Below are 230,686 nucleotides of genomic sequence, written 5' to 3'. Positions count from 1 at the left end.
ATTTGTCTTTTCGAGAAGATTATATTCATATGCTCCGTCATTCCACTGCGGTACATATATACTGCCGAATATATTCAGTCCGCTTTGAACCGTTGAAATATACTCTATTGATTCATTGTCCGAATACTGCATAGTCTGAATGGCATTATAAAGTGCGGCAGACTGTTCACTGCTGTTTACGGTAAGAACGCTTACCTCCGACGTTGTTTCATCAATAAAATAACAGCTGGTTGTTTCTCCGTTTCCGCCGGAAGGAACAACAACTATATAATTCAGATTTTTTACATTCTGGGTAAATTCGTCATTTGTGACCGCATAACCCTTTATATATTCCTTAGCCGACACAACAAACGGATACTCCAGTATTACTGCCTTGCCTTCGATATATTCGCTCCAGTTAAGCTCGGCCAGCGAACTGTATTTTCCGTTAATCAATGCGTCCTTTATAATCTGCTCGCTTAAATTAATTATCGAGTTATTTTCGGAATTTGAATAAAGCATATTAAATTTTTTGTTTCCGTAGCCTACAACTGTCTTTTCAGGCTCAATTATTTCATAAATATCCTCTGTTGTTCCGCTGTTTCGTCTTGCACTGGTAAACAGAGAATAAAAAAAGTTATGGCTGTAAGTATTCCCAAGCCATAACTCTCCTGTCTGAAAAACCGCTGCAGCAATAAGAAGAAATATAACCAAGTTTGTAATCTTGTTTTTCATATTATCACCGCTAATTATAAATTCAGTTTACGGATTACCGATAATCAAATTCTTGCTCCGGGCATATAAACGCCCTTTTCGAGCCTATCCTTTATATCGGTGCTTTTTCTCTTGATAACCGCAGATACGGATGCTCTGCCGTCTGCTGTCTGGACAACAATTATGTTTTCGCCTATATCAAGGCTTATGTTTTTAGAAAAATATCCGCTTACTCCGACCGTCGTTTCATAAGTCTTCACCGGAGTAAGTACGTTTTCCTCGTTCTCTTCACATAACATAATCATTATCTTGGTTCCGCTCTGTGCGGTTCCTGTTATTCTGCGTGATTCATTGAATGTAGATTCATATTCACGGCTCATATCTATGCCGCCGGTAATTGTTATTACATCAGGTTCGCCGTTATATACTGCCGCAAATGCATTCACAGAGAAAAGCATACTTATTATAACTGTGAGTACTGCTATTAATTTTATTTTTTTCATACAACGAACCTCCTTTGCCATTACATGACGGAGATCCGTCGTGTAATATATTGCAATCATTTTACTATAAGTGTTATTATACACGCCCAATGTTACAATCATATTACACTCAGATTACTGTTAAATTACAGTTTAATCCATTATTATTCAAATTCATCCTCATCGGACAGCTTGTTTTCTTGTCCCTTTAAAAACCACATTGTCATTGTGGTTCCTTTTCCGTATTCGCTTTCTGCCGTAAGCTTTCCGCCATGGCCTTCCATTATCTCCTTAGCAATTGCAAGACCGAGTCCGGTTCCGCCCATAGCACGGCTTCTTGCTTTGTCTACACGATAAAATCTTTCGAATATTCTCGGAAGATCCTCTTTTGAAATTCCCATGCCTGTATCGGCAACGGATATTTTGTAATATTTGCTGTCCTCTGTAACAAATATCCTTATCGTTGCACCTTCCGGACTGTACTTAATCGCATTTGTCGTTATATTGTTTATAACCTGATTAACTCTGTCACGATCGGCAACAACATAAGCATTGTCGTCCGGATAAAGCTCAAGTATCAAATTCTGATGCTTGTTTTCCGCATGGATTTTATTCTGACGGACGTTTTCGCTTATAAACTCATTTATAAATACCTTCTTATATGAGAACTGTACCTGTCTGTTATCAAATCTCGAAAGCTGGAGCAGGTCTCTTACAAGGAAGGACATTCTGTCTGTTTCCGTATTTATTATGTTAAGGAAATCCATTGCAACGTCCTTTTCTTCAAGAGCTCCGTACATAAGAGTTTCTGTATAACTCTTTATCGTCGTAAGCGGTGTACGCATTTCATGAGAAACATTGGCAACAAATTCCTTACGCATATCATCAAGCTTTTTCTGCTTTGTTATGTCCTGAAGAACAACAACTATACCTTCTATTTCCTCCGTTTCATTGAAATAAGGAGAAAAGCTGGCATTTATGAACTTGTTTCCTACCGGGAATGTATACTGGCTCTGTGAAATATGGTTAAGCACATCATTTGAGCCGTCCTCAAGCTCAATTCCCGTTCTTTCGATAAAGCCGTCAATATCAAAATCCAAATCGTCCACTTCAAGCATTTCCGTAGCAACCGTATTGGCATGGCTTATGTTTCCGCTTTTATCAAAGGAAATAACGCCGTCGGTCATGTTATGAAGAATTGCCTCAAGCTTATTGTTCTCTCGGAAGGTTTCGCTTACGGTTTTATTAAGCTCCGATGCCATATAGTTAAAGTTTTCGGCAAGCTGACCGATTTCATCATCGGAAAATACATCTGCTCTCTGCTTCAAATCACCGCCGGCAAATTCCTTTGCCTTCATGGTAAGCTCATGTATAGGTCCCGTGATGGTTCTTGCAAAAACATATGCCATTATAATTGCAAGCACAAGTGCAAGAAGTATGGCAATAACAATGGTTCTTGTCGTCTGTGCAAGGCTTTCCTGCATTGATGACGCATTCATCTGTGCATAAACAACATATTTCACATTTCCGTTTATTGTCATGGCCGGAGTAGCATAGCATATCCATGTGGAATTGCTTTCGGTATCCGTTCTGGAATCGTCAAAGCCTTCACTTCCCGAAATAGCCATAAGCACAACCGAATTTTTGTAATCGGGAAATGGCGGCTGTGAAACCGTTGTTGACGCAACCGTTTCTCCGTAGCTGTTTATTATGTTTCCCTGAATCTGACTTCCGGAGGAGTTGCTTCGTGTAAACTGCTCCAGCCCTGTCTGGTAATCGGCCTCGTCATAGCTTTCAACAACCTGCTCGCATACCTTTTCCGCATAGAGCTGCAACTGGTTTTTAGCTTTACCGATTTCTGTTTTCTGCATTGTGATAAGCATGTATGAGCCTGTGACTATCATAACTATGAATACAAGGCCGAGATACATCACAATCAATCGCCATTTTATGCTTTTCATTAAATCACCTTTAGTTTACCCCGAAGCTGTAGCCTACGCCTCTTTTAGTTATTATGTACTCCGGCTTTCCCGGATTGTCCTCTATTTTTTCTCTTAATCTTCTTACTGTAACGTCAACGGTACGTACATCACCGTAATATTCATAGCCCCATACCTTTTCGAGAAGCGTTTCTCTTGAAAATACCTGTCTTAAATTCTGAGCAAGGAATTTAAGCAGCTCAAACTCCCTGTATGTAAGCTCAAGAACCTTTCCGTCTTTTCTTGCCTCAAATTTGTCCAGATCAATTTCAAGCTTTCCGAACTTAAGTACATTGCCCTTTTCGACAGCAGGCTCATTTTTAACAACCGAGCGTCTTAAGTTGGCTTTAACTCTTGCAATAAGCTCTCTTGTTCCGAAGGGCTTTGTAACATAATCGTCCGCACCCATTTCAAGGCCGAGCACCTTGTCAAGCTCTTCTGCTCTTGCTGTAAGCATTATTATAGGTATATTGTATTTTTCTCTTATCTTTCTGCAAGCCTCATATCCGTCCATTTTGGGCATCATTATGTCGAGAAGAATGAGATCCGGCTGATGTTTTTCCACTATTTCCACAGCTTCCTCTCCGTCACCGGCAGTCAGAACCTCATAGCCTTCCTTTTTGAGATTGAAGGCAATTATATTAACGATATTCTGTTCATCATCAACAACAAGAACTGTCTGTCCCATAGTAATCCTCCATATCATATTTTTATAAATATTATACTAAACATCAATTATTTTTACAAATATGTATATCTTAAATTCCAAATATTTTCTTTTCGGCACGTTTGAAATCCTCCGGAATATCCGCAAAAATTTCTTTTCCGTTCAGATATTCCAGCTTTCCGTTCATTCCGTTTATAACCGTTTTGTAAGCATGAAGGAGTTGTCTTTTAACTCCGATTTTTTCAAAAGCCCTGTTTTCTGCCGCATTGCCGTATTTTATATCACCTATTATCGGTATGCCTTCGCTTTTAAGATGAAGTCTTATCTGATGCGATTTTCCCGTAATAAGCTCTATTTCAAGCAATGAATATTTATCTGTATGTTTAAGCGGTTTAAAAACCGTTATTATTTTCTTACCACCGTTTTTATCGGAAACATATGCTTTATTTTTATTTCCGTCTTTTTCATAAAAGCTTTCAAGCCTTTTTCCTTCCGTCACCTTTCCGCACACAAGCGTTTTATAGTACTTTTGGATTTTTTTATCCTTTATTGCCGCATTAAGCTGTCTTACCGCATCGGAATTTTTTCCTGCAATGACAATTCCGCTTGTGTTTCTGTCCAGTCTGTTGCAGAGTGCCGGAGTAAAGGTGCTGTCCTTCTGCGGAACATACTCACCCTTTTCATTGAGATAACTCAATATCTGGTCAATCAGCGTGTTGCTGTCATCCTTTTTTTCCGCATGGGAAAGCAGACCTGCCGGTTTATTAACAACAAGTATATTTTCGTCTTCATAGACTATATCAAATGTTCTTTTTACATCGGAAACGGTTTTTTCCTCCATAAAGGACTCCATTGTTTCCTCCGAAAGGTACATCTGTATTGTATCGCCATCGGAAAGCATTTCGTTGCCTTCAGCCTTGCCGCCGTTGAGCTTTATTCTTTTTTTACGCAACATTTTATAAATAAAGCTTTTTGTGGCTTTATTAAAATATTTCAAAAGATATTTGTCCAATCTCTGACCGCTGTCGTTATCAGAAATTTCTATCTGTTTCATTTTCCGCACCTCACAGCAAATACTGTATCACACAAAAACCCTTTGAGATTGTCAAGCGTATATCTGCTTTCCATTTTCAAAGGGTTACATGACATTAATTGTGTATCCAGCTTAAATAAGCATTGATAAATCTGTCAATATCTCCGTCCATAACAGCGGAAATATTTGCGGTTTCTTCACCTGTTCTTACGTCCTTAACAAGGTTATAAGGCATGAATACATATGAACGAATCTGGCTACCCCATGTGTTTTCTTTAACATCACCACGGATTTCGGCAAGCTTCTTCATATTTTCTTCAATCTTGAGCTCTAAGAGCTTTGATTTAAGCATTTTCATAGCTGTATCCTTATTGCTGAACTGGCTTCGTTCGTTCTGGCACTGTACAACGATACCTGTAGGATAATGTGTGATACGGATAGCCGATGAAGTCTTGTTGACATGCTGTCCGCCGGCACCGCTTGAACGATATGTGTCCACACGAATATCATCGGGCTTAACTTCGATTTCAATATCGTCATCTATTTCCGGCATTACATCGCAGCTTGCAAATGATGTATGTCTTCTTCCGGATGAATCAAAGGGTGAAATACGTACAAGTCTGTGAACGCCCTTTTCGCATTTAAGATAGCCATAAGCATTCTCACCTGTAACCTGTATAGTTACGGACTTGATACCTGCTTCTTCACCTTCAAGATAGTCAAGCGTTTCAACAGTAAAGCCTTTTTTCGCTGCCCATCTTGTATACATTCTGAAAAGCATACTTACCCAGTCGCAAGCCTCTGTTCCACCTTCACCTGCATGAAGTGTAACAATGGCGTTAAGTCTGTCATATTCACCGTCAAGAAGTGTGGATATTCTGAGTTTTTCGTAATTTGCCTTGAAATCCTCAGCCTCGTCCTTTACTTCCTGGAGAAGCTCTGCATCCTCTTCCTCTTTACCCATTTCGATAAGAGTATAAATATCCTCGTATTTGGACATAAGGCTTTCGTAGCCCTGTACTTTGTCCTTAAGTCCCTTTATTGTCTGCATTGTTTTCTGGCTCTTTGTCATATCGCTCCAGAAATCCGGGTCTGCCGATATTTCTTCAAGCTCGGCAATTTTTTCCTTAGCTTCCTCAATGCCGAGAAGCTTTCCCATATCCTTAAGCTTATCCTCATAAGGCGACAATTCGTTGCCTATCTGATCAAGTTCAAACATAAATCCTTTCTCCTCTTAGTCTGTTAATCACGCATTTCTGCCGCAGCAGTTTTTATATTTCTTTCCGCTTCCGCAAGGGCAGGGATCGTTTCTGCCTACCTTTTCGTTCTTTCTCTGTACGGGTTTCTTTGTGTCTGTATCGTCCTTATTTGTGAACATAGGCTGTGCAACCTCTTCACGCTTAGGTTCTGTAACAACTCTTACTCTGTAAAGAGTCTTTACTGTATCGTCCTGAATGCCGTTGCTCATTTCCTCAAACATATCGTAGCTTGCATATTTATATTCGATAAGCGGATCCTTCTGTGCAAGTGACTGAAGACCGATACCCTGACGCATCTGGTCCATATTGTCGATATGATCCATCCAGTGCTGGTCGATAACCTTAAGAAGAACTACACGTTCAAGCTCACGCATTTTTTCGCTGTCGTTGATTTCTTTCTCCTTAAGCTCATAAAGTCTGTGAGCAAGCTTTTTCATATCGCCCTTGAAGCTGTCCTTTGTAACCTTGTCCTTCTTATCCTCTGGAATAAGGAAGTTGCCCTTAACCGGAATAATTTCGTGTATTCCTTCGTTAAAGCCTACCATATCCCAATCCTTTGCAGGAGTTTCGTCCGGAATATATTTATCAACAATTCTGTCGATAATCTGGTCAATCATGTTCTGGATATTGTCACGAAGATCTTCGCCGTCAAGAACTCTTCTTCTTTCACGATATATAATTTCTCTCTGCTCGTTCATAACCTCATCATATTCAAGGAGGTGCTTACGAGTTGAGAAGTTGTTTCCTTCAACCTTTTTCTGTGCGCTTTCGATTGCCTTTGCAAGAATACCTGCTTCGATAGGCTCGTCCTCACCGATACCCATCTTTTCAACAACCTCTTTTGTCTTTTCAGAACCAAAAAGACGCATAAGATCGTCCTCCATTGAAATGAAGAAACGTGATTCACCGGGGTCTCCCTGACGTCCGGCACGACCACGAAGCTGGTTATCAATACGTCTTGATTCATGTCTTTCAGTACCGATTATCTTAAGACCGCCGAGCTCCTTAACACCTTCGCCAAGCTGAATATCGGTACCACGGCCTGCCATGTTTGTTGCGATTGTAACAGCGTCCTTCTGACCTGCAAGCGCAACGATTTCAGCCTCTTTCTCATGGAATTTGGCATTGAGCACCTGATGAGGTATTCCTTCACGCTTAAGCATACCGCTTAAAAGCTCTGACTTTTCGATTGTGATTGTACCGACAAGAACAGGTTGTCCCTTTTCATGTGCTTCTTTAATTTCATTTACAACGGCTCTGAATTTTCCGCCTTCTGTTGTGTAAACAACGTCTGTTTTATCAACTCTTATTACAGGCTTATTTGTAGGAATACATACAACGTCCATGTTGTAAATATTTCTGAACTCAGCCTCTTCTGTCTGTGCTGTACCTGTCATACCGGATTTCTTTGTATATTTATTGAAGAAGTTCTGGAATGTAATAGTTGCAAGAGTTTTGCTTTCTCTCTTAACCTTAACATGTTCCTTAGCCTCGATTGCCTGATGAAGACCGTCCGAATACCTTCTTCCGGGCATTATTCGTCCCGTGAACTCGTCGACGATGAGGATTTCATCATTCTGTACAACGTAGTTCTGGTCCTTAAACATGTTATAGTTTGCTTTAAGAGCATTATTGATATGGTGAAGTATTTCAATATTTTCAGGGTCAGAGAGGTTTTCGACGTTAAAGAATTTTTCTGCCTTCTCGACGCCTTCCTGTGTGAGTGTAACAGATTTTGCTTTTTCATCAACTACAAAATCTCCTTCCTCCTGTAAGTCTTCCTTAATAAGAGGGTTAAGAGCGTCCTCTTCGTTAAGAATACGTCCCTTTGTAAGTCGTTTTACGAAATTATCCGCAATTTCGTAAAGCTGTGTTGATTTTGAACCACTTCCGGAAATGATAAGCGGTGTTCTTGCCTCATCGATAAGTATTGAGTCAACCTCGTCGATGATTGCGTAATGAAGACCTCTCTGAACGAGGTTTTCCTTACGTACAACCATGTTGTCTCTAAGATAATCGAAACCAAGCTCATTGTTTGTTGCATATGTTATATCGCAGTCATAAGCGTCCTGTCTTTCCTCGCTTGTAAGGCCGTTTAATATACAGCCTACCGAAAGTCCCATAAATCTGAATATCTCGCCCATCCAGTCAGAGTCACGGTGAGCAAGGTAATCGTTTACTGTAACGATATGAACACCTTCGCCTTCGATTGCATTAAGATAAGCAGGCATAACGGCAACAAGCGTTTTACCTTCACCTGTTTTCATTTCCGCAATACGTCCCTGATGAAGAACGATACCGCCGATAAGCTGAACTCTGAAGGGCTTCATTCCTCTTACTCGCCAAGCAGCCTCTCTTACGGCCGCAAAGGCTTCGGGAAGAAGCTGGTCAAGAGTTTCTCCGTCTTTAAATCTTCTTTTAAATTCGCTTGTCTTAGCTTTGAGCTCTTCATCTGTGAGAGCCTGCATAGCACTGTCATAGCTTTCGATTTTATCAACTATCGGTTTTATTTTTTTTAATTCTTTTTCACTGTAATTTCCAAATATCTTTTCAAGAAAACCCATTAATTGTGCACCTCTTTATATTTATACTATGATTTATCTGCATAGTCCATCCACATTAAAACAGTTTAACAGATTTATAAAGCAGTATCAATAAAAAAATACATATTAATAAAATTTTAAGCAAATCCAAAGCTTTTTGACTGTTATTATATCCTTATTATATGTATTTTTTCCAATAGAAAATCCGTTAAGCCGTCAATTTTAAAAATAACGGCTCCAACCCAAATCAGTTGAAAGCCGTTTTGAATGCTTAATCCAAATAATAGTCAAATGTAGCTGTTCTTGTTGCGGTATCCCATTCGAGATTTTCAATATCGAATATCTTTTCCAAATCTCTTATAGGTATAAATGTTCTGCCGTCACTTATTTCCGGTGCGGAATTGAGAGGTGTGGCATAGTCATTTACAAACATTCTCTTATCGTTAACGGTCATAACCGTTTTATCCTCACCGTTATATATCGTTATTGTCTTTTCCGCTCCGTTCCAGTAAATTTCGGAACCGAATATTTCCGATACGGCTCTGAGCGGAATTTTTACATATCCGTCATAGCCTATAAATGCCGGAACATCAGCCTTAATTTCCTTATCATCTGCATAGATAACATTTGAGCCTATCGTTATTTTTGCCTTATGCTTTTCATGCACCGGAGTTTCCTCTTCCGGATCTTCCGCATCATCCCATGCAGTGTTTTCCTCAACAATAAAATCAATATCTCTGTTGTTGCTTATTGTAAGTCCTACATTTCCGTACTCTGCGGCACTTGCACTGAACATAATCTGGGCATATTTATCAATCATGTTTTCCGGAACAACAACTCTTACATAATCATCCCCTGTCGGTAAAAATGCCATGCCCTTAAGGCTTCCGTCCGCAAGTCCTGTCTCTATTTCTTCTCTTGTAAGCTCCTTTTTTGAATCTGTAAGATAAACAGGCATATAGTTGCCCTTATCGTCCTTTGCAAACTTTCCGTTCACAAGAGTTATTTTAAGCGAAGCATGGTTTCTTACCAAGCCGTAGCCCGTTGATTTAAGTGTTATATATTTATTGAATACGGTATCGACACCGTATATTCTCGATTCACCGTAAATACCTATTTTTACTGCCGCAAAAGCCGAAAAAGGAAGCATTGTAACCATTGCCGCCGCCATTGCCGCAGTTATCAATTTCTGTTTTGCCTTCATAAATACACCCCCAAAACTAATACCTTCTATACGATTTTAATTTAATGTTACTGTTTTTGTTTCCTCATTCCAATCAATTTTTGAAATTGAAAGTGCATTTGCAATATCTCTGACCGGTATAAATGCTCTGCCGTCTTTTATCTCCACACTTGTATTCATAGGCACAACAGTTCCGTTGATGTACATATTTCTGCTGCCTACGCTGAATGAAACAACTCTTTGTCCACGCATAACCGTTATGCTCTTTGTTGCGTCGTTCCAGCTTACATTTGCGTCCAGAGCCTCGGAAACCGCTCTTAACGGGAGCATTGTATATCCTTCTTCATTTATATATGCCGGTGCATCCAGAGCAATCAGATTCATACCGGATTTAATTTTTTCTTCGCCTACGCCGATTTTTATTTCCTTCACAACCGTTGAATCGTCGTTATCTCTTCCGGATGTAACAACATTTACATAATCATTGCTTACAATTACAGGTTCATATTCGAAAACACCGTTTTTGTCATAATCTTCTTTATTATCGGAAGAATTCTGCCATAAGGTTTCTCCGTTGCCTGTATACACGCTTTCAAGCTTATATTCTCCGTTGGGAAGTGTTCTGTTGAGATACATTTTAAGACCGCTTATCTCCATAACCGACGGCTCTGTTGATTCATCAATTATTGTTATGACTATATATGAGCATTTGTCAGAATATTTCTTTAAATCCTCATCGGATACATCGGTAGCTCTCTTAAGTCCGGCTTTGTTTGTTATTTCCGCCTCTGCCTCAATATCTCCCTGTATTACATTGAGCTTAATATCGCCTTCAAGCTCTATTCTGTCAACCGAAAGTATAAGATGGCTGTTCTTTTTGAACATACCTTCCTCTGCCTCTGTTATAAGTATATTGTCAGCCTCAACATTTCTGCTGTCTATAAGAACATCAGCCGCAAACGCATTTGTCGTAAATGATGACAAAAGCATAAATGCAGCCAAAAATGATGCTATTTTATATTTCATAATTATACCACCTCGTATTTTTAGTATATCAGATTTATTTTCAAAAATAAACAAAATATGAAAAAAAGCTCCACGATAAAAACCGTGGAGCCAAATCACAAAAGGAGTAAAAAGTAAATTTATGAATTGAAAATTGTCTTAATTTTTAAAATCAGTTAAGTGTAACTGTACCCGACGCTTCTGTCCAGTTTACTGCACTTATACCAATGGCGTTTGCTAAATCCCTTACAGGAAGGAATGTTCTTTCATTTGTGATTGCAGCAGATGTATTCATTGATACAGGTGTACCGTTGATATACATTGTCTTTGAGCCGATTGTCATAGAAATAATTCTCTGTCCGCTGAGAACTGTTACTGTCTTAGTTGCATCGTCCCAGTTTACTGTTGCGCCGAAAGCCTCTGCAATGGCTCTTACAGGGAGCATTGTGTAGTTTTCGCTGTTGATGTATGCAGGAGCATCAAGCTTGATTGTATCTGTACCGGCTGTCATTGTTGATGCACCGACTGTAATGATTATTTTTCTCTTTGTCATTGAATCGTCCTGGTCACGACCTGATGTAATTACGTTTACATAGTCCTTGTTTACAGTGATTTCCTTGTACTTGAATAAACCGCTTTCGTCATAATTAGCCTTTGCCGATGCTGAGTTTTCCCAGAGAATGTTAATAGGTTTTGAATCTTTTTTGTTTGTATCGGCTACGTTTGTAAGTGCATATCCGCCTACCGGAAGAGTTCTGTCAAGGTAAAGCTCAAGTCCGCTAATAACAATTGTTGATGCCTCTGAAGAATCATCATTTACCTTTAATTCAAGATACGATGTATCTCTGCCTTTGTTAATATCTACATCAACATCAATATTGCCTTCTGTTACCTCTACTTTGCCATTATCTTCGAAGTCCATTTTTTCAACTGCAAGAAGAATTGAATCATTCTTCTTAAGTATGCCTTCTTCTGCTTCTTTAATAACAATGTCATTTACAGGAACATATCTGTAATCGATAAGTACGTCCTTTGTCTTTGCTTCGATTGTATAAGGTGCTTTAACTGTAGCTACCTTTAATGTCTTATCATCGAACTGTCCGCCAAGCTTAACATTAACATCACCTGAGAATGTTGGAGCGGCATTGATTACAAACTGAATTTCCAAATCTGTCTTATCTGATTCCGAACCCTTTGAGTAGTTCCAGATAGATACTACATTTTCATCAATTTCGTATCTGAAATCATTCTTTACACCTGATACCTTAACACCGTTAATGCTGTCAATATCCACAACCTCGATACCTTCGGGGAATGTAAATGTAGCTTTTCTTGATGTATTGAGAATATCGCCTGTGTTTTCTTCAACAGATACCTTAAGCGTGTTATAATCGTCATTCTTAGCACCTGCATAAATAACAGGAAGGTCTTTATCCTCTACCGAATATGTTACAGCCTCTTTTACCATTTTTGCAACTTCAAGCTTTGTTGATGTGAAATCCTTTGAAGAAACTGTGATTGATGCAACATCGCCGGTCTTGCAGCCCTTCTTTGTCTTAAGCTCGATACCGGAGATTGTCATATCCTTACGCATATTGTCCTTTACAAAATCGCCCTTGAAGCTGATTTTGATTTCATTTGCTGTTACATTAACATCGGCATCAATATTCTGGTTAAGGAATGATACCTTAGGATCTGTACTTGTCACAAATTCGTAGTTGCCCTTTAATTTAAGTGTAATGTCGTTTCCTTTAAGAAGTCCGCTTACAAGCTCATTGATTGTAATATCTTTAATTACAGCTTTATTGTCTGCATCCTCAACAAAAACCTTTGTTCCTTCGGACTCAACCTTAATTTTATCGCCATAAGCTGTTGCTATAACCTCTTTTGCTGTTTTGAATGCGCTTACGTTACTTGTGAATGTAGCAACTACATCGCCAACCTCATTTGCTGTTGCCGCAATTGCGAGTACACAAGCTTCTGCCGGAAGACCTTCTTTGGACTGATTGAAAATATCGCTGTTGAGTGTTACGGTTGCTGTTGTATCGTTTTTAATTGAAATCTTTTCGATACCTGTTCCAAGCTTGTAACCGTCAGCCTCCATTATATAATCATCGTTGTCGTCCTTTGCAAACTTACCGTTTGTAAGCTTGAGATTAACGTCAAATGTTGAACCTGTTCCGACGTCAACCTGGTCATTGCCCTTCTTAAGCTCTACTCGTGAAGTAAAATCTGAATCGACGGCTGTTGAAATCTCATCTACTACTGTGATTTTAGTTGATGCAAATGCAACTGAAGGTACAGCTGCAACAGTCATAATAGCCGCAAGCACTAAAGCTAATTTCTTTTTCATTCTGTTCTCCTCCTTAATATTTTTGTATAAACAAATAACACAATGAAAATAGCATCAGCATCAAATCCAATAGCTTTAAACTATAAGCGTCAGTACCAAGGGGTATGTTGTCGGGGTGCCCAAATATACATAACACCAAGCTTGCTTTTTCTTTGATTGCTTAAGCTTAACTGCATTATAGCAAATGATTTTTTGATTTCAATAGGTTACGGTAAACTGTAATATATCCTTAATATTAGACAATTTTTCTTAAGAATTATGTCAGATATTTGTTCAATTCTGTTACAGAAATTTAAAAAATGCCCGAATTTCGGTATTTTTATCCTTTTAGATAATTCCGCAATCCGGGCACAAATTTGCATTATAAATTTACTGTTCAATCAATTTTTTCTTTATTCTTATATCCTCACCGTAAAGCGTAAGGAACTCAAAACTATCAGTAAGACGTGAAAGAACTCGGTCTGAATACTGTGTTTTTATTCCGTCAAGCATCATATTTGTTGATATAACCGTTGACCTTTCGCCTACTATACGCTCATTCAGTATATTGAATATCTGCGAACCTGTCAGTACCGTAGGAAACTCAGTTCCGAGGTCGTCTATTATAAGAAGATCAACCGTAATCAGGTCATCATAAAACGAAGACATTTCCGCTTCATCACTGTTATTAAACTGTTCCTCCTGCAATGTCTTAAAAAGTCTTCCGGCAGAAATATATATTACCGTATATCCTCTTTCAAGAACATATCTTGCTATTGAATTGCACAGAAATGTCTTTCCCAATCCGGTCTTTCCCATGAGCAATATATTGGAATGTTCGCTTTCAAAGCATTCCGCAAACTTCATACAGGACATATAGACCAAACGCATATTATCATAATAAGACAGTCCGTTTTCAGCCTTCATCGTCTTTGAATAATAATCAAGACGGAAATTGTTGAATGTTTCTCTTTCGGAAGAATCATTAAGAAGTGCCTTGCCATATGCCTTATCTATAAGATATTGTCTGAAACAGGTACATTCCTTGCCGTCCACAAAGCCCGTATCGTGGCATTTCGGACATCTATATGCCTTGTCAAAATAATCTTCTGTAATGCCTATTCGGCTGTATGCCATACTTTTTTCCAGATTAAGCTTTGCAAGCATTTTTTTCAGCTCATCGGATATTTCCTGTTTTTTATCAGGATGTTTTATTATTTTCTTTGCTGCCTCAAAGCCGGCATTATTTATTTTTTTATCAATAAGCCCTAATTCCGGATTTTCGTCATAGAGCCTTTTTTTCATATCATTTTTAACAGCCTCAGAGGTGCTTTTTACGGCATCATAATCCCTGAGTGCCGATTTATATATATCAGTTCTTATTGCCATCGCCTGCATCTCCTAAGTTTTGTGTAAGCTCCTTAAATTTGAGCCTGCTCAGCACATCATAATCCCATTCATGCTCTTCATAATTCGTAAACTTTGTTGATTTAACATTTGTTCCGGAGCTTTTTGCCGTATATGCCGTACTGCCTTTATCTTTTTTATTAAAAAATCTCTCGTCTTCCTGCTTTGCCATTTCAAGAGAATTTATTCCTTTTTTCTCCCATGAACTGAATATTTTATCGGCATAAGGAAACGGATTTCCGTTGCCGACAGCCATTGCTGCTTTTTCACAGCCGAAAAGGACAAGATCAATCGGCATTTTATCCACCCATTTTTTCATATACTCAACCTGCTTTTCCACAGGAGATTTTCCCGAAAGTCCGAGTGAACGCATTATTCTTGAATATGTACCGTTATATTTTTCGATATATTCAAGTGCCGCTTTAGCTGTGTTTATGCCGCTGTCAGCCCATGCTATCGCAACCTTTTCGATATACCGCATATTTTTGTGGTCATTATCACAGCAATACTGTATCAATATTTCTATAACACTCAGCGGCAAACCGAGCCAGTCATGGAAGCTGAATATCGTTTCAATATCATATCTTCCTATGATCTTTCCCATAGCAGACTTTGCACTGTCCACAAGCCCTTTAAATTCAGCATTATGTTTAAGATAATACTCTATTTCGTCCTGAGCATATGATGGTTTATCCGATACAATATGAGTTATCTTTGTAACCGGCTGAATAATTCTTTGTTTTCTTAAAACTTCGCCGTTATCTTCCCAAAATTTAATTGCACGTTTTATATCTCCCTCTGTCATGCCAAGGCTTTGTGCAAGCTGTTCATCGGTAAAGTATTCATTGCCTTCCTGTATAAATTTCTGGGCACAGATATATACCAACGTATAAGCAGTAGGTGCCGAAGCCATGTACTTCTCCAAAAATCCGTTATTTATTATTGTTTTTGCACCCGTTTCCTTCTGTGCCATAAAAATCAATCCTTTCAGTTATATGATTATATCATTTCAACTCACGCCCTGCAAGTAACCGCTGAACATAAAAACACTCTGCTCCTATACCTGTCACAAAGTACAAAAACAGAGTGCAAAAATGAAATAAAACATCTATTTTATAATCTAATTAAATACTTTTTTCTCGCCTTCCTCTATCATATCCTCCCGTCCGTTTCGTTTAAGTCCGAAATAGACAAGCTTTCCGATAACATCATATATTACCGCAAACAGAGGAACACCGATCACCATTCCTATAAAGCCCCACATACCGCCGAAAAGCAATATGGAGAACAATACCCAGAAGCTCGAAAGTCCGGTTTTGTTTCCGAGTATCTTCGGGCCTATTATGTTTCCGTCAATCTGCTGTAAAACAATGATGAAAATAACAAACCAGACCGTCTTTATCGGCGATTCAATCAATATAAGCAATGCCGACGGAATAGCACCGATAAACGGACCGAAAAACGGTATTATGTTTGTTACTCCGATTATAACCGAAATAAGCATTGCATTGGGAAAATCGAAAAGACGGCAGCATATATAGCATATTACACCGATAATCGCCGAATCCAATATTTTGCCGTTCAAAAAGCCTACAAACACACTATCCGCAAATATAAGCTCTTCATTTATCATGTCATACCATTTAGGTTTGAATATACTTGCAAGAATAAGTCTGAAATGTTTTTTGAAGTTTCTTCTTGCAGTAAGCAGATATACCGCAACAACAATTCCTATAAATGAGTCCTTAACAAACATAAGGCTGTTTAATATTCCCGTTCCTACGCCTTCTATAACGCTCTGCAAATTAGGCTGCAAAACATTTGTGATCCAGTCGGTGAAAAAGACTTTCGCTTGTTCATATATATCATTTATATATTTTCCGTATATTGACTCATGCTCAACAACATTATCAAGCCATGTAGAAGCATCATCAAGCTTAGACGGAACTATATTTATCAGCGTCATAATACTTGAGAAAACCTGAGGAATAATAATCATAAGTATCAAATAAACAATAACTATCGCTGAAATCATACTCAAAGCAACAGCCAATAAATTTATTGTCTTACGTTTTTTTATTTTCGTATGCTTAATCAAAAATCTTTCGTAAAAATTGCATATCGGTCTAAGAAGATATGTGATACAGGCACCATAAATAATCGGCCTTACTATTGACATAAGCTTTGATATTACACCACCGAACTCCTCAAATTTAAAAATAATAAAGAAGAATATTATACTCAGTGCAATAGCTCCAAATATGGTAATCATCCAGCTTAAATATGGTTTTTTCTTTTTATCGTCCAATGTATCACCTCGTAGTTAAGTAAAATATATGTCAAAAAACGAATTACTCTTATTATAGTTTCTAATATTACTATATTCAACAAAAACTTTTAATATTTTAAAAATATTAATATTTGGGCACAAAAAATCCCCTCCGTAAAACGGAGGGGATAAATCCTATGTTAAATTAAATTAATTCGGATTAATTAGTTAAGTGTAACTGTACCTGAAGCTTCTGTCCAGTTGATTGCACTGATACCAAGTGAGTTAGCAAGATCTCTTACAGGGATGAATGTTCTGTCATTAACGATTGCTGCTGTTGTGTTCATAGCAACAGGTGTACCGTTGATGTACATTGTTCTTGATCCGATTGTCATAGAGATGATTCTCTGTCCGCTGAGTACTGTTACTGTTCTTGATGCTGCATCCCAGTTAACTGTTGCACCGAATGCTTCTGAGATTGCTCTTACAGGAAGCATTGTGTAGTTTTCGCTGTTGATGTATGCAGGAGCGTCAAGGTTAACTGTTTCTGTTCCAACTGACATTGTTGAAGCGCCAACTGTGATGATGATCTTCTTGTTTGTTGTAGAGTCATCCTGGTCACGAGCTGATGTGATAACATCAACATAGCTGTCGTTTACTGTAACTGCTTTGTACTTGAATACTGCAAGGTATGCTTCATCTGTTGAAGCCTCTGCATCATATTCATCTTTGTCAGGTGAAGAGTTTTCCCAGAGAATGTTGATAGCGCCATCATTCTGTCTGTTGTATCCACCTAAGTTCTGAAGAGCATATCCACCTACAGGAAGAGTTCTGTCAAGGTAGAGTTCAAGACCGCTGATAACGATTGTTGAAGCCTCTGTTGACTCGTCGTTTACTGTTAATGTAAGTAATGCCTTGTCAAATCTTGTTTCATAAAGGCTAGCTGAAGGATAGTTGTCGTCGATATCAACATCAACATCGATGTCACCTTCTGTAACTTCTACTTTACCAGCATCTTCGAAGTCCATCTTTTCAACGCCAAGGATGATCTGATCGTCTTCTTTAAGGATACCTTCTTCAGCTTCTGTAATAACGATGTCGTTTACAGGTACATATCTGTAGTCGATAAGTACTTCGCTTGTCTTAGCTGTTACTGTGTAAGGAGCTTTAACTGTAGCTACCTTAAGTGTTACGTCGTCGAACTGTCCGCCGAGTGTAACGTTTACATCACCTGAGAATGTAGGTGCTGCATTAAGGATAAATTTAACATCGAGGTCTGTCTTCTTTGATTCCTCATTGTTCTTTGAGTAGTTCTTGATTGTTACAACGTTTTCGTCGATTTCATATGTGAAGTCGTCATTTCCGTTGCCTGAGAATTCAGCGTCTGCTACTTCGATTCCTTCAGGGAATGTGAATGTAGCTTTTCTTGATGTGTTAAGGATATCGCCTGTGTTTTCTTCGATTGATAACTTAAGTGTGTTTGTGTCGTCGTTGTAAGCACCTGCCCAGATCTGAGGAAGGTCTTTGTCTTCAACTGAGTATGTTACAGCTTCTTTAACCATCTTAGCAACCTCAAGCTTAACGTTTGAGAATTCCTTTGATGAAGCCATTGATGATACTGTGATTGTAGCTACATCGCCAGCTTTGCATTTCTTAGCTGTCTTTACAGTAACGCCTGAGATAGTCATATCTGTAAGCATGTTAGGTGTGAAGTTATCATGTGTGAAGTCGATCTGGATTTCATCATCATCGACAATTGTAGCTGTAGCTGCTACGCCATCCTCGTTAAGGAATGTAACTGTGCCAGCTTCTGTGAACTTCCAGTTTCCGCTGAGCTTAAGTTTGATTGAACCGCCCTTAAGTACGTCGGGTGTAAGTTCGTTGATTGTGATGTCTTTAAGTGCTTTTTCATCTTCTGTAGCATCTTCAACAAAAGTCTTAACGCCTTCTGTTTCGATTGTAACCTTACCTGTCTGAACGTTTGCGATTACTTCTGAAGCTGTTTTGAATGCTGTTACGTTGCTTGTAAATTTAACAACTACATCGCCAACTTCGCCTGATTTAACGATTAAAGGAAGTACACAAGCATCGCCAGCTTTGCCAGCTACCTGATTAAATGTTTTAGCATCAAGTGTAATCTTAGCCTTTGTGTTGCTCATGATTTCAACATCCGTAACGCCTGTTGTTGTGCCTAAGTAGCCAGCTTCTTCCATCTGGTAGTCATTGTCATCGTCATCATCAACGTATGCAAATGTACCGTTTGTAAGTGTTGCGTATACATCGAATGTTTCGCCTTCGATATCTACCTGGTCGTTGTTCTTTTTAAGCTCAACTCTTGATGTGAAGATCTTGTCTGTGCCAACTTTGATCTCATCAACAGCTGTGAGCTTTGTGGATGCAAATGCAGTAGCAGGGACCATTGCAACTGTCATGATTGCAGCCATAATTAAAGCCAATTTCTTTTTCATTGCTTTTCCTCCTTAAATTTTAAAAGTACATTGGTTTATACCGATTAATCAATATACTTGACATTTACGCTTTCACTGACAACTTTGTCGGGATAGCTGCCGGTTCCGGCATTCCTGTCACATATACTTATATTTTATCCAAGCCTAAAATAAAGTCAATAGATTCGGAGGTTTTGTAACATAACTGTAACACGCCTGAAATTTTTGTTACATAACGGGCATTTTTATTCCATTTTATGTTAAATAAAAAAGGAGAAAGCCATTAATGACCTTCTCCGTAAATCATAATTTCAATTTGATATTTTATCCGTGTATCGCTCTTCCGTCGGCAGATAATGCCGCCTCTCTTACAGCCTCACCGACCGTAGGATGTGCATGGATTGTCTTTATAATATCCTCAATGCCGGCATTCATGCTTATCGCAAGTGCACCTTCCGCAATAAGGTCTGTTGCTCTCGGGCCGACCATCTGCATACCGAGTATTTTCTTTGAACGGCTATGTGCAATAATTTTTACAAAGCCTTCTCCGCCGTTCATTATAATTGATTTGCCGTTTCCGCCGAGATTGAAATATCCGACAGTGTATGCAATTCCGGCTTTCTTAGCTTTTTCCTCATCATAGCCGACAGATGCCATTTCCGGCTGTGTGTAAACGCAGGCAGGATTTGTCTTTGCGCTGAATGTGCTGTCATGTCCCATTGCGTTTTCTGCGGCTGTTTCACCCTGTGCAGATGCAACATGAGCAAGCATTATTCCGCCTGTGCAGTCACCGATAGCATATATATTTCTTATATTTGTTTCCATTGCATCGTTTACTTTTATTGCACCACGTTCGTTTTCTATGCCTGCCGCATCAAGATTAAGTGCTACCGTTGCCGGCTTTCTTCCTATACATACAAGAACCTTTTCAGCCTCAACGGTTGACTTAACTCCGTCTTTCTCTACATTAACAACAGCTGTTTCTCCTTTATCTTCAATAGAAACTACCTTTGTAGATGTAAGAATATCGGCATTGTTCTTTATAAGTGATTTCTCAGCAAGCTTGACCATGTCCTCGTCCATATTCATAACAAGTCTCGGAAGCATTTCTATTATTGTAATTTTTGTTCCGAAAGCACTGTATGCGGTAGCCATTTCAACGCCGATAACACCGCCGCCGATAACAGCCATTGACTTAGGCACTCTATCGAGCGATAATGCCGCTGTGCTGTCTATGCACTGAGGAGAATTAATTCCTTCGATAGGCACAACCGCCGGAACCGAACCGGCCGCAATTATATATTTGTCAGCTTTAAACTCCTGTTCACCGTCCGCTGTTTTTATTACAAGAGTTGTCTTGTCTTTAAATGAAGCTTCTCCGTCAATAACCTTTATATCATTGTTTGAAAGAAGTCCTTTAACGCCGTTTACAAGTCTGTTTACAACTGCATTTTTGTTTTCCATCACCTTGACGAAATCGAGCTTAGGCTCAGCAATAACACCAATGCCTGCACCTTTTTTTGCTTCTTCCATAACCTCCGCACTGTGAAGAAGTGCTTTTGTCGGAATACAGCCTTCGTTAAGACAAGTACCGCCGATATGCTGTTTTTCTATAAGAGTTACCTCTGCACCGAGCTGTGCCGCTCTTATTGCCGCAACATATCCTCCGGGGCCGCCGCCGATTACGGCAACAGTTGTTTTTTCGGCTGTTTCTTCTGTTTCTTCTGCCTTTACGGGAATAAGCTCCTCAAAGCTTTCGCCGGGTTCACCGATTATAGCAACAGGCTCGCCGCATTTAAGCTTGTCACCGACATTTGCCAATATTTTGAGAATTGTTCCTTCGTCCTCAGACTCGGCAGAGCCGCCCATCTTTCCTGCCTCAACATCATAGAGAACGTCACCTTTTTTTATTTTGTCACCTTCATTAAAATACCAGTTGATTATTTTTCCTTCTTTCATAACAACCGATAATTTAGGTAAAGTGAGAAGTTTTGCCATTTTTACCACCTCATAACACTAAAATTTCGTAAAATACAAGGCGGTCATAGACCGCCCTATAAAATTAAGCACCAACTTTCAATAGCAGAAAGGGTTCGGGAAGCTGCAAGCGTCCCGAATGGAATCCATCCAGTTCATGACTTTTGCTTTGCAAAAGTTGCCTACGGCAACCGCACTGTCTTGTGCGGTCAATAGACGGAATTCACTTCCGTCGAGGAGAATTAAAAATTTTGCCTTATGGCGTTTCACGCCATTAACATCCCTTGCCCATAAGTAAAGGACTTACATCGCCTTCGGGAGGAACTATACAAAGGAAACAGAAGTTTTCTGTTGCCGATGAATTGTAGTTATAGTGAGGATGATCTCCGGGAACGTGTACCCAGTCGCCTCTCTTTACGGGATATTCAACACCGTCAATACAGAATACACCCTCTCCGTCATAGATAACTACCCAATGAGGCCAAGGATGTGTATGAGGCTCCTTTTCGCCTGCGCCGGGTTTAAGATCAAAACATCTCATTACATAATCGGGCCAGAAATGAAGAGGTCCGAATACTACTTTTTTAGAAGCATTTTCGATAAAGTTACCGGGTGCTTCGGGTAAATCAGTAATTTTTCCAACATATTTTACTTCGCTCATTGTACTCTCTCCTTATGTATAAAATTTAAAATTATTTTTCCACTTCAACCTTTGCATGTGCAATTTCTACACCGTTCTTAACCGAGTCTTCAACAGGGCATCTGATTTCAACAAGGTCTATAAGCTGCTGAACCATTGCAGGATCTGCGTCTGATTTAATTTTTATGTGTGAACGGATATTTGTATAACCGGGTCTGAATTTTGCATATCCCATAAATCCGGCTGAATCCATATCTCCTTCTACTTCGATTGACATTTCGTCAATTTTAATTCCCATTGATTCCGCATAGATAGAAGTTGAAATTGTCTGACAAGCTGCAATGCTTCCGAGAAGCATTTCAACGGGATTCATTCCTGTGTCTTCGCCGCCGCCTTCGATAGGCTCGTCAACCTTAATTTTATGTCCTCTTGCTGTTACCTCAACGCCGAGGTCGCCAACCTTTTTACCTGATACTTTATAAGTCTTTTCGTACATTTATATAATCTCCTTCAAAAATATATTTGTCATCAGCAGCCCTTAGAACCTGCAAGTGTGGGGTTTACATCGCCTTCGGGAGGAACGATGCAAAGGAATACAAAATGCTCTTTATCAGAAGCATTATAGAAGTTGTGAGGAACTCCGCTGGGAACATGACACCATGTTCCTCTTTCAACTGGATACTCTTTTCCGTCGATGTTGAAAATTCCATTGCCTTCAAAAACAACCATCCAATGACACCATTCATGTGTATGCGGCTCATGTGAACCTGCGCTGGGTTCAAGGTCAAAACATCTTAAAACATAATCAGGCCAGAAATGTGTCGGTCCGAAAACAACCTTTTTAGATGAATTAGGCATAAAGTTGCCAAGTGCCTCGGGTAATTCAGTAATTTTTCCTACATATTCGCTCATTAATACTTCCTCCTCATAAAATAATATATAGAATTAAGTCTTATATTGCAGAACTGATTGTGATATAATCATAGCACATTAACAAAAAACGGTCAATTTTGTTATGTAAATAACAATATTTTTATTAAAGAGGGGAACGTATATGCTTAACAAACTTTTTTTCATTGATAACAGATGTACAAATCCGTATTTTAATCTTGCACTCGAAGAATATTTACTGAAAAATATTTCAGATAAAAACTTTATGCTTTTATGGCAGAACGACAACACCATTGTTATAGGGATAAACCAGAATGCAGCCGAAGAAATCAATTTCGACTATGTAAAAGAGAACAATATAACGGTGGTAAGAAGAACAACCGGAGGCGGTGCTGTATACCATGATTTAGGCAATATCAACTTTTCATTCATTACAAATCTTGACGAAAAAAGCGGATTTACAATAAACGATTTTGTACAGCCGATAATAAGAGCATTGGCATCAATGGGCATAACCGCATCGGCTGACGGACGAAACGACATAACCGTTAACGGGCGAAAAATTTCAGGCAATGCACAGAGATTATATAAAAACAGAATACTTCATCACGGAACGCTTTTATTTGACTCGAATGTTAAAAAAATATCATCTTCACTTAAGGTTAAACCGGAAAAGTTCACTTCAAAAAGCACAAAATCTGTCGAAAGCCGAGTTGCAAACATATCGGATTACCTTCAGGAAGGCACAACAATCAATGATTTTCGTGAAATGCTGTTGAAATCAATCCGTACCGAATCGGATATAGAGGAATATAAGCTTTCTGATGAAGAAATCAGAGAAGTAACTGAACTGAGTAAAAAATATGCCGAGCCGGCATGGACATTCAGAAACGCTCAGCCTATGAAAATACACGCAAGCCGACATTTTGACGGCGGAATAATTGAAATAAATATGAATGTCGAAAAAGATAAAATAACTGAATGTAAGGTTTTCGGAGATTTTATGGCGGTAAAGGATATATCCGAATTAGAAAAGGCTCTCGAAAATACAGAATTTTCACCCGTTGCAATAAAAGAAAGGCTTTTAAATCTGCCATTAAAAGAAATTCTCGGAGAAATAACCGCAGATGAATTTGTAAACTGCATATTCGGATAAAATTAATGGAGCTGTGAATAACAGCTCCATTTGCTTTATAAAAATCTATTTTTCGACTTATTATTTAAATACTCCCTTAGCCTCAAGATCCGAGTAATCAAGACCAAGCTTGTCGATAATTTCTTTTGTATGATAGCCTACGGGATAGCCGGCAAATTTATATTCGCAAGGGCATTCCGAAAGCTTGATTGATGTTGCAAGCTGTTTAACCTTTACGCCGTCATGGAGAGGAAGGTCAACATCAACAACCATTTTTCTGTCTTTAACCTGCTCGTCCTCAAGAAGAGCCTCTTTAAGGTTGAGTACAGGCTGAACGCAGGCATCGTATTTGCTGAATACCTCTACCCATTCGTCCATTGTCTTTGTCTTGAATATTCCTCTGATTTCAGCCTTAACCTCATCAACATTTTCGGGCCATACTGTGCCTTCGATTAAGTCCTCACGGCCGATTGCCATACAAAAGTCTTTCCAGAACTTAGGCTCAAGAGAACCAACGCTCATATAACGTCCGTCCTTTGTTTCATAGAAGTCATACATACAGCCGCCGTTAAGTCTTTCGCCTTCACGTTTAGGTTCTTCGCCGGATACAAGGAAGCTTGCGCCGTCAAGTGAGTTGAAAGGAACACAGCCGTCCATCATTGCTACGTCTATGTACTGGCCTTTGCCTGTATTTCTTCTGTAATTAACAGCCGCAAGAATACCGATAACGGAGTTAAGTGAACCAACAGCAATATCTGCAATCTGGAAGTTCATAAGAGAAGGTCCGCCGACCTTTCTTCCTGCATGAGAAATGATACCGCTTCTTGACATATAATTAATGTCATGTCCGGCTGCATCTCTGAGAGGGCCGCTCTGGCCATATCCTGTGAGTGAGCAATAGATTACTCCGGGATTAACTGCTTTTAAATCTTCATAGCCAAGACCAAGCTTGTCCATAACACCTGGTCTGAACTGTTCAAGAACTATATCATACTCTTTTACGAGTTCTTTAACGATTTTCTTTCCTTCCTCTGTCTTAAGATTAAGGAACATTGTTTTCTTGTTTCTTCCGAGCCAAGCCTGACAAGCTGATATGCCTGTATCATCTATGAAAGGCGGATAGTCAAGTACTATATCCGGTTTGCTTGCTGAGCTTACCTTAAGAACATCAGCACCCATATCTGCAAGCATAAGTGTTGCGTAAGGTCCCGGAAGTAATGTTGAAAAATCCAAAACTTTTAAACCATCTAAAGATCCCATATTTTTATCCTCCTATGATTGTATAATTATATTCTCCCAAGCATTATTTTATATCATTATGAGATTTTTTTCTATTATCAGATTAGACAATTAGCGAATTTGTCACTATGACATAACATACTATGTCTTCAATAATAATGTTTAAGTAATTCTTAACAAATCATTTTAACGATACTTCCATGCTCTCCCGGAGATGCCGGAATTACCTCAAGCTTAACCGGCAGCTGCTCCTTTACCGCATCAACATGGGTTATCACACCGACAGTCATTCCGGAACCGATTAATGTATTCAGAGAGTTCATAACCGTTTCAAGTGTATTATGATCAAGTGTTCCGAAGCCTTCGTCCAAGAAGAAAAACCTCATCGGTGCATTGCTTCTCATTTGTATTCTGTTGGAGAGCGAAAGTGCCAATGCAAAGGACGTAAGGAACACTTCTCCGCCGGAAAGCGTATTTGGATAGCGTTTTCTGCCTCCGCAGAAATCATCTCGTATTATAAATTCTCCGTCAAGTATTTCTATGGCATATCTTCCGCCGCTTATTTTTTTCAGTCTTTCAGATGCGTCGGCGGCAATATATCTCAACTGGTTTTCCGCCATATACTCAACAAATTTGTTGCCCTGTACAAGCTTTGAAAGCTCATTGAGCATATCATGTCTGTGACTGCTCTTTTTAAGCTCGGCATTCAGCTTTTCAACCTCCGAAAGATTTTCTTTCATTCTGACAAGCTCTTTGGAAACGACCGCATAGCTGTTTGATAAAGCTGTCTGCCTGTTTTCAAGCTCATACACATTGTTTTTTATTACTTGCAGCTCTTCCTCTGTTATATATCTTTCTCCGAGCTGTGATTTATAATCCTTAATATTATCCTCTGCAAGATTTTTTCGTCTTGAATAATCCGAAACAAATTCCAGTGCATATTCCGTTTCTTTGATAATATTGCCTATATTATCAATATTTCTTTCGCCCATAAGCTTTCTTATTTCGTTTTTGTTGTTTGATATTATTTCATCACAGCTTATAATTTTGTTTTCGCATATCTTTATATCGGACTCACAGTTTTTGATACTTTCGTCCAAAGCTTTTATTTTGTTTTCATGCTGTTCTGTATTTCTTTCTGCTGTCTTTTTCTGCTTTGAAAGCATTTCATATTTTCCGGTTACGTCATCATTTTCCTTTTTCAGTCCGTTATTGATTTTTATAAGCTCAGAATATTTTTCCTTTTCGGTTTCATACTCAGCTTTTAACACATCAATATTTTTTCCTTCAATAACTGTACTGTACTTGGAAAGTTCCTCTGTTTTGCTTTTTATAATTCCTTCCAAATTACCCTTTTCTCCTTGCAATTCCCGTAAACGTTTTATATATTTTTCTCCGTTTGATTTAAGCTTTTTCAGTCTGCTTTCATATGCTGAAATCACAGTGGTTTCTATCTCCTTTGCCGGATTTGGATGGACATAAGAACCGCATACCGGACATGGCTCGTTTTCCGAAAGCCTTGCCGAAAGCACCGCCGCAATATTGGCATTTTTTAAATTTTCAATATCTTTCTCGGTTTTATCAATATTGTTATTATTTTCTTCTATTATTCCGTTTCCCTTTGCAATATTTTTATTTGTTCCTTCAAGCTCTTTTTTCTTTGTATTTATTTCTGCGTTCAATCCGGCAATCATTTTGACTGCTTTGTCTGCCTCGGAATATTCGTTTTTCTTGGCATTTAACAGATTATTGGCTGAATTAAGCCTGTCCGAAGATTCAAAAAGCCTTTTTGCAATATCACTTTTTATTTTCTCAAGCTCTTCAAGCCCTTCGGAAATACTTTTTTCATTTTCCTTTAACTCATCTAATTTAAGCTGTAAAGCACTTTTATTTTCAACCGATGTCTTATAATTTTCCTCAGAATGTTTTTTGCTTATAATCGCATTTTTCTTTTTGCTTTCCTCGGATTTTATATTTTCCGAAAGCTTTTCAGCCTGTTTAAAATCGTTCAAAATTTTATTAAGACCGTTTACCGTAAGACTGTCGGCAGATATATTATTTTTCTCTGCATATTCGTCAAGCTGTTTTTTCTCTTTTTCCAGCTTTTCAAGCTCGGAATTATATTTTTTTATATTTTCCGCAAGCTCAAATATCTTCTCTGCGTCCGCAAGCTTTTCTTTTTCTGCGGCAAACTCCGTTTTTGTCTTTTCTAAAATGCTTTTTATTCCGTTAAGTTCTTTTTCATTTTCACTGTATATTTCGCTGTTCAGCTCACCGTAAACCTCTATTTTGGATTTTATGGAATTAAGCTTATCCGATTCCTTGGAAAATTCATCACGTATTTTATACCAAAGAAGTGTGCCGTATTTTTCAAGTCCGAATATTTTTTCAAGCATCATTCTTCTTTCTTTTCCTTTTATTTGGAGAAGAAATTCACTGAATTTGCCCTGTGGCAGAACAACTGTCCTTGTGAAATCCTCATAGGATAAGCCGATAAGCTCTTTTATTTTTTTATCGACCTCTCTCGTTTTGTCTGCGATGACCATTATGTTCTCTTTGCCTTCGGTCAGCCTTGCAAGCACAGCCTTCTTTTCTTCTTTATCGGTTCTTTTGAAAGATCTCTCTACCGTATAATATCTTTCGCCTGCACTGTCCTCAATAACAAACTCAAAAACAACTCTTGCCGTTGATGATTCCTTATTGATAAATTCATTTGTGTTTTTGGAAAGCTCTCCGTAAAGTGCAATGGTCATGGCATCAAGAATGGAGCTTTTTCCGCTTCCTGTGTTTCCGACTATTCCGAACAAGCCTTCCTTAGACAGCTTTTCAAAGTCAACAATCTGTTCATCGGTAAAGCTGTTTATGCCCTTAATTTTTAATTTAACCGGTTTCATTTAACTTCACCGTCCTCTCCGAAAACAGATAAAAACAGCTCTGTTATTTCTTCATTTGGCTCTGCACCCTTAAGTTTTTTATAAAAATCCATAAAGCTGTCCTTGAGCAAAAGCTCTTCTCTTTCTTCGACATTTACCAAATCATTATCATTTTCCATTATCGGAACAATATCCATAATGTCCTTTTTCAAAAGCTTCATTTCGTGTATTTCTTCAAGAGATATTACTCTGTCGGTTTTTATTTCTATATAAACATAACAGCTTCTTCCGCTGTTTTCCCTGCATTTTTCTATTGCCTCCGCAACAGAATTCACCTTCCATATTTCAATTGGCTTACTGCTGCTTATAGGAATTGATTTTATTTTCGCCTTTTCTCCGGCATGAATTTCGACTATATTGACAGCCTTTGAATAAACCGCTTCCTCTTTGCTGTACGGAAGTGGTGAACCGCTGTAATAAGCTCTTTTATCCGTACCGGAAACGGTCTGCGGTCTGTGAAGATGTCCGAGTGCTATATACTGCGCTTTTTCAGGAAAGGCGTTTGCTTTTACCGAATAACTTCCACCAAGCTGTATACTTCTTTCGCTTCCGCTTTCTTTGCCGCCTAAAGTATATAAATGAGCCATAACTATATTTATAGTATCGTTTTCAAACCTTTCCGAAAGCTTAGAAAGAAGTTCTGCAATCTTATCCGAATAGCTTTCCGCATTTTCTTCTTCGCTGTCACTTTTACCTATTATTTCGTCTATTCTTCGGTCGGTAACATACGGCAGAAGTGCAATTACCGCCGTTTCTCCGTTTTTGTTTATAACTGCAGTTCCGTTTTCAGCTGTTATTTCATATCCGTTATATTTTTCATTTATGTTAAAATCAAACGGTCTGCCGGATACAAGAACTCCGTAAGGCTTTAAAATATCCGCTCCGGCAAGAAGTCTGTCCGGACTGTCGTGGTTTCCTGCTATAACCATAACGGGAGTTTTTCCATTTTGTGCAAGCCTTACGGCAGAATTAAAAAACATATTTTCTGCCATTGCCGAAGGATTTGATGTATCGTATATATCTCCGGATATAAGTATAATATCAACATTTTCATCTTTTGCTATCTCGGCTATTTCATCAATAAATTCCTGTTGTTCCTCATATCGTGTTATATTGTTGAGAGTTTTTCCCAAATGCCAGTCAGATGTATGCAGTATTTTCATTTACATTCCTCCTGTTTCAAGCCGAGCATATCGACAAATCTTTTTGCCGCATAGGACAACGCAACATTTTTCAGCTTAACCAAACCGACCGATCTCGGCGGCAGCTCCGGAGAAACCGGAATTTCAAATATGCTTTCGTTATCAATGGACATATTGTCAAATTCACGGATTATAAAAGTAAGTCCAAGATTTATTTTTGCGAACTGAATAAGCAGATCATAGCTTGCAAGCTCAATTATAGGCTTAAGTATAACTCCGTTGTCCATGGCAAATCTGTCAAGCTGTCGTCTTGTATTGCTCATATCCTCCAAAAGCAGGAGCGGATAATCCGAAAGCTCGCTCAGCTTAAGTCCGTTTTTAACAAGATGTCTGTATTTTGTTCCGCCGATAAGGCAATCATGTATTTTGATACATTCCGTTATTTCCAGATCATCACTGTTTTCAATGGGAAGGTTTATAAAGCACATATCTATCGCACCGCTTTTAAGCAATCTTAATGACTCATTTGTTGTTTTATTAGTAACCTTAATTCTAACATCGGGATAACGATAGCTGAAATTTTCTATAAATGGCATTAAATATCCGCCGATAACAATATCGCTTGCACCTATTCGTATTTCGCCCTTTTCAAGCCTTGCCATTTCAAGATATTTATGCTCTGCCGTTTCTATCATGCTCAAGGCTCTTTCAAGATAGACATAAAGCACCTCTCCTTCAGGTGTAGGGCGGACTCCCTTTGTCGTTCTGATAAGAAGCGGACTTCCGAGTTTTTCTTCAAGCTGTTTAACAGCCATGCTCACAGCCGGCTGTGATATATAAAGCTCCTTTGCCGCCGCAGACATATTTCCCGTTTTAACAACCGTGCAGAAAATTTTATAGGAATCAAGAGATATACCGTTATCCATAATTTATATTCACCTCTACAAACATAATTAATCTTTATATCATAACATTGCCATATCAGATTTATTTATATTAATTATATCCTATTCAATCCGATTATTTCAATAAAAAAGAGCTCTTTCGAGCCCTTAAAAATCTTTGTTTGAATAAAAATGTACCGATAAACAAAAGCTGGCTATATATACTGCAAATGCAACTATAATACCGCCGATATAAAACATAGCCGGATTTCTTGTAATAACAGAAAGCATATCCATTGCTCCATATATTTTTGCTCCGAATACAATCAAAAACATAATTCCTATAAGTACAAATCTCGCTTTATTTGCCCCGAATTTATATGCCATTAACAGTTCAATTCCGCTGATTGTAATTGCCATAACAACAGGAATAATTGTTACTCCCTTTATATAAATAAGCGTTTCTCCTTTTATTGCGCATAAAGCTATAAATATGGCAGTGAGTATAACAATATTCAATATAACCATTAAATACTTACACAAAACCTGTTGTCTTTTTGTTGCGGGCATTGCCGATGAATATCTGTCCCATTTATTTTTTTCATCATATGCTATCATTGTAATTGGCGATATTGCGGTAAAAGCGACTATATAGCCGGAAAGTATGCCTATTTCGGCATTTTCACTGCTAATCATAGCAATAGTCAATATAAGCATAACTATTCCGGCGGTAACCATAGAATTTTTCATCATAAAAATTTCTTTTTTCATAAGTCCGAGCATAATCATTTACCGCCTTTCATATAAAAATACATTATATCCTGTATGGTCGTTTTTTCGGTTTCAAAACCGGAAGGAATTTGATTTCTGTATACAAGTGCCTTCGACGAATATTGTGTTTTATCGGTATAAACAACAGCCTTACTGTCCAGTTCCGAAAGCTTATTTTCATCGATATTGATAATCGCATATTTATCAAGCAGATCGTCCTTGTTTTCCGAAAATACTACATTTCCGTTGTGTATGAACGTGATATAATCGCATATACGCTCCATATCCTCTATAATATGAGATGCTAAAAGCACACCACAGCTTTCGTCCTGTATAAAATCCATAAGTATATCCAATATTTCGTTTCTTGCCATAAAATCAAGTCCGTTTGTTGCCTCATCAAGTATCAGAAGCTTTGCGGAATGCGAAAGAGCTATGGCAAGCTCAAGCTTCATTTTCATTCCTGTTGACAAGGATTTTATTTTCTTTTTGAAATCCAGACCTAATTTATTTATATAGCTTTCAAACTTACCGCTGTCCCAGTTTTTATATATTCCCTTCAGTACGCTTTCCGCATTTTTTATCGTAAGCTCTTCCGGAAAGCCGCAGTCTGCCTGCACAACGGCAATGCTGTTCCAAATATCCGAATTACAGTTTTCCAAATCAACTCCGAACAGCTTTACCGTTCCGCTGTCCTTATGCACAGCATTTGTAATTATATTGATTATTGTGCTTTTTCCTGCTCCGTTTTCTCCTATAAGTCCCATTATCGTTCCTTCGGAAATATCAAAGGAAACATTGTTCAAATCAAAGCCCTTATAACTTTTGCATAGATTTTTTACCTCCAGAATACTCATCTATATTCCTCCAAACATATATCAAATATCTCTTTGACCTCTTTCTTGCTTATTCCGCTGTTATATGCCTCTTCAATAAGCCTTCTCACATTTTCCTCGAGCTGCTTCATTTTTTCTTCTTTAAGCACAGCCGAATTATTTTCAGCAACGTAACTGCCTTTTCCGGCAACAGTAATTATAAAGCCATCTCTTTCCAGCTCTTCGTATGCTCGTTTTGTGGTTATAACGGATATTCTCAAATCCTTTGCCAATGCTCTTATAGACGGAAGCTGTGAACCTTCCTCCAGCTTTCCGGATAAAATCATATTTTTCATCTGAGAAGTTATCTGTTCATATATCGGCCTGTCATCTTTGTTGCTTATAACAATATTCACTCAAGCACCTCCTCGTTAATACTGTATATATTAAGTATATACAGTATTAACAGTTTGTCAAGCATAAAAATAACGGCTCTGTTAAACCAAAGCCGTTATTAGTGAAGGATGAAGGATAATATAGCAATTCTAAAGTAATTTAGAAATATATTTAATTATTCAAATAAAGGAGTTGAAAGGTATCTGTCACCTGTATCGGGAAGGAGAACAACAATGTTCTTGCCTTTGTTTTCAGGTCTTTTTGCAAGCTCTCTTGCTGCCCAGACTGCCGCACCTGATGAAATACCAACAAGGATACCTTCGTTTCTGCCGATTTCTCTGCCTGTTTCGAAAGCATCATCGTTATCAACAGTAATTATTTCATCGTATACCTTTGTATCAAGAACCTTGGGAACAAAGCCTGCACCGATACCCTGAATCTTATGAGCACCTGATTTGCCCTGTGAAAGCACAGGTGACGTAAGCGGCTCAACTGCTACAACCTTAACATTGGGATTCTGTGATTTAAGATAGCTGCCAATACCTGTTATAGTTCCACCTGTACCAACGCCTGCAACGAAAATATCAACCTTGCCTTCTGCATCTTCCCAGATTTCGGGGCCTGTTGTCTGTCTGTGAACTTCGGGGTTTGCAGGGTTTACAAACTGTCCGGGAATAAAGCTGTTGGGAATTTCCTTTGCAAGCTCGTCAGCCTTTTCGATTGCGCCCTTCATGCCCTTTGCACCTTCTGTAAGTACAAGTTCTGCACCATAAGCCTTCATAAGCTTTCTTCTTTCAATACTCATTGTTTCGGGCATTACGATAATGATTCTGTATCCTCTTGCTGCTGCGACCGATGCAAGACCGATACCTGTGTTTCCTGATGTAGGTTCAATAATAACCGAATCCTTGTTAAGAAGTCCTTTTGCTTCGGCATCATCGATCATACCTTTTGCAATTCTGTCTTTAACGCTTCCGGCAGGATTGAAGTATTCAAGCTTAGCAATAATTTTTGCTTCAAGATTGTTTGCTTTTTCAAAGTTTGTAAGCTCCATAAGTGGTGTTTTTCCGATGAGTTCTGCTGCTGATTTATAGATCATAATTATCTCCTCCGTTTGCTTTTCTAATTTCATATAAGTCTACTGTTTTGATATGTTTATATTATATACCTAATTTCCTATATGTCAATAGGGTTTTTAATTTTTTTAAAGATTTTTTTGAGAAACAAAACCGGAAAATTGTCCAACTTATTTTGCCGCAATTTATCACATTTTACCCTTATATATGTTATAATTATTTTAATTACGCTTATAATGAGGTGGATAATATATATGCAGAAAAATAAAGGCGCAGAGCCTGTAAAAAAGAAAATTACAATAGGTATTCCTCGTGCCATGCTTTATTACAGATATGAAGTTTTATGGAAAAACTTCTTTTCTATTCTCGGTGCTGACTGCGTAATCAGCGAACCGACAAACAAAGAAATAATAAAATCCGGTACAGCAGCAGCTATTGACGAGGCCTGTCTTTGTACAAAAATTTATCTCGGTCATGTAAAAAGCCTTATCGGCAAATGTGACTATATACTTATACCAAGAATAAGCAACTTCGGAATAAAACGAAATATGTGTACAAAGTTCGAGGCTTTATACGATATTGCATGTAACACATTCAGAAAAACAAGTCAGAAATTCTTAACCTACAATGTTGATGTAATTGAGGACTGTCCGGAGGAAAAGGCATTCATTGAAATGGGAATTGAGCTTGGTTTTTCAAAAAAAGAGGCTCTTAATGCTTATAAAGAGGCAAAAAAAGGCGAAACCGAAAGCCTTAAAAATCATTTAAAGGCAAACGAAAGCTTATATAAAAAGAACGGTCTCAAAATTCTCATTGTTGCCCACAGCTATGTCGCAATGGATTCATATATCGGAAAGCCGGTTACCGATTTTCTTAAAAAGCTCGGTACAGTGCCTATAATGGCTGATGTTGTTGACCGTAAGGACGCTTTAAAACGCAGTGCTAAGGTTTCTCCTACTTTAAAATGGGAGCTTAGCCGAGAGCTTGTCGGAAGTATTGACGAGCATATAGACAAGATAGACGGTATGGTGCTTATGTCTGCATTTCCCTGCGGTCCAGACTCAATGGTTGACGAAATGATTATACGAAAATTCAGAGGCAAGCCTATACTCAACATAACTCTTGACGACCAGGACGGAACGGCAGGACTTGAAACAAGGCTTGAAAGCTTTGTTGATATTTTAAGATTCAAAGGAGGCACACTTTAATGAACGGCGTAAAAAAAGTCTCTTTTCCAAGCTTCACTCATTACAACTATGCTTTTAAATATTTTATGGAAAACGGCGTCGGTGCACGTTATATAATGCCTCCGCAGATGACACTACGAACTCTCGACAGAGGCACAAAGGCAAGTCCGGATTATGTCTGCACTCCATTCAAAACAACTCTCGGAAGCATGATGGACTGTCTTGAGGCCGGCGCCGACACAATATTTATGTCCATGGGACTTTGCCGTCTTGGCTATTACGGTGAGCTCCAGGAGCAGATTTTAAGAGATATGGGATACCAGTTCGACTTTGTAAATCTTTCCGAATACAGCACAGGTAAACGAAGAGATTATATAAAAGCTCTTAAAAGACTTAATCCAAGAATGTCGGTTGCAAAAATGATGCTTGTTCTTGCCGAAACCGTTAAGCTCGTTGAACAGCTTGACGAGGCAGAGGCTATGTATTATAAAAACTGTGGCTTCGAAAAGGTCAAAGGAAGCTGCAAAACCGCCATAAAGCGATACCACACAGCCGTTGAAACAGCAACAACCGGCCGTGAGCTTGAGGCAGCTTATAAAAAATTCAAAAAAGAATTTAACGATATAGAGCTGGATAAGCCCGAAAATCCGTTAAAGGTCGGCGTAGTCGGAGAATTCCTTACCGCACAGGACGCTTTTTCAAATCTCGATGTAGAGCAGAAGCTTGCCGATATGGGCGTTGAAGTATATCGTTATCTTAACGCAACTTCAAGAATGTTCCACTACAAAGGCAAAAATTTGCAGGTAGAAACATCGGAATACTGCAAATATGATATGGGACCTACATCAACAATCAATATCTGGGCGGCTAAAAACTATGCATCACATAGTTTTGACGGAATTGTCCATATCAAATCAGCAGGCTGTACACCGGAAATTGATATTATGCCGGTTCTTCACAATATAAGTGAGGACTATAAAATTCCGGTTCTGTATCTCACCTATGATTCACAGACAAGCGACACAGGTCTTGCCACAAGACTCGAAGCTTTTTACGATATGATAAGCATGAGAAAGAAGGTTTTATAATGAAAGAAGCATATCTCGGAATAGATATAGGCTCTATTTCCACTAAGGGAGTTATTATTGACGAGGATAACAATATCCTTGCAAGCTCATATATATGGACAGAAGGAAATCCTCTCGGTTCCGCAAAAAAACTTTTAGGTATATTAGAGGAACAGTTTGACAAGGAAACATATCAGATTGTTGCAACAGGCACAACAGGAAGTGCAAGAAACCTTGTAGGTGCAATGGTTGGTGCAACAATGGTTAAAAACGAAATCACCGCACACGCAATCGGAACAACAACACTCTATCCCGATGTAAGAACAATACTTGAAATTGGCGGTCAGGATTCAAAAATAATCCTTGTTGAAAATGGTGTTGCCATTGATTACGCAATGAACACTCTTTGTGCCGCAGGTACAGGCTCATTCCTTTCCAGCCAGGCAAAGCGTCTTGGCGTTGAGGTTGAGGAATTCGGAGATATAGCACTCAAATCAACTCACCCTACCCAGATTGCCGCAAGATGTACCGTATTTGCCGAATCAGACCTTGTTCATAAAATACAGATGGGACATCCTAAGGAGGATATAATAGCAGGTCTTTGCAAGGCTGTTGTATCAAACTACCTTAACAACGTCGGAAAAGGCAAAAAAATACTTTCTCCCGTTGTTTTCCAGGGCGGTGTAAGCAAAAACATAGGTGTTACAGCCGCATTTAAAGAAGCTCTCGGCTGTGACATAATCGTTGACGAAAACGGACATCTTATGGGTGCTTTCGGCGTTGCAATACTTGCCGGAAGAAGCAGCAAACGAAAGGTATTCGATTTTTCTGTTGAGGATATGGAATTTAAAACAAGAGATACAAACTGCGGTCGATGTCCGAATAACTGTGAAATCATTTGTGTATACCGTGACGGTGTATTAATTGATTCATGGGGCAACCGCTGTGACAGAGGTGCCATTAAAATCGGAACAAAATTAGCAAACTAAATTCATATCAAGGGAGGAAATACTTATGATTAAAAACGAAACTCTCGAAACACTCAAAACACGTAGAAGCTGCCGTGCTTACAAACCCGAAATGATTACCGACGAAGAGCTTGAAACAGTGCTTGAGGCAGGAACATGGGCTCCCACAGGAATGGGAAAACAGAGTCCTATACTCATTGCCGTTCAGAATCCCGAAGACGTTGCGGAGCTTTCAAGAATCAATGCAGAAATATTTGGAAAACCCGGTTTTGATCCTTTTTACGGAGCAAAAACAGTTATCGTTGTTCTTGCAGATGCCGAAAGACCTACCCATGTTGAGGACGGAAGTCTTGTACTCGGAAACATGATGAATGCAGCCGCAAGCATCGGTCTTGGCTCATGCTGGATTCACAGAGCAAAGGAAACATTCGAAAGAGAGGACGGAAAAGCTCTTCTTAAAAAATGGGGAATTACAGGCAATTATATCGGCGTAGGCAACTGCATACTCGGTTATGCGGCTGAACCGGACAAATCTCCTGCACCAAGAAAAGACGACTATATTACAATAATTAAATAAGCTCAATACACATAAAAGAGGATTGCCATTAATGACAATCCTCTTATTTTTATGTTCTTAAAGTTCTAAATTAGATGTCCATACTTGCCATTGTGTTAGCTGCGTAAGGCATGATGTATGTAGATAATCTGTCCTTACCTGTAATTTCCTTAGCCTTTGCAATAGCCTCTTCGATTGTCTTAACAGCGATAACATCTGTCTTAACAAACTGATCGGGATCCATATCCGAAACAAGGATATAGTGAATCTGTGTAGCTACCTCGAAAAGACGGAAACCAACATATCTACCGATGCCATAGTTTTCTCTGAGGAATACTTCTCTGTCAAGCATGTTATCAAATTCGAATGCGAATTTTTCTGTATCGGGATTTCCCCAGCCTTCTGAGCACTGAGAAACAAGGATAAGAACACCTTCACCGGGTTTGATAGCACCTACTGCATTGAATACAGGTTTAACTCCCTGATAGTAGTTGATGTCTTTAGGATATCCGCAAGCTGATGCGATAACAAGGTCAGCCTTCTGGTCAATTTTAACACCGTCAATCTTCTTAACAAGGTCTGTACCTGCTTTATGAGCTGCAAATACATCACCTGCAAAGCACTGAGCAATCTTGTTTGAACTGTCAACAACTGAGTTTACAATGAATGAAACCTTAGCAAACTTAGCTGCTTCAATCATATCCTCATGTACAGGGTTGCCTTCCATTACGCCGTTAGCACATGTTTCAACAGCACCGCTGCCTGCCGGGCCGGGTTTGAAATAAAGCTTATGGTTGAAGTTGATTGTCTTTCTGCTTGAAATACCGGGAAGAATTGTTTTTCTGCCGCCGCCGAAGCCTGCAAGGAAGTGGAATACGATACCGCCAACAAGAATTCTATGGTCACATTCCATAGCAAACTTATTGCATTCCATTACATTTCCTCTTGTTGATGTACCAGTAACAACGAATTCATCTTCGTTATCGGCATGGTTATTGATGTGTTTGAATCTTGCACAGAAGTCCTTACCGATAAGGTTTTCGAAATCAACTTCTTCCTGAAGTCTGTGTGTACCTACAGCTGAAAGGAAGATGATGTCTTCATCTTTAACACCGATCTTTTCGAGCTTTTCAACAAGTACATGACAGATGATAGCCGGTCTTGCCCATGCTCTTGTAACGTCGGGAACAACGATACATACACTCTGTCCGGGTTTAACGATTTCTTCAAGCTTAGGTGAACCGATGGGATTTTCGATAGCATCTCTGATGATTTCTTCTTCAGATTTATGGGGAAGTTCAACAACCGAAGGCTCAAGTACCTTTATTACATCTTCCTCAGGATACTCGAATTCACGAGTTCCGTTACCATACTTAAAAGTATATTTTGCCATTAAAATATTCCTCCTTTGAAATAATTATTTTATCGGTTTCATACCGATTAGTTCATTTACATTAAATTAAATAATACGTGAATTTTACCATATAGTACACATATATTCAACTATAATTTATACTTATGATACCATTTCAAGTTAAAAATATCAAGTTATCTGTGAATTTTTTCAAAAAATGCCGTAAATACCAAAAGAACCGCCCTAAAAAGAGCGGTTCTCATTTTTTATATGTAATTCAGTTAAATTACTTCTTTAATGTAGCACATGTGTTAGCACCGTAAGGCATAATGTATGTTCTGGGGTGCTCTTTGCCACAAAGCTTCTTACCTAATTCGATAGCTTCATCGATTGTCTTAACGGGATGAATCTTTGTCTTCTTGAAGAGTTCGGGATCCATTGATGAAACAAGAATGAAGTGATAGTCCTCAGCATACTGGAAGATGAAGTAAGCAACGTTAAGACCGATTGTGTAATGCTCTCTTGTGTAAACTTCACGATCATAAGCATTATCAAACTCTGTTGCCATTCTTTCTGTGTCTGCACTACCCCAGCCTTCACGGCACTCTGATACAACGATGAATACACCGTCTTTAGGTTTAACTGTACCGATACCGTTGTTGATAGGTTTTGAACCTGTCTGATAGAGGTTGATGTCCTTAGGGTAACCCATAGCACATGTGATTGTCATATCAGCAAGCTCATCTACTGTAACACCGTCGAATTCACGGCATTTAGCAACAGCTGCTTCATGGCTCTTATGAAGGTCACCTGCGTAGCAGAAGCCGATTGATTTGTCGGGAGCGATTACGTTTGTGATAACGAAGTCGATTCCTGCGAATTCAGCTGCTTCAAACATTTCTTTACTTACAGGGCTGTCTTCATAGCTACCGGGAGCAACAAGAGGGTTTCTTCCGCTTCCAACTCCGCCGGGATTGAAGTACTGTGAATGGTTGCTCATGATTGTGTCACGGCCTGCGATACCGGGAAGAACGTATTTTCTTGATCCGCCGAAGCCTGCAAGGAAATGGAATACAGTTGCGCCACAAACAATCTTCTTGTCATAGCTCATAGCTGTTTTGTTTACCCAAATATCATTTCCTCTTGATGATGTACCAACCTTAACGAGGTTATCGTCGCAGTTATGGTCAACAACTTTAATCTTAGCATATACTTCAGGGCTTACGAGAATTTCATGCTCTTCGGGTGTCTGATCTCTATGTGTTCCTGTTGCAGAGATGATAAGCATGTTTTCATCTTTAACACCGATTTCTTCAAGCTTCTTAACAAGAACCTTTACTTCAACTTCGGGTTTGCCCCACTGTCTTGTCATATCGGGTACAAGAATACAAACTGTATCAGTAGGTTTTACGATTTCTTCAAGCTTGCCACATCCGATAGGATTTTCAATAGCAGCAAGAACCTTTTCTTCGTCTGTTCCTTCGGGTACAGGAACGTGAGCGGGCTCAATAACTCTTATGATGTCTTCATCGGGATAAGAGAAATCCATATGTCCGTCGCCGTACTTAAAACTGAAATTTGCCATAATATATATCCTCCTTGTAAAAAATCTATAATATCCCCATCAGCTTATATTAAAGCCAATAATATAGTAGCATTATTATATTCAAAATGCAATACCCCTAAATATTAATTGTAATGATTATGTATAGAATATTTTATATATAGCAAAAAAATTGTGTACTTTTACACAAGCAAAATAAATACTTTATTTTGCCGCTTCAATCTCCGCATTAAGCCGTTTCATCTCTTTTATTGTAAAGCATAATATAATAAATGCGGCAAGAAAATCCGCCGACGGTCCAGCATACAAAATGCCGTCAAGTCCCATAAATAAGGGAAGTATTATAACAAACGGTATGAGCAGAATCATCTGTCTGAGCATAGAAAGTATAGATGCTTTCATTGCCTGTCCGGTAGCCTGGAAGTATGTTGTTGTTATCATCTGAAAGCCGGATGTAAATATTCCGAACATATATATTCTCAGACAACGTATTCCAAAATGTGTAAACATCGCATTGTCATTTCCGAATATCGATATAATAGCTCCCGGAAAAGCTATACATGCAATCCAGCCGATTACCGATACAATAGTTGAAGCAGCTGCGGCAGTAATATACGTCTTTTTAATTCTTTCATAATTTCTTGCACCTCTGTTATATCCGAATATAGGCTGTGCACCTGTGCCAATGCCGATATTTATTGCAAGAAGTATCATGCTGACCTTAAGCACAACGCCCATTGCACTTAATGCAACATCGCCGCCTATTTCGGTCATATCTCCGTATTTTACAAGGGAATTATTCAGTATAATCTGAAGGACTACGGCAGATACCTGTGTTATGCAGCTTGATGTTCCGAGTGCAACAGAGTATTTAATCAGTTCCGGATTTATGCGTATATTTTCCTTTTTAAGACGCATATTACCCTTCTTTACAAAATACCTTGTTATTATTATTGCCGATGCAATCTGTCCCAATATAGTGGCAACAGCCGCACCCTTTACTCCCCATTTAAAAATAAATATAAATGTAGGATCCAGTATTGTATTTATAATGGCTCCGATAAGCATACTGAACATTGACATTTTAGGGCTTCCGTCTGTTCTTGCAAAATTTGAACCGCCAACGCCGATAAGGACAAACGGCATACCGATTGCAATTATAGAAGAATAATCATAGGCATACTGAAAGTTATTGGGTGTTGCACCGAATACATTAAGCAGCGGCGTTAAAAAAACAATCGTAAGTATCGCCATAATAACACCTACAAGACCGAGCATAAGGAATACAGTTCCTATTACCCGATCTGCAATATCCTTTCTTTTTTCACCGAGCTTTATCGCCGCAAAAGCATTTCCGCCTACACCAATCAGCATTGCAACCGCAAGAGTTATGTTTGATATAGGCAGTGCAACGGTTGTTGCGGCATTTCCGAGATAACCTACACCCTGTCCTATGAATATCTGGTCAACAATGTTATATATAGAGTTTACCAGCATGGCAATTATCGACGGTATCGCAAATTTTCTTAACAGCTTGCCTATCGGTTCATATCCCATCGGATTTTCGTTTTTAACCATATTTTCCATCATTTTATCTCCTTGTAAACATCAACGTAATAAAAATAGCTACATTATATTAGGACATAAAAAAACCAAAGTATTGAAGCAGTTTTCACGGCGAAAACACCTAACTTCGGTTTTATTGTTTAAATTATTTTGAGCTTTTCTTTTTATATATTTCATGAACAGACAATGCGGATACAATACCAAGAATAGCACCGCATATAACATCAGTCGGATAATGAACCAGTAAATATATTCTTGAAAATCCCATTGCTATTGCTCCGGCAATAGCCGCTTTTCCATGTTTTCTGTCCGACAGATAATACGAAACGGCAGCCGCAAACGAAGCCGCAGTATGTCCTGACGGAAAAGAATAATCCTTTGGTTTATTTATTGTTATCTCCATATTATGCTCATCAAAGGGACGAACTCTTCCGACAACCGGTTTTATAACCAGATTGCACGCCGCCGACTCTATGCCGAGTGAACCAAGCATAAACCAACCCATCTTTTTTCGCTCTCCGCCCATAAGAATAAGCGATACAGCCAATGTTATCCAGACAAAGCCGCCGTTTCCGAGCCTTGTAACAAATCTCATTATCTTATCCAACAGCGGACTTCTCATATTTTTGTTTATAAAACGTATTACTTTATTATCCAATGTAAGAATGTATTCCATATATGTCACTCCAATCGGAAACATCTTAAAAATAAATATTAATTTTCAGAATTTTTGTTTATGTAATCCACAACCATTCTTACTGCATCATCCATCATTGCAGGAAGTGAGTCTGTCGCAACTCCGGCAACTCTCAAGCCGCATCTGTTAAGCGGTATAAGTATTTTTACCGCATCGCTCTCTCCAATGGCTGCAGCCATTGCCGGCGAAAGCTCTCCAAGCATAGCATTTGCAGAAATTATTCCGATACTTCCGACAATAATATCTGCTCTCTTTGCATTGTATATAACGGCATTTTCTCCGGTTGCAATATTTTTTGCTCCACCCTTCATCATGCCCATCGTTGCCATTGCGTTTGTGCCTACGGCAATAAGCTCATGCTCTGCACCAACTGCGTTTTTTAATCTTTCGATAAGTGCCTTTCCTATTCCTCCGCCCTGTCCGTCTACAACCATTATAACCATAATAATATCTCCTGTTCAAAAAATAATATAATAGTAATAAAGGAAGCCTATAAGTAAAAATTTTTAACCAATGGCTTCCTGAAAAAATCTATACGGTATTTATACATAAAAAAATGGGAGTTACAGGGCTCGAACCTGTGACCCTCTGCTTGTAAGGCAGATGCTCTCCCAGCTGAGCTAAACTCCCAAATTTTAAATATTACAAAGCTGACCGGTAAGGGAATCGAACCCTTGTTTCAGCCGTGAGAGGGCCGCGTCTTAACCGCTTGACCAACCGGCCAAAAAATAGCGGAGGGGGGATTCGAACCCTCGACACCGCGGGTATGAACCGCGTGCTCTAGCCAACTGAGCTACTCCGCCATATTCGTGTCTTCAGTTTTTTGTTTCCTGATCACTGACACAATGATTATTATACACATGAATATATTCTTTGTCAACAGTTTTTTTCAAAAAATTAATTATTTATTTTAAAAACTATTTCATCCGGCATAACAAGCCCTAATTGTTCACGGGCAATCTTTTCTATATACTCATCTGTTGTGTAATATTCCATTTGGTTAGTATATTCCTGTTTCTTTTTATTTTCTTCCGCAATTTCAGCCTCAAGCTTTTCTTTGTCCACCTTGAGCTGAGCATATGTATTAAGCTGCCATATAAGATTGACTGCCACAAAAACAGAAAAAACCGTCAATACAACAGCCATAACTTTTCCTGATAAGGCTCTTTTACTTTTCTTTTTTTCTTTTGCCATATTCAGTACCTCTTTTTTTATTTGAACGCTTTATAAAGCCAAATTGTCTTTTCAGACTTCTTTTACTCATTTTGGCATAAACACCGCCTAAATGCAACAGTTTTTTGACTCTGATTTTTAAAATATTTCCTGTTTTTAAAACCGGTTTGCCTATTATGTGCCATATAGCCCCTGCAAGCAGATTTGCGGGATAAAAAGTGATTTTAATTATCAGCTTTACGGCTTTCTTTATCTTATCCGTCATAAACAGCATTGTATTAAATACATACCGGCTTATAACAGCTCCGTAAAGCAGCATGCCGCCGAAAAATGCAAGCATAACAAATATTCTCACTTGTCCGCTGTTTTCGCTGAGCATAAACATATATGCCGACATTATCACTCCTGCCCAGTAAAAAACATCTTCAATACACATAATCCATCTGTTGTGTTTTATATTGGCTCTCAACAGCCTTATAAGATCGTAAACAAAACCGCAAATTACTCCGATTAAAAACATATCTCTGAAAAGCTCTGCCTGAAATTCAATGGATAGTATCACTTTTCTCGCTCCTATCGGAATATTTTTCTGAAAAACATACCGCCTCTGTCAGATATGTCTCCGTCGGTATATTCAATGCTCTCTATTTCTCCTTCGGTCTGCAATATGCCTTCATCAAGATTAAGCTTGCTTATATGTAAATCATTTCCGCGTATTATCAGCATTCCCATATCCGTATCGGCCGTAATGCTTTCTTCATCAAAGGACACAACCTCCGTAACTCCGGTAACCGACATTCTCTCTCTTTCATCAATAACTATTCTGTGTCTTGAATATTCCTTCTGTCTTTTTTCCGAAAACTCTCTTCCAGTTTCGCCCACAGTCCGACCTCCCATAATAAAAAAATCCCCAAAGCCTTCCATATAATAAATATATATGGTTATCCAAGGGGATATTCTAAATATTTTCCGAATTACTGCACACTTTTGTACATAGAAGCCGCTTCTTCTTTTTTCTGTGTTTCGCTTATCGCCAAAACCTCAACCTTAGTTGTGTTGTTTCCGAATTTTATTTCGATTACATCGCCGATTTTTACTTCTGTTCCTGCCTTCGCAACCTTTCCGTTTACGGTAACTCTTCCGGCGTCACAGGCATCGTTGGCAACGGTTCTTCTCTTTATTATTCGTGAAACCTTAAGATATTTGTCAAGACGCATAATTTCACCTCACATATTTAAAAAGAGCTGTCTGAAAAACAGACAGCCCTAAAAATCATTAATAATTAAGCGTTAATTGCATCCTTTAAAGCCTTGCCTGCTTTAAATCTGGGAGCCTTTGAAGCTGCAATAGGCATGGGCTCGCCTGTCTGAGGATTACGTCCTTCACGAGCTGCTCTTTCAGCAACATCAAATGTACCGAAACCAACAAGCTGAACCTTTCCGTTATTTGTAAGTTCTTCTGTAACTACTTCTTCAAAAGCCTTTAATGCCTTTTCAGCATCTTTCTTGCTCATGTCAGCTTTTTCTGCAATAGCAGCAACTAACTCTGTCTTATTCATTATTTTTCCTCCTCGATTTTACTGATAAGTACTTATGTTTCATTTTTCATCCGCAGCTGAATTATCGGCTTCCTGCCATAATCTTATTTTTTCCGTAGCCGTAATATCTTTCAGTCGTAAACCGTTGTTTGCAGCCGATGATTCAATATACTCAAACTTATTTATAAACTTTTCTATAGCTTTTGTCAAGGAAAACTCTGTATTAATTTGATTTTTTCGTGAAATACACACCACTTTCAATATAAAATCGCCTATAATATCACTTATTTCCTCCTCTGAAAGATTTTTCAGTTTTCCGATTTCGTTTTCAATGGCATCATACACTTTATCGTTCTTAAATATTTCGTCATAAGAAACGCCGGCATTTTCTGCTTTAAACACCACCTTGTCGGCTCTCATAAGTGCCGGGAGTGCCTTTGGTATGGCTTTAAGCACATCGGTCTGGGTTTCATAGCCCTTTTCGTTTTTCTTGTTGTCTTCCCATTTTCCGAGGAAAGCACTGTTATCATCAGCCGTCAGATTTTTATAATCTCCGGAATTTTCACCGCCGAAAATATGTGGATGTCTTTTTATCATTTTTCTGCATATTCCGTCTGTAACATCGTTTATATCGAAAAGTCCGTCCTCTTTCGCTATTCTTGACTGAAATACAACCTGGAGAAGGACATCACCGAATTCTTCACACATTTCTTTGCTGTCTTTATCTTCAATCGCCTGAATTGCTTCATAGGTTTCCTCAAGCATATATTTTTTCATGGATTCATAGGTCTGTGCCCTGTCCCAAGGACAGCCGTTCTCACCTCTGAGAATACTCATAATTTTAATAAGGTCATTAAAATCATATTTATTTTTCTCCATATTTTTTCACCTCTTTTGCATATTATAGCAAAAGAGGTGTGTATTTTACAATATAGAAAGGCATTTTAGCCAGCAGAATTTATATAATATCGTTCAAAGAAGTCACTTTGCTTAACGAATGTACATAAAATACCGTAAATACTGCCGAAATTTATCTGTTTCTGTATTATTGCTATATTAAATTCAATATAGTATAATTAAATTTATTATGAAAAATTGAACTTACAATATCTAAATTCAGGGGAAGGTTTTTAATATGTTTAAAATTGTCAGAAAAAAAGAGCTTAATCCTTCAGTAACTCTCATGGAAATCGAAGCTCCTCTTATTGCCAAAAAAGCAAAAGCAGGACAGTTTATTATTTTCAGAGTTGATGAAGAAGGCGAAAGAATTCCGCTTACAATCGCTGATTCGGACAGCAAAAAAGGAACAGTAACAATTATTTTCCAGAAGGTTGGTCTTTCAACAGAACTTCTCGGTCAGAAAAACGAAGGCGAATGCATTCTTGACTTTGTAGGACCTCTCGGTGTTCCGACAGAAACAGAAGGCTTTAAGAAGGTTGCCGTTATCGGTGGCGGTGTAGGAAACGCAATCGCTTTTCCTCAGGCAAAGTCACTTTTCAAGGCAGGCTGTCAGGTAGACGTAATTTCCGGTTTCCGTACAAAGGATCTTATCATTCTTGAGGACGAAATGCGTGCAAACAGCACAAATTACTATCTTGTAACAGACGACGGTTCTTGCGGAGAAAAAGGCTTTGTAACAGACAAACTTAAATCTCTTATCGACGCCGGAAACAACTATGATGCAGTAATCGCCATAGGTCCCGTTCCTATGATGAAATTTGTTTCTCTTACAACAAAGCCCTACGGTATCAAAACTATCGTAAGCCTCAACTCTATTATGGTTGACGGTACAGGAATGTGCGGCGGCTGTCGTGTATCGGTCGGCGGAGAAATCAAATTTGCTTGTGTAGACGGTCCCGACTTTGACGGACATCTTGTTAATTACGATGAGCTTATGAACAGAAACGCTGCATACAAAGCTCAGGAAGAAGAAAACAAGAAAACTCATATTTGCAGAATGACACAGCTTGCAAATGAGCTTATTAAGTAAGGAGGACCTAAAAATGGCAAACATGACTATGACAAAAACTCCTATGCCCGAACAGGCACCGGACGTAAGAAATAAAAATTTTGAAGAGGTAACTCTCGGATATACCGAAGAAATGGCATTAAACGAAGCTGCACGCTGCCTTAACTGCAAAAATATGCCCTGTGTTTCCGGCTGTCCCGTAAACATTCATATTCCGCAGTTTATTTCAAAGGTTGCGGAAGGCGATTTTAAAGCCGCATACAAAATTATTGCCGAAACAAACTCTCTTCCGGCAATCAGCGGACGTGTATGTCCTCAGGAATCACAGTGCGAAATGCACTGCGTAAGAGGTATCAAAGGCGAACCCGTTGGTATCGGCCGTCTTGAGCGTTTCGTTGCCGACTGGTACAGAAACAACGTAAAGGAAGAAGTTGAAAAGCCCGAATTAAACGGCAAAAAGGTGGCTGTTGTCGGCTCAGGTCCTTCAAGCCTCACTTGTGCAAGCGATCTTGCAAAAAAAGGCTATGAGGTAACTGTTTTCGAAGCATTCCATGTTGCGGGAGGCGTTCTTGTATACGGTATTCCCGAATTCAGACTTCCCAAGGAAATCGTTCAGAACGAAGTAAACGGACTTATTGCCCGTGGCGTTAAGGTTGAAACAGACATGGTTATCGGCCGTGTTCTCACAATCGACGAGCTTATCAACGATATGGGCTTCAATGCCGTATTTATCGGAACAGGTGCAGGCCTTCCTTCATTCATGGGTATCGAAGGCGAGGATCTTTCCGGTGTTTATTCGGCAAACGAATACCTCACAAGAATCAACCTTATGAAGGCTTACAGAAAAGAATATGATACACCTATCAAGCACAGCAGAAGCGTTGCAGTTGTCGGAGGCGGTAATGTTGCCATGGACGCCGCAAGATGTGCAAAAAGACTCGGTGCAGAGCATGTATACGTTGTTTACAGACGTTCCGAAGAAGAAATGCCTGCAAGAAACGAAGAAATCCATCATGCAAAGGAAGAAGGCATTGAATTCCTTCTTCTTAACAATCCTGTAAAAATCAATAACGACGGTACAGGTGCGGTTAAATCCATGGAATGTATCAAAATGGAGCTCGGTGAGCCCGATGCTTCCGGCAGACGCAGACCTATCGAAATCAAGGGCAGTGAATTTGAGCTTGACGTTGATACAGTAATCATGGCTCTCGGTACATCACCCAATCCTCTTATCAGAACAACAACACCCGGTATCGAGGTAAACAGACATGGCTGTCTTGTTGTAAACGAAGACACAATGCAGACAAGCCGTGACGGCATTTATGCCGGCGGTGATGCCGTAACAGGTGCCGCAACGGTTATTCTTGCAATGGGTGCAGGCAAAAAAGCCGCAGCAGCTATTGATGAATATTTAAAATAATCCGGATATACAAAAAGGCGAGGTCAATATGATCTCGCCTTTTATGCTCTCGGATGTGTTTTGTTATAAACCTCTTTAAGCTTTGATTTATTTATTTTTGCGTACATCTGCGTAGTCGCTATATCCGAATGTCCCATCATTTCCTGTACCGATTCAAGGTCGGCACCGTTTTCAATAAGATGGAATGCAAAGGAATGTCTTAAAACATGCGGTGTTATTGTCGTTTTTATTTCCGCCTTGCTTGCATATTCCTTTATTATTTTCCAAAAACCCTGTCGTGTCATGGGATTTCCGAAGCAGTTTACAAAAAGCATTGTTTCGTCTTCATTTTTAATCATATTCTTTCGGACATCATTCATGTATGCCTTAAGTGCGTCTATCGCCTTTGAACCGAGCGGAATAAGCCTTGATTTCTTATCCGAACGGCATATAAGAAATTCCATATCAATATTCACATCGCTTGTTTTCAGCGTTATAAGCTCAGTTACACGCATTCCCGTTGCATACAGCACTTCAAGCATAGCCTTGTCCCTTATGCCTTTGGAATCCTCGGTATCCGGCTGTGCAAGCAGCTTTTCCACTTCTTTAAGCGAAAGAACCGGCGGCATTTTCTTAACTACCTTCGGCGTTTCAATATCTTCTGCCGGGTTGTCCTTTATTATCCCTTCATAATTCAAATATCCGAAATACACACGCAACGCAGCGGCATTTCTCGAAATTGTTGCTCTTGAACGGTCTTTTTTCTGCAAATCATATATGTATGCCATCACATTGGTTTTATTTATCAATCTCACATCATCTATTCCGGACTCCTGAATAAATCTTATAAAATGACTTATATCGCTTTTATAGGACGAAACCGTATTATCAGATGCAGATTTTTTATCCGTCATATAATTTTCAAAACCAATAATATGTGTATCCACCGAATATTCCCCCAATGTGTTGACACGTTTAAATTACGACATAACCATTATATTCTCTTTTTCTCCAAAAGTCGATATATTTATTATACAAATCACCACATCAGCACCATAATTTACAGTTTTTTATATTATTAATCTCCACATTTATAAAAAATTTAGTGCATTATATTTTCTATGGCACATACAGCCGCATTCAGTGCAAGACACAAAAATAATATCACTGCATGTTCTGACATATGCTTTCTTCTTTCTCGCCTTATACGGCTTTTAGGGCCGTAATTACTGTATCTTCTCAAAACATATAGTATTGTCCAAACAGCCGTAAATATATAAACGGGAATAAGCAGCATATTATACGGCATCAGCTTTTCAATGGCGTACATAACTCCGTATTGTCCAGACATAAATGCTGATGAAAAACCATAAAATATGCCCGAAACAAATATAATAATCAATATAATAACCGCTCCGGGCATAATAAAGCCACAAAGCCACATAGACAATATGTATTTTCCGTGCTTTATAAAAAGCTCGCCGAAGGATCTTGCATTACCAATATAATTACTGCTGTAATCGGTAAGAGCGGTGCATTGGTATGAATTTATTTCTCTTTCGGATAAAGCACCGGTCAATACGCCAATAAAAAAGCAGATACAGACAATCGCTATCGTTATCTGTAATCTGCTCTTATTTTTTCTTCTCATAACACCACCGCCTGTCATAATTTTAATAAACTATATGACATCGGTTAATATGCTATTCTTTATAATCATTTTCTTTTTACGACAAGCTCGTTATAGGCAAGTATACCAAGCATTGTCTTTAAATCGGTTATTGTACCGTCAAACACCATTTTAATTGCCTCTTCAAGTGGATAGCGTTCAATCTCGATAAATTCGTCCTCATCAAGATTTTGTTTGCCTTCCTTAAGATTTTCGGCAATATAGATATATACTTTCTCGGAGCATACGCCGACAGATACGTATGACCAGTTTACATATGTCAGTCCGTCAGCCTTATAGCCTATCTCTTCCTCAAGCTCACGCATTGCACAATCATAAGGATCTTCGCCGTCCTCAAATGTTCCGGCAGGTATTTCAAGAACCATATCCTTTGCAGGATGTCTGTACTGTCTTACAAAAATAATATTTCCGTCTTTATCGACAGGCACAATAGCAGACGCATTGTTTTTTACAACAACCTCTCTTGTGGCTGTCTTTCCTTCCGGCATTGTTATTTCATCTTTATAAACAGTAAGAATTTTGCCCTCGTATACCTCATCGCTTTTTATAACCTCATAATCCATTATATATCTCCTTAATCGGTTTAGAATTCTGCGTTGCGTACTGTTCTGGGATAAGGGATAACGTCTCTGATGTTTGACATACCTGTTATATACATAATAAGTCTTTCAAAGCCAAGACCGAATCCGGCATGACGTGTTCCGCCGTATTTACGGAGGTTAAGATACCACCAGTAATCCTCCTGCTTAAGTCCGAGCTCTGCCATTCTGTTTTCAAGAACGTCAAGTCTTTCCTCTCTCTGGCTTCCGCCGATAATTTCACCAATACCGGGAACAAGGCAGTCTGTTGCGGCAACTGTCTTTCCGTCGTCATTAAGACGCATATAGAATGCCTTAATGTCCTTAGGATAGTCTGTTACAAATACAGGCTTCTTGAATATCTCCTCTGTAAGGTATCTTTCATGTTCTGTCTGAAGGTCACAGCCCCATTCAACAGGATAATCGAATTTATTTCCGGCTTTCTTAAGAAGCTCGATAGCCTCTGTATATGATACTCTGCCGAAGTCTGAATTTACGATATTTTCAAGTCTTTCAATAAGTCCCTTGTCAATGAATGAATTGAAGAACTGCATTTCTTCGGGAGCGTTTTCAAGTACATAGTTGATTACATACTTAAGCATATCCTCTGCAAGCTCCATATCGTCCTCAAGGTCGGCAAATGCGATTTCAGGCTCAATCATCCAGAACTCTGCCGCATGTCTTGTAGTGTTTGAATTTTCGGCTCTGAATGTAGGTCCGAATGTATAAACATCTCTGAAAGCGAGTGCATATGTTTCAGCTGAGAGCTGTCCGCTTACCGTAAGGTTAGCCTGTTTTCCGAAAAAGTCCTTTGTGTAATCAACTGTTCCGTCCTCGTTAAGCGGAGGATTTGACAAATCAAGTGTTGTTACCTGGAACATTTCTCCTGCACCTTCGCAGTCACTTCCTGTGATGATAGGTGTATGAACATATACAAAGCCTCTGTCCTGGAAGAACTGATGAATTGCATATGCCGCAAGGCTTCTCACTCTGAATGTAGCTGCAAATGTGTTTGTTCTCGGTCTGAGATATGCAATGCTTCTTAAAAATTCAAATGAATGTTTTTTCTTCTGTAAAGGATAATCAGGTGTTGTTGTTCCTTCAACAACGATTTCTTCTGCTTTAATCTCAAAAGGCTGTTTTGCTTCGGGAGTAAGCACAAGGTTACCTTTTACGATAACTGCCGCACCAACACCAAGCTTGGAGATTTCTGCATAATTATCTATTTTTCCGTCCTCAAAAACAACCTGTACGCTTTTGAAAAATGAACCATCGTTAAGCTCAATAAAGCCGAATGCCTTTGATGAGCGGAGTGTTCTAATCCAGCCGCCTACTTCAACTGTTTTTCCGGCAAATTCATCTGTATTGCGGAATAATTCTTTAACTCTTGTAAGTTTCATCTGTTGTTCCTCCGTTAATATCTATGGTAATTATTTAAGTTTTGAAATAAAATCTTCAAGTCTGTCCATACCTTTTTTAATATTTTCATTTGATGTTGCATATGAAAATCTTATATAATCAGGCATACCGAAGTCTGCACAAGGAACGACCGCAATAAGCTCTTCGTCAAGAAGAAGTGCTCCAATCTGTGCAGCTGATTCAAGTACAGTATCATTGTATTTCTTTCCGTATGTTCCTGAAAAATCAACAAAAAGATAAAATGCACCTTCCGGCTTAAGTGTTTTGAGATAAGGCATTTTAGCGACTCTGTCATATATATAATCACGACGTTCTTCAAACTTTTCTCTCATATCCTCAACACAATCCTGAGGTCCTTCGATTGCCGCAAGGGCAGCCATCTGTGCTATTGAGTTTGGATTTGAAGTCATATGTGACTGCATGCTTGCCATAAGCTTTGCAATCTGTTTTGAAGACGCTGTATATCCTATTCTCCAGCCTGTCATGGCATAGCTTTTTGAAACACCGTTTACGGTAATTGTTCTTTCATAAATTTCTTTTCCGAATGACGCAATGCTTATATGCTTTTTGTCTTTTGAATAGATAAGCTTTTCATATATTTCATCGGCAATTACTATTATATCCTTTTCAACAGCAAAATCGGCAATCTCTCTGAGACATTTTTCTGTTAAAACCATACCTGTCGGGTTGCTGGGTGTTGTAACGATAACTGCCTTTGTTTTATCGGTATATGCAGATTCAAGAATTTCTCTTGAAAGCTCAAAATTATTTTCTGCCTTTGTATAAGCTATTACCGGAGTACCTCCTGCAATACGCACCATTTCGGCATAGCTGAGCCAGAAGGGTGCAGGAATAATAACCTCATCGCCCGGATTTACAATAGCCATAAGTGCATTTACAAGCGAATGCTTAGCACCGTTTGAAATAACAATCTGTGTATAGTCATAATCAAGTCCGTTATCTTCCTTAAGTTTTTTTGCAACAGCTTTTCTGAGCTCTACTGTTCCGGCAGCCGGAGTGTATTTTGTAAAGCCTTCGTTGATAGCATCGATAGCAGCCTTTTTAATATGATCCGGTGTATCGAAATCCGGCTCGCCAACGCTGAAGCTGATTACATCTTTACCTTCTCCTCTGAGCACTCCTGCTTTTTCTGTAATTGACAATGTTGATGATGGCTTAATGCCAAGTGCTTTTTCAGATAATTTCATCTTATGTGTTCCTCCTATATTGTTTCCTGAACTAAATTTTATACTATCGCCCCTATAAAAGCAAGCTTAAAGGTGCATAAATTGTGCATAAATTATCAATAAATATAAGGCGTTCTCATATTTTGTCTTTTATAAAATCAATAAAATTTCCATATACAACCTTATATGCTGTATCTTTTCCAAATTCCGTTTCAAATCGGTCATAAAGAGATTTAATATATGTCACATCATCCATACCCTCCGGCGTTGACGGTATTCCATCAAAATCACAGCCAAGGCAAATACTGTTTTCACCGCATATTCCGAGCATATGCTCCGTATGCTTTATAACATCGTCAACAGACGCTTTCCCGCTGTCATTCAAAAAAGACTGACACATATTAAGTCCGATTATGCCTTTTCTTTCTCCAATCAGTCTTATCTGTTCATCGGTAAGATTTCTCGGTGCTTTGCAAATACTTCGGCAATTAGAATGGCTTGCAATGAACGGTTTTTCAGTGAATTCCGCAACAGAATAAAAGCCTTCGTCCGATATATGGGAAACATCAATTATTATTCCCTTATCTTCCATGTGTCTTACAGCTTTTCTGCCGAATTCCGTAAGACCGCCTCCGAGATTACTTTCCATAACTCCGGTTGCAACGCAGTTTTTATAATTCCATGTAAGCGTAGCCAATCTTACACCCATATCATATAGCATATCCAGCTTTTCTATACTGCCTTCGAGTGCTTCACAGCCTTCTATTGAAAGCATAGCCGATACCCTTCCTTTATTGTTCACAATATCCTTATAGCTTTTTACAAGCGAAATGCTGTCCATATTTGATTTTATTTCATTTTTAAAATTATTTATAATTTCAACTGTTTTGTTGAACGCATCGTTATAATATTCTTTTCTCAGCCATACGGCAAAAATCTGTACCGGAGAATCAAAGTTTTTAAGCAGTTTAAGATTTATATGCGTATTACTGTCGGAAATATGTTCTCCTGTTTCATAAATCGAAGATGCCGTATCACAATGCCAGTCAGCATATTTTATCATATTATCACCACAATTTTTTATTTAAGTATATTAATTTAATTTTGAGCCATACTAAATTTCGAGTTAAGTAAAAGACTTTTCTCAAATTATATTAATGGGAGATGTTAAAATGAGTGCACCTAAATCTCAGGAAATCAAATGTACAGTAAAATCATGTCGTCACCACGATAAAGAAAGACATTGTACTCTTTCAGATATAGTTGTCGGTGAAAACGTAGTCAATGCAACAGAAAAAAGCCAGACAGACTGCATGAGCTTTGAGGCTCTTTAACAGTATTTAATCGGTAAACGGAAAGCGGAACATTCCGCTTTCCAGATACATATTTAAAACAAAAATGCTCCAACGGTTTTCTTCGCCATTGAAGCATTTTCATTAAAACTCAGTATTTTTATAAATCTCAGAATTTATAATCGTAGTTGATAGGTCCGATTGTCTGGATAAGCTCAACAAGAATACCGTCTGTGTATTTAGGACGAATAAAGTTTACGATAATTTCTTCTGTACCTTCAACTGCCTTAGCCTCAAGCATTTCCATACCCATAGCCTTAAGCTCTTCAGAACATGCTTCAATATCGTCAACCTCGAAAGCAACGTGAGCAATACCGCCCTTACCCTTATTGTACTCTGTTAAAACTCCTGATAAAGGAAGAATAAACTCATAAGCTCCTACTGTTGCATCATGCTTTGTAAAAATAAGGTTTGAATCATAAGCATTTACATGTCCTTCATAGTCTTCCTGAAGACCGAAAAGTCCCATGAAATGTCTTGCCTTCTCCTCATTGGGAAGAACGATTCCCGTATGATGAAGTCTGATAATGTGTTTGCCGATTCCTGTGTCTGCAAATATACCTGTTCCTGCTGCCATTTTGATTTCCTCCATAACTTAATTAAAATATATTTTCTGTATATTTTTCAAGACACATAAATAATGTGCTGGAATTTAATTATGTATCTAAAATCGTACAGCGTATACATAATAACATAAAGCATATTACTTTTTCAACTGTTAATTCATTATATTTTGATAAAACATTTATTTTGTAGACAAATTGCAACACTTATATATTTTTAATAGGCTTAAATTATATTTTCTCGATATATCTGCATTTAGGAAAGTTTGAACAGCCCCAGAATTTTTCACCTTTGTGTTCTCCATTCTTCGTTGTCCTTAAAACAAGCCTGCCACCGCATTTAGGGCATAATTTTCCTTTTTCCTCAGTCTTGTTCTCTTCTGCAACAGTTTCCGGTTTATTTTCCTGAATATCATATTTTTTCTTAATATCTTCAATATGCTTTAATTTTTGTTCGGCATCAGCCTGTGTCAACGGATAAAGAGTATTATACAGCTCATCAATCTTTTCATTCGTTAATTTTGTTCCGACATTTTTAACATTCTTATTTACTTCCGAAAGTATATCATATCGTTTTATTACATGCTTGTCATCACTTGATAAATCAATATTTTTTAATTCACATCTGTCACTGAACACAATATACGAATAGAACGGAAGTGTTTCATCATCGGTAAGCTTTTTAAGCCATCTGATATGAAGATTATTCTGCATAATCGGATTAAAAAATTTAACCTTTTGGGATTTTCCTTTACCGCTCGGCAATGTCTGCGTCCAATATTTCTGCGTTTCATTTCCGAAAATCCAACCACTGTAATTTTTTGATTCAAACACATATATGCCGGATTCATGCAGAAGAATAACATCTATCTCTGTTGTTTCTTCGTTTTCTTTCGGTACATAGCAGTTAAAAAGATACTTTTTATAGCCGCCTAAGTCTTTGAGGTATTTATATGTATAATATTCTCCTAAGCTTCCTTTATCGTTCAGCACACTGAAATATGATTTCTTTGTCTGGGCATAATAATCTGTATTTTTGTATTGCCGGTTTTTAACTGCATAAATTAATATTAAAATCAGTAAAGCTCCCAATGGCAGCAAGCACATTAAATACATATTCATTTCTCCGTTTCAAATTAATTGGTTTTAATCATAATAACATATTTATATATTTTTTACAATTAATACAACATTTGTTTTTTGATTTAAGGAATACAATATAACAAAAAGGCGTATCCTTTCGGATACGCCGTTCTTTTCTCAATCATTTAGCATAATCTGTTGCTCTGGTTTCCCTGATAAGACTTACCTTAATCTGTCCGGGATACTCAAGCTCGTCCTCAATTTTCTTAGCGACTTCTCTTGCAAGAAGAGGAAGTCCTTCGTCATTAATATCCTCCGGAATTACCATAATACGTAACTCTCTTCCGGCCTGAATTGCGAATGACTTTTCAACACCCTTAAAGCTGTCGGCAATTTCCTCAAGCTTTTCAAGTCGTTTAACATACGACTCAAGTGTTTCGCGTCTTGCGCCCGGTCTTGCTGCCGATATTGCATCGGCTGCCTGAACAAGCACCGCAATAATGCTCTGCGGCTCAACATCACCATGATGTGCCTCAACAGCATTGATAACAATGGCTGATTCTTTGTATTTTCTGCAAAGCCCGACACCTATGCTTACATGAGAACCTTCCATCTCGTGGTCAACGCTCTTGCCTATATCATGGAGAAGACCTGCTCTTTTGGCTATTGTTGAATCCACACCAAGCTCTGCGGCCATAAGACCTGTGATCTGAGCAACCTCAATAGAATGCTTAAGTACATTCTGTCCATAACTTGTTCTGTATTTAAGTTTACCGAGAAGTCTTATAAGCTCGGGATGAAGTCCGTTTACACCTGTTTCAAGTGTAGCCGCCTCACCTTCATCTCTTATAATAACCTCTACTTCTTTTTTGGCTTTTTCAACCATTTCTTCAATTCTTGACGGATGAACTCGTCCGTCAACAATAAGCTTTTCAAGTGCTATTCTTGCGATTTCTCTTCTGATAGGATCAAAACCGGAAAGAATAACTGCTTCGGGAGTATCGTCGATAATAAGGTCAACACCCGTAAGTGTTTCAAGTGCACGGATATTTCTGCCTTCTCGTCCGATAATACGTCCCTTCATCTCATCATTAGGAAGCTGAACAACAGACACCGTAGTTTCCGCAACATGGTCAACGGCACAACGCTGAATGGCATTTGCAATAATATCACGGCTTCTCTTATCAGCCTCATGCTTAGCCTTAGCCTCTGCCTCTTTAATCATTACGATAGTATCATGTTTAACGTCATTTTCCACCATTGCAAGCAGATAATTCTTTGCTTCTTCTGATGTAAAGCCAGAAATCCTTTCAAGCTCCTGAAGCTCTTTCTGATGAAGTTCTTCAACCTCAAGCTTCTGTTTATCAAGCTCTTCAAGTTTTCTTGTCATCTGTTCTTCTCTCTTTTCGTAGGCATCTGCCTTTCTGTCGAGAGTTTCTTCCTTCTGGACAAGTCTTCTTTCTGTTCTTGCTAATTCATTTCTTCTTTCTCTTGCTTCTTTTTCAAGGTCATTCTTTGTTTTTATGCTTTCTTCCTTTGCCTCAAGAAGAATTTCCTTCTTTTTGGCCTCCGCTTCCTTCTTTGCATCCTCTACTATATCAGTTGCTCTCTTTTCGGCAACACCAATTTTAGCTTCAGCAATTTGTTTTCGATAGCAGAAACCAATAACAGCACCAATAATGACACTTATTACAATAGCAATAATGGTTTGTATCGGTCCTATTGTAACCACCCCCTGTTTTAAATTTTCAAAGTTCGTTAGTTAATCCGCCGTTAGGCGTGCATAAATGATTGTTTAAAGTTCATAAATGTGAATTATACACATCTATTTAATTGTATAACCAACAGCAATTAATGTCAAGTCAGATTGTAGTTACATGGTAATGTTTGTGACACATTTCAGCCTTTAAAATCTTCGTAAATCGGTTCTCTGCCGCTGCCGCCGCAGCAATGACAGCTTCGTGTCATAAGCTGCTGTATAGACTGTCTTTTTTTCTTTCGTGTTATCTGCATAAGACCAAGCTCGGTCATGCCGACAACTATTGTCTGGAGTCTGTCCTTAGCGACCGCCTCTTCAAGATGCTTTTGAAGAATTTTGCGGTTTTCCTCTGTTTTCATGTCTATAAAATCGACTATTATCATGCCGTTAAGGTTTCTTAATCTCAGCTGTCGTGCTATCTCATCCGCAGCCTCAAGATTAGTCTTTAATATAGTTTTCTGAAGGTCTGCTTTGCCGGTATATTTTCCCGTATTGACGTCTATAACAACACAAGCCTCTGTCTGTTCTATTATAATAAAGCCGCCGCTTTTAAGCCATACATGCTTGCTGAACGCCGCTTTCGCCTGTGAAGCAACATAATAGTTTTCAAACATAGGCACATCACTTTCATACATGACTATTTTTTTCGGCGATATATCCTTTTCTTCACAAAGCTTTATAAGCGTTTCATAATCTATACAGCTGTTGACAACAATTTCATCAATGTTTTCATTATATAAATCTCTTAAAACCTTTTCCACTCCGTTTATTTCGGTATAAAGAAGGCTCGGTGCTTTTGCATATTCCGCTTTGGAAAGAACTCCTTCGCTTTTCTCTACAAGTCTTTTTATTTCTTTTTCGTAGATTTCATAGGATTTGTCCTTGCCTTCGGTTCTTACGATAATTCCGTAGTTTTCCGGCAAAAGCTGTTCAATTATATCCTTTATTCTTTTTCTTTCGACACTGTCTGTTATTTTTTTGGAAATTCCGATTTTATCGTCACCGGGAATGACCACGAGAAATTTTCCGGCAAAGGATATTCTTTTTGTAAGAACAGCTCCCTTTGCACCCATTTCCGCCTTTTCCACCTGTACAATAACATCACTGCCCATTTTCGGCTTTACTATGTTTCCGTTATTGTCTTTATCGTCGCCGTAATAAAGAAAAGCATTTTTTTCTCTGCCAATATCAACAAAGCATGCCTGCATACCGGGAAGAACATTCATTATCTTTCCGGCATATACATTTCCGACAATCGGAAGAGAATTTTTCTTTTCGTATATGAGCTCAACAAGAGTTCCGTTTTCAACCACACCGATACGTGTGCCATAGGACGTTTCGTCCACAAGTATACGGTTCATCGTATATCCACTTCCTCATCAAGCGGTCTGAGCTTTCCGTCAAGCTCACGATACATATCATTTCTTCTGTATCTGACTTTGTATTTATTAAATTCAACGCCGGCAAACCTACAGAAATTTTCCGCAACAAGGTCTGCTCTCAACGAGCGTATGCTTCCTGCCGCAAGAACAACCATAAGCTTTCCGCATTCATCGTCGGAAATATCCTTAAGCTCAAAAATATCCGGACGTATATCCGTTTCCTTATAATTATTTTTGGTTTTCTTCATCGTTATAATTTCCTTTTGGTTAAAGAAAGCCTCTGCATATTTTCCGACAGTTTCTTTATCCATCAGCTCATTGAAGTATATTTCGTATTCACAGGCCGAAATGCTTGCCATTGCGTTTCCGGCGTCCTGTGCCATTTTTGTTACATTAACGATGTCAATGCCGTCATTCATAACCGCATTAAGTCTGTCCTTTATCTCCTTTGTATCAACACCTGTTGTAAATTCCACATCGCAGTATTCACCTATGCTTGTCATTCCAAGCGAAAGCGGATTTGCAAAGGACATAATCTGGTGCGGATTAAAGCCATGCGAATATTCAATAGGAAGTTTGGCTCTTTTCACTGCACGCTGAAACACCCTCATTATGTCAAGGTGGCTGACAAACCTAAGCTCCGGCCCTTTTGTATATTTAATTCTGTACTTAAACCTTATTTTTTTTGGCTGATTCAAAGCAGACACCTCCTCCGAACGAAGCTGCACCGCAATGTGAACATTCTTCACGACAGTTAGGCGTTGTTATCGCCATTTCAGCCTTTTTTCTTTCATTTATCATAAACGCCTTTGTAACGCCGACAGAAATATGGTCCCAAGGAAGAATCTCATCAAACTCACGTTTTCTGTTTGCATAGAACGCAGGATTTACGCCTGTTTCTTCAAAAGACTCCATCCATTCCTTGAACTTAAATTCTTCTGTCCATGAATCGAAACGACAGCCTTTTTCCCATGCTCTGTAAATAGCGGCGGAAACCTTTCTGTCGCCTCTTGCCATAACGCCTTCAAGCGAGCTCAATTTTGCATCATGGTAATTATATTTAATCTGTTTTCTTGCTATATGCGATTTAACTATTTTTGCTTTTTCGGCAAACTCCTGATATGTGTCCTGTGCGTCCCACTGGAACGGTGTAAAAGGCTTAGGAACAAAGCATGAGCTGCTGGCAACAACATTAACAGGTCTTGGCTTTTTCTCTCTCGGTATTTCATAATATTTATCTACAACCTTGGCACTTAAATCGGCTATTCCGATTAAGTCTTCCTCCGTTTCGGTCGGCAGACCGATCATAAAATAAAGCTTAACTCTCTCCCATGAACCGGAAAACGCCAATGCACAGCCGTTAAGAATATCATCTTCTGTAAGATTTTTGTTTATTACGTTTCTTAAACGCTGTGTTCCTGCCTCAGCCGCAAACGTGAGCGAGCTTTTTCTGACCTCCTGTATTTTCTGCATAAGGTCGAGAGAAAACGCATCTATTCTCAATGAAGGAAGTGATATATTTACCTTATCCTTTGCAAAATCGTCAAGAAGTCCGTTGGCAAGGTCATTGAAGCAGGTATAATCACTTGTACTGAGCGACACAAGAGAAATTTCGTCGTCGCCAGACGCATCAATAAGCGAATGGGCCTGTTTTATAAGCGTATCATAATTTTTCTCACGTACAGGTCTGTATACAAAGCCTGCCTGACAGAAACGGCAGCCTCTTATACAGCCTCTGAAAAGTTCAAGCGTAACTCTGTCATGCACTGTTTCGATAAGCGGCACAAGCATTTTTTCCGGATAAAATACCTTGTCCATTTCAGTAATAACTACCTTGCGTATCGTTTTCGGTGCTTTCTCTGTATTGGGTTTAAAGCTCTTTATTGTACCGTCCTCGTTATATTCCACATCATAAAACTTCGGTACATACATACCGGGAATTTCAAGCAGCTTATAGAGAAATTCATCTCTTGTTCCGCCGTTTTTCTTATGCTCCTTATATTCGTCAAGAATATGGTCGTACTCCACCTCGCCTTCACCGAGATAGAAGAAATCCACAAAATCCGCAAGCGGTTCGGGATTATATGCACATGAGCCGCCGCAGAGTATAATCGGGTCGTCCTCTGTTCTGTCCTTGGCATATATGGGTATTCCCGACATATCCAGCATATTTATGAGGTTTGTATAACACATTTCATACTGGAGAGTGAATGCGACAAAATCAAATTCCTTAAGCGGAGTAAAAGTTTCCAATGTGTAAAGCGGTATATTATGCTCACGCATTGCCGCCTCCATGTCCGTCCATGGAGCAAATGCTCTCTCGCAGTAGGTATCCTCTCGTCTGTTCAAAAAGAAATATAATATCTGAAGCCCAAGACAGGACATGCCTACCTCATAAACATCAGGAAAGCAGAAAGCAAATCTTATGTCCACGTCTTCGGGATTTTTCTTAACCATATTTAATTCATTACCTGTATATCTGGCAGGCTTGTCCACCTGCAATAATATTTCGTCCGGTATAAAAACCTTATCCATTGTATCCTCCATATATCTTCAAAATAACACCTCATATATAATAACCCAAAGACGGAATAAATGCACGATATTTTAAAAAAAGGCGAAAAAAATCCGGATTTTATTCTCCGGATTTATACATTTGTGCATTTTTAGAAAATATACAGCCGCAATAATTCTGTCTGAAAAGATTATACTCTGCCGAAAGTTCAATGGAACGCTTATAGCCTTCTCGTTTTTTGAAATCCGACGGAAGCCATTTCACTCCGTATTTTTCCGCCATTTTTCTTCCGACAGCATTAAGGTTTTCAACATTTTTCAACGGACTTATTGTAAGCGTTGTGCAGAAATAATCCGCACCGTTTTCCTTCGCAAGCTTTGCCGTTTCCTCCAGCCGGAGTTCAAAGCACTTTATACATCTTGCTCCGCCTTCTCTTTCGTTTTCAAGGCCTTTAACATATTCAAAAAACTCCCTGCTGTCGTATCTGCCTTCAATAACCTTAACGTCTTTACAGCATGGCATTTCCGCAACAAGCCTTTTTACTTCGTTTACTCTTTTTATATATTCCTCTTCGGGTGAAATATTCGGATTGAAATAAAACAGCGTAATGTCAAAATATTTTGTCAAATATTCAAGAACATAGCTGCTGCAAGGCGCACAACAGCTATGCAGAAAAAGCTTAGGCTTTTTTTCTCCTATTTTTTCCGTTATTTTATCCAGTTCCTTCTGATAATTTATCTTATTCATTATTCTCTTATCTGTCCGTTTCCGTAGATAATATATTTTGTTGTTGTTATTTCCTTAAGTCCCATAGGGCCTCTTGCATGGAGCTTCTGTGTGCTTATGCCTATTTCCGCACCGAAGCCGAATTCTCCGCCGTCTGTGAATCTTGTTGAGGCATTTACATAAACCGCAGCCGCATCAACCTCATCGAGGAATTTCTGGGCGTTTGTATAGTTTTCGGTGATTATTGCCTCCGAATGGCCTGTTCCGTATTTTCTTATATGCTCGATTGCCTCATCAACATTTCTTACAACTCTTGCTGATATTATAAGGTCATCATATTCTGTTCCCCAATCCTCCTCTGATGCGGGAACAGCTCCGGCATTGACGAATATTTCGTCACCTCTTATTTCAACCTTCTTTTCCTTAAGCTCCTTTATTATCATAGGGATAAATTTTTCCGCAATATTCTCATGCACAAGAAGGCTTTCGCATGAATTACATACTCCGGGACGCTGTGTTTTTGCGTTAAGAACTATTCTTACAGCTTTTTCAAGATCTGCCGTTTCGTCAACATATACATGACAGTTTCCGATGCCTGTTTCTATTACCGGAACAGTGCTGTTCATTACGACAGATTTAATAAGCCCGGCTCCGCCTCTGGGTATAAGAAGATCAATATATCCGTTAAGACGCATCATTTCGGTTGCTGTTTCTCTGCTTGTATCCTCAACCATCTGCACACAGTCCTTAGGCATACCGATTTTTTCAAGTGCATCTCTGAAAATATTTACTATTGTTGTGTTTGAATTGAAGGCTTCCTTGCCGCCTCTTAATATTGTCGCACTTCCGGCTTTAAGACATAATCCGAAGGCGTCCGAGGTAACATTCGGTCTTGCCTCGAATATAATGCCGATTACACCCATAGGCACTCTTTTCTGTCCGACAATAAGACCGTTATCGAGCGTTTTCATATAAAGAACCTCTCCGATGGGATCGGGAAGTGCCGCAACATCTCTCAGACCATTAGCCATGTCCTTTATTCTTTTTTCGTTGAGTGTAAGTCTGTCGATAAATGCACCTTTTATGCCGTTTTCCACAGCCATCTCAACGTCAACCTTATTTGCGGCAAGTATTTTATCCATATTCTGCTCAAGTGCCTCTGCCGAAGCAATAAGAGCTTTATTTTTTTCCGGTGTTCTAAGCTTTGCAAGTACAACAGATGCCTCTTTTGCCGCCTGTCCCATTTCAATAAGTCTGCTCATTAAACGCACCTCCGTATATTTTTCTCGGTAATTATCATTTTCATTATTTTATCATGCTTTTCAAATTCTATTTTTTCATGTATCTGACATTCAAAAGCAAATGCCTCAGTGTTTTTTACATTATACTTTTCGATATATGTGTCATAATATCCGCCGCCGTAGCCCATTCTGTGTCCGTCCTCATCAAAGGCAACTCCCGGAACAACAAGAACGCTTTTTTCATTCGGTACTATCTCACATTCTCTACCACAATCCGGCTCATAAACTCCGAGCTTTGTTTTTACCAGTCCGTCAAGCGATTTTATCGGAACAAAAAACATATCCCTGTTTTTGAGCGAAATCGGAACAGCGACAGTTTTTCCATCGGCAATGGCTCTGTTTATAACCTCTGTTGTCGATACCTCGTTTTTCATGCTGACATAAATAAATATACTTTCCGCATTTTTATATTCATCAGACATGATAAAGCTATTTTGAATTTCGGCACTGAATTTTTCTTTACTCTCGGTCGAAAGCTGTTTTCTTATCTCAATATATTTTTTTCTTTCTTCGTCCTTCATATTTTATCCTTAAAACATTGATTTGAATGCCATAAGTGCAAACCATATCGCAATAATATCAATAACGATAATCACTATGCTGACAATCAGAAGCTTTTTGCCGTAGCTTTTATAGCCTTCGCCTTTTTTACCCATGAATATGGCAGAAACAACCGCACCTATTACCGCACCGGGTATATTGAACAATATGACCATAAGTATAAGCAGTATTTTAGATGCAAGAGAAGGCTCGGTTTCCATATCAACCTCTGTTTCAGCCTTCATATAATCATAGGAATCATAATTATCCGCATCATAGCTTCTGTTTTCATAATAATCGTATACTTTTTTAGCCGGCTTAGTATTTTTGTTTTTCTTTTCCTCCGGTTTTGTTATATCCTCCGGTTTAAAACCGCAGTTTGGACATTCCTTAAGATTTTCGATTTTTGTTCCGCAGTTCGGACAAAATTTCATTTAATTATCACCTCAGTTTTTGCCGATAAATAATGTACCGACATCTTCACCGTCAATAACCTTTTCTATTATGGTTGCGTCACTGCCGTCGGCAATGACCATATCAACACCATTTTCAACGCAAAGCTTTGCGGCGGCAATTTTTGTTGCCATGCCTCCTACCGAAAATTCCGAGCCGGCTGTGCCTGCCATCTGCTCAATCTCTTCGGTTATTTTTTCAACTATTTTAACTCTCTTTGCATCGGGATTTTTCTTTGGATCGCTGTCATAAAGAGCATCAATATCCGTAAGCAGTATGAGTAGATCGGAATGAAGAAGTGCGGCTACATTTGCGGCAAGTCTGTCGTTATCACTGAATTCAATCTCGAATGTTGATGTTGTGTCGTTTGCGTTTACGATAGGTATAATTCCTCTCGAAAGCAACTCGGTAAATGTATTTTCCGTATTTGTTCTTCTTACGCCATGTTCAAAGTCGGTCTTTGTAAGAAGTATCTGTGCAACAGTCTGTGTATATGTATTGAAGAAATTCTGGTATATCTGCATAAGTATTGCCTGACCGACAGCGGCGGCAGCCTGTTTTTCTCTTGTAAGCTTAGGACGTTTTTCAAAGCCGAGGCTTTTTGAACCAACGCCGATAGCACCGGAGGAAACAAGCACAACCTCTTTATCTCGGTTCTTCAAATCGGAAAGCATCCAGCATAATCTTTCTATCATTCTTAAATTAAGCTTTCCGTTGGGATAGGTAATTGTTGAAGTACCTACCTTTATTACTATTCTTTTGTAATCCTTGAATCTATCATTTATATCCATTTTAAATCTCCTGTTTTAACAAAAGGCGGATAGTTATATCCGCCTTTATATTACCGCTGTCCTTGCGGAATAAATATCTTATTTTTTGATTTTGAATGAGCTCTTAAGCGGTACAATTCTGTTGAATACAAGTGCATCTGCCTTGCTGTCCTTTGTATCAACACAGAAATAGCCGTTTCTCATAAACTGATATCTGTCGCCCTTTTCGGCATTCTTTATCGAAGGCTCAATCTTGCAGTTGTTTCTGACAATAATTGAGTTTTCGTTCATAATCATATCGCCGTTGGGATCATCGGGATTGTCCAGCATCATATAATCATAAAGTCTTGCCTCAGCTTCAACACAGTCATCTGCACATACCCAATGGAGTGTGCCCTTAACCTTTCTGCCGTCAAAGCCCGAACCACTTCTTGTTTCGGGATCATAAGTACAGTGGATTTCTGTAATCTCGCCGTTTTCGTCCTTAACAAAATCTGTACAGGTTACAAAATATGCTCCCTTAAGACGAACCTCCTTGCCGGGTGCAAGACGGAAGAATTTCTTAACAGGTTCTTCCATGAAGTCCTCTCTCTCGATATATATTTCTCTGCCGAAAGGAACCTTTCTTGTTCCGAGTTCGGGATTTTCGGGATTGTTTTCAAGCTCCATAAATTCAATCTGACCTTCCGGATAGTTTGTTATAACCACCTTAACGGGATCAAGAACAGCCATAACAACCTTCGCCTTTGCCTTAAGGTCATCTCTTAAGCAGGCATCAAGCAATGCACTGTCAACACAGCTGTTTGCCTTTGACACACCGATTTTTTCGCAGAAATCTCTTATTGATTCAGGTGTATAGCCTCTTCTTCTGAGTCCGCTTATGGTCGGCATTCTGGGATCGTCCCAGCCGTCAACAAGGTTGTTTTCGACAAGCGCACGAAGCTTTCTCTTACTCATTACCGTATTTGTAAGGTTAAGTCTTGCAAACTCAATCTGTCTGGGAGGATTTGCTGTATAGCCTGCCTCTCTTATAACCCAGTCATAAAGAGGTCTGTGGTCCTCAAACTCAAGTGTACAGATTGAATGAGTAATTCCTTCGATAGCGTCCTCAAGAGGATGTGCAAAGTCATACATGGGATAAATACACCATTTATCGCCTGTTCTGTGGTGTTTTGCGTGTGCTATTCTGTAAATAACCGGATCTCTCATATTGATATTGGGAGATGCCATATCAATTTTTGCTCTTAATGTTTTTGAACCGTCGGGGAATTCGCCGTTTTTCATTCTTTCAAATAAATCAAGGTTTTCCTCAACGCTTCTGTTTCTGTAAGGGCTTTCCTTACCGGGTGTGCTTAATGTACCTCTGTACTGACGCATTTCTTCGGCATTGAGGTCGCATACATAAGCCTTTCCTCTTTTGATAAGGTCAACAGCTATTTCATAAAATTTATCAAAATATGATGATGCAAAATAAAGTCTGTCTTCCCAGTCAAAGCCGAGCCATTTAACATCGTTCATTATGCTGTCAACATACTCAACATCTTCCTTTGTAGGGTTTGTATCATCAAAACGAAGATTGCATTTTCCGCCGTAGAGCTTGGCAAGCCCAAAGTTAAGACAGATACTTTTTGCATGTCCTATATGAAGATAGCCGTTCGGTTCCGGAGGAAAACGTGTATGGAGCTTATTAAGCTCTGCTTTAAGGTCGTCCTGTATATAGCTATGTATAAAGTTGCCGGTTCCGCTCAGATTATTGTCTTTTTCATCGATTGATGTGATATTTTCTTCTGACATCGTATGTCCTCCGTAATACTTATTATATATTCATCATAATATTATAATTTACACTATTTTTCGCACTTTTGCAATACAGAGCATAAATCACATTACATTATTTTTTCCAAAAGCTTCGGTATTATTCACAAGCCAGTCAACAAAATACTTATCGACTATCTTTACTCCGCTGTCATTCAGATGTGCGTCATCTCTGAAATTTTCAAGCTTAAGCAAGCCTTCTTCAGAATTTATTATATTAAAGTCAATGTATTTTGCATCTATATTTTCGGCTATTTCCGCCATTTTGTCATGCACCGAATTATAATCCGTTATATAATCCATAGAAACATTTGCGATAGGCGCTGTAACAAGCACAAGCTCTATATCATTTTCCTTGCACAACTCGGCGATTTTGTTTATATATTTAAGCTGTGTATCGTCAGGCTCCCAATCCGAGCCATCAAAGCCCTTAAACTGGTTTGTTTCGTCAAGCTCGCTGTCCGGTATGACCGTATCGCAATAGGTATAGCCCTTTGCAAGATAATATTCGGTGCCGTTTGTTTCTGCCTTCGGCTTTGAAACACCGTATCTGCTTTCTATATTTTTGCCGATTTCGTCAGCCTCATAAGCAAAATAATCCTGCTGATAACGTATCGGAAGAATACTGTATTTAACCTTTTCGTTTATAGGAAAGACTTCCTTTATATATTCTTTTTTTACATTATCATCATTGAGCACCTCAAAAAACGAATTTGCCTGTTTCATTTCAAATTTATCATCAAGCATATCCCAGTAAAGCTCAAGCACAACTACCTTTGGTTTTTGTGTTTTAAGCACCTCTTTAAGCACAAAATAGCTTGTGTCATAATGCTGTAACGGTGTTCCGAGCTGCCAGCTGTTTGTTCCGAGAACGCTATCGAAGTTTTCCGGATCAAATGTACAATAGGAATGTGATGAGCCTATGAAAACCATGTCAATGCTGTTTTCCGGCTGTTCATAAAAGCCGTCATATCTGCTTTTTGTATAGGCATTGACAACATTTTTTGACGCTGCCTCAGCATATTTATTTTCAATACATTTATAAGCGAATAAGAAGGCAATTATAAATATAATAACCTCTGCAAGCAATTTAAAATTGGAAATAAATGAACGCTCCCGATTCATAAAATACCCCCGCAGACAGTATGAAAACTGCCGTAATTAAATAAAAAATTATTCTGAAAACCGCATTCTTTTCTTCAACAACATCGTATACGGGTCTTTTTCCGCTGAAAAGCTCCGATAATGTCATAAAAACCAATGCAGCAGATACAACCGCAAGCTCATATAAATTCAAGCCTAACGAAGTGATAACTTCATATATATACTGCTTATCGTACCAGCCCCTGAAGCCGTACAATATATTTGATGCTACATATACAGCATCCGAAGCGGTATTGGCACGGAAGAATATCCACCCAAAGCATACCAGTCCGAAAGTAATAACAAATCCGCAGAAGGACGCAAGCTTAGTTCCGTAAAGGCCTATCTTTTTCTTTATTTTGTTTCTGATATTCAGTGTCATTTGTCCGAAAACCTGAAATATTCCATGCAAACCGCCCCATATAACATATGTCCAGTTTGCACCATGCCAAAGACCGCTTACGAGAAATGTAACAAAAAGATTTCTGTATTTCTTTGCATTTCCTTCCCTGTTACCGCCGAGAGGTATATATACATAATCCATGAACCATGTTGAAAGCGATATATGCCATCTTCTCCAGAATTCCTTAATGCTTGTGGAAAAATACGGATTAAGGAAGTTATCCATAAGGTCAAAGCCGAGAACTCTTGCTGAGCCATTTGCTATGTCTGAATATCCGCTGAAATCACAGTATATCTGGAATGTAAACAACAGTGTCGCAATAAAAAGATAAAGTCCCTTATAGCTTGACGCAGAGTTGTATATTGTATTTACTGCAACAGCCGCTCTGTCCGCAATAACAATTTTCTTGAAAAAGCCCCAAAACATTATTCTTATTCCGCTGATAATTCTTTTAAAATCAAAGCGGTGCTTTTCATAAAACTGCGGAAGAAGATTCTCACTTCTTTCTATCGGGCCTGCCACAAGCTGCGGAAAGAACATAACAAAAAGCGCATATATTCCGAAATGCTTTTCCGGCTTTATCTTGTTTCTGTAAACATCTATCGTATAGCCTGTTGCCTGAAAGGTATAAAATGATATTCCCATAGGCAGTATTATGTTTATTGCCTTAACCGGCCAATTTAAATTCAGCTTATCTGCTATCACAAGAACCGTACTGTTCATAAAGCCGAGATATTTAAAAACAAAAAGCAGACCAAAATTAATCAACAGACATACAGTAAGTATCTTCCTTTTTCTCTGCTTTCTTCTGCTGTTGTATATTCTTATTGCTGCTATATAATTCACGATAATCGTAAAGCCAATAAGGACTATTAATGCAGGATTCCATGCCATATAAAAAATACAGCTTGCAGTCAAAAGCAAAATCCAGCGTACCTTGTGCGGAAGTATAAAATACAATACCGATACGATTATAAAAAATACCAAAAACGAAAACGAATTAAAAAGCATAAATTTTCTCCTTATACTTCTTACAATATTAATGTCTTGATTATAATTTATAAAGCTTATTAAAGCAACCTTGTTATAAATTCCAAGCTGTGATAAAATTTTAAGTCATAGGGAGGTAAGTATATTGATAGCTGGAACAGTTGAAAATAAAAAAGAATTTATGGCAATGCTTTTAAAGGGCAATGCCTTTGACAGGCTTCTGGTACGCTCGGTTTCAATAAAAACAAATATTTTTTATGAAATGGACTGTGTCATAAACAAGGACTGGTACACCACAGAGGAACAGGAAAGCCTTACAGAAAAATACATTGCATGGTCGGAACTTCGTCCGACAATATTCAACATAATAAAAGGAAACAAACTTCCCGGATATATGAAAATAATACTTTCTCCGTCTGATGAAGCAACGGCAAAAATACATACAAACGCTTCCGCTCTTTTTATAAACATAATTTTTGAAAACGGAAAGCTTTCGATTATTACAGGCTCGTCCGAAAAAATGTTTTCATTGGACAAAGCAGTTGAGCATTCCTGGGACGAATATGCCGCAAGATTTTTTAAACACAACGGAATCATAATAGAATAAGCATAATTGTGTTCAAAAAATTTATATCTGCAACTTATTAGCACTCACATTAAATGAGTGCTAATTTTTTCTTGACATTTGCATTTTTAGTGATACAATTATAGTCAATAAATGATTTAGCAATCGGAGGTAATTGACAATGGAACAGGAAAAAGGCAATCTTTCTATAAATAGTGAAAATTTCTTACCAATTATTAAAAAATGGCTCTATACAGATAAAGACATATTCATTCGTGAAATCGTTTCCAATGGCTGTGATGCCGTAACAAAGCTCAAAAAGCTTATGATGATGGGCGAGGCAGACAATATTCCCGATGATGAAAAATTCTGTATTCGTGTCGTATGTGATTCAAAAAACAAAACTATACAGGTTATTGATAACGGTATCGGTATGACAGCCGACGAAATCAAAAAATACATCAACCAGATCGCTTTCTCCGGAGCAAGCGATTTCCTTGCAAAATACGGTGAAAAGCAGGAGGACGACGGAAACGAGATAATCGGTCACTTCGGACTCGGTTTCTATTCGGCTTTCATGGTTGCGGACAAAGTTGAAATCGACTCACTTTCATATAAAGAGGGCTCAGAGCCTGCAAAATGGATTTGTGACGGTGGCATTGATTACGAAATGGAGCCCGGCACAAGAACAGAACACGGTACAACAATAACAATGTACCTCGGTGAAGACGGAGAAGAATTCGCAGATGAAAGCGTATTATATGATGCACTTAAAAAATACTGCGAATATATGCCTGTTGAAATCTATTTTGATACAGTAGATGACGAAGACGAAGAAACAGACGAAAGTACAGCAAAAACAGTAAGCTCTGCAGAAGAGCTCAAGGAAGTTCTTGAAAAGAAAGAAGCAGAAAAAGAAGAAGGTTCGGAAGAAAAGAAGGAAGACGGAGAAGAAAATAAAGAAGAGCCCGAACAGCTTCCCCTTAACGAGGTAAATCCTCTCTGGCTCAGAAAGCCTTCCGAATGTACAGATGAACAGTATAAAGAGCTTTATCACCATATGTTCGGTGATATGAAGGATCCTCTCTTCTGGATACATCTTAACATGGATTATCCCTTCAGACTTAAAGGTATTCTTTATTTTCCCCGTCTTGTCAGCGATATGGAAGCAGTTGACGGTATGGTTAAGCTTTACTCCAACCAGGTTTATATTGCCGACAACATAAAAGAAGTAATTCCCGAATTTCTTCTTATCCTCAAAGGCGTTCTCGACTGCCCCGATATTCCTCTTAACGTATCGAGAAGTGCCCTCCAGAACGACGGATATGCGGAAAAGATGTCAACCTACATCACAAAGAAGGTTGCAGACAAAATCAACAGTCTCTTTAAGAACAATCGTGAAGAATACGAAAAATTCAGTGATGACATCAACGTATTCCTTAAATACGGCAGTATGAAGGAAGAAAAATTCTACGATAAAATCAAAGGCTCTATTCTTTTCAAAACAACAGATGATAAGCATAAGACTATCGAAGAATATATTGAAGACAACAAAGACAAAACAGGAAACAAAATTTATTATGTAACAGACGAAAAACAGCAGATTCAGTATATCAACCTCTTCAAGAGCCAGTCTATGGAAGCAATCATAATGCCGACAGCTATTGATAAGCCTTTCGTAAACTATCTCGAATATAAGAGCGACGGAAAATATACTCTTGAAAGAATCGACTCTGACCTTTCCGATACACTTAAGAGTGACGGCGAAACAAATGAGGATTTAAACAAAGAATTTAAAAACCTCTTTGCCGGAATACTCGGAAACGATAAGCTTAATGTCAAGGTTGAAAACCTTAAATCAGATGATATTTCCGCTATGATTCTTCTTTCTGAAAGAGAAAGACGTCTTCAAGATATGCTTGAGGCTTATAATTATGACGATTCGCTCAAGGCTCTTTACGGAAATGCCGCTGTTGAACAGACGCTTATACTTAACGGAAGCAACAAGCTTATAAAAGCACTTGAGGCACTCAAGAACACAGCCGGAAAAGAACAGGAAACAGAGCTTATCTGCCGTCATGTATATGACCTTGCACTCATGGGACAGAAGCCTCTTGAGCCCGAACAGATGACGGAATTTATTAACCGAAGCAACATTCTCCTCGAAAAGCTTGCAGAGAGTGAGATAAAATAACCCCTTTTACGCAAAAGGCACCGTTTTCGGTGTCTTTTGTTTGCTAAAACTATCGGAATAGTGTATAATAGTAATAATGTGTTTTAACCTATATCATAAGGAGGTTTATTATGCCATTAACTACAAAAAGAGCTTTAGCTACATCACTCAAGAATATGCTCTCTAAAAAAACTCTTGATAAAATCACAGTTAAAGATATTGTAGATGACTGCAATCTAAACCGCCAGACATTTTACTATCATTTTCATGATACCTATGCCCTTCTTGAATGGATGTATCTCGATGAGGCAAAGGACATTGTGGACAATATAGATGATCCGGTAAAACAATCCGGAAAATTTGATTTGATACTCAACTTTATCGTTAAAAACAAAACTCTTGTATTAAACACATATCGTTCGCTTGATCCGGATTTTCTTATGGAAAAGCTGAAAAGCTTTATGCTTCCGGTTATAGTTATGGTCGGAAAAAGCGTTGCACCCAATGCCAATAAAGAAAATATAGACTTCACTGCCGAGATATACACATATGCACTAATCGGTTTAAGCACCAACTGGGCGAAAAATGGCCTGCCGGAAGAAGACCTTCCGAAGTTCAACAAACTCGGGCATATGATTCTTAACGGAATGAAAGCCTTAAATTAAAAATACAATGACTGTATACACAAAACGTATACGGTCATTTTTTGTTATTATATTCTTTTTACATAATATATTTGTTCTGAGGTGATTTAAAATGAACAGATATATTCTTCTAAAAACCGATAAAAACGAACTATACTTATTTTATTACTCCGAAGGCTCGATATACTTTAAGCAATTAGCTAAAAATCAAAATATTTCTCCTATAAAAATAATTTCCGATGTATCCGATATTTTTTCCGTATGGTACGAAAACGGCTTTATTTATCTCCTTGCATCAACCGACAGCAATGCGGTTTTATGCCGTTATAACGGAAAATGGAACAGCAAAAAGCTTAATTTCACTATACCGAATGAATGTACAAAACTCTTCTTCACAACGGCGGAAAACTCAATAAGCTTTATATACAGCGTAAAGGAAAATCACAACAACGAATATCTCTATATGCGGTATATGCTTGACGACAGATGGGAACAGCCGATAAAAATATCCGAAATACTTTCCTTCGGCAATTCACCTTTTCTCATCGGAATGAATAACAATAACATAAAAATATATTACCGTCTTTCCGATAAAACTATTAAGTTTTTCTCAATGTCCGTTAAGGACTGCAAGCTGACCGAAAGCATAAGCTTTCTTGCAACAAATATGCCCTGTATAGATTTATCCGTACTTACCGAGAACAATTCAAGCCATTTATTATATCTTGCAAAAAGTTCCTTTTCCTCACAGCTTATTTATAAGGGCTGTATAAATGACTGCCTCGGAAAAGCAAGAATATTATGGGAAGGACAAAACGGCAAAGGCTGTTCAATATCAAAAGAAAAAGGAGCTATGTATGCAATAGTACATACAAACTCCTCTTCCTATAAAATACCAATCGAAAACATCTCAAAGCCACAGTTGGTAAAACAATCCTATGATTTACGCAAAGCTGAATATCTGAATTTCTTTGATGATTTTTCACCGAACCGTATAGAATTTAATCTGTCGGATTTCTCTTTTCCGTTTATGAATGATGATTTTGTTCCGTATATACAGGCGCAAAAACCAGTTTCAACCGCAAACCAAAGCAATTCACATGACTACCTTCTTCAGCTTGAGGAAACCAACAACAGAGTTTCCGAACTTTCCAGACTTCTTGCCGAACGCAATGAAGAAATCGCACTTCTCAGCTCAAAATGGAAAGCCAGATACAATGCCATTGAAAAAGAAAATATAATTCTTAAAAACCGGCTTAAAGCCATGAGCATACCCGAAAGCTCGGATAAAAGCGACATTATATTTATTCAAAGCCGGGAATTGTAATATCTTATTTCGTCCTCGGCCTCTTCTATAAGTCTGTCGGCAATTTCCGCCGCAGACGCAATTATTGAAACACAGTTATTTCCGGCAGACAACCGACAGCAGTTAAAATCATTGTACCTACTTCTAAATTCATCAAGGAATTTTATTCTGAGCCGCTTCATGGTCATTTCATCAAACATAATTCCGAATATTATTATCACCGCAGTAATGACCGTACACTGGCCTCCGTAGCCACAGCCGTTGCCTAAAGCGGCTGCGGCAGAAATAAAGTCACTGTTTATTCCTATTTTATATTTTCTGTCTGCCGCCTTTATTATGCACTGTCCGCAGCCATAGCCCATTTCGTAATACATCAACGCAAGCCTTTTCATATAAACACCGCCTTTGCCTGTCCTTTTGTATATAATATTCAAACTGTATATATAAAGTGACAGACAGCTTTTATTGACAGTACATTTATTTTCTGAATACAGCCTTTTCAATCTCCGAAAATACAACAGGCACAAAGGAAAGTCCCATAACGATAAGCCACTGTTTCACATTTAGCGGAACAACCGTAAATATCTCTGCCAACGGCGGCAGCATTATAACCGATGCTTGAAGTATAATGCCTATAACAAAAGCCATGCACAGCCATTTATTTCTCAATATATGTATTTTGAATAAAGATTTATTGGTTCTCATATTAAAGGCATGAATAAGCTGTGCGATACTCAAAACGGCAAACGCCATTGTTCTGCTTACTCTGTGCATTTCGTTTCCGTCATAATATTTGTGGCCTATACCAAATGCCGTAAGTGCCAAAGCCGCAATCATAACACCTTCATATATAATTCGGCTTCCCATGCCTCCGGCAAAAAGGCTCTTGTCCGGTGCAACAGGCTTTTCCGTCATAACGTCCTCCTCCGGAACATCAAGTCCCAATGCAATGGCAGGAAGCGAATCGGTTATAAAATTAATCCACAGCAGATGTATGGGCAGTAACGGCGTACTCCAGCCAAAAACCATTGCCGTAAATACGGTAAGTATTTCTCCGACATTGCTCGACAAAAGAAAATGCACAGCTTTCTTTATGTTTTTATATATTATTCTGCCTTCTCTTACAGCGCAGACTATTGTCGAAAAGTTGTCATCTGCAATAATCATATCTGCCGCCGCCTTTGCCGTATCCGTTCCAGTTTTTCCCATTGCACAGCCTATGTCAGCCGCTCTCAACGCCGGTGCATCGTTCACTCCGTCACCGGTCATTGCCGCAATCATGCCCTTTCGTTTATATGCCTCGACAATTTTCAGCTTATGCTCTGGTGATACTCTTGCAAATACCGATATTTTGTCCAGCTTTTCATTCAATTCCGTTGAAGACATATTATCAAGCATATTTCCTTCAACTATAATATCTCCGTCGGAATATATTTCTGTTTTTTCGGCTACGGATTTGGCAGTCAGCATATGGTCACCGGTAACCATAACAACCTTTATTCCGGCTCTTCTGCATTCGCTTACCGCCTGTCTTGCCTCTTCTCTCGGTGGATCTGCCATGCCAATAAAGCCTGCGAATATAAAATCTCTGTCATATTCACGACTGTTGTTCGGTATTTCCTTATATGCAACGGCAATAACCCTAAGCGCCTTATTTGTCATATCGGCATTTATTTTATATATTCTTTCGGTTATATTCATGTCAATGCTCACATTGTCATAAATTTTACCGCATTTTGACAGCACTCTTTCCGGTGCTCCCTTAATAATACATATCTTTTTTCCGTTTTCAAATTTATGTACCGTAATCATAAATTTTGTTTCCGATGAAAATGGTATTTCGTCAACTCTTGGCATTATTTCATCAAGCCGTATTTTGTGCTCGCCCATTCTTTCGGCGGCCTCGGCTATCGCCGTTTCGGTCGGATCACCTATATAATGTCTGTCCTCATAAAAGCAGTCTGTGCACAAAACCGCAAGCCGCAGTATGAATCTCTTTGAATTGATTGTCGTTTTTTCGTTTCCGTCCTCAATTCGCACTACCGTCATTTTGTTTTTTGTGAGCGTTCCTGTTTTATCGGTGCATATAACCTGTGCACAGCCCAGTGTTTCAACAGACGGCAGTGTTCTTACTATCATGTTTTGCTGTGACATCTTCTGCATGCCTATCGCAAGAACTATCGTCACTATTGCCGGAAGTCCTTCCGGAATTGCGGCAACGGCAAGACTTACAGAGGTCATAAACATATCGAATACGGAATATCTTCTCAAAATACCTATAACAAAAATAACCGCACATATGGCAAGAGCCGACAGACCGAGTATTTTTCCCGTACTGTCGAGCCTTTTCTGCAAAGGTGTTTCTTCGGTTTCCTTGTTTGAAATAAGCCTTGCTATTTTTCCGACCTCTGTGTTTTTTCCTGTTTCCACAACAACAGCCGTTCCTTTTCCGTTGGTTATATATGCCGATGCAAAGACCATGTTTCTTCTGTCGGCTGTCTGTGCATTCTCAGGCAGACGAAGCACCGTTTCCTTTTCAACCGGAACAGACTCGCCTGTCAATGCCGATTCATCAGCCTTAAGATTAGCCGAGCTTATAAGCCTTGCATCAGCCGCAACTCTGTCGCCTGCCTCAAGCACAAGCAAATCTCCCGGAACAACATCCTCCGAGTCAATAAGCTTTATATGTCCGTTTCTCAAAACTCTGGCATGCGGAACAGACAGCCTTTTCAACTCATCAATGGCTTTTTCTGCTTTGTTTTCCTGTATAACGCCAAGAACCGCATTAAGAATGACTATCATAATTATCAATAATGAATCCGCAAAATCATTTTCGCCGTTAATAAACGAAACAACAAAAGATGCAGCGGCTGATGCCAGAAGAATTATTATCATAACATCATTAAGCTGTTCAAAAAATCTCCTTAAAATACTCTTTTTATTCACTTCTGTTTCAATTATATTTTTTCCGCATTCGGCTTTAATCATTTCTGCCTTTTCTTCCGTAAGCCCGTTTCTAAGATCAGTATTGAGTACCACCGATATTTCGTCCGTTGTCCTGCTGTGCCAATTCATATAAACACTCCCTTCGTATTTGGACAATCACCTAATCAATTTTATTCCTTTAGCACAGCATTAATTACTTTCAAACATCAAAACACAAAAATAAATCCCGAAGTATTTAACCTCAGGATTTATATTAAAGAATTATTTTAAATTTCGGTTTTGGCAAGAGTTAAATAAAACAGCTCCTCTGCTCCTGCCTTTTTCAAGGTTTTTCCACATTCGTTCAACGTACTGCCTGTTGTGAAAATATCATCGACGATAATTATTTTCTTTCCTTCAACATTATATTTTTCGTTGAGCTTAAAGGCATTGAAAACATTCATACGTCTTTCGATTTCATTAAGGCTGTTCTGCGGAACCGTATTTTTTGTTCTTATGAGCATATCGGAAATATATTTTGTTCCGATTTCTTTGGATATTTCTTTTGCAAGCACATCAGACTGGTTATAACCTCTTTCTTTAAACCTTTCCCTACTTATTGGAACGGGAATTATAACATCGGCAGTTATCAACCTTGTATTGCTGTCCTTTACGGCATGTCCCATTATTTTTCCGAAAGCAATACCTCGTCTTTTCATGCCGGAATATTTAAAGCTCAATATTGCATCTCTTACATCCTTATATTTATAAAGACTTATTCCATCGGAAAACACTCCGAGCTTACTCATACATTTACCACAGATGGGATTTGATTTATTTTCAAGCTCTCTTCTGCACAATATACAAGTTTTATATTCCAGTCTATCTATATTTCCGCATTTTTCGCATACAGCCTCTCTACTGTTCAGATTAAGCAGTTCACCGCAGAAAACGCATCTTTGAGGATAGATTAATTTAAGTATATAATCAACTGTCTTCACTTATACTTCTCCCCATATCGTTCGTTTCCGCCATAAACTCATATAGCGAACACATTCTGTATGCCAATCCGGAATATCGGCTTATCTCCCTATCGTTCGCAACCATCTTTTTTACGGCACTTCGTAGTCCGACAACAATAACAAATTTCTTTGCTCTTGTTACTGCGGTATAAAGAAGATTTCTCGACAAAAGCATTTGCGGGCCACTGTGTATCGGTATAATAACAACAGGATATTCACTGCCCTGCGATTTATGTATTGTTACGGCATAGGACAGCTCAAGCTCCTCCAGTGCGGTAAATTCATATATGGCAATTCTCTTATCGTCAAACTCAACCGTAACCGTTTCATTTACCGAGTCAATCTTTTTGATTATACCCATATCTCCGTTATATACGCCTGTTCCGTCGGAGGTAATTCTGCCTGTTTCCGAAAGCATTTTCCATGCAAGATTATAATTGTTTTTTATCTGCATTACCTTATCGCCTTCACGGAAAACGCCATTCTGTGTTTCATATTCGTTTTTGACCGATGCCGGAGGATTTAATGCCCGTTGAAGCGTTTTGTTCAGTCCCGATGCACCTATATCGCTTTTTCTCATTGGTGTAAGCACCTGCATATCCCAGAAGGAATCCACTCCGGTAAACTGTGGCAGACGCTTTGTTATGAGCTCAACAATCGTCTGCGGTATTTTTGCGGCATATGGCTCATTGACAAAGAAAAAGTCGGTGCCTTTTTCATTCATCACAGGATCTGTTCCGGCATTTATCCTATGTGCATTCATTATTATGGCACTTTCCTGTGCCTGTCGGAAAATCTGCGTAAGCCTTACGACCTTGACTATTTCGCTCTTAATTATGTCCTTAAGCACATTTCCTGCCGCAACCGACGGAAGCTGGTTAGCATCACCGACAAGTATAAGCCTTGTTCCCGGTTCAATAGCTTTCAGCAGAGCATTAAAAAGCTGCATATCCACCATAGAAACCTCATCAATTATAACAACATCCGCATCTATCGGATCTTCCTCATTTTTTTCAAACTTCTGCTTTGCATTGTCGTTATCGTTATAGGAAACTCCGAGAAGTCTGTGTATTGTTTTTGCCTCTTTGCCTGTTGCCTCGGTCATTCTTTTTGCCGCACGTCCGGTAGGAGCTGCAAGAACAACCTCAAGACTCATGCTGTCAAACAGAGATATAATATTGTTTATTATCGTTGTCTTTCCCGTACCCGGGCCACCGGTTATAACAAGGACGCCTTCCTGCATTGCTTCGACAACAGCCTGTCTTTGCTGTTCCGCAAGATATATTCCCGATCTGTCCTCAAGTCTTTCAATTTTCTCGTTTATGCTTTTGAGATCTGCCTCATCATGGTAAAAGGAAAGCTCTATTATTTTTTTAGCGGCAGATACCTCCGTATAATACATCTGCATTGTATATACAGCATCAATATCTTCTACCTTTTCCCTAAATATTTTATGCTCAATCTGGAGCTCCTTAAGACAGTGCTCAACCGTTTCACTGTCAGCTCCGAGTATCTCCTCCGCTCTTGCCGTAAGATTGTTGAACGGCATAAATACATTGCCGTCAGCAACATCCATATTGAGTATATAGCGTATTCCGGATTTAATCCTGTTTGGTGAGTCTTTGGAAATTCCCATGCTGTCGGCAATGCTGTCCGCTGTTTTAAAGCCTATTCCTATAATATCCTCTGCCAGCCTGTACGGATTTTCCTTTATAATCTCAATGGTTCTGTAACCGTATTTTTTATATATTTTAACAGCCATTGCCGCCGAAACGCCATAATCCTGCAAATAAAGCATTGCCTTACGCACATCTCTCTGAGCACAGAAGGCTGTGTGTATTTTCAGTGCCTTGTCGTAATTTATTCCCTTTATTTCAACAAGCCTGTCAAACTTTTCTTCTATAACATAAAATGTAGCCGCACCGAACTTGTCCACAATCTTCTTTGCCGTCTTTGCTCCTATACCCTTTATTGTTCCCGAGGCAAGGTATCTTTCTATTGCGGCGGCATTTGTCGGCACGACCTTTTCGAAAATATCAACCTTAAGCTGTAAGCCATAGGACGGATGTATAACCATAGTTCCCGATAATTTAAGCGATTCGCCTTTACTGAGCTGCGGTATTGTTCCGACACATGTTACTTCGTCGCCGTCATCACTGTTAAAATTAAAAACAGTATACCAGTTTTCCTTATTCTGAAATATTATATCCTCAACAGTACCTTCGAGCACTATCGTATCGTCCATATGTATCTCACCGCCTTTACCCAAAATAATATCATAGCAGGGTATAAAATTCAAATTTACAAATTCTTAATATACGTTTATTATATTAGTATAAAGTATTAATTACAATAGTCGGTCAAAAGGAGAGCTATACAATGCCCGATAACAAACCATACAATTCATTAAGCGACCATTTAAAAGAAAAGCTCGGTTCAAAAACGGTTAAGCTTTCGGTCAATGCCGGATTTACCTGTCCGAACCGTGACGGAAAAATAAGCACAGGCGGCTGTATTTTTTGCAGCGGCAGCGGTTCCGGAGATTTTGCTCCGTCGGCAGAGCTTTCCATTGCCGAGCAGCTTCGTCTTTCCAGGGAAAAGCTTTCCGGAAAATGGCCCAATGCAAAGTATATCGCATATTTTCAGGCATTTACAAACACATATGCTCCTATTGACGAGCTCAGGAAAAAATATTACGAGGCTCTTAACTGCGAAGGCATAAGCGGAATAGCAATCGCAACACGACCGGACTGCATTGATGATGAAATTCTGGAACTGCTTAAAGAAATAAATTCAAAAACATATCTCTGGGTTGAATTCGGACTTCAGACCTCCGACGAAGATACCGCAATACTTATAAACAGAGGCTACAAAAACGAGGTATATCTTTCAACAATGGAAAAGATGAAAACCGCCGGAATAGAAACCGTAACGCATATAATACTCGGTCTTCCATATGAAGACCGTCAGACAATGCTTAACTCCGTTGACTTTGCCGTTTCCGCAGGAACAGACGGAATTAAACTCCAGCTTCTCCACATAATCCGAGGAACAAAGCTCGAGGCTCTTTATAATCAAAAGCCGTTTCATATTATGAGCCGAGATGAATACACCGATACGGTAATCGAATGTATCGAACATCTTCCGCCAAATGTTGTTATCCACAGATTAACAGGCGACGGCAACCGAAATGAATTAATTGAGCCCAAATGGAGCATGGACAAGCGTGGCGTTTTAAACGAAATCCACAGAAAAATGAAAATAACCAACAGTTTTCAGGGAAAATTGTTGAAATAGATAATTGTATAATTATTTATGATGGTTTATAATATATATCTATCCTAAAAATCAGAATAATAGAGTTACTTTGCGGCGGTGGTTATGGTGTACAATAAAACAAGAGCTTTGGCTGAAAACAAGCTTCTTATTTTATATTTGGTAAAAAAAATAGAAATTCCTTTGTCTAACAGTGAAATCTGGCAGTTTGTGTCCGAAAAAAATCTGATGGACTATTTTTCTGCACAACAATATCTTTCGGAGCTTGTCGAAAGCAGACTTCTTGAAATGACAACCGAAAATAACACTACCAGATATACAATAACCACTGAAGGCGAAGATATTCTTAGATATTTCAACAAACATATTTCAAACCATAATAAAAACATAATATGTGAATATGCTAAGGAAAACTCAAAACGTATACGTGCGGAATATTCCGTTACGGCAAATTATTTTCACGAATTAAACAGTGATGACTATACCGTAAAATGCGGTGTATGCGACAGCGACGGAACAACCTCTTTAATGGAAATAAGCATAAATGTTGCTACAAGGGATCAGGCAAGACTGATATGCCGCAACTGGCGTGACAACGTAAACAGCCTTTACGGAAAAATACTTCATTGTCTTTCAGAAGAACCTAAAAACGATAAAGCCAAAAATTCCTCCGAATCATAATTATATTCGGAGGAATTTTTTATTTTGATATTTTTAAATTGAGAAATAGCAGTACATATAATTTACAGTCTTGCTGTTGTCATTTGTAAAATAATATTCCTTTACAATTCTGTAATCTCCCGAACTAAGCTCACCGTAAAGCTCTGCCCAATAAAAACTCATTGTCGCAACAGCATCAGGTTCAACATAATACGAGGTATTGCTCCATTCCGGAGAATCATCTATACATTGGCAATGCACCCATCTGCCGTTTATATTTTTCTCTATCCTGTAATATTCGGGAAACATTATCACAAACCCGGAATTATTGGTTATATCCGCATTAAGGCCTCTTATGCTTTCGGTTTCGATAGCAGGCTCAAAGCTGACAAGTCCATTCTCCGGCTGTTCTGTCTGGTTTCCTGTCTGCGGTGTATAATCTGTACGCCATACGCTGAACACTACGGGAAGATTGTTTTCCATTCTGTAAACATCAATCTTATATAAACCGCCAAAAAGAGCACAGCTGCACCCAATAAAGCCTATGAGAAATAATGCAACTTTTTTCATACACAATCACCCGACTTTTTATCATTCTGTATACAACGGCATTTTGACAGTAACCTTAAACACATCTCCGTCAACCGAAACATCAAGCTTTCCGCCCTGTATTTCCGTAAGGCTCTTTGTAATGGAAAGACCTAATCCGGAGCCTTCCATCGTTCTTGATGTGTCGCCTCTTACGAATCTTTCCGTAAGGCTCTTTACGTCTACTTCGTCAATGGGAATGCTCGAAACATTTTTGATAACAAGTATGCCTTCCTTTTCGTTTTTGGAAATATCAATAAATACCCTTGTATTTTTCATTGTATACTTTATCGCATTTGTTATCAAGTTTTCCGCTATTCGCCACATATGGCTTCCGTCAGCATATATATATACTCCGTCCTCGGCATTAAACTTAAATTCAACGCCTGAATCTTCTATTCTTTCCTCAAACTCACCCAGTGCCTGTTCCATAAGCTCCTTATAATCAAGTTTAGCCTTTGAAACCGCAAGGTTTCCGCTTGACGCCTTGCTTGCCTCAACAAGGTCCTCTATAAGCTGTTTAAGTCTTCTTGATTTTTCATCAAGTATTGCCACATAGTTCTGCGCTCTTTCGTTATCAAGCTCTTCTCTTTTGAGCAGGTCTACATATGTGATAATAGAAGTCAGCGGAGTTTTAAGGTCATGTGAAACATTTGTTATAAGCTCTGTTTTCATCTTTTCGCCCTTAACCGCACGACCGACCGCCTGCTTAAGTCCGCTCTGCATATTGGAAACGTCCTCGGCAAAGTTCACCATTGACGGAGATATGTTTTTCATATCTATCTTACAGTCAAAGTTTCCTTCCGATGTTTCCTTAACGGCAAACATTATTTTCTTTATAGACCTCATAGCCCTTGAAACAAATATAACTGCTATTATGTTCAAAATAACCATAAACACAATCGGTATAAAGCTATCGCTTGCATGGGCAAAAGCTCCCAATACGGCATTTGCAACAGCAAACAGAACAAGGCACAATATTGTCCACATTCTTATGTTCGAATATTTTATGAACGATGCGATAAATCTTACCGTTGCAGCTATAAATGTATTCGAAAAAAGCTGTTTTTTCTTAATTTGCCTTGACATACAGGTTACAAAGCTTGTAAGCACAATCGTATCAACAACAAACAACAGACACATAAGCCCTTTTACAAGGTTTACCCATTGCTCACGCATATAGTATGTGCTTGTCATAAGCTGTACGGCCAAAAACAGCGAAAGTCCGGCTATTGCGATAAAAATAATTAAATGAACATCGTTGAATATGTTATCAATAGCCATAAGTGTAACCTGGCTGTTTTTGCCTGTCTGCCCGGCAACATATGCAAGGAACACAATTCCGACAACCATTATAACCGCGCAGGCAACCGCTACGCCGACTGCCTTCGGCGCAAACTCTCTTCGCTTGTCGTATGCCTGACACTGTTTGTTGAATACTCCGCTTCCATCATCATCGGTTTTTACTCCGACATGAAGCGAATATCCGTTATTAAGAAGTATTCTTGAAACCGAATCAAGATAGTTGTCATAATAGAAATAATTTATAAGCTCGCCTTCGTCACTGTAAGTATAATAATTTTCAGTATCATATACCATTTTTCCTTTAGAATATCTTCCGTCAAGGAACGAATTGATTTCAAGATTATCAATTTCATTTACCGAGAGATTTCCTATTGATATATTATCCTTTGAGCTTACAAGATTGTAACAGAAATCACTGTATCTCTCCAGCTCCTTTACGGAATCGTCATATTCATAAAGCTGATCCTGTATGGCCTGCTGTTTATAGGTTTCGTACCTCTCATCAAAATACGCCTGGTCGTTATAATCCGTAAATTTTACATTCACAGGCTGACCAACAGACGAATATATTGTATATTCACCGAGCGAATTGGAAAGCGCAAAATTATATATAACCTTTTCTTCGTTCAAAGCCGCACCGGATTTAATATTCTCCTCATTTTTATAAACAAGGTTCACATTAACAACGTCCCTTACAAGCTGACTGTACTGGGCATAAAAGGTTTCCGTATCATAATAGCTGCTGTAATTAAGTCCGGATTCATAACGTGTATCAGAAACATATACAAGCCCGGTACAAGCCAAAAGACTTGCCAGAAGAACAACTATAACAGCCGTTATTTTTGATGCGTTTGAGTACATTTTAGAGCTTTTCGATTTTATAGCCAATGCCCCACACCACCTTTAAATATTTAGGCTCCTTCGGATTGATTTCGATTTTTTCTCTTATTCTTCTGATATGTACGGAAACGGTATTTTCGGGAGCAAAGGATAATTCGTTCCATACCTTTTCGTATATTTCATCTATGGAGAATACCTTTCCTGCGTTTTCCATAAGAAGCTGTAATATTCCGTATTCGGTTGCAGTAAGCTTAACCGGTTCTCCGTTTACACGAACCTCTTTTGAATCCTTATCCAGCTCAAGGTCGCCGATTTTTATTATATTTGCTTTTTCTGCAATAGAGCCGAGAGAAGTATATCTTCTCATATGGGATTTAACTCTTGCGATAAGCTCAAGCGGATTAAACGGCTTTGTTATGTAATCGTCAGCACCGAAGTTAAGGCCGATAATCTTGTCTGTATCCTCTGATTTTGCTGAAAGCATTATGATAGGTATGTTAAGTGTTTCTCTTATTTTTACAACGGTTTTAAGTCCGTCCATTCTCGGCATCATAATATCCATGATAACAAGATGAACCTCGTTGTTTTCGAGCACCTTAAGTGCCTCAACGCCATCATATGCCTTAAGTACGTTATAATTTTCCTGCTGAAGATATATTTCAATAGCATCAACAATGGCTTTTTCATCGTCACATACGAGAATATTTAATTTTTTAGAATCCATAGTGTCCTCCCTAACCAAAATCGACCATACTCAAATAATTATAAAATTATTACAGGTTAATTATATCATACTAAAGGTATTTTAAGAAACCATTCCTTTTTTCTTTCAATATTCTTAAGGTTGTAAAACATAACCTAAAAAGTACAAAACCAGCTTACAAAACTTTTATTGTTCTTCCTTTCTGAACAGAATATATAAGACATTCCTTAACCTTCATTCCCGTAACCTTTTCAGCTGCTTTTTTATAGAGCTGCATCTGCACTCCGTATCTTTCAGAAAGCTCGGACAATTCATCTACATAATCCGTTTTATAATCCAGAAGAACTATCAGTCCGTTTTCTACAAAATAACAGTCTATTCGTCCATGAAGTATTATGCTTTCGTCCATATATCCGCATTTTTCCTCGCCATATATTTCCGACGGCTGTATTGCAACGGTAAAAGTTTCCTCTCTGAAAACGCATTCTGCCGCCGAAATTCTTTTAAACAGCTCAGAGGACGTAAACATTTCTATTTTTTTGATGCTTACCGACATCCTTTCTTTTTCGCTTAGTATGCCTTTTTTACAGCAGAGGTCTACGAGCTGTTTTATTCCGGCATAGTCATAAGTTCTGTCAAAGCTCAAATGTTCGATTACCTTATGGACGGCAGTACCCTTTTCTGCCGCAGACAAACCTTTGTTTTCCGAATAGAATTCCGGAGTCTTAACAACGTAAGGATATTTTTCGCCGTTTATTTTTTTAATATCCGTAACGGTTACAGAGCCGGGAATGGCCGTTTCTGCCTCATATGGATATTTCCAGCTTAATCTTGAATTTACCTGTTCCTCGATAAACGCTTTATCTTCATCGGTTTCTGCGGATTTATATATCTGCTCGCTTTCGTATATCTGCTGCGTGCTCTGTACGGCATCAATAAAGTTAATGTCAAAAACAGCTTCGTGGTACATAAGTCCGTTTCCGGAAGACTCCTGATATTTGCCGATAAAGTCGCATATAGCTTTACCGCTTCTGTGCCTTATAAGCGACATCATTATCCAGTCCAGATAGCTTCCGGCACTTACAATATCCTTCGGATGTATTTCTATCTTTTCAATGCCGTTTGCCGTATTCCAAAGCTTTGCCTTTGTCGGGCCGAATTTTACATTGCCCGTTATTATAAGCTTTTCCTTTGCTCTTGTCATTGCAACATAAAGCACTCGCATTTCCTCTGCCGCTCTGTCGTCGTCACATGCCTGGCTTATTACAGCTCTCGGAAGGGTATTGTATTTTACTCTTGTATCCGTATCGGTAAATTCACTGCCGATACCGAATTTTTTGTGTATTATTATATCATTGCTTAAATCACGTTTATTGAATTTTGCGGCTGTTCCGGCAAGTATAACAACAGGGAACTCCAAGCCTTTGCTCTTATGTATTGTCATAATCTGCACAGAATTTCCGCTGTCACTGCCTGTTTTTCCGTCTATGGTTATTTTGTTTTTATCTATTTTTTCAATATATCTGATAAAGTCAAAAAGTCCCTTAAAGCTCAGATTGTCATAATCGGAGGCTTTTCTTACAAGCTTAAGAAGATTAGCCTGTCTTGCCTTTCCGTCCGGCATAACTCCGGCATAATCATACAATCCCGTATCGGTAAAAACCTTCCATATAAGCTCATTTATCGTATTATACAGCGATATATCACGCCATTTATTTAAGTTGGAATAAAACTTAGCAAGTCTGTTTCTTAAATTTTCGTCCGAACCGCTTTCAATATACCGCCTTACGCAGTCATAATATTCCTCTTCACCGGAATTAAGCTTTATTGTCAACAGCTCGTCCGCCGTAAAGCCGTACACAGGCGACCTAAGCACAGCCGCAAGCGGTATATCCTGTCTCGGATTGTCAATAAGCTTTAAGAAATTTAAGGCTGTCATAACCTCCGTTGTTTCGAGAAATTCCGTACTTGTGTCTGCCGATGCCGGTATAGAATGCTGTCTGAATATTTCGACCATTTCCGCTCCATGCGTCATGCTTCGCATAACAACGGCAATATCGCTGTATTTAAGCGGTCTGTATTCTTCAAGCTTATTGTCGTAAACCTCCATACAGTCATTTCCGTACATAAGTCCTTCTATTCTTTCGGCAATAAATTCCGCCTCTTTTTCAAAGCCGGAAAGGTCATCATCATTATCGTTTTCTTCATCCACAGTTTCACCGTTGGTCACAATGCAGTCCAGCTCAACTGCACCGCCTGCCTTTGCCTCGCCGATATATTCGGGAAATTCCATGCCGTTATAGAGCATGGCATTTTTGTCATAGGCTATTCCGCCAAACTCCTTCTGCATAAGCTGCATGAAAATGAAATTAATTCCGTCGAGAACCTCTTTACGGCTTCGGAAATTCATAAACATATCTATTCTTTCGTTTTCCGCACCGTTTCTTATTTCGTAGGTATTATATTTATCAACAAATATATCCGGATCAGCAAGTCTGAAGCTGTATATACTCTGCTTAACATCACCTACCATAAATCTGTTTTTTCCGTTTGACACAAGCGTAAGTATAAGCTCCTGAACGGCATTGCTGTCCTGATACTCGTCCGTCATAACATATACATATTTTTCTGACAGCTCCTTAGCCGCCTCGGATTTTATGGGATTTTCGGCAGTCGAGCCTTCTGCCGTAAGCACCTTAAGGCAATAATGCTCCAGATCTCCGTAATCCGCTATACGTCTTTCCTTTTTCTCCGCATCGAACATATCGGAAAATTCGTTTACAAGATCAAGAAGAGCACATATTCCGTAGCCGGATTTTTTTATTCCGTCCTTCATTTCGTCAATGGACAGAAATATAAATTTTTCGACAGCCTTTCCGATAAGCTTTTTTGCCTTTTCCCTCAAAAGCTTAACTCTCTCTTTATTGTCCGAATCTGTTTTTTTGCGTGACAATGCCATATATTCTATATTTTTTACGGCATTGAAAAGCTTTTCAAATTCGCCGGAAGGAATGCTTTCTATATACTCATATTGTTCAATATCGCTCTCAAGCATAGGAATATATGTGTCAGGCCCGTATTTTTCGGCAGAATCCAGTGCATCCTGTGTTATTGCCTTTGCCTCTCTTATATATTCCCTTATATAGCCTTCTGCTCTGGAAAACCAAATATCAGCAGTTTTTTCGTCATTATAAGCTGCCTTCTGCTTCTCTATCCATTCTTTTTCATTCGGAAAGCTTCTTATAAAATCATATATTCTCAAAACAAGCTCACGCAGTTTTTTGTCCGATGTTCCGTCGCTGTAATTTTCTACCATCCAGAAAAAATCCTCAGGTTCTTCCGAAGCATATTTTTCCTCAAACAGCCTGTCTATAACCTCTTCCCTTATAAGAAGTATCTCTGCCTCATCCGCAACCCGGAATGCCGGATCAATACCGAGTATATTATAATTTTCCATGGCAACGTGCAGACAGAAGGAATGTATTGTCGTTATATCTGCACGATTGAGAAGAACCGCCTGTTTTCTTAAAGCCGTTGACTCCGGATTAAGCTCAAGCTGTTTGTTTATTGCATTTCCTATTCGTTCCTTCATTTCTGCCGCCGCAGCCTTTGTAAACGTAACGACAAGAAGCCTGTCTATATCGACAGGCTCTTTTTCGTCCGTTATGAGCTTGATTATCCTTTCAACCAGAACAGCTGTTTTTCCCGAACCGGCCGCAGCAGAAACAAGAATATTTCCGTTCTTTTCGTTTATAGCCGCAAGCTGTTCTTTAGTCCATTTGTTTGACATAAAACTACCTCAGTTTAATCACACAGCCCCTTTCATTCTCTGTTCAAGGGACAAATATCTTGTAAAGGAACTGAACATAGCCGAATATGAATTAAAGCAGAAATTTCCTATAAACGCACTCTGTATGCGAGTTACGTTTTCGGTATTGAACAGATATTTCATTACCGCCGCAGAAAAAAGCTCGTTAAAATTAGCCGAATACATTGTTGCACAGGCATAAAGCAGTTCAAGCATTTTCTGCTCCGGCTGGCTGAGACCGAAAGCATAGGTTATTGCCTTTTTCATGCTTTCGTATTTCACACTGCATTTTCCGCTTTTAAGTATCTTGACGGTATGATGTATAGCCATAAGCTTTATAAATCTTCTGCCCTTTTCCTTCGTCAGCGAGTATATATTTTCCCTGAAAACATTTCCGCTTGTTTTCAGCTCGATAAAATATTCGTATGCGTCCGCAATTATCGAATTAATACATTCCTCATAAAACGCAAGAAAAAAGCTGTTGTCAAGCTTATATATTCTCTCAAGATATTTTCCGCTTTCATCTTCAACCGATGTTCTTATTATTTCATATTTTCCGATTGGCTTATTATATAAAAATTCAAACATAGACATAACCTCCATGTGAAAATTTTATAATAACAAGCTATAATCTTTCAAAGCATATCTTACGCATTTTGCGACAGTACCTTTTTCAAATCGTCAACCGTAACGTCCAGCGTATATCCGCCCATATCGTCAAGAAGAGAAACCAGCTTAAGATTTATGTCGTCCAAAAAATAAAGCATATGCGACATACCGCTGTTTTCGGCATATTCCATAGCCTTTTCAAAGCTTTCAAAGCTGTCGCTGTATTCAACCTCAAATATTTTATTATATATTTCAGAAAAAATATCTGCGTTTTTCTTTCCTTTGTTTTCACAGGCAATAAGCACTTTTACCTTAGTTTCATTATCATTTTCGCTCATGCTGTACGCCTCCTTTTTGACAATAATAACAACTTAAGCAAAAAAAATCAATAAATATTATATGTTAAAGCTGTTGCAATATGTCGGTTTATGGTCTAATATATTACAAATAGGATTTTTAAGAATTTATCAAGGGGGATAAGCATGGAGGCATTAAAAAAGAAAATTTTAACTGACGGAGCAGCATACGGCTCAGAAATTGTTAAAGTAGACAGTTTTATCAATCACCAGATTGACGTTGCATTCTTAAACGAAATAGGAAAGGAATTCGCAAGAATATTCAGCGATGTTGAAATAACAAAAATCATCACTATCGAGTCTTCCGGTATTGCAATAGCCGTAATAGCCGCACAGTATTTCAATAACGTACCTGTTGTATTTGCAAAGAAGAGTGAATCAAGAAATCTTGATCCCGACAAATACCACGGAGAGGTTTATTCTTTTACAAAGCAGAAGGTTTATCCTATCATGATTTCTAAAAAATATATATCACCGAATGATAAAATACTTATCATTGATGATTTCCTTGCAAACGGCAAAGCCGCTCTTGCGCTCAACAACCTTTGCGAGCAGGCAGGTGCAACCGTACAGGGCATCGGTATCGTAATCGAAAAAGGCTTCCAGCCCGGCGGAAAGCTTCTCAGAGAAATCAACAATATCAGAGTTGAATCTCTTGCAATAATCGATAATATCGATAACGGTGTTATCACTTTCAGAGATTAATATAATAATTAATGAGCTATTGCAAAATAGAAGATCAATCATCTATATAGCAATAGCTTTTTTGTATATAAATGAAAAAAACAGGTTTCAAAAAACCTGTCGTAAATCGTAACCAAATTAATTTTTGTACAGCGGAAGGGGTTGGGAAACGAAGCGTTTCCCAAGTGGAATCCGCAGACGGAATTCACTTCCGTCGAGGAGAATAGCGAGTTTCAAGGCTTTTAGCCGATGGAATGAGCTATTCATGCCTCTGTTTAAGCAAGTCGAAATCCTGATTTCGACTTATTTTTATTCTTCTTTTCTGAATATCGTCTGCAATACAGAACGCTTCGGAGCAGAATCCGTCTGCATTTCAGTCCAGTAATCAATATACTTTCCTGTTCCTATCGCAACACAGCTCATCGCCTCGTCCGCAATCATAACCGTTGTTTTTGTTCTTTCCTGTATAAGCTTATCAAGACCGTATAAAAGGCTTCCGCCGCCTGTCATAACTATTCCTCGGTCTATTATATCTGCCGCAAGCTCAGGCGGTGTCTGTTCAAGAACGCTATGTACAGCCTCGGCAATGCCGTTTGCGGATTCCGACAACGCCAGAAGCATTTCATCGGACGTTACCGTTATGTTTTTAGGCAGACCTGTTATAAGGTTTCTTCCTCTTACGTCCATTGATACGGGCATGGTTCTTTCGTATGCCGTACCTATGTTTATTTTAAGCTGTTCGGCTGTTCTTTCGCCTATAAGCACATTATGCTTTTTTCTGATAAAGCGTATAATAGCCTCGTCAAAGTCGTCACCTGCAATTTTTATCGACTGGCTGACAACCGTACCGCCGAGAGAAAGCACAGCTATATCCGTTGTTCCTCCGCCAATATCGACTATCATGCTTCCGCATGCCTTTGATATGTCTATTCCTGCACCGATAGCCGCCGCAACAGGCTCTTCTATAAGCACAACATGTCTTGCTCCTGCCTGATGGACAGCGTCCTCAACGGCACGCTTTTCCACCTCTGTAACGCCGCTCGGTATACATACCGTAACGGTCGGCTTAACAAGCGTTTTTCTTATAAACGCTTTATCTATAAAATATTTAATCATCTTTTCCGTAAGCTCATAATCGGAAATAACGCCCTGTTTAAGCGGTCTTATTGCCGCAATGTTTCCCGGCGTTCTTCCGAGCATACGTCTTGCCTCTTCTCCTACAGCAAGTATTGTGTTTGTATCTCTGTCAACGGCAACCACAGACGGCTCATTGAGCACAATTCCCTGTCCCTTGACATACACAAGCACATTCGCCGTTCCGAGGTCAATGCCGATGGTTTCACCCATTCCAAACATTTTAAACATAATTATTCTCCTTATTATGTTTTGTTTTATTACGAATTTTTAAGCTCCACAATAGTAACGCCCATTTCGCCTTCTCCGTATACTCCGGGACGGAAGGTTCTTACATGAGGATTTGTCCTAAGATATTTCTGTACAGCGGCACGAAGCACGCCTGTTCCTTTACCGTGGATTATTGTAACCGTCTTAAGTCCGGCAAGGAATGCGTCATCAAGATACTTGTCTATGTTTCCGAGTCCTTCCTCAACATTCTGGCCACGGCAGTCTATTTCTGACGCAATATACTGGCTCTTTCCGGCACGCACTTTTGTGGAAATGTTTCTTGAAGCATTCGACTTAGGCTCTTTTTTAGGCTCATAATATGTCAGCTCGTTAAGCGGAACCTTAAGCTTCATGTTGCCTGTCTGAACCATAACATCGCCGTTTGAATCCGGAGCGGAAAGAGCAACTCCCGTTTTATCGAAGGAAACAACATATACGTTATCTCCGGCTTTAAGATTTTGTATAGGCTTAACTGCGGCAACCTTCTTTTTCTGTGCCTTTGATATTGCCTCGTCCATTTTTGCAACCTTACTCTTAAGCTCTGAACGCTTTTCGTTCATCTTATTCTGGTTTGCGGACTTTTCTCTCATTGCCTTATTCATTTCTTTTATGATACGGTCAGACTCTTCCTTAGCCTGCTGATAAACCATACGGGCCTCGTTTCTTGCATCGGCAAGTATTTTTTCACGCTGGTCATTTATTTTGGCACGCTGTTTTTCAACCTCGTTTTTAAGTCTTTCCGCTTCTTTTCGGAACTGTTCGGCTCTTTCCTGTTCATATACAACTGTCTTTTTGCTTATTTCAAGGTCGGTTATTACATCTTCGAATTTAACATTTTCACTGCTTATGAATTCCTTTGCACTGTCAATAACATAATCCGGAAGTCCGAGCTTTTTGGATATGGCAAAAGCATTGCTCTTTCCGGGAATACCGATAAGAAGTCTGTATGTCGGTCTCAATGTTTCAACATCAAATTCACAGCAGGCATTTTCGACGCCTTCCGTTGAAAGTGCATATACCTTAAGCTCGCTGTAATGTGTTGTTACTGCCGTTCTTACATTCATTTTGTGAAGAAGCTGTATTATAGCCATTGCAAGTGCCGCACCTTCGGTAGGATCGGTTCCTGCTCCAAGCTCATCGAAAAGCACAAGGCAGTTAGGTGTAACGCTGTTTATTATACTGACCGTATTGGTCATATGAGCCGAGAAGGTACTCAGGCTCTGTTCGATAGACTGCTCATCGCCTATATCCGCAAATACATCATCAAATACGGCAAGTTGTGAGCTGTCGAATGCCGGAATATGCAGACCTGCCTGTCCCATAAGCGTAAAAAGTCCCAATGTTTTAAGTGCAACGGTTTTACCGCCGGTATTCGGTCCGGTGATAAGAAGTGTATTGAAATCTTTACCGAGGTTAATATCAATGGGAACTACCTTCTTTTCGTCCAAAAGAGGATGTCTGCCCTTTCTTATGTCGATTATTCCATTTGTATTGAATATAGGCTCTGCGCCGTTCATTTTTAACGAAAGCTCCGATTTCGCAAAGATAAAATCCAAATGAGCTATAACATTTATATTTGCCTCAATAACATCAACATTTTCGGCAACCATTGCGGAAAGCATTGCAAGAATCTTTTCTATTTCTTCCTTTTCCTTTGCCTGAAGCTCTTTTATTTTGTTGTTGAGCTGTATAACAGCAGTCGGCTCCATGAATACGGTTGAACCTGTATTGGAACGGTCATGCACCATTCCGGGAAAGCTTGACTGATATTCACTTCTTACCGGAACGCAGTATCTGTCGTTTCTTATTGTTATAACTGCGTCCTGGAGCATATTTTTATATGCCGCAGAATATATGATTGTGTTAAGCTTATCTCTTATACTTCCGTTAGCATTTCTTATCTCTCGTCTTACCGTACGAAGTCCGCTGCTTGCATCGTCAGAAATCTCCTGTTCGTTTACGATACAGCGGCTTATCTCTTTTTCAAGATTTGTTATTGTTTTTACTATTTCAAAATAGTCCTCAAGCACAGGAAATACATCTGCTTTGTTTTCCTGCTTTGCATAATTTTTCACCTTACGGCAGACATAAAGAAAATCACCGACAGCCATAAGCTCCTCTATTCCAAGAACTCCACCTGCCTCTGCTCTTCCGAGCTGTGTTCTTATGTCCTTTATTCCTCCGAGCGGAAGTCTGCCCTTCTTCAAAGACATATTTACCGCCTCGGTGGTTTCCTTCTGTTCTCTTGTTATTGCATCTATATCGTGCATAGGCACAAGCTCATCGCATTTTTCCTTGCCCATAGGCGAAAGTGCCAGTGCGGAAAGCCTGTCCCTTATTTTTATATATTCTAATGTTTTTAAAGCCTTTTCGTTCATTTTTTACTCCGAATTATTTTATCTCCTTGATAAGGCCGCTTCTGTAAGCAGACACAAGCTTATCAAGCTCAGATATATTCTTTTTAAGCTCAGCACCTATATCGGTATTGCTGACCATTATTCTTGCCTGTGAATACTGTAAGGCAACGGTTGAAGAATGTATATCCTTTTCTTCCGCAATAGCCTTTTCTCTCGATTCAAACGGTTCATGCGAAACAAGCACAAGTCCGTGTGAATTATAAATAAGCGTATATCCGGCTATACCCGTTTCCTTCTGATATGCCTTTGCAAAGCCGCCGTCAATGACAAACAGCTTTCCGTTTGCCTTAATGGGGCTTTCGCCTTTTTTTACCTTTACCGGAACGTGTCCGTTAATTATATGTGATTTATCGGGATTAAGACCAAAGTTTTCGAGTATGGCTCTGCATACGCTTTCCTCATCTCTTCTTTCATAATAAGGACTCTTGTTTTCAACATGAGTTGCTTTATCCTCAATAAAATATCTTTCAAATGTTGTCATTGCGTCCTTGCCGAAAAGCGGTGAATTTTCTCCACACCAGAGATACCACATAAGGTCAAGACATTCTCTCTTTGTTTCACTGTGTGGAATTGTGTAATAGCCTTCACGCATAACTCTTTCGACTGCATCAAGATAATCCTTGCCCTTAAGTCTTTTTCCTCTGAAATTAACCTCTTTAAGACTACCATCTGCATTGAGCGGTATACAGCCGTGATAAAGAAGGTTTGAATTAAATATATTATAAATACTTCCGTTGCTGAGAAGGAAACGCACATGTCTTTGAAGATCACCGCTGTTTACAAACGATGACTTTATTTTGTCCATAACATCCTGTTCTTCCTCCGAAAGGCTGAACGGATCTTTTGGATCTATTGTAGGAAAGTTCATATCAAGCATAGGATAATCAACGCCCTTTATATTGATTGTTCCCTTTTCGAAATCTATTTTATCCAAAAGAAGTCTGCCTTCCATACCAAATTCCGGATGACGTTTTATTATCTGCGCCTCCATCTTAAACTGCATTATGGAGATAGCCTTGTGCATCTTGGCAGTAAGCTGAACCTCTTTGTCCGTAAGCATATCAGCATCAGAATTTTTCGGAAGGAAATACGTACATGGATCATCCGCATATTTTTCCATGGCAAATGTGGCAAGCGGTATAAGATTTATTCCGTATGCCTCCTCTACCGTATCAAGATTGCAGTATCGAGCCTGTATTCTTATTACGTTGCAAATAAGTGCCTGACAACCGGCAGCCGCACCCATCCAGCTTATGTCATGGTTTCCCCATTGAACATCTATCGAATGGTAATTTTCAAGTATATCCATTATCTTTGCCGCATTAGGACCTCTGTCATATATATCACCTATAACATGAAGTCTGTCGATGGCAAGTCTTTGTATAAGATGAGATATTGCGGTTATAAAACGATCTGCCTGATCAAGTCTTACGATAGACTCGATTATCTGGTTGTAATAAAGCTCCTTATCATCGCCTGTGCTGTCCTCATGGAGAAGCTCCTCGATTATATAGGCAAAATCCTGCGGAAGTGCCTTCCTTACCTTGGAACGGGTATATTTTGCCGACATAACCTTGCATATGGTTACAAGGCGATGAAGAGTGATTTTATACCAGTCGTTCATATCGCTTTCGGTCTTTTTAATTTCCTCAAGCTTCTGCTCCGGATAGTAAATAAGTGTTGCAAGTGTTTTCTTTTCGCTGTCACGCAGACTTGTCCCAAATATATATGTTATATGATTTTTTATAACACCCGATGCGTTTCTAAGCACATGGCTGAATGACTCATACTCGCCATGTATATCAGAAATGAAATGCTCTGTTCCCTTAGGCAGGTTAAGTATCGCCTGAAGATTTATTATTTCAGTACTCGCACTGGTTATATTAGGATACTGCTTAGCAAGAAGTTTAAGATACTTGAAGTCATCTGCTGTAATTTCTGCCTCAATATTTAGCATTCCAAAATCTCCCCCTGTAATGATTGTTATTTGTCTGCTGATATTCTTTTGTATTTATCTTTATTTCTTTCGGCCGGATTAGCCTTAAAGTTTATATAAATCACCGTTTCTGCGGCAATAAATATCATATTTAATACAGCAAGCACCACTTTGAAAAGCACTTCCGCAATATAAGTTCCGGAACCCCACATAAAGAAAAAGCTTACAATATAGCTTAAACCGTAATTCATAAGTCTGCACACTATAAGAAAACCGAATGTTCTGAACCATCTTCCCGTAACTATCGAACGGCTGAATCCGAGCGGTTTAATTCCCTTTATGTCATCAAGTACAAGTGCCTCAAGATTGAACGCCCAGAAAACCGACAATATAACGCCGGGAATAATTCCAAGAATATACAGCACTCCGACAGCAGCGGTATAAACAATTCTCATCAGAATAAATCTCGGGCCTCTCGAAAACGCTGTTGAAAGCGCCTCTTTATAGCCTGTATTTCTGCCTTCACAATAATCGTTCACAAGCGAAATAACCGCCATTGCTCCGAAGGGAGCTAAAAACAGGTCTATCATAACATTAAGCATATTATAAACCGCAAAATTCTTATACTGTGTCGAATTAATAAAGCTGAACAAAGTATCCGTACTTGAAAGTATTGCGTTAATATCAATTCCGTTTTCTATGTTTGTAAGCACAACCGAAATATAGCCTGACAAAAGGCTTAACGGAAAATATATTACAAACATTATAAACATAAGCTGAACAAAATTTTCCTTAAACAGCCTGAATCCATATGCAAGCGCCTCGACAATGGACATATTCTTTCTGTTTCTAATATCATCTGCAATCATAATTACTTCTCCTTTTTACACATACCAATTTAATTATATAATTTAATATAATTAAAGTCCATAAAAATTTGATGACCGAATATACATATATAAAACATTATTTATTCGGAGAAAAACATGCCAATTATATATCTCAGTCCGTCTACACAGGAATATAACAAATATGTAACCGGAGGAACGGAAGAAGAATATATGAATCTGCTTGCCGACAAAATGGAGCCTTATCTTATATCCAGCGGAATCCGCTTTGTAAGAAATACTCCCGAAATGACTGCTGCAAGCTCAATAATACAGTCAAATATGGGAAATTACGACCTGCATCTTGCTCTTCATTCCAATGCCGCTCCGGAATATCTTGCCGGAAGACTAATGGGTACAGATGTATACTATTATCCGAGAAGCATAAGAGGAAAAGAAGCCGCAGAAACCATAGCGGCGAATTTCCGAACCATTTATCCATATCCGGAGCTTGTAAACGCTCTTCCGACAACATCAATAGGCGAGGTTCGAAGAACAAAAGCTCCTTCCGTTCTTATCGAGGTTGCCTATCACGACAATTATGAGGACGAGGCATGGCTAAAAAATAATCTTGATGAAATTGCAGTAAATATAGTCAAGTCGCTCACGCAGTTTTTCGGTATTCCGTTTATACCTGCCCAAGGAGTCCGGACCGGCTATGTCATAACCGAAAGCACTCCGCTCAATATCCGTTCTTATCCTTCCTTTGATTCGGAAATAATCGGTTCGATACCGAAAGGAGCGGAAGTGAATGTTGTCGGACAGTATGAGGATTGGTATACGGTCAATTACGGCGATATTTTGGGATATGCTCTATCAAATTATATTGAAATAATATAATTTTAAAAGCTGCGGCAACCAACCGCAGCTTTATCATCTGTTTTTCCTTATTTTATATATTGCCGTAATTCTGCCATAAGGACTTACTTTTTTATTTCTGTCCGAAAGCTCAAAGCCTTTTCCGTCAACGGCAATAATTCTGTTACCAAGCCTTCTTGCTATAACAGAATAACCGGAAACATTGAACATTCCCCATTTTCCATTGGGTATATCCGGTGCATAACGAATAAAAATATAATCTCCGTTATTGATTTCCGGTCTTAAGCAGTCGCCATAGACTCTGAACATAAAATCAGCATTGTCCGGCATATTCGGTGCATTGAACCTTTCCCATTTATCACAGCTCACAAGCTTGCCCATTGAGCTTTCCGAAACGTCAAGCCTGATACAGGTTTTTACTCCGCTGTAATTGCTTATATCTACATTTCTGTCCTCTTCATGCTTTAAAACGGTTCTTATATATCTTCTGTTATCCTCATTGAGATGTCTGTAAATTTCAAGAATACCGCTTTCTTCAAACCAGAAAGAGCCTTTATCCTCTATTTCGTCCTGAAAAAAGTAATCGGGATTATAGCCGAGAGATGAAAATATTTTATAAAGACAGTCTGACTTTGGAAAGCTTATTCCGCGCTCATAATTTGCAACACTGTTTATGCTTATTTCCAGCTTATCGGCAAATTTCTGCTGTGTCATTCCTCTTGATATTCTCGCATCTCTAAGTCTGCTTCCGAAACTCATATTTTCATCTCCCGTCATAGTGATTTAGTTTTCAAGATATTTTTTAAGATATTTACCGGTATATGATTTTTCGCACTTAACGATTTCCTCCGGAGTTCCTTCCGCAACTATTGTGCCACCTCCGTCGCCGCCTTCTGGTCCGAGGTCGATTATATAATCCGCTGTCTTTATAACATCGAGATTATGCTCGATTACAACAACGGTGTTTCCGTTTTCGGCAAGTCTTTGAAGTATATCAATGAGTCTGTGTACATCTGCCATATGAAGACCTGTTGTAGGCTCATCGAGTATATACATCGTTCTTCCTGTGCTTTTTCTGCTCAATTCGGTCGCAAGCTTAACTCTCTGTGCCTCACCGCCGGAAAGCGTTGTGGAAGGCTGTCCGAGCTGTACATAGGAAAGACCGACGTCATTAAGCGTCTGGAGCTTAGCCTTTATTTTCGGTATACTGTCAAAGAATTCAAGAGCCTCTTCGACCGTCATATCAAGCACATCGGATATTGTTTTTCCTTTGTATTTTACCTCAAGTGTTTCTCTGTTATATCTCTTTCCTCCGCATACCTCACAGGGAACATATACGTCCGGAAGGAAATTCATTTCTATTTTGACTATACCGTCACCGTTGCAGGCCTCGCATCTTCCGCCTTTTATATTAAAGCTGAAACGGCCTTTGGAATATCCCCGCATTTTTGCCTCATTTGTCTGTGCAAACAAATCCCTTATCATGTCAAAAAGACCTGTGTATGTTGCCGGATTTGAACGAGGTGTTCTTCCTATGGGTGACTGGTCGATATTTATTACCTTATCGAGATTTTCCTCTCCAAGCAAGTCCTTATGCTTTCCGGCATAGCATTTTGCATAGTTAAGATCTCTTGCAAGTCGTTTATAAAGTATCTCATTTACAAGAGAGCTTTTTCCCGAACCGGATACACCGGTTACACAGGTAAATATTCCGACAGGTATTTTAACATCAATGCCCTTAAGGTTGTTTTCCTCCGCACCTATTACAGTTATATATTTATCGGACTTTCTTCTTTCCTCAGGCACTTCTATTTTCTTTCTGCCGCTGAGATATGCTCCTGTTACACTTCTTTCACAGTTTTTAATATCATCCACACTTCCGGCACAGACAACCTCACCGCCGTTGCTTCCTGCACCGGGACCAATATCGACTATATAATCAGCCGCATACATTGTGTCCTCGTCATGCTCAACAACGATAAGCGAATTTCCGAGATCACGGAGATTTTTAAGTGTTGCAATAAGCTTATCGTTATCTCTCTGGTGCAGACCTATGCTCGGCTCATCAAGTATATAAACAACACCCATAAGTCCAGAACCTATCTGTGTTGCAAGCCTTATTCTCTGTGCCTCACCGCCGGAAAGCGTTCCTGCCGAACGGCTCAACGTAAGATAATTAAGACCTACATCAATAAGGAAGCCTATTCTTGAATTGATTTCCTTAAGTATTCTATCGGCTATAAAGCTTTCCTTTTCGGTAAACTTAAGCGATTTAAAAAATTTATCTATTTCGGTAATACTCAGCTCAGTAACATCGGATATGCTTTTTCCGCCGATTGTTACGGCAAGTATTTCCGGCTTAAGTCGTTTTCCGTGGCATAAAGGGCATTGAACCTGTGTCATATACTGCTCATATTCATAACGCATTGTTTCAGATGTTTCATTATATCTTCTTTGGAGATTTCCGATAACACCGTCAAAATTATATTCATAAAAGCTCATGCCTTTGGCACTCATATATTCAATTTTTACCTTTTCACCCTTAGTACCGTAAAAAATTATGTCTTTTATTTTATCCGGAAGTTCTTCAAATGGGGTATCAAGGCTGAAATCATATTTTTTCGCAAGTGCGCCAAAAAGCTCCGCACTCATACTGCCTTTTGAATTGATGGAATTAAATCCCGGTGCTGTTATTGCACCCTTTGCAATGCTCAATGACGGATTAGGAACAATAAGCTCCGGCGAAAATTTCATCATCATTCCAAGACCTGTACATTCCGGACATGCTCCGTTGGGATTATTAAAGGAGAATGATCTCGGCTCAATTTCCGGTATATTTATTCCGCAATCGGGACATGAAAAGCTCTCACTAAACGTAATGCTTTCTCCGCCGATAACATCAACAACAATTATTCCGCCGGAAAGTGCCGACGCCGTTTCCACCGAATCGGTAAGTCTTTGCTGTATTCCGTCCTTTATTTTCAGTCTGTCGATAACTATTTCTATTGTATGCTTTTTATTTTTATCAAGCTTTATCTCTTCCGAAAGGTCGTATACCTCGCCGTCAATTCTCACACGCACATAGCCGTTTTTCTTTGCGTCCTCAAGCAGTTTGACATGCTCGCCCTTTCTCCCTCTTACGATAGGTGCAAGTATCTGTATTCTGCTGTCGGCAGGTATAAGCATTATTCTGTCTACTATCTGGTCTATTGTCTGCTTGGTTATTTCACGTCCGCATTTAGGGCAGTGCGGCACACCTACTCTTGCAAACAGAAGTCGGAAATAATCATATATTTCCGTAACTGTTCCGACCGTAGAACGAGGATTGTTACTGGTTGTTTTCTGATCTATGCTTATTGCCGGAGAAAGTCCGCCGATATAGTCCACATCAGGCTTGTCCATCTGTCCCAAAAACTGTCTTGCATATGATGACAGCGATTCGACATATCTTCTCTGGCCTTCCGCATATATTGTATCAAAGGCAAGCGAGCTTTTTCCCGAACCGGACACACCGGTAAACACAACAAATTTATCTCTCGGTATAACAAGGTCTACGTTCTTAAGATTATGCGAACGTGCACCTTTGATTTCTATTACATTTTTAGTCATTCTTATTCACCATTCATATACTTTCTTATTTCAAGGAGCTTATCCCTAAGCTCGGCGGCCTTTTCAAACTGAAGATCGGCGGCGGCTTTTTTCATATCCTTTTCAATTTTAGCCGCCTCTTTTCTTAAGGCTTTTATATCCATGGATTCATAATCCATATCCAATCCTTTTTTAGGCTTTTCATCAACAGCCTTTGTTGCCTGTATTATGTCAAAAACCTTTTTCTGTATTGTCTGCGGAGTTATTCCATGCTCATAATTATATTTCATCTGTATTTCACGACGTCTGTTGGTTTCTTTTATAGCTCTGTCCATAGACTCGGTTATTACATCAGCATACATTATTACTCTGCCTTCGGAATTTCTTGCCGCACGGCCTATTGTCTGCACAAGGCTCGTTTCCGAACGGAGAAAGCCTTCCTTATCCGCATCGAGAATGGCAACAAGTGCAACCTCCGGTATATCAAGGCCTTCTCGCAAAAGGTTGATTCCGACAAGCACATCAAATACATTCATTCGTAAATCACGGATTATTTCCAGTCGCTCAAGAGTATCTATATCCGAATGGAGATACCTTACACGAATACCCATTTCCTTCATATAATCGGTAAGTCTTTCCGCCATTCTTTTGGTAAGCGTTGTAACAAGAACCTTAAAGCCGTCCTTAACGGTTTTATTGACCTCACTTATAAGGTCATCTATCTGTCCTTCAACAGGTTTAACCGTTATTTCCGGATCAAGCAGACCTGTCGGTCTTATCACCTGTTCAACAGTAAGCTGTGAATGCTCACTTTCATATTTAGACGGTGTTGCCGAAACGAAAAGCATCTGATTTATTTTTGATTCAAACTCGTTGAACTTAAGCGGTCTGTTATCCAATGCCGACGGCAGACGGAAGCCATATTCCACAAGAGTTGTTTTTCTTGATTTATCGCCTTCGTACATTCCTCTTATCTGTGGAACGGAAACATGGGACTCATCGGCTATAATAAGGAAATCCTTCGGAAAGAAATCAATCAGTGTGCCGGGAGCACTTCCCGGTTCTCTCAAAGCAAGGTGCCTTGAATAGTTTTCAATTCCACTGCAAAAACCCATTTCAGAAAGCATTTCTATGTCATATCTTGTTCTCTGTTCAAGACGCTGTGCCTCAAGCAGCTTATCCTCTCGCTTAAGCTCGGCAAGGCGTTCTTCAAGCTCTTTTTCGATATTGACAAGGGCTATATTCATTTTTTCCTTAGACGTTACATAATGTGATGCCGGGAAAATAACAACGTGTTCTCTTGTGCCTATCACATTTCCGGTTACAACATCTATTTCCGATATTTTATCTATTTCATCGCCGAAAAATTCAACTCTTATGGCACTTTCACTATTTGCAGCAGGGAATATTTCGACCACATCGCCCCTTACACGGAAGGTGCTTCGTTCAAAATCAATTTCGTTGCGGTTATATTGCAATTCGACAAGTCTTTTAAGCACCTCATCACGGTCTTTTTCCATACCTACACGCAAGGAAAGCGACATGCTCTTATATTCCTCGGGATCGCCCAAGCCATATATACACGAAACACTGGCAACAACAAGCACATCATTACGTTCAAACAACGCCGATGTTGCGGAATGTCTAAGCTTATCAATTTCATTATTTATAGATGAATCCTTTTCGATATAAGTATCAGTACTGGGAACATAGGCCTCCGGCTGGTAATAGTCATAATAGCTGACAAAATACTCAACGGCATTTTCGGGAAAGAATTCCTTAAACTCGTTATATAGCTGTGCCGCAAGAGTTTTGTTATGGGCAATTACAAGCGTCGGCTTTTGCAGCTCCTGTATAATATTTGCCATTGTAAAGGTCTTTCCACTGCCGGTTACACCAAGCAGCGTTTCAAACTTATTTCCGTTTTTAAAGCCTTCCGCAAGCTGTTTTATTGCCTCCGGCTGGTCGCCGGTCGGTTTATATTTAGAATGTATCTTAAATTCCAAGGTTTTCACCTCCAAATAACTCTCAAAGCTTATTTATTTCCAAAAGTCATAAAGGATTATACCACATATGTTTTAAAAAAAATAGGCGAACACGAATATTTGTTCTTTAAAATTTGCAAAAAATGAGGCCTCCGGTTTCCCGGAGACCTCGGTCCCATATAATTAAAATTGGCTTTAATTTTAATTACCTTAAATTAATTTGTACAGAACGATTAGTTAAGTGTAACTGTACCAGAAGCTTCTGTCCAGTTGATTGCACTGATACCAAGTGAGTTAGCAAGATCTCTTACAGGGATAAATGTTCTGTCGTTTACGATAGCTGCTGTTGTGTTCATAGCAACAGGTGTACCGTTGATGTACATTGTTCTTGAACCGATTGTCATAGAAATGATTCTCTGTCCGCTGAGTACTGTTACTGTTCTTGATGCTGCATCCCAGTTAACTGTTGCACCAAATGCTTCTGAGATTGCTCTTACGGGAAGCATTGTGTAGTTTTCGCTGTTGATGTATGCAGGAGCGTCAAGGTTAACTGTTTCTGTACCTACTGCCATTGTTGAAGCGCCAACTGTGATGATGATCTTCTTGTTTGTTGTAGAGTCATCCTGGTCACGAGCTGATGTGATAACGTCAACATAGCTGTCGTTTACTGTTACTGCTTTGTACTTGAAGAAACCAAGAGGAATCTGTTCTCCATGATAAAGGTCGCCTGTTGCAGCATCATAAAGTTCTTTATCTAAAGTTGAGTTTTCCCAAAGAATATTTATAGGAAGTACATATTCATAATCATCATAATTATCATGCGCTGTTAATTTACCTGAAACATTTTCAAGTGCATATCCACCTACAGGGAGAGTTCTGTCAAGGTAAAGTTCAAGACCGCTGATAACGATTGTTGAAGCCTCTGTTGATTCATCTTTAACAGTTACTGTAAGGATAGCTGCGTTTCCGTTATCGAAAATTTTTCTTTCATCATTGACTTCAACATCAACATCAATATCACCTTCTGTAACTTCTACTTTACCAGCATCTTCGAAGTCCATCTTTTCTACTTTGAGTGCAACTACATCGTCTTCTTTAAGTATGCCTTCTTCAGCCTCTGTAATAACGATATCGTTTACAGGTACATATCTGTAGTCGATAAGTACTTCGCTTGTCTTAGCTGATACTGTATAAGGAGCTTTAACTGTTGCAACCTTAAGTGTTACGTCATCAAACTCTCCGCCGAGTGTAACGTTTACATCACCTGAGAATGTAGGTGCTGCATTAAGAATGAATTTAATACCAAGATCTGTCTTAGCTGATGATTCCTCACCGGGTTTAGCATAGTTCCAGATTGTAACGACATTCTGGTCAATTTTATATTTGAATGCATCTTCACCAGTTTTGTTTACCTTTAAGTCTGCAACATTTGCAATATCAACTACTTCAATTCCTTCGGGGAATGTGAATGTAGCTTTTCTTGATGTGTTAAGAATATCGCCTGTATTTTCTTCAACTGATACCTTAAGTGTGTTCTCATCATCGTTGTAAGCACCTGACCAGATTACAGGAAGATCTTTATCTTCAACTGAATATGTTACAGCTTCCTTAACCATCTTAGCAACCTCAAGCTTAACGTTTGAGAATTCCTTAGGTGAAGCCATTGATGAAACTGTGATTGTAGCAACATCTCCGGCTTTGCATTTCTTTGTAGGCTGAACAAAAACGTTAGAAATTGTTATATCTGTAAGCATATTATCTTCATATCTTCCGATAAAATCAATTACCATTTCATCTTCGTCTGATTCGTATGTATTAATTTTTCCTGTAACATCTTCATTGAGGGCCTTAACTACAGGGTCAGCTCCGTATCCATCTTCATCTTCATATGTGAATTTCCAGTTTCCGCTGAGTTTAAGTTTGATTTTACCGCCCTCAAGTACGTCGGGTGTAAGTTCCTTAATTGTAATTTCCTTAAGTTCCTTATCGTCATCTGTTTCATCTTCAACATAAGTCTTAACGCCGTCTGTTTCGATTGCAACCTTACCTGTCTGTACGTTTGCGATTACTTCTGAAGCCTTCTTGAATGCTGTTACGTTGCTTGTGAATGTAACAACTACATCGCCAACTTCGCCAGCCTTAACTATCATAGGAAGTACACAAGCATTTATTTTTTCTACATTACCGTTAAATACTTTTGTATCAAGAGTAATCTTAGCCTTTGTGTCGCTCATAACTTCAACAGCTTTAACACCTACTGTGTCCTTTAAGAAATCACTGTTATCGTAAGTGTCCATCTTATAGTTATCGCCATCTTTTGCAAACTTACCATTTGTAAGTGTTGCATATACATCAAATTCAGGATATTTTGTTTCATCAATATCTACCTGATCGTTGCTCTTTGAAAGCTCAACTCTTGATGTAAACTCTTTATCTGTACCTACTGTGATTTCGTCAACTGCTGTAAGCTTTGTTGATGCGAAAGCTGTTGCGGGTACCATTGCTACTGTCATAACAGCGGCAATAAGTAATGCCAATTTTCTTTTCATCTTTTTTCCTCCTTTAATTTTAAATGTACGTATTGGCTTATACAAATTGACCGATACATTCATAAAGCACCTTGTTTTCCGCCGTTTTGTCGGGTAAACGGTTATGCACAATGTACAACATGCACATATCTATCAATTAGTATATGTTCATTTTACCCCCCCGGAAAATGTCAAGGGTTTTGGGCATTTTGTAACATAACTGTAACATTGACATTTATACCTTTATCCACAGCCTTGCATTTTTCACCGATATGCGAGCATATCGGTTTGACATTTTCCCTGATCGGCAAACAACCAATTTGATACACAAAAAAATCCCGATACAATGTATCGGGAAAATCGGCAAATGATTTGTAAATCACTTATTTTCTTTTTCTGTTTTTTCTTCAGCTTCGGCTTTTTCCTGTGCCTTAACCTTATTTTTATTGTTGAATATAAACACAGCAAAGCTCAAAAGCACTATTGTAAAAACAACAACTGCAAGTGTTCTTGAATCCTTAAATGCAATGAATATAGCAAGCACACCACAAACAAGGCTTATTCCGTAAAGAATAAGAACTGCCTGTTTCTGTGTATAGCCCTTATCAATAAGCTTATGATGAAGGTGTCCTCTGTCTGCCTGCATAATAGGCTTATGGCTTATTTTCCTTCTAAGCATGGCACACAATGTGTCAAATATAGGAAGTCCAAGCGAAAGCATACAAACAACAAGTGCAAGTATTGCATAGCCCTTGAAAACGCCCATTATACTTGTTACGGCAAGTATATAGCCCAAGAAAGTTGAGCCTGTATCGCCCATGAATATTTCAGCCGGATTGAAGTTCCTCGGCAAAAATCCAAGACAGCTTCCGGCAAGTGCCGCTGTATACATTACGGCTGTTTCCGAGCCGGTAAGAATACAGAGTATCATAAGGCATAATGATGCTATGGACGAAACACCTGCGGCAAGTCCATCAAGACCGTCAATAAGGTTAACCGCATTAGTTACGCCAATAATCCATATGAGTGTTATAGGGCCGCTTATCTTCTGTAAATAAGCTGTAACAGGCCATAAAACAACATTTATTTTTATACCGGACTTAATTACTATAATAGCCGCAATTATCTGGAATATAAGCTTAACCTTAGGCGGAAGATTTTTAACATCGTCAACCATTCCGACAACAACGATAATGCAGGCGCCAAGAATAAAGCCTATAAAATGGTCTATATTTATGTCATTGACAAATCTATATAATATAAGCACCGTAACCATAAAGCCGAGCACTATTGCTATACCGCCCATTCTCGGCATAGGCTTTGTGTGCATACCTCTTGCTTTGGGATAATCAATAGCCTTTGCTTTGATAGAAACCCATTTAGCAAACGGCGTAGCTACCAGCGAAATAGCAAACGCACAAGCAAATGCGGCAATATATAAAAGCCAATTATGAACTATCATTTGTTTCTCCTTACTTCAGAACAAAATTATTTTGTTCCGAATATTCTGTCACCTGCATCGCCAAGACCGGGAACAATATATCCGTGGTCATTAAGGCCGTTACTGTCATATGCAGCCGCATAAATATCTACATCAGGATGTGCCTCTTTAAGAGCCTTAACGCCTTCGGGAGCCGCAAGAATGCAAAGGAAAGTAATTTTCTTAGCTCCTCTTTCCTTAATGAAGTTTATACCCGCAATGGCTGTGCCGCCTGTTGCAAGCATAGGGTCTGTAACAAATACCTCCATATCGGCAACATCCTTGGGAAGTTTGCAATAATACTCCACAGGCTTAAGTGTTTCGGGATCACGATAAAGACCGATAAAACCAACCTTTGCTGTCGGCATAAGTGCAAGAAGTCCGTCAAGCATACCAACGCCTGCACGAAGTATAGGTACTACTGCAAATTTCTTCTCTATTACATTAACCTCGGTTTCGGCAATAGGTGTCTGAACCTTAGAGGGTACAAGCTCAATGTTTCTTGTTGCTTCGTAGCAGAGAAGCATTGCAACCTCGGAAATGATTTCCTTAAATTCCTTTGTTCCTGTTTCTTTATTTCTTAAAAGTGCCATCTTATTCTGGATAAGAGGATGGTTTGATACAAAAAATTCACTCATTATTGTTCTCCCTTTAATTCTGCCTGTATATTATTCTTCTATCTGTTTAATTCTTCTGATATGTCTTTCTTCATTAGAGAAAGGTGTTTCAAGGAAAATACGGACTATTTCCGTTGCAAGACCGGGGCCGATTACTCTTGCTCCCATTGTTACGATATTTGCATCATTATGCTCTCTTGTTGCTTTTGCAGAGAAGCAGTCATGCACAAGAGCGGCACGAATGCCCTTAACCTTATTTGCGGTAATACATACGCCAATGCCTGTTCCGCAGATTAAGATACCTTTTTCGCATTCTCCGTCAGCAACAGCATGTGCAACCTTTTTTGCGTATACAGGATAGTCACAGCTTTCATCGCTGTATGTTCCGTAATCCTTATATTCGTATCCATTTTTTTCAAGAAAATCAATAATATCCTGTTTAAGATAATAACCGCCGTGATCGCAACCAATAGCTATCATATTATTTATTTTCCTCCTTCTGCTCATTCTGCCATCTTTCAAGAAGTGTTCCGAATGCTTCGCCTATTCCACATAAGCATTTTCTGTATGCGTCCATAGGGTATCCCTTAGGGCTTTTAAGATCGTCCTCAACGCCGAGTGTATACTCAAAAAGAGTATAGAGCTTTTCAGGAGGACACATAGGCTTGAGGAAATTCTTCTGTTCTGCAGTCATTGTCATAACAACATCGGCATCGTCAATATCCTGCTGTGTAAGCATTCTTGCTTCAAGATCTTCCTCACTGGGCTCCAAATCAACTGTCGTAAGAATAACAAGTGTTGAATTGCCCATCTTTTTTCCTGCCGGAACTCTTAATCCTCTGCTTGATGTCTGAACATCAAAACCGGAATCTTCCATTACATCGAAGGCAATTTTCTCTGCAATTTTTCCTTCGTACGCGTTTTCATCATCAACAAACAAAAATTTCATTCTGCTGCTCCTTATCCGACGGAAACACCGTCTGCAACGAATAGGTCAATGCTGTTCGCCTTTAAGCCTATCAGCTATTTTACCTATACAATCTATAATTTCCTCTGCACATTCAAGATATACCGCAGGACTCTGACCAAAAGGATCTGAAATATTTCCGTCCGTTCCCGAAGCAAAGCCCTTAAGTGTATAAAGCTTTTCCGACGGGCAGATATTTTCAAGCATCTTTTTATGTTCAGCCGTCATTGTGAATATATAGTCCGCTTCATCAATATCCTTCTGCGTAATCTGCTTGGATAAATGGTCGTCAAGGCTAAGTCCGTAATTTCTTACGGCAAGCTTTGCATAATCACTTGCAGGCTGACCTTCAGACGCATAAATGCCTCTGCTTTCGGTTTCAATATCAAGTCCGGCGTTTTTAAATATAACATCCGCAAATACCTTAGCCATAGGACTGCGGCATGTATTTCCGGTACACACAAAAATCACTTTCATACTCTGCGCACCACCGTTTCAGCATCTTATATAGTTAAATGCCGCCGCCTTATTAAGACGATTCATTATTGCCGCTCCTTCTCCGTCCTCATCAAAGACCTCGGAGTAAACAACGTCAGCACCTATATAATCAAATTTACGTAATATTTTGAACAGATTCGCACCGATTGTTTCCGGCTTTTCTCTGTCACCGACAACAAGAATTTTTCCTGCCTTATAGCAGTCCTTTGTCTGTTCCGTTGCCATAATTCCGACAGAAAGACCTTTCTTTAAATCTTCCTCTGTCTTTTCGTTTATTTTCTTTATAACATTATCTCTGCTTCCTGAAACAAGTATAACGCTTGCACTGGGCGAATAATGCTTATACTTCATTCCGGGAGCTTTAGGCACAATGTCTGCCGAAGGCTTCATATAAACCGCCGGATCAACATCTATTTCGCCTACAACCCCTTCTATCATTTCTTTTGTTACAGCACCGGGACGAAGAAGAACAGGCTTGTCCTCCGATACATCAAGTATGGTCGATTCAAGTCCCCATTCAGCCGGACCGCCGTCAATAATCATATCTATCTTGCCGTTAAGGTCAAATTCAACATGCGAAGCTCTTGTCGGGCTCGGTTTTCCCGATGAATTTGCACTTGGAGCCGCAACCGGTATTCCGGCAAGCTTAATAAGCTCTCTTGCAACCGCATGAGAAGGAAATCTTATTGCCACAGTGTCCAGACCGCCAGTAACGGTATCGGGTACACAATCCGCTTTGGGAAGAACCAAAGTAATAGGTCCAGGCCAGAAAGCCTTTATTATCTTTTCGGCATTCTCCGTAACCTTGTTTACGATAGGATATAATCCGTTTAAATCACCGATTGTCAATATAAGCGGATTATCGCTCGGTCTGCCCTTAGCCTCGTATATTTTTTTGCATGCCTCAGCATCAAGACCGTTTGCGCCAAGTCCGTATACGGTCTCTGTCGGAAATGCCACAAGTCCTCCGTTTCTCAGTATATCGGCAGCTTCTCTAAGCACGTTTAAATCAGGTCTTTCGGCATCCACCTTAACAAGCTTTGTTATCATCTTATAAGTTAGCTCCGCAGCATTTTTTATATTTTTTGCCGCTTCCGCAAGGACAAGGATCGTTTCTGCCGATTTTAGGTCCTTTGTTTATAACTGTCTTTGCGTTCTTCTGCTCCTTGAAGAGGATTTTCTGCTCATCGGGAGTGAAAATTCCGTTCCACTGAGGAAGTGAATAAAGATGCTCTGCTCTGTATTCAACCATCTTCTTGTAAAGCTTATCAAATTCGATATGAAGCTTAACCTCTGTGTCAGCCTCAAGTGTGTTTACATCGTAAGGTTCGGGAAGTATATCGTTGATACCGTCAACGAAAGCAACAGCCTGTTCATCGGACATATTGAATTTCTTTGCAATATCGGAAATTTTGCAGTCCATGTCCTGAATCTTTTCCGAAAGAATGTATTCATATATTTTCTGCTCAAGAGGAAGGTATTCGTCCCATACGGCGTCAACGCTCTGTCCTTTCTGAGTAAATGCTTTTTTCATCCAGCTTTCATATAAGCTCATTTATATTCTCTCCTTGTAATCAAAATTTTTCATTTAAAATCATAATACATTTTTCCCTTAATTACAACACAAATATGTAAAATAGTCAAGGGCAAGACCAAATTAATGACCTTGCCTGATTTTTCATCTGTTTAATTTTCACGTTCAACTATTCTTATCTTTGCACCGCTTGAATCCAATATTTTCTTTATGCCGCCGAATTCGGACTGTCCGGGTATTTTTTCCGCTTCTGCCGGAGGTTCGCCGAGAACTATTGACGTAATTTTATATTCCTTTATAAAGCTGCCGATTGACTCCGGAACATTTTCACTGCATTTCATATGCACCATTCCTCCCTTACGGCTTCCGTATTCAAAAAGCTTTTCAAGCAGCTGTGGTGTTTCGGCATTATTGAATATACTCGTTCCTTTATTTACATTTAATATATGAAATTCTGCGTTTTCTTCATCTGCAATTTTTGCTGCCGCATCTATAAGTCTTTCGGAATTGCTCTGTGCCGTAATGCACACAAGCACTCTTTCTGTGCCTATGGGTGCAGAAGAGTCATAATCTCTGACCATTAAAATCCTCCTGTTCAATATTTCCGCAATCCATTAGTATCAATCACCTTATAATTGCATATTATCATATTTATTTGTCTGAATATTGAACATATCATTAATTTTTTCTTAAATTTCTCTAATAAAACTAAATCCTCCGAAAAGAATAACAAATTTCAATGTTCTTCAGAGGATTTTATTGTTTATATTTAATTAACCTTCGTAGTTTTCGAATGATATAGATTCAATAACCACATCTTCAAGAGGCTTATCGTTGCTGTCTGTTGCAACACCGGCAATAGCATCAACAACATCCATTCCGTCAAATACCTGTCCAAATACTGTATGAACATAGTCAAGATGAGGTGTTCCGCCGTTTTCATTATAAAGCTGTCTTGCTTCTTCTGAGTAATTTACCTTTACCATTGTGCCTGACTGGCTGTTATAAAGCACCTTATCAGCACCGTATTTTTCAACTACCTGATCAATATAATCAAAATATCCTTCCTGTACGGTAGGGCACTGTACGATAAAGAACTGGCTTCCGTTTGTGTTCATTCCGCTGTTTGCCATCGATAATGCACCTCTGAAATTATAGAGGTTAGGTGAAAATTCATCCTCAAAAGCTCCGCCGTAAATGCTTTCTCCGCCTGAACCTGTTCCCGTAGGATCACCGCCCTGAATCATAAAGTTATTTATAACTCTGTGGAAGATAATACCATCATAATAGCCGTCCTTTGCATGTGTTTTGAAGTTTTCAACAGCCTTAGGTGCCTCTTTTTCAAAAAACTTAACCTTAATGTCTCCCATATTTGTATGGATTACAGCTATCTCTTCTCCCTTTTCGGGCATATCAAGCTGTGTTATCTCTGTTCCCTGTGTTGCAAGGTTATCAAGGTATGCCTGGTATTCTGCTTCGCTCTGGCTCATATCTCCGTTGTCCTCCGTATTGTCTGTATTATCGGTGTTTTCTGTGTTTTCTGTGTTGTCCGATGCCGTTGTGTCCTTTGAGCAGCCGCTCAATGCCATTGCCGCACATAACGCCATAGCCACCGACATCATTATTACATTCTTTTTCATAGCAATATTTCCTTTCAAATTACTTTATGTTTGCAGCCTTATTTATTTCGTTTATTATCATATCAACGCCGTTTGATGCACTGCTTTTTTCCATAGCATCGATATATTTCTGTCTGTTGTTATACAAATCTCTTACTTCTTCCTCAAGCCTATCTATGTTTTCCTCCTGAAGAACCTTTGAAAAGCCCTGTCTTTCAAATGACTCGGCATTCAATATCTGGTCACCTCGGCTTGCGTTTGCCGAAAGAGGTATAAGAAGGCTTGGTTTCTTAAGTGCAAGAAATTCGGAAATAGAGTTGCTTCCGGAACGTGAAATAATTACATCTGCCGCTGCAAACAAATCCTTAAGCTCTTCATTTACATATTCAAACTGCTTATAGCCCTGCGTATTCATAAGACTTTCATCAGCATTGCCTTTTCCGCATAAATGGATTATCTGGAAATCCTTAAGCAATGAAGGAAGTGCTTTTCTGAGTGCATTATTGATTTTTACCGCACCAAGGCTTCCGCCCATTGATAATATAACCGGTTTATCTGCACTGAATCCGCATATTTCAAGACCTTTTTCCTTACTGCTGTTAAAAAGTTCCTTGCGTATAGGTGAACCTGTATTTACGCCCTTACCACCCTTTATGTATTTAAGCGTTTCAGGGAAAGTTGTACATACGGTTTTTGCATGAGGCATAGCTATTTTATTGGCAAGACCGGGTGTTATATCCGATTCATGTATAACAACAGGTATACCAAGCTTGCTTCCGGCAATTACAACAGGAACGGCAACAAAACCGCCCTTTGAAAATATTACGTCCGGCTTAAGCTTTTTCAGAACCTTTTTTGCGTCCGATATACCACCGAGAACTCTGAACATATCCTTTAAATTTTCTTTTGAAAGGTATCTTCTGAGCTTTCCGCTTCTTACTGCATAATAAGGTATTTTCTCACGCTCAATAAGCTCTCTTTCTATTCCCTTTTCAGTACCTATGTAGCTTATTTCCCAGCCTTCCTTCTGAAGCTCCGGAATAAGCGCTATGTTTGGTGTTACGTGTCCGGCTGTACCGCCGCCGGTTAAAACTATTTTTTTCACTTTATATCCACTCCGTTACTGTAATCCAATTCATTTATAATATCAGAAAAAGCCATTCAATTCCATACATAAATAAAATTTTATGAAAATTGTCACTTTTACAGCCCCTCAGCATATAGTTTTAAAAAGGAGTGATTAAATGTATCCCTACAATATAAAAAACAATTCCAAACCAATACCCAAATTAAACACAGCCAGGCTGACAATCTCTGCCGACGAGCAGACCTTGCAGGCAATGCTCAATGATGCAATCAATGACGAAAATCGAGATTTTATGTATTATCAGGCATTATCGGAGGCAATGCCCGATTCTGTTGACGGCGAAATAGTCAAATCCATGTCCCTTGACGAATACAAGCACAAGCGTATTTTCGAGGAAATATATACCGCACTGACCGGCGAACAGCCGACAATATCCGTAGTTGAAACAGAAACGGATTTTTCCGATATACCGGCCGTTCTTGTAAACCGTCTGTTTGATGAGCTGGAGTCCGTAGAAATGTATCGAGATATAATGTCTGCCTTTGAGGACAATGCTATTCGTGATATGCTGTTCGAAATAATAACCGATGAACAGTCACACGCTGATATTCTTAATTATCTTATACACAAAAACTCACACTGATTTTTTCATAAGCGGAGATATTCTGTCCGATAAGTATATTTCCGCTTATATTATTTTATGTTCAGTTCAACAGTCACCTTAGTTCCCTTAGGTTTATTTTTGCCTATTTTTATTCTGCCGCCGTTCTGGTCGATTATTCTTTTGCACATAAACAAACCTACTCCGCTGCCGCCTTTTTTAGTGGAATAAAACAGCTCTCCGGCTCTTTCTATATCGCCGTCAGATATTCCTTTTCCCGTATCGCTTATAGTAACCGCAATTTTATTATATCTTTTATGTATTTCGGCTTTTATTTCGTCATTTGCCTCCGTTGCCTCAACAGCATTTTTAACGATATTTTCAAATACGCTTTCTATCAGATTTTCTTTTCCGCTTATAACCGCATATTTACATTCATTGTCTATAACAAATTCCCGTTCATAAATTCTTGAGTACTTATCAAAGACCTTTCTGACAACATCAATAATACTAAAGCTTGTTTTTTCAATAATCGTATTTTCGGCTTTTTTCATTGCTTCATTTATAAGCAAATTTATATTTTCTATTTCATAATATATTGCCTGAAAACTCTTTTTGTTTCTTCCGTCATCATCAAGCTCAATAAGCTGTACATTTGCTTTTATAACAGCAAGCGGATTTTTTATTTCATGGGCAAAAAATGCCATAGCCTCGCCTTTATTTTTATCAAAATTTTCGGTCATAAATATTCTCTCCTTTTTAGTTGTTGTAAATATTCTAACATATTTACCATTATTTTCAAATGCATATTTTAATTAACGTACGCATTTTCCGACTAAAAAAGACATTATATTTATGTAAATATTAAAAACAAATCCGACTTTATATGTTATAATAGAGTCAGAATAAAATTATTCTATAAAACTAATGTGAGGGTGATAAATTTGGATAACTGTATTTTTTGCAAAATAATCAACGGAGAAATTCCTTCAGCAACAATTTATGAAAATGACGAATTTAAGGTAATACTTGACAGATTTCCCGGAAACATAGGACATGCGCTTATTCTTCCCAAAAAGCATTATGCCAACATATTTGAAATTGACGAAGAAACAGCCGGCAGACTTTTCAAACTTGCAGTAAAGGTTGCCAAGCACATAAAGGAAACGCTTAATATCGAGGCTCTCAACATAGTTCAGAACAACGGTGAACTTGCAGGACAGACAGTAAACCATTTCCATCTGCATTTAATTCCGAGATATACAGATGATAAGGTTTCAGTTAAATGGGAACAGCTTGAGCTTACCGACGAGCAGATAGCTGAGGTTCAGAAAAAATTAAATATGCAGTAAAAATAATGGCTTGTGAAAATCATTTTTCACAAGCCATTTATATTATTTATTGAGTCTTGCGCCTTCGCTCTGCACAATAAGCGACGCAATTCTATTTGCTTCCGTCAACGACTCCGCTATATCCTTTCCAAGCTGTCTTTGTGCTATAAATGTGCCTATATGAGAATCTCCGGCTCCTATCGTATCAACTACTTCAGCCTTAAATCCCGGAACCTCATACCATATTCTATCTTTATAAGATAAGCAACAGCTTCCCTTTTCTCCATCAGTTATCACAACTGTGTTGTTTGTAAGCTTCATAAGTTCTTCGCCAGCCTCACGAAGTGTATTAGTTCCTGTAAAAGACAAAGCCTCCGTTTTATTTACATGAAGTATAGGATTAAGTGCGAAAATTCTATTCATTTTATGGCGGTCAATTTCATTAATTCTCGGTCCCGGAGCAAAATAAACAGGTATACCGGTTTTTCTTAAAAAGTCGATTACAACATCACCGGTTTCTTCTTCCATTTCAAGGCCGCATATATATGCACAATCAAAATCATCAGGATTAAGCTCATCAAACCATTCTTTTTTATATCTGTATTCAGCGCCATGCTCACATATAAAAGAGCGTTCTCCATCATCTTCAACAAGGCAATAGCAACAACCGTTAGGCTCTTCCGGATTAAGCTCTGCTCTCGGAACATTTATTTTTGCAAGCTCTTTAGCTACATAATCTGCATATATTCCCGTTCCTATTGGTGAAAAAAGTACATAAGGAACATCGAAATATGCAATCGCCTGAGAAACATTGAATGCACAGCCACCGAGCGACATCTTCTGCCATCTTAAATTTATATCAACTCCGGTCGTAGGAAGTACATTAAGTCTTATTATTATATCTACCACCGTTGAGCCTATTACAAGTACCTTTTTCATATTGTCCCCCTGTATACATTTTTTGTCTTAATTATAATATTCCTGTATACATTAATCAAGCCAAAGAATCAAAAAAATCCCGGTGCAAGCACCGGGATTTGTATAATCGTTCAAACTAAAATTAGAGTGTTTCAACAAGAGCCTGAACACGTGTAGCTGCCTGCTCGAATGAGTTAGCCTGCTGCTCAATTTCAATCTTAAGGCTCTTAATGCCTTCTTCATTGAACTTCTTGAAGTAGATAGGATAGTCGAATTCTTCGGGATCACAGAACTTCATCATGCAAGCGATAACTGCGTCTGCACCTGTGTTCTTAACCATGTCAACAAGCATCTGTGTTCTGCCTTTTGCACGGTCTGTAAGAAGTGAACATCCGTACATATTCTTTGTCCACTGCATAGCAAGTCTTGTCATAACATCGCCGCCCTCTGTAGGAACGTCTGCTCTGAACTGTCTGCTTTCCTGTGCAAGGTCATCAGCAACAACTGCAAGTTTGTTGTCAACAAGAACCTGAAGGAGTTCGTTGGGCTCTGCTAAGATACCTGTAAGGATAACTTTCTTGCCATCCCAAGGCTGAACGGGCATAGCCTTTAATTCAGCGATAATCTCTTTAACAGCTGCTGTGTGTTTAGCTTTGTCCATGAAGAAACCAGCTTTGATTACAGCATGACGTTTGATGGGATCGATAACCTGAGGATACTGAGCTGCTACTTCGCAGAACTCTCTCATAGTTGCACGATGCTCATTGTAAACAGCGATAGCTTTGTCGATAGCTTCGTCTGTAATTTTTTCACCGAAGATACCTTCGAGTTTTTCTCTAACGATCTGATATTCTGTTGCAAGGAATTTTGTTGATCCTTCAACAACTACGTTCTGAGGATGTACGAACTGGATTGAAGGGCATTTGCCTTTCCATTTCTGTCCCATACATTTAAGAGTATCACAAGGAGCTGAGAAGATAACAGCTTCAAGATCATCATATGTACCATTGCACTCAAGTTCCATTATTGACTGCATGATTGAGCAAGCGAATGCAGGAAGATAAGCACGAGCTTTAGAAACTTCTACCTGAGCACCCCAGCAGCCGATAGGTAAACGGCCAGCTGCGTAAACGATTTCATCAGGTGTGTAAACGGGAACCATACCTACAGCACCCTTACCTGTTTCTGCTTTATAATCATCCATTGCTTTTTTGGGATTGCTTGCGATTGCCTGTAATTCACTGATTATTGTATCAACTTTACTCATTATAAACCCCTCCTTAGTTAGCTGATTCCTGTGCGTTCTGTTCCATGATTTCTGCAAGTGCCTGAACACGTGTCTCATACTGTGCAGGTGAGAATGCACGAGGGTCAGCCTGGTCACCATCGAAACTTACATAAGGTACGCCTGTTCTCTCTTTAACGAGTTCAGCTGTTTCTACATTAAGGAAGTCCATAAGCTTACAGCTTCTGTTAAGGTGGTATGTGATACCTGTACAATGTGTTGTCTCAAGAACTGTGCTGATAACATCAACTTTGTTTTCAAGACATGTGTTGCTGTACATCTTTGAGTAACCAGCAGCCATAGCTTCAAGGTCACCAACTTCATAATGGATTGACCAAGCACCGGGATATGTAGAACCAACAACGTTACAGTTGAGAGCTTTAAGAGGCTTTGATGTAGCTCCAAGGTAAGGCCATACAGCGATACCTTCCCAAGCTGTACGGAATTTTTCAACACCCTTGAATGTTGATGTACCGTTCTTTACATGCTCTGAAAGTTCTTCGTAAAGTCTGTTGAATGTAACTTCTGTATCATGTTTTGATCTTGCACAAACGATAAGTCCCATGTAGTTGAACATATCGAAACCGTTCATAGGTGAAGGTGTATGAGCACACATTCCCATAGCTCTGTCCCAAGCAGCTACTGAACGCTGTGTCTGCTCCTGAACCTTAACGAACTTGTCATAGTCGAAAGGTTTACCGCAAACGTCCTCAAGCTGTTTGATGCAGTACTTGAACTGATCAACGATGTATTCCTTAGCATGCTGTGATACAGGCATTGTGTGGTTGTAAGGAACGTCGATGATGATGTAAGGAATGTTAAGAGAAACTGCAAGGTTCTCATACCATTTAAGAAGTGTGTTACAGATATTGTTACATGTGATTACAAGGTCAGGAAGGGGCATTCTAGGTGCCGGACAGTTAGCAAGAGCTTCAGGTGTAACGCCTGTGATAGCTTCTTCCTTAAGAAGTTCCATGTAACCAAGATTTACTCTTGAATATGCACAAAGGTCAACATCGTATCCTTTGCTTTCTGATATGTTAATGATTGTTTCAGCATATTTCTTAGCACTGATAGCTGCTGCATGGTTTTCAGGATAAAGCATAACTATATCCATAACCTCACAAAATTCTGAAGGTGCAATTGAAGATGACCAGCAGATAAGCTGTCCGTTTTCATGTGCATTATAAGAATCAGAATAAGCTTTTTCCTGGAAATAACCTAACAACTGTTTTGAAGTCATTGTACTGAAATCTACTGCTTCGCTCATGTTTAATCCCTCTTTCTTTTAGTCTGATTATTTTTTCATAGCTTTTAACGCATCCTCATATGCGTATAAGGCTGCACCGAGTGCGCCTGCTACCTGTGAATTGGGAGCTACGATTACCGGCTGTTTTAATTCTCTGCTGATAGCACGAACAACACCGGCGTTCTGTGCAACACCACCGCTCATTACAACGTCAGGAGTTATGCCGCCTCTGAAAGCAAGGCCGCAAGCTTTAACGGCTACTGACTGATGAACACCTGCGATGATGTTTTCCTTTGAAGTACCCTGAGATAACTGAGAAATAACCTCTGACTCGGCGAATACTGTACAAGTACTGCTTATAGGTGCGGCTTCTGTTGCTTTTGCATCGTAATCCTGCATTTCTGTAATTGTTACTTCAAGAACTCTTGCCATAACATCGATGAAACGACCTGTACCAGCAGCACATTTATCGTTCATAAAGAACTGGCTTACGCCACCTTTTTCATCAAGTTTAATAGCTTTTGCATCCTGTCCGCCAATATCAATGATTGTTCTTGCTGTAGGTATAAGATGATAAACACCTTTAGCATGGCAACTGATTTCACTAACCTGTCTATCGGCCTGTTCAAAAGAGAAACGACCATAACCTGTTGCTACTACCTTTGCCATATCTTCCATTTTAAGTCCGCTCTCAGCAAGTGCTTCTTCAAGAACCTTCTGAGGACCAGTTGAACCAGTACCAAGCTGAACAACCTTTGAAGTTACGACACGATTGCCGTCTTCAAGAATTACAACCTTAGATGATGCAGAACCGACGTCAACACCCATTGTGTACATAAATAAAAACCTCCTCCAGTAATTAACCGCCAAGCAATCGGTAACCATCAGGGGACATTCATCGGTTTCCCGCAAATGTATCCTTACAGACCGTAAGTTCCTCGCAAAATACAGTCTGTATGTTGCCTAAAGCGATATATTTCACCGGGTAAGACATAATATCACTACGGACATTATTTCCCAAACCCTATAATCTATTGTACTCATTTGATTAATAATTGTCAATCAATAAAAGCGTAAATGTTGGTAATTTATCATATAGAAAATAACCTAAAAGCACCCCTTATGTCTTAGATATTATGTACAATAACACATTCACATTAAATTTTACATATTGCATAAAGGAAAAATTGACTAAATTAAATACTAAATTATTTAATTTCAAATTAATGTAAATTTAAAACTTTGCTTTATTTTAGACAAAATTAGCAATACATTTTTCATATACAAAAAGAGAACCGCATAAGCGGTTCTCTTCATTTTTTTAATTATTCGCCAACATATTCGGGATGCTCGCTAAGGAACTTTTTGTTCTTCTTGAAGCCGATTATAAGCATAGGTAAAACGATGATGAATACACCAAGGATACCACAATAGTTGTAACCGTATTTGATAACGTTTGTAAGACCAACCATTGAGAATGCCATTGAAATTACGATAGCGATTAAAGCGATTACGAATGAGCTAACTTTAGGATTCATGCTCTTAAATGCCTTTGTTCCCTGGAAACGAGGAATAAGACCGTAAACTGATGTTACACATGTTGATAAGAAGCAGAGGAAAAGAGCTATTGCGTAAACGATTTCAAGAACACTAACACCTAACTGTCTGCAAATATAGATAGTAGGAAGTGTTAAGTTTTCTGTTGCAAGGTAGCTGTCTGCACCTGTGTTGTACCAACCGATAAGCATTACGCAGCTGATACCAAGAGCAAGACCGTTCATAAGGAAGCCAAGGAAGCAAGCTCTTGAAGCATTCTTTCTTGTCTTAAGAACTGTACCAGCACCAACGAGTGCAGGGATCATAACTGACTGGAAACCAGCATATACAAATACTTTCCAGATAGCTGTACCAACGTGGTTAGATTCCATAGCGCTGTAAACCTGTCCAAGCTGTTCTGTTCTGCCTGCGATACCTAAGATAAAGATAATGAATACGCAGATAAGGATTACAGCTGACATTGCTGCTGATGCTTTAGCAACAAGGCCTGCACCGAACATAACAAGGATAAGTACCAAGATACCGATAATTGTAACACCTACGCCGTAAGGAATACCGTAGTCAACAAGAAGTGAAGCACAACCTGCGATAGCGGCTGAAACGGCACAGATAACGATGATCATGAAATAAATCTCAAAGAGAATTTCAAGCTTTGAATAAGGAGCCCACATTTCTTCGAAGAGCTCTTTGTAGTTGTTGAAACCATGGTTGTTACACATTGTGATTGCTTCTCTTGCAACGAGAGCAAGGATTGCCATTGAAATAACAGCAAAGATAGGAGCAAACCAACCATACTGTACATAGTACTGTGTAGCCTGGTTACCAGTTGCGAAACCGCCGCCGGCATGTGATCCAAACCATACAGATGCTACTGAGAATAATGTTGCAAATGATGCCTTTTTAGTATCTACACCTGACATATAAATTCACACCCCATTTTAAAATTGTAAAAGTACAAGTAACTCCTAATGCTTAGGATTTATCAATTTAAATATGTATAGTATAATTCCGATAAATCTGCATTGGTCAGCTTTCATATTGATGGCCATCATTAATTCAGCTAAAAATTGAATTACCATAATCATAAGGATTTCCATGTCCTATGTCCTATGACATTACCCAATGATGTATTGATATTACCTTATCGTTAATATTTTTTCAATCGGCTATTTCACCAAATTTTGCCCTTATAAATATACAAATGCATAAGTAAAAAATATTATATGTTAAAAATTGCTTATTTTCAGATGATTTAAGATAAATGTATTATGCTTGATGTTCATATTTTTGTGCTCTGCTCCGTTCAAAAACCGATTTTTGTTGTAATTTTTTTAACTAAATCCTTTTCAAAAATTGATTTTCAATAAAATAATCCTCATATAACAATACTGTTTGTCTAAAATAAGTATGTGATTTTTAACATATTTTAGTTCATTAGGTTTTATCAACACATGTTATTACTTAAGGAATTTTGCATTTTTTTCAAATCATTGTACATCGGACAACATATCTTGACCGTATAAACATATGACACAGATTATGTATGTATGCAAAAACCGCCCTCGGTAATAACCGAAGGCGGCAAATAGTCATTTTGCTGATTTTTTATTTAGCGTCTACCTTTGAAATATAGCTGATTAAATCAACAACCTTGTTTGAATAACCCCATTCATTGTCGTACCATGAAACGAGTTTTACAAAGTTATCATTAAGAGCGATACCTGCTTTAGCATCAAAGATTGATGTATGAGGATCTCCGAGGAAATCGCTTGATACTACATCATCTTCTGTATAGTCAAGAATTCCTTTAAGCTCGCCTTCTGATGCTTTCTTAACAGCAGCCTTAATTTCTTCATATGTTGCAGGTTTTGCAAGTCTGCAAGTAAGGTCAACAACTGATACGTCGATTGTAGGAACACGGAAGCTCATACCTGTAAGCTTTCCGTTAAGTTCGGGAATAACTTTTCCTACAGCCTTAGCAGCACCTGTTGATGAAGGAATAATGTTTGCAGAAGCAGCACGTCCGCCTCTCCAGTCTTTCTTTGAAGGTCCGTCAACTGTTTTCTGTGTAGCTGTTGTTGAATGAACTGTTGTCATAAGTCCTTCAACAATACCAAAGTTGTCGTTGATAACCTTTGTAAGAGGAGCAAGGCAGTTTGTTGTGCATGATGCGTTTGAAATAACAGTCATGTCCTTTGTATACTTGTCCTGGTTTACACCCATAACAAACATAGGAGCATCCGATGACGGAGCTGATATAACAACCTTCTTTGCACCACCCTTTAAATGAGCAGACGCTTTTTCTGTTGTTGTGAAAAGTCCTGTTGATTCAACAACATATTCAACGCCTGTATCTCTCCAAGGAATTTCTTCGGGATTGAAAAGTGCATATACAGTAATTTCTTTTCCGTTTACAACAAGTTTTCCGTCTTTGGCATAAACTTCACCGTTGAATCTGCCCTGTGCTGAGTCATATTTCATCATATAAACCATATAATCAACACTAATTGCAGGATCGTTGATAGCAACAACCTGAACATCATCTCTTGTGAGAGATGCACGAAGAACAAGTCTTCCGATACGTCCAAATCCATTAATACCTACTTTTACCATAAATTATTCCTCCTAATTAATCTTACTTATTAAAAATTAATTTCTCGAACATAGAAATTATATCACAAAACCTGTACATATTAAATACTATTTTATATATTTGAAATTATCTTTTTCTTCACAAAATATAAAATTTACATTTAATATCTCATATTTATTATATTTTTATTCATGGTTTTTACTTGTACTGAACTGAATATAGTAATAAAATAATACTGAGGTGATTTCATGTTCTTTATGATGGGTATTACTCCTGGAACAAAAAAATTTGAACAGCTTGTCCAAATAATATGTCCTAACTGCGGAAACGCCGGAAAAGCTGTTGTATATATGACTTATATGTGCTTGAGCTTATTTTTTATTCCGGTTTTTAAATGGAATAAGCAATACTACGTTGAAATGCAGTGCTGTGGTTCGGTTTATACATTAAATGAAGAAAAAGGAAAAGCAGTTGCGAGAGGAGAAGATGTGGTAATAACCTCCGATGATTTAACACCATACAGCAACGGAAATTATATAAGAAAATGCCCTAACTGCGGAAGTACCGTTGACAGCAATTTTGATTACTGCCCACATTGCGGAAGAAAGCTTTAAAACAGACTATGTACGAAGTCCCTTACAGGGGCTTCATTTTTTTGAGCCGCTTTTTACGGCATCATTTATCTTTTTAAGTGCCTTTTTTTCTATTCTCGAAACATATGATCTTGAAATTCCGAGCATATCGGCAATTTCACGTTGTGTTATTTCTTCGCCGCTGTAAAGTCCGTACCTCATTTTCAATATAAGCAGTTCTCTTTCGTTAAGCACATCTTTCATTTTGTTTATTATATCTGCCATTTCAATTCTTTGTCCTACTTCATCCGGAACAGGATTCTCCTCCGACCTTATTACATCCATAACCGTTATTTCGTTTCCGTCAAAATCATGTCCGACAGGATCCTGCAAAAAAATATCACCGATTGATTTTTTTGTACTTCTTATATACATCAGTATTTCGTTTTCTATGCACCTTGAAACGTAGGTAACAACTCTGACATTTTTTTTGGGATTAAAAGAATCAATCCCTTTTATCAGCCCTATCGTTCCTATCGAAACCAAATCATCAAAATCCGCAGAGCTCAATTTAACAGCCGATATATATTTTTTCGATATATGTGCAACTAATCTTAAATTATGCTCAATCAGTATATTTCTTGCCTCTAAACTTCCGTTTTTGTATTCTTTAATGCGGCGTATTTCTTCTTCTTCGCTTAATGGTTTTGGAAACGATACATTACCGATTCCGTTAAAGAATACACCCAAACCGTTCACCTCTTAAACTAACGGTCATATATATAATATTCAAAAAACATAAAAAATGAACCTGCTTCCAAAATAAATTCGAAAGTAGGTTCATCTTTATTTAATCTTCTTTTTTATCTTTATTGAATATATGCGACTTCTTTTCGCCGACTTTTGCCTTAATATTCTTAGTCTTTTCCTTGATTTTCATTTTCTTCAAAGGCTTATCTGCCTTTGACTTTGTATTTCCGTTCTTTTTATTTTTCTTTTTAATTCGTTTTATAACAAACACAGCAAGAGCAGCCAAAAGCAAACATCCGCCAATCATAGATTCCTTGCTTATCCCTGTTGACGAAGCGGCAATACAATATGTTGCATTTGTTCCGTCCATTTTCAGCTTGAGATAATGTCCGTTTACGGTAAAGTCAGCTTCTTTCCATTCCATACCGTCGAGCTTCCAAACCTTGGCTTTTCCGCCGCCGATATTGAGAAGCCTTATCGGAACGACATCATAAGATGTAAGATCTGTTCCTATAAGCGAAATATTCCATACGTTTACATTATCCTTAAATTTAGCCTCTTTAGGTGGTTCAATGTCACTGTCTGTTACATCAAGCACAGCCTTATCCGTAAATTCACCTTCGGCAAGAGCAAGTGCTTTTTTACCGTCGTCCTGTGTACGATTGCTTGCTACAACTGTCACCCAGTCGGCATATTCTGCCTCAGCAGTGAAGCTGTCTGTAACCTTTTCTGTTGCCTCTGCCGGCCATTCACCGTAACAGCCATCCTTTTCCGGAACCTCCGGAAGCTCTGCGGAATAAAGTCTTTCACCATATCTTACAGGTATAACCTCAACAATTTTTTCTCCGGCTTTGAAAGTAATATTAAAGCTCAAGAACTGGTCCGGAATGCCGTCTATGCCGCAAAGTGTATCATAATCAACAGGTTCGGCCTTACCCGAATAGCTTATTCCGTCAATCCCGGCAATTTCGTCACTTACAAAGTAGTTGTTTTCTATTTCACTGTCACTCATATCTGCATATCCGGATATAGCACCCTTGCATTCGTCTGAATTGTCTATTGTTACGATAGCAGCACAATTCTTAATTTCTGTTCCGCTGCCGGTAATACCTCCGACATAATTAAGTCCGCTTATTATACATTTAGCATAATTGAATCTTACCGGAGATTCTGTTCTTCCTATAACGCCGCCGACATAATCACCGTCTATACTTTCGACATCTCCGTAGTTTTCGCAGTAAAGCACAGTTCCGAGGTCCATTCTTCCCGAAATACCGCCTATACAATCCTTTTTGCCCGTTATTTTTGCATTATTTGTACAGCTTTCGAGAATAGACTTTGTTTCATATGAATTTTTGAATATGTTGCTGTCCGATAAATCATCCTCGGGATCAAGGTCAAATTCAATGCCCATTGTTCCGGCAATACCACCGACATTTTTATCAGCCTCTATTATTCCGTTATTCACACAATCCTTAATTTTTCCGAGTTTTGTTGCACTTATGTTTTCGTCAGATGTATCCTGAATATAATCAGATACTCCATCGCCGGAATTATCCGTTATATCAAGAATGGCATCAATCATTATGTCCATAATTACATTGAACTGATTATTTATTGCCTTAACATCATTCAGTATATCCTTTGTTGATGAATTAATCGATTCGTTAAGCCCGTCTATTTCATCGGAAATACTCGCAAGCGTTGAATTAAGATTATTTCCTGCATCACGGAAATCTTCACCCAGATCTCTGAAATGTATTGGATCCTCATTAGCAAGGTCTTCTGTTAAATCTCTTAAACCACCGACTGCATCGGTAAGATAGCCTGAGGCTTTTGACATTGTTCCGAGCGAATCTGCCATTTTGTCAAAGGCACTGCCCAAATCACCGGATATATCCTTAAGACCGTCCATAACGTCTTTTAAGTGCTTAATTGCCGCACTAACCGACGAAGCTGCGTCCTTTATCGAGCCTATAACTCCACTTAGGGATTTGAAAGCGTCCTTCACAGTTGCCCAATCTATATGTGTATTCTTAACAATAAAGCCAAGTGAATTTGCGGCATCAGCAATATAGCCGTTCATATCCTTGAGTGCTGTGCTGAGATTTGTCAGTGTATTCAATATTTCCTGCTTTGTTTCATCATCAGGGAATATTGTTCCGCTTTTGATAAGATTTATTATCTGGCTTATTGCCATATCTGCATTTCCGATAGCCTTTCCAAGCTCGGTCAAAGCTCCGTTTGTACTGTTTGTAAGCTTATCAACCGCATCTCTTATTGCCTCTTCGTTATCTCCGTCCGCAACAAGTGCCTTGGAAAGCTCATCAAGTGCATCTCTTACATTGCCGACTGCATCCTTAATAGCGTTGTTTGCGTCCTCAAGATCATCAAAAGCCTTTTCCGCATCCTTTGATGTTCCCTTTGCCGAATCAGCCGCATCCGAAAGCTTTGATACACTTTTCTTAAGCTGGCTTATCGCCTTTGTAAGCGCATCAGATGATGCTTCAACGTCATTGAGAATGTCAACCATTTTATCAAGCGAATCCGATAAGGTCGTTCCTATGTCATTGATTTCATCAATATTATCATCAACGAAATCAGTGCCTTCATCAAATATAACCTTTGTGCTTTCTCTTGCAGAATCGGCATAATCCGATATTGCCGTAAGACGGTTTGATACATCATCAGAAGTAGTTTCTGCCCTGTCAAGCATATAGTTTATCATGCTCTGCATTTTATCAAGCTCATTCTGCAATCTTGTAAGAGAATCCTCGGAAAGAGTGACAAGTATATACGGCTCTGTCTGTCCGGCTATACCGCCGACATCTTTTCGTCCATAAACCTTGCCTTCATTTGTACAGCCGGAAATATAGCCGGACTGTCTGCCGACTATACCGCCGACATTATATCCCATGTGCTGATAGCCTATTATTCCGCTATTAACGCAGTCCTGTATAATGCCGCTTGAATAGCCTACTATACCGCCTGTGTCTGTATGACTGCTGAGTGCAAAATCGGATTCATCAGATGAATCGCTCTCATTTATATTACTTATTACTGTACTTAAGTCAACATCTAAATCTATATTGGCAAGTGAGCTTTTTATATCCTCCGATGTTGTGTTTATACTGCATGATGATGTCGATTTTGCAACAGTGCCGAGATTTTTTCCGACTATACCGCCTGTGTTTTTCTTTCCTTTTACGGAGCCTCTTGCTTCACAGCCGGAAACCGTTCCGTCTTCGTTGTTAATTCCGGCTATACCGCCGACGGTTGTTTCACCGCTAACAACACCGGCAAATGTACAATCAATAACCGAACCGGAGTTATCTCCGACTATGCCACCGACAACATTTTTACTGCCGCCGGGAATAACACTTCCTATAACCATAAGGTTTTTAACAACAGCATCCTTCTGAATATACCTGAAAAGTCCTTGCTGTGAACCGGATTCCGAAAGCTCAAAGCCTACTATATTGTGTCCGTTTCCGTCAAACGTTCCGGCAAAGGTTGGAATACTTGTAAAACCGCTGCCTGTAAGGTCAATATCATTTTCAAGCATAAATGTCTTGCCCTTTGACCATGTATCAAGCGAGCATTTTTTTGCAAACTCCTCAAATTCATCTGTCGTACTTATTTTATATACGGAGCCGCTTATGTTTATTGCCTCTGCCAAAGCAGGCGTAACCTCGGAAAATATCATTATGAATGTTAATATAAAAGCCATTAATGTATTTAAAAAGCTCTTTTTATTATCAATATTTCTCATTCTGTTCCGCCTCCTTTTCGTTTGATTTTTCTGTTTCTTCTATATTTTCTTTAATGTCTTCAGAATTTTCTTTTTTCTTTTTATCCGCAATCATTAACGGATCAGTGCTTTCAACCGTACCGGATTCAATTTTTGCATTTATTGTACCGTTGAGAGTACCAGTAAAGTTACCATCAACCATACCGGAAATATATCCCTTTACATGGCCGTCAACACGCATACTGCCTGTTCTTGTCTGTATGATAGCAGGCTTTTTGAGTGTAAACGCTGTTTTTTCAATGATAATATCACCGAGTATAAGCAGCTGTGGAAGAATAGCCATAACAAGTCCTATTGATATGATTGTTCCTCGTCCAAGGCATATACCGATTGATGAAATACATCCGTCCGATGAAAGGAAGCCGATAAGTATACCAGCTGCCGCAAGAATCGAACCAGATGTAATGATTGTCGGGAATGCCTGGTTAAGCGTTTCAACAATAGCCTCTTTAATGGGCATATGTTTTTTAAGCTCCGTATAACGGTTTGTTATTACGATAGCGTAGTCGATATTGGCACCCATCTGAATTGAGCTGACAACAAGGTAACTCATAAAAAACAGATTGCTCTTCATCAGATAAGGGAAGGAGAAGTTTATCCATACGCTTCCCTGTATAACCAATATAAGCAATACCGGTATACCTGCCGACTGGAATGTGAACAGCAGTATTATTATAACGAATACTACAGAAAGAACACTTACCATTACGTTATCTGTTGCAAACGATGAAGAAAGGTCTAAATCACTTGTTGAATCTCCGACAAGCACACAGCCTTCATCATAATATTTAGCCGCTGTTTCATGGAGAGTAGTAAGGAAATCAAAGGTTTTCTGATCCTCCTCCGGGATATTGAGCTGTATTACAAAGCGGCTGTAATTCTCACCCTTAAGCTGTAGCTTTGCATCAGAAAGCTGATCGTTAAGATCCTCAATATCCTTTGTCATATCATCATCAAAGGAAACATATCCTTCCTGCATCTGGTCATAAAGGAACGAAAACATATCAATAAGCGGTACACCGTAGCTGTCTATTCCGCTTACAATTTTTCCGTATGTTTCGCCGTCAACAGCATATGCCGAATACAAAAGCCTTGCAACTTCAATATCAACATCTGCCAACTCCGAAAATTGTCGTGGCGTAAGCTTATCTGTCAGCACATATCCATCCATAGCCTCCACATTAGCAAGTCCGAGAACCGAATCAACCTCGTCCATTTTTTCAAGCTCTCGCAACAGCTTTCCTTCGGTATCATAATCCCCTGTCGGAACGAGCATAGCTATTGTGTTTGTACTTCCGAAGGTTTCATCAATAATTCGTTCCGCTTTATGCGAATCGCTTTCCACATATGTAGTAAGAGTACTGTAACCATATACATACGGACATTTATTTGAAAATACAAAGCCGAGAATAAGCAAAACCGCAAAAATAGGAGGCATGACATATCTTGATTTAACAGCAAAATGTCCCCATTTTGTTATCTTCGGCACAAAGCTTCTATGATGAGTTCTGTCTATAAGCGAGCTGAACGACATAAGCAGACCGGGCATAAGAGTGAATACGCACAAAAGGCTTATTATGATAGCCTTTATAAGTATGATACCCATATCGTAGCCTATTTTGAACTGCATGAATGTCATAGCCGCAAGACCGGACAATGTTGTAAGCGAACTTCCGCTTATTTCCGGAATAGCCTTACTGAGTGCCGTTATTGTTGCCTCTCTTGCCTCCATATGCTCACGTTCCTCTGTATATCTGTGGCAGAGAATAATGGCATAGTCAATGGCAAGTGCAAGCTGAAGAACTATCGCAACCGAGTTCGAAATAAAGGATATTGTTCCAAACATATAGTTTGTACCTTTATTTATAAGTGCCGCCATACCGAATGTAAGGCCGAGCACCGGTATTTCCATATATGTATGAGATGTAAATATAAGAACCGCAAGTATGATGCAAACGGCAATCATCATAACCGTCTGCATCTCTTTGTCTATTTCTTCCGCATGCTGGTCACCGACGTCGCTGTTTACATATAAGTCATAATCGCTGAGATCATTTGTTATTTCGTCCAAAGCTGTCTGGCACAAAGGGTTGTCGCTCTCTCCGTCGAATGTAACCGAAAAAAGTGCCGACGCATCTTTAAAATGATCTTCTGTTTCATCAAATTCAACCTGTTTTACGCCTTCTATATCTTCTATGTCTTTGGATATTTTTTCAGCCTGCGAATATGATATGTTGTCTATCATTACACTTGCCGTAGCGAATGTAGTAAACTCCTCATCCATGAGTGTAAGACCGCGTCTTGTTTCGGTTGAGTCCGGAAGATAATCCGTAAGGTCGTTATCAACCTTAACCCAGCCGCTTGAAATTACACAAAATATGGCAAGACCGATATAAACCAAATAAAAAGCCTTTCTTTTATCAACAATAAAAGCCGCTACTTTTTCAATAAAGCTCTGCTTTTCTTCCCCGTTGTCATTTTTGCTCATCGAAAACTTCTACCTCCGATTTCGTAGTATCATCAACTTTTTTTCCGGTAACAGCCATACAGCCTTTATTTGTATCAACCATTCCGTAAAGTCTGCCGTTTTTTTCATATACATGAACACTGAAATTTATATCCCCGATAATAGTATTTAATGTACAATTAAATTCGTATCTGCTGTTGTCAGATACTCCGTTATCAAATCTGCATGATGAATTAAGTATATCCAAACGTCCCGATAAATCAAAACCATTTTTATTCAGTTCGAGAAATCCTTTTTTTACTCCCAAAGGACTGTAAAGCTGAACCATATAATCATCAACTAACATATGAACACCCCCAACTATTGTATTTTACTTAAATTCTTCGAAAAAACCATATACAATTCTCTATGTTTTGTATGGTTACTATACATAAAATATTTTTTGTATAGTAATTTTAAAGTTTGCAAAGACGGTTAAATATGCTATAATTTTATATCCGAGGTGATTAAATGACTCCTGACAAAAAATCAGATCAAACAAAGCATATGCTGACCGCTTCATTAAAAAAAATTATGGCTCAAAAGCCTTTGAATAAAATATCAATACGCGAAATATGCGAGGATTGCGGAGTAAACCGTCAAACCTTTTATTATCATTTTAACGATATATACGACCAGCTTGAATGGATGTTCAAACAGGAAGAGGCCTCTTTTATAAAGGACAACGATGATATGCTCATATGGCAGGACTGCCTTATGCGTATGTTCCAATATCTCGAAGAAAACCGAGCTGTATGTATGTGTGTACTAAATTCAGTCGGACACGACTATATAAGGAAGCTTTTTGTTTCGGATGCACATGATATAATAGAAAGATACATAAACATAATTTCTCCTGTTCAACATACAAAGGAATATAAGGATTTTCTTATCAATTTTTACAGCTGCGCAATAGCTGGAATGGTTGAATGCTGGTTTCACGGAGAAATTAAAAATACTCCCGAAGAATTGATAAAAAATCTGGAAAAAACAATAAAGATTCAGCTTAACGGTGAATTTTATTCAAATGAAACCTAAAAATGGCTTACGGAAATCAAACCGCAAGCCATTTTATTATATTTGCTTATTTACATATCTGTATTCATTTCTATATCTGAAATAATGGCAGTTGCCTATATTTCCGGTAACAAAATCATACATTTCATCTTCATCTAATTCCATATCGCAATAATATGAATCATATTCGTCATCATAAATATAGTATTCACACATTTCGCAATTAGATTTTATTTCTTTTTTCAATCAATCCACCCTTTTCAATGACAACTGTGTGAACCGCAGTTATGTTCTCCACAGTTATGCTCCTCACTATGGTCATGGTGTGAACAATTAACCTCTGATGAATAAACAAGCTTGTCTTCGGCAAGAGCCTCTGCTGCCTTGTCGGCGTTTCCGGAAACTCCGCCATATACCTTAATTCCGGCATCAGCAAGCGCATTTACAGCACCCGAACCGATACCGCCGCAGATAATTGCCTCAACTCCGCGATCTTTTAAAAATCCGGCAAGTGCTCCGTGTCCTGTTCCGTTTGTGTCTACTACTTCGGAAGAAATAATCTTATTGTTTTCTATGCAGTATATTTTAAACTGCTCTGACTTTCCGAAATGCTGAAATATTTCTCCGTTGTTGTGTGTTACTGCAATTTTCATTTTAAGACCTCCAGTATAAAATAATTAGTGCAGCAATATAAAATGTTTAAATCTTTATAGCCTCTTTTATGAGTATATCACAACTAATCAAATAAATCAAATTTCCTTAACTCCTGCGGAAATATAGTAATTTAACATAGATTTGCGGCAAAATAAAAAATTTTTCAAAAAAATTAAAAAAGTTGTTGACAAATCCATCCGTAGTATATATAATAGCTATTGTTGATTGACGAAGCAACAGAAACAACAGATATGCGGGTGTAGTTCAATGGTAGAACGTCAGCCTTCCAAGCTGAACACGAGAGTTCGATTCTCTTCACCCGCTTTTATAATGAAATTAAATATGGATCAGTAGCTCAGTTGGATAGAGCAACGGCCTTCTAAGCCGTGGGTCGGGGGTTCGAATCCCTCCTGGTTCAATGAGTACAGGACTGAATATTCAGTCCTGTTTTTCTTTAAAAAACGATATATAATTTTACATTTGGTAAATGAAAATATGTTTACTTAGTATTTATTTTAATATATAATACAATATATATTTGCGGTTATGGCGGAATTGGTAGACGCGTCGGACTTAGAATCCGATTCGAAAGAGTGCAGGTTCAAGCCCTGTTAACCGCATCGAAAAAGTCCCGAATTTCCGGGACTTTTTTATTTTTCGTGTATTATCAAGGTGATGTTTTCGCTTTTATAATTCGTTATACTATGCTATAACGTGAATTAAATCAAGTCAGAACGTGATAGGGATAGTCCGATGGTTCTCCTCCTTTTCGGAAACGGAAAGGAGGAAATGCCAATGAACACTATGGAATTATTAACACTTTTATTAGTTATCTTTGCGGCATTGCCCTACATAGATAATCACCGCAAAAGATATAAAAAAGACTATTCCCTACCACTAAAAGTCAATCACCGAGGACGTGCCATTTTGACACCTCTTCTTTTTTTGTCAACTCAGCAAACGGCTGTGCATTAACCTGCACAGCCGTCTATTTTTTAGTCCATTACTGTATTTTTAGCTCTGTCAAATTCATCTAAAACCTGTTTATCAGGCTCTTTTGTTGCAAGTGACACAACAACTATGAATATACATGATATTATGAATGCAGGAAGAAGCTCATAAATACCGAAAATTCCACCAAGAGGCTTAATTAAAAGCTTCCATACAAATACCATAACACCGCCGCTTACCATTCCGGCAATAGCTCCGGCTCTGTTTGTTCTTCTCCAGAAAAGAGAGAACAGCATAAGCGGTCCGAAGGTTGCACCGAATCCGGCCCAAGCAAATGAAACGATTGTAAATATTACACTGTTTTCGTCAATAGCTATTACAATAGCCGCAATAGTAATTACGATAAGTGTAATTCTTGATATTTTCATAACCTCTTCATCAGTAGCCTCTTTTTTCATAAGTCCCTGATAAATGTTTTTAGCAAATGCAGATGATGCAATAAGAAGATATGAGTCAGAAGAACTCATTGTCGCAGCAAGTATTCCTGCCATTGCAAAGCCTGCAAGAAGCGGAGGCAGAAGCTGTGTTGACATATGAATAAATATATTTTCCGATTCTGCCGATGATCCGAGTGCCGTCGGATAAAGAACTCTTCCGACAAGACCGATTGTAACAGCTGCCACAAGTGATATTACAACCCATACAGCAGCTATTCTTCTTGACATTGTAAGCTCTTTTTCGCTTCTGATAGCCATGAAACGAAGAAGTACCTGAGGCATACCGAAATATCCAAGACCCCAAGCAAGTGTTGAGCAGATTGACAATATACTGTATGTTCCGGCTTCACCGAATACCGGTGCTCCGTTTTCAACAACCTGTACTCCGTTTTCTGTTACGGGAGTTGCTATTCCAAAGAAATCAAAGAATCCGGGAATACTCTTTACATTTTCCATTACACTGCTTATACCGCCTGCATGCGAAATACCGAGGCCGAGAATTAAAACAAGCACAATAATCATTATTATTGCCTGCATAAAGTCAGATACGCTCTCTGCAAGGAATCCGCCGAGGAATGTATACACAAGAACGAATACCGCTCCGAGAATCATCATTGTTACATAAGATGTTCCGAAAAGTGTTGAGAAAAGCTTTCCACATGTAACAAGACAGCTTCCGGCATAAACGGTGAAGAAAACAAGAATAAATATAGCCGCTATTGTAAGAACAACCTTCTTTTCTTCTCTGAACCTGTTTGAAAAGAATTCAGGAAGTGTAATAGCTTCATTTATAACGCTGTATCTTCTGAGTCTTTTTGAAACAAAAAGCCAGTTAAGATATGTACCAATACCAAGACCTATTGCTGTCCACATGGCGTCGGCTATGCCGCACCAGTAAGCAACTCCGGGAAGTCCCATCAAAAGCCATCCGCTCATATCCGAAGCTTCGGCACTCATTGCGGCAACCCATGGTCCGAGTGTACGTCCGCCGAGGAAATAGTTTTCCGGACTTTCGTTTGCCCTTTTGGCGTATATGACACCAATAATTACTACTACCGCCATATAAATGCACATGGCAATAAGTATCTGAAATGAATCAACCCCCATTAATTAATACCTCCAATAAATTATAATATACCCTAATAGTTTACATGATATTGTAAAATATTGCAATAAAATTTAAAGCTCTTAATTTATACAATAATTTTACATATAATATCATGCCTTTTCATTTTTAAGTTTCAATGTGAATCTCTTCAATCTTTCAACTGCTTCTTTAAGATTTTCAAGACTTGTTGCATAGGATATACGTATGTGTCCTTCGCCGTATTCACCGAATGATGTGCCCCATGCAAGTGCTATGCCCTCTTCTTCAAGAAGCCTGTCCGCAAACTCCTTGCTTGATAATCCAAATGACGAAATATCAGGGAAAGCATAAAACGCTCCTCTCGGCATACAGCATTTTATACCGTCAATTTCGTTCAGTGCATTAACGAGCCAGTCTCTTCTTTCCTTGAATTTATTCTTCATTTCTACAACGGAATACTGCGGACCCTTCAGTGCCTCAACAGCCGCCATCTGGGTAAAAGAACATGTACATGATACCGAATTTACCATAATCATTTCAAACTTCTTGATTATATCCACATTCGCAACACAATAGCCTATTCTCCAGCCTGTCATTGCATATGTTTTTGAAAATCCATCGAGCACAAGAGTTCTGTCACGCATTTCCGGAATAGACGCTATGGAAATCGTTTCTCCGTCATACATAAGTCTGTCATATATTTCATCGGAAAGCACAAATATATCCGGTCTGTCTTTAAGAATATCGGCAATGGCAAGAATATCCTCTTTTTCAAATATTCCTCCGGTAGGATTTCCGGGATTGTTTATTATAATAAGCTTTGTTTTCGGTGTTATAAGACTCTTAAGCTTTTCAACGTCCGGTCTGAAATCATTGTCGGCAGTCAACGGCATAGGAACAGGAATGCCTCTTGCAAATTTAATACAGCTTTCATATATGGGAAATCCGGGATTAGGATAAATAACCTCATCACCGGGTTCAACAAGTGTAAGCATTGTAAAGAACATAGTCGGTTTACCACCCGGAACTATTACAACATTGTCCTTTGTTGCATCAATATTTTTATATTCCTTTACATAATCCGCAACAGCTTCTCTAAGTTCATTATATCCGAGAGTCGGTCCATATCCCGTATATCCGTCAGACATTGCCTCTTTTGCGGCATCAATTATATTTTCCGGTGTTTTGAAATCCGGCTGACCTATTTCGAGATGAATTACGTTCATTCCCTTTGCCTCGAGCTCATTTGCCTTTGACAATATAGCAAATGCGGATTCTCCCTGAAGTCTTTCAACTCTTTCCGCTATATAATCGGGTGTTAAATCATTTTCTGTCATAAAAATAAAGCCTCCTGTATATTCGGTTGAAATGTATTGTCGCTGACGCACATTTGTTTTTCTATTATAACATATCTTGTTATAATTTCAAGGTTTTAATCACTTTCCTATTAGTTTAATGTGATAATAAATTATATTAACACACAAAAAGGCCGTTGAAAATATATTTCCAACGACCTTTATAAAATTTATTTTATGTATATTAATCTATTTCATTGCTGTGCATTTACATTTCCAAGTGTTGCTGTTACTTCAACGGAAGTATCACCGTTTCTTATAATACCGATTTTAACCTGATCACCTACACTGCTTTCATCAACGCACTGAACAAGTGATTCCATATTAAGAATTGTTTTTCCGTTATATGAAACGATTATATCTCCTTCAACAATACCTGCGTTTGCCGCACTGCTTCCGTCCATAACCGATGTTACAAGAACGCCTACCGGAAGTCTGTAAAGGCTTGAAAGCTGGTCTGTTATATCCTGTCCTGTAATTCCGAGATAAGGTTTTTCAATAGAACCGTTTTCCTTAAGCTCATTAAGAATGGGAACTGCTACGCTTGCAGGAATTGCATAGCCGACACCTTCTGCTGTACTGCCTGATGAAGTTGAGAATGTTTTGGCTGTATTAATACCGATTACAGCACCTGAATAATTTACAAGAGCACCGCCACTGTTACCGGGATTGATAGCTGCATCAGTCTGGATAACATTAAGCTCTTTGCCTTCAACATTTACTGTTTTGTTTTCAGCACTTATCATACCGCCTGTTGTTGTTTTTCCTTCGCCAAGGGAGTTGCCGATAGCTATTACGCTTTCACCGAGTTTAATATCTGCGGAATCATCAAATACAGCTATTGTTACATTATTAATTCCAACAGCTTCAAGATCCGATTTTTCTACCGAAAGAACCGCAAGGTCACTTGTTTCATCATATCCGACTATTGTTGCGGGAATAGTATTTTCCGCATCATCAAAGGCAATAGCAATGTTGCTTGCACCATTTATAACGTGCTGGTTAGTTGCAACATATACAAGTGAATCATCTTCGGCAAATATAACACCGCTGCCTGCTCCTTCTGCCTGATAAGGGATTGAATACATACCGTAATTTGCTGTTCCCTGTGTAAGTGTTGTTATACTTACAACCGAGTTATACACATTTGCTATAACATCAGTCGCCGCATTTGCTTTTGATGAAGATACTGCAGCCGCTGTCGTTGTCAATACACCGTCATAGCTTGAAACATTACTGTTTTTGTTCATTGCTCTTGAAAAACCGTATCCGGCTCCTATTCCTGTACCAAGTCCAAGGCTGACTACAAGGCATACTGCAATGGCTTTGCTGAATGTTCTGTTTTTCTTTTTCGGTTTAACCTTTACATCATAATAAGGAACCTTTTCTTTTCCGCCGTCTGCCGATGCTTCGTTTGATTTATTTTCCGGTTCATTTTCAGCTTTACTTTCCTCTGTATTTTCTTTTGCTTCGCTCTTTGCAGCCGGTTCGTCTATTCTTTCTCTTGTTGTTCCGTTAAACGGTCTGTCATAAACATTGTCACTCTTATTTTCCACATGTGACGGATCATCAGAATTTATGTAACCCTGTGCATCAACGGTTCTCTCCTTGCATTCTCCGTTGATTTCTTCATTATTATTTGTGTTTTCTGCTTTTATATCGTTATTTTCATTGTTATTCTTATTGTTTTCATCATTGTTTTTTGATGTCTCTTCATACCAACTCATAATTAAAACCTCCGTTTGAAACTATATTTAATACTTTATTGTCTTATTATCTTTTCTATGTTTTGAATTATAGTATTGATATTTGAACTCTATGTGAACAAAAGTTAAATATTGCATTAATAAAATGTATTTTAAAAATGAATTTACATATAATCGAATATTACTATATTAAATGTCTGTATGTCAACATTGCATTCCATTTATACCGATATTCTGATATAATCAGTATTATTTAAAATGTTAAGGAGTGTTACCTATGAAAAGAATAATAATTGCCACATCAAATGAAGGAAAAATGAAAGAATTCAGAAGACTTCTTGCTCACAAGAACGTAGAAATTCTCTCAATGCACGAGGCCGGAATAGACATTGACATAGACGAAAACGGCACAACCTTTGAGGAAAATGCCGCAATAAAGGCAAAAGCCGTTTGTGACGTTGCCCATACATTATGTCTTTCCGATGACAGCGGACTTGTTATAGACTATCTCAATGGCGAGCCCGGTATATATTCCGCAAGATACCTCGGACATGATACACCCTACGAAGAGAAAAACAGAATAATTATTGACCGTCTTAAAGGCGTTCCCGAAGAAAAGCGTACAGCACGTTTCGTTTGTGCCGTTGCCGCAGCCTTTCCCGACGGTCGTGTAATAACCGTTAAGGACACAATGGAAGGCAGAATAGCCGAAGAGCCTGCCGGATGCGGCGGTTTCGGCTATGATCCCATTTTCTTCTTTCCTCCCAAGGGCATGACAAGCGCGGAGCTTACTCCCGATGAAAAAAATGCCGTAAGCCACAGAGGAAAGGCTCTCCGCAAAATGGTTTCGATCATTGAAAAGGAGTTATAATATGAAGCTGTTAATTTTTTCGGACAGCCATTATCGGACAGAACCTATGTATTCCGTTGCCGAAAAATACAGCTCTGTTATTGACGGAATAATACATCTCGGCGACTGCACAGAGGATATATCCGGCTTTAAAACCATTTGTCCGGATATACCGATATATAATGTACGCGGAAACAATGACTATGAAAACGGCTGTCCGGCAGAAAGAACGGTTCCCATAGCCGGCCATACAATATTTATGACTCATGGCCACAGACAGCGTGTATATTACAACACAGATACCTTGTATTATACTGCCGCACAAAACGGTGCCGATATTGCACTTTTCGGACATACCCATGTGCCATATCTACAGAATGAAAACGGAATACTTATTATGAATCCGGGTAGCATATCTCTTCCGAGAAGCTCCGTTGAAAAAACTTTTGCATTTATCACCTTCGAAAACAGAAAAGCTGAGGCAGTTATAATGAAAATCGGGCATGACGGTATAAGCAAATTAGCCTCTTTAAGCTTTTAGCAATAGAAATTTTATACATTTTATCATGAAATTTTTTAGCTATTTCATATAAAAATATGTATCTTCAACAGTATTCGCCATAATACTATTTAAAATATTCAACAACTGTGCTACTATGATAATGTGTTAATTAATCTATTTAACAACATTATTTTAAAGGAGGATTATACATGAAAAAGAAACTTATTTCCCTTCTTACAGCTGTTGTTATGGCTCTCGGCGTTGCAGTTCCCGCAATGGCAGAGGACACAGCTTCTATGAAGGGCAAGCTTGTAGTTATCCACACAAACGATATGCACGGTTATTATGAAACAACCGACACAGCTATCGGTATCGCCGGTGTTGCCGGACTTAAGGATTACTATGAAGCTCAGGGCGCCGATGTTCTTCTCTTAGACGCAGGCGATTTTTCACAGGGCAATACTCTTGTAGGCTATTACAAAGGCAAAAATGCTGCCGAATATATCGCAGCAGCAGGCTATGACGCAGTATCAATGGGTAATCACGAATTTGACTACACATTCGATATCCTTCTTGACAACATGAAGGTGCTCACAGATGCAGGCGTTAAGGTTGTTGATTCAAACGTAATCAACAAAGAAACAGGCAAAGCATATTTCGATGCAAACGCTATCTTTGAAAAAGACGGCATCAAGGTCGGAGTATTCGGACTTGATACAGCAGAAACTCTCACAAAAGCAAGCCCCAGCAATGTAAAACTTGTAAACTTCCTTGATAAAGAAGATATGTTCAAAGCAGCTCAGGCTCAGGTAGACGAGCTTAAAGCAGCCGGCTGCGACTATATCATCGCTCTTACTCATCTCGGTGTTGACGAAGAAAGTGTTGGCAGACGTTCTGTTGATGTTGCATCAGCAGTTAAAGGTATCGACCTTATCGTTGACGGACACAGCCACACAGTAATGGACGGCGGAGAAAAGGTTAATGACACACTTATCGTAAGCACAGGCTCATACCTTGCTAACGTAGGTACAGTTGTTGTTGACGAAGCTTCTAAAGAAACAACAGCTAAACTTATTTCTGCTGCTGATTATGCAGCAACAATCGGCAAATATGACGATGCGGTTGCTAAACTTGTAGCAGAAGACAGAGCCGAAGTTACAGCAGCTTACTCAAAAGTATTCGCTAAGACAGAGGTTCATCTTGAAGGAACAAAAGCAATTGTTCGTTCGGAAGAAACAAACCTTGGTGATTTCACAGCAGATGCTTACCTCTACACAGGTAAAAAATATGTTGAAGACAACAAACTTGGTATAAGCGTAGACTGTGCTATATCAAACGGTGGCGGTATCCGTACTTCAGTTGAACCCGGAGATATTTCAATGGATACTCTTGTAACAATATTCCCCTTCGGAAACAATGTATGTCTTGTTACAATCACAGGCGCTCAGCTCCTTGAAATTCTTGAAGCATCAACATTCTGCACACCCGAAACAATCGGAGGATTTCCTCAGGTAGCAGGTATCGAATATACTCTTGATACAACAGTTCCTTACGAAAACGGAGCTCAGTATCCCAATTCAACATACTATGCACCTGCTAAACCCGGCAGCAGAGTAACAATTACATCAGTAAATGGACAGCCTTTCGATGCAGCTAAGAACTACACAGTAGTAGTAAACGGCTTCCAGGCAGAAGGCGGAGATACATATTACCAGCTTACACAGGGATCATATTTCGCTGATACAAACGTACTTGACTGCGATTCACTTATTGAATATGTTCAGTCACTTAACGGCGTTATCGGACAGGAATATGCTAAACCTCAGGGCCGTATAACAATAATCAAGGCTGCCGAAGAGCCTGTTGTTGAACCTACACCCGTTGTTCCCGAACCTACACCTGAACCTACTGTTGAGCCTGCTCCTTCAATCGACGAGCTTTACAAAGTAGTTAAGGGCGACTCACTTTGGAAAATCGCTGACAAGGAACTTGGCAACGGATTATTATGGAAAAAAATCTATGAAGCTAACAAAGCTGAAATAGCAAATCCCGATAAAATCTATGTAGGTCAGGAAATCGTTGTAAAATAATTAAATAGGCACTAAAATATCCCTCTGCCATACGGCAGAGGGATTAATTTTTGTCCGGAATTGTTTTAAAGCACTATGCAGAGCAGAGGAATCGTAATCATTGAAAGCAATGTCGATACAAATACCACCTTAGAGGCGTAATGTCCGTCACCGTCATATTTATCGGCAAGTATAGCAGTCGTACTGCCTGCCGGCATTCCCGACATTATTACCGATACTCCGAGAAGTACGCTGTCGATATTCATAAGCTTAAGAATAACAAACACAATAGCCGGGAAAATAACAAGACGTATAAGCGAGAAATACAATGCACTTTTATCAAATATCTCGCTGACCTTACAGTCTGAAAGTATACAGCCGATAATAAGCATTGATAACGGTATTGTACAACGGCTTAAGTATGTAATGGTTGAGCTTACGAAGGTCGGTAACGGCGGATTAAACGCCATAAGTATAACGCCTATTCCCATTGATATTATACAAGGATGAAGAAGTATTGTTTTTACTGCCGATTTTTTATCTACGTTTGTGAAAAGTGCAAGTCCCGATGTCCACATTGTAAATCTTATTGGAAGCTGAAACATCGATACATAAACAACGCCAAGGCTTCCGTATATATTATCCGCAACCGGCATTCCTATAAAGCTTGAGTTTGAACAGATAAGTCCGTAATGCATAACATCTTTTTTATTTTTAGGAAATTTTGCAAACAACTTTCCGCCGAACAGAACTGCCACGACCTGTATAACTACCGATATTACAAGGGCAAGTATCAAATTCTGTGCCATATTGTCGCTCGACACATCAGACGCAAAGGATGCGATGATGTTTGACGGAAGAACAATATTGATAAGCAGATTTGATAAGCTTGACTGCCCTTCCTTTGATATTATGTTTTTCTTTCTTGCAACTACACCGACAATCATTATCGCAAACAGCACAAGCTGCAAATTAAACATTTTCGTAAAAGCTTCCATGTATTTTTCCTCCGTTTGTTCAGTAATTCCAAAAATTTATTTTATTATATTACTTTCCATTTTTATTTACAAATTAAATTTATATATTGATCCAAACTCGCATATTAATAATATAAAAAAGACCGTTGGAGAAACAATGAAATTCAGAATTATATATTTAAAAAATATCAAAAATACAATAGCCGTTGCTATACTTTGCGGATTTATAACGCTCACTGCCATATATAAAAACAATGCGTCCGTATATACAATACTCCCTGTAGAAAACAAAATAATAATAATAGATGCCGGACACGGAGGCTTTGATCCCGGAAAAGCCGGAGTAAACGGCGAAGACGAAAAATATATAAATCTTAAAATTGCGGCATATCTCCAGCAATATCTTGAAGAAAGCGGAGCAGTCGCAATAATAACCCGAAGCACAGATGAGGCTCTCGGAAGCTCAAAGCGTGAGGATATGTCGGAAAGAAAGCTGATTGTCAACGAAAGTGACGGAGATATAATGATAAGCATACATCAGAATGCCTTTACCTCCGGTTCGGCCAAAGGTGCTCAGGTATTTTATTATAAGAACAGCGAAGAAGGAAAAAGGCTTGCGGAGGATATACAGCAAGCTCTCTGCGATTCCTTAGGCAGTACACGTTCCGCAAAATCCAATTCAGATTATTATGTGTTGCGGACAACAACAATGCCTTCTGCCATCGTTGAATGCGGATTTCTGAGCAACTCCGATGAAGAAACAAAGCTGAATACAGCCGATTATCAGCAAAAAACAGCCTGGGCGATATATAAAGGTATTTCGGATTATTTTAATGCAGAAAAGTAAAAGAACCACATTTCGGGATATGTGGTTCTTTAAAGGATATTGGGTTTTGGGATATTATAATAAGGATATTATTCCTATATTTCTGTAAAATAAAAAACCACGAAGGTATGCAAAAAACATCTAACCTTCGTGGTTAAAATTTCTTAAAACAATCATTGGTAACAAATACAATCTTCTTGACTGCCAATTCTATTATTATAATAACATTTATGTTGATATATGTCAACTAAAATTGACTAATACATGAAAATATCATATAATATTCTATATTATAAAATGATTAGGAGAATTACAATGGCTACTACAAAAACTATACAATCCCTTGAAAGAGCCTTTTCCATACTTGAGCTTTTTCAGAACGGAAAACCTGAAATGAGCCTTAAGGAAATTGCCGATACAATACAGCTCAACAAAAGCACAACCTTCGGACTGGTAAACAGCCTTACGACTCTCGGCTATCTCTTCCAGAACGAAGATAACCAGAAGTATTCGCTCGGCTTAAAAATACTTTCATTAACGAACGCAGTTAAGATGAACAATATACTTATACGAGCATCTCGTCCGTATCTTGAAGAATTATGCCAGAAATACAGAGAAACCGTTCACAGTGCCCAGGAGCTCAACGGAAGTATTGTATATATTGATAAGGTAGACGCCGATACATCAATGTATATAAACACACAGATCGGTACAAAAAACTATATGCACTGCACAGGTGTAGGCAAGGTGCTTCTTGCATACAAAACCAATGAAGAGCTTGACGCTTTCCTTGAACAGCCACTTAAGGCTCTCACCTTCAACACAATCACAAATCCGGACAAGCTTCGTGAGGAAATGAAGAAAATTCGTGACAACGGTTATGGCGGTGATGATGAAGAAATCGAAATAGGACTTTCTTGTGTTGCCGTTCCGGTCATGAAATCCGAAAACAAACCCGGCTTTGCAATAAGCGTTGCCGGCCCGACCGTAAGAATTTCCGAGCATAAGAAAAACGGTCTTCCAGAGGATTTGAAAAAGACAGCCGCAAAGCTTTCGGAAATAATATATGGCTATAAAGCATAAATTAATTAACATATAAAAAGACCAAAGCCCTCATGTTGATTACATGAGGGCTTCAAGGTGTCGACAAAGTCGACACCTAAGTCGAAATCAGGAATTTCGACTTGTTTAAACAGAAGCATGAATAGCTCATTCCATCGGCTAAAAAGCCTTGAAACTATTGACCATGCAAGATAGCATGGTGGCGAAGCCACTTTCGCTTGCGAAAGTCATGACTAAGCTATTCTCCTCGACGGAAGTGAATCCCGTCTATTGACCGCACAAGACAGTGCGGCGGCAAAGCCGCTTTTGCTTTTTCAAAGCAAAAGTCATGACAGTATGGATTCCACTTAGGAAACTCTTCGTTTCCTAATACCTTCCGCTGTACAAAAATAACTTTGTCTACAGTCTGAAGCCCTCATGTTGATTACATGAGGGCTTCATTTATGGGATTCTAAAAGAAAAATGGGCGTTTAATTTTTTGCTGTTCTTGCGGCCTCCGAGCAGGCATTGATATAGTAATTTATATCAAGACCTACTGTAACTGAATCAAAGCCTTCCGCATAATATTTCTGTGCCGCTTTGGGATCCATTGTAAATATTATTACAAACTTTCCTGCCTTATGGCATGTATCCTTAACCTTATTTATCGCCGCAAGGAACTCCGGATTATCGAACTGACCACCTATTCCCATTCCGATGGATAGGTCATAAGGGCCGATAAAAATTCCGTCTACTCCGTCCATAGCAACAATTTCTTCGATATGCTCAAGACAGCCTCTTGTTTCACACTGGGGAATTACAAGCGTTTCCTTGTTCCAGTATTCCATCATTTCATTCATCGGAAGACCGTTTTCACCCATAGGGTAATCACAGCCCCAACCGTCTTTTCTTGAAGGGCAAAAGCCTCTTTCACCTGTCGGTGCAAATTTTGCCCATCTGATTATATCCTTAACCTGCTCGATAGTTTCAACATAAGGAATAATAAGTCCCTTCGCTCCTACATCAAGCGGTTTCATTATAGCCGGTCTTGCATGGCTTCTTACTCTTACAAACGGAATTGTTCCTCCGAGATTTGCTCCTCTAATTGCATCAATGGTGCTTTCGGGCTCAAGTGTGCCATGCTCATTATCAATGATTATGTAATCAAAATCACTTCTGGCAATGCACTCTGCGGCAGTAGTGCCGCCTATCTCAAAGAATGTTCCGACCGGTTTCTGTTTTTCTTTTACTTTCTTTAAAAATTCGTTCATTTACATTCTCCTTTATAAAGGACTCAGTTCTTGATTATAGCTCCCTTATCTGCTGATGATGCAACCTTGGCATAAAGTCTGAGGTATCCTCTGGGAATATCCTTTTCGGGACGTTTCCATGTCTTAAATCTCTCTTTGATTTCTTCTTCGGGAACATGAAGCTCAAGCTTGCCTTCGTTTACATCGATAAGGATTTCATCTCCGTCCTTAACGATAGCAAGAGGACCGCCTTCTGCGGCTTCGGGTGAAATATGTCCTACGAAACATCCGTTATTTGTTCCGGAGAAACGGCCGTCTGTTACAAGCGCACAAGTCTTTGAAAGTCCTGCACCGTACATATATTTCATAGCCTTGAACATTTCTCTCATACCGGGGCCACCCTTAGGTCCTTCGTAACGGATAACAACAACTTCGCCCGGCTGTATAACTCCGCCGAGAATAGCCTCTTCTGCTGCCTCTTCACTATCAAAGCATCTTGCCTTACCAACAAAGTGATGAAGTGAAGGATCAATAGCACCGGGCTTGCTGATAGCTGTATCGGGAGCAAGGTTTCCTTCAAGAACAGCTACGCCGCCTGTTGTGCTGAAGGGTGCGTCAACTGTCTTGATGATTTCGGGATTTTCGGGATATTCAAATTTATATTCTTCAAGGTTTTCCTTGATTGTCTTGCCTGTACATGTGATTGCGCTTGTGTCAAGAATATCGCCGAGTCTTGACATAACTCTGGGGATACCGCCTGCTTTGTAGAAGTCTTCCATATCCCATTTAGCGGCAGGATTAACCTTTGCAATCTGAGGTGTTGTTTTATTGAGTTCCTTGAATTCACGAACAACGTCCATACCAAGCTCTGCTTCGTTGGCAACTGCACTAAGATGAAGAACCGCATTTGTTGAACCGCAGATAGCCATTGTTACTTTGATGGCATTTCTGATGCTTTCCTTTGTTATAATCTTTCTTGCTGTAATTCCTTTGTTTACAAGGTCAACGATTGCTCTTCCTGCCATAAATGAGCTTCTGAGTCTTTCGCCGTAAACTGCCGGAATAAGAGCACTTCCGGGAAGGCTGAGTCCGAGTGCCTCTGAAAGACAGCCCATTGTGTTTGCTGTTCCGAGGAATGCACATGAACCGCATCCGGGACATGCAGTGTTTTCAAGAGCACAATATTCTTCTTTTGTTATTTTGCCTACGCTGTACATACCCTTTGCTTCGTCTGTTGAAGTAAAGTCAGCTTTTCTTCCGTCGAATTCAATACCACCGAGCATAGGTCCGCCCATAACGATTATTGCGGGAATATCAAGTCTTGCGGCAGCCATCATCATACCTGGAACAATCTTATCGCATGATGCAAGAAGAACAACTGCGTCAAGTCTGTGTGCCTGTGCCATTATTTCAACTGAATTACAGATAATTTCTCTTGAAGGAAGTATGTAGTTCATACCGATATGTCCCTGTGCAACACCGTCACAGGCACCGATAACACCGAATTCAACAACAGTACCGCCTGCCGAATAAACACCTTTTTTAACAAACTCACTTACCTGGTTAAGGTTGAAGTGTCCGGGAACCAATGTGTTCCATGTATTTGCAATACCGATAATAGGCTTGTGGTCAAGCTCGTGATCTGTATAGCCCATTGCCTTGAAAAGTGAACGATAGAAAGGTGCATCATCACCGGCCATAATTAAACTGCTTCTTAACTCTGCCATTTTACTCTCTCCTTTTTAAATATGCGTCTTTATTTTTATTCTACATTATAGTATTTCGTTCTGAAAACATTCTGCCACATTGTTCTTTTTATGTCAATGACTTTTTATCAAAATTTCTCTTTTCCTCACTTTGCACAAATCTTGTTTATATTTTTATACAAAATAACCTATTTCAGGCTTCTATTTTCGCCTAATGCCTTGAAATAACGGTATTTTTCATCTATAATCTAATTTATCTTATAAATAAACTATTATGGAAGGAAAAAATTATGGAAAAGGATTTTAGCTCGCTTGGAATTTCCGAAGAACTAATTTCAGCATTAAAAAAACAGGGCGTAACAAAGCCAACCGATGTCCAGCAATCGGCAATCGGCGTAATTCTCGAAAAAAAAGACGCAATAGTGCGTGCAGAAACCGGTTCGGGAAAAACCTTGACATATCTTCTGCCTATATTTATGAACATAGACCTGTCGCTACGTTCGGCACAGTGCATTGTGCTTACACCTACGCATGAGCTTGCGGTACAGGTATATAAACAGGCAGAGCTGCTTGCGGAAAACTCCGGAATGGATATTCGTTCGGCACTCATAATAGGCAACGCCGGCATGGCTCGCCAAATTGAAAAGCTTAAGGAAAAGCCGCAAATAATAATCGGCTCTGCCGGGCGTATTATCGACCTTATCGAAAAAAAGAAAATTCCGGCTCATACAGTAAAAACAATCGTTGTTGACGAGGCAGACAGAATGCTTGACCATATGAATGTGGATATGGTTAAATCCGTTGTAAAAACAACGCTCAAAAACAGCCGTCAGACTGTTTTTCTTTCTGCATCAATGAATGCCGAGGCAGTTGCCGCCGCAAAAGAGATAGCCGTAAACGAGCCCGTTTTCTGTATGGCAGAGGAAAAGCTGCCGGAGCTTATAACTCATTACTATATCGAATGCGAATTAAGGGACAAAATAAACCTCATCAGAAAAATTGTGCGTGGAGAAAAGGCTCCAAAAACAATAGTATTTATCAACAATCCCGAAAATATCGAGGTTACGGTTAAAAAGCTAAACTATCATTCTCTTAAAGCTGTCGGTCTTTACGGCGGCACAAGACGAGATGAGCGCCGAAAAGCAATCAACGACATGATTCACGGAAAGGCAGAGATACTCGTTGCCTCCGACCTTGTTTCAAGAGGTCTTGATATACCGGGCGTTACTCACATAATAAACATGGATATACCCGAAAATTCTACAAGCTATCTGCATCGTGCCGGAAGAACAGGCAGAGGCGGAAAAAGCGGAAAGGTTATCAGCCTTGCCACAAAAGGCGAAATAAGATATATCAACAGACTTAAACGTGAGCTTAAGCTTAATTTTAAAAACGTATATATGCGTGAAGGTGCTCTTGTGCCTGTCAATGCCGATTTTAAGCGTAAAAAAACATATACGCATAAAAATAATGACACTGTTTATACTAAAAAGCAGAAATAAAAACCAATTAACTATTGTATAAATCTTATTTTTAGTATACTATGTCTGTATAACCAATTACATCTATTTGAAAAGGAGATTACTATGAGCGAACATAACTGCGGTTGCGGCTGTGGCCATGATCATGAACATGATGATGATTGCCTTGAACTTGAAACAATGACACTTACACTTGAGGACGACACAGAGCTTGAATGTACTGTTCTCGGAGTATTTGAAGTTGAGGACATCGAAGGAAAAGAATATATTGCACTTCTTCCTCAGGAAGACGAAACAGTTCTTCTCTATGAATACAAAGAGCTTGACAATGACGAAATCGAACTCAACTCTATCGAAGATGATGACGAGTTTGACAAAGTTACAGCTGCTTTTGACGAAATCTTCAACGACGAAGAAGAGTAAGCGCTAAACGCTTAAGTCGAAAACTATATAAGTTTTCGACTTGTTTTAATTAATGCATGAACGGTTCATTCCATCGGATTTTAAAAATAAAATCCTTGAAACTCTCCGTTCTCCTCGACGGGAGTGAATCCCGTCTGCGGATTCCACTCAGAAAACCCTTTGTTTTCCGAACCTTTCCGCTTACAAGTTTAAAGTTTTAACAATCAATCACCTATATTTTATATATAGGTGATTTTTGTATACCTTCCTATGTTTATGTGATAAAATATTGTTAATAAATCCGTGACTGTGTCACAGAAAGCGTTATATTGTCAAATTATAATATAAGCATATTAAACATTAGGAGGTCTTTACTATGGCAAAGGTATCAACTGAAGGTAAAACAACAGAGGAAAAAATGGCAATGGCAGAGGAAATAAGCAAAGGCTATTTCAAACAGGGCTTAAACTGTGCAGAATGTGTATTCCGTACATTCGCCGATATGCACGACATCAACCTTCCCGATGAGGTTATAACACTTGCAACAGGCTTTGGCGGCGGCATGGGCCACACAAAGAATACATGCGGTGCTATCACAGGTGCGGTAATGGCACTCGGAACAGTCAAGGGCAGAAGAAATCCCTTTGAGCATGAAGAAATGAAGGACAGAATTGCACAGCTCCAGAAGGAAATCTATCCTGTATTCGGCGAAATGGTAAACGAAATAAAGGACGAATACGGCACACTTATTTGCAGTGAGCTTTCCGATCCCTTCGGTGACTTTGCCGGAAAAGCAAGAAAGAAAAACTGTATGGAAATGATTGCACACTGTTCAGCAGTTGCAACAAAATATGCAGATAAATAATTACATATCAGTTTTAATATAAAAGGCGAAAACTCGAAAGTTTTCGCCTTAATTTTTAAACAAATTCATTTTTGTACAGCGGAAGGTATTAGGAAACGATGGTCATGACTTTCGCAAACGAAAGTTGCTTCGCAACTGTGCTGTCTTGCACAGTCAATGGTTTTCTAAGTGGAATCCATTCTGTCATGACTTTTGCTTTGAAAAAGCAAAAGTCATGACAAGATTTCGACTTAGTCTTTATGCTCTGTGTTCATCAAACATAAGCTGATATTCATATTCCTCTGGTGTAGGCGCTTTCGCCAATCTTGCCGCAACAGGAATATATTTTGTATTATTTTCCCATCTGTAATTATTTTTCTTAATAATAAGATGACAAATAAATATACCTATCAAACCGCATATAAAGCTGAGTATTTCCCTGTTGAATCCCGGAACTAACTTATAAAGTCCGAAATATCCGAGGAATATACCTAAAAGCAGTCCAAGACAAGGGAAACCGTACATTATAAGCACAGCGGTATAAAAACCGTCATGCTGCATCTCCAGCTCAACCCAGTCCTCTGCCTTTGCTCCACATTTGTTTATAGCCTCAAGTATCATTTCTTTTGAAGAAAACACCATACAAGCTCTGCACTTTGCACAGGCCTCCGTTCTCATAAGCTTAACAACAACCTTGCCGTCCGGCTTAACCTGTGTTACCTGACCTTTTTCTGCCATGATACAAGCCTCCAATCTTCATAAAATTCTGTATACATACCTATACAGCATTAATATATTATAGGCTCTGTATCGGCAAAATTCAAGGATTTTAAAATTTTCCTGCACTAATTTTTTTCATAGTGTATATTCTGTCAAATATTATCTTTATCAAAGCCGTAACCGGCACAGCAAATACCATTCCCCATATACCGAACAATCTTCCGAATACAGTCAGTGCCAGTATAACAAGCACAGGATGCAGTTTAACTCTTTTACCGACGATTTTGGGAACTATAACCGCACTGTCAAGCTGCTGTAACAAAATAATAACAACGGCGGCATACAAAGCCTTTGCGGCATTTCCGCTTATCAGTGCCACACTTACAGCAAGAACAAAGGCGGCAACCGCACCGACATACGGAATTAGGTTTGAAAATCCTGATATAACGCCTATTATAAACGGATAATCAACACCGATAATAAGAAGGCTTATGCTTACAAGTGCCGCCATAACAAAGGCGTCCGTAATCTGTCCGGAAATATATCCCGAAAAAACATTATCAGCCTCATGCAATGAAAACAGTATTTTATCGGCATGCTTAGGCATAAATGCTTTTATTATATCTCTGCATTTTACCACAATACGCTCTTTTTCCATAAGAAGATAAAACGATACTGTAAGTCCAATGAGCAGATCAAGCAGAAATCCTCCTATTGAGGTTATCCGTTCGGAAAAATAAGTGTATACATTATTCAGTCCGTTTTTTATGAAGTACATTATGCTATCAAATATTCCGTCCTCATTCTGTATTATTCCAAGCTCTGCAAGCTTTTCGTTGAACTGCCTTAATGTTCCCGTAAATCCGTATACGGAGTCTTTTATTTTTTGCTCTATAACATTGATATTTGTGTCTCCCAAGCCGTTTACGGCAAGTATAACGGCCGTAACAAGCAATACAAACACAATCAGATACAGCATAGCTGTTCCGGCGATTCGTTTTCTGAATACGCCCTTAAGCTTAAGCTTAAATATTTTGTCACAAAAACCCTGTAGTTTTTCGACCACAGGGTTCATAATATACGAAAATATGACAGCAATAATAAGTGGAGAAAGTACATCGGCAATATATGCAAAAAACTGCTCGATTTTAATTAATGCCGTCGGAGCATTTTTTATAACCAAGGCTATGGCATATATCACGATAAGTGTAACTATAACATGAAAGGATATTTTTATATATTCCTTATCCCATGGAAGCTTCACAAATATACGACCTCCGTTTATATTGATATTTTTATTTTGCCAATCTTTCAACAGTAAACTTAAGATATTTCCACATACGTTCAACGGAAGAAATACTTATCTTTTCGTTGGTTGTATGGACGTCGTGCATTTCGGGTCCAATGGAAATCATATCAAGCTTAGGATTTTTTGCGCCTAACAGACCGCATTCAAGTCCGGCATGAATTGCCTCTATCTTCGGTTTATGTCCAAACATTTCTTTATATGTTTCAACACATATCTCTCTTAATTTGCTGTCCTTTTTGTATTCCCAGCCGGGATATTCGCCTCTAAGTGTAAGCGAACCGCCGATAAGCTCGGAAATCATCTGGAGCTGTTCAAGCACATTGTATTTCTTTGTGGCAACCGAGCTTCTTACCGCACTTGCCATTTCAACAACGTCTTCCTTCGTCTTTACAATGCCGAGATTGTTTGATGTTTCAACAAGTCCTTCTATTTCAAGGCTCATATCAATAACTCCGTAAGGAATGAGATTAAGTGCATATATAAGCTTGTTAGCCGTTTCAACAGTCATTACCTTGTCGGAAGAATCAGCTTTTCTTACTGCCGATACTCTGATTGCTTTTTCACTTACGACAAATTCCTTATTGAATATTTCCTCGAACTGCAAGCATAAGTCCTCAAGCTCTTCCATATCCTCAACCGGAAGATAAATTACCGCAGTGCATTCTCTAGTTATAGCATTGTCCATTAATCCGCCGTTTATACACTCAATGCGGTAATAAAATGTCTTTGCAATCTGTCTTAAAACTCTGCCCATTAATTTATTGGCGTTGGCTCTCTGGAGATTTATGTCACTTCCCGAATGTCCACCGATAAGGCCGCTTATCTTTATTTCAACAGGAACAAATTCCTTTGGAGTATCCTCTTTCACAATCGGAAGATTTATTGTTGCCTTTGCACCACCACAGCAGCTTACAATAAATATACCTTCCTCCTCTGAGTCAAGATTTATAAGTCTTGTGCCTTTCAGCTTAGAGGCATCAAATTTCTTCGCACCGTTCATTCCTACCTCTTCATCTGTTGTGAAAAGAAGCTCTATTTCCGGATGCTTTATTTCATTATCTTCAATAAGAGCCAGTCCCATGGCAACAGCTATTCCGTCATCTCCGCCGAGCGTTGTTCTGTCGGCTGTCAGATAATCTCCGTCTATAATCAGCTTTAACGGATCTGTTTTAAAATCATGCTGAACATCTTTATTTTTTTCGCAAACCATGTCAAGATGTCCCTGTATTATAATGCCTTCCGCACCTTCACAGCCTTCCGATGCCGGCTTTCTTATAAGTATATTGTTGGCTTCGTCCTGTTCACAGAACAGATTTAATTCTTCGGCAACGGATTTGCAGTAATCGCTGACTGCCTTTTCGTTTCCACTGCCTCTCGGTATAGAAGAAAGCTTTTCAAAATAATAAAACACTCTTTCCGGTTTTAAGCCTGAAGTAATCATAAAAACGCCTCCAAATAAGTATAAGCATGAAACAATTCATGCTTATACTTTATAATCATATTATACTTTTAAATTCTTAATATATTCAAAGTAAATTAGTTCTTAAAGCTGTGGATAGGTGCAGGAATTCTTCCGCCTCTTGCAATAAATTTCTCGCATGAGAACTTATTTACAGGCATAATGGGAGCATATCCGAGAAGTCCGCCGAATTCAACGCTTTCGCCAACACCTTTTCCTATTACGGGAATAATTCTTACGGCTGTTGTCTTGTTGTTTACCATACCGATTGCCGCCTCATCAGCTATAATGCCTGAAATAGTTGATGCAGGTGTATCTCCGGGAATAGCAATCATGTCAAGACCTACCGAACATACGCAAGTCATAGCTTCAAGCTTTTCAAGTGTAAGAGCACCCTTTTCCGTTGCCTCAATCATACCATGGTCTTCACTAACCGGAATGAATGCACCGCTTAAACCTCCAACATATGATGAAGCCATTACGCCGCCTTTTTTAACATTGTCATTAAGCATAGCAAGTGCTGCTGTTGTTCCGGGAGCTCCGGCCTCTTCAAGTCCCATCTCCTGGAATATTTCAGCGATAGAGTCGCCGATTGCCGGTGTAGGTGCAAGAGAAAGGTCGATAATTCCGAAAGGAACATCAAGACGTCTTGATGCCTCCTGTGCAACAAGCTGTCCGGCTCTTGTTATCTTGAATGCTGTTCTCTTTACTGTTTCGCAAAGTGTTTCAAAATCTTCGCCACGAACCTGTTCAAGTGCTCTCTTAACAACACCGGGGCCGCTGACGCCGACATTGATAACACAGTCTTTTTCTCCTACGCCGTGGAATGCACCTGCCATAAACGGGTTATCTTCAACAGCGTTGCAGAATACAACAAGCTTTGCACAGCCGATACAGCTTCTGTCCTTTGTACGTTCTGCCGCATCAAGTATTATTTCACCCATTCTTTTAACGGCATTCATATTTATACCGTTTCTTGAAGTACCTACGTTTACAGATGAACATACCATATCGGTAACCGCAAGTGCCTCAGGAATTGAATTGATGAGTATTTCATCTCCGGGAGTACAGCCCTTGTGTATAAGTGCTGAGAATCCTCCGATAAAGTTTACGCCTACCTCTTTTGCCGCTCTGTCCAGTGTTTCGGCAACAGATACATATGAATCTGCCTTACAGCCGGCTGCTGCAATGGATATAGGTGTAACAGAAATTCTCTTGTTTACAACAGGAATGCCATACTGTCTTGCAATGTCCTCACCTGTTTTAACAAGATTTTCAGCCTTTTTTGTTATTTTATCATAAATTTTCTGATTGAACTTAGTCAAATCACTATCGGCACAATCCATAAGGCTGATACCCATAGTAATTGTTCTTACGTCGAGATTAGATTCTTTAATCATCTTATTTGTCTCGACAATTTCCATTCTTGAAAGCATTATTAAAGTCCTCCTTAAATACGGTGCATTGTGTTGAAGATGTCCTCATGCTGCATTTTGATAACAACGCCGATTTCTTCACCAAGCTTTTCAAGACCGTCTGCTATTTCAGCAAAATGATCCATTGTATCGTTAACCTCAATAATCATAAGCATGTTAAAATACCCTTGAATAATAGTCTGTGAGATATCAAGAATATTGATTTCTCTATCCGCAAGATAAGTACATACCTTAGCGATAATACCAACTTTATCAGTACCTAAAACAGTGATTATAGCTTTCATAATAGTCCTCCGTATAAATTATTTATATTGTCTGATTTTAACACAACAATCTAAAAAATTCTACTTTTTTCTTAAATTAATAGAAATTGTATTACAAATAATGCAGTAAGCAGATACGTTCCCAATCTTACCTGTTTCCATTTTCCGCTGAAAACACTGATGGCTGTGTGTGTAACAAGGCCAAGTGCAATACCATTTACAAGACTGTATGTAAACGGAATAAACGCCATGGTGAAGAATGCCGGAAGTGCCTCCTCAACATCCTTGAAGTTAACCTCCTTTACGACCGCCATCATAAACACACCTGTTATTATAAGCGTTGTGGCAGTTGCCGCAGAAGGAATAACCGACGCAAACGGTGCAATGAATATGGCAAGAATGAATAATACCGAAGTAACAACGCCCGAGAAGCCTGTTCTTCCGCCTTCAACAGCCATAGCTGTACTTTCAATATATGTCGATACAGTTGTAATACCCATTGTTGAACCGATTACAGTTGCGATGGCATCAGCCTCAAATGTTTTCTTTATTTTATCGCTTGTTTCATCATGGTGAACTTTGTGGTCAAGAATGTGGTCCGTTGCGATAACAGTACCCATTGTTTCAAATACGTCCATAACACAGAGTGTTGCAATAATAATTATTGTTGTTATAACTCCGCTGACAAGGCCGTAATCGCCATGGTGCGTAAACAAACCGCCGAAGTCCATCTTAAACGCCGTAGGTAAAATTGCACCGAAGTTATATTTGAAAAGATTAATTTCGCCATGATGAAATAATCCAAGCGGAATTGCAGCTATTATTACAATGATCTTACCTATAAGAATAGCTCCGTGGATATGCTTATAATGAAGAACGGCAATGAGAATAAGACCTGCAATACAAAGTATTGTACTCATAGTATTATAATCGTTAAAACCGGCAAATTCAACAAATTTTACTAAATGGTGACTATCCGCAACAACCATATGGCATTTCTGCATTCCCATGAACGCAATGAACAAACCTATGCCGGCAGTAACCGCATATTTTATATTGTGCGGTATAGCTTTTCGTATTCTGTGCTCAATGCCAAGAACAGAAAAAATAAAGAATACAATTCCACTTATAAATACAGCCGCAAGTGCCTCCTCATATGAATAACCGAGCTGTCCGCATACCGTATATGTAATAAATGTTGCTACCGCAAGGCTCGGACCCTGTGCAAAGGGAATCTTTGCCCTAAATGCTGTTATAAGTGTACCGATTGCCGCAGCTATACAAGCCGCAATAGTTAAAGAAACGAGCATTTCATCAGCCATAAGTCCATTATGCAGTATAAAGCTGCCAATCAATTCGCCTGTTTCGTCAAATGCCTCCGGAAACGCACCCATAAGTGTATTCGGAACAAGGAAAAGCAGATATACCATTGTAAAAAATGCAGTCAGACCCGAAAAAATTTCAGTCTGTAATGATGAATTATTTTCTTTGATTTTAAAATACTTTTCGATTGCTGTTTTCATTTTACATCTCCTTTATTATGAATTGCATAAAAAAATAGCGGCATTAAACATCATCAATTTTTATTATGTGAATACCGTTATCCATAAATATTTTTTAGTGTATTTATTATACCAAAAACATAGGTAATGCACAATTCACACAATTATACAAAAAACAGACAAAAAAACAGCGAATGCAAAGCATTCGCTGTTCAATAAGTACAATTTTATTATTCTGCCTTAGGCTCTTCTGCTTTAGTAGCCTCTGTTGCAGGTGCTTCAGCCTTAGGAGCCTCTGCTGCAGGTGCTGCAGGAGCAGCAGGTGTTGCAGGCTTAGGAGCTTCGACTCTGTAACCTGTGATAACCTTCTTAGGACATTTGTTTGCACACATACCGCAGTTTTTACACTTGTCATAATCAATAACAGCAATGTTGTCGATTACATGGATAGCGTCAAACTTACATGTCTTTTCGCAGATCTTACATCCGATACATCCGGCTGAACATACAGACATAACTGCTTTACCCATATCTTTTGAAGAACACTGTACTTTAACTTTCTTCTTCTTGGATACGATTTCAATAATGTGTTTAGGACATGTAGCAACACATTTACCACATGAAACACAAACTTCGGGATCTACAACAGCAACGCCGTTTTCGATCTTGATAGCGCCGAAAGGACAAGCCTTAACACAGCTGCCAAGACCCATACATCCGTAAGCACATGACTTAGATGTTGAACCTACAAGCTGAGAAGCCATAACACAGTCGTCGATTCCGTCGTATTCATAATTATTTTTAGCCTTGTCACAAGTACCACCACATTTAACGAATGCTACTGTAGGCTCTTTTTCTTCTGCAACTACACCCATAACAGCAGCGATTGCATTAGCAGCGCTGGGGCCACCAACTGCACAAGCGTTAACAGGTGCCTTGCCTTCAACGATAGCTGTTGCAAGACCGCCACAGCCAGGGTAACCGCAACCAACACAGTTTGCACCGGGGAGGCATTCAAGAACCTGACCTACTCTTGGATCTTCGTCAACAGCAAATATTTTGCTGGCATAACCAAGGATTGCACCAAAAACGATACCTAATCCTCCAATGCTGCAAATAGCAAAGATAATAGCCTGTGTATCCATTTTTTTGTCACTCCTCCGTTATTATAATCCCATTGCTTTAACGACCGTTGAAACATTGATAAGTCCCTGGAAACCTAAGAAAGCAATAGACATAAGTCCTGCTGTGATAAGTGCAAAGGGGAAACCTTCGAATGCCTTAGGATGATCGTTCTCTTCAACTCTTTCACGAATACCTGCCATAAGGATAATCGCAACTGCGAAACCAACAGCACCGCCGAAACCGTTAAGTGCAGAAAGAAGGAAACCATATCCGGCCTGCATATTTGAAACGGCAACACCGAGAACCGCACAGTTTGTTGTGATAAGTGGAAGATAAACACCAAGTGATGAATAAAGTGCAGGTGAACTCTTCTTAATGAACATCTCAACGAACTGAACAAGAGCTGCGATTACAAGGATAAACGCAATGTTGTAAAGATAAGAAATGTTAAGTTTTACAAGAATAAAGCTATAAATAAAATAAGTAGCAATAGAAGCAAGCGTCATAACGAATATAACGGCTACACCCATTCCGGCAGCAGTCTCAACCTTTTTAGAAACACCAAGGAAGGGGCAGATACCTAAGAACTGTGATAATATGTAGTTGTTTACAAACACAGCTGCTAAAATAAACAGTAAGTAATTCATTCTTTTCCCTCCTTATGCCGCAGCCTCATTAGCTGCCTTTTTTTCTTTCATTTTATTTATAATTCTCTTGAATATAGCCATAAGTGCACCATATGTAAAGAAAGCACCGGGAGCCATAATCATAACGAGTGTTTTAGGGAAAGCTTCGGGAAGTACAGTTGCTCCGAAGAGTGTACCTGCTCCGAGGAATTCACGCACAAGGCCGATAATGCAAAGTGCGATTGTGAAACCAAGACCGTTACCGATACCATCGCAAAGTGATGTAATAGGACCATTCTTTGATGCAAATGCTTCGGCACGACCAAGAATGATACAGTTAACAACGATAAGCGGAATATAAAGACCAAGCGATTCGTTAAGTTCAGGAAGGAATGCTGTAAGCAAAAGCTGTACTATTGTAACGAAGCTGGCGATAACTACGATAAAGCACGGGATACGTACTGTATCGGGAATTATTTTTCTTAATAATGAAATAAATAAGTTTGAGCAAATAAGTACGACCATTGTTGAAAGTCCCATACCTATACCGTTTATAGCACTTGTTGTAACAGCAAGTGTAGGACAAGTACCGATAACCTGGATAAATGTAGGGTTTTCATCAATTATACCGTTTTTAATTGCGCTTAATGCTTTACTCATCAGTTAGCACCTCCCACATTTTCTGCTGCCCAACCGCAAGCAGCTGTTACACCGAGTGATACTGCTCTTGATGTAATTGTTGAGCTTGTGATGGCCTGAACCTGTCCGCCGTCCTTCTGAACTGTAACAGGGGCAGTCATACCGATAAACTGTTCCTGGAACCAATCTTCTTTAGCTCTGGCACCAAGTCCGGGTGATTCTGAAAGACTGAGGATTGAAATACCTGTTACAACACCCTCTGTGTCAACACCAACCATAAGGTCGATAGTTCCGCCGAAACCGCTGGGAAGTACTTCAACAACATATCCGATTATTTCACCTGAAGCATCAACAGCTAAGTTTGCTGAAGCAACAGCTGTGCCTTCATAGTTTGCATCTGCATCAATATCAATAGCTTCAAAAGAATCTGCATCGGGTGCAACCTTTTTCATACCTTCTGTAGCTGTCTTTTCAGCCTGAACTCTGATAGGTTCTCTTGTTACCGATTCAACAACTCCAAGTAAACCGGCACAAACAATACAAATTATACCTAAAATAACCATAGGTCTTACAATCTGTTTCATTTCGCCTTCACCTCCCCGAAAATTCTAGGTCTTGTAACTCTGTCAATAAGAGGAACTGCAAGGTTCATGATAAGGATTGAGTATGATACACCTTCGGGATATCCGCCGTAAACACGGATAAGTGATGTAAGAACACCACAGCCGATAGCAAAGATAACCTGACCTTTGGCTGAGATAGGTGATGTAACATAGTCTGTTGCCATGAAGATAGCACCAAGCATAAGACCGCCGCAGAAGATTTCATATACACCGCCGAGGAAGCCATTGCCTCTCATAAGTGATGTAAGAATGAATACAACTACGATGTAAACAACGGGAATTCTCCAGCTGATTACGTGTTTAACAAGAAGATAGATACCGCCGATGATAAGTGCAATTGCACATGTTTCACCGATTGTACCACCAACATTACCTATAAGTGCATTTTTGATTGCATCAGCGTTTACAATTGCTGTGCCAGCTTTAAGCTCTGCAAGAGGTGTTGCATATGTAGCAGCATCTGTAACCATTCTGCCTGTTGCAAAAGCTGCACCTGTTGTCTGTGTAGGATAAGCTGCAACAAGGAAAGCACGTCCGATAAGGGCAGGGTTGATAAAGTTCTGTCCAAGACCGCCATAGAACTGCTTTGCGATAACGATAGCAATGAATGAACCTACAACAGGTACCCACCATGAAGCTGTTGCAGGTAAGTTGAGTGCAAGAAGAAGACCTGTAAGTATAGCTGAAAAGTCAGATATTGTAACCGGCTTCTTAAGAATTTTTTCATATCCCCATTCGAAAACAACTGAAGATACAATAGAAACAATGATAAGCATTAAAGCTTTAATTCCAAAGTAGTATATACCCATTACCGATGCCGGTATAAGAGCTATAACAACATCACGCATGATGCTCTGAATTGACTCTTTTGAACGGACATGAGGGGTACCTGATACTATGATTGAACTACTCATTTGATTTAATCCCCCTTATTATTTTTTCTCAGCTGCTGCCCTTGCGGCTGCTGCAGCTGCTGCTCTTCTTCCGCCTTCAATCTTCTTCATAGCTCTGATTGACTGGGCAAGCTGTCTCTTTGCAGGACACTCGAATGAACATGAACCGCATTCGATACAGTCCATACCATGGTTGTTGCCGAACTCTTCAGCAAGTCCTTTAATAGCAAGTCTGTTAAGCTCGAAGGGCATAAGACCCATTGGACAGTGCTCTACGCACTTACCGCAACGGATACATCCTCTTTCGGGAGGAATATAAGCTTCTTCTTTAGTAAAGCAAAGAAGACCTGAAGTTGTTTTAACAGAAGCAACATCAAGAGTATACATTGAAGGACCCATCATAGGACCGCCGGCAATGAATTTAGCAGGCTCAACTGAGAAGCCGCCGATTGCTTCCATAAGATCAGAAATCTTCATACCGATCTTGATCTGATAGTTTCCGGGGTTCTTTGCAGCACCGCCTGAAACTGTGATAACTCTGTCCATAAGAGGTTTGCTCTCATAGATAGCATCACCGATAGCCATAACTGTAGCTACGTTATCTACAATACATCCAACGTCAGCGGGAAGTGACGGAGGAGTAGTTGAAGGTACTTCTCTCTTTGTGATTGAGTAGATGAGCTGTTTCTCAGCACCCTGAGGATACTTCATAAGAAGCTCCGCAACTTCGATGTTGGGAATATCCTTAACGAGCTCGCTCATTACCTTGATAGCTTCGGGCTTGTTGTTCTCGATACCGATAACACCCTTAGCATTGGGATGAAGTTTGAGCATGATCTTAAGACCTCTGATGATCTTTTCGGGCTGCTCAAGCATTACACGATAGTCGCATGTAAGATAAGGCTCACATTCGGCTGCATTAATAATAATGTAGTCGATCTTTTTGTCCGGCGGAGGAGCAAGTTTGATATGTGTCGGGAATCCGGCACCACCGAGACCTACAACTCCGGCAGCCTTGATTGCTGCACAGATTTCTGTGTTGGACATGTTTTCATAATCCAGTTTTGTTCCGATACCGTCTGCCATTTCAAATTTACCGTCATTTTCAATAACGATAGATTTTACTGTTGCACCGCCAGGTACAAGCATAGGACGAATATCCTTTACTGTTCCCGAAACGCTTGAGAAAATCGGTGATGACATGAATGCACCAGTTTCAGCGATTTTCTGTCCTGCCTTTACATAGTCGCCAACTGCAACGATGGGCTCACAGGGAGCACCGATGTGCTGGGACATAGGATAAAACATTTCGGCATTTTCTTTTGGAAGAATCACTTCGATGGCTTTGTCTGCTGAATAGCGTTTGCAGTCATCGGGGTGAACTCCACGTTTGAACGTTAAAGCTTGCATATTATCCCCCTCTGTTCTAGGAATTTTTTTGCACATTACGTGCAAGAACTTGGTATTTTTTATGAAAAATATAATTGCATAAAAATTAACAGTACTATTTTAATACAAAAACGTCTACTTCTCAACATTAAATCTTCAAAATTATTAAAATAATCTTAAAATCAGTAAATATTATTAATCGTTAAAGCTAATATTCTTTTTTTTCGTTGATTTGTATAAATTAATTAGAAACATACCATTAAAACATATATTTTTCGTCAATCGTTTTAAGTCAATTTGCTATAGCTGTATTAATTTTAAACCATCGGCAGTTAAAAGTAAATGTAAATATCTGTTTTTTGTTTATTCTTTGGCAAAAATGATGTATAATGAACCATATCGGATAATTCTTTTCGGAGGCAAAGCTATGGGACTTAACATAAATCTTTCGCAAAAACTTAATCTTTCACAGCGCCTTGTTCTTTCGGCTAAAATTCTCCAGATGAGCTCTGTTGAGCTTAACGATTATTTAAAGGAAATTTCCGAAAATAATCCGGTTGTGGAATATTCCGAACCGGAATACAATGACAGCTGTTTCGATATGTTGCGCAAAAAGCTCGAATGGCTTGATTCCAGTGACGAACAGAACCGTTATTATTACACATCTTATAAGGAAGACGAAGAAAATAATGATAACTGGAATTTTCGTGTTGATGACGGAGATACTATCGAAGAATATCTTCTCAGTCAAATAAATACACAAAAGCTGTCTCCCGATGTGCTTACCGCCGCAAGATTTGCCGCAAAAAGCGTAAACAACAAGGGCTATCTTTCCGAAACTCCGGCTTCAATATCGGCTTTATGTAATGTTAGCAAAATCTCTGCCGAAAAAGCCGTCGAACTTATAAAAACTCTTGATCCGCCGGGCATAGGTGCTTCCGATTTAAAGGAATGCCTGTCCATACAGCTTAAGCTCCAACAGCCCTGCGATACTGTTGCGCTTGATATAGTCGAAAACTGTCTTGAGCTTGTTGCCAATAATCAGCTTAAGACAATCGCAAAGCAGTTAAATACTACTCTTGATTCCGTTTTAGATGCCGTTAAGAATATAAAAAGCCTCAATCCTTATCCCGGTGCAGGCTTTCGCACAAACGATTCGCCAAATTACATCGTTCCCGATGCCTACATATATAAAAATCCCGAAGGCGAATACGAAATCCAGCTTAACGACAGCTATTCACCAATTATAAAAATCAACAGCTATTACAAAAAAATAGTAAATGAAGACGGCGATTCGCAGGCAAAGGAATATGTCAACACAAAATTCAGCCAGGCAGAATGGATTTTGCAGTGTATCGAACGCCGTCGTTCAACATTTCTTTCCGTATTGTCACTTATAATAAATAAGCAGAAAAATTTCTTTGATAACGGTGCCGGAAATCTTTCGCCTATGAAGCTTTCGGATATATCAACTCAGCTTGAAATTCATGAAAGCACCGTAAGCCGTGCCGTACGAGATAAATATATTCAATGCCGCCACGGAATATTTCCACTATCGTATTTCTTTACATCTGCCGTTGAAACCGTTTCAAAAAACAGCAGCTCATCCGAAACCGTTTCACAGGATAAGGTTAAGCACCGTATAAAGGAAATAATAGATTCGGAGGATAAGCATAAGCCTTACAGCGACAGAGTTATTTCGGAAATGCTTGAAAATGAAGGAATATCGGTTTCAAGGCGTACCGTTGCCAAATATCGTGAAGCAATGGGGATTTACGGAACAAGTATGAGAAAAGATTTTTTTAAAAGCTGTTAACAATTATCCGGCACCGTCCAATGCGGATTTTCAATATATGTATGATAAAAGATTTTTCTAAAAGTTGTTGACAACTATCCGGCACCGTCCAATGCGGATTTTCAATATATGTATGATAAAAGATTTTTTAAAAATTGTTGACAAGAATGCTGTGCATTTAATATAATCAATTCATTGAATATTGTTAAGGCGATAAAAGAAATAGTACGCAAATTCAAGCTCTTCAGAGAAGGAATTATTTGGTGTGAAATTCCTGTGCTTTGGTTGCCGAAGCAGTCTTTTGGGAAACCGGGCTATGTGGCAGAAACAACAGTATGTCACATCGTACTCCTGCGTTAAAGGATAAAGGTGATACCCTTCTTTTTTCGGGTATAACCAGGGTGGTACCGCGAGGATTTATGCCCCGTCCCTGTTTACTCAGGAACGGGGTTTTATTTTTGCAATTATATATGTAGCTATTTTTAAAATCGTCAAATAATCTAATTTTAATATATTGGAGGAAATTGTTTATGAAATCAATGGGTGTAAACGAAATTCGAGAAAGCTTTCTCTCTTTCTTTGAAAGCAAGGATCACCTCAGACTTCCCAGTGCTTCTCTTGTACCGCACAACGATAAGAGCCTTCTTCTTATCAACTCAGGTATGGCTCCTCTTAAGCCTTACTTCACCGGTCAGGAGATTCCGCCCAGAAGAAGAGTAACCACATGTCAGAAATGTATCCGTACAGGCGATATTGAAAACGTAGGTAAAACAGCACGTCACGGTACATTCTTCGAAATGCTCGGTGACTTCTCTTTCGGTGATTATTTCAAAAACGAAATTATCCCTTGGGCTTGGGAATATGTAACAGAGGTTCTTGAAATACCTAAGGACAAGCTTTATGTTACAGTATACGAAAACGATGACGAGGCAGAGTCTATCTGGCATGAAAAGGTCGGCGTACCTATGGACAGAATAGTTCGTCTTGGCAAGGAAGATAACTTCTGGGAGCATGGCGTTGGCCCCTGCGGTCCATGTTCAGAAATTTACTATGACCGTGGCGAAGAATTCGGCTGTGGCAAACCTACCTGCGGAGTAGGCTGTGACTGTGACAGATATATGGAATTCTGGAACCTTGTATTCACACAGTTTGACAAACAGGAGGACGGCAGCTATCCTCGTCTTGCAAGGCCTAACATTGATACAGGTATGGGACTTGAGCGTATGGCTACAATAATGCAGGGCGTTGACTCTATCTTCGACGTTGACACAATCAAGGCTCTTCGTGATGCAGTTTGTGCTGTTGCAGGTGTTGAATATGAAAAAGGCGAAGCAACAGCAAAGACAGACGTTAGTGTGCGTGTAATCACCGACCATATAAGAAGCGTTACATTTATGACAGCAGACGGCGTTCTTCCTTCAAACGAAGGTCGTGGATATGTATTAAGACGTCTTCTCAGAAGAGCCGCACGTCACGGCAGACTTCTCGGAATAAACAAATTATTCCTTGCTGATTTATGTAAGGTAGTTGTTGCTACATCAGGTGACGCTTATCCCGAACTTGTTGAAAAACAGGACTATATTTATAAAGTAATTACAGTTGAAGAAAACAGCTTCTATAAAACAATAGATAAGGGAATGGAAATCCTTAAGGCTGACATTGAAGAAATGAAAGCTAACGGCGAAAAGATAATGAAAGGCGAAAAATCCTTCCGTCTTTACGACACATACGGATTCCCCATCGACCTTACAAAGGAAATCCTTGAAGAAGAAGGACTTGACCTTGATGAAGATGCGTTCAAAAACGAAATGCAGCTTCAGAAGGAACGTGCAAGAGCCGCAAGAGAGGTTGACACATACATGGGTGCAAGCGAAACAGTTTATCATCAGCTTGACACAGCTATGGTTACTGAATTCTCCGGCTATGACGGAAAACCTGTAACAGATGCAAAGGTTATCGCTCTTGTTGCCAACAACGCAGTTGCAGACAGTGCTTCTGCCGGTGATGAAGTATCCGTATTTCTTGACAGAACACCCTTCTATGCAGAAAGCGGTGGACAGATCGGCGACAACGGTACTATTAAAACAGAAATGGGCGTTGTTGAAGTAACCGATTGTATCAAGGTTATCGGCGGTAAGATTGCTCATATCGGTACAGTTACAGAAGGCAGTATTTCCGTAGGCGATACTGCAACAGCAGAAATTGACATGGTTAAACGTCTTGGCACATCAAGAAACCACTCTGCTACTCATCTTCTTCAGAAGGCACTCCGTACTGTTCTCGGAACACACGTTGAACAGGCCGGTTCTTACGTAACTCCCGACAGACTTCGTTTCGACTTTACTCACTTCGCCGCAATGACTCCCGAAGAGTTACAGCAGGTTGAGGATATTGTAAACGAAAAGGTTCTCGAAGGCCTTCCCATAACAACAAGCCTTCAGAGTATCGAAGACGCAAGAAAGCTTGGCGCTATGGCTCTCTTCGGAGAAAAATACGGCAATATAGTTCGTGTCGTAAACATGGGCGATTACAGCATTGAGTTCTGTGGCGGTGCTCATCTCAGCAACACATCACAGGTCGGCTCATTCAAGATTGTTTCGGAAAGCGGTATTGCAGCCGGCGTAAGAAGAATTGAAGCTCTTACAGGTGCGGCAGCTCTTAAATATTATCAGCATCAGGACGAGCTTCTTAAGACAGTTTGCTCCGCTGTTAAGGCAACACCCGAAAACCTTGTTAAGAGAGTTGAGGGCGTAATTGCTGAACAGCGTCAGACAGCTAAAGAGCTTGAATCACTCAAGGCTAAAATGGCCGGCAGTGCGGCAGAAGGCATTCTTTCAAGTGCAGTTGACGTAAAAGGCATTAAGCTTGTATGTGCGGAAATCAAAGATTCCGATGCAAATGCACTCAGAACAATGGGCGATCAGCTTAAGAATAAGCTTGGCAGCGGTGTAGTTGTTCTTGCATCGGCAAAGGACGGAAAAGTAAGCCTTCTTGCTATGGCAACAGACGATGCTGTTAAAGCAGGTGCTCATGCCGGAAACATCATAAAGGCTGCGGCAGCAGTATGCGGCGGTGGCGGCGGCGGACGTCCCAACATGGCTCAGGCCGGCGGTAAAGACGCAACCAAGATTGCCGAAGCTCTTGAAACAGCTAAGACTGTTCTCGAAGGTCAGTTATAATCAATATAAATCTGTACTTAAGCAGGCTGTTGTTTATGTTCAACAGCTTGCTTTTTTATTCTATAAAATAATTCATTTTAAGCATATCCATAACCTCAACAATCACTTTTTTGTATTTATCGTTATACGATTTCATGTTATAATTAAATTTATGCTGAAATTTAACTCATTTAGAAAGGAGATAATCTTTTATGAGCAGACTCGTAATTCCTACAAACAGTGAGGCTCAAAATGTGGTGGAAGAGCTTTATAAGGATCTTGAAAGACGTATAATAGCAAGTCCTCCGGGACTCTGTCCAATAGACGTTACTGCAGCATTTTTAAGAATGTGCCATGCCCAGACCTGCGGAAAATGTGTACCTTGCCGTATCGGCCTGAGACAGCTCACAAATCTTCTTGAAGATATTCTTAACGGAAAAGGTACTATGGAGCATCTGACAAAACTTCAGGAAACCGCACGTGTTATAGAAAGTACAGCCGACTGTGCAATAGGTTATACAGCCGCAGAAATGGTTCTTAAAGGGCTTGACGGTTTCAATGAAGATTTTATATCACATATTTTACATAACAGATGCAGCAGCGGTCTTGAGCACCCTGTTCCTTGTGTCGCGCTCTGTCCTGCCGGTGTGGATATTCCGGGATATATAGCTCTCACAGCCGAAGGCAGATATGCCGATGCGGTAAGACTTATACGAAAAGACAATCCGTTCCCAAATGCCTGTGCTCTCGTTTGCGAACATCCCTGCGAATCACGATGCAGAAGAAATATGCTTGATACATCCATAAATATACGAGGCATAAAACGAGTTGCCATTGATATGGCCGGATACGTTGCACCTCCCGAATGTGCTCCGTCAACAGGCAAACGCATTGCCATAATCGGCGGCGGCCCCAGTGGTTTAAGTGCTGCATACTATTTACAGCTTATGGGACACCAAACAACTGTAATAGAAAAACGCAAAAAACTTGGTGGTATGCTTTTATACGGTATTCCCAGCTATCGTCTTCCAAGAGAACGACTTGAAGGAGATATCAACGTAATACTTGAAACAGGTGTAGAGGTTCAAACAAATACAGCGGTAGGAAACGAAGAAGGTCAAATTACACTTGAAGAACTTCGTGAGCAATACGATGCTATCTATATTTCTATCGGTGCACACAGAGATAAAAAAATCGGTATCGATGGCGAAGATTCTATCGGTGTTGTTTCGGCAGTTGAATTTTTAAGAGCTATCGGCGACGGAAACAGTCCTGATTTAAGTGGTAAACGAATTTGCGTAATAGGTGGTGGAAACGTTGCCATGGACGTTGCCCGTTCATCGGTACGTCTCGGTGCAGAAAGAACAGCCGTTGTATACAGAAGAAGAAAAGATGATATGACTGCCCTTCCGGACGAAATTGAAAGTGCAATGGCGGAAGGCGTTGAAATTATGGAGCTTTACGCTCCCGAACACATAGAGGCAGACAGCCGAGGTGCTGTAAAGGCTCTTTGGGTAAGCCAGCAGATGCCCGGAGCAATCAGTGGCGGACGTCCTTCGCCTACTCCCGTAGGAACACCGCCCGTTCCCATTGAATGCGACATAATAATTGCAGCTGTCGGTCAAAGTATAGAAAGCAAATATTTTGTTGAACAGGGTATAGACGCAAAACGAGGCGTTATACAGGCAACCGGCTGGACATCAATCCAAAATATGCCCGGTATTTTTGCCGGCGGTGACTGTGCAACAGGACCGGCAACCGTTATACGTGCGATAGCCGCCGGAAAAGTAGCTGCCGCAAATATCGACCAGTATTTAGGCTTTAACCATCAGATAACCTGTGATGTTGAAATCCCCGATCCGGATCTTTCCGACCGTGTTCCTTGCGGCCGTGTAAATCTTAAGGAACGTGATGCAATAGAACGTAAAGGCGACTTCACAATTACACAATGCGGAATGAGCCTTAAAGAAGCACAGCAGGAATCCAAGCGTTGCCTCCGCTGTGACCACTTCGGCTACGGCAACTTCAAAGGAGGACGCATAAAATCATGGTAAACTCTATTTCAATAAAAATAAATAATAAAGAAGTACAGGTTCCCGAAGGAACTCGTATTATAGACGCTTGCAGAGATAACGGCTATAAAATTCCTTCACTCTGCTTTCTTAAGGATATAAACGAAATCGGTGCCTGCCGAATCTGCGTTGTTGAGGTTAAAGGCATAAGCCATCTTGTTCCGTCATGCAATAATACCGTACAGGAAGGCATGGAGATACTCACAAACTCTCCCCGTGTCCGTGAAGCAAGAAAAATCAATGCAGAGCTTCTGCTTTCACAGCACAATGCGAACTGTCCAACCTGTGTACGCAGCTCAAACTGTGAGCTTAAGAGAGTTGCAAACGATTTGGACCTTACCGATAACTGGTATAAAAACGAATATCCCGAAGCATTATGGTCAAAATCATTTCCACTTATCCGTGACGCAAGCAAGTGCATAAAATGTATGCGTTGTGTACAGATATGTGACAAAATCCAGACCTTAAACATATGGGATGTATCGGGAACAGGCTCACACACAACGGTTGACGTATCCAACAACAAAGAAATCAAGGCGTCTGACTGTTCGCTCTGCGGACAATGCGTAACTCACTGTCCGACAGCCGCATTGCATGAGCGTGACGATGTTGAGGCAATCAACGGAATAGACGGAGAGCTTGCAAATCCCGAAAAGGTAACAGTAGCAATCGTTGCACCTTCGGTTCGTGCATCATGGGGCGAAGAATTCGGTCTTTCTCCCGAATTTGCAACCGACAAAAGATTTGTAGCTACATTGAAGTCAGTTGGCTTTGACTACGTTTTTGATGCAGATTTTGCCGCAGACCTCACTATAATGGAGGAAAGCAGTGAGCTTATCGCAAGATTAAGAGAGCCGGAAAAATACAGCTGGCCTATGTTTACATCATGCTGTCCGGGCTGGGTAAGCTTTGCAAAAACACAGTATCCGGATATTCTTCCACAGCTTTCAACAGCAAAATCGCCTCAGCAGATGTTCGGAACTGTAATAAAAACTTACTTCGCACAGAAAAAAGGTATAAAGCCGGAAAACATCTCCTGTGTTTCGCTTATGCCCTGTCTTTCCAAAAAGCGTGAGCTTACACTTCCCGGAATGGACAGTGCCGGAACAGGCCATGATATTGACTATGTGCTTACAACAAGAGAAATATGCAGACTTATAAAAGCCGATAACATAGACGTTACACTTCAGCCGGAAACAAATTTTGATGATCCTCTCGGAGAAGCAAGCGGAGCAGGCGTTATATTCGGAACATCAGGTGGTGTTTTAGAGGCGGCATTAAGAACTGCATACTTCAAAGTTACGGGCAAAAACCCCGATTTAGGCGAAAACAGTCCACTTAAGGTTCTCCGAAATATTTCATCTCACAAGGAAATAGAAATAGAGCTCGGAAATAAAAAACTTCATTGTGCCGCAGTCAGCAGTCTTGGAGAAGCAAGAAAGCTTATTACATCAATAAAGCGTGGAGAATGTCATTATGACTTTGTCGAAGTCATGGCTTGTCCCGGCGGTTGTATAAACGGCGGCGGTCAGCCTATTCACCCGTCATATAACAGCATGCCGAACAGCTACACCGAGCGTGACCATTGCCTGCGTGAATATGACAACAGGAATAATATCCGTTTCAGCCACGAAAATAAGGCAATACAGACTCTTTACAATGATTATTTGGATTTTCCTATGTCCGACAGAGCACACCATCTGCTTCATGTCGAAAAATATTAACATAAAATTTTTTCGTTATTTATGCTGATTTACATTATTAACTCCGTATGCTACCATAAATATAGGCAGTATATATATAAAGGAGGAATACATATGGAAATCAAAGGAAAAGTTGCTCTTATAACCGGCGGTGGCACAGGTGTAGGTAAAGGTGTTGCCCTTCGTCTTGCAAAGGAAGGCACAAACATCTGCATCAACTATGCCCATTCCGAAAAGGAAGCCTATGAAGCAAAGGCAGAGGTTGAAGCATTAGGTGTAAAATGCAATGTGTACAAAGCAGATGTTTCCAATGACGAAGAAGACAAAGCTATGATCGAAGCTATCTTAAAGGACTTTGGACAGCTTGACATTCTTGTAAACAATGCTGGAAGAACACATTTCGTTCAGCACAGCGATCTTGACGGCATGAAGAGCGAATATTTTGATGATATTTTTGCATTAAATGTAAAAGGAACCTTCTTTATGTGTCGTGCTGCGGCAGAGGCTTTGAAAAAGAGCCATGGTGTTATAATAAACATAACATCAATAGCCGGTGTAACAGGCTTAGGAAGTTCAATAGCGTATGCAGCAAGCAAGGCCGCAGAAATAAGTATAACAAAATCTTTAGCAAGAGTTCTTGCTCCCGAAGTTCGTGTAATCGGTGTTGCTCCCGGAATAGTTCTTACACGTTGGGTTGACGGTCATGCGGATCATATCGACAAGCTCGCCGGAGAAACTCCTCTCCAGAAGGTTGCCGAACCCGCTGATATAGCACAAACCGTTTATGCTCTTATAGCACACGCTGATTTCGTTACAGGACAGAACCTCATTGTTGATGGTGGAGCGTTTATCTGATAAAATAACCGATACAAAAGTATAATTAAAAACAAAACCCTGCCCATTTCGAATTGATTTGGGTAGGGTTTTATATTTTATGGCTATCACCTGAACTAAGGTTCACAAAATTATCATTCTTCTGTTTCATAAACAATATCTCCGGTAAAATACAACGAAAGCGACATCTGGATTAAATCATCTTTTCCCGGAAAATTAAGATAGCCGATATATTCAACCTGATTGTAGCCATACATTTCATCTATAATTTCAAAGAAATACTCATCATACTTTTCAACAAACTCCTTTAATGGCAGCTTCGTTCCTTCAAAATCGCCATATTTCCCCAATTGGCTTAACAGCAAAACACAAGCAAACTCCATATCCACATCTTCAATGGTAATGTTTCCGCTTACCTGCGTATATGGTTCCTTTGTGCTTACATATCCATAGTTGAATTCAAAATGAACTGCGTTGTTTTGTAATGTAATTCTGTTCACAACTGAATCATGTAAGCTATATGGCATATTCATTTTCTGCTTAAATCTTATTATCATTTTGTTCGCCTGTTTTAAATTCATAATTTAATATTACTCAAATATCAAAACAGCCCGGCCTTTCGGTCGGGCTATAAACATCTTACATTTTATTATTTGAAAGCCTCAAGGAATGTATTTACTGTATTTACTTCAATAACGTCCTTGATTTCTGTAATATCAGAATAGAAGCTGTAGCTGTGTCCTGCACCTGTTGCAAGTGCAACATCTGCATTAAATGCTTCAACAGCCTTTAAGCTTGTTGCAGGAACAACTGTTGTGTCGTCCTCAGCATAAATTACAAGTGCTTTGCCCTTGTAGTTAGCTGCATTTGCAAGAGGTCTTGAATCCTTAACTTCGTCAAACCACTGTTTTGAAAGATCCTGAACCTGTCCCCAAGGAGATGTTCTTACATAATGTCCTTCAGCCTCAGCCTTTGCATAAGCTTCGTTCCAGCCGTCAACGTCAGTAATGATATGAGCATATAAATCATCATCAACCGCAGGTGCAAGAAGAACCATACCCTTGAAGTTTACTTTGTTTTCGCCAACTATTGTTGCGGCAATACGTCCGCCCATGCTATATCCGAAAATACCTACGTTCTCGGCATCAATAGCAAAGTTAGCCTCAACATATTCGATTGATGAGTATACATCGTTAATCATGTTTGATAATACATTAGCCTGGAAAGATTCCTCACTCTTACCACAGCCGGGGAAGTCCATACGAACTGATGCAATGCCTGCTTTTGCAAGTGATTCTGCTAAGCTTGTAAGTCCGCCGTTTTCTTCTCTGTTTCCGCCATGACCATGCGCAATGGCAACAAGAGGAACTTTAACGCCTTCCGCTACCTTAGGCATAACTACTGTTGCAGGGATTTTTGTTGAACGAACTGAAGGTATTTCAACCTCTGTTGATGTGTATTCATATGAAGGTGTTATTGAAACAAGACTATCTCTTCCGTCCCATGATACATTGTATCCGAATGCTTCCGCAAGATAACGTGCAGGTGCATATGTACGGTCGTTTGTAATAACTGCTGCTGTGTCCATTTCAACAGTTGATGCTTTTTCGCCTTCTGTTACCTTTAATTCTTTTGCTCCGATTGTAAAATCAACTTTCTTTGCTCCGTCTTCTGTTGCAAATGTAGCCGTTTTAGCTTCGTCGTCCCAGTCAACCTTAAGGTTGAGAGCCTCTGCGATTGCACGAAGAGGTACAAGTGTACGATTGTCGCTGTTGATATAAGGTGCTGCATCTGTGAACGCTACCTTATCTCCGTTTGCAGTAACTGTAATGTCTGCTGCAAATGCTGTTGCCGGAACCATGCTGATAGCAAGTGTTGCCGCAACTAATCCCGCAAAAAGTTTTTTCATTTGTAAATCCTCCTTTGTTTTTAAAAAGTTTTCACACTTGTAAGTGTCTTAAAGTAAAAACAATGTATAAAATTACCTGTAAATAAATTTAATTCAGCTATATGTTTGGCTATATTTTACATATAATTATAATATATTAAACATTAAATGTAAATAATAACTTAAAGAATAATTATTTACGAGCATAAAAATACCCGACTTTTCAGCCGGGTATAAATCGAAACCAATTAATTATTTGAAAGCTTCAAGGAATGTGTTTACTGTATTAACTTCGATAACGTCCTTGATTTCTGTAATATCTGTGTAGAAGCTGTAGCTATGAGCTCCACCATTTGCATAAACAACATCAGCGTGGAAAGCATCTGCTACTTCCTGGCTCATCTTAGGTGCTACTGTGTCATCATCCTGACCGTATATAACAAGTGCTTTTCCTGTATACTTGCCAGCATCTTTAAGAGGATCTGCATTTACAATATCATCGAACCAAGCCTTTGAAAGCTCCTGAACCTGACCATATTTTGTTGTGAATACAACGTAACCGTCCTTTGAAGCTTTAGCATATAATTCATCATAAGTTGCTTTGTCACCCATAAAGTCAACATAGTCAACCTTGCCTGCGAAAGGAGCAAGCATAACAACGCCCTTAAAGTCAACCTTACCTTCTGTTGCAACTGTTGCAGCAATACGTCCGCCCATGCTGTATCCGAATACACCGACTTTAGCTGAATCAATAGCAAAGTTAGCTTCAACATATTCGATTGATGAGTATACATCGTTTACCATGTTTGTCATTGTGTTAGCCTGGAAAGATTCATCACTCTTACCACAGCCGGGGAAGTCCATACGAACTGATGCAATTCCCGCTTTTGCAAGTGTTTCTGCTACGCCTGTAAGACCACCGTTTTCTTCTCTGTTTCCGCCATGGCCATGTGCGATAACAACGAGAGGAACTTTAACACCTTCCGCTACCTTAGGCATAACTACTGTACCTTTAATAGTTGTTGAACGAACTGAAGGCATTTCAACCTCTGTTGATGTAAATTCATATGAAGGTGTTATTGAAACAAGACTGTCTCTTCCGTCCCATGATACATTGTAACCAAATGCTTCTGCAAGATAACGTGCAGGTGCATATGTACGGTCGTTTGTAATAACTGCTGCTGTGTCCATTTCAACAGTTGATGCTTTTTCGCCTTCTGTTACCTTTAATTCTTTTGCTCCGATTGTAAAATCAACTTTCTTTGCTCCGTCTTCTGTTGCAAATGTAGCTGTTTTAGCTTTGTCGTCCCAGTCAACCTTAAGGTTGAGAGCCTCTGCGATTGCACGAAGAGGTACAAGTGTACGATTGTCGCTGTTGATATAAGGTGCTGCGTCTGTGAACGCTACCTTATCTCCGTTTGCAGTAACTGTGATGTCTGCTGCAAATGCTGTTGCCGGAACCATGCTGATAGCAAGTGTTGCCGCAACTAATCCTGCAAATAACTTTTTCATTTTTTGAATCCTCCTTTAATAATTTGTCCTTATATTTTAACTCATTTTTACAATAATTGCAACTTAAATAAGCCTTTTGCAATGTAATATTGTACAAAAGACTTATTTTGTAAGTATTGGATTTTATTAATATTTATTATGATAATACTTTATTTAACACTTCTTCATCTACATAATTATATCCGTTTACATTATAAAGCGCCAAATCAACAGCTTTTCCGTTTATTTCAACACTCCAGTCGGATGCTTTACCTACTTCATTAACATACTCATCAGCTTTATAACCGTCTGAATATTCATAATTCTCTCCGGTTTTAATATTTACTGTTCTTTTTTCACTGTCAAAATCGACATTAAATGCTTTTTCGGTATTTTTTGCTTTTTCTGCAGCCGCTCTTAACATAATATACTTTCCGGTTGGCTTTTTCTCACTGAATAGCCAGAGCTGAGCCGGTTCTGTATTTTCATCAATGCTTATTTTAACATCTGCTTTATTATCATTAAGACTATATTCTTTTTTCTCCGAATCATAAACATAATCTGTAATATCGGCATCATTGGCCGTATCATCTACAACAGTTGTAATTCCGAAATCATTGTCATTAATTACAGCTATTGTTTTATCATCGGTCATACATATTCCTTCTGCCTTTTCTGCCGTCCAGCCGTTAGCACGAAGATCTATATACGGAGTCTTCTTTGCAAAATTTATGTTTGAAAGCTCATCAGCCGATGCATATTCAAGCTCTTTGCCTTCATATTTAATATCACTGATGTCAGTTGCCGATGAAATATCCACCTTATAAATTACATTGGACATATTTTTATCGGCTTTCTTTCCCTGTTCTATTACAAGAAGAGTGTTGTCATCAACAGCATATATATCACCTATTTTACAATCCTTGGGAGATTTATACATTGTTACATCAACCGGATACGCAAACATTTTTGTTTTCTTTGTTTTAGGATCCAGTTCAACAAAACGTGTAAAGCAAGCAGTTTTTTTAGTTTCTCCGTTTACATCGAGAACACTTTGTACAGAAGCAATAACCTTTCCTGACGGTGTGATTGTAAGTCCTTCAAAGCCCCTGTTTGGTATTCTGTATTTAAGCACATCAGGAAGTCCGTCACCGGGAGCATATTTTTCAAGAATGTTTCCGTTTGCATCGACCTTTACTATAAACGGACCATATTCGTCGCAAATCCAGAAGTTTCCGTCAGAATCTACCGCAATACCTTCTGTATCCAATCCGTCGTTATCATATCCGATATTGTTCATATTCATATCAAGCGCTGTTTCTCCGGTAGAGCCTACACTGCCCGGTTCAAGCGGAAGTCCTGTTATGTTCTTACCTTCTGAATTTTTAAGCTTAATTTCGCTTTCCGCAACAACGCCGCTGTCTGTAACCGTAAGCACTGCTATGCTCGGTGTAAAATCAGGACATGGGAATATCTTGCTGTCCGTTATTTTATCTCCATTTTTATATTTTGGCGCATCTGCATTGGGACCTCTGTCTGTTATAGCATAAAACTGCATTTGTCCCTTATCATTATAGCCTTTAAATGTTACCGCTGAACCAAAGCCTGTTACAAGTCCGTTTTCAAAATAACCTTCCTTAGAATTTTCAAAAGGAACTCTGAGTTTTTCCGGTACGGAAATATCGTATGCCTTTACATTAAAATCAGCCGCCATAGCAGGTACGCAATTTGCTGCCGTAACAATAGCCATTAAAGCCGTAAATATTTTCTTTTTCATATTTTCTTTCCTCCTTTTTGTCTTAATTCTAATGTGCTTATTTTAACAACGCTATCTCTGTTTTGTTAAATATTATTTAAAACTCACAATAAAAACAAAAGAATCCCCAATCCGTTACCGAATTGGGGAGAGAGAAAAGACCTTAATTTAATTAGCAGATACCCTGAGCGAGCATAGCCTCTGCAACCTTCTTGAAGCCTGCAATATTAGCACCAACAACAAAGTTGTTTTCATATCCATATTCCTTAGCAGCCTCTGACATCTCTTTGTAAATATTAACCATGATGTCATGAAGTTTTGCGTCTACTTCTTCGAATGTCCAGCTGAGTCTCTGGCTGTTCTGGCTCATTTCAAGAGCTGATGTTGCAACACCACCGGCATTAGCTGCCTTTGCAGGTGCAAATAATATCTTGTTTTCAAGGAAGATGTCGATTGCTTCAAGTGAGCTGGGCATGTTAGCACCTTCACCAACTGCGTAGCAGCCGTTAGCAACAAGCATCTTAGCGTCGTCAGCAAGAAGTTCGTTCTGTGTTGCACAAGGAAGAGCTATATCACATTTAACTGACCATACGCCCTTACCTTCATGGTATTCAACACCGGGTTTAGCTTCTGCATATTCTTTGATACGTCCACGTTTAACTTCCTTGATTTCTTTAACAAGAGCAAGGTCGATACCGTCTTTATCATATACCCAGCCGTTAGAGTCTGACATTGTAACAACCTTACCGCCAAGCTCCTGAGCCTTCTGGCAAGCATAGATAGCAACGTTACCTGAACCTGAGATTGTGATAACCTGATCCTTGATGCTCTTGCCTGCTGCCTTAAGCATTTCATCTACGATATATACAAGGCCGAATCCTGTTGCTTCTGTACGAGCAAGTGAACCGCCGTATGTAAGGCCCTTACCTGTAAGAACGCCTTCGTATTTGCCTGTAATTCTCTTATACTGTCCGTAAAGGAAGCCGATTTCTCTTCCGCCTACACCGATATCTCCGGCAGGAACGTCAACGTCTGCACCGATATATTTGTAAAGCTCTGTCATAAAGCTCTGGCAGAATCTCATGATTTCGTTGTCTGATTTGCCCTTAGGATCGAAGTCTGAACCACCTTTGCCGCCGCCGATGGGAAGGCCTGTAAGAGAGTTCTTGAAGATCTGTTCAAAACCAAGGAATTTGATTACACCAAGGTTTACTGTAGGATGTAAACGAAGTCCTCCTTTGTAAGGTCCGATTGCGCTTGAGAACTGTACTCTGTAACCTTTGTTTACATGTACCTTGCCTGCATCGTCAACCCAGGGAACTCTGAACATAATAACACGTTCGGGCTCAACAAGTCTTTCAAGAAGGCCTGCCTTCTGATATCTTTCATCCTTTTCGATGATTGGTTTAAGTGAGTTAAGAACCTCTGTTGCTGCCTGATGGAATTCGGGTTCACCGGGATTCTTTTTAATCAATTCTGCTAATACTTCATCAACATAACTCATTTTTCATTTCCCCCTAATAGATTAATTTATTCGTTCCCATGCCGACATATATGCTGTGGCACAAGGACATCTTCAATATTTTAAGCAAGTTTATTATATACATGTTTTTCTTTTAAAGCAACAAAAATTTTTCAGAACTATGAGCATTTCTAATTTTTATAACCGCAAATTTTAACGATTTTTTCTTATATTTCTGATAAAAAGCCTACTTTCGGATTATCGGTATAACCAATTTTGTCATACTTAGGCCTTAAAAATGAGCAAAAAAATAAGCCGATATGTTTATCCGCTTAAAATTTATATAAAATTCCCAGAATGTCGTTCCTGCATTTTGACACCTAGCCAAAGCTAGGTGGGTGTCCGCATTAAAGTTGGCTGTCCTCCGCTGCCCAAAGGGAATTATCTTGCGGCCCGACATTCAACCTTCCATATAGAACTCCCTTATGAGTAATGTAGGTTCAAAATAGACAGGCTATCGAGCATTCCAGGAAAATTTTATTAACTTTTTTGTATGAGCTTATTATACTACTATTCTTTCATAAATTCAACATTATATTACACCAAAGATTTAACAATCGTAATCAATCCGCCGAAAAGTGCAACAACATCGGCAACATTGAATATCGGAGCCTTTGGTGCATCAATATAAATAAAATCCGTTACCTCTCCGTGAACAATTCTTTCGATAAAGTTGCCTAATCCGCCGCCGAGTATAAGCGCCGGACCTATTTTTGCCGAAGGCTTTGCTCCGGAACGGATTAAATAAACAAGTGCCGCAAAAACAGCGGTCACACCGGCACCCGATGCAAGAATGACCTTATTTCTTTCATCTTCGAATTTATTATATGCCAGTCCTCTGTTCTTTATGTGCCATAAATAAAGTCTGCCTTTAATATGCCTTTTTTCGCCGACACGCATTTCTTTTTTAACTTTTTCTTTAACTCCGATATCTGCCAAGGCAGTAATTATTGAAATAAATATATACTTCATATTCAGTCCTCCGATTGATAAATACAGTATAGCAAAAATACTCCGTCTTTTCAACAAATGTACGAATTTACACGTCTAAATGCCGAAAATGTTCTTTTTTTGCGGCTTATATACTTATTTTATTGTTTAAGACCTCTTGTAACATTAATTTTAATGTATTATAATTTTAAAAGAGCTTATACTGAATATATAATGCTTAAAATTAACCGTTATTTCAAATTTACAGTTTCTGAAAGGAGTTTTTCAAAGTGGCTTTGGTAACAACAAAAGAAATGTTTGAAAAAGCATATAACGGAAAATATGCTATTGGTGCTTTCAACATCAACAATATGGAAATTATCCAGGGTATCGTAAGCGCCTGCAAAAAACATAACTCTGCAGTAATACTTCAGGTTTCAAAAAGTGCTCTTAAATATGCACATCCGCTTTACCTCAAAAAAATGGTAGATGCGGCAGTAGAAGAAACAGGTCTTGATATTGCGCTTCATCTTGACCACGGTCCCGATTTTGAGACCTGCAAGCTTTGTATAGAATCAGGATTTACATCTGTTATGTTTGACGGTTCACATCTTGATTATGAAGAAAATGTAGCTAAAACAAAAGAAATCGTTGACTATGCTCACGAAAGAGGCATTGTTGTTGAGGCTGAGCTTGGCAAGCTTGCCGGTGTTGAAGATGATGTTAAAGTTGCAGCAGGGAATGCAACATACACAGATCCCGATCAGGCTGTTGACTTTGTAAAACGTACAGGCGTTGATTCTCTTGCAATAGCAATCGGAACAAGCCACGGTGCATATAAATTCAAAGGTGATGCAAAGCTTGACTTTGACCGTCTTGAGCTTATCACAAAGAAGCTTGAAGAAGCAGGCTTCCATAACTATCCCATCGTTCTTCACGGTGCTTCCGCAGTTGACCAGAAATCTGTTGCAACATGCAACGAATTTGGCGGACAGATTAAAGGAGCAAAGGGTATTCCCGTTGAAATGCTCAGAAAAGCCGCTTCAATGGCTGTCTGCAAAATCAACATGGACACAGACATCCGTCTTGCCATGACAGCCGCAATCAGAAAGAGCTTTGCGGAAGATCCTGCCGCATTCGATCCCAGAGGTTATCTCGGAGCAGCAAGAAACGACATCGAAGCTCTTGTTGAATACAAAATTACAGATGTACTCGGTTCAGAAAATTCAATGAACTAATTTTGTCTTTCAGAGGGCGTTTTTACGTCCTCTTTTTTATTTTAAATATGGCCAAAAAAGGCTTTATTTTTTTGTGAAAAATAACTATAATATACCGTATGTATTTCAGAAAGGAACGAATTTAAAATGTCAAGCAAACAAAAAGGTATATTATGTATAATTCTTTCGGCGCTTTGTTTTGCCTTTATGAACGTATTTGTACGTTTATCGGGTGATCTGCCGTCCGTACAAAAAAGCTTTTTCAGAAATTTTGTTGCAATGCTTTTTGCATTAATACTCCTTGCAAAAAAACGTCCTGAAATTAAGCTCACCAAACAATCAACCATTGATATAATAATGCGTTCAATATGCGGAACTCTGGGAATACTCTGCAACTTCTATGCAGTTGACCATCTTGTGCTTGCCGATGCGTCCATGCTCAACAAGATGTCTCCGTTTTTTGCGGTAATATTCAGCGTTGTTCTTCTCAACGAAAAGGCAACAAAATTCCAATGGGGTGCAATAATAACCGCATTTATAGGCTGTATATTCATATTAAAGCCTTCACCTTCGCAAATGGCGTTTTTCCCGGCAGTAATAGGTCTTTTGGGCGGTATGGGAGCAGGAATAGCCTATACCTTCGTGCGAAAGCTCGGAAAACAGGGTGTGCCCGGACCGTTTATAGTATTTTTCTTTTCGGCATTCTCATGCGTAGTGACACTGCCGTATCTGATACTCAATTATCACCCTATGACAACACATCAGCTTTGTATGCTGCTTTTAGCCGGACTTTCGGCTGCCGGCGGACAGTTCTCCATTACTGCGGCATATACTCATGCTCCTGCGGCTGAAATATCAATATATGACTATTCCCAGATAATATTTGCCGCATTTCTCGGTTTCGTAATATTCGGTCAGATTCCCGATGTTCTCAGCGTAATCGGTTATATAATCGTCTGCTCTGCGGCAATAGCGGTATTTATTTACAACAACAAAAGAACAGCTTGATACCAAACATAAAAAAGTCCGGCGTGCCGGACTTTTTTATTGATTATATTTAATTTTTATCAGTCATCAGTCTTTAACCGATTCCGCAACGCCGTCAGCATCAAACTTAACCGTTACGTCCTCGACTTCATTCTTATTGATCGATTTCTTAAGACTTTCGATATTTTCCTCATCATAGGTTGTTCCGTCTATGCTTATTCTTGTATCGCTGTCGAACTTGAATTCAACATCGCCTATGCCCTTCATATCGAGCCAGAATGAACCTCTTAAACGGCTTGCATTGCTTACTGTCATTGATGTAAGTGTACCTTCGGCTCTTGATACATAACCGGAAATTTTTGTAACCTCACTGTTTTTAACCGTAAGCTCTACATAAACCTCTGCATTGGCATCTAAGAGTGCTTCAAGCGCTTCATCTCCATCCATACCACCGAAAAGGTCATTATCATCAATATCCGTTGCACCGACTGTTATGTCATATTTTGCATTGCTTGCAATATCGAATTTCTTTGATGTTCCTGAAATCTTTATTGTGTTTCCGTTAAAGGAGCTTATTGTTCCTTTATAATCTTTCTTTTCATCTTTATAGTTACTTGCTGTTCCGTCAACCTTTGTAACCTCATCGTCCTTGTTGAACGTAAGCTTTGCTGTTATATATTTGCCGTCATCATCAAGGTCATCATATTTTTCCATGAAATCAGCCTGTGATGAAACATTGTTTCCGTTGAGCTTATAGGTTACATCATCGGCGAAATCATAGGTATATGTCTTTGAGCCTGATAATATCGAAATTTTCTTTCTGTTAAGTGCCGTTATTTTTCCTTCGTTCTTTACAGACGCCTCTTTTTCGGTTACCTCAACCTTTGTTGCCTCATTTGTTGTTGAGCTTATTTCAAGAACAACATATGCTGTTGATTTTTTTCTTGACATATCGCTGAGCTGGCGCATTGTGGCAGTCTTTCCATCAAGAGTAATCTTTGCATCTGTCGCAATTACATAGGAAACCTCTCTGTTGCTCTTGTCGAGTATCTTTATGCTGTAATTTCCGGCGCTTATAAATTCACCCTTATCGGTAATTGTCTTGCCATAATCCTGTCTGTTTACAATATTTGCATCAACAACTGCATCCTTTGTAATTGTTACCTTGGCTATCTCAGCATTGTAATGTGAAACCTGAACCGTATCTCCAAGTCCTATTCCTTTAGGGCCTACATTGTTTGTCGAATTAATATATACAGGTGTTGAGTTATCAAGCACAAAGCCTTCTGTTCCGTTTGCTGTAAGTATACGAAGAAGCCATGTTCCGTTTGTTTCGGCAATAGAGGCAACAACGCCTGTTGTCTGTGTATAGCCCGATTCGGAATTTGTAGGAATGCCCTTCTTCATAAGGTCGTATGTTTTTGACGCAAGAACGGCAACCTCCGCTCTTGTGATATTTGCGGAAGGATTGAATTTATTGTTGTTATCTCCGCTTACGATTCCATTTACATTGAGAAGCTCAACATAAGGCTTTGCCTCTGCCGAAATAGATGCAGTATCACTAAATGACAATGATGTTCCGGAAGAAACAGGATAAACCACAGCAAGTGCCTTTCCAAAGAATACTGCCATATCCTCTCTTGTTATGTTGTTGCTCTTTCCGTTTGTTGTGAATTTTGTAAGATTATAAGAGGTTATAATTCCCTTTTCCCTGCAAAAAGCAACTGCCTTCTGTCCCCATGCGGGAACGCCTTCTGAATTCATTTCCATAGTATATTTCTGTATTCCCGTTTCGGTAATATCATCGGAAAAGCCTGTTGACTTAACGATAGTATATATAAGCTGGGCAGCCTCGGTGTATGTCATGTTATCTTTTCCTCTGAATACCTTTTTGCCGGCTTTGTTATAATCTCCGACCATAAGTCCCTTATCGGCAACACTGTTTATATATGTCGTTGCCCAAGGAATATTATTTATATCAGCAAAGCCGCTTGCTGCGTATCCGATTGACGAAAACGCTGTACAGCAGGCTATTGTCAATGCTGCAAAAGCATATTTTTTCATTCATATCTCCCCTTGGTTAATATTCTTCTATGTTATTGATTATATAATAAACAGAGCAATATTGCACTACAAAAATATACAAAAAATCTAAAAACAAATATATATTATTATTGAATACCGTATCAAAGTATAAATTAAACAAATTTCCATATTGGAAGGATTTGGGAAACAAAGATTTCGACTTAGGTGGTGACTTTGTCGACACCAAAAAGCGGCATTCAAACATATGTTATGCTTAAATGCCGTCTGTACTTATTCCTCTGTTATATTGTTTTCTTCAGACTGTTCATCTTTTTCATTGAACAGCTCCATAAACTGCTCGCCTGTTATCGTTTCCTTTTCGATAAGGAATGCGGCTATTTTATGCAGCTTATCTATATTTGCACTTAACAGCTCTGTTGCCTTTTTATGGCAGTCCTTTATTATTTCAAGTGCCTCATAATCTGCCTTTGAGCCTGTTGCGTCTGAACAGAGCATTGCAGTTTTACCTTCAAGATACATATTCGAATTTTTCTCAAGTGCCATCATGTCAAAGCTTTCGCTCATGCCGAATTTTGTTACCATGGCTCTTGCCAGCTCGGTTGCACGCTCTATGTCATTTGCGGCTCCTGTTGTTACTGTGTTGAATATAATTTCTTCGGCAGTACGTCCCGAAAGAAGCGTAACAATCTGCTCTGTTATTTCTTCCTTAGACATAAGATAATGTTCTTCCTCCGGCATCTGCATTGTATAGCCGAGAGAGCCCATTGTTCTCGGAACAATTGTAATTTTCTGAACCGGCTGTGTATTTTTCTGCAAAGCTATCGCAAGTGCATGTCCAACCTCATGGTATGCAACAATCTTTCTTTCCTTTTCGGTAAGTATTCTGTCCTTCTTTTCCTTACCGGCAATAACAAGCTCAATGGCCTCCATAAGGTCGCTCTGTCTTACCTTATCTCTGCCTTCTCTTACGGCAAGCAGAGCCGCCTCGTTGACCATATTGGCAATATCGGCACCGGCACAACCCGATGTTCCCAGAGCAATCTGTTTTAAATCAATATCATCATCTGTCTTTACAGCTTTAAGATGTACCTTAAGTATATCCTCTCTGCCCTTAAGATCAGGCTTATCAACAACAATCCTTCGGTCAAAACGTCCCGGCCTTAAAAGTGCCTGGTCAAGAACCTCCGGTCTGTTCGTCGCTCCTATTACGACAATTCCTTTTGTAACATCAAATCCGTCCATCTCGCTTAAAAGCTGGTTCAATGTTTGTTCTCTTTCATCATTTCCTATTGTGCCGTCACGGCTTTTGCCTATGGCATCAATCTCATCAATAAATATGATACAGGGTGCATTGGCAACCGCATCTTTAAACAAATCCCTTACTCTTGATGCACCGACGCCGACAAACATTTCAACAAAGTTTGAGCCACTGAGCGAATAGAACGGAACCTTTGCTTCTCCGGCAACTGCCTTTGCAAGCAAAGTTTTTCCTGTTCCCGGAGGCCCTACAAGCAGTGCGCCTCTCGGAAGCTTTGCACCTATCTGCGTATATTTTTCCGGCTGATGAAGAAAGTCCACTATCTCTGTAAGCGATTCCTTTGCCTCTTCCTCACCGGCAACGTCGGCAAAGGTTATGCCGGTTTCCTTTTCAACATACATTTTTGCATTGCTTTTTCCGAAACCGCCGCCCATTCTTTTCATCATTGAACGCATGAGCAGCGAAATCATAAGATAGAAAAACGCAATCGGAAGAACCCATTCAACAACAAAGCTGATTATAGGCGAGGATGTAGTCGGTGGATTGTCGAAAGCAACGTCATTTTCCTCAAGTCGGCTTATTAAATTAGGATCGTTTATATATCCTGTGTAATATTTGCTTTTGTTTCCGAACTGGTCAGCTTTATCCTCCTTAAGTGTAAAGTTGATTACAGAGCCGCTGAACTCCACCTCGTCAACCTTTCCTTCTTTGACCATATCAATAAATTCGCTGTATTTAACCTCATTGACAGACTGCATCTGTCTTTTGCTTATCACATAATTAAGTGTAAGTGTAAATATCAGTGCAACTATGCCGAAAATAAGCAATATACGTTTTTCCCTGTCATTTTTCTTGTTGTCATCATCTTTTTTATCGGAAGGCATATTATAAAAATCCCCCTTTCACACATTTAATATTTTACTTGATCATTGCGATATTTACATTATACGACAAAATCAAATAAAATGAAGGGGTAAAATATTAAAGATTAATTAAACAATATCTATATGCCGCTTCAAATCCCAATCCGACAGCGAACCAGAGCGGTGCATAGTCCAGCCTTATAACGCTCTGCACATTGTATCTGCTGTTGCTGTAATCCCATGGGCAGGCATTAATTTTTCCGAGCAGTGTTCCCGAATAATATTCTGCCACAAATATATAAAGCATATATGTCACTCCTCTTACAATAATCGGCAGACCTGCAATAATATTCATTATAGGCTCAAAAAATATTACGCTTCCGTATATGGGAAACATCCACAGTGAGGTATAGCATCCGAGCTTTTTATCGCCTCTGTACAAGCTGTTCAGGCCCGTCCACACCACCTCCATAATTAATCCGGCAAATCCATATAATATAAATCTTTTTATCATATATGTATTCTGTCATTCGGTCGTTATAATTATGTGTTATTTTTATTTATTACCGAGTACAAAATTTCCGCCAGAGGCTCCATTGCGTTCATAGCCTCTTCCTTTGTATTTGTCTGTGCTCCGACCTCGACCAGAAGAGATTTCGGCAGCATATTAAGGCTGTATCTGTACGCGTTTATATAATTCTTTCTTGCAAGACCGCTATAAAGCTTATCGGCGGCATATTTCATACAAAAACTGAATGCAAGATTTTCATTTATATACGTGCTGTCCAGACCGGCTGTTTTTATCAATCGGTCACCGTCATAAATTCGGCAAATGCCGTTAAAAAACATAAGCTGTGCCGTAGGCTTGTCATTTATCTGCGTAACAAGACGCACCGTTTCGTCCTTAACGCCGTCACGGTGCAGATCAATGGCTATTTCTATCGATGGATTTTCCTTCAAAATCTGTTCTATAACAGGCTCCATTCTTTCATAAGCGCCTGTCGTTGTCATCTTTGAATCCACATAATCAAAGCTTTGCGTACAGTGCATTGTTTCTATACCGTAATCATTTTCGAGAATATCCTTAAGTCTTTCGCCTGTGCCGATTATTCCGTCTTCAAGCCCGTTTGACATATCGCTGTCGGCATAGCCTTCATGCGAATGAGTATGGAATATGAGCACCTTAGGACCTTTTTCCTCTGTATTCAGCGAAAAATCCATTGCAAGAAATTCCTCCGGCTTTATATCGCCCTCCTGCAAATCCGTAATTGCCGCAACGGTATAAAAATTCTTTTTGAGATAATTTATATCCCTGTAATTTCTTTTTTCATCATCATTCATAACAAACACCGCACTGTTGTCCTTTATCGTTTTAGGTTCATTATTTTCCTTCTCCTCCTTATCTGTGTCCTTGTTCGTTGTTGTCGGTATATCAGTTTCCTTTGTCTGCACGTTTTTCTCTGCCTTATGTACATTTTTTACGGTATCAAGATTTACCGAAGTATAAGGCATTACCTCTGCAAGTGCAATCGTTTTAAGGGTAAGGTCATTGTCCCATGCAGCAACAGATATACCGAAAAGAGCCAAAACCAGCAAGCCGACTATATTTTTTCTTATAAAGAGCCTGTAATTAAACCTCCATCTCTGCAATATATCTCCTCCCTCAAATCAATATATTCAGAATGTGTCGGCTATATTTCAAAATATATTTTCTTATTGGACGAAATTGTGATAAAAGCAGAGTTATATAAAAACGGGACGTTATGGCTGTTTATTTACTGCCCCGTCCCGTCTTTTCCATTATAATTTTTATTTTTTCTTTTCCGGCCTGTGCCATTCATTCAAAACAGCCTCAACCTGTGCAATTAACTGCTCCTTATTCGGAATATAAGAAACATAACGTGAAGCAAAAATGTTGTTGGACAAACCGCCGAGAGCATATTCGGCAGCTATACTGTCCTTATCCGTACAAAGAATAATTCCGATTGGTGGATTATCATGTTCATCATTAACTTCTGCGGCATAGTAGTTCAGGTACATATTAAGCTGTCCGGCAGCTTCCGGCATAAGCTTGGTTGTCTTTAATTCAATCAACACATATGCCCTGAGAATTTTATTATAAAAAACCATATCTACATAGTAATGAGTATTGTTCAAGGTAATACGCTGCTGTGTTCCGACAAACATAAAACCTCGTCCTAATTCCAACAGAAATTTTTCTATCTGTTCGACCAATGCTTTTTCAAGGTCACTTTCAAGCATAGGCTTATTTTCCGGTAAGCCCAGAAATTCAAATACATAAGGATCTTTGATTATATCTGATGGCATAGACATTTCAATTCCTTTTTCCGCAAGAGCAAGGACTGTTTCTTTGTTTGTTTTTCCCTCTGACAATAATAATCGTTCATAGAGAGAAGTGGAAATCTGCCGCTTTAGTTCTCGTATCGACCACCCGGAATTAATAGCCTCCTTTTCATAAAAGCTGCGTTTATCCGAATCTGAAATCGTCAACAGCTCACAATAATGCGACCATGACAATTTAACAGACACTGTCTGTTGAATTTGATAGCTCTGATAGAAGCGTCGCATAAATTGGAGATTAGAAACAGAAAATCCTTTTCCAAATTCTTTTGTCAGCTCCTTAGAAAGCTCCTTTAAGGTCTGCTTTCCGTAATCTGCCCGGGCATTACTTTTCTGCTCATGCTCAACAATTACTTTTCCTATATTCCAATAAGTAGACAACAATTCAGTATTTACTTGCACCGCCACTCGCTGACGTGCATTTAATAACAATTCTCTGATTTCATTCATCATAGAATCAGTATATGTCAAATCGTTCAATTTTAACGCTCCTTTCAATGCAGATTACAACCAGTATAGCACAAAAAATTTTCCGCTTCCATATTGATAAATTTATTTATGAATGTAGCTATTGTCAGGCTTTTTGCGATATATTTAAAATATATTTTCTTATTGGACGAAATTGTGATATACTCTATATAGTTTACGAATTTAACTTCGTATAATAAGAGAAACGAAAGGACGAAATATATTATGAAATTAGGTATCGTAGGACTTCCTAATGTCGGAAAAAGCACACTTTTTAATTCAATGACTCTCGGAAAGGCAGAAGCCGCAAACTATCCCTTCTGTACAATAGATCCAAACGTAGGTATCGTTTCTGTACCGGACGAAAGAATCACAAACCTTGCCAAGCTTTACAACTCGGAAAAAATAACTCCGGCCGTTATCGAATTTGTCGATATTGCCGGTCTTGTTAAGGGTGCAAGCAAAGGTGAAGGCCTCGGAAACAAGTTTCTTTCTCACATTCGTGAGGTTGATGCAATCGTTCATGTTGTACGTTGTTTTGAAGACAGCAATGTTGTTCATGTTGACGGTTCGGTTAATCCCGTAAGAGATATTGAAACAATAAACCTCGAGCTTATATTCTCAGATCTTGAAATAATAGAAAGAAGAATCGCAAAAACAGTTAAAGCCGCACAAAGCGACAAGAGCCTTAAAAAAGAGCTTGCTGTTCTCGAAACGCTCAAAAAAGGTCTTGAGGAAGGTACTCCTGCCCGTCTTATAGAGCTTAATGATGATGACGAAAAGGCATTTGTTGACTCTCTTACACTGCTTACAGGTAAGCCCGTGCTTTATGCCGCAAACGTATGCGAGGACGACCTTGCAGATGACGGACAATCAAACGAATATGTTAAACAGGTTCGTGAATATGCCGCAAACGAAGGTTCAGAGGTATTTGTTCTCTGTGCTAAAATAGAAGAAGAAATTTCCGAGCTTGATGACGATGAGAAAAAGGAATTTCTTGCCGCACTTGGTGTATCAACAAGCGGTCTTGACAGACTTATTGCCGCAAGCTACAAGCTTCTCGGCCTTATAAGCTATCTTACAGCCGGACCGACAGAATCAAGGGCATGGACAATAACAAAAGGCACAAAGGCTCCCGGCGCAGCCGGAAAAATCCACAGCGATTTCGAGAAAGGCTTTATCCGTGCAGAGGTTGTAAGCTATGACGATCTTATGCGTCTTGGCTCATACAATGCCGCAAGAGAACAGGGCCTTGTCCGTTCCGAAGGAAAGGAATATGTCGTAAAAGACGGAGATGTTATTCTTTTCAGATTTAACGTATAATATCGTATATATCAAAACAGCCGTACACTTAACTGTGTACGGCGTTTTTTTCGTTATATCAATTATATTGAATCCACATCGCACTGTGCATTGTCATAGAACGTAATCTGCACAGTTGATTTCATATCAAAGCCTGTATATTCCGTTGTTTCTCCATTATCGGCAACAACCCTAATATCGTATCTTGTTGTTAAATCGGTACTTCCCAACGATACTAATATTTTTGAACCACTGCTGACCGTTGATGAAATAAGACTGCTTCCCCAGTCATTGTTTCCGGTAGGCGAAATATAAAATTCCGTTATTCCTTTACTTGTCGAATTTAAAATATAAAATTCATTGTCTGACAATTTATTTACTTCATCATTTGTTATTTTTGATGAAGATGTGTCACTCTGTGCCGTATCGCTGTTATCGTTCGAAGCCGTACTGTCTGTACTATCGGTCTGCTGTGTCTGTGAATCGGCATTTGAATTGTCAGACTTATTTTTTCCTCCACAGGCCGAAAGCGAAAAAGCAAGCACAACCGCTGATATTAAAGCAATATATTTTTTCATTATTAGCCTCCAAAATAATTTTATTGATATAAATATGGCGTTGAAATTCATCAACGCCAAGTCTATTATACTCTTCTCGGTTTTTTAACGACCTTTTTGTTATTGTGTGTCAGCTCGTAATCCGGCAGGAAGCCTTTTTTGAACATTTTCTCAAGTGTTTTGATTACGTCAACCTCCGGTGTACCGATTTCGTCCGCAAGCATCGAAACCATACATACGCCATGGTTTTCGATAAGGTCTACATATTTAGTATATACCTTTGATTTTTTATAGCCTTCATAGCCCATTCTTGCAAACACAACGCCTATGATTCCGTAGAATGCACAGTATGTAACATATGATTCACCGAAAATATATGCCATAGGTGCAAATACGGGATTAAGCTTTGACATAAACTTTGCCCAGACCATTGTATCTCCGGCAATGTAAGAAATAGCTATGGCAAGAATGATAAGTATAACACCGAACACCATAGAAACAAGACCGAGATTTAATCCAAGCTTTCTGTCATACTGTCCCCTTTTCCAAACAAGAAGCACAGCCAGTGGCCACAAAATAACAGCCGCAATTACAATCACAATCCAAGAGCAGTAGAACGGAACTCTCTGCTTATTACCGTTAGAACTCATTAATCATTTTCCCTCTTCCTTATTGTTTTTCAGACTCTTTTCCACTTCATATCAACGATATTCTGTGAAGAAACAGCATCAAAAAGCAGTTCCCCATAATTTTTGCTCTTGATGTCTTTTCTGTCCATTACTATTATACCAAATTCTTCAGCTTTTTTAAAGACTCCTGTTTTCTTTATTTTATCATCGCCCGATGTAACAATAACTCCCTTTGAAAACCAGCCTCCAAGCCTTTTCTTTTCAATATACAGCTCGTTAAGATCCGGTGTGCTTATTTCTCTTAGCTTGCACGAAACGAATATCGGTATTGATTTTTCCATAAGTATTACATCAATCTCATTTCCTACCGTATCATTCTCGTCATATGCGTCCCAATCTATCATTGTTCCGAGCTTGACATCTGAAAATTCTCCGGTTCTTTTCGCACTTATAAAGACATACATTTCAAGCCATAAGCCGTATGTAGTCAGATAAACTCTCGCTTCCGGAAAAACATATGAAAAGTTTACCCTGTTTTCGGTTATATAAAGATTTTTAATAAAGCCGCATTTTTCAAACATTTCGAGTATATTTCTGTCCGGGTGATATTTTCTGCCGTCCTTATGCAGAAACGGAGTATTTGCTGAAATTTTCATTTTGTTATCAGCTGCGGCACTAACCGCCTGCAAATAGATACAGGTAAACCGCCATTCTCTGAGATTTCTGAACAAATATCTCGACATTTCAAGTATTTTATCAAAATCTCTTTCTTCCGGTTCATTGTGCATTCCGCCGGCATACGCAGCACCCTTTGCGTCAATGAAATCATCAAGCGTAAGCACAGCCGTTTCTTTAACCCATTCCGGATTTTCAATATCGGTTATTGTTCCGGCGGCAATATCTGTATACAGCATTTGTATTTTTCGCTCCGAACCTGCCTTATGTCCGGCAATCATCATAAGCTCACTTCCGCCGGTAAGCTCCATCATGCAGTCCTTGTCGCTGTCAATAATACTCATTGTTTTTTCATATATATCCGAAACACTGTTGTTATTCACCGCAACAGCTTCAACTCGTATCTGAGGAATATGTTTTTTAAAACACTTATTCAATGCATCAAAATATTTTTTATCCTTTATCGCATCATCATAAATATATACAACTCTGTCCGGCTCAAGTGTAAGCACCGCAAGTATATTTTTTATAGTATCCTTATCAAAAAACTCTATAAGCGTCATATCATTCCGTTACCGTTTTCCCTTCAAATCTTACCTTCTTCTCAACAACCTCTTCTTCGACATCCTCTTTATCCTCGGATTTTTTGCCGAAGGCAGAGCCGAAATTAAGCTTTGATACGATACCTGGCGCCATATCTATGAGCTTGCTTATTGCATCCTGATTTTTGATATTTATAAGCTGAACGTTTCCGTTATAAATGGCAATAACTGCACTCGGCATAATTTTTGCACCAAGTCCGCCGCCACCCTGACCCTTTTCTCCTGCTCCTGCGGCAACACCTACATTAACGTCAACAAGCGGAATAAGTGTAACCTCTCCGACCTTTACGGCATCACCGACAACAGTTTTCGAAGAAATAAAGTTTTCCATTTTATTAAATAAAATATCAAGATTGTTTCCAACTTCATTTGCCATTTTTATCACCTGAACCCTTCAAATATATTTTTATTATTTTTCTAACCTGCTTTGTCAATACAAACCTTATAAGGCATACAAGCATATATATTGGTATTATTTTTCCTTTTGCATAAGCTTCGCCTTGCAGTATTTCCTTATCAAACACAGCCTTAAGCTCAATTTTCTTATTCAGTATGCCGCCGATTGCATATGCCGCTCCGACTATTTCCGCCGTTGTTGACGGATCCTCAAATCCGATGTCACCCTTAACATAAAAATCATCGGGCTTTATGCCCTTCAAAAGCGACTTAAGGAGCTTAACGACAGCCTTAAAAAGCTGTTTTTTATCTGCCATAGGCATTTTTATAAAATAATCCAAATCAAGCTTTTCCGTTTTTTCTTCTTTATTCTTTTCGCTATCAGTATCAGTCTTTTCATCTTTTCTTTCTGCCTTTTCCTCTTCAGACAGACTTATTTTTTTGACCGCTGTTTCCTTCTTTTTGTTTTCGGCAATATTTTTTTCCGCATCGGACAGCTTAATTCTTCTTACCTTGGCAGAATTGCCCGTCGGCTTTTTGTCGTTCCATTCGTCAGATACTTTTTTTACAGTCTCAGCCGGCTTCGGTTTTTCTGTTGTTTCTGCTGTTTCAGTCTTTTCTTCTGCTTTAGCCGGCTCATTTTCAGACTTTTTCTCCGGTTCAGCCTCCGGCTTTTCATTTTGGCTATCGTTAGGTTCTGTTTTTTTTTGAGCTGTTTCACTCTCATTATTTTTATTCTTATTTCTATTTTTGCCACCAAGCTTTTTTCCGAAAAGTTCAATCTTTATACCGTCAAGCCCTTTTGCGCTTGCTTTAAATTTGACGGTGAGTATTCCAAAAAACAACTTTATACGACCTTTAAACGATATATTTTCGTATTTTTCGCCTTTTATCTCATATTTTACAGGGCATATAAGTATAACAGCCAGTATGACCAATATTACAGCAAGCACCCATAACAAAGCTTTGCCTATGAACTTAAGTATTTTAATCAATACCGACATCAAGCTACCCTCTTTTTATCCTTAATAAACAAATACGCTCCGCAGGCAGTGAACGCCGCAAGAATTGCCATGCACCAAATACCTATTTTGAGAGCAATATCCATAAAAAGCTCCTCTACAAGCACATTTATAATAAGATCCTCTGCCGGATCAAATATCCACAAGTCATTATTAAAAAATATTTTATGAAAAATTTCAAAGCAGGCATCAAAATTTATAGACGCCGCTATTGCGATAAACACGAACAACGCCAGTATACATACCGAAAAAACACCACAGCTTTTCAAAAAGAATCTGTAATCAAAGCTTTTGGTTATTATCAATATTACCAAAAGCACAGCAAAAATTCCAAACGAAACATTTCTTATGGCAAAACCGCCGTCAAAAAGCACCTTGCAGTCTGCCATATGTGTTTTTTCCCTATCCGTAAAAAACATAACGTGTTTTCCGTTTACCGTTGTTTCTATGCCTTCAAGATTCTCCCTGTCATCATGCAGATAATCCATAAGCTCCTTCATTACGGACATTATATCCTCCATTGACATATCTATATTTTCGGTAACATTATATTTTTCAAATTCTCGCTGATAATAATTAATATCGCCGAAAACAACATTTGCAACAACCGTAAGCAGTAATGTTATAACAACCGCAACAGCACACAAAGCCGTCAGCGGCTTTTTAAGCAAATTCATCTGTTTCCTCCACTATTGTTCTGAATATCTCGAAGGCCTCCGACTTACTGCCTCCGATACCGCAGATAACAAAATGCTTTCTGCGAAGCTCCTTTTTAAGCTCCCGGCACGACATTATTTCGTATCGGAATTTACCTTCCGGACATCTGCACACGCAATAAACATCTGTCGGAAATTCGCCGTTTTTCAATTTGAATATAATATCCTCTTCATCGGTAATACTGCCGCCGACAAAAATATCTTCCGAAAACTCCATAATATCACCTGCCTAAGCATATATAATTTAGTATACCAAATTTTATATGCTTTGAAAACAAATATAAAAAGTTTTATTATTGACTTTACTAAGCGAAACAGATTAGTAAAGTTCCTGACCTGAATCCACATTCCTATAATTTTCTTAGGAGGAAGGGTACGGGAAACCTAAGGTTTCCCGAGTGGAATCCGCAGACGGGATTCACTCCCGTCGAGGAGAATTGATAATTTCAAAAATTTTTCAAAATTTATTGAAATTATTAATTCATACCTTAATTTAAAACAAGGCAAAAACGATTAGTTTTTGCCTTAGGGCGTACACGCCCAAAAAAATTGAGGCCTCCGGTTTCCCGGAGACCTCGGTCCCATATAATTAAAATTGGCTTTAATTTTAATTACCTTAAATTAATTTGTACAGAACAATTAGTTAAGTGTTACTGTGCCAGAAGCTTCTGTCCAGTTGATTGCACTGATACCAAGTGAGTTAGCAAGATCTCTTACAGGGATAAATGTTCTGTCGTTTACGATAGCTGCTGTTGTGTTCATTGCAACAGGTGTACCGTTGATGTACATTGTTCTTGAACCGATTGTCATAGAAATGATTCTCTGTCCGCTGAGTACTGTTACTGTTCTTGATGCTGCATCCCAGTTAACTGTTGCACCGAATGCTTCTGAGATTGCTCTTACAGGAAGCATTGTGTAGTTTTCGCTGTTGATGTATGCGGGAGCGTCAAGGTTAACTGTTTCTGTTCCAACTGCCATTGTTGAAGCACCAACTGTGATGATGATCTTCTTGTTTGTTGTTGAGTCATCCTGGTCACGAGCTGATGTGATTACGTCAACATAGCTGTCGTTTACTGTAACTGCTTTGTACTTGAAGATTGCAGCTTCTTCATCATCATAAAATTCTTTGATAGGTGAAGAGTTTTCCCAAAGAATGTTTGCAGGCTTATATTCATTTTCCTGTCTGTCCTCTGTCCATCCACCGATATTCTGAAGAGCGTATCCGCCTACAGGGAGAGTTCTGTCAAGGTAAAGTTCAAGACCGCTAATAACGATTGTTGAAGCCTCTGTTGACTCATCTTTAACTGTTACTGTAAGTAAAGCCTTATTACGTGCTGATTCAAGAAGGTAAGCATCAGGACCATCTTCATCGATATCTACATCAACATCGATGTCGCCTTCTGTAACTTCTACTTTACCAGCATCCTCGAAGTCCATCTTTTCAACGCCAAGAATAATCTTGTCATCTTCTTCAAGGATACCTTCTTCAGCTTCTGTAATAACGATATCGTTTACAGGTACATATCTGTAGTCGATAAGTACTTCGCTTGTCTTAGCTGTAATTGTGTAAGGAGCCTTAACTGTAGCTACCTTAAGTGTTACGTCATCAAACTGACCGCCAAGAACAACATTTACATCACCTGTGAATGTAGGTGCTGCGTTAAGAATAAATTCAACATCAAAATCTGTTTTATCAGATTCTTCATTCTTTGAGTAATTCTTAATTGTTAAAACATTGTCATCTACTTCAGCATCTAAAGCGTTACTAACACCATCAAATTTATAACCTGCTATTTTGATTCCTTCAGGGAATGTGAATGTAGCTTTTCTTGATGTGTTAAGGATATCGCCTGTGTTTTCTTCAACTGATACCTTAAGTGTGTTCTCATCATCGTTGTAAGCACCTGACCAGATTACAGGAAGGTCTTTGTCTTCAACTGAGTATGTTACAGCTTCTTTTACCATCTTAGCAACCTCAAGCTTAACGTTTGAGAATTCCTTAGAACCTTCTTCAGGATTTGAAGATACTGTAATTGTAGCTACATCTCCAGCTTTGCATTTCTTAGTAGCCTTTAATTTAATGCCTGAAATAGTCATTTCTGTAAGCATATTTGGTGTGAAACCTGTTTCATCAAATGTGATTACGATTTCGTTGTCTTTACCAGATACACGACTAGCTGTTGCTTTTACACCAGATTCGTTAAGGAATGTAACATCACCTGCTTCTGCGAACTCCCAGTTTCCGCTAAGCTTAAGTTTGATGTCTTCGCCTGCAAGTACAGCGGGTGTAAGCTCTTTGATTGTGATGTCTTTAATTTCTTTTTCATCGTCTGCATCTTCAACGAAAGTCTTAACGCCTTCAGATTCAATTGTAACCTTACCGGTCTGAGCTGTTGCGATTACTTCTGAAGCCTTCTTGAATGCTTTTACGTTGCTTGTGAATGTAGCAACTACATCGCCTACTTCGCCAGCCTTAACGATTAAGGGAAGTACGCAAGTTTCTGAGCCTGTATGTTTGCCATTGAACATTTTAGCATTAAGAGTGATCTTAGCCTTTGTGTCACTCTGTACATCTACATCAAGAATACCTTTAGCTTCCTTCATGTTAGCTGCAACTTCCATTGAACGTGCTTTGTCATCATCATCATCTTCGTATGCAAATGTACCGTTTGTAAGTGTTACATAAACATCAAATGCATCAACATCAGAAACAGAATCGCCAGCAGCATTCTTACCTGTATATTTGTAAGTTTCTGTGACGTCTACCTGGTCATTGCTCTTTGAAAGCTCAACTCTTGATGTGAAGATCTTATCTGTAGCAACTGTGATTTCATCAACTGCTGTAAGCTTTGTTGATGCGAAAGCTGTTGCGGGTACCATTGCTACTGTCATTACAGCAGCAATAAGTAATGCCAATTTTCTTTTCATCTTATTTCCTCCTTTAATTTTAAATGTACGTATTGGCTTATACAAATTGACCGATACATTCATAAAGTACCTTGTTTTCTTCCATTTTGTCGGGTAAACGGTTATGCACAATGTACAACATGCACATATCTATCAATTAGTATATGTTTATTTTACCCCCCCCGGAAAAATGTCAAGGGTTTTGGGCGTTTTGTAACATAACTGTAACATTGGCATTTATACCTTTATCCACAGCCTTGCTTTTTTCACCGATATGCGAGCATATCGGTTTGACATTTTCCCTGATCGGCAAACAATCAAATAGGTACACAAAAAAATCCCGATACAAAGTATCGGGAAAATCAAATTGCCTATATTTATTTTTTCAATGCGTTTTCGTATGCCTTTTTATAAACCTTATATGTGTTTTCATCATAGCATACCATTGTAACGCTGTCTATTTCATCATGCTCATATAAAAATCCGAGTATTTCGTTCACAGCTATCTCTGCCGCCTGTTCAACAGGAAATCTGTAAACACCTGTGCTTATTGACGGAAAGGCGATTGTTTTTATATTATTTTCAACAGCAAGCTTGAGACAGTTTTTATAGCAGGACGCAAGAAGCTCGTCTTCGCCCTTGCCGCCGCCGCGCCATATGGGTCCGGGAGTATGTATAACATATTTTGCATTAAGCTTATATCCTTTAGTGATTTTTGCCTCGCCTGTTTTGCAACCGCCCAGCTTTTCGCACTCGGCAAGAAGCTCCTTGCCTGCGGCTCTGTGAATAGCTCCGTCTACACCGCCGCCGCCTAAAAGAGAAGTATTAGCCGCATTAACAATCGCATCAGTTTTTGACTTAACTATGTCACCCTTAACAATCGAAAATTTGCCCATTATATTTCCTCCTTCATGCAGTAAAATTAAATTTCAATATATATTCTATATCTTTTTTGTCGTTTCGTAAACAATTATAACGAATTTTTGATATAAATTTTATGGAAACAAGTCCGAATATACAAAAAGAGCCTTAACATAAATGCTAAGAGCTCTTCAGTTCCGTAATAATATACAGCTATTAAAGAATTAAGCTTCAGATTCGTTATTCACTTCGTTTATTTTATAAAGAAGTGTCATAAGGCTGTCTGTAAGATGAACATTTTCGACAACAACCTCTTTAGGCAAATCAAGGTCAACATGTGAGAAGTTCCATATTCCCTTAACACCCCATTCGGCAAGGTCGGTTGCGATCTTAGATGCCTGCGATCTGGGAAGAGTAAGAATAGCAACATCAACACTGTTATTCTTAACATATTCCTCCATTGTGTCAACATCGTAAATTTCAATGCCTCTAATAGACATACCGATAAGTCTCGGATTTACGTCAAACACCGCCGTAATAACAAAGCCTCTTTTTTCAAAGCTTGTGTAATTAACAAGAGCCTGTCCGATATTACCGCCGCCGACAACAATAAGATTGTACACTCTGTCCAAACCAAGAATTTTCTTTATCTCATTATATAAATATTCAACATTATATCCATAACCCTGCTGACCAAAGCCACCAAAGTTGTTAAGATCCTGACGAATTTGGCTTGCTGTTATGTTCATTTTTTCACTAAGTTCCTTAGATGATATTCTTGTTATGTCGCTTTCAAGCAAATCCCCAAGGTATCTATAATAGCGAGGCAGTCTGTTAATTACAGCACTTGATATTTTCTTTTCGCCATCCATTTTAAAAGTCTCCTTCACGCCAAACTTATTGTTAATAGTATATCACTTTAAATAAGAGATTGTCAATCCTTAGTCTTTCCTTAGAGTAAAATATCTGCTATAATTTAACTAATAAAATTTCTAATTATCGGAGTGAAACAAATATGATACTTGCATGTAAGGATATATCCAAAAGCTACGGAACGGATGTTATCCTTGAAAAAATAAGCTTTAATCTTGAAGAAAAGGAAAAAGCTGCTATCGTCGGCGTAAACGGTGCCGGAAAAACAACGCTTTTTAAAATAATAACCGACACCATTTCCTATGATGGCGGACAGCTTTATATTCCGAAGGGAACAACCATCGGTTATCTTGAACAGAACATAGACATACGTTCCGAAAAAACAATACATGAAGAAATGCTGTCTGTATTTGAGTCTGTTTTTAAGACCGAAGAAAAGCTTCGCGAAATGGAGCTTGAAATGCCGAATGTTCCGCAGAAGGAATACAATTCATTCATGGAGCAGTATTCAAGACTTCAGCATGAATTTGAGGAATCGGACGGATACAGCTACCAGAGCCGTATAAACGGTGTTCTCAAGGGCCTTGGCTTTACCGAGGAAGAATATTCGCAGAAGGTCTGTACTCTTTCCGGCGGACAGAAAACCCGTGTCTTTTTAGGCAAGCTTCTTCTTATGAAGCCGGATTTACTTCTTCTGGACGAGCCTACAAACCATTTGGATATTGAGTCCATACAGTGGCTTGAGGACTTTCTCAAAGGCTATACCGGTTCTGTACTTATAATATCACATGACCGATATTTTCTTGACAAAACAGTTACAAAAATAATTGAAATAGAAAACCGCTGTTCAACTGTTTACAACGGAAACTATTCTTTCTTTATTTCGCAGAAAGAGGTTATAAGAGCTGCACAACTCAAACAATATGCCGACCAGCAGAAGGAAATAAAACATCAGGAAGAGGTTATAAAAACTCTCCGCCAGTTCAATAGGGAAAAATCCATAAAGCGTGCCGAAAGCCGTGAAAAGGCACTCAACAAGATGGAGAAAATAGAAAAGCCGGAAAATCTCCCCGAAAAAATGCACTTCCGTCTTACGCCGAGAATACAGAGCGGCAACGATGTGCTTTCGGTAGATTCTCTGTCAATGGCATTTGACAACAACAAGCTTTTTTCAAATGTAACCTTTGAAATAAAGCGTGGTGAAAAGGTTGCAATAATCGGGCCAAACGGAATAGGCAAAAGTACACTTTTCAAAATAATACTCGGTGAATTGGCTCCCAAATCCGGAAAAACAACTTTAGGCGTGAATGTATATCCCGGATATTATGACCAGGAGCACCATGAGCTTGACGACAGAAACACTATTTTTGATGAGATACACAATGCTTACCCAAACATGACCAACGGCGAAATACGAAGTGTGCTTGCGGCATTCGTTTTCACAAACGATGATGTTTTCAAAACAATCGGAACTCTTTCCGGTGGCGAAAAGGGCCGTGTTTCGTTGGCAAAAATAATGCTCTCCAAATCAAACTTCTTGATTTTGGACGAGCCTACAAACCATTTGGATATGTATTCAAAGGAAATTCTCGAAAACGCAATTAACAGCTACGAAGGTACGGTTTTATATATATCACATGACCGATATTTCATTGATAAAACTGCTGAAAGAGTAATTGAGCTTTCAAAGGACGGCGTTACACAGTATCTCGGAAACTATTCTTACTATATGGAGAAAAAAGCCGAAAGAGAAAGACTTGCCGCCGCAAATGCCGCCGATATGCCTGCATTGCAGTCGGTTAAAGCAACAGCCGTTTCCGATTCAAAGGCAGACTGGCTCATGCAGAAAGAAGAACAGGCAAAGGCGAGAAAAAAAGCCAACGAAATCAAAAAGGTTGAGGACGAAATAGAAAAAACAGAGGCCCGTATAGCCGAGCTTGACGAATTGCTTTTCACTCCGGAAGTAAATGCAGATACCGAAAAGCTGAAAACTCTGTTTGATGAAAAAACAGTATTAGAAACAAAGCTTGAAGACCTGTATGAAAAATGGGAGGAAATACAGTAAAAAAATAAGGCGTGGACACCACGCCTTATTTTTATCAATTATTTGTTTGCAAGATACTCGTTAATGTCAGCGAGAACCTTGTCACAATCCATTCCGTGAACTGCACAAGCTTCATCAAGTGTTTCACCGGCTGATGAAGGACATCCAACACAATGCATTCCTGACTGCATAAGGATTACGCCAATGCCTCTGTCAAGAACAAGCATATCTCCAATGAGCATATCCTTTGTAACTTTCTTGTCCATTAAAACTTCCTCCTTATTAAAAAGATTAGGATAAACCTTTACGGTATATTTTATTATAAACCAATATCGTTAATATTACAAACCATTTTTGTATTGATATAAATAAAAAATTTATTTGTATATATTCTTTTTTAAATAAAATTTGCATTGTTCGACACCAATACACCCCGGCAGACCTGAAATTGAACATTCTACCCTACCATTTGGTTTGTTTCGTTTCACATATTGAATTAAATTTCTACAGCTGTCTTCCTTTAGTAGTTCTCTATATTTTTTAGGAATATAATGTTCACATGAATCGTTAATAATTGTACATGTTTTTTTTTGGCAGAGGCAGATATTTTTTGCATAATAAAAACAATTTTTTCCACTCACATTAATATTATAGCCATCATTTTCCTCTTTTTTCTCTACAACTACCTTTGGCTCATTCTCTATCTTCTTATGCTCCATTTCAAAATTATTCAAACTCATTTCTTTTTTAGAAAAATCTATATTCTCGCATTTCTTCTCAAGTATATCAACAACTTTAAATAATTTTTCCACTTGTTCTCTAAGCATTTGCGTTCCAAAATCCCCATCAACAATTGACAACGAAAAGTATTGTGGAAGTGCACATTTCTGTGAGCTAATTAAATTTTTCTTAAAATAATATATTTTATCTTCTTTATCGGGATATATCGCTCCAATTCCTATTACATCTGAAAAAAACTTGTCTTTAGATGCTATTTGTGTTCCATATTTTAAAACTAATTCCGGAATATATCGTCTTTTTACATTATAAAAATTTGAATATTTAGCATCCAATATATAATAGTAATCTTTATAGTCACCTGATATTTTTAATACAAAATCTGGTGTCCATCTATCATTCCACTTACTTTTTATAAAATTGTAACCTGTTGAATACAAATTAGTATATTTATTACTTCTATCTATCCAAATAGATGGTTCATATAATAATGTTATTTCATATCCATTGCCTTCAAATATATACTGGTTATTAATATTTTCAGAATCATCTTCTACATCATATATGATTCTATCCGAATTTCGCAAAATAAAGCCACACAAAGAAATTGAATTTTGAATCTTTATCAAACAATAGTATTCAAAAATACGGCTTAATGTTTTAAGTTTAAATAAATAATTTAAATGATCAAAAGTATAATCTCCTGCTTTAAACCATTTTGCCATACATTCATAACATATCCGATAATGATAAATTTGTTTAAATGTATTTGTGAGCTTAGGCAATCCATATATATCCTCTGGAATACACTTCAGAATTTTTTCATATCTATAGTATATTTCTTCCAAAATATCTTTTTTTTCAGAAAATCTGTCCACTACACCTTTATAATAAACATAGACACATTTTCCTGTAAGTGCATGTGTATTTGGCAATTGTGCGACTATTGATTCAGGTATATTTTCTACTTCTACAATTTCTTTAGCAAATCCTATAATTTGATTTTCTAAATACTCAATAACATTTTTTAAAAATCCTAATATAACTCTATTTTCATACACATTATAAGAATACTCTGATATATATGTTTTTATTTTAGATGGCATATAATTTTGGCCATTAAAATTTATTCCAGTTTTTTTATCAGTTTTTACAAGATTATCTGGATTGCATACAATCCACCTTAAACTTTCTTGATTTACTACTCTCATTGATCTTACATCTTCTATACTGGCTACAGATTCTACAAATGACTTTTTATGATTAAAAAAAGAATCATAATTCTCTTCATAAGCTTTTATAATTTCATCTACCAATTTAAGTGTATTCCAAATAGATCTTGTACTATCATTCTTAAGTCCTGAGTGTTTTTTGTTACGACTAAAACATACCTCCAAAAAATTAGGAATGTTTTTTTCTATTTCATCTAACATCTGTTCAACTTGTGTTATTGTTTGTTTAGTAGTAGCAATTCGAAGAAAATCCGTGTAAAAGTAATCTTCTCTCCCTTCTTTTTCACTTACACACACACTTATATATGCTAAATCAAAACAACCACTAAAAACTAAGGCTTTGTCCGTTTCATACCAATCCATAGATGCTTTATAATGTATAGGTACTAAATAGTCTCCCACAAATATCTCTGCATTTTCATACTCTTCTGTTTCACATAAAATAAATTTGTATTGATAATTTTCAAAAAATAGTTGCTCATTATTAAATGCTTCGAAAGATGGTTGGCGATCATGCAAGAAGATTTCTGCAACAGTACCATCCGGCTTAACTATGCATAACTTCATGTTGATATCCCCTTCATTTTACAAACTAAAGAAACTATAAAACTCATGCTCTGATTTTTCTAGGATTTTAGAAACAATACTTGCACTTTTATTTAATTGATTTTCCTTACAAATAGTCATCAACCCATTCAAAAACTCTTTATACTGTTTTCCATTTCCGTTAATACAAGGAAGTATTTTTTGAGATATAGCATAATCAAGTGCAACTTCTTTTGACGACATAAACATTTCAGCAACTATATAATAATGACTCATTAAGTGAATACTTCTTGCACTTATTGTATGTCCACCTTCTTTCATTTTATCAATTATTCTATCTAATCGAGTTTTTGTAATCTGGTTCATTTTTTTATCCTTAACATTATGCCAATCAAAAATGTTGTTTAATGTTTCTAATGAAATCACTTCACTATTGTTTTTAACAATTGAATCATCTATCAAGCCCGTAACAATAGCGTCTACAGAAACTGGATTCATAGATATAACCCATGCTCTATCAAGAAACCTTGGTGAAAGATCCGTAGTTGTTTGATCATAATTAATAGTTGCAAGAAATTTCAACTCTGAACCAAATTCGTATTTTTCTCCATTTGAATATGAAACAACCTGATGTGCAGGATCATCACAATAATAATTAAAATTAGACCAATAAAATTCTATTGGGCTTAAATTAGCTTCATCAAGCAAAACAAAATAAGGTGCCTCAACCATGTTATTCGCATTTTCCCCATTCAATTTTTTCATACATTCTGAAAATCTAGGTTGAGTGCTTTCTATCTCTTTAGTTAATGGATTATAATATCCTACTAAATCTTTTGAAGAAGTCCATCCTCTTTCAACAAGTATTTCTGCAAATCTGGAATCATACAATCCAAGTGCTTTAGCTAACAATTTACACAATGAAGTTTTTCCTGTTCCCGGTTCACCTGCAAAAACGGTTATATAATTTTGTACTATACTTATCAAATAATTGTAAGCATCATCTTTACTAATTACACGTCCTGCCTCTTCAAATTTTTTACAAAGAATATCTATTATTTTATCGGCATCCACATCTTTTTTTAAGTTAGCTATTCTATTTAAAATATTTTCTTCCATCGTTTCTTCTGGCATTTCCAATTGTGAAACTAATAATTTAGTTATTTCTGAAGTTCGATTATTTGCAACCCATTCAATAATCTTAGTATTCAAATCATTAGACACCGTTCTATATTCATCCTTTATAGAATCACAAGCCCTTTTCCACGTATCCCTGTCTGCCTCAAACTGTTTTGCGTCTTTTTTTGCCTTTTCAATGGCAATTTGTACATCTTTTAATTCTTTTCTGTTTTCTGAAACTAAATTTTCTATTTCTTGTTTTTTCTGCTTAATCGCCTGTTCTCCAAGTTTCTCCAATTCCATCTGTTTATCGCTTAATTTTTTATTTCCTTCCTCAATTTCTGCTGTAATCTCTTCTTTTTTCCTTTCTAAAATATTTAGTTCATCTAAAATTTCTTTTTTCTTTTCTTCATAGTGAACATCTTCACGAACAACATTAGTTAATAATTCTTCATGTGTTCTTAAATACTCCTCTTTATCTGATTTTGCATTAGGATTGTTTTTAAAATATTCCTCAGTTAAACGCACCTTATAATCACTTAAATCTACAGATGTCTGTAATAATTCGCATATTCTTTTAATTTTGTTATCTGTTAGTTGTCCTTCTTCAGAAAAAGAATCTGCTAGTTCTAAAAATTGTTCTCGTATACCCGCTAAATTATCAATTTCTTCCGATTTATTTAAAAGAGTTTTGAAAAAATCAGCAAGTTCTTCATTATCGATATACTCTATTTTTTCTTCAGGCTCAATAGCTTTTAAATCACTAATATTATAAATAAATTCTATATTATCATTTCGTCTTATCGAAAAATATCCGTCAATAATAATTTTTTCTATAGCTGAATTTTTATATCTGTTTATAGTTCCACTATTTACAAATACTTTAATAGTATAATATGACTCATCACTATATGAATCTTCTATATCAGAAATCATAAATTCAAATGGTCCATAACAATCCTGCGCATATCTTAAAAGAATTTGTTTATTAGGTCTATGCTTTATTCTAATAGTCCTTTTTGTTTTATCGTTTATAAAATCCTCAATTGCATAATCAATGTTAATAATTTCAACAACTTCATCTTTATCAAAATCATCTATTGCATTAAAAGAAATCTGATATTTATTACTATTGTCAGTATAAGGGGCATAACCTGGATGTAAATCCTTATTAAAATCAATTTTAAATTTCAATAATCTGTTTTTAATACTTTCTGTATCACTATCAGATATACTATTAAGCGAAACTGTTCCTCCATTCGGAAATTCTTCCCACCTATCTTCAATTTTTCTTAAACTACCATCTTCCATAATTTCATATTGAGGACGAATAAATCTTTTATTGCCGAATGCTCCCAGAAAACACCTATACATCTTTTGTCCCTCCTAATCAGTTATCTTGCTTACTATTCCAATACTTGCTTAATGAATTTGGGGGTTATATAATTCTATTTTAAATAGACTTTTTAATCACTATCATTTTATTTAAATTTTATCACATTTAACTTAATTACTCCATTAATTTTTAACAAATATATAAGAAAAAAGCGTATTAATGACACAAAAGAACTAATTTGTATATCACAAAAAGGAGAAATTACCATGTTTATCGACATTTCAAGACAGCTTAACGAAAATATATATGTTTACGAAGGCGATCCTGTTTTCAGAACAAGCTCCGTATGCTCAATAGCAGACGGTGATGACTGCAATGTAACCGCAATATCCTTCGGCAGCCATACAGGAACACACATTGATGCTCCGAAGCATTTTTTCAAAGACGGAAAGAGCATTACCGATTTTCCCATAGACGCATTTTGCGGAAAAGCCAAGGTAATCGAAATAAAAGATAATACAATAAACGCAAATGTGCTAAAAAGTCTTGAAATATCCCAAAACGACATTATTTTATTCAAAACCGAAAATTCTGTATTCGACGGAATGACTCCGCTTAAAAAAAGCGTTTATATTTCAACAGATACCGCAGAATATCTTGTCGTCAAAAAAATAAAGCTTGTCGGTATCGACTACATTTCAGCCGACAGCACGACAAGCCATGATTACCCTGTACACAATATTTTTCTCGGAAACAACATTCCGATACTTGAAAACATAAAGCTTTCCGACGTAAAACCGGGTATATACAAATTGTATTGTTTTCCGCTTTTTATAAAAACTGTGATGCTTCACCTGTACGGGCAGTACTTGAAACCATATAGGTCTTACTTAATCAATCCGGGTTTTTTATAATATTTGAATACAACCTTACCGAGTATTTCGTCCTTTTCAACATACTTATCGACCCAGTATCTCGAATCCTGTGAATCGTTTCTATTGTCACCCATCATGAAGTATGAATCTTCGGGAACTTCATACGGACCGAACTCCCCTATCGGCTTCTCTCTTATATAATCCTCTTCAAGCGGTGTATCCGAACCGTTTATATAAACGCCGCCGTCTTTAACCTCGACAGTTTCTCCGGGAAGGCCGATTATACGTTTAACGTATAGAATTTTTTCATCTTCCGGTGCATCCGGATATTCAAATATAACCACATCGCCTCTCTGCGGATCATTAAAAAGATAACTGAACCTCAGTGCAATAACACGATCTCCTTCCATTATAGTATTTTTCATTGAACCGGTAGGAACCGTTGCATTTACTATAACGACATAATCAACAAAAAGTGCAATAACAACAGCCAGAACAATAGTTTTTACCCAGCTTAAAAATTCTTTTTTTGCTTTATCAGACATTTTAGTTCTCCATTACTTATTTTCTGTTTCATCATTTTTTTCGTCTGAATCCGGAGTCCATGCCGGCATCTTCTTAAGCGTATTTAAGCCGTCCATAGCCTTATATACATCACCAAAGCCGTAAATATCTCCATTTGATTCCTGCATCATATGATAAAACTCTGCCTCGTAATCTCTGCCGTCGTCCTCTTCGTCTTCTTCATCATTTGTTGAGTCGGCAAATTCTTCAACATATTCTTTTTCCGGCTTGTCTGAAGTTAAATCGGAAACATGTGTACCTTCGGGAATTTTGTCCTCTGCTTTTTCTTCTTCCTGTTTTTCTTCTTTATCTTCTTTTGCTTCATTTTCAACAGGCATTATTTTTACATCATCAACAAAATCCTCAGGCTTTGCCTCGTTTGTTTCTTCCGTATCTTCTGTTTTCTCTGTTGCCTCTCCTTCAAAAATATCCTCATTAGCAGCCTTATCAATATTCTGCTTTATTGTTTCAGCTGCATCGTTCATCTTATTAACAACATTCTTTGCTGTTTTTTTAACTTCGGGATATTTCTCCTCTGCCTTCTGGCTTACTGTTTTTGCAACTTCTCCGGCTTTTTTACCGAATTTTTCGAGCAGACTGCCTGCCTTTCCAAGTGCATTATTAATAGTTTCGGATATATCCTTATCATTTGTGTTATTTACGGCATTTAAAAGTCTTTCTGCTTCATCAACAGAAATATTTCCTTTTTCAAGCATTCTCAAAATAGCAAGTCTTTCTTCTTTCATTGCCTATTTCCTCCAATCACAAATAAATATTAATTATTTTATCATAAAATACCTAATGATTGCCACTTTATTTAAAAATTTTAAGAAAAATGAATTATTTAATCAGAAAAACAGCTCACCGAAATTATAACCTTCGGGAAGCTTTTCCTCTTCCACGAATTTAAAGCTTTCATCTCTGAGCACCGGCAGAAATGCCTCAAAAGGCGGTCTTGAAAATTCACAGCCGTAATTGCTTGCACCAAACCAGCCGCCTTCCTTACTTTTAAGATTAAGACCTCTTACAAACTTTGTGTAGTTTGAACAGTCGTGAACAGCCAGATTCCAGCCTTCATCATCTGCTATCTTCATAAACTTAAGTGTAAGCTCTCTGCTCCATATGGGTGAAATATAGCCATGGCGTGAGATATACATATTTTCACCAAAGTAATTATCTATATTATTGGCATTAAGATGTAATTCAGCACAGTTGATGAAATCAAGATTTGTATCAAGAATTGCATCTTTCTTTTCAAAGAACTGTTTAAAAAGCTCCGGCGTCATAGGTGTTTCTATACCTACGTTTTTAATATACTTCTTGGCAGTCTTAATATTTTTTATTACCTTATCCGAACAGTTTGATGCACCGAGATTAAATCTAAGCTCATCAAGTCCGGCTTCACCGAGCGCCTTTAAGTTTTCCTCATTCGCAAGTATTCCGTTTGTATATAAATGCTGATATATTCCGGCATCGGCAAATTTCTTAACCACCGAATAGTATTTTTCTATTTCCATGAACGGTTCAAGATATACATATGCAACTCCGGTAGGCTTTTTATATATTGAAAACAGCATATCAAGGTCTTTTTCATAAAACTTTGTTCCGCCTATTTCCCACATGCCTTCACCGATAGGCGGCACTTCATCAAGCTCTCCGTAATTATAACAGAATTTGCATTCAACATTGCATTTATTTGTTTTTCGGATTGCGCTTAAGCCCGATCCGAAAAGACATGACTTACAGCCTCTCGGAAATTTTTCTTCATTGCCTACAAAATATGTTCTTCCGCCGAGTGTTTTAAGATTTTTTATTTCAGACATCAGCTTTTCGTGTCTTGCATCAACAGCCGCCTCTATCTGTGCAAAAACAGCATAAACTATCTCCTGCTGTTTTGTAAGAAGTTCTTCTTCCTCCGGAAGCTCTGCAAAAAATTCAAACCAACCCAATGCGTCTTTTTTCGAAATTTTCAAATCAAATCCCCCTGTATTAGTATTATACATAAGCAATCTTATATCTTGACTTTATAACAAAGCCGTTTTATATAGCGGAATGTATTAGGAAACCGCAGACGAGATTCACTCCAGCCGAGGAGAATAGCTTTAGTCATGACAAGATTTCGACCTAGGTGGCGGCTTTGCCGGCACCTGTAAAATAGCGTGTCCCATAATATTTCTTAATGAAACACGCTATTTATTCATAAATTTATATGCTTATTTATTTACTGCCTCATTTGTCTTCTCAAGATTTTTTACCGCACTTGAAAGCATAAGTCTTATTCGGTTAAGCTGATTTACCTCACTTGCACCGGGGTCATAATCGACCGCAACGATATTAGCAAGCGGATAACGTCTTCTTATCTCCTTGATAACGCCCTTACCTACAACATGGTTAGGCAGACAACCAAAGGGCTGTGTACAAACAATATTATTAACTCCGGAATGTATAAGCTCCATCATTTCGCCCGTAAGGAACCAGCCTTCACCTGTCTGGTTGCAGAGAGAAACAATAGGCTCTGCATATTCTCCGAGCTTTTCAATGCTTGCCGGAGTATCAAAGCGTTTGCTCTTCTCCAAAGCCTCAATCATAGGCTTCTGATAGTATTCAAGAGCCTTTATCGCAATATTTGAGAAGGTTGTTGCCTTGTGAGCTCCGCCGAGATATTTTTCCTTCTGCACTGCGTTATAGGCACTGTAATGTCCGAATCCGAGAAGATCGGGAACAACAGCCTCTGCTCCTTCTCTTTCAAGAAGTCCGACTATATCGTTATTTGCAAGAGGATGGTATTTAACAAGAATTTCACCGACAACACCGACTCTCGGTTTAACAACATCGGTAAGCTCAAGCTCATCAAATTCTTTTACGATATTTCTGATATTTTCTTTATATGTACTAAGCTTTGCTTTGTAAATATCCTTTTTAACCTTTTCGTTCCACTTCTCATAAAGTGCGTTTGCAGAACCGGGAACCTTCTCATAAGGTCTTGTTCTGTAAAGAACACGCATGAACAAATCTCCGTATACAAGTGCCTGAACCATTCTGTTGAGCATAGCCGGATTATATTTGAATCCGGGATTTTTCTCAAGTCCCTGTGCACTTACCGAAACAACGGGTATCTGCTCCATTCCGGCATTCTTAAGAGCCTTTCTTATGAAACCGATATAGTTTGTTGCTCGACAGCCACCGCCTGTCTGTGTTATAAGCACAGCAGTTTTATCAAGGTCATATTTTCCGGATTTAAGTGCCTTAAGCACCTGGCCGACAACGATAAGTGCCGGATAGCAGGCATCATTATTTACATATTTAAGACCGAAATCAATGCTGTTCGGATCCTCTGCCGGCATAACAACTGTGTTAAAGCCGCTTGCATTGAGTGCCGCACCGACAACCTCAAAATGTATAGGTGACATCTGAGGGCAGAGAAGAGTATAATTCTTCTTCATTTCTTTTGTGAACACTACTCGCTTAAGTGCCGCACTGCCTTTTTTAGCCTTAATACCCTTTTCGTTTCTGTCTTCAATAGCCGCAATAAGCGAACGTATTCTTATTCTTGCGGCACCGAGATTGCTTACCTCGTCGATTTTAAGTGTTGTATATATTTTTCCTGCCGCAACAAGAATATCCTTAACCTCATCTGTTGTTACCGCATCAAGACCACAGCCGAAGGAGTTAAGCTGTATAAGCTCAAGGTCATTTCTTGTTTTTACAAAAGCCGCAGCCTCATAAAGTCTTGAGTGGTATGCCCACTGGTCCCTTACAACAAGCGGTCTTTCAACATTACCGAGATGTGCAACGGAGTCCTCTGTGAATACAGCAAGATTATAGCTTGTTATAAGCTCCGGAATACCATGGTTTACCTCAGGATCGGTATGATAAGGTCTTCCTGCAAGGACAATACCCATCATATGATTGTCTTCGATATACTTAAGTGCTTTTTCGCCTTCCTTGTGCATATCGTTTCTGAATGCTGTCCATTCGTCCCATGCCTTATCGGCCGCTTTTTCAACCTCTTCCTTTTTAACTCCGTATTTTTCAAGCTCCTGTGCCATTCTTGACTTAACAACGTCTACATCTGTAAGGGCAAGGAACGGATTAACAAAATCAATGCTTTCTGTTCTTAATTCCTCAACATTGTTTTTGATGTTTTCTGTATATGATGCAACAATCGGGCAGTTATAGTTATTGTCTGCCGACATAATATCTTTTCTCTCATAAGGAATACCGGGATAGAATATTCTCTTAACACCTTCGTTTATAAGGTTCATTATATGTCCATGTGCAAGCTTTGCCGGATAGCATACAGATTCACTCGGTATGGACTCCATTCCGTCCTCATATACCTTCTTGTTTGACGCCGGAGAAAGCTTAACGCTGAAACCGAGGTCTGTAAAGAAAGTAAACCAGAACGGATAATCCTCGTACATATTAAGCACTCTCGGAATACCGATTACTCCTCTCGGTGCAGTCTTCTCATCAAGCGGTGTATAATCAAAAAGTCTGTGAAGCTTATACTCGAAAAGGTTGGGAACTTCATTATTCTTTTCAGCCTTTCCAAGACCTTTTTCACAACGGTTTCCTGTTATAAATCTTCTGCCGCCGGAGAAATTGTTTATTGTAAGAAGACAGTTATTTGTGCATCTTCCGCATCTTGCATGCTTGGTACTTATTTCAAGAGAGTTCATTGCCTCTCTGTCTATCATTGTTGTTTTGTAGCCTTCCTTATATTTGTTTCGTGCAATAAGTCCTGCTCCGAAAGCTCCCATTATTCCGGCAATGTCAGGACGGACAGCCTCTCTTTCGGAAATAAGCTCAAAGCTCTTTAATACCGCATTGTTATAGAATGTACCGCCCTGCACAACAATGCTCTTTCCGAGTGCCTTAGGATCGGAAATTTTTATTACCTTAAGAAGTGCGTTCTTTATAACGCTGTATGCAAGGCCTGCGGAAATGTCGCTGACCTTTGCTCCTTCCTTCTGAGCCTGTTTTACTCTTGAATTCATAAATACAGTACATCTTGAACCAAGGTCAATGGGATTTTCCGCAAAAAGAGCCTCTTTTGCAAAGTCCTGTACACTGAAATTAAGTGACTTTGCGAAGGTTTCGATAAACGAACCGCAGCCTGATGAACAAGCCTCGTTAAGAAGTACGCTGTCGATAACGCCGTCCTTAATTCTGATACACTTCATATCCTGTCCGCCGATGTCGAGTATAAAGTCTACATCGGGCTTAAAGAATTCTGCAGCCTTATAATGTGCAACAGTTTCTATGTATCCGAGGTCAATCATAAGAGCCTCTTTTATAAGTCCTTCGCCGTAACCTGTTACACATGAATTTTTTATTGTAACGCCTTCGGGCAGTAAATCATAAAGCTCATTGAGTGACTGTATTACAACCTTAAGCGGATTTCCTTCGTTGCTTGCATAGAAGGAATAAAGCAGAGAACCATCATCGGCAACAAGTGCTGTTTTTGTTGTTGTCGAGCCTGCGTCTATTCCGAGGAATGCGTTTCCTTTATATGTTTTTAAATCCTTTTTAGGCACTGATGCCTTTTCATGTCTTTTTGTAAATTCGTCATATTCCTCTTTATTATGGAAAAGAGGCTCAAGTCTTGCTATTTCGGCAGAAAGAATATTTTTCTTTCCGAGATGTGCAATAAGAGTTTCAAAGTCCGAAACCTTTGTTGTATCGGCTGATATTGCCGAACCGAATGCCGCAAAAAGATGTGAATTTTCCGGCATAAGTGCCGTTTCCTCATTAAGTCCCAGAGTTTCTATAAATCTTTCTCTGAGCTCGGAAAGGAAATGAAGAGGACCGCCTAAAAATGCTACGTTTCCTCTGATAGGCTTACCGCAGGCAAGACCGCTTATTGTCTGGTTTACAACAGCCTGGAAAATTGATGCCGCAAGGTCTTCTCTTGCAGCACCTTCGTTGATAAGCGGCTGAATATCCGTTTTTGCAAATACACCACAGCGTGACGCTATCGGATAAATTATATTGTGCTTTTTTGCAAGCTCGTTAAGCCCTTCCGCATCTGTCTGGAGAAGGCTTGCCATCTGGTCGATAAACGAGCCTGTACCGCCGGCACATATACCGTTCATACGCTCTTCAACATTACCGCCTTCAAAATATATAATCTTGGCATCTTCACCGCCAAGCTCGATTGCTACGTTTGTTTTGGGAATTACCTTTTCAATGGCATTGGCTGTTGCAACAACCTCCTGTATAAACGGAATATCCACTGCCTCGGAAAGAGAAACGCCACCGCTTCCCGTAATCATTGCAGAAACATTATTTTTTCCTATTGTCGAATATGCCTCTTCAACAAGCTTTTTAACCGTATCGAGAACCTCCGAATAATGTCTTTCATAACGGTTGAAGAGCATATTGTCCTTTTCGTCTATAATAACAACCTTGACCGTTGTTGAACCAACGTCAATACCCATTCTTAATAAATCTGACATATCAAATCTCCTCATTACTTAACTGCTGCCATATAACATCAAACGACATTTTTATTTTTTCACCAATACATTCCTCTCCGTTTATCATATAAAGAGAAAACATACCGTCTCTTGTTGCCATAAGCAGCTCTGCAAAATTTTCTGAATCAATGTCATGTCTTACAACATTCTGTTTTTTGCCTTCATTAATTATATTAATAAATATATTTCTGTTTTCAATGTAGTATTTTTTATATTCATCGCTGAGCCTCGGAAACTTATCAATCAGGTCATACAGCAGAAAGTAAAATTTCTTTATGCTGTAACACTGTATTATATTATCCTGTTCATCAACGATACACGGTCTCGGAACTATTGTATAGAACATACGCATTTTTTCCTTAACCGGCAGACCTTCGGCGCTTACCTGTTCTTCCGCAAGCCTGAGCTGACGCCATATTATTTTGATAACGTGCTTATCAATTATTTCGCTTATAAGCTCGTCTTTGCTTTTAAAATAATAATAAAAGCCGCCCTTTGTCATATTCAGCTCTTTTATTATATCGTTGACAGAAACATTATCAATGCCCTTTGATATGAATAAATCAAACACCGATTGAACAATGCTGTCTCTTAAATTCATCATCAATCTCTCCATATAAGTAAATACAGACTGGTCGGTCTGTCATTAGATTATTATACACAAATGATTTTGAGGTATCAATACAAAAATATTGTCTTAAATTGAATTTTTATTTTCAAATATATCAGATTTTTTCATTGATAAGCTTTAACAACTGGACATTTTTTATAATTTACTGTATAATATTGTTACAATTAATATAAAGATACCTAATTTTCTTTATAAAGATGGATTAAAACAGCAGTTTTCTATGTAAAGAGCCTTTATAATTTTATTCGCAAAGGAGTAGTAAGTATGGAACATTTACCCATTACATTGACTGAATTCGATAAACTTATACTTGAAGAATACTGCAATCTTGCAGAAGGACTTGGAGAATATCTCGGAGACTGCTATGAGCTTGTTGTTCACAGTTTTTCAAGCTTTGACCACTCTGTAATAAAAATCGTAAACAACCATTCCGGCAGAAAAGAAGGTTCACCGATAACCGATTTCGGTTTAAAAATGCTCAGCAACATAAAAGCAGATCCCAATTTCCGTTCAATGACCTATTACAACAAAAATGTGTCCGGAAAACCGCTTAAATCATGTACAAACGCAATTAAGGGCAAGCATGGCAAGGTTATAGGAATGCTCTGCATTAATTTCTATCTTGATTCTCCGCTTTATTCGTTTATGGAATCAATAAATCCCGATGTTTCGCAGAAGGTTGCCATAATAAACGAAACTCTTGCCGAAAATGTTGACGAGCTTATCTCTGAAAAGCTTACCGCCGCAAGAGAAAGAGTTTTTGCCGACAGAACAATTCAGGCTGTCAACAGAAACCGAGAGATTATTTTCTCATTATACTCAGACGGTATTTTCAATATGAAGGATTCCGTTGTCAAGGTTGCAAGCATACTCGGCATTTCGAAAAACACCGTTTATATGCACATACGTAATTTCAAAAATCAGAAAAAAGATTGATTTGAATTATTTAATAATCAATTATATGCAAAAAAGCCTGCGGACAAATTATCCACAGGCTTTTCGTGTTTTTATGAATTATAATTCAGCGATAACTTCTACTTCGCAAAGAAGGTTCTTGGGAAGTGTCTTAACAGCAACGCATGAACGTGCAGGTTTGCTTACAAAGTATTTTCCGTATACTTCGTTGAATGTGGCAAAGTCGTTCATATCAGCAAGGAAGCATGTTGTTTTGATAACCTTATCAAAACCGATTCCGTTTGCTTCAAGAATAGCACCGAGGTTCTTGCAAACCTGTTCAGCCTGCTCTTCGATTGTTGTTCCTACGATTTCACCTGTTCCGGGCATAAGAGCAACCTGTCCTGATGTGAAAAGAATTCCGTTTACAGCAACAGCCTGTGAATAAGGTCCGATAGCTGAAGGTGCGTTGGGTGTAGATGTGAATTTAAGCATTATACTTACCTCCTGTTATTGTTCTCATAAATATTATTGAGATAAATATACCACTGAATAATAATTAAGTCAATAAAATATATTTAATTTTTCTATTTTATAATGACGAAAAAATCCTGTAAAACAGCGGTCTTTTTATATCAATCGCCACAGCCGGACAAAGCTCCTGACAGCAGAAACATCTTATACATTTGCTCTTATCAAAGCTTGGTCTTTTGTCCTTCATTTTTAACGCCGACGGCGGACAATTTTCCGCACATCTTCCACAGCCGACGCATTTGTCCTTATTAAATACCGGATAAGGCTGGAGAATATTGTTTACGGCCTTATAAACAGGCTTTGGAAGATTTTCCGTAACATTGACAAGTATTGCCTTAGGAGCTTTAAAATCCGTTATAACAAATTTACTTATATCGTCACCGATTATATTTATTTCATCAATGCTTTTCGGGCTTAAGCCTCTTTCTACCGCATGAACACAAACGGGTACATCTGTATAAGGTACATTTATCATATATGCGCACATTATATCCAAAGCAAACGGATTCGTGGATGTAAGCAACGCACCTATTTTTCTCGGTGATCCTCCTGTCGGGCCGTTTTCTTCCATTCCTACAACCGCATCAACAATATTCAGCACCGGCTTTGCATATCTGCATATATCTATAAGTGCCTCCGCAAAATCATCGGGATTTGATCTGTTCAGATGATATTCAGCCTTCATCGTTCCCGGTATAGTACCGAAAAGATTTTTTACTGCCGCTGTCATTCTCATCATTCCATGAGTTTTTAATTTAGATATATTTATTACCTTATCAGCTTTTGTAAGCTCGTCTATAACCGTTATTCGCTTTAGCAGCTTTCCTTCCGGATATGATACATCTTTTGTTCCTGTATTATAATTAAGCTCTGCACCGCTTTTTTCTGCCGCATCGGTAATTCCACAGGCCGAATAAATTGCTTTAAGCATACGCTCATTGAACGGGCCTCCAGGACTTTCCGCAATAACAGTCTTTCCGCCTGCCTCCGCAACAAGCTCGGCAACGGCTCGTACAACCGACGGGTGCGTTGTTGCCGCCTTGTCCGGAGCTTTCATCATTATAAGGTTAGGCTTGATAAGGACTCTTTCGCCTTTGTTCACAAATTTTCCAATGCCGCCAAGCTCATCTATTGATTTTTTTATAATTTCTTTTACTTTATCGTATTCATAATCTCTGCATTCATGTAATACCGCATTATACATATGCTTATCCTCCTATGTTGTTTGATTATATCAGCTTTTGTGTTATAATCCAATAGACAGGAGATGATTGACATGAAAAAAGAATTTGTAACAAACAACAGAAAAAAAGTGTTTAAACGCATGATGAACGATTCCGTTCTCGTTCTTTTTAATGGTCATGCACCATATAAACGCGGTGATGAAAAATATATGTTTTCACCGGACAGAAATTTTTATTATGTAACAGGTATTGACCGCGAAAATGAAATCGTACTTTTTACAAAAACAGAAACAACAGAAAGCGTAACTCTTTATATTGAAAGAGATAACGGTTATCTTGCCAAATGGGTAGGTGCAAACATAACTCCGGAAGAAGCAACGGCAGAATCGGGCATAACCGATATTTCATATACAGACAAATTCAGAAGCGATATTGCGGAAACGGTTTTCAAAAACAATATTAAGCATATATATGTTGACCTTGAAGACCGTGACTGGGATGCGGCAGAAACCGAAAGCCTTAAATTCGCATATGAATTCCGCAAAAAGTTCCCTGCCGTTGATATGATTGACGCTTATCAGTTCTTTGCCGGACTTCGTATAATAAAAGAGGACTATGAGCTTGACCTTATGCGTAAGGCTATAAAAATAACAACAGACGGCATTGCGGAAATGATGAAAAACGCTCATGCAAATATGTATGAATATGAAATCGAGGCTTATTTCGATTATGTTCTCACTAAAAACGGAGTACGTGACAAGGCTTTCAAAACAATAGCCGCATCGGGAAAACGAGGCACAATACTTCATTACAGCGATAACCATGCACTTGCAGAGGACGGTGATCTTATACTGATAGATGCCGGTGCACAGGTAGACTGGTACAACGGAGATATTTCGAGAACATTTCCCGTAAACGGAAAATTCACACCGTTACAGAAACAGATTTATGATATAGTTCTTTCCGGACAGCAGAAGGTTATCGATACAATAAAGCCCGGTATAAGATTTTCTCGCCTTAACGAGGTTTTAAAAGAGCATTATTTTGAAGAGCTTAAAAAAATAGGTCTTGTCGAAACACCGGAGGATGTTGCAAAATACTACTATCACGGTGTAAGCCATTATCTCGGTGCCGAAACACACGACATCGGAAGATACGGCGACAGAATACTTGAGCCGGGAATGGTGCTTACGGTAGAACCCGGACTTTATATAGAGGAATATTCAATAGGAATACGAATTGAAGATGATGCTCTTGTTACCGATAACGGCTGTGAAATATTATCCGAAGGCTTTATGAAAACAACCGATGAAATAGAAGCCTTTATGGCAGGCGGTAAATGATATGCCGGATTTTAAAGAATCGGATTTATATGCACCTGTCTGTGAATATTTTGAATCGGTTGGATATACTGTTCAGGCTGAAGTAAAAAACTGCGACCTTGTGGCAGTAAAGGACAGCGAAACGATAATTGCCGAGCTTAAAACAAGCTTCTGCCTTAAGCTGGTTTATCAAGCATTGGAACGCCAGTCTGTTTCCGACCTTGTTTATGTGGTTATTCCAAGACCGAAGAAGGGTGCAAAAAGCACAGAATGGCGTAATATGCTTAAGCTTATGAAAAAGCTTGATATAGGCATAATAACCGTCGCAATGGACAGCGAGCTTAAAACAGTCGATATTGTTTCCGTTCCGTCAGGACATTCCCAGAAACACAACAGTAATAAAAAATCCAAGCTTTCAAAGGAATTTAAGGACAGAAACGTAAATGAAAACATCGGTGGCATAAACAAAACCAAAATCCTTACCGCATATAAGGAAAAGTGTATACATGCTCTCTGTCTTGCGGAAAAAAACGGAAATGTAACACCTGCAATGCTTAAAGCAGAACTGAATGATGTATATGCCGACCGTATACCGAGAAGCAATTATTATGGTTGGTTTACAAAAATAAGCAAAGGTGTTTACGGAATAAGTGAAAAAGGATTCGAAATACTTAATGGCAATGAGTACACGAAAGCAGTTGAATACTACAGAAATTTAGTAAATAATAGTATTTAAAAAGCAAACGCACAGTACCGAAAACGGTATTGTGCGTTTAATTATTACTTCTTAAGTTTTTCCCATTCAGCTTCCTTAAATCCTACAAGCACAAAATTCTCGCCTATTATTAGCGGTCTTTTCACAAGCATTCCGTCGGTGGCAAGCAGCTCAAGCTGTTCCTGCTCACTCATTTCCGGAAGCTTATCCTTAAGCTTAAGCTCCTTATACAATACTCCACTCGTATTGAAGAATTTCTTTAAAGGCAGACCGCTTTTCTTATGCCATTCACTCAATTCCTCTGCGGTAGGATTTTCCTCTTTAATATGTCTGTCGGTAAACTCAACCGAATTATCCTCAAGCCATTTCTTAGCCTTTTTGCAAGTACTGCATTTAGGATATTCCAAAAATAAAACTCCCATATCAAAAGCCTCCGTTATTATTTTACATAAACGGTAAGTGCGGCAATAACCATTGTTATTTTATCGCCTTCGCCGAATTTATCAACATGAAGGCCTTCGCACTGCATACCTCCGGGAACGCATTCAACATCAACCGTACCGATAGGAAGCTCTGCCTTAACCTTTTCAACATCAATTCCTTCGGGATTTGTAGAACCAAGCTTAACATGAATGTGCATATGCTCTCCGAGGTCCTCAATACCGAGGCAATCGGAAATTCCGCAAAGGCAACAGTTTGAAATTGCGTTTCTTACTGCCTTACAAGCAGCCTTTGTTACATCCTGTCCGTGAAGATCGGTACCCATAGCAAACTCAACAAGAAATCTTTTCATTGAAATTCATCTCCTAATGTATTAATATTCTTATACGGAAGCTTGTTATTGTTCCATATACAGCTTTTTATAATTATAACATAAAATAATATAATGGAGAACAAAATTATGGTAAAAACAAACGCAATGCGTCTGCTTGATGCGGCAGGCATTAAATACAGCACAAAAGAATACGAATATGACGAAAGCGACCTTTCCGGACATCATGCGGCAGAAGTTCTCGGTATTCCGGCAGAGCAGGTTTTTAAAACTCTCGTTACCAAAGGCGACAAAACCGGACCTGTTGTATTCTGTATACCGGTTGATGAAGAGCTTGATTTGAAAAAAGCCGCAACAGTATCAAAAAACAAAAAAGTGGAAATGCTCCATGTCAAGGACCTTCTCGGCCTTACGGGCTATATAAGAGGCGGCTGTTCACCCATCGGCATGAAAAAGAAATTTCCGACCTTCATTGATGAAAGTGCAATACTTTTTGACGAAATAAGCATAAGTGCAGGCGTAAGAGGCTGTCAGATAATCGCCAATCCGGAGGATATTGCAAAATATGTAGATGCCGAATTTATAGAGGTAACAAAACAGTAAGGCTGAAATTCTTCCATAAATTTTAAGAATTATATTTATAGCATATTTATATATAAAGTGCTATAATACTCTATGCAGTAAAAAATATAATTCACTCACAAGAAGGTAATATAATGACAAAAATAACGGGTTCAAGTTTCGACATGTATGACAAAAGCGAAAAAGCTGCTGAGTACAGGAACTGCGTTGAAGGCGTTATCGACAGCAATGAAGTCGGTATGCTTGGAGATTATGTTCACCATCACTTTACAACCAGATTGCAGCATTCTATGAATGTTTCATATTACAGCTTTACGTTGTGCAGATTTTTAGGCTGGGATTATCGTTCGGCCGCAAGAGCAGGTCTTATGCACGACCTGTATTTCTTTGATAACACAAGCAGAGATGAAAACGGAATTAAGCTCCTTAAAGAACATCCCATAAGAGCACTTGCAAATTCCGAAAACAGATTTAAACTCAATGATATTGAGCGTGACGCCATAGTAAACCATATGTGGCCATGTCAGGCGTTGCACAGACCGAGATATAAGGAATCTGTAATTGTTTCCTTCTCCGATAAGCTTTGTGCTGTTATGGAGGCAACAAGCGGTTCAAGCCGATTGGTATATAACACCGCCGGTTCGGCAATAAACAAAACAACCACCGGAGTTGAGCACATATGCAGACATACATATTCCTCAATAAAATCCATGTGCAAATCCATTGCCGGAGCAATTAAGCCAAAGTCGGCATATGCAAATAAGTAACTTTTTTAAGTCCTTGTGAAAGCAGGGACTTTTTTCATGCAATTTTTATTTAGTTTTTCATATAGTCAATCCATGTCCCATATAATTTATTAAACAGATTATCGGAAGTGAAAGACCTTATGTCCGAAAAATACCGCCACAGAAAAAACTCATACCGCAGATACAGCCGCCGCAATGTACCAGAACCTCAGTCAAAGCTCGCAAACCAGCTTTCTGCCGCAATAATATTCTGCATATTTATATTTGCCGTATCTCTGATAAATACGGAAAGCACACAAAAGGTGCGACTGTATACAGCATCTCTGATAAGCAGAAGCATTCCCGACGAAGTTCAATTTACCGACAGCATGACGGACAACATAAAAATGCTTGTAAAAACAGCCTTATCTTCAAACAAAAAAGACTCGGAATCCATAACAGTTTCCGAGCCGGTAATAAGCAATATTGAATTTGACAAAAACGATAACCGGCTTTCTGCCGATGAAGAAGCCGTACCTGTCCGGTAACGGCAAGTACATATACCGAAATTGCCGAAATACCCGAAGGCTGGATTGATCCCGTTGACAACGGAATACTTACATCATTGTGTTCGGCAAGAACAAATCCCATATTGGGGAAAGCCGAATACCACAACGGAATAGACATTGCCGCAGAAGAAGGCAGTAATGTATATGCGGTAAGAAACGGAACAGTAACGAACATACATTATTCGGAAACCTACGGAAATGTACTCACAATAGAAACAAAGGACGGCTATAAAATAATCTATAACCATCTGCAAAAGATATTTCCGGAGATAAACGAGCCTGTGATACAGGGCGAAATTATTGCACTTGTAGGCACAACCGGCTTAAGCACCGGGCCACATCTGCACTACACAGTATATCTGAATGATATGCTTATGGATCCGTTACAGTTCACTACATACAAAAGCGATGCCTAAACAATTAAGCATCGCTTTTAATCATCATTCCTTTGCAGGCTCTTCATATCCTATAACACGTTCAATTTCTGCCCAAAGCTCGTCCTTACCTTCCTTTGTTTCTCCGGAAAAGGCTATAAGCTTATCCTCCGGAGCAAGATTAAGCGACTTCTTTATAACAGAAAGCTGTTTCTGAACCTGCGATCTTTTTATTTTATCCTTTTTTGTTGCGGCGATAATGATGTCATAGCCGTAATGCTTAAGCCAGTCATACATCATTTTGTCATTCTCGCCGGGCTCATGTCTTATATCCACAAGAAGAACAATTCCCATAAGGCATTTTCTCTTATTTAAATATTCGTCAATCATCTTTCCCCAGCGTTCAATTTCCGTTTTCGGTGCTTTCGCATATCCATATCCGGGAAGGTCAACAAAATACAGAACATCTTCCACATCATAAAAATTTATTGTTCGTGTTTTTCCCGGCTGTGAGCTTGTTCTTGCAAGGGCTCTTCTTCCAATCATTCCGTTTATAAGTGTTGATTTGCCTACGTTTGATTTTCCGGCAAAGGCAACCTCCGGTTTGCCGTCATCGGGATACTGGCTCATTTTAACTCCGACCGCCGCCAGTGAAACATTATTTACCTTCATAATCAAATACCTCCGACAAGTGCATTTTTAAGCACCTGTTTCATTTCATTAACAAATATAAAATTCATTCCGTTTTTAATTTCTTCCGGCATTTCTTTTATATCACCGTCATTTGCCTCCGGAAGAATAATATTGGTTATGCCTATTTTTTTAGCCGCAAGCACCTTTTCATTAAGTCCGCCTATCGGAAGAACCCTTCCTCTTATTGTGACCTCGCCTGTCATGGCAACATCATTTCTAACCGGCTTATCGGTAAGTGCCGAAACAAGTGCCGTTGTCATTGTTATTCCGGCAGAAGGGCCGTCCTTAGGCACAGCACCTTCGGGAATATGTAAATGTATATCAATATTTTTATAGAAATCCTCATCTATGCCATATTTGGCTGCCATGGAGCGTACATAGCCAAGTGCAACCTTAGCCGATTCAAGCATTACCTTTCCCATATTTCCGGTAAGCTCAAGCTTTCCGCTGCCATTCATTGTGTTTACCTCTATCAGAAGAGTTTCTCCGCCAACCTGCGTCCATGCAAGTCCGGTAACAACACCGACAAGCGGTTCTTTTACGGGATTTTCAAGCTTATATCTCGGTACGGAAAGATATTTTTCAATATTTTTAGCCGTAATTCTTACGGATTTTTTCTCACCGAGCATAATTTCCTTAACTGCCATACGGCAAAGCTTTCCGATTATTCTCTCAAGCTTTCTTACTCCGGCCTCACGGCAATATCCGTTAATAACAGCTTCAACCGCATCTTCGGAAATTTTAAGCTGGCTTTTTTTAAGTCCGTTTTCAGCCATCTGCTTAGGCACAAGATGTCTTAACGCAATCTGCTTTTTCTCCTCCGATGTATAGCTCGGCAGTTCTATCATTTCCATACGATCCCTTAACGGACCGGGAATTTGTGATGCGTCATTCGCCGTACATATGAAAAATACTTTTGATAAATCATAAGGCACTTCTATATAATTATCTCTGAAGGTGTTGTTCTGCTCGGAATCAAGCACCTCAAGAAGTGCCGCTGCCGGATCTCCCTGATATGATGAGCCAAGCTTATCAACCTCATCAAGCAGCATAAGCGGATTAACAACGCCTGCCTGTTTCATAGCATTTATAATTCTTCCGGGCATAGCACTGACATATGTTTTTCTGTGGCCTCTTATTTCTGCCTCGTCCTTAACGCCGCCCAGTGACATTCTTACATATTTTCTGTTTAATGCTCTCGCAACAGACCTTGCTATTGATGTCTTTCCTACTCCGGGAGGACCGACAAGACACAGTATCGTTGAATTGGTCTGCTCTGTATTCATTCTAACCGCAAGATGTTCAATTATTCTCTCCTTAACATCTTTCAGTCCGTAATGATCCTCATCAAGTATTTCCTGTGCTTTCTTTAAGTCATTATCCTCTTCTGTCTTTTCTGTCCATGGTGTCGCAAGCATATATTCTATATAATTTCTCGCAACATTGGCATCGGGAGAAGTAACCGGAATCCGCTTAAGTCTTTGTATTTCCTTTTCGACTACATCATATATATTTTCCGGAACATTCTTTTTCTCCAGCATATCCATATACTTGTCCATTTCCTGCCGGATTTCATCTGTATCGCCAAGCTCCTCATGTATAACCTTAAGCTCTTCACGAAGGTAATAATCCCTCTGTGCCTTTTCCATGTTTTTCTTAACCTTTTTCTCAATTTCTTTTTTAAGATTAAGAATACTTATTTCACTTGTCATCTTTTCGTATATTGCTTTAAGACGTTCAATAGGATCGAATATTTCAAGCAATTCCTGTTTATCGCTTACCGGCATAATAACCGCCGAAATAATAACGTCCGCAAGCTGTCCCGGCTTAGACGCATTTGTTACCGCCATAATATGCTCCTGTGTATTGAGCTTTGAATCGGAAAGTTTATTATATTCGCCGAAAGCGTCACCGACAACTCGCATATAGGATTCCGTTACTTCATCATACTGAACCTCTGTGTCCTGCGGTATCTTTTCGCCGACGCCGACAAAATATTTTCCGTCGCCCTTAATTTCGGACAGCTTCACTCTTGTTATGCCTTCAACAATTATATGTGTTGTGTTTCCCGGAAGCATTAACGTCTGCTTTATTTTTGCAAGCGTTCCGACTGTATATATTCCGTCGGTATCAACCTCTGCCTCCATTACATTCTTCTGTGATGCAAGTATTACCGTATTATTATATTCAGATGAAGCCGCTTTAACCGCAGACAACGATTTATCTCTTCCGAGAGGAATGCTTGTTACCATAGAAGGGAAAATAACCATTCCTCTGACCGCTATAAGCGGCAAACTAACTATATTTTCTTCTGCCAAATTAATCACCTCATTATAATAACTAATTATAACATAAAACAAGGCATACATTCTACAAAAGTTGATTTTTCGACCAAAAGCGGCAATAAAAAAACTGCCACAACTGTTTAGTCATGGCAGAAATATTTAAAGCTTATTTTTCTGTATTATCTTCTGCTTTCTTTCTGTCCTTAATAGGAAGTCTGTTTTCGTTACGAACTACCTCCGGCTCTTTGCCGTTAAGAACAGTGTCTTCTGTTATAATACATTTTTCTATTGTAGGATCGGAAGGAATATCAAACATAATATCGTTGATAAAGCCTTCGATTATTGCTCTTAAGCCTCTTGCGCCCGTCTGTCTTTCAACGGCAAGCTTTGCGATTGCACGAACAGCCTCATCGGTAAATTCAAGCTCAACGTCATCAAGCTCAAAAAGATACTTATACTGTTTGATAAGTGCATTCTTTGGCTCGTTAAGTATTTTAACAAGTGCGTTTTCATCAAGGCTCTGGAGTGTTACCGCAACAGGAACACGGCCTACAAATTCGGGAATAAGACCGAATTTAAGCAAATCCTGAGGCTGAAGCTTTTTGATAAGCTCATCAAAGGAATTGTCATTCTTTGTCTGGACCTTTGCACCGAAGCCGATTGATTTTTCACCGGTTCTCTGCTGTATTATTTTATCAAGTCCGACAAACGCACCGCCACAGATAAAGAGAATATTTGTTGTATCTATCTGTATAAGCTCCTGATGAGGGTGCTTTCTTCCGCCCTGAGGAGGAACAGATGCAACAGTACCTTCAAGTATCTTAAGGAGTGCCTGCTGAACGCCTTCGCCGCTGACATCTCTTGTTATTGATACATTTTCGGATTTCTTTGTTATCTTATCAATTTCGTCTATATAAACAATACCTCTTTCGGCACGCTCAATGTCATAATCCGCAGCCTGTATAAGCTTAAGAAGTATGTTTTCAACGTCCTCGCCTACATAACCTGCCTCTGTAAGAGTTGTGGCATCTGCAATGGCAAAAGGCACATTAAGCACCTTGGCAAGTGTCTGTGCAAGAAGAGTTTTTCCGACACCGGTAGGGCCTACAATAAGTATATTGCTCTTCTGGAGTTCAACGTCCTGTTTTTTGTTTTCCTTGGATGCAATTCTTTTATAATGATTATAAACCGCAACGGAAAGTGCCTTCTTCGCTTCGTCCTGACCTATAACATAATCATCGAGAACCTTCTTGATTTCGGCAGGCTTAGGAAGTGCAACTGTTTCTGTTTCGGCATTATCCATGTCATATTCTTCGCTGACAAGATCGGCACAAAGCTTAACACATTCGTCGCAGATATATACGTTTTTACCTGCAATAAGCTTTTTTACCTGATCCTGAGGTTTACCGCAAAATGAGCATCTAAGCTGTTTTTTATCATCTTTAGCTGGCATTTAGTATTTATTCATCTCCTGTCCTAAAGTACACAAAAGCGTGCTTTTCAACACGCTTTTGACAAATATTATTCCACAGGCTTTGTGATTACTGCGTCAATAATGCCGTATTCGAGTGCTTCCTGTGCTGACATATAGTTGTCACGCTCAGTATCTCTTTCAATCTGTTCATACGGTTTGCCTGTATTCTGGGCAAGAATTTCGTTGAGTTTCTTTTTTGTCTTCAGGATATTTTCAGCAACGATTTTGATTTCTGTTGCCTGACCTCTTGCTCCGCCTGAAGGCTGATGAATCATTATTTCCGAATTGGGAAGTGCAAATCTTTTTCCTTTCTGTCCGCCTGAAAGAAGGAATGCGCCCATACTTGCAGCCATGCCGATGCAGATTGTTGATACATCCGGCTTGATATACTGCATTGTATCATAAATAGCCATTCCGGCTGTTACCGAACCACCGGGGCTGTTTATGTAAAGATTAATATCTTTATCGGGATCATCAGCAGCAAGGAATAAGAGCTGTGCAACAACAATGTTTGCTGATACATCAGTAACTTCTTCTCCAAGGAAAATTATTCTGTCCTTTAAAAGTCTTGAATAAATATCATATGAACGTTCGCCATGGTTTGTCTGTTCAATTACATAAGGGACTAAACTCATAGTCAAACCTCCTTTCAAAATGAAACTCTTTTAATTAAATTACTCTGCTTTAACAACAGCTGTGTCGCAGAGAAGTTTAATTGCTTTATGAAGAGCGATTTCTGCTGCGAAAGCAGGATCTCCTTCATAGTACTGAGCGATCTTTTCGGGCTCAAGACCATACTGTTCAGCATATTTCTTGATTTCAGCCTGAATATCTTCTTCAGTAGCAACGATGTTTTCGTCTTTAACGATCTGGTCAAGAACAAGCTTAGCGTCTACGCCGTTCTTAGCCATAGGCTTAAGTGATGCCTTAAGTGAATCCATTGTCTGGCCTGAGAACTGGCAGTACATCTCAAGTGTGATGCCCTGCATCTTCATGTTCTGTTCATACTGGCTGATTAAGTCTTCAACCTTGTTTGTGTACATAACTTCGGGAACGTCCATTTCAGCATTAGCGATTACCTGCTCGATAAGAGCGTCCTCTTTGTCATGCTGTGCCTTTTCAGCTTTTTCCTTTGAAAGTTTTTCCACTTCTTTAGCTTTGTATTCATCAAATGTTTCATATTCTGAAACATCCTGTGCAAAATCGTCGTTAAGCTCGGGAAGCTCTGACATTGTGATGCCCTTAAGCTCTACTGCAAATACAGCAGGTTTGCCCTTAAGCTCTTCAGCATGGTATTCAGCAGGGAATGTTACGTTTACATCAAACTTATCGCCAACTGAATGTCCGCAAATCTGATCCTCGAATGTATCGATGAATGTCTTTGAACCAAGCTTGAGGTCATAGCTGTCGCTCTTTCCGCCTTCAAACTCAACTCCGTCAACTGTTCCGCAGTAAGAAATTGTTACTGTGTCGCCCATCTGAGCAGGTCTGTCCTCAACGGGAACAAGTCTTGCGTTGTCGTTTCTGATTTTATCAAAATGTGCGTTGATTTCTTCTTCTGTAACTTCTGTAGGGAAGTCTTTGATTTCAAGACCTTTGTATTTTCCAAGCTTAACTTCGGGCTTAACTGTTACAGTAGCTTCAACCTTAACACCGATTTCCTTGCCGATTTCCTTAATGTCAATCTGAGGCATAGCAACAACATCAAGATTAAGTTCGCCTACAGCTACGGGATATTCTTCGTTAAGAGCCCAGTTAACGGCATCTTCATAGAGCATATCGGGTCCGAACTGTGCTTCGATTACCTTTCTGGGAACTTTGCCTTTTCTGAAACCGGGTACAGAAATTTTGTTTTTATTCTTATTGTATGAATATTTCATACCTTCTTCAAACTTTTCAGGGCTTACTTCAAAAGAGATTTTTACTTCTGTTCCCTCTTTACTTAAAATCTGCGAATTCATTTGTAAATTTCCTCCTTAATAATATCCTTGCAGTGTGATATGACTGCACAATCAATTTATTATATCATAGTATTTTAATAAATCAAAGAATTTTATAAGTTTTCTCTAAAAACATCGGTAATTTCAGCTTCTGTGTTGTTTTCAACAAAGCTGATGACATTTTCGATAATACTATCCGCATGAGAATTCTGATTTGTAACGCAGGCAAACCCGATTACGGCCACCCTGTGATTATCCTGTTCTTCAACCTCGGCAACGGAGATATTGAATTTATGTTTCATTTTATCCGTAAGGCTTTTGACCACCATACGTTTATCCTTTAAAGATGATGCCCAAGGTATTCTAAGCGTAATCATACAAGTTCCGATAATCATATATCCACCCGCCTGACTATGAAATTTTTGCCAGCCGGAATTACCGGTTCGGCAATTTGATAACGAAAAAAGTTCAAGCCGAAGACTTGAACTTTTCAAAGCGCGAAACGAGATTCGAACTCGCGGCCCTCGCCTTGGCAAGGCGATGCTCTACCACTGAGCCATTCGCGCATACACAATATTAACAACTAAACACATCAAATATTATATCAGACTGTTATATTCTTGTCAACACTTTTTTAAAAAGTGCCCAGAACCGGAATCGAACCAGTGACACGAGGATTTTCAGTCCTCTGCTCTACCAACTGAGCTATCTGGGCATATAATAGACAGCTTTTAAACAAGCTGCCCGAGACCGGAATCGAACCGGTACGGGTGTTACCCCGCAGGATTTTAAGTCCTGTGCGTCTGCCAGTTCCGCCACTCGGGCAAGGCTGGTTGGGGAAGGATTCGGACCTTCGAAGCTATCGCAACAGATTTACAGTCTGCCCCCTTTGGCCACTCGGGAACCCAACCATGATGTGAACCTCAAAAATTAAACAGCGTATTATTAAACCATTGTCTCCATAGAAAGGAGGTGATCCAGCCGCACCTTCCGATACGGCTACCTTGTTACGACTTCACCCCAGTCACTGGCTTCACCTTCGACTGCTCCTTCCTTACGGT

200 protein-coding genes, 10 tRNA genes, 1 rRNA gene, 1 other RNA gene, 1 pseudogene and 1 other annotated feature (1 of these 214 cut by a window edge) are annotated in these 230,686 nt (G+C 38.9%); of the genes and pseudogenes, 49 read left to right on the top strand and 164 right to left on the bottom strand.

Annotated elements, in window-relative coordinates; all coding sequences use genetic code 11:
* The 18 genes from KQI66_RS07330 to KQI66_RS07245 all read right to left on the bottom strand — a co-directional run.
* Window positions 1–714, bottom strand: partial view of a hypothetical protein gene (locus KQI66_RS07330; RefSeq protein ID WP_216428169.1) — the 5' portion only. It extends 660 nt beyond the left edge of the window; the window shows 714 of its 1,374 coding nt (coding positions 1–714); the start codon lies at window positions 712–714; its stop codon lies off the left edge, out of view.
* A 44-nt stretch (window positions 715–758) separates the two neighbouring features.
* Window positions 759–1,196, bottom strand: coding sequence for a hypothetical protein (locus KQI66_RS07325; RefSeq protein ID WP_216428167.1), 438 nt, complete (start codon window positions 1,194–1,196; stop codon window positions 759–761).
* Between the two features lie 143 nt (window positions 1,197–1,339).
* Window positions 1,340–3,136 carry an ATP-binding protein gene (locus tag KQI66_RS07320; protein ID WP_216428165.1) on the bottom strand — a complete coding sequence of 599 codons (1,797 nt, stop codon included), beginning with the start codon at window positions 3,134–3,136 and terminating at the stop codon, window positions 1,340–1,342.
* A 10-nt stretch (window positions 3,137–3,146) separates the two neighbouring features.
* A complete protein-coding gene (yycF, locus tag KQI66_RS07315; protein WP_216428162.1) occupies window positions 3,147–3,842 on the bottom strand; it encodes a response regulator YycF in 696 nt (231 codons plus the stop codon).
* 70 nt (window positions 3,843–3,912) lie between these two features.
* A complete protein-coding gene (locus KQI66_RS07310) occupies window positions 3,913–4,875 on the bottom strand; it encodes an RluA family pseudouridine synthase (protein WP_216428160.1) in 963 nt (320 codons plus the stop codon).
* A gap of 94 nt (window positions 4,876–4,969) precedes the next feature.
* The gene (prfB, locus tag KQI66_RS07305; protein ID WP_216428158.1) at window positions 4,970–6,073 is read right to left on the bottom strand and encodes a peptide chain release factor 2; all 1,104 of its coding nucleotides are present in this window, start codon (window positions 6,071–6,073) and stop codon (window positions 4,970–4,972) included.
* Between the two features lie 27 nt (window positions 6,074–6,100).
* Entirely contained in the window at window positions 6,101–8,677 is a 2,577-nt protein-coding gene (gene secA / locus KQI66_RS07300) for a preprotein translocase subunit SecA (protein WP_216428155.1), read from the bottom strand.
* 250 nt (window positions 8,678–8,927) lie between these two features.
* Window positions 8,928–9,860: a copper amine oxidase N-terminal domain-containing protein gene (locus tag KQI66_RS07295; protein ID WP_216428153.1), complete on the bottom strand. Its 933-nt coding sequence runs from the start codon at window positions 9,858–9,860 to the stop codon at window positions 8,928–8,930.
* Between the two features lie 36 nt (window positions 9,861–9,896).
* Window positions 9,897–10,865, bottom strand: coding sequence for a copper amine oxidase N-terminal domain-containing protein (locus KQI66_RS07290; protein ID WP_216428151.1), 969 nt, complete (start codon window positions 10,863–10,865; stop codon window positions 9,897–9,899).
* A gap of 151 nt (window positions 10,866–11,016) precedes the next feature.
* The gene (locus KQI66_RS07285; RefSeq protein WP_216428150.1) at window positions 11,017–13,197 is read right to left on the bottom strand and encodes a copper amine oxidase N-terminal domain-containing protein; all 2,181 of its coding nucleotides are present in this window, start codon (window positions 13,195–13,197) and stop codon (window positions 11,017–11,019) included.
* Between the two features lie 369 nt (window positions 13,198–13,566).
* Window positions 13,567–14,565, bottom strand: coding sequence for an ATP-binding protein (locus KQI66_RS07280; protein ID WP_216428148.1), 999 nt, complete (start codon window positions 14,563–14,565; stop codon window positions 13,567–13,569).
* Entirely contained in the window at window positions 14,549–15,556 is a 1,008-nt protein-coding gene (locus tag KQI66_RS07275) for a DnaD domain-containing protein (protein ID WP_216428147.1), read from the bottom strand. Before KQI66_RS07275 ends, KQI66_RS07280 begins: the two co-directional genes overlap by 17 nt.
* Window positions 15,557–15,703: 147 nt before the next feature.
* The gene (locus KQI66_RS07270; protein WP_216428144.1) at window positions 15,704–16,891 is read right to left on the bottom strand and encodes an AI-2E family transporter; all 1,188 of its coding nucleotides are present in this window, start codon (window positions 16,889–16,891) and stop codon (window positions 15,704–15,706) included.
* A 185-nt stretch (window positions 16,892–17,076) separates the two neighbouring features.
* Window positions 17,077–19,320, bottom strand: coding sequence for a copper amine oxidase N-terminal domain-containing protein (locus KQI66_RS07265; RefSeq protein WP_216428143.1), 2,244 nt, complete (start codon window positions 19,318–19,320; stop codon window positions 17,077–17,079).
* A 303-nt stretch (window positions 19,321–19,623) separates the two neighbouring features.
* Window positions 19,624–21,297 carry a dihydrolipoyl dehydrogenase gene (gene lpdA / locus KQI66_RS07260; RefSeq protein WP_216428141.1) on the bottom strand — a complete coding sequence of 558 codons (1,674 nt, stop codon included), beginning with the start codon at window positions 21,295–21,297 and terminating at the stop codon, window positions 19,624–19,626.
* Window positions 21,298–21,550: 253 nt separating this feature from the next.
* Window positions 21,551–21,937 carry a cupin domain-containing protein gene (locus KQI66_RS07255; protein WP_216428139.1) on the bottom strand — a complete coding sequence of 129 codons (387 nt, stop codon included), beginning with the start codon at window positions 21,935–21,937 and terminating at the stop codon, window positions 21,551–21,553.
* Window positions 21,938–21,968: 31 nt separating this feature from the next.
* Window positions 21,969–22,412 carry an OsmC family protein gene (locus tag KQI66_RS07250; RefSeq protein WP_216428138.1) on the bottom strand — a complete coding sequence of 148 codons (444 nt, stop codon included), beginning with the start codon at window positions 22,410–22,412 and terminating at the stop codon, window positions 21,969–21,971.
* Window positions 22,413–22,444: 32 nt separating this feature from the next.
* On the bottom strand, window positions 22,445–22,828 hold the full coding sequence (locus KQI66_RS07245; RefSeq protein ID WP_216428137.1) for a cupin domain-containing protein: 384 nt from the start codon (window positions 22,826–22,828) through the stop codon (window positions 22,445–22,447).
* A gap of 142 nt (window positions 22,829–22,970) precedes the next feature.
* Here KQI66_RS07245 and KQI66_RS07240 point away from each other — a divergent pair, with 142 nt between their 5' ends.
* Window positions 22,971–23,963: a lipoate--protein ligase gene (locus KQI66_RS07240; protein WP_216428136.1), complete on the top strand. Its 993-nt coding sequence runs from the start codon at window positions 22,971–22,973 to the stop codon at window positions 23,961–23,963.
* 60 nt (window positions 23,964–24,023) lie between these two features.
* Here KQI66_RS07240 and KQI66_RS07235 read toward each other — a convergent pair whose 3' ends face one another.
* From KQI66_RS07235 to cysK, 8 genes are all read right to left on the bottom strand, one after another.
* Window positions 24,024–25,202 (bottom strand): CaiB/BaiF CoA transferase family protein, encoded by a 1,179-nt coding sequence (locus tag KQI66_RS07235; RefSeq protein WP_216428135.1) that lies wholly within the window; start codon window positions 25,200–25,202, stop codon window positions 24,024–24,026.
* A gap of 152 nt (window positions 25,203–25,354) precedes the next feature.
* Entirely contained in the window at window positions 25,355–28,075 is a 2,721-nt protein-coding gene (locus KQI66_RS07230; RefSeq protein WP_216428134.1) for an SbcC/MukB-like Walker B domain-containing protein, read from the bottom strand.
* Window positions 28,072–29,277: a metallophosphoesterase family protein gene (locus KQI66_RS07225; RefSeq protein ID WP_216428133.1), complete on the bottom strand. Its 1,206-nt coding sequence runs from the start codon at window positions 29,275–29,277 to the stop codon at window positions 28,072–28,074. Before KQI66_RS07225 ends, KQI66_RS07230 begins: the two co-directional genes overlap by 4 nt.
* The gene (locus KQI66_RS07220; protein ID WP_216428131.1) at window positions 29,274–30,182 is read right to left on the bottom strand and encodes a LysR family transcriptional regulator; all 909 of its coding nucleotides are present in this window, start codon (window positions 30,180–30,182) and stop codon (window positions 29,274–29,276) included. The genes KQI66_RS07225 and KQI66_RS07220 overlap by 4 nt, the downstream gene beginning before the upstream one ends.
* A gap of 126 nt (window positions 30,183–30,308) precedes the next feature.
* Window positions 30,309–30,923 carry an ABC-2 transporter permease gene (locus KQI66_RS07215; protein ID WP_216428129.1) on the bottom strand — a complete coding sequence of 205 codons (615 nt, stop codon included), beginning with the start codon at window positions 30,921–30,923 and terminating at the stop codon, window positions 30,309–30,311.
* 2 nt (window positions 30,924–30,925) lie between these two features.
* Complete coding sequence (locus KQI66_RS07210) at window positions 30,926–31,768, bottom strand: ABC transporter ATP-binding protein (RefSeq protein ID WP_216428127.1); 843 nt, start codon at window positions 31,766–31,768, stop codon at window positions 30,926–30,928.
* Window positions 31,765–32,142: a GntR family transcriptional regulator gene (locus KQI66_RS07205; RefSeq protein ID WP_216428125.1), complete on the bottom strand. Its 378-nt coding sequence runs from the start codon at window positions 32,140–32,142 to the stop codon at window positions 31,765–31,767. Before KQI66_RS07205 ends, KQI66_RS07210 begins: the two co-directional genes overlap by 4 nt.
* Window positions 32,143–32,297: 155 nt before the next feature.
* The gene (gene cysK / locus KQI66_RS07200; RefSeq protein WP_334300587.1) at window positions 32,298–33,227 is read right to left on the bottom strand and encodes a cysteine synthase A; all 930 of its coding nucleotides are present in this window, start codon (window positions 33,225–33,227) and stop codon (window positions 32,298–32,300) included.
* Between the two features lie 225 nt (window positions 33,228–33,452).
* Between cysK and KQI66_RS07195 the strand changes: the two genes are divergently transcribed.
* The 4 genes from KQI66_RS07195 to KQI66_RS07180 are packed head-to-tail and all read left to right on the top strand — an operon-like array spanning window position 33,453 to window position 36,997.
* A complete protein-coding gene (locus KQI66_RS07195; RefSeq protein ID WP_216428121.1) occupies window positions 33,453–34,406 on the top strand; it encodes an acyl-CoA dehydratase activase-related protein in 954 nt (317 codons plus the stop codon).
* Complete coding sequence (locus KQI66_RS07190; RefSeq protein WP_216428119.1) at window positions 34,406–35,473, top strand: hypothetical protein; 1,068 nt, start codon at window positions 34,406–34,408, stop codon at window positions 35,471–35,473. The genes KQI66_RS07195 and KQI66_RS07190 overlap by 1 nt, the downstream gene beginning before the upstream one ends.
* Complete coding sequence (locus KQI66_RS07185; protein WP_216428118.1) at window positions 35,473–36,441, top strand: acyl-CoA dehydratase activase; 969 nt, start codon at window positions 35,473–35,475, stop codon at window positions 36,439–36,441. The genes KQI66_RS07190 and KQI66_RS07185 overlap by 1 nt, the downstream gene beginning before the upstream one ends.
* A 25-nt stretch (window positions 36,442–36,466) precedes the next feature.
* Window positions 36,467–36,997 carry a nitroreductase family protein gene (locus tag KQI66_RS07180; protein WP_216428116.1) on the top strand — a complete coding sequence of 177 codons (531 nt, stop codon included), beginning with the start codon at window positions 36,467–36,469 and terminating at the stop codon, window positions 36,995–36,997.
* A 70-nt stretch (window positions 36,998–37,067) separates the two neighbouring features.
* Here KQI66_RS07180 and larA (KQI66_RS07175) read toward each other — a convergent pair whose 3' ends face one another.
* The 14 genes from larA (KQI66_RS07175) to mazG form a co-directional block, all read right to left on the bottom strand.
* The gene (larA, locus tag KQI66_RS07175; protein WP_216428114.1) at window positions 37,068–38,369 is read right to left on the bottom strand and encodes a nickel-dependent lactate racemase; all 1,302 of its coding nucleotides are present in this window, start codon (window positions 38,367–38,369) and stop codon (window positions 37,068–37,070) included.
* Window positions 38,370–38,616: 247 nt separating this feature from the next.
* Window positions 38,617–39,915: a nickel-dependent lactate racemase gene (gene larA, locus KQI66_RS07170; protein ID WP_216428112.1), complete on the bottom strand. Its 1,299-nt coding sequence runs from the start codon at window positions 39,913–39,915 to the stop codon at window positions 38,617–38,619.
* A gap of 183 nt (window positions 39,916–40,098) precedes the next feature.
* Entirely contained in the window at window positions 40,099–41,481 is a 1,383-nt protein-coding gene (locus tag KQI66_RS07165) for an MATE family efflux transporter (RefSeq protein ID WP_330655071.1), read from the bottom strand.
* Window positions 41,482–41,605: 124 nt separating this feature from the next.
* Window positions 41,606–42,136, bottom strand: coding sequence for a phosphatase PAP2 family protein (locus tag KQI66_RS07160; RefSeq protein ID WP_305832499.1), 531 nt, complete (start codon window positions 42,134–42,136; stop codon window positions 41,606–41,608).
* A 38-nt stretch (window positions 42,137–42,174) separates the two neighbouring features.
* Window positions 42,175–42,600 carry a DUF3842 family protein gene (locus tag KQI66_RS07155; protein ID WP_216428108.1) on the bottom strand — a complete coding sequence of 142 codons (426 nt, stop codon included), beginning with the start codon at window positions 42,598–42,600 and terminating at the stop codon, window positions 42,175–42,177.
* 114 nt (window positions 42,601–42,714) lie between these two features.
* Window positions 42,715–42,787 (bottom strand) — tRNA-Val (locus KQI66_RS07150).
* Window positions 42,788–42,808: 21 nt separating this feature from the next.
* Window positions 42,809–42,880, bottom strand: a tRNA-Glu gene (locus KQI66_RS07145).
* Window positions 42,881–42,886: 6 nt separating this feature from the next.
* Window positions 42,887–42,960 (bottom strand) — tRNA-Met (locus KQI66_RS07140).
* Window positions 42,961–43,054: 94 nt separating this feature from the next.
* The gene (locus KQI66_RS07135) at window positions 43,055–43,351 is read right to left on the bottom strand and encodes an FtsB family cell division protein (protein WP_216428106.1); all 297 of its coding nucleotides are present in this window, start codon (window positions 43,349–43,351) and stop codon (window positions 43,055–43,057) included.
* Window positions 43,326–43,892, bottom strand: a complete 567-nt coding sequence (gene yabQ / locus KQI66_RS07130) for a spore cortex biosynthesis protein YabQ (RefSeq protein WP_216428104.1) — start codon at window positions 43,890–43,892, stop codon at window positions 43,326–43,328. Before yabQ ends, KQI66_RS07135 begins: the two co-directional genes overlap by 26 nt.
* Window positions 43,893–43,903: 11 nt before the next feature.
* Complete coding sequence (yabP, locus tag KQI66_RS07125) at window positions 43,904–44,212, bottom strand: sporulation protein YabP (protein ID WP_330655069.1); 309 nt, start codon at window positions 44,210–44,212, stop codon at window positions 43,904–43,906.
* A gap of 92 nt (window positions 44,213–44,304) precedes the next feature.
* On the bottom strand, window positions 44,305–44,547 hold the full coding sequence (locus KQI66_RS07120; RefSeq protein WP_216428101.1) for an RNA-binding S4 domain-containing protein: 243 nt from the start codon (window positions 44,545–44,547) through the stop codon (window positions 44,305–44,307).
* 65 nt (window positions 44,548–44,612) lie between these two features.
* Window positions 44,613–44,888 (bottom strand): HU family DNA-binding protein, encoded by a 276-nt coding sequence (locus tag KQI66_RS07115; RefSeq protein ID WP_216428099.1) that lies wholly within the window; start codon window positions 44,886–44,888, stop codon window positions 44,613–44,615.
* Window positions 44,889–44,927: 39 nt separating this feature from the next.
* Window positions 44,928–45,746 carry a nucleoside triphosphate pyrophosphohydrolase gene (gene mazG, locus KQI66_RS07110; protein WP_216428097.1) on the bottom strand — a complete coding sequence of 273 codons (819 nt, stop codon included), beginning with the start codon at window positions 45,744–45,746 and terminating at the stop codon, window positions 44,928–44,930.
* Window positions 45,747–46,002: 256 nt separating this feature from the next.
* Here mazG and KQI66_RS07105 point away from each other — a divergent pair, with 256 nt between their 5' ends.
* Together KQI66_RS07105 and gltA are read left to right on the top strand one after the other, a co-directional pair.
* Window positions 46,003–46,857, top strand: a complete 855-nt coding sequence (locus KQI66_RS07105; protein WP_216428095.1) for a sulfide/dihydroorotate dehydrogenase-like FAD/NAD-binding protein — start codon at window positions 46,003–46,005, stop codon at window positions 46,855–46,857.
* 13 nt (window positions 46,858–46,870) lie between these two features.
* The gene (gene gltA, locus KQI66_RS07100; RefSeq protein ID WP_216428094.1) at window positions 46,871–48,256 is read left to right on the top strand and encodes an NADPH-dependent glutamate synthase; all 1,386 of its coding nucleotides are present in this window, start codon (window positions 46,871–46,873) and stop codon (window positions 48,254–48,256) included.
* A 41-nt stretch (window positions 48,257–48,297) separates the two neighbouring features.
* Here the strand turns inward: gltA and xerD are convergent, their stop codons facing one another.
* The 6 genes from xerD to KQI66_RS07070 form a co-directional block, all read right to left on the bottom strand.
* Complete coding sequence (xerD, locus tag KQI66_RS07095; protein ID WP_216428091.1) at window positions 48,298–49,182, bottom strand: site-specific tyrosine recombinase XerD; 885 nt, start codon at window positions 49,180–49,182, stop codon at window positions 48,298–48,300.
* 155 nt (window positions 49,183–49,337) lie between these two features.
* A complete protein-coding gene (locus tag KQI66_RS07090; protein ID WP_216428089.1) occupies window positions 49,338–49,886 on the bottom strand; it encodes a stage II sporulation protein M in 549 nt (182 codons plus the stop codon).
* Between the two features lie 65 nt (window positions 49,887–49,951).
* Complete coding sequence (locus tag KQI66_RS07085) at window positions 49,952–50,488, bottom strand: NUDIX hydrolase (protein ID WP_216428087.1); 537 nt, start codon at window positions 50,486–50,488, stop codon at window positions 49,952–49,954.
* Between the two features lie 20 nt (window positions 50,489–50,508).
* Entirely contained in the window at window positions 50,509–51,903 is a 1,395-nt protein-coding gene (gene asnS / locus KQI66_RS07080) for an asparagine--tRNA ligase (RefSeq protein WP_216428085.1), read from the bottom strand.
* A 30-nt stretch (window positions 51,904–51,933) separates the two neighbouring features.
* On the bottom strand, window positions 51,934–53,130 hold the full coding sequence (locus tag KQI66_RS07075; RefSeq protein WP_216428084.1) for a pyridoxal phosphate-dependent aminotransferase: 1,197 nt from the start codon (window positions 53,128–53,130) through the stop codon (window positions 51,934–51,936).
* 115 nt (window positions 53,131–53,245) lie between these two features.
* Window positions 53,246–54,172, bottom strand: coding sequence for a dipeptidase (locus KQI66_RS07070; protein ID WP_216428081.1), 927 nt, complete (start codon window positions 54,170–54,172; stop codon window positions 53,246–53,248).
* 109 nt (window positions 54,173–54,281) lie between these two features.
* Here KQI66_RS07070 and KQI66_RS07065 point away from each other — a divergent pair, with 109 nt between their 5' ends.
* Window positions 54,282–54,443, top strand: a complete 162-nt coding sequence (locus KQI66_RS07065; protein WP_216428080.1) for a DUF1540 domain-containing protein — start codon at window positions 54,282–54,284, stop codon at window positions 54,441–54,443.
* Window positions 54,444–54,570: 127 nt separating this feature from the next.
* Here the strand turns inward: KQI66_RS07065 and KQI66_RS07060 are convergent, their stop codons facing one another.
* From KQI66_RS07060 to KQI66_RS06995, 14 genes are all read right to left on the bottom strand, one after another.
* Window positions 54,571–55,038 carry a VOC family protein gene (locus KQI66_RS07060; RefSeq protein WP_216428078.1) on the bottom strand — a complete coding sequence of 156 codons (468 nt, stop codon included), beginning with the start codon at window positions 55,036–55,038 and terminating at the stop codon, window positions 54,571–54,573.
* 217 nt (window positions 55,039–55,255) lie between these two features.
* On the bottom strand, window positions 55,256–56,017 hold the full coding sequence (locus KQI66_RS11295) for a nuclease-related domain-containing protein (RefSeq protein WP_330655067.1): 762 nt from the start codon (window positions 56,015–56,017) through the stop codon (window positions 55,256–55,258).
* A 271-nt stretch (window positions 56,018–56,288) separates the two neighbouring features.
* Complete coding sequence (rny, locus tag KQI66_RS07050; RefSeq protein WP_330655066.1) at window positions 56,289–57,839, bottom strand: ribonuclease Y; 1,551 nt, start codon at window positions 57,837–57,839, stop codon at window positions 56,289–56,291.
* Between the two features lie 167 nt (window positions 57,840–58,006).
* Complete coding sequence (locus KQI66_RS07045; RefSeq protein ID WP_216428076.1) at window positions 58,007–59,227, bottom strand: Rne/Rng family ribonuclease; 1,221 nt, start codon at window positions 59,225–59,227, stop codon at window positions 58,007–58,009.
* Window positions 59,224–59,946 carry a TIGR03936 family radical SAM-associated protein gene (locus tag KQI66_RS07040; protein WP_216428074.1) on the bottom strand — a complete coding sequence of 241 codons (723 nt, stop codon included), beginning with the start codon at window positions 59,944–59,946 and terminating at the stop codon, window positions 59,224–59,226. The genes KQI66_RS07045 and KQI66_RS07040 overlap by 4 nt, the downstream gene beginning before the upstream one ends.
* Window positions 59,918–61,783: a TIGR03960 family B12-binding radical SAM protein gene (locus KQI66_RS07035; RefSeq protein WP_216428071.1), complete on the bottom strand. Its 1,866-nt coding sequence runs from the start codon at window positions 61,781–61,783 to the stop codon at window positions 59,918–59,920. The genes KQI66_RS07040 and KQI66_RS07035 overlap by 29 nt, the downstream gene beginning before the upstream one ends.
* A gap of 100 nt (window positions 61,784–61,883) precedes the next feature.
* On the bottom strand, window positions 61,884–62,510 hold the full coding sequence (locus KQI66_RS07030) for an epoxyqueuosine reductase QueH (RefSeq protein WP_216428069.1): 627 nt from the start codon (window positions 62,508–62,510) through the stop codon (window positions 61,884–61,886).
* Window positions 62,510–63,751 carry a glutamate-5-semialdehyde dehydrogenase gene (locus tag KQI66_RS07025; RefSeq protein WP_216428068.1) on the bottom strand — a complete coding sequence of 414 codons (1,242 nt, stop codon included), beginning with the start codon at window positions 63,749–63,751 and terminating at the stop codon, window positions 62,510–62,512. The genes KQI66_RS07030 and KQI66_RS07025 overlap by 1 nt, the downstream gene beginning before the upstream one ends.
* Window positions 63,751–64,311, bottom strand: coding sequence for a 5-formyltetrahydrofolate cyclo-ligase (locus KQI66_RS07020; RefSeq protein ID WP_216428066.1), 561 nt, complete (start codon window positions 64,309–64,311; stop codon window positions 63,751–63,753). The genes KQI66_RS07025 and KQI66_RS07020 overlap by 1 nt, the downstream gene beginning before the upstream one ends.
* 9 nt (window positions 64,312–64,320) lie before the next feature.
* Window positions 64,321–64,764: a zinc ribbon domain-containing protein gene (locus KQI66_RS07015; protein WP_216428064.1), complete on the bottom strand. Its 444-nt coding sequence runs from the start codon at window positions 64,762–64,764 to the stop codon at window positions 64,321–64,323.
* A 12-nt stretch (window positions 64,765–64,776) separates the two neighbouring features.
* A complete protein-coding gene (gene proB, locus KQI66_RS07010; protein WP_216428062.1) occupies window positions 64,777–65,574 on the bottom strand; it encodes a glutamate 5-kinase in 798 nt (265 codons plus the stop codon).
* A gap of 78 nt (window positions 65,575–65,652) precedes the next feature.
* Entirely contained in the window at window positions 65,653–67,347 is a 1,695-nt protein-coding gene (locus tag KQI66_RS07005) for a glutamine--tRNA ligase/YqeY domain fusion protein (RefSeq protein WP_216428061.1), read from the bottom strand.
* 87 nt (window positions 67,348–67,434) lie between these two features.
* Window positions 67,435–68,493, bottom strand: coding sequence for a hypothetical protein (locus tag KQI66_RS07000; protein WP_216428059.1), 1,059 nt, complete (start codon window positions 68,491–68,493; stop codon window positions 67,435–67,437).
* Window positions 68,459–69,925 (bottom strand): MBOAT family O-acyltransferase, encoded by a 1,467-nt coding sequence (locus KQI66_RS06995; RefSeq protein WP_216428057.1) that lies wholly within the window; start codon window positions 69,923–69,925, stop codon window positions 68,459–68,461. The genes KQI66_RS07000 and KQI66_RS06995 overlap by 35 nt, the downstream gene beginning before the upstream one ends.
* A 124-nt stretch (window positions 69,926–70,049) precedes the next feature.
* On the opposite strand from KQI66_RS06995, the gene KQI66_RS06990 reads away from it, so the two are divergent.
* From KQI66_RS06990 to KQI66_RS06975, 4 genes are all read left to right on the top strand, one after another.
* Window positions 70,050–70,511 (top strand): DUF5721 family protein, encoded by a 462-nt coding sequence (locus KQI66_RS06990; protein ID WP_216428056.1) that lies wholly within the window; start codon window positions 70,050–70,052, stop codon window positions 70,509–70,511.
* Between the two features lie 139 nt (window positions 70,512–70,650).
* On the top strand, window positions 70,651–72,663 hold the full coding sequence (gene htpG, locus KQI66_RS06985) for a molecular chaperone HtpG (protein WP_216428053.1): 2,013 nt from the start codon (window positions 70,651–70,653) through the stop codon (window positions 72,661–72,663).
* Window positions 72,664–72,773: 110 nt separating this feature from the next.
* Entirely contained in the window at window positions 72,774–73,307 is a 534-nt protein-coding gene (locus tag KQI66_RS06980; RefSeq protein ID WP_216428051.1) for a TetR/AcrR family transcriptional regulator C-terminal domain-containing protein, read from the top strand.
* Window positions 73,308–73,398: 91 nt separating this feature from the next.
* A complete protein-coding gene (locus KQI66_RS06975) occupies window positions 73,399–74,613 on the top strand; it encodes a hypothetical protein (protein ID WP_216428049.1) in 1,215 nt (404 codons plus the stop codon).
* Here the strand turns inward: KQI66_RS06975 and KQI66_RS06970 are convergent.
* From KQI66_RS06970 to recD2, 4 genes are all read right to left on the bottom strand, one after another.
* Entirely contained in the window at window positions 74,595–74,984 is a 390-nt protein-coding gene (locus KQI66_RS06970; protein ID WP_216428047.1) for a C-GCAxxG-C-C family (seleno)protein, read from the bottom strand. The two genes, KQI66_RS06975 and KQI66_RS06970, sit on opposite strands and share 19 nt — an antisense overlap.
* Window positions 74,985–75,069: 85 nt before the next feature.
* Window positions 75,070–77,667 (bottom strand): cation-translocating P-type ATPase, encoded by a 2,598-nt coding sequence (locus KQI66_RS06965; protein WP_216428046.1) that lies wholly within the window; start codon window positions 77,665–77,667, stop codon window positions 75,070–75,072.
* Window positions 77,668–77,804: 137 nt separating this feature from the next.
* Window positions 77,805–78,518 carry a ComF family protein gene (locus KQI66_RS11495; protein WP_216428044.1) on the bottom strand — a complete coding sequence of 238 codons (714 nt, stop codon included), beginning with the start codon at window positions 78,516–78,518 and terminating at the stop codon, window positions 77,805–77,807.
* Complete coding sequence (gene recD2 / locus KQI66_RS06955) at window positions 78,505–80,784, bottom strand: SF1B family DNA helicase RecD2 (RefSeq protein WP_216428042.1); 2,280 nt, start codon at window positions 80,782–80,784, stop codon at window positions 78,505–78,507. The genes KQI66_RS11495 and recD2 overlap by 14 nt, the downstream gene beginning before the upstream one ends.
* A 134-nt stretch (window positions 80,785–80,918) precedes the next feature.
* On the opposite strand from recD2, the gene KQI66_RS06950 reads away from it, so the two are divergent.
* Window positions 80,919–81,836, top strand: coding sequence for a TIGR01212 family radical SAM protein (locus KQI66_RS06950; protein WP_216428040.1), 918 nt, complete (start codon window positions 80,919–80,921; stop codon window positions 81,834–81,836).
* Between the two features lie 84 nt (window positions 81,837–81,920).
* Window positions 81,921–82,496, top strand: a complete 576-nt coding sequence (locus KQI66_RS06945; RefSeq protein WP_216428038.1) for a DUF4364 family protein — start codon at window positions 81,921–81,923, stop codon at window positions 82,494–82,496.
* A gap of 33 nt (window positions 82,497–82,529) precedes the next feature.
* On the opposite strand, the gene KQI66_RS06940 is transcribed toward KQI66_RS06945, so the two are convergent.
* The 6 genes from KQI66_RS06940 to KQI66_RS06915 form a co-directional block, all read right to left on the bottom strand.
* Window positions 82,530–83,045 carry an immunoglobulin-like domain-containing protein gene (locus tag KQI66_RS06940; RefSeq protein WP_216428036.1) on the bottom strand — a complete coding sequence of 172 codons (516 nt, stop codon included), beginning with the start codon at window positions 83,043–83,045 and terminating at the stop codon, window positions 82,530–82,532.
* A 21-nt stretch (window positions 83,046–83,066) separates the two neighbouring features.
* Window positions 83,067–85,256, bottom strand: a complete 2,190-nt coding sequence (locus KQI66_RS06935) for a sensor histidine kinase (protein ID WP_216428033.1) — start codon at window positions 85,254–85,256, stop codon at window positions 83,067–83,069.
* Complete coding sequence (locus tag KQI66_RS06930; RefSeq protein WP_216428032.1) at window positions 85,231–85,932, bottom strand: response regulator transcription factor; 702 nt, start codon at window positions 85,930–85,932, stop codon at window positions 85,231–85,233. Before KQI66_RS06930 ends, KQI66_RS06935 begins: the two co-directional genes overlap by 26 nt.
* A gap of 154 nt (window positions 85,933–86,086) precedes the next feature.
* Window positions 86,087–89,701, bottom strand: coding sequence for a helicase-exonuclease AddAB subunit AddA (gene addA, locus KQI66_RS06925; protein WP_216428030.1), 3,615 nt, complete (start codon window positions 89,699–89,701; stop codon window positions 86,087–86,089).
* 18 nt (window positions 89,702–89,719) lie between these two features.
* Window positions 89,720–90,307 (bottom strand): hypothetical protein, encoded by a 588-nt coding sequence (locus KQI66_RS06920; RefSeq protein WP_216428028.1) that lies wholly within the window; start codon window positions 90,305–90,307, stop codon window positions 89,720–89,722.
* 59 nt (window positions 90,308–90,366) lie between these two features.
* Window positions 90,367–90,666: a hypothetical protein gene (locus tag KQI66_RS06915; protein WP_216428027.1), complete on the bottom strand. Its 300-nt coding sequence runs from the start codon at window positions 90,664–90,666 to the stop codon at window positions 90,367–90,369.
* A 144-nt stretch (window positions 90,667–90,810) separates the two neighbouring features.
* Between KQI66_RS06915 and KQI66_RS06910 the strand changes: the two genes are divergently transcribed.
* Entirely contained in the window at window positions 90,811–91,389 is a 579-nt protein-coding gene (locus tag KQI66_RS06910; protein WP_216428026.1) for a xanthine phosphoribosyltransferase, read from the top strand.
* A 288-nt stretch (window positions 91,390–91,677) separates the two neighbouring features.
* Here the strand turns inward: KQI66_RS06910 and KQI66_RS06905 are convergent, their stop codons facing one another.
* The 4 genes from KQI66_RS06905 to KQI66_RS06890 are packed head-to-tail and all read right to left on the bottom strand — an operon-like array spanning window position 91,678 to window position 97,994.
* Window positions 91,678–92,733, bottom strand: a complete 1,056-nt coding sequence (locus KQI66_RS06905) for a rod shape-determining protein (protein WP_216428025.1) — start codon at window positions 92,731–92,733, stop codon at window positions 91,678–91,680.
* Between the two features lie 29 nt (window positions 92,734–92,762).
* Window positions 92,763–95,150: an endonuclease MutS2 gene (locus KQI66_RS06900; protein ID WP_216428024.1), complete on the bottom strand. Its 2,388-nt coding sequence runs from the start codon at window positions 95,148–95,150 to the stop codon at window positions 92,763–92,765.
* 13 nt (window positions 95,151–95,163) lie between these two features.
* Window positions 95,164–97,146 carry a fructose-1,6-bisphosphatase gene (locus tag KQI66_RS06895; RefSeq protein WP_216428023.1) on the bottom strand — a complete coding sequence of 661 codons (1,983 nt, stop codon included), beginning with the start codon at window positions 97,144–97,146 and terminating at the stop codon, window positions 95,164–95,166.
* A gap of 26 nt (window positions 97,147–97,172) precedes the next feature.
* Window positions 97,173–97,994 carry a hypothetical protein gene (locus KQI66_RS06890; RefSeq protein ID WP_216428022.1) on the bottom strand — a complete coding sequence of 274 codons (822 nt, stop codon included), beginning with the start codon at window positions 97,992–97,994 and terminating at the stop codon, window positions 97,173–97,175.
* Between the two features lie 117 nt (window positions 97,995–98,111).
* Here KQI66_RS06890 and KQI66_RS06885 point away from each other — a divergent pair, with 117 nt between their 5' ends.
* On the top strand, window positions 98,112–98,852 hold the full coding sequence (locus KQI66_RS06885; protein WP_216428021.1) for an SH3 domain-containing protein: 741 nt from the start codon (window positions 98,112–98,114) through the stop codon (window positions 98,850–98,852).
* A 33-nt stretch (window positions 98,853–98,885) separates the two neighbouring features.
* Here the strand turns inward: KQI66_RS06885 and KQI66_RS06880 are convergent, their stop codons facing one another.
* The 14 genes from KQI66_RS06880 to KQI66_RS06815 form a co-directional block, all read right to left on the bottom strand.
* On the bottom strand, window positions 98,886–99,590 hold the full coding sequence (locus KQI66_RS06880) for a helix-turn-helix domain-containing protein (RefSeq protein WP_216428018.1): 705 nt from the start codon (window positions 99,588–99,590) through the stop codon (window positions 98,886–98,888).
* 24 nt (window positions 99,591–99,614) lie between these two features.
* A complete protein-coding gene (uvrA, locus tag KQI66_RS06875) occupies window positions 99,615–102,440 on the bottom strand; it encodes an excinuclease ABC subunit UvrA (RefSeq protein ID WP_216428016.1) in 2,826 nt (941 codons plus the stop codon).
* Window positions 102,441–102,442: 2 nt separating this feature from the next.
* Window positions 102,443–104,425, bottom strand: a complete 1,983-nt coding sequence (uvrB, locus tag KQI66_RS06870; protein ID WP_216428015.1) for an excinuclease ABC subunit UvrB — start codon at window positions 104,423–104,425, stop codon at window positions 102,443–102,445.
* Window positions 104,426–104,637: 212 nt separating this feature from the next.
* Window positions 104,638–106,953: a stalk domain-containing protein gene (locus KQI66_RS06865; RefSeq protein ID WP_216428013.1), complete on the bottom strand. Its 2,316-nt coding sequence runs from the start codon at window positions 106,951–106,953 to the stop codon at window positions 104,638–104,640.
* A gap of 358 nt (window positions 106,954–107,311) precedes the next feature.
* Window positions 107,312–108,394: an MraY family glycosyltransferase gene (locus KQI66_RS06860; RefSeq protein ID WP_253287705.1), complete on the bottom strand. Its 1,083-nt coding sequence runs from the start codon at window positions 108,392–108,394 to the stop codon at window positions 107,312–107,314.
* Window positions 108,395–108,420: 26 nt separating this feature from the next.
* Entirely contained in the window at window positions 108,421–109,050 is a 630-nt protein-coding gene (gene upp, locus KQI66_RS06855) for a uracil phosphoribosyltransferase (protein ID WP_216428011.1), read from the bottom strand.
* A 30-nt stretch (window positions 109,051–109,080) separates the two neighbouring features.
* Window positions 109,081–109,509: a ribose 5-phosphate isomerase B gene (rpiB, locus tag KQI66_RS06850; RefSeq protein WP_216428009.1), complete on the bottom strand. Its 429-nt coding sequence runs from the start codon at window positions 109,507–109,509 to the stop codon at window positions 109,081–109,083.
* A gap of 1 nt (window position 109,510) precedes the next feature.
* Complete coding sequence (locus KQI66_RS06845; protein ID WP_216428007.1) at window positions 109,511–109,978, bottom strand: arsenate reductase/protein-tyrosine-phosphatase family protein; 468 nt, start codon at window positions 109,976–109,978, stop codon at window positions 109,511–109,513.
* Window positions 109,979–110,023: 45 nt separating this feature from the next.
* Complete coding sequence (locus KQI66_RS06840) at window positions 110,024–110,473, bottom strand: low molecular weight protein arginine phosphatase (RefSeq protein ID WP_216428005.1); 450 nt, start codon at window positions 110,471–110,473, stop codon at window positions 110,024–110,026.
* A gap of 18 nt (window positions 110,474–110,491) precedes the next feature.
* A complete protein-coding gene (locus tag KQI66_RS06835; protein WP_216428003.1) occupies window positions 110,492–111,544 on the bottom strand; it encodes an L-threonylcarbamoyladenylate synthase in 1,053 nt (350 codons plus the stop codon).
* Between the two features lies 1 nt (window position 111,545).
* On the bottom strand, window positions 111,546–112,049 hold the full coding sequence (locus tag KQI66_RS06830) for an SEC-C metal-binding domain-containing protein (RefSeq protein ID WP_216428001.1): 504 nt from the start codon (window positions 112,047–112,049) through the stop codon (window positions 111,546–111,548).
* Window positions 112,050–112,180: 131 nt separating this feature from the next.
* Window positions 112,181–112,609 carry a hypothetical protein gene (locus KQI66_RS06825; protein ID WP_216427998.1) on the bottom strand — a complete coding sequence of 143 codons (429 nt, stop codon included), beginning with the start codon at window positions 112,607–112,609 and terminating at the stop codon, window positions 112,181–112,183.
* A 192-nt stretch (window positions 112,610–112,801) separates the two neighbouring features.
* Window positions 112,802–113,668 (bottom strand): peptidylprolyl isomerase, encoded by an 867-nt coding sequence (locus KQI66_RS06820; RefSeq protein WP_305832492.1) that lies wholly within the window; start codon window positions 113,666–113,668, stop codon window positions 112,802–112,804.
* Window positions 113,669–113,687: 19 nt separating this feature from the next.
* Window positions 113,688–114,752, bottom strand: coding sequence for an undecaprenyldiphospho-muramoylpentapeptide beta-N-acetylglucosaminyltransferase (locus KQI66_RS06815; RefSeq protein ID WP_216427997.1), 1,065 nt, complete (start codon window positions 114,750–114,752; stop codon window positions 113,688–113,690).
* A gap of 139 nt (window positions 114,753–114,891) precedes the next feature.
* Between KQI66_RS06815 and KQI66_RS06810 the strand changes: the two genes are divergently transcribed.
* Complete coding sequence (locus tag KQI66_RS06810) at window positions 114,892–115,377, top strand: ferritin family protein (protein ID WP_216427995.1); 486 nt, start codon at window positions 114,892–114,894, stop codon at window positions 115,375–115,377.
* Window positions 115,378–115,427: 50 nt separating this feature from the next.
* On the opposite strand, the gene KQI66_RS06805 is transcribed toward KQI66_RS06810, so the two are convergent.
* Window positions 115,428–116,078 carry a sensor histidine kinase gene (locus tag KQI66_RS06805; protein ID WP_216427993.1) on the bottom strand — a complete coding sequence of 217 codons (651 nt, stop codon included), beginning with the start codon at window positions 116,076–116,078 and terminating at the stop codon, window positions 115,428–115,430.
* 195 nt (window positions 116,079–116,273) lie between these two features.
* Between KQI66_RS06805 and KQI66_RS06800 the strand changes: the two genes are divergently transcribed.
* Window positions 116,274–116,687: an HIT family protein gene (locus KQI66_RS06800; protein WP_216428747.1), complete on the top strand. Its 414-nt coding sequence runs from the start codon at window positions 116,274–116,276 to the stop codon at window positions 116,685–116,687.
* Window positions 116,688–116,729: 42 nt separating this feature from the next.
* Here KQI66_RS06800 and KQI66_RS06795 read toward each other — a convergent pair whose 3' ends face one another.
* The 6 genes from KQI66_RS06795 to gap form a co-directional block, all read right to left on the bottom strand.
* Window positions 116,730–117,605: a carbohydrate kinase family protein gene (locus KQI66_RS06795; RefSeq protein ID WP_216427991.1), complete on the bottom strand. Its 876-nt coding sequence runs from the start codon at window positions 117,603–117,605 to the stop codon at window positions 116,730–116,732.
* Between the two features lie 121 nt (window positions 117,606–117,726).
* Complete coding sequence (locus KQI66_RS06790; RefSeq protein ID WP_216427988.1) at window positions 117,727–118,851, bottom strand: 2-hydroxyacyl-CoA dehydratase subunit D; 1,125 nt, start codon at window positions 118,849–118,851, stop codon at window positions 117,727–117,729.
* Between the two features lie 13 nt (window positions 118,852–118,864).
* On the bottom strand, window positions 118,865–120,139 hold the full coding sequence (locus tag KQI66_RS06785) for a 2-hydroxyacyl-CoA dehydratase subunit D (protein WP_216427987.1): 1,275 nt from the start codon (window positions 120,137–120,139) through the stop codon (window positions 118,865–118,867).
* Between the two features lie 27 nt (window positions 120,140–120,166).
* Window positions 120,167–120,955: an acyl-CoA dehydratase activase gene (locus KQI66_RS06780; protein WP_216427985.1), complete on the bottom strand. Its 789-nt coding sequence runs from the start codon at window positions 120,953–120,955 to the stop codon at window positions 120,167–120,169.
* A 488-nt stretch (window positions 120,956–121,443) separates the two neighbouring features.
* On the bottom strand, window positions 121,444–122,595 hold the full coding sequence (locus tag KQI66_RS06775; protein ID WP_216427983.1) for a YkvI family membrane protein: 1,152 nt from the start codon (window positions 122,593–122,595) through the stop codon (window positions 121,444–121,446).
* A gap of 685 nt (window positions 122,596–123,280) precedes the next feature.
* A complete protein-coding gene (gap, locus tag KQI66_RS06770) occupies window positions 123,281–124,288 on the bottom strand; it encodes a type I glyceraldehyde-3-phosphate dehydrogenase (RefSeq protein ID WP_216427980.1) in 1,008 nt (335 codons plus the stop codon).
* 228 nt (window positions 124,289–124,516) lie between these two features.
* On the opposite strand from gap, the gene KQI66_RS06765 reads away from it, so the two are divergent.
* Window positions 124,517–124,882, top strand: coding sequence for a zinc ribbon domain-containing protein (locus KQI66_RS06765; RefSeq protein WP_216427978.1), 366 nt, complete (start codon window positions 124,517–124,519; stop codon window positions 124,880–124,882).
* Between the two features lie 33 nt (window positions 124,883–124,915).
* Here KQI66_RS06765 and sigK read toward each other — a convergent pair whose 3' ends face one another.
* From sigK to KQI66_RS06745, 4 genes are all read right to left on the bottom strand, one after another.
* Entirely contained in the window at window positions 124,916–125,590 is a 675-nt protein-coding gene (gene sigK / locus KQI66_RS06760) for an RNA polymerase sporulation sigma factor SigK (protein ID WP_253287703.1), read from the bottom strand.
* Window positions 125,591–125,690: 100 nt separating this feature from the next.
* On the bottom strand, window positions 125,691–129,362 hold the full coding sequence (locus KQI66_RS06755; RefSeq protein WP_216427974.1) for a methyl-accepting chemotaxis protein: 3,672 nt from the start codon (window positions 129,360–129,362) through the stop codon (window positions 125,691–125,693).
* Window positions 129,349–131,889, bottom strand: coding sequence for an efflux RND transporter permease subunit (locus KQI66_RS06750; RefSeq protein WP_216427972.1), 2,541 nt, complete (start codon window positions 131,887–131,889; stop codon window positions 129,349–129,351). Before KQI66_RS06750 ends, KQI66_RS06755 begins: the two co-directional genes overlap by 14 nt.
* Window positions 131,876–132,214 carry a hypothetical protein gene (locus KQI66_RS06745; RefSeq protein WP_216427970.1) on the bottom strand — a complete coding sequence of 113 codons (339 nt, stop codon included), beginning with the start codon at window positions 132,212–132,214 and terminating at the stop codon, window positions 131,876–131,878. The genes KQI66_RS06750 and KQI66_RS06745 overlap by 14 nt, the downstream gene beginning before the upstream one ends.
* A gap of 164 nt (window positions 132,215–132,378) precedes the next feature.
* On the opposite strand from KQI66_RS06745, the gene KQI66_RS06740 reads away from it, so the two are divergent.
* Window positions 132,379–132,945 (top strand): TetR/AcrR family transcriptional regulator C-terminal domain-containing protein, encoded by a 567-nt coding sequence (locus KQI66_RS06740; protein ID WP_330655060.1) that lies wholly within the window; start codon window positions 132,379–132,381, stop codon window positions 132,943–132,945.
* Between the two features lie 36 nt (window positions 132,946–132,981).
* Here KQI66_RS06740 and KQI66_RS06735 read toward each other — a convergent pair whose 3' ends face one another.
* Both KQI66_RS06735 and KQI66_RS06730 read right to left on the bottom strand, forming a co-directional pair.
* Window positions 132,982–133,170 carry a DUF6472 family protein gene (locus tag KQI66_RS06735; protein ID WP_330655059.1) on the bottom strand — a complete coding sequence of 63 codons (189 nt, stop codon included), beginning with the start codon at window positions 133,168–133,170 and terminating at the stop codon, window positions 132,982–132,984.
* Window positions 133,171–133,184: 14 nt separating this feature from the next.
* Window positions 133,185–133,577, bottom strand: coding sequence for a NifB/NifX family molybdenum-iron cluster-binding protein (locus tag KQI66_RS06730; protein ID WP_216427963.1), 393 nt, complete (start codon window positions 133,575–133,577; stop codon window positions 133,185–133,187).
* Window positions 133,578–133,831: 254 nt separating this feature from the next.
* On the opposite strand from KQI66_RS06730, the gene KQI66_RS06725 reads away from it, so the two are divergent.
* From KQI66_RS06725 to KQI66_RS06710, 4 genes are all read left to right on the top strand, one after another.
* Window positions 133,832–133,902 (top strand) — tRNA-Gly (locus KQI66_RS06725).
* Window positions 133,903–133,922: 20 nt separating this feature from the next.
* Window positions 133,923–133,996: transfer RNA gene (locus KQI66_RS06720), tRNA-Arg, on the top strand.
* A gap of 122 nt (window positions 133,997–134,118) precedes the next feature.
* Window positions 134,119–134,198, top strand: a tRNA-Leu gene (locus KQI66_RS06715).
* 175 nt (window positions 134,199–134,373) lie between these two features.
* Window positions 134,374–134,553 (top strand): hypothetical protein, encoded by a 180-nt coding sequence (locus tag KQI66_RS06710; RefSeq protein WP_216427961.1) that lies wholly within the window; start codon window positions 134,374–134,376, stop codon window positions 134,551–134,553.
* Between the two features lie 20 nt (window positions 134,554–134,573).
* On the opposite strand, the gene putP is transcribed toward KQI66_RS06710, so the two are convergent.
* The 3 genes from putP to KQI66_RS06695 form a co-directional block, all read right to left on the bottom strand.
* Complete coding sequence (gene putP / locus KQI66_RS06705; protein WP_216427959.1) at window positions 134,574–136,133, bottom strand: sodium/proline symporter PutP; 1,560 nt, start codon at window positions 136,131–136,133, stop codon at window positions 134,574–134,576.
* A gap of 111 nt (window positions 136,134–136,244) precedes the next feature.
* Window positions 136,245–137,450 carry a pyridoxal phosphate-dependent aminotransferase gene (locus KQI66_RS06700; protein ID WP_216427957.1) on the bottom strand — a complete coding sequence of 402 codons (1,206 nt, stop codon included), beginning with the start codon at window positions 137,448–137,450 and terminating at the stop codon, window positions 136,245–136,247.
* 212 nt (window positions 137,451–137,662) lie between these two features.
* Complete coding sequence (locus KQI66_RS06695; RefSeq protein ID WP_216427955.1) at window positions 137,663–139,195, bottom strand: S1C family serine protease; 1,533 nt, start codon at window positions 139,193–139,195, stop codon at window positions 137,663–137,665.
* Window positions 139,196–139,451: 256 nt separating this feature from the next.
* On the opposite strand from KQI66_RS06695, the gene KQI66_RS06690 reads away from it, so the two are divergent.
* From KQI66_RS06690 to KQI66_RS06680, 3 genes are all read left to right on the top strand, one after another.
* A complete protein-coding gene (locus KQI66_RS06690) occupies window positions 139,452–140,045 on the top strand; it encodes an XTP/dITP diphosphatase (protein ID WP_216427953.1) in 594 nt (197 codons plus the stop codon).
* A gap of 1 nt (window position 140,046) precedes the next feature.
* The gene (locus KQI66_RS06685; RefSeq protein ID WP_216427952.1) at window positions 140,047–140,565 is read left to right on the top strand and encodes a metallophosphoesterase; all 519 of its coding nucleotides are present in this window, start codon (window positions 140,047–140,049) and stop codon (window positions 140,563–140,565) included.
* A 170-nt stretch (window positions 140,566–140,735) separates the two neighbouring features.
* Window positions 140,736–142,616 (top strand): 5'-nucleotidase C-terminal domain-containing protein, encoded by a 1,881-nt coding sequence (locus KQI66_RS06680; protein WP_216427950.1) that lies wholly within the window; start codon window positions 140,736–140,738, stop codon window positions 142,614–142,616.
* 65 nt (window positions 142,617–142,681) lie between these two features.
* On the opposite strand, the gene KQI66_RS06675 is transcribed toward KQI66_RS06680, so the two are convergent.
* On the bottom strand, window positions 142,682–143,593 hold the full coding sequence (locus KQI66_RS06675) for an AEC family transporter (protein ID WP_216427948.1): 912 nt from the start codon (window positions 143,591–143,593) through the stop codon (window positions 142,682–142,684).
* 136 nt (window positions 143,594–143,729) lie between these two features.
* On the opposite strand from KQI66_RS06675, the gene KQI66_RS06670 reads away from it, so the two are divergent.
* On the top strand, window positions 143,730–144,419 hold the full coding sequence (locus KQI66_RS06670; protein WP_216427946.1) for an N-acetylmuramoyl-L-alanine amidase: 690 nt from the start codon (window positions 143,730–143,732) through the stop codon (window positions 144,417–144,419).
* A 294-nt stretch (window positions 144,420–144,713) separates the two neighbouring features.
* Complete coding sequence (locus tag KQI66_RS06665; protein WP_216427944.1) at window positions 144,714–145,481, top strand: IclR family transcriptional regulator; 768 nt, start codon at window positions 144,714–144,716, stop codon at window positions 145,479–145,481.
* A gap of 449 nt (window positions 145,482–145,930) precedes the next feature.
* Here the strand turns inward: KQI66_RS06665 and KQI66_RS06660 are convergent, their stop codons facing one another.
* Entirely contained in the window at window positions 145,931–146,710 is a 780-nt protein-coding gene (locus KQI66_RS06660) for an HpcH/HpaI aldolase family protein (RefSeq protein WP_216427942.1), read from the bottom strand.
* Between the two features lie 23 nt (window positions 146,711–146,733).
* Window positions 146,734–148,416, bottom strand: coding sequence for a dihydroxy-acid dehydratase (gene ilvD, locus KQI66_RS06655; RefSeq protein WP_216427940.1), 1,683 nt, complete (start codon window positions 148,414–148,416; stop codon window positions 146,734–146,736).
* Between the two features lie 269 nt (window positions 148,417–148,685).
* Here ilvD and KQI66_RS06650 point away from each other — a divergent pair, with 269 nt between their 5' ends.
* The 3 genes from KQI66_RS06650 to KQI66_RS06640 all read left to right on the top strand — a co-directional run bounded on the left by KQI66_RS06650 (window position 148,686) and on the right by KQI66_RS06640 (window position 151,143).
* Window positions 148,686–149,897, top strand: a complete 1,212-nt coding sequence (locus KQI66_RS06650) for a DEAD/DEAH box helicase (protein ID WP_216427937.1) — start codon at window positions 148,686–148,688, stop codon at window positions 149,895–149,897.
* 84 nt (window positions 149,898–149,981) lie between these two features.
* Window positions 149,982–150,299 (top strand): DUF1292 domain-containing protein, encoded by a 318-nt coding sequence (locus tag KQI66_RS06645; protein WP_216427935.1) that lies wholly within the window; start codon window positions 149,982–149,984, stop codon window positions 150,297–150,299.
* Between the two features lie 355 nt (window positions 150,300–150,654).
* Window positions 150,655–151,143, top strand: coding sequence for a C-GCAxxG-C-C family protein (locus KQI66_RS06640; protein ID WP_216427933.1), 489 nt, complete (start codon window positions 150,655–150,657; stop codon window positions 151,141–151,143).
* A 237-nt stretch (window positions 151,144–151,380) separates the two neighbouring features.
* Here the strand turns inward: KQI66_RS06640 and KQI66_RS06635 are convergent, their stop codons facing one another.
* The 12 genes and pseudogenes from KQI66_RS06635 to rsxC form a co-directional block, all read right to left on the bottom strand.
* Window positions 151,381–151,860 (bottom strand): SoxR reducing system RseC family protein, encoded by a 480-nt coding sequence (locus KQI66_RS06635; RefSeq protein ID WP_216427931.1) that lies wholly within the window; start codon window positions 151,858–151,860, stop codon window positions 151,381–151,383.
* A gap of 91 nt (window positions 151,861–151,951) precedes the next feature.
* Window positions 151,952–153,106: an AI-2E family transporter gene (locus tag KQI66_RS06630; protein ID WP_216427929.1), complete on the bottom strand. Its 1,155-nt coding sequence runs from the start codon at window positions 153,104–153,106 to the stop codon at window positions 151,952–151,954.
* 31 nt (window positions 153,107–153,137) lie between these two features.
* Window positions 153,138–154,592, bottom strand: coding sequence for an aminoacyl-histidine dipeptidase (locus tag KQI66_RS06625; RefSeq protein WP_216427926.1), 1,455 nt, complete (start codon window positions 154,590–154,592; stop codon window positions 153,138–153,140).
* A 95-nt stretch (window positions 154,593–154,687) separates the two neighbouring features.
* A complete protein-coding gene (locus KQI66_RS06620) occupies window positions 154,688–156,046 on the bottom strand; it encodes a PFL family protein (RefSeq protein WP_216427925.1) in 1,359 nt (452 codons plus the stop codon).
* Between the two features lie 14 nt (window positions 156,047–156,060).
* On the bottom strand, window positions 156,061–156,333 hold the full coding sequence (locus KQI66_RS06615) for an ACT domain-containing protein (RefSeq protein ID WP_216428745.1): 273 nt from the start codon (window positions 156,331–156,333) through the stop codon (window positions 156,061–156,063).
* 68 nt (window positions 156,334–156,401) lie between these two features.
* On the bottom strand, window positions 156,402–157,832 hold the full coding sequence (locus tag KQI66_RS06610) for an NCS2 family permease (protein WP_216427922.1): 1,431 nt from the start codon (window positions 157,830–157,832) through the stop codon (window positions 156,402–156,404).
* Between the two features lie 338 nt (window positions 157,833–158,170).
* A pseudogene (locus tag KQI66_RS06605) lies at window positions 158,171–158,956 on the bottom strand (RnfABCDGE type electron transport complex subunit B); the annotation flags it as partial.
* A gap of 21 nt (window positions 158,957–158,977) precedes the next feature.
* On the bottom strand, window positions 158,978–159,583 hold the full coding sequence (gene rsxA / locus KQI66_RS06600; protein ID WP_216427919.1) for an electron transport complex subunit RsxA: 606 nt from the start codon (window positions 159,581–159,583) through the stop codon (window positions 158,978–158,980).
* A 12-nt stretch (window positions 159,584–159,595) separates the two neighbouring features.
* Window positions 159,596–160,222, bottom strand: a complete 627-nt coding sequence (gene rsxE / locus KQI66_RS06595) for an electron transport complex subunit RsxE (protein ID WP_216427917.1) — start codon at window positions 160,220–160,222, stop codon at window positions 159,596–159,598.
* The gene (locus tag KQI66_RS06590) at window positions 160,222–160,785 is read right to left on the bottom strand and encodes an RnfABCDGE type electron transport complex subunit G (protein WP_216427915.1); all 564 of its coding nucleotides are present in this window, start codon (window positions 160,783–160,785) and stop codon (window positions 160,222–160,224) included. The genes rsxE and KQI66_RS06590 overlap by 1 nt, the downstream gene beginning before the upstream one ends.
* The gene (locus KQI66_RS06585; protein ID WP_216427913.1) at window positions 160,782–161,738 is read right to left on the bottom strand and encodes an RnfABCDGE type electron transport complex subunit D; all 957 of its coding nucleotides are present in this window, start codon (window positions 161,736–161,738) and stop codon (window positions 160,782–160,784) included. Before KQI66_RS06585 ends, KQI66_RS06590 begins: the two co-directional genes overlap by 4 nt.
* Before the next feature lie 18 nt (window positions 161,739–161,756).
* Entirely contained in the window at window positions 161,757–163,127 is a 1,371-nt protein-coding gene (gene rsxC / locus KQI66_RS06580) for an electron transport complex subunit RsxC (RefSeq protein ID WP_216427910.1), read from the bottom strand.
* A gap of 406 nt (window positions 163,128–163,533) precedes the next feature.
* On the opposite strand from rsxC, the gene rpoN reads away from it, so the two are divergent.
* The 5 genes from rpoN to KQI66_RS06555 all read left to right on the top strand — a co-directional run bounded on the left by rpoN (window position 163,534) and on the right by KQI66_RS06555 (window position 172,689).
* Window positions 163,534–164,922 carry an RNA polymerase factor sigma-54 gene (gene rpoN / locus KQI66_RS06575; RefSeq protein ID WP_216427908.1) on the top strand — a complete coding sequence of 463 codons (1,389 nt, stop codon included), beginning with the start codon at window positions 163,534–163,536 and terminating at the stop codon, window positions 164,920–164,922.
* A 183-nt stretch (window positions 164,923–165,105) separates the two neighbouring features.
* Window positions 165,106–165,336: a binding site (T-box leader), on the top strand.
* 95 nt (window positions 165,337–165,431) lie between these two features.
* On the top strand, window positions 165,432–168,080 hold the full coding sequence (gene alaS, locus KQI66_RS06570) for an alanine--tRNA ligase (RefSeq protein ID WP_216427906.1): 2,649 nt from the start codon (window positions 165,432–165,434) through the stop codon (window positions 168,078–168,080).
* 191 nt (window positions 168,081–168,271) lie between these two features.
* Window positions 168,272–170,113, top strand: a complete 1,842-nt coding sequence (locus KQI66_RS06565; protein WP_216427904.1) for an NAD(P)-binding protein — start codon at window positions 168,272–168,274, stop codon at window positions 170,111–170,113.
* Entirely contained in the window at window positions 170,107–171,855 is a 1,749-nt protein-coding gene (locus KQI66_RS06560) for a [FeFe] hydrogenase, group A (protein ID WP_216427902.1), read from the top strand. Before KQI66_RS06565 ends, KQI66_RS06560 begins: the two co-directional genes overlap by 7 nt.
* A 93-nt stretch (window positions 171,856–171,948) precedes the next feature.
* Complete coding sequence (locus tag KQI66_RS06555) at window positions 171,949–172,689, top strand: SDR family NAD(P)-dependent oxidoreductase (protein ID WP_216427900.1); 741 nt, start codon at window positions 171,949–171,951, stop codon at window positions 172,687–172,689.
* Between the two features lie 113 nt (window positions 172,690–172,802).
* On the opposite strand, the gene KQI66_RS06550 is transcribed toward KQI66_RS06555, so the two are convergent.
* From KQI66_RS06550 to KQI66_RS06520, 7 genes are all read right to left on the bottom strand, one after another.
* Window positions 172,803–173,249, bottom strand: a complete 447-nt coding sequence (locus KQI66_RS06550) for a hypothetical protein (RefSeq protein ID WP_253287701.1) — start codon at window positions 173,247–173,249, stop codon at window positions 172,803–172,805.
* A 68-nt stretch (window positions 173,250–173,317) separates the two neighbouring features.
* On the bottom strand, window positions 173,318–174,577 hold the full coding sequence (locus tag KQI66_RS06545; protein ID WP_216427898.1) for an alpha/beta hydrolase family protein: 1,260 nt from the start codon (window positions 174,575–174,577) through the stop codon (window positions 173,318–173,320).
* A 231-nt stretch (window positions 174,578–174,808) separates the two neighbouring features.
* Window positions 174,809–176,068 carry an alpha/beta hydrolase family protein gene (locus tag KQI66_RS06540; protein ID WP_216427896.1) on the bottom strand — a complete coding sequence of 420 codons (1,260 nt, stop codon included), beginning with the start codon at window positions 176,066–176,068 and terminating at the stop codon, window positions 174,809–174,811.
* A 136-nt stretch (window positions 176,069–176,204) separates the two neighbouring features.
* Window positions 176,205–177,824, bottom strand: coding sequence for an esterase-like activity of phytase family protein (locus tag KQI66_RS06535; RefSeq protein WP_216427893.1), 1,620 nt, complete (start codon window positions 177,822–177,824; stop codon window positions 176,205–176,207).
* 151 nt (window positions 177,825–177,975) lie between these two features.
* On the bottom strand, window positions 177,976–179,307 hold the full coding sequence (gene gdhA / locus KQI66_RS06530; protein ID WP_216427890.1) for an NADP-specific glutamate dehydrogenase: 1,332 nt from the start codon (window positions 179,305–179,307) through the stop codon (window positions 177,976–177,978).
* 303 nt (window positions 179,308–179,610) lie between these two features.
* Window positions 179,611–179,801, bottom strand: a non-coding RNA gene (gene ssrS, locus KQI66_RS06525) — 6S RNA.
* Between the two features lie 61 nt (window positions 179,802–179,862).
* Window positions 179,863–180,297, bottom strand: coding sequence for a signal peptidase II (locus KQI66_RS06520; RefSeq protein WP_216427888.1), 435 nt, complete (start codon window positions 180,295–180,297; stop codon window positions 179,863–179,865).
* 248 nt (window positions 180,298–180,545) lie between these two features.
* On the opposite strand from KQI66_RS06520, the gene fba reads away from it, so the two are divergent.
* The gene (gene fba / locus KQI66_RS06515; RefSeq protein ID WP_216427887.1) at window positions 180,546–181,493 is read left to right on the top strand and encodes a class II fructose-1,6-bisphosphate aldolase; all 948 of its coding nucleotides are present in this window, start codon (window positions 180,546–180,548) and stop codon (window positions 181,491–181,493) included.
* A 102-nt stretch (window positions 181,494–181,595) separates the two neighbouring features.
* Entirely contained in the window at window positions 181,596–182,480 is an 885-nt protein-coding gene (locus KQI66_RS06510; RefSeq protein WP_330655099.1) for a DMT family transporter, read from the top strand.
* Window positions 182,481–182,546: 66 nt separating this feature from the next.
* Here KQI66_RS06510 and KQI66_RS06505 read toward each other — a convergent pair whose 3' ends face one another.
* The 5 genes from KQI66_RS06505 to KQI66_RS06485 form a co-directional block, all read right to left on the bottom strand.
* Window positions 182,547–184,523: an S-layer homology domain-containing protein gene (locus tag KQI66_RS06505; protein WP_216427885.1), complete on the bottom strand. Its 1,977-nt coding sequence runs from the start codon at window positions 184,521–184,523 to the stop codon at window positions 182,547–182,549.
* A gap of 252 nt (window positions 184,524–184,775) precedes the next feature.
* Window positions 184,776–186,647 carry an ATP-dependent zinc metalloprotease FtsH gene (gene ftsH / locus KQI66_RS06500; protein WP_216427883.1) on the bottom strand — a complete coding sequence of 624 codons (1,872 nt, stop codon included), beginning with the start codon at window positions 186,645–186,647 and terminating at the stop codon, window positions 184,776–184,778.
* Between the two features lie 97 nt (window positions 186,648–186,744).
* Entirely contained in the window at window positions 186,745–187,140 is a 396-nt protein-coding gene (locus tag KQI66_RS06495; protein ID WP_216427882.1) for a putative ABC transporter permease, read from the bottom strand.
* 29 nt (window positions 187,141–187,169) lie between these two features.
* A complete protein-coding gene (locus tag KQI66_RS06490; RefSeq protein WP_216427881.1) occupies window positions 187,170–188,276 on the bottom strand; it encodes a stage II sporulation protein P in 1,107 nt (368 codons plus the stop codon).
* 159 nt (window positions 188,277–188,435) lie between these two features.
* Window positions 188,436–189,440 carry a PDDEXK nuclease domain-containing protein gene (locus tag KQI66_RS06485; protein WP_216428741.1) on the bottom strand — a complete coding sequence of 335 codons (1,005 nt, stop codon included), beginning with the start codon at window positions 189,438–189,440 and terminating at the stop codon, window positions 188,436–188,438.
* A gap of 240 nt (window positions 189,441–189,680) precedes the next feature.
* On the opposite strand from KQI66_RS06485, the gene ychF reads away from it, so the two are divergent.
* Window positions 189,681–190,778 (top strand): redox-regulated ATPase YchF, encoded by a 1,098-nt coding sequence (gene ychF / locus KQI66_RS06480; RefSeq protein ID WP_216427879.1) that lies wholly within the window; start codon window positions 189,681–189,683, stop codon window positions 190,776–190,778.
* Between the two features lie 62 nt (window positions 190,779–190,840).
* On the opposite strand, the gene KQI66_RS06475 is transcribed toward ychF, so the two are convergent.
* The 10 genes from KQI66_RS06475 to KQI66_RS06430 all read right to left on the bottom strand — a co-directional run bounded on the left by KQI66_RS06475 (window position 190,841) and on the right by KQI66_RS06430 (window position 199,994).
* Window positions 190,841–191,335, bottom strand: coding sequence for a hypothetical protein (locus KQI66_RS06475; protein WP_216427874.1), 495 nt, complete (start codon window positions 191,333–191,335; stop codon window positions 190,841–190,843).
* A 65-nt stretch (window positions 191,336–191,400) separates the two neighbouring features.
* Window positions 191,401–191,964, bottom strand: coding sequence for a hypothetical protein (locus KQI66_RS06470; RefSeq protein WP_216427873.1), 564 nt, complete (start codon window positions 191,962–191,964; stop codon window positions 191,401–191,403).
* Between the two features lie 29 nt (window positions 191,965–191,993).
* Window positions 191,994–193,181 carry a Card1-like endonuclease domain-containing protein gene (locus KQI66_RS06465; protein WP_216427872.1) on the bottom strand — a complete coding sequence of 396 codons (1,188 nt, stop codon included), beginning with the start codon at window positions 193,179–193,181 and terminating at the stop codon, window positions 191,994–191,996.
* Between the two features lies 1 nt (window position 193,182).
* Entirely contained in the window at window positions 193,183–193,596 is a 414-nt protein-coding gene (locus KQI66_RS06460) for a GerW family sporulation protein (protein WP_216427871.1), read from the bottom strand.
* Window positions 193,586–194,620: a DUF2953 domain-containing protein gene (locus KQI66_RS06455; RefSeq protein ID WP_216427870.1), complete on the bottom strand. Its 1,035-nt coding sequence runs from the start codon at window positions 194,618–194,620 to the stop codon at window positions 193,586–193,588. Before KQI66_RS06455 ends, KQI66_RS06460 begins: the two co-directional genes overlap by 11 nt.
* Complete coding sequence (locus tag KQI66_RS06450) at window positions 194,620–195,315, bottom strand: TIGR01906 family membrane protein (protein WP_216427869.1); 696 nt, start codon at window positions 195,313–195,315, stop codon at window positions 194,620–194,622. Before KQI66_RS06450 ends, KQI66_RS06455 begins: the two co-directional genes overlap by 1 nt.
* Entirely contained in the window at window positions 195,302–195,571 is a 270-nt protein-coding gene (locus KQI66_RS06445) for a hypothetical protein (protein WP_216427868.1), read from the bottom strand. Before KQI66_RS06445 ends, KQI66_RS06450 begins: the two co-directional genes overlap by 14 nt.
* Window positions 195,572–195,993: 422 nt before the next feature.
* Window positions 195,994–198,282, bottom strand: coding sequence for a copper amine oxidase N-terminal domain-containing protein (locus tag KQI66_RS06440; protein ID WP_216427867.1), 2,289 nt, complete (start codon window positions 198,280–198,282; stop codon window positions 195,994–195,996).
* Window positions 198,283–198,638: 356 nt separating this feature from the next.
* Window positions 198,639–199,157 carry an O-acetyl-ADP-ribose deacetylase gene (locus KQI66_RS06435; RefSeq protein ID WP_216427866.1) on the bottom strand — a complete coding sequence of 173 codons (519 nt, stop codon included), beginning with the start codon at window positions 199,155–199,157 and terminating at the stop codon, window positions 198,639–198,641.
* Between the two features lie 189 nt (window positions 199,158–199,346).
* Entirely contained in the window at window positions 199,347–199,994 is a 648-nt protein-coding gene (locus KQI66_RS06430) for a redox-sensing transcriptional repressor Rex (RefSeq protein WP_216427865.1), read from the bottom strand.
* Between the two features lie 143 nt (window positions 199,995–200,137).
* Here KQI66_RS06430 and KQI66_RS06425 point away from each other — a divergent pair, with 143 nt between their 5' ends.
* Window positions 200,138–202,060, top strand: a complete 1,923-nt coding sequence (locus tag KQI66_RS06425; protein ID WP_216427864.1) for an ABC-F family ATP-binding cassette domain-containing protein — start codon at window positions 200,138–200,140, stop codon at window positions 202,058–202,060.
* 38 nt (window positions 202,061–202,098) lie between these two features.
* Here the strand turns inward: KQI66_RS06425 and KQI66_RS06420 are convergent, their stop codons facing one another.
* The 3 genes from KQI66_RS06420 to KQI66_RS06410 all read right to left on the bottom strand — a co-directional run bounded on the left by KQI66_RS06420 (window position 202,099) and on the right by KQI66_RS06410 (window position 207,048).
* On the bottom strand, window positions 202,099–202,305 hold the full coding sequence (locus KQI66_RS06420; protein ID WP_216427863.1) for a DUF1858 domain-containing protein: 207 nt from the start codon (window positions 202,303–202,305) through the stop codon (window positions 202,099–202,101).
* Between the two features lie 111 nt (window positions 202,306–202,416).
* Window positions 202,417–204,576 (bottom strand): DUF2357 domain-containing protein, encoded by a 2,160-nt coding sequence (locus tag KQI66_RS06415; protein WP_216427862.1) that lies wholly within the window; start codon window positions 204,574–204,576, stop codon window positions 202,417–202,419.
* Window positions 204,577–204,594: 18 nt separating this feature from the next.
* Entirely contained in the window at window positions 204,595–207,048 is a 2,454-nt protein-coding gene (locus KQI66_RS06410) for an AAA family ATPase (protein WP_216427861.1), read from the bottom strand.
* Window positions 207,049–207,276: 228 nt separating this feature from the next.
* On the opposite strand from KQI66_RS06410, the gene KQI66_RS06405 reads away from it, so the two are divergent.
* Entirely contained in the window at window positions 207,277–207,924 is a 648-nt protein-coding gene (locus KQI66_RS06405; protein WP_216427860.1) for a cyclase family protein, read from the top strand.
* Here KQI66_RS06405 and lepB read toward each other — a convergent pair.
* The 5 genes from lepB to KQI66_RS06380 all read right to left on the bottom strand — a co-directional run bounded on the left by lepB (window position 207,897) and on the right by KQI66_RS06380 (window position 215,535).
* Window positions 207,897–208,430, bottom strand: a complete 534-nt coding sequence (lepB, locus tag KQI66_RS06400; protein ID WP_216427859.1) for a signal peptidase I — start codon at window positions 208,428–208,430, stop codon at window positions 207,897–207,899. The two genes, KQI66_RS06405 and lepB, sit on opposite strands and share 28 nt — an antisense overlap.
* 12 nt (window positions 208,431–208,442) lie before the next feature.
* Window positions 208,443–209,195 carry an SHOCT-like domain-containing protein gene (locus tag KQI66_RS06395; RefSeq protein WP_216427858.1) on the bottom strand — a complete coding sequence of 251 codons (753 nt, stop codon included), beginning with the start codon at window positions 209,193–209,195 and terminating at the stop codon, window positions 208,443–208,445.
* Between the two features lie 102 nt (window positions 209,196–209,297).
* Window positions 209,298–210,422 (bottom strand): radical SAM protein, encoded by a 1,125-nt coding sequence (locus KQI66_RS06390; protein ID WP_216427857.1) that lies wholly within the window; start codon window positions 210,420–210,422, stop codon window positions 209,298–209,300.
* Window positions 210,423–210,662: 240 nt separating this feature from the next.
* Complete coding sequence (locus KQI66_RS06385) at window positions 210,663–214,910, bottom strand: 2-hydroxyacyl-CoA dehydratase (protein WP_216427856.1); 4,248 nt, start codon at window positions 214,908–214,910, stop codon at window positions 210,663–210,665.
* A 1-nt stretch (window position 214,911) separates the two neighbouring features.
* The gene (locus tag KQI66_RS06380) at window positions 214,912–215,535 is read right to left on the bottom strand and encodes a TetR/AcrR family transcriptional regulator (protein WP_216427855.1); all 624 of its coding nucleotides are present in this window, start codon (window positions 215,533–215,535) and stop codon (window positions 214,912–214,914) included.
* A 291-nt stretch (window positions 215,536–215,826) separates the two neighbouring features.
* On the opposite strand from KQI66_RS06380, the gene KQI66_RS06375 reads away from it, so the two are divergent.
* On the top strand, window positions 215,827–216,498 hold the full coding sequence (locus tag KQI66_RS06375) for a helix-turn-helix transcriptional regulator (protein WP_216427854.1): 672 nt from the start codon (window positions 215,827–215,829) through the stop codon (window positions 216,496–216,498).
* 78 nt (window positions 216,499–216,576) lie between these two features.
* Here KQI66_RS06375 and KQI66_RS06370 read toward each other — a convergent pair whose 3' ends face one another.
* Together KQI66_RS06370 and KQI66_RS06365 are read right to left on the bottom strand one after the other, a co-directional pair.
* Entirely contained in the window at window positions 216,577–216,951 is a 375-nt protein-coding gene (locus KQI66_RS06370; protein ID WP_216427853.1) for a RidA family protein, read from the bottom strand.
* A 97-nt stretch (window positions 216,952–217,048) separates the two neighbouring features.
* The gene (locus tag KQI66_RS06365; protein ID WP_216427852.1) at window positions 217,049–218,194 is read right to left on the bottom strand and encodes a DUF362 domain-containing protein; all 1,146 of its coding nucleotides are present in this window, start codon (window positions 218,192–218,194) and stop codon (window positions 217,049–217,051) included.
* 72 nt (window positions 218,195–218,266) lie between these two features.
* Between KQI66_RS06365 and KQI66_RS06360 the strand changes: the two genes are divergently transcribed.
* The gene (locus tag KQI66_RS06360; RefSeq protein ID WP_216427851.1) at window positions 218,267–219,517 is read left to right on the top strand and encodes an aminopeptidase P family protein; all 1,251 of its coding nucleotides are present in this window, start codon (window positions 218,267–218,269) and stop codon (window positions 219,515–219,517) included.
* Window position 219,518: 1 nt separating this feature from the next.
* Window positions 219,519–220,232 (top strand): DUF2161 family putative PD-(D/E)XK-type phosphodiesterase, encoded by a 714-nt coding sequence (locus tag KQI66_RS06355; RefSeq protein ID WP_216427850.1) that lies wholly within the window; start codon window positions 219,519–219,521, stop codon window positions 220,230–220,232.
* A 44-nt stretch (window positions 220,233–220,276) separates the two neighbouring features.
* Here KQI66_RS06355 and KQI66_RS06350 read toward each other — a convergent pair whose 3' ends face one another.
* Complete coding sequence (locus KQI66_RS06350) at window positions 220,277–220,633, bottom strand: arsenate reductase family protein (RefSeq protein WP_216427849.1); 357 nt, start codon at window positions 220,631–220,633, stop codon at window positions 220,277–220,279.
* A gap of 17 nt (window positions 220,634–220,650) precedes the next feature.
* Complete coding sequence (locus KQI66_RS06345; protein WP_216427848.1) at window positions 220,651–221,004, bottom strand: Lin0512 family protein; 354 nt, start codon at window positions 221,002–221,004, stop codon at window positions 220,651–220,653.
* 108 nt (window positions 221,005–221,112) lie between these two features.
* On the opposite strand from KQI66_RS06345, the gene ybaK reads away from it, so the two are divergent.
* From ybaK to KQI66_RS06325, 4 genes are all read left to right on the top strand, one after another.
* Window positions 221,113–221,586, top strand: coding sequence for a Cys-tRNA(Pro) deacylase (gene ybaK, locus KQI66_RS06340; protein WP_216427847.1), 474 nt, complete (start codon window positions 221,113–221,115; stop codon window positions 221,584–221,586).
* Window positions 221,587–221,699: 113 nt separating this feature from the next.
* On the top strand, window positions 221,700–222,332 hold the full coding sequence (locus KQI66_RS06335) for a hydrolase (RefSeq protein WP_216427846.1): 633 nt from the start codon (window positions 221,700–221,702) through the stop codon (window positions 222,330–222,332).
* Between the two features lie 119 nt (window positions 222,333–222,451).
* Complete coding sequence (locus KQI66_RS06330) at window positions 222,452–222,838, top strand: hypothetical protein (RefSeq protein WP_216427845.1); 387 nt, start codon at window positions 222,452–222,454, stop codon at window positions 222,836–222,838.
* Between the two features lie 77 nt (window positions 222,839–222,915).
* Window positions 222,916–223,275, top strand: a complete 360-nt coding sequence (locus KQI66_RS06325) for a M23 family metallopeptidase (RefSeq protein ID WP_216427844.1) — start codon at window positions 222,916–222,918, stop codon at window positions 223,273–223,275.
* A 24-nt stretch (window positions 223,276–223,299) separates the two neighbouring features.
* Here KQI66_RS06325 and yihA read toward each other — a convergent pair whose 3' ends face one another.
* The 11 genes from yihA to KQI66_RS06270 all read right to left on the bottom strand — a co-directional run.
* Window positions 223,300–223,905: a ribosome biogenesis GTP-binding protein YihA/YsxC gene (yihA, locus tag KQI66_RS06320; protein ID WP_216427843.1), complete on the bottom strand. Its 606-nt coding sequence runs from the start codon at window positions 223,903–223,905 to the stop codon at window positions 223,300–223,302.
* A gap of 2 nt (window positions 223,906–223,907) precedes the next feature.
* Entirely contained in the window at window positions 223,908–226,244 is a 2,337-nt protein-coding gene (lon, locus tag KQI66_RS06315) for an endopeptidase La (protein WP_253287699.1), read from the bottom strand.
* A 133-nt stretch (window positions 226,245–226,377) separates the two neighbouring features.
* Window positions 226,378–227,664, bottom strand: coding sequence for an ATP-dependent Clp protease ATP-binding subunit ClpX (clpX, locus tag KQI66_RS06310; RefSeq protein ID WP_216427841.1), 1,287 nt, complete (start codon window positions 227,662–227,664; stop codon window positions 226,378–226,380).
* 68 nt (window positions 227,665–227,732) lie between these two features.
* A complete protein-coding gene (gene clpP / locus KQI66_RS06305; RefSeq protein ID WP_216427840.1) occupies window positions 227,733–228,320 on the bottom strand; it encodes an ATP-dependent Clp endopeptidase proteolytic subunit ClpP in 588 nt (195 codons plus the stop codon).
* A gap of 39 nt (window positions 228,321–228,359) precedes the next feature.
* A complete protein-coding gene (tig, locus tag KQI66_RS06300) occupies window positions 228,360–229,646 on the bottom strand; it encodes a trigger factor (protein ID WP_216427839.1) in 1,287 nt (428 codons plus the stop codon).
* 92 nt (window positions 229,647–229,738) lie between these two features.
* On the bottom strand, window positions 229,739–230,020 hold the full coding sequence (locus KQI66_RS06295) for a DUF503 domain-containing protein (protein ID WP_216427838.1): 282 nt from the start codon (window positions 230,018–230,020) through the stop codon (window positions 229,739–229,741).
* Window positions 230,021–230,119: 99 nt separating this feature from the next.
* A tRNA-Gly gene (locus tag KQI66_RS06290) sits at window positions 230,120–230,191 on the bottom strand.
* 76 nt (window positions 230,192–230,267) lie between these two features.
* Window positions 230,268–230,340, bottom strand: a tRNA-Phe gene (locus tag KQI66_RS06285).
* Between the two features lie 26 nt (window positions 230,341–230,366).
* A tRNA-Leu gene (locus KQI66_RS06280) sits at window positions 230,367–230,450 on the bottom strand.
* A gap of 5 nt (window positions 230,451–230,455) precedes the next feature.
* Window positions 230,456–230,536: transfer RNA gene (locus KQI66_RS06275), tRNA-Tyr, on the bottom strand.
* A gap of 54 nt (window positions 230,537–230,590) precedes the next feature.
* A 16S ribosomal RNA gene (locus tag KQI66_RS06270) occupies window positions 230,591–230,686 on the bottom strand; the annotation flags it as partial.

It is taken from the genome of Anaerotignum sp. MSJ-24, assembly GCF_018918145.1.
Classification (GTDB): domain Bacteria; phylum Bacillota; class Clostridia; order Lachnospirales; family Anaerotignaceae; genus Metalachnospira.
The sequence above is the reverse complement of the archived record's forward strand: the minus strand, read 5'-3'. Positions and strand labels throughout refer to the sequence as shown.

Excerpts from the sequence above, each read along its gene's own strand:
- KQI66_RS07325 (WP_216428167.1), bottom strand. The coding sequence starts at position 1,196 with ATGAAAAAAATAAAATTAATAGCAGTACTCACAGTTATAATAAGTATG.
- KQI66_RS07320 (WP_216428165.1), bottom strand. The coding sequence starts at position 3,136 with ATGAAAAGCATAAAATGGCGATTGATTGTGATGTATCTCGGCCTTGTA.
- yycF (WP_216428162.1), bottom strand. The coding sequence starts at position 3,842 with ATGGGACAGACAGTTCTTGTTGTTGATGATGAACAGAATATCGTTAAT.
- KQI66_RS07310 (WP_216428160.1), bottom strand. The coding sequence starts at position 4,875 with ATGAAACAGATAGAAATTTCTGATAACGACAGCGGTCAGAGATTGGAC.
- prfB (WP_216428158.1), bottom strand. The coding sequence starts at position 6,073 with ATGTTTGAACTTGATCAGATAGGCAACGAATTGTCGCCTTATGAGGAT.
- secA (WP_216428155.1), bottom strand. The coding sequence starts at position 8,677 with ATGGGTTTTCTTGAAAAGATATTTGGAAATTACAGTGAAAAAGAATTA.
- KQI66_RS07295 (WP_216428153.1), bottom strand. The coding sequence starts at position 9,860 with ATGAAGGCAAAACAGAAATTGATAACTGCGGCAATGGCGGCGGCAATG.
- KQI66_RS07290 (WP_216428151.1), bottom strand. The coding sequence starts at position 10,865 with ATGAAATATAAAATAGCATCATTTTTGGCTGCATTTATGCTTTTGTCA.
- KQI66_RS07285 (WP_216428150.1), bottom strand. The coding sequence starts at position 13,197 with ATGAAAAAGAAATTAGCTTTAGTGCTTGCGGCTATTATGACTGTTGCA.
- KQI66_RS07280 (WP_216428148.1), bottom strand. The coding sequence starts at position 14,565 with ATGGCAATAAGAACTGATATATATAAATCGGCACTCAGGGATTATGAT.
- KQI66_RS07275 (WP_216428147.1), bottom strand. The coding sequence starts at position 15,556 with ATGGCACAGAAGGAAACGGGTGCAAAAACAATAATAAATAACGGATTT.
- KQI66_RS07265 (WP_216428143.1), bottom strand. The coding sequence starts at position 19,320 with ATGAAAAAGAAATTGGCTTTAATTATGGCTGCAATCATGACAGTTGCA.
- lpdA (WP_216428141.1), bottom strand. The coding sequence starts at position 21,297 with ATGGCAAAACTTCTCACTTTACCTAAATTATCGGTTGTTATGAAAGAA.
- KQI66_RS07255 (WP_216428139.1), bottom strand. The coding sequence starts at position 21,937 with ATGAGCGAAGTAAAATATGTTGGAAAAATTACTGATTTACCCGAAGCA.
- KQI66_RS07250 (WP_216428138.1), bottom strand. The coding sequence starts at position 22,412 with ATGTACGAAAAGACTTATAAAGTATCAGGTAAAAAGGTTGGCGACCTC.
- KQI66_RS07245 (WP_216428137.1), bottom strand. The coding sequence starts at position 22,828 with ATGAGCGAATATGTAGGAAAAATTACTGAATTACCCGAGGCACTTGGC.
- KQI66_RS07240 (WP_216428136.1), top strand. The coding sequence starts at position 22,971 with ATGCTTAACAAACTTTTTTTCATTGATAACAGATGTACAAATCCGTAT.
- KQI66_RS07235 (WP_216428135.1), bottom strand. The coding sequence starts at position 25,202 with ATGGGATCTTTAGATGGTTTAAAAGTTTTGGATTTTTCAACATTACTT.
- KQI66_RS07230 (WP_216428134.1), bottom strand. The coding sequence starts at position 28,075 with ATGAAACCGGTTAAATTAAAAATTAAGGGCATAAACAGCTTTACCGAT.
- KQI66_RS07225 (WP_216428133.1), bottom strand. The coding sequence starts at position 29,277 with ATGAAAATACTGCATACATCTGACTGGCATTTGGGAAAAACTCTCAAC.
- KQI66_RS07220 (WP_216428131.1), bottom strand. The coding sequence starts at position 30,182 with ATGGATAACGGTATATCTCTTGATTCCTATAAAATTTTCTGCACGGTT.
- KQI66_RS07215 (WP_216428129.1), bottom strand. The coding sequence starts at position 30,923 with ATGCTCGGACTTATGAAAAAAGAAATTTTTATGATGAAAAATTCTATG.
- KQI66_RS07210 (WP_216428127.1), bottom strand. The coding sequence starts at position 31,768 with ATGAGTATTCTGGAGGTAAAAAATCTATGCAAAAGTTATAAGGGCTTT.
- KQI66_RS07195 (WP_216428121.1), top strand. The coding sequence starts at position 33,453 with ATGCAGAAAAATAAAGGCGCAGAGCCTGTAAAAAAGAAAATTACAATA.
- KQI66_RS07190 (WP_216428119.1), top strand. The coding sequence starts at position 34,406 with ATGAACGGCGTAAAAAAAGTCTCTTTTCCAAGCTTCACTCATTACAAC.
- KQI66_RS07185 (WP_216428118.1), top strand. The coding sequence starts at position 35,473 with ATGAAAGAAGCATATCTCGGAATAGATATAGGCTCTATTTCCACTAAG.
- KQI66_RS07180 (WP_216428116.1), top strand. The coding sequence starts at position 36,467 with ATGATTAAAAACGAAACTCTCGAAACACTCAAAACACGTAGAAGCTGC.
- larA (WP_216428114.1), bottom strand. The coding sequence starts at position 38,369 with ATGGCAAAATATACTTTTAAGTATGGTAACGGAACTCGTGAATTCGAG.
- larA (WP_216428112.1), bottom strand. The coding sequence starts at position 39,915 with ATGGCAAATTTCAGTTTTAAGTACGGCGACGGACATATGGATTTCTCT.
- KQI66_RS07165 (WP_330655071.1), bottom strand. The coding sequence starts at position 41,481 with ATGGAAAATATGGTTAAAAACGAAAATCCGATGGGATATGAACCGATA.
- KQI66_RS07160 (WP_305832499.1), bottom strand. The coding sequence starts at position 42,136 with ATGGAATACATTCTTACATTGGATAATAAAGTAATACGTTTTATAAAC.
- KQI66_RS07155 (WP_216428108.1), bottom strand. The coding sequence starts at position 42,600 with ATGGTTATAATGGTTGTAGACGGACAGGGCGGAGGAATAGGAAAGGCA.
- KQI66_RS07135 (WP_216428106.1), bottom strand. The coding sequence starts at position 43,351 with ATGGCAAAAGAAAAAAAGAAAAGTAAAAGAGCCTTATCAGGAAAAGTT.
- KQI66_RS07120 (WP_216428101.1), bottom strand. The coding sequence starts at position 44,547 with ATGCGTCTTGACAAATATCTTAAGGTTTCACGAATAATAAAGAGAAGA.
- KQI66_RS07115 (WP_216428099.1), bottom strand. The coding sequence starts at position 44,888 with ATGAATAAGACAGAGTTAGTTGCTGCTATTGCAGAAAAAGCTGACATG.
- mazG (WP_216428097.1), bottom strand. The coding sequence starts at position 45,746 with ATGGAGAAAAATAAATATGATTTTAATGACCTTATTAAAATTATGAGT.
- KQI66_RS07105 (WP_216428095.1), top strand. The coding sequence starts at position 46,003 with ATGTTTAAAATTGTCAGAAAAAAAGAGCTTAATCCTTCAGTAACTCTC.
- gltA (WP_216428094.1), top strand. The coding sequence starts at position 46,871 with ATGGCAAACATGACTATGACAAAAACTCCTATGCCCGAACAGGCACCG.
- KQI66_RS07090 (WP_216428089.1), bottom strand. The coding sequence starts at position 49,886 with ATGAGAAGAAAAAATAAGAGCAGATTACAGATAACGATAGCGATTGTC.
- KQI66_RS07085 (WP_216428087.1), bottom strand. The coding sequence starts at position 50,488 with ATGGATTATGAGGTTATAAAAAGCGATGAGGTATACGAGGGCAAAATT.
- asnS (WP_216428085.1), bottom strand. The coding sequence starts at position 51,903 with ATGAAACTTACAAGAGTTAAAGAATTATTCCGCAATACAGATGAATTT.
- KQI66_RS07075 (WP_216428084.1), bottom strand. The coding sequence starts at position 53,130 with ATGAAATTATCTGAAAAAGCACTTGGCATTAAGCCATCATCAACATTG.
- KQI66_RS07070 (WP_216428081.1), bottom strand. The coding sequence starts at position 54,172 with ATGATAAAATATGCTGACTGGCATTGTGATACGGCATCTTCGATTTAT.
- KQI66_RS07065 (WP_216428080.1), top strand. The coding sequence starts at position 54,282 with ATGAGTGCACCTAAATCTCAGGAAATCAAATGTACAGTAAAATCATGT.
- KQI66_RS07060 (WP_216428078.1), bottom strand. The coding sequence starts at position 55,038 with ATGGCAGCAGGAACAGGTATATTTGCAGACACAGGAATCGGCAAACAC.
- KQI66_RS07045 (WP_216428076.1), bottom strand. The coding sequence starts at position 59,227 with ATGAACCGTATACTTGTGGACGAAACGTCCTATGGCACACGTATCGGT.
- KQI66_RS07035 (WP_216428071.1), bottom strand. The coding sequence starts at position 61,783 with ATGGATAAGGTTTTTATACCGGACGAAATATTATTGCAGGTGGACAAG.
- KQI66_RS07030 (WP_216428069.1), bottom strand. The coding sequence starts at position 62,510 with ATGAATAAGATAAATTATCAGAAGGAACTGGATAAAATAACGGAAAAA.
- KQI66_RS07025 (WP_216428068.1), bottom strand. The coding sequence starts at position 63,751 with ATGAGCAGACTTATTGAAATGGGACAGGCGGCAAAAGAGGCATCTGTT.
- KQI66_RS07020 (WP_216428066.1), bottom strand. The coding sequence starts at position 64,311 with ATGAAGGACGAAGAAAGAAAAAAATATATTGAGATAAGAAAACAGCTT.
- KQI66_RS07015 (WP_216428064.1), bottom strand. The coding sequence starts at position 64,764 with ATGAAATTTTGTCCGAACTGCGGAACAAAAATCGAAAATCTTAAGGAA.
- proB (WP_216428062.1), bottom strand. The coding sequence starts at position 65,574 with ATGGATATAAATGATAGATTCAAGGATTACAAAAGAATAGTAATAAAG.
- KQI66_RS07005 (WP_216428061.1), bottom strand. The coding sequence starts at position 67,347 with ATGTCAGAAGAAAATATCACATCAATCGATGAAAAAGACAATAATCTG.
- KQI66_RS07000 (WP_216428059.1), bottom strand. The coding sequence starts at position 68,493 with ATGAATCGGGAGCGTTCATTTATTTCCAATTTTAAATTGCTTGCAGAG.
- KQI66_RS06995 (WP_216428057.1), bottom strand. The coding sequence starts at position 69,925 with ATGCTTTTTAATTCGTTTTCGTTTTTGGTATTTTTTATAATCGTATCG.
- htpG (WP_216428053.1), top strand. The coding sequence starts at position 70,651 with ATGGAACAGGAAAAAGGCAATCTTTCTATAAATAGTGAAAATTTCTTA.
- KQI66_RS06980 (WP_216428051.1), top strand. The coding sequence starts at position 72,774 with ATGCCATTAACTACAAAAAGAGCTTTAGCTACATCACTCAAGAATATG.
- KQI66_RS06975 (WP_216428049.1), top strand. The coding sequence starts at position 73,399 with ATGAACAGATATATTCTTCTAAAAACCGATAAAAACGAACTATACTTA.
- KQI66_RS06970 (WP_216428047.1), bottom strand. The coding sequence starts at position 74,984 with ATGAAAAGGCTTGCGTTGATGTATTACGAAATGGGCTATGGCTGCGGA.
- KQI66_RS06965 (WP_216428046.1), bottom strand. The coding sequence starts at position 77,667 with ATGAATTGGCACAGCAGGACAACGGACGAAATATCGGTGGTACTCAAT.
- recD2 (WP_216428042.1), bottom strand. The coding sequence starts at position 80,784 with ATGGACGATACGATAGTGCTCGAAGGTACTGTTGAGGATATAATATTT.
- KQI66_RS06950 (WP_216428040.1), top strand. The coding sequence starts at position 80,919 with ATGCCCGATAACAAACCATACAATTCATTAAGCGACCATTTAAAAGAA.
- KQI66_RS06945 (WP_216428038.1), top strand. The coding sequence starts at position 81,921 with ATGGTGTACAATAAAACAAGAGCTTTGGCTGAAAACAAGCTTCTTATT.
- KQI66_RS06940 (WP_216428036.1), bottom strand. The coding sequence starts at position 83,045 with ATGAAAAAAGTTGCATTATTTCTCATAGGCTTTATTGGGTGCAGCTGT.
- KQI66_RS06930 (WP_216428032.1), bottom strand. The coding sequence starts at position 85,932 with ATGGATTCTAAAAAATTAAATATTCTCGTATGTGACGATGAAAAAGCC.
- addA (WP_216428030.1), bottom strand. The coding sequence starts at position 89,701 with ATGTCAAACAAATGGACTAAAGAACAGCTTGCGGCTATAAACGAAAAG.
- KQI66_RS06920 (WP_216428028.1), bottom strand. The coding sequence starts at position 90,307 with ATGTTTGAATTTTTATATAATAAGCCAATCGGAAAATATGAAATAATA.
- KQI66_RS06915 (WP_216428027.1), bottom strand. The coding sequence starts at position 90,666 with ATGAGCGAAAATGATAATGAAACTAAGGTAAAAGTGCTTATTGCCTGT.
- KQI66_RS06910 (WP_216428026.1), top strand. The coding sequence starts at position 90,811 with ATGGAGGCATTAAAAAAGAAAATTTTAACTGACGGAGCAGCATACGGC.
- KQI66_RS06905 (WP_216428025.1), bottom strand. The coding sequence starts at position 92,733 with ATGTTTAAAATGTTTGGAATGGGTGAAACCATCGGCATTGACCTCGGA.
- KQI66_RS06900 (WP_216428024.1), bottom strand. The coding sequence starts at position 95,150 with ATGAACGAAAAGGCTTTAAAAACATTAGAATATATAAAAATAAGGGAC.
- KQI66_RS06895 (WP_216428023.1), bottom strand. The coding sequence starts at position 97,146 with ATGCTAAATATTGAGGCAGAAATTACAGCAGATGACTTCAAGTATCTT.
- KQI66_RS06890 (WP_216428022.1), bottom strand. The coding sequence starts at position 97,994 with ATGATTGCAGATGATATTAGAAACAGAAAGAATATGTCCATTGTCGAG.
- KQI66_RS06885 (WP_216428021.1), top strand. The coding sequence starts at position 98,112 with ATGCCAATTATATATCTCAGTCCGTCTACACAGGAATATAACAAATAT.
- KQI66_RS06880 (WP_216428018.1), bottom strand. The coding sequence starts at position 99,590 with ATGAGTTTCGGAAGCAGACTTAGAGATGCGAGAATATCAAGAGGAATG.
- uvrA (WP_216428016.1), bottom strand. The coding sequence starts at position 102,440 with ATGACTAAAAATGTAATAGAAATCAAAGGTGCACGTTCGCATAATCTT.
- KQI66_RS06865 (WP_216428013.1), bottom strand. The coding sequence starts at position 106,953 with ATGAAAAGAAAATTGGCATTACTTATTGCCGCTGTTATGACAGTAGCA.
- KQI66_RS06860 (WP_253287705.1), bottom strand. The coding sequence starts at position 108,394 with ATGATAGTTCATAATTGGCTTTTATATATTGCCGCATTTGCTTGTGCG.
- upp (WP_216428011.1), bottom strand. The coding sequence starts at position 109,050 with ATGAGTGAATTTTTTGTATCAAACCATCCTCTTATCCAGAATAAGATG.
- rpiB (WP_216428009.1), bottom strand. The coding sequence starts at position 109,509 with ATGATAGCTATTGGTTGCGATCACGGCGGTTATTATCTTAAACAGGAT.
- KQI66_RS06845 (WP_216428007.1), bottom strand. The coding sequence starts at position 109,978 with ATGAAATTTTTGTTTGTTGATGATGAAAACGCGTACGAAGGAAAAATT.
- KQI66_RS06840 (WP_216428005.1), bottom strand. The coding sequence starts at position 110,473 with ATGAAAGTGATTTTTGTGTGTACCGGAAATACATGCCGCAGTCCTATG.
- KQI66_RS06835 (WP_216428003.1), bottom strand. The coding sequence starts at position 111,544 with ATGATAACAAAGCTTGTTAAGGTGGATGCCGAAAGACCTGATTTAAAC.
- KQI66_RS06830 (WP_216428001.1), bottom strand. The coding sequence starts at position 112,049 with ATGAGCTTATATGAAAGCTGGATGAAAAAAGCATTTACTCAGAAAGGA.
- KQI66_RS06825 (WP_216427998.1), bottom strand. The coding sequence starts at position 112,609 with ATGGTCAGAGATTATGACTCTTCTGCACCCATAGGCACAGAAAGAGTG.
- KQI66_RS06820 (WP_305832492.1), bottom strand. The coding sequence starts at position 113,668 with ATGAAAAAGAATGTAATAATGATGTCGGTGGCTATGGCGTTATGTGCG.
- KQI66_RS06810 (WP_216427995.1), top strand. The coding sequence starts at position 114,892 with ATGTATCCCTACAATATAAAAAACAATTCCAAACCAATACCCAAATTA.
- KQI66_RS06805 (WP_216427993.1), bottom strand. The coding sequence starts at position 116,078 with ATGACCGAAAATTTTGATAAAAATAAAGGCGAGGCTATGGCATTTTTT.
- KQI66_RS06795 (WP_216427991.1), bottom strand. The coding sequence starts at position 117,605 with ATGAAAAAGGTACTTGTAATAGGCTCAACGGTGGTAGATATAATAATA.
- KQI66_RS06790 (WP_216427988.1), bottom strand. The coding sequence starts at position 118,851 with ATGAGTAAAGTTGATACAATAATCAGTGAATTACAGGCAATCGCAAGC.
- KQI66_RS06785 (WP_216427987.1), bottom strand. The coding sequence starts at position 120,139 with ATGAGCGAAGCAGTAGATTTCAGTACAATGACTTCAAAACAGTTGTTA.
- KQI66_RS06780 (WP_216427985.1), bottom strand. The coding sequence starts at position 120,955 with ATGTACACAATGGGTGTTGACGTCGGTTCTGCATCATCTAAGGTTGTA.
- KQI66_RS06775 (WP_216427983.1), bottom strand. The coding sequence starts at position 122,595 with ATGTCAGGTGTAGATACTAAAAAGGCATCATTTGCAACATTATTCTCA.
- gap (WP_216427980.1), bottom strand. The coding sequence starts at position 124,288 with ATGGTAAAAGTAGGTATTAATGGATTTGGACGTATCGGAAGACTTGTT.
- KQI66_RS06765 (WP_216427978.1), top strand. The coding sequence starts at position 124,517 with ATGTTCTTTATGATGGGTATTACTCCTGGAACAAAAAAATTTGAACAG.
- KQI66_RS06755 (WP_216427974.1), bottom strand. The coding sequence starts at position 129,362 with ATGAGAAATATTGATAATAAAAAGAGCTTTTTAAATACATTAATGGCT.
- KQI66_RS06750 (WP_216427972.1), bottom strand. The coding sequence starts at position 131,889 with ATGAGCAAAAATGACAACGGGGAAGAAAAGCAGAGCTTTATTGAAAAA.
- KQI66_RS06745 (WP_216427970.1), bottom strand. The coding sequence starts at position 132,214 with ATGTTAGTTGATGATTATATGGTTCAGCTTTACAGTCCTTTGGGAGTA.
- KQI66_RS06740 (WP_330655060.1), top strand. The coding sequence starts at position 132,379 with ATGACTCCTGACAAAAAATCAGATCAAACAAAGCATATGCTGACCGCT.
- KQI66_RS06730 (WP_216427963.1), bottom strand. The coding sequence starts at position 133,577 with ATGAAAATTGCAGTAACACACAACAACGGAGAAATATTTCAGCATTTC.
- KQI66_RS06710 (WP_216427961.1), top strand. The coding sequence starts at position 134,374 with ATGAACACTATGGAATTATTAACACTTTTATTAGTTATCTTTGCGGCA.
- putP (WP_216427959.1), bottom strand. The coding sequence starts at position 136,133 with ATGGGGGTTGATTCATTTCAGATACTTATTGCCATGTGCATTTATATG.
- KQI66_RS06700 (WP_216427957.1), bottom strand. The coding sequence starts at position 137,450 with ATGACAGAAAATGATTTAACACCCGATTATATAGCGGAAAGAGTTGAA.
- KQI66_RS06695 (WP_216427955.1), bottom strand. The coding sequence starts at position 139,195 with ATGAGTTGGTATGAAGAGACATCAAAAAACAATGATGAAAACAATAAG.
- KQI66_RS06690 (WP_216427953.1), top strand. The coding sequence starts at position 139,452 with ATGAAAAGAATAATAATTGCCACATCAAATGAAGGAAAAATGAAAGAA.
- KQI66_RS06685 (WP_216427952.1), top strand. The coding sequence starts at position 140,047 with ATGAAGCTGTTAATTTTTTCGGACAGCCATTATCGGACAGAACCTATG.
- KQI66_RS06680 (WP_216427950.1), top strand. The coding sequence starts at position 140,736 with ATGAAAAAGAAACTTATTTCCCTTCTTACAGCTGTTGTTATGGCTCTC.
- KQI66_RS06675 (WP_216427948.1), bottom strand. The coding sequence starts at position 143,593 with ATGGAAGCTTTTACGAAAATGTTTAATTTGCAGCTTGTGCTGTTTGCG.
- KQI66_RS06670 (WP_216427946.1), top strand. The coding sequence starts at position 143,730 with ATGAAATTCAGAATTATATATTTAAAAAATATCAAAAATACAATAGCC.
- KQI66_RS06665 (WP_216427944.1), top strand. The coding sequence starts at position 144,714 with ATGGCTACTACAAAAACTATACAATCCCTTGAAAGAGCCTTTTCCATA.
- KQI66_RS06660 (WP_216427942.1), bottom strand. The coding sequence starts at position 146,710 with ATGAACGAATTTTTAAAGAAAGTAAAAGAAAAACAGAAACCGGTCGGA.
- ilvD (WP_216427940.1), bottom strand. The coding sequence starts at position 148,416 with ATGGCAGAGTTAAGAAGCAGTTTAATTATGGCCGGTGATGATGCACCT.
- KQI66_RS06650 (WP_216427937.1), top strand. The coding sequence starts at position 148,686 with ATGGAAAAGGATTTTAGCTCGCTTGGAATTTCCGAAGAACTAATTTCA.
- KQI66_RS06645 (WP_216427935.1), top strand. The coding sequence starts at position 149,982 with ATGAGCGAACATAACTGCGGTTGCGGCTGTGGCCATGATCATGAACAT.
- KQI66_RS06640 (WP_216427933.1), top strand. The coding sequence starts at position 150,655 with ATGGCAAAGGTATCAACTGAAGGTAAAACAACAGAGGAAAAAATGGCA.
- KQI66_RS06635 (WP_216427931.1), bottom strand. The coding sequence starts at position 151,860 with ATGGCAGAAAAAGGTCAGGTAACACAGGTTAAGCCGGACGGCAAGGTT.
- KQI66_RS06625 (WP_216427926.1), bottom strand. The coding sequence starts at position 154,592 with ATGATTACTTCAGGCTTAAAACCGGAAAGAGTGTTTTATTATTTTGAA.
- KQI66_RS06620 (WP_216427925.1), bottom strand. The coding sequence starts at position 156,046 with ATGCTTTCAAGAATGGAAATTGTCGAGACAAATAAGATGATTAAAGAA.
- KQI66_RS06610 (WP_216427922.1), bottom strand. The coding sequence starts at position 157,832 with ATGAAAACAGCAATCGAAAAGTATTTTAAAATCAAAGAAAATAATTCA.
- rsxA (WP_216427919.1), bottom strand. The coding sequence starts at position 159,583 with ATGAATTACTTACTGTTTATTTTAGCAGCTGTGTTTGTAAACAACTAC.
- rsxE (WP_216427917.1), bottom strand. The coding sequence starts at position 160,222 with ATGAGTAAAGCATTAAGCGCAATTAAAAACGGTATAATTGATGAAAAC.
- KQI66_RS06590 (WP_216427915.1), bottom strand. The coding sequence starts at position 160,785 with ATGAAACAGATTGTAAGACCTATGGTTATTTTAGGTATAATTTGTATT.
- KQI66_RS06585 (WP_216427913.1), bottom strand. The coding sequence starts at position 161,738 with ATGAGTAGTTCAATCATAGTATCAGGTACCCCTCATGTCCGTTCAAAA.
- rsxC (WP_216427910.1), bottom strand. The coding sequence starts at position 163,127 with ATGCAAGCTTTAACGTTCAAACGTGGAGTTCACCCCGATGACTGCAAA.
- rpoN (WP_216427908.1), top strand. The coding sequence starts at position 163,534 with ATGGGACTTAACATAAATCTTTCGCAAAAACTTAATCTTTCACAGCGC.
- alaS (WP_216427906.1), top strand. The coding sequence starts at position 165,432 with ATGAAATCAATGGGTGTAAACGAAATTCGAGAAAGCTTTCTCTCTTTC.
- KQI66_RS06565 (WP_216427904.1), top strand. The coding sequence starts at position 168,272 with ATGAGCAGACTCGTAATTCCTACAAACAGTGAGGCTCAAAATGTGGTG.
- KQI66_RS06560 (WP_216427902.1), top strand. The coding sequence starts at position 170,107 with ATGGTAAACTCTATTTCAATAAAAATAAATAATAAAGAAGTACAGGTT.
- KQI66_RS06555 (WP_216427900.1), top strand. The coding sequence starts at position 171,949 with ATGGAAATCAAAGGAAAAGTTGCTCTTATAACCGGCGGTGGCACAGGT.
- KQI66_RS06550 (WP_253287701.1), bottom strand. The coding sequence starts at position 173,249 with ATGAATTTAAAACAGGCGAACAAAATGATAATAAGATTTAAGCAGAAA.
- KQI66_RS06545 (WP_216427898.1), bottom strand. The coding sequence starts at position 174,577 with ATGAAAAAACTTTTTGCGGGATTAGTTGCGGCAACACTTGCTATCAGC.
- KQI66_RS06540 (WP_216427896.1), bottom strand. The coding sequence starts at position 176,068 with ATGAAAAAGTTATTTGCAGGATTAGTTGCGGCAACACTTGCTATCAGC.
- KQI66_RS06535 (WP_216427893.1), bottom strand. The coding sequence starts at position 177,824 with ATGAAAAAGAAAATATTTACGGCTTTAATGGCTATTGTTACGGCAGCA.
- gdhA (WP_216427890.1), bottom strand. The coding sequence starts at position 179,307 with ATGAGTTATGTTGATGAAGTATTAGCAGAATTGATTAAAAAGAATCCC.
- KQI66_RS06520 (WP_216427888.1), bottom strand. The coding sequence starts at position 180,297 with ATGAAGTATATATTTATTTCAATAATTACTGCCTTGGCAGATATCGGA.
- KQI66_RS06505 (WP_216427885.1), bottom strand. The coding sequence starts at position 184,523 with ATGAAAAAATATGCTTTTGCAGCATTGACAATAGCCTGCTGTACAGCG.
- ftsH (WP_216427883.1), bottom strand. The coding sequence starts at position 186,647 with ATGCCTTCCGATAAAAAAGATGATGACAACAAGAAAAATGACAGGGAA.
- KQI66_RS06495 (WP_216427882.1), bottom strand. The coding sequence starts at position 187,140 with ATGATAAAAAGATTTATATTATATGGATTTGCCGGATTAATTATGGAG.
- KQI66_RS06485 (WP_216428741.1), bottom strand. The coding sequence starts at position 189,440 with ATGATGAATGAAATCAGAGAATTGTTATTAAATGCACGTCAGCGAGTG.
- ychF (WP_216427879.1), top strand. The coding sequence starts at position 189,681 with ATGAAATTAGGTATCGTAGGACTTCCTAATGTCGGAAAAAGCACACTT.
- KQI66_RS06475 (WP_216427874.1), bottom strand. The coding sequence starts at position 191,335 with ATGAAAAAATATATTGCTTTAATATCAGCGGTTGTGCTTGCTTTTTCG.
- KQI66_RS06470 (WP_216427873.1), bottom strand. The coding sequence starts at position 191,964 with ATGAGTTCTAACGGTAATAAGCAGAGAGTTCCGTTCTACTGCTCTTGG.
- KQI66_RS06465 (WP_216427872.1), bottom strand. The coding sequence starts at position 193,181 with ATGACGCTTATAGAGTTTTTTGATAAGGATACTATAAAAAATATACTT.
- KQI66_RS06460 (WP_216427871.1), bottom strand. The coding sequence starts at position 193,596 with ATGGCAAATGAAGTTGGAAACAATCTTGATATTTTATTTAATAAAATG.
- KQI66_RS06455 (WP_216427870.1), bottom strand. The coding sequence starts at position 194,620 with ATGTCGGTATTGATTAAAATACTTAAGTTCATAGGCAAAGCTTTGTTA.
- KQI66_RS06450 (WP_216427869.1), bottom strand. The coding sequence starts at position 195,315 with ATGAATTTGCTTAAAAAGCCGCTGACGGCTTTGTGTGCTGTTGCGGTT.
- KQI66_RS06445 (WP_216427868.1), bottom strand. The coding sequence starts at position 195,571 with ATGGAGTTTTCGGAAGATATTTTTGTCGGCGGCAGTATTACCGATGAA.
- KQI66_RS06440 (WP_216427867.1), bottom strand. The coding sequence starts at position 198,282 with ATGAAAAGAAAATTGGCATTACTTATTGCTGCTGTAATGACAGTAGCA.
- KQI66_RS06435 (WP_216427866.1), bottom strand. The coding sequence starts at position 199,157 with ATGGGCAAATTTTCGATTGTTAAGGGTGACATAGTTAAGTCAAAAACT.
- KQI66_RS06430 (WP_216427865.1), bottom strand. The coding sequence starts at position 199,994 with ATGGATGGCGAAAAGAAAATATCAAGTGCTGTAATTAACAGACTGCCT.
- KQI66_RS06425 (WP_216427864.1), top strand. The coding sequence starts at position 200,138 with ATGATACTTGCATGTAAGGATATATCCAAAAGCTACGGAACGGATGTT.
- KQI66_RS06420 (WP_216427863.1), bottom strand. The coding sequence starts at position 202,305 with ATGGACAAGAAAGTTACAAAGGATATGCTCATTGGAGATATGCTTGTT.
- KQI66_RS06415 (WP_216427862.1), bottom strand. The coding sequence starts at position 204,576 with ATGAAGTTATGCATAGTTAAGCCGGATGGTACTGTTGCAGAAATCTTC.
- KQI66_RS06410 (WP_216427861.1), bottom strand. The coding sequence starts at position 207,048 with ATGTATAGGTGTTTTCTGGGAGCATTCGGCAATAAAAGATTTATTCGT.
- KQI66_RS06405 (WP_216427860.1), top strand. The coding sequence starts at position 207,277 with ATGTTTATCGACATTTCAAGACAGCTTAACGAAAATATATATGTTTAC.
- lepB (WP_216427859.1), bottom strand. The coding sequence starts at position 208,430 with ATGTCTGATAAAGCAAAAAAAGAATTTTTAAGCTGGGTAAAAACTATT.
- KQI66_RS06395 (WP_216427858.1), bottom strand. The coding sequence starts at position 209,195 with ATGAAAGAAGAAAGACTTGCTATTTTGAGAATGCTTGAAAAAGGAAAT.
- KQI66_RS06385 (WP_216427856.1), bottom strand. The coding sequence starts at position 214,910 with ATGTCAGATTTATTAAGAATGGGTATTGACGTTGGTTCAACAACGGTC.
- KQI66_RS06380 (WP_216427855.1), bottom strand. The coding sequence starts at position 215,535 with ATGATGAATTTAAGAGACAGCATTGTTCAATCGGTGTTTGATTTATTC.
- KQI66_RS06375 (WP_216427854.1), top strand. The coding sequence starts at position 215,827 with ATGGAACATTTACCCATTACATTGACTGAATTCGATAAACTTATACTT.
- KQI66_RS06370 (WP_216427853.1), bottom strand. The coding sequence starts at position 216,951 with ATGCTTAAATTCACATCTACACCCAACGCACCTTCAGCTATCGGACCT.
- KQI66_RS06365 (WP_216427852.1), bottom strand. The coding sequence starts at position 218,194 with ATGTATAATGCGGTATTACATGAATGCAGAGATTATGAATACGATAAA.
- KQI66_RS06360 (WP_216427851.1), top strand. The coding sequence starts at position 218,267 with ATGAAAAAAGAATTTGTAACAAACAACAGAAAAAAAGTGTTTAAACGC.
- KQI66_RS06355 (WP_216427850.1), top strand. The coding sequence starts at position 219,519 with ATGCCGGATTTTAAAGAATCGGATTTATATGCACCTGTCTGTGAATAT.
- KQI66_RS06350 (WP_216427849.1), bottom strand. The coding sequence starts at position 220,633 with ATGGGAGTTTTATTTTTGGAATATCCTAAATGCAGTACTTGCAAAAAG.
- KQI66_RS06345 (WP_216427848.1), bottom strand. The coding sequence starts at position 221,004 with ATGAAAAGATTTCTTGTTGAGTTTGCTATGGGTACCGATCTTCACGGA.
- ybaK (WP_216427847.1), top strand. The coding sequence starts at position 221,113 with ATGGTAAAAACAAACGCAATGCGTCTGCTTGATGCGGCAGGCATTAAA.
- KQI66_RS06335 (WP_216427846.1), top strand. The coding sequence starts at position 221,700 with ATGACAAAAATAACGGGTTCAAGTTTCGACATGTATGACAAAAGCGAA.
- KQI66_RS06330 (WP_216427845.1), top strand. The coding sequence starts at position 222,452 with ATGTCCGAAAAATACCGCCACAGAAAAAACTCATACCGCAGATACAGC.
- yihA (WP_216427843.1), bottom strand. The coding sequence starts at position 223,905 with ATGAAGGTAAATAATGTTTCACTGGCGGCGGTCGGAGTTAAAATGAGC.
- clpX (WP_216427841.1), bottom strand. The coding sequence starts at position 227,664 with ATGCCAGCTAAAGATGATAAAAAACAGCTTAGATGCTCATTTTGCGGT.
- clpP (WP_216427840.1), bottom strand. The coding sequence starts at position 228,320 with ATGAGTTTAGTCCCTTATGTAATTGAACAGACAAACCATGGCGAACGT.
- tig (WP_216427839.1), bottom strand. The coding sequence starts at position 229,646 with ATGAATTCGCAGATTTTAAGTAAAGAGGGAACAGAAGTAAAAATCTCT.
- KQI66_RS06295 (WP_216427838.1), bottom strand. The coding sequence starts at position 230,020 with ATGATTATCGGAACTTGTATGATTACGCTTAGAATACCTTGGGCATCA.